Annotated in this window: 205 protein-coding genes, 2 tRNA genes, 3 pseudogenes, 1 riboswitch and 1 other annotated feature (1 of these 212 running past the window's edge); of the genes and pseudogenes, 83 read left to right on the top strand and 127 right to left on the bottom strand. The window is 65.4% G+C overall.

The genetic code is table 11. The annotated features are described in order from the left end of the window. Positions 1-15, bottom strand: the 5' portion of a protein-coding gene (locus tag BSY239_RS04410; protein ID WP_069045773.1) for a polyprenyl synthetase family protein. It extends 897 nt beyond the left edge of the window; the window shows 15 of its 912 coding nt (coding positions 1-15); the start codon lies at positions 13-15; the stop codon falls past the left edge of the window. After that, on the bottom strand, positions 12-281 hold the full coding sequence (gene xseB, locus BSY239_RS04405) for an exodeoxyribonuclease VII small subunit (protein ID WP_069048771.1): 270 nt from the start codon (positions 279-281) through the stop codon (positions 12-14). Before xseB ends, BSY239_RS04410 begins: the two co-directional genes overlap by 4 nt. 220 nt (positions 282-501) lie before the next feature. Between xseB and BSY239_RS04400 the strand changes: the two genes are divergently transcribed. From BSY239_RS04400 to BSY239_RS04385, 4 genes are read left to right on the top strand one after another with little or no spacing between them, the layout of a single operon-like run. Beyond that, positions 502-1,650, top strand: a complete 1,149-nt coding sequence (locus tag BSY239_RS04400) for an aromatic ring-hydroxylating oxygenase subunit alpha (RefSeq protein ID WP_069045772.1) — start codon at positions 502-504, stop codon at positions 1,648-1,650. 45 nt (positions 1,651-1,695) lie between these two features. Beyond that, positions 1,696-2,586 carry a DMT family transporter gene (locus tag BSY239_RS04395; RefSeq protein WP_069045771.1) on the top strand — a complete coding sequence of 297 codons (891 nt, stop codon included), beginning with the start codon at positions 1,696-1,698 and terminating at the stop codon, positions 2,584-2,586. 30 nt (positions 2,587-2,616) lie between these two features. Beyond that, positions 2,617-3,474 carry a sulfurtransferase gene (locus BSY239_RS04390; protein WP_069045770.1) on the top strand — a complete coding sequence of 286 codons (858 nt, stop codon included), beginning with the start codon at positions 2,617-2,619 and terminating at the stop codon, positions 3,472-3,474. A gap of 40 nt (positions 3,475-3,514) precedes the next feature. Next, on the top strand, positions 3,515-6,070 hold the full coding sequence (locus tag BSY239_RS04385) for a PAS domain-containing sensor histidine kinase (protein WP_069045769.1): 2,556 nt from the start codon (positions 3,515-3,517) through the stop codon (positions 6,068-6,070). A gap of 3 nt (positions 6,071-6,073) precedes the next feature. Here the strand turns inward: BSY239_RS04385 and BSY239_RS04380 are convergent, their stop codons facing one another. The 4 genes from BSY239_RS04380 to polA form a co-directional block, all read right to left on the bottom strand. Continuing rightward, positions 6,074-6,880, bottom strand: coding sequence for a ZIP family metal transporter (locus BSY239_RS04380; RefSeq protein WP_069045768.1), 807 nt, complete (start codon positions 6,878-6,880; stop codon positions 6,074-6,076). Between the two features lie 71 nt (positions 6,881-6,951). Then, positions 6,952-7,851 carry a dienelactone hydrolase family protein gene (locus tag BSY239_RS04375; RefSeq protein WP_069045767.1) on the bottom strand — a complete coding sequence of 300 codons (900 nt, stop codon included), beginning with the start codon at positions 7,849-7,851 and terminating at the stop codon, positions 6,952-6,954. A gap of 47 nt (positions 7,852-7,898) precedes the next feature. Beyond that, a complete protein-coding gene (locus BSY239_RS04370) occupies positions 7,899-9,092 on the bottom strand; it encodes a serine hydrolase domain-containing protein (protein WP_069045766.1) in 1,194 nt (397 codons plus the stop codon). Between the two features lies 1 nt (position 9,093). Continuing rightward, entirely contained in the window at positions 9,094-11,931 is a 2,838-nt protein-coding gene (polA, locus tag BSY239_RS04365) for a DNA polymerase I (RefSeq protein ID WP_069048770.1), read from the bottom strand. A gap of 115 nt (positions 11,932-12,046) precedes the next feature. Here polA and BSY239_RS04360 point away from each other — a divergent pair, with 115 nt between their 5' ends. Genes BSY239_RS04360 through BSY239_RS04345 form a run of 4 tightly spaced genes read left to right on the top strand, consistent with a single transcriptional unit; the run spans position 12,047 to position 14,965 of the window. Then, positions 12,047-12,382 carry a hypothetical protein gene (locus tag BSY239_RS04360; protein ID WP_069045765.1) on the top strand — a complete coding sequence of 112 codons (336 nt, stop codon included), beginning with the start codon at positions 12,047-12,049 and terminating at the stop codon, positions 12,380-12,382. Between the two features lie 11 nt (positions 12,383-12,393). Beyond that, complete coding sequence (locus BSY239_RS04355) at positions 12,394-13,419, top strand: homoserine kinase (protein ID WP_069045764.1); 1,026 nt, start codon at positions 12,394-12,396, stop codon at positions 13,417-13,419. Continuing rightward, a complete protein-coding gene (locus BSY239_RS04350) occupies positions 13,416-14,216 on the top strand; it encodes a BPSS1780 family membrane protein (protein ID WP_069045763.1) in 801 nt (266 codons plus the stop codon). Before BSY239_RS04355 ends, BSY239_RS04350 begins: the two co-directional genes overlap by 4 nt. Next, entirely contained in the window at positions 14,213-14,965 is a 753-nt protein-coding gene (locus BSY239_RS04345; protein WP_069045762.1) for an iron dicitrate transport regulator FecR, read from the top strand. The genes BSY239_RS04350 and BSY239_RS04345 overlap by 4 nt, the downstream gene beginning before the upstream one ends. 93 nt (positions 14,966-15,058) lie before the next feature. On the opposite strand, the gene BSY239_RS04340 is transcribed toward BSY239_RS04345, so the two are convergent. Together BSY239_RS04340 and BSY239_RS04335 are read right to left on the bottom strand one after the other, a co-directional pair. Then, positions 15,059-17,272 carry a PhoX family protein gene (locus tag BSY239_RS04340; RefSeq protein WP_069048769.1) on the bottom strand — a complete coding sequence of 738 codons (2,214 nt, stop codon included), beginning with the start codon at positions 17,270-17,272 and terminating at the stop codon, positions 15,059-15,061. 112 nt (positions 17,273-17,384) lie between these two features. After that, positions 17,385-18,635, bottom strand: coding sequence for a glycosyltransferase family 4 protein (locus BSY239_RS04335; protein ID WP_069045761.1), 1,251 nt, complete (start codon positions 18,633-18,635; stop codon positions 17,385-17,387). Between the two features lie 130 nt (positions 18,636-18,765). On the opposite strand from BSY239_RS04335, the gene BSY239_RS04330 reads away from it, so the two are divergent. After that, positions 18,766-19,371, top strand: coding sequence for a hypothetical protein (locus BSY239_RS04330; RefSeq protein WP_069045760.1), 606 nt, complete (start codon positions 18,766-18,768; stop codon positions 19,369-19,371). A 35-nt stretch (positions 19,372-19,406) separates the two neighbouring features. Here BSY239_RS04330 and BSY239_RS04325 read toward each other — a convergent pair whose 3' ends face one another. After that, positions 19,407-21,059, bottom strand: a complete 1,653-nt coding sequence (locus BSY239_RS04325) for an aminotransferase class III-fold pyridoxal phosphate-dependent enzyme (protein ID WP_069045759.1) — start codon at positions 21,057-21,059, stop codon at positions 19,407-19,409. A gap of 73 nt (positions 21,060-21,132) precedes the next feature. Between BSY239_RS04325 and asd the strand changes: the two genes are divergently transcribed. After that, on the top strand, positions 21,133-22,101 hold the full coding sequence (asd, locus tag BSY239_RS04320) for an archaetidylserine decarboxylase (RefSeq protein ID WP_236944134.1): 969 nt from the start codon (positions 21,133-21,135) through the stop codon (positions 22,099-22,101). Then, positions 22,098-24,251 (top strand): PhoX family protein, encoded by a 2,154-nt coding sequence (locus BSY239_RS04315; protein ID WP_069045758.1) that lies wholly within the window; start codon positions 22,098-22,100, stop codon positions 24,249-24,251. Before asd ends, BSY239_RS04315 begins: the two co-directional genes overlap by 4 nt. Positions 24,252-24,255: 4 nt before the next feature. Here the strand turns inward: BSY239_RS04315 and BSY239_RS04310 are convergent, their stop codons facing one another. Next, positions 24,256-26,751: a UvrD-helicase domain-containing protein gene (locus BSY239_RS04310; RefSeq protein ID WP_069045757.1), complete on the bottom strand. Its 2,496-nt coding sequence runs from the start codon at positions 26,749-26,751 to the stop codon at positions 24,256-24,258. Positions 26,752-26,976: 225 nt separating this feature from the next. Here BSY239_RS04310 and BSY239_RS04305 point away from each other — a divergent pair, with 225 nt between their 5' ends. Then, complete coding sequence (locus BSY239_RS04305) at positions 26,977-27,954, top strand: GMP reductase (protein ID WP_069045756.1); 978 nt, start codon at positions 26,977-26,979, stop codon at positions 27,952-27,954. A 33-nt stretch (positions 27,955-27,987) separates the two neighbouring features. Here the strand turns inward: BSY239_RS04305 and murB are convergent, their stop codons facing one another. Further along, positions 27,988-29,037 (bottom strand): UDP-N-acetylmuramate dehydrogenase, encoded by a 1,050-nt coding sequence (murB, locus tag BSY239_RS04300; RefSeq protein WP_069045755.1) that lies wholly within the window; start codon positions 29,035-29,037, stop codon positions 27,988-27,990. 40 nt (positions 29,038-29,077) lie between these two features. Between murB and BSY239_RS04295 the strand changes: the two genes are divergently transcribed. Then, complete coding sequence (locus BSY239_RS04295; RefSeq protein WP_069045754.1) at positions 29,078-29,563, top strand: YajQ family cyclic di-GMP-binding protein; 486 nt, start codon at positions 29,078-29,080, stop codon at positions 29,561-29,563. Between the two features lies 1 nt (position 29,564). After that, positions 29,565-30,206: a retropepsin-like aspartic protease family protein gene (locus BSY239_RS04290; protein ID WP_069045753.1), complete on the top strand. Its 642-nt coding sequence runs from the start codon at positions 29,565-29,567 to the stop codon at positions 30,204-30,206. Here BSY239_RS04290 and BSY239_RS04285 read toward each other — a convergent pair whose 3' ends face one another. Genes BSY239_RS04285 through BSY239_RS04270 form a run of 4 tightly spaced genes read right to left on the bottom strand, consistent with a single transcriptional unit; the run spans position 30,207 to position 32,796 of the window. Then, positions 30,207-30,569 carry a RidA family protein gene (locus tag BSY239_RS04285; protein ID WP_069045752.1) on the bottom strand — a complete coding sequence of 121 codons (363 nt, stop codon included), beginning with the start codon at positions 30,567-30,569 and terminating at the stop codon, positions 30,207-30,209. Next, complete coding sequence (gene plsY, locus BSY239_RS04280) at positions 30,566-31,195, bottom strand: glycerol-3-phosphate 1-O-acyltransferase PlsY (RefSeq protein ID WP_069045751.1); 630 nt, start codon at positions 31,193-31,195, stop codon at positions 30,566-30,568. The genes BSY239_RS04285 and plsY overlap by 4 nt, the downstream gene beginning before the upstream one ends. A 48-nt stretch (positions 31,196-31,243) precedes the next feature. Continuing rightward, positions 31,244-31,735 (bottom strand): aminoacyl-tRNA deacylase, encoded by a 492-nt coding sequence (locus BSY239_RS04275; RefSeq protein ID WP_069045750.1) that lies wholly within the window; start codon positions 31,733-31,735, stop codon positions 31,244-31,246. Between the two features lie 8 nt (positions 31,736-31,743). Beyond that, positions 31,744-32,796 (bottom strand): aldo/keto reductase, encoded by a 1,053-nt coding sequence (locus BSY239_RS04270; protein ID WP_069045749.1) that lies wholly within the window; start codon positions 32,794-32,796, stop codon positions 31,744-31,746. A 181-nt stretch (positions 32,797-32,977) separates the two neighbouring features. Here BSY239_RS04270 and BSY239_RS04265 point away from each other — a divergent pair, with 181 nt between their 5' ends. Continuing rightward, a complete protein-coding gene (locus tag BSY239_RS04265) occupies positions 32,978-33,649 on the top strand; it encodes an OmpA family protein (RefSeq protein WP_069045748.1) in 672 nt (223 codons plus the stop codon). A gap of 101 nt (positions 33,650-33,750) precedes the next feature. On the opposite strand, the pseudogene BSY239_RS23055 reads toward BSY239_RS04265, so the two are convergent. Next, positions 33,751-33,921 (bottom strand): annotated as a pseudogene (locus tag BSY239_RS23055) (aldehyde dehydrogenase family protein); the annotation flags it as partial. Positions 33,922-33,933: 12 nt separating this feature from the next. Here BSY239_RS23055 and BSY239_RS21995 point away from each other — a divergent pair. Next, the gene (locus BSY239_RS21995) at positions 33,934-34,188 is read left to right on the top strand and encodes a LysR substrate-binding domain-containing protein (RefSeq protein WP_069045747.1); all 255 of its coding nucleotides are present in this window, start codon (positions 33,934-33,936) and stop codon (positions 34,186-34,188) included. 50 nt (positions 34,189-34,238) lie between these two features. Here the strand turns inward: BSY239_RS21995 and BSY239_RS04255 are convergent, their stop codons facing one another. Then, positions 34,239-35,978: an acyl-CoA synthetase gene (locus BSY239_RS04255; RefSeq protein ID WP_069045746.1), complete on the bottom strand. Its 1,740-nt coding sequence runs from the start codon at positions 35,976-35,978 to the stop codon at positions 34,239-34,241. A 34-nt stretch (positions 35,979-36,012) separates the two neighbouring features. Here BSY239_RS04255 and BSY239_RS04250 point away from each other — a divergent pair, with 34 nt between their 5' ends. From BSY239_RS04250 to BSY239_RS04220, 6 genes are all read left to right on the top strand, one after another. Next, entirely contained in the window at positions 36,013-36,930 is a 918-nt protein-coding gene (locus BSY239_RS04250; protein WP_069045745.1) for an alpha/beta fold hydrolase, read from the top strand. 75 nt (positions 36,931-37,005) lie between these two features. Continuing rightward, a complete protein-coding gene (locus BSY239_RS04245; protein ID WP_069045744.1) occupies positions 37,006-37,545 on the top strand; it encodes a hypothetical protein in 540 nt (179 codons plus the stop codon). A gap of 70 nt (positions 37,546-37,615) precedes the next feature. Continuing rightward, a protein-coding gene (gene prfB, locus BSY239_RS04235) for a peptide chain release factor 2 (RefSeq protein ID WP_156775414.1) occupies positions 37,616-38,720 on the top strand; the annotation gives its coding sequence in 2 pieces (ribosomal slippage) (positions 37,616-37,696 and positions 37,698-38,720; 1,104 coding nt in all). Between the two features lie 2 nt (positions 38,721-38,722). Further along, a complete protein-coding gene (gene pepN / locus BSY239_RS04230; protein WP_172823075.1) occupies positions 38,723-41,419 on the top strand; it encodes an aminopeptidase N in 2,697 nt (898 codons plus the stop codon). Positions 41,420-41,433: 14 nt separating this feature from the next. Continuing rightward, on the top strand, positions 41,434-42,441 hold the full coding sequence (locus BSY239_RS04225; RefSeq protein ID WP_069045742.1) for a class 1 fructose-bisphosphatase: 1,008 nt from the start codon (positions 41,434-41,436) through the stop codon (positions 42,439-42,441). An 11-nt stretch (positions 42,442-42,452) separates the two neighbouring features. Beyond that, positions 42,453-42,528: transfer RNA gene (locus BSY239_RS04220), tRNA-Thr, on the top strand. A gap of 235 nt (positions 42,529-42,763) precedes the next feature. Here BSY239_RS04220 and BSY239_RS21990 read toward each other — a convergent pair. From BSY239_RS21990 to BSY239_RS22365, 3 genes and pseudogenes are all read right to left on the bottom strand, one after another. Then, positions 42,764-44,599 carry a ParA family protein gene (locus BSY239_RS21990; protein WP_083239810.1) on the bottom strand — a complete coding sequence of 612 codons (1,836 nt, stop codon included), beginning with the start codon at positions 44,597-44,599 and terminating at the stop codon, positions 42,764-42,766. A gap of 1 nt (position 44,600) precedes the next feature. Then, positions 44,601-45,146: a type II TA system antitoxin MqsA family protein gene (locus BSY239_RS23050; protein WP_083239809.1), complete on the bottom strand. Its 546-nt coding sequence runs from the start codon at positions 45,144-45,146 to the stop codon at positions 44,601-44,603. Positions 45,147-45,616: 470 nt separating this feature from the next. Next, positions 45,617-46,571 (bottom strand): annotated as a pseudogene (locus tag BSY239_RS22365) (IS3 family transposase); the annotation flags it as partial. Continuing rightward, positions 46,177-46,293, bottom strand: a sequence feature (AL1L pseudoknot). It overlaps the preceding pseudogene by 117 nt. 101 nt (positions 46,572-46,672) lie before the next feature. Here BSY239_RS22365 and BSY239_RS21965 point away from each other — a divergent pair. The 3 genes from BSY239_RS21965 (at position 46,673) to BSY239_RS21955 (ending at position 49,146) form a co-directional block, all read left to right on the top strand. Then, positions 46,673-47,299 (top strand): DarT ssDNA thymidine ADP-ribosyltransferase family protein, encoded by a 627-nt coding sequence (locus BSY239_RS21965; RefSeq protein ID WP_083239805.1) that lies wholly within the window; start codon positions 46,673-46,675, stop codon positions 47,297-47,299. 1 nt (position 47,300) lies between these two features. Continuing rightward, a complete protein-coding gene (locus BSY239_RS21960; protein WP_083239804.1) occupies positions 47,301-48,011 on the top strand; it encodes a DarT1-associated NADAR antitoxin family protein in 711 nt (236 codons plus the stop codon). A gap of 205 nt (positions 48,012-48,216) precedes the next feature. Then, positions 48,217-49,146 (top strand): HNH endonuclease, encoded by a 930-nt coding sequence (locus BSY239_RS21955; protein WP_156775413.1) that lies wholly within the window; start codon positions 48,217-48,219, stop codon positions 49,144-49,146. Positions 49,147-49,263: 117 nt separating this feature from the next. Here the strand turns inward: BSY239_RS21955 and dcm are convergent, their stop codons facing one another. Further along, on the bottom strand, positions 49,264-51,165 hold the full coding sequence (dcm, locus tag BSY239_RS21950) for a DNA (cytosine-5-)-methyltransferase (protein WP_236944181.1): 1,902 nt from the start codon (positions 51,163-51,165) through the stop codon (positions 49,264-49,266). A 126-nt stretch (positions 51,166-51,291) separates the two neighbouring features. Here dcm and BSY239_RS04205 point away from each other — a divergent pair, with 126 nt between their 5' ends. The 3 genes from BSY239_RS04205 to BSY239_RS21940 are packed head-to-tail and all read left to right on the top strand — an operon-like array spanning position 51,292 to position 57,093. Further along, positions 51,292-53,130, top strand: coding sequence for a DUF262 domain-containing protein (locus tag BSY239_RS04205; RefSeq protein ID WP_069045741.1), 1,839 nt, complete (start codon positions 51,292-51,294; stop codon positions 53,128-53,130). Next, entirely contained in the window at positions 53,127-56,012 is a 2,886-nt protein-coding gene (locus BSY239_RS21945; protein WP_083239802.1) for a Z1 domain-containing protein, read from the top strand. The genes BSY239_RS04205 and BSY239_RS21945 overlap by 4 nt, the downstream gene beginning before the upstream one ends. Further along, positions 56,005-57,093: a PD-(D/E)XK motif protein gene (locus BSY239_RS21940; RefSeq protein ID WP_083239801.1), complete on the top strand. Its 1,089-nt coding sequence runs from the start codon at positions 56,005-56,007 to the stop codon at positions 57,091-57,093. Before BSY239_RS21945 ends, BSY239_RS21940 begins: the two co-directional genes overlap by 8 nt. A gap of 127 nt (positions 57,094-57,220) precedes the next feature. On the opposite strand, the gene BSY239_RS04200 is transcribed toward BSY239_RS21940, so the two are convergent. The 6 genes from BSY239_RS04200 to BSY239_RS04185 all read right to left on the bottom strand — a co-directional run bounded on the left by BSY239_RS04200 (position 57,221) and on the right by BSY239_RS04185 (position 62,557). Beyond that, the gene (locus BSY239_RS04200) at positions 57,221-57,541 is read right to left on the bottom strand and encodes a hypothetical protein (protein ID WP_069045740.1); all 321 of its coding nucleotides are present in this window, start codon (positions 57,539-57,541) and stop codon (positions 57,221-57,223) included. Next, positions 57,538-57,945 carry a DUF5681 domain-containing protein gene (locus tag BSY239_RS04195; protein ID WP_069048766.1) on the bottom strand — a complete coding sequence of 136 codons (408 nt, stop codon included), beginning with the start codon at positions 57,943-57,945 and terminating at the stop codon, positions 57,538-57,540. The genes BSY239_RS04200 and BSY239_RS04195 overlap by 4 nt, the downstream gene beginning before the upstream one ends. A gap of 23 nt (positions 57,946-57,968) precedes the next feature. Continuing rightward, positions 57,969-58,238, bottom strand: coding sequence for a hypothetical protein (locus tag BSY239_RS22360; protein ID WP_156775410.1), 270 nt, complete (start codon positions 58,236-58,238; stop codon positions 57,969-57,971). Between the two features lie 89 nt (positions 58,239-58,327). After that, positions 58,328-59,152, bottom strand: a complete 825-nt coding sequence (locus tag BSY239_RS22355; RefSeq protein ID WP_156775409.1) for a hypothetical protein — start codon at positions 59,150-59,152, stop codon at positions 58,328-58,330. A 527-nt stretch (positions 59,153-59,679) separates the two neighbouring features. Further along, a complete protein-coding gene (locus BSY239_RS04190; protein ID WP_069048765.1) occupies positions 59,680-61,026 on the bottom strand; it encodes a tyrosine-type recombinase/integrase in 1,347 nt (448 codons plus the stop codon). A gap of 283 nt (positions 61,027-61,309) precedes the next feature. Then, complete coding sequence (locus tag BSY239_RS04185; RefSeq protein ID WP_069045739.1) at positions 61,310-62,557, bottom strand: NAD(P)/FAD-dependent oxidoreductase; 1,248 nt, start codon at positions 62,555-62,557, stop codon at positions 61,310-61,312. 214 nt (positions 62,558-62,771) lie between these two features. On the opposite strand from BSY239_RS04185, the gene BSY239_RS04180 reads away from it, so the two are divergent. Next, on the top strand, positions 62,772-63,755 hold the full coding sequence (locus BSY239_RS04180; protein WP_069045738.1) for a porin: 984 nt from the start codon (positions 62,772-62,774) through the stop codon (positions 63,753-63,755). A gap of 82 nt (positions 63,756-63,837) precedes the next feature. On the opposite strand, the gene soxB is transcribed toward BSY239_RS04180, so the two are convergent. The 8 genes from soxB to soxC all read right to left on the bottom strand — a co-directional run bounded on the left by soxB (position 63,838) and on the right by soxC (position 70,869). Continuing rightward, positions 63,838-65,562 carry a thiosulfohydrolase SoxB gene (gene soxB, locus BSY239_RS04175; protein WP_069045737.1) on the bottom strand — a complete coding sequence of 575 codons (1,725 nt, stop codon included), beginning with the start codon at positions 65,560-65,562 and terminating at the stop codon, positions 63,838-63,840. 90 nt (positions 65,563-65,652) lie between these two features. Then, positions 65,653-66,303, bottom strand: a complete 651-nt coding sequence (gene soxX, locus BSY239_RS04170; RefSeq protein ID WP_069045736.1) for a sulfur oxidation c-type cytochrome SoxX — start codon at positions 66,301-66,303, stop codon at positions 65,653-65,655. A 16-nt stretch (positions 66,304-66,319) separates the two neighbouring features. Then, complete coding sequence (gene soxA / locus BSY239_RS04165; protein WP_069045735.1) at positions 66,320-67,129, bottom strand: sulfur oxidation c-type cytochrome SoxA; 810 nt, start codon at positions 67,127-67,129, stop codon at positions 66,320-66,322. Positions 67,130-67,174: 45 nt separating this feature from the next. Then, on the bottom strand, positions 67,175-67,486 hold the full coding sequence (gene soxZ / locus BSY239_RS04160) for a thiosulfate oxidation carrier complex protein SoxZ (RefSeq protein ID WP_172823073.1): 312 nt from the start codon (positions 67,484-67,486) through the stop codon (positions 67,175-67,177). Between the two features lie 51 nt (positions 67,487-67,537). Then, positions 67,538-67,993 carry a thiosulfate oxidation carrier protein SoxY gene (gene soxY / locus BSY239_RS04155; RefSeq protein WP_069045733.1) on the bottom strand — a complete coding sequence of 152 codons (456 nt, stop codon included), beginning with the start codon at positions 67,991-67,993 and terminating at the stop codon, positions 67,538-67,540. 47 nt (positions 67,994-68,040) lie between these two features. Further along, entirely contained in the window at positions 68,041-68,373 is a 333-nt protein-coding gene (locus BSY239_RS04150; protein ID WP_069048764.1) for a c-type cytochrome, read from the bottom strand. 82 nt (positions 68,374-68,455) lie between these two features. Next, positions 68,456-69,514: a c-type cytochrome gene (locus BSY239_RS04145; RefSeq protein ID WP_083239798.1), complete on the bottom strand. Its 1,059-nt coding sequence runs from the start codon at positions 69,512-69,514 to the stop codon at positions 68,456-68,458. 11 nt (positions 69,515-69,525) lie between these two features. Next, the gene (soxC, locus tag BSY239_RS04140) at positions 69,526-70,869 is read right to left on the bottom strand and encodes a sulfite dehydrogenase (protein ID WP_156775408.1); all 1,344 of its coding nucleotides are present in this window, start codon (positions 70,867-70,869) and stop codon (positions 69,526-69,528) included. 240 nt (positions 70,870-71,109) lie between these two features. On the opposite strand from soxC, the gene BSY239_RS04135 reads away from it, so the two are divergent. From BSY239_RS04135 to BSY239_RS04125, 3 genes are all read left to right on the top strand, one after another. Further along, positions 71,110-71,412: a c-type cytochrome gene (locus BSY239_RS04135; RefSeq protein WP_069045731.1), complete on the top strand. Its 303-nt coding sequence runs from the start codon at positions 71,110-71,112 to the stop codon at positions 71,410-71,412. 10 nt (positions 71,413-71,422) lie between these two features. After that, entirely contained in the window at positions 71,423-72,700 is a 1,278-nt protein-coding gene (locus tag BSY239_RS04130) for an NAD(P)/FAD-dependent oxidoreductase (protein WP_069045730.1), read from the top strand. 382 nt (positions 72,701-73,082) lie between these two features. Further along, positions 73,083-73,835, top strand: a complete 753-nt coding sequence (locus BSY239_RS04125; protein ID WP_069045729.1) for a class I SAM-dependent methyltransferase — start codon at positions 73,083-73,085, stop codon at positions 73,833-73,835. Between the two features lie 222 nt (positions 73,836-74,057). Here BSY239_RS04125 and BSY239_RS04120 read toward each other — a convergent pair whose 3' ends face one another. From BSY239_RS04120 to BSY239_RS04090, 7 genes are read right to left on the bottom strand one after another with little or no spacing between them, the layout of a single operon-like run. Continuing rightward, positions 74,058-74,339, bottom strand: a complete 282-nt coding sequence (locus BSY239_RS04120; protein ID WP_069045728.1) for a DUF768 domain-containing protein — start codon at positions 74,337-74,339, stop codon at positions 74,058-74,060. 30 nt (positions 74,340-74,369) lie between these two features. Beyond that, positions 74,370-75,407, bottom strand: coding sequence for a class II fructose-bisphosphate aldolase (fba, locus tag BSY239_RS04115; RefSeq protein ID WP_069045727.1), 1,038 nt, complete (start codon positions 75,405-75,407; stop codon positions 74,370-74,372). A 26-nt stretch (positions 75,408-75,433) separates the two neighbouring features. Further along, complete coding sequence (locus tag BSY239_RS04110; protein WP_069045726.1) at positions 75,434-76,105, bottom strand: HAD family hydrolase; 672 nt, start codon at positions 76,103-76,105, stop codon at positions 75,434-75,436. Further along, the gene (gene tkt / locus BSY239_RS04105; RefSeq protein WP_083239795.1) at positions 76,102-78,114 is read right to left on the bottom strand and encodes a transketolase; all 2,013 of its coding nucleotides are present in this window, start codon (positions 78,112-78,114) and stop codon (positions 76,102-76,104) included. The genes BSY239_RS04110 and tkt overlap by 4 nt, the downstream gene beginning before the upstream one ends. A 19-nt stretch (positions 78,115-78,133) precedes the next feature. Beyond that, a complete protein-coding gene (locus tag BSY239_RS04100) occupies positions 78,134-79,018 on the bottom strand; it encodes a phosphoribulokinase (RefSeq protein ID WP_069045725.1) in 885 nt (294 codons plus the stop codon). A 27-nt stretch (positions 79,019-79,045) separates the two neighbouring features. Next, on the bottom strand, positions 79,046-80,137 hold the full coding sequence (locus BSY239_RS04095; RefSeq protein ID WP_069045724.1) for a class 1 fructose-bisphosphatase: 1,092 nt from the start codon (positions 80,135-80,137) through the stop codon (positions 79,046-79,048). Positions 80,138-80,170: 33 nt separating this feature from the next. Next, a complete protein-coding gene (locus BSY239_RS04090) occupies positions 80,171-80,881 on the bottom strand; it encodes an HAD-IA family hydrolase (protein ID WP_069045723.1) in 711 nt (236 codons plus the stop codon). Between the two features lie 73 nt (positions 80,882-80,954). On the opposite strand from BSY239_RS04090, the gene BSY239_RS04085 reads away from it, so the two are divergent. Beyond that, the gene (locus tag BSY239_RS04085; protein WP_069045722.1) at positions 80,955-81,896 is read left to right on the top strand and encodes a LysR family transcriptional regulator; all 942 of its coding nucleotides are present in this window, start codon (positions 80,955-80,957) and stop codon (positions 81,894-81,896) included. Between the two features lie 150 nt (positions 81,897-82,046). Next, positions 82,047-82,157: riboswitch (TPP riboswitch) on the top strand. Positions 82,158-82,227: 70 nt separating this feature from the next. Continuing rightward, positions 82,228-83,550 (top strand): purine-cytosine permease family protein, encoded by a 1,323-nt coding sequence (locus BSY239_RS04080; RefSeq protein WP_069048761.1) that lies wholly within the window; start codon positions 82,228-82,230, stop codon positions 83,548-83,550. A 20-nt stretch (positions 83,551-83,570) separates the two neighbouring features. Here BSY239_RS04080 and thiD read toward each other — a convergent pair whose 3' ends face one another. Beyond that, a complete protein-coding gene (gene thiD, locus BSY239_RS04075; protein WP_236944132.1) occupies positions 83,571-84,410 on the bottom strand; it encodes a bifunctional hydroxymethylpyrimidine kinase/phosphomethylpyrimidine kinase in 840 nt (279 codons plus the stop codon). Between the two features lie 32 nt (positions 84,411-84,442). On the opposite strand from thiD, the gene BSY239_RS04070 reads away from it, so the two are divergent. Genes BSY239_RS04070 through BSY239_RS04055 form a run of 4 tightly spaced genes read left to right on the top strand, consistent with a single transcriptional unit; the run spans position 84,443 to position 87,465 of the window. Next, positions 84,443-85,531 (top strand): FAD-dependent oxidoreductase, encoded by a 1,089-nt coding sequence (locus BSY239_RS04070; RefSeq protein ID WP_069045720.1) that lies wholly within the window; start codon positions 84,443-84,445, stop codon positions 85,529-85,531. A 7-nt stretch (positions 85,532-85,538) separates the two neighbouring features. Further along, positions 85,539-85,736, top strand: a complete 198-nt coding sequence (gene thiS, locus BSY239_RS04065) for a sulfur carrier protein ThiS (RefSeq protein WP_069045719.1) — start codon at positions 85,539-85,541, stop codon at positions 85,734-85,736. Positions 85,737-85,744: 8 nt separating this feature from the next. Beyond that, entirely contained in the window at positions 85,745-86,551 is an 807-nt protein-coding gene (locus tag BSY239_RS04060; protein WP_069048760.1) for a thiazole synthase, read from the top strand. After that, positions 86,548-87,465: a thiamine phosphate synthase gene (locus tag BSY239_RS04055; RefSeq protein WP_069045718.1), complete on the top strand. Its 918-nt coding sequence runs from the start codon at positions 86,548-86,550 to the stop codon at positions 87,463-87,465. The genes BSY239_RS04060 and BSY239_RS04055 overlap by 4 nt, the downstream gene beginning before the upstream one ends. 16 nt (positions 87,466-87,481) lie before the next feature. On the opposite strand, the gene BSY239_RS04050 is transcribed toward BSY239_RS04055, so the two are convergent. From BSY239_RS04050 to BSY239_RS04040, 3 genes are all read right to left on the bottom strand, one after another. Next, positions 87,482-88,774 (bottom strand): cation:proton antiporter, encoded by a 1,293-nt coding sequence (locus BSY239_RS04050; RefSeq protein WP_069045717.1) that lies wholly within the window; start codon positions 88,772-88,774, stop codon positions 87,482-87,484. Positions 88,775-88,863: 89 nt separating this feature from the next. After that, positions 88,864-89,775 carry an OmpA family protein gene (locus tag BSY239_RS04045; RefSeq protein WP_069045716.1) on the bottom strand — a complete coding sequence of 304 codons (912 nt, stop codon included), beginning with the start codon at positions 89,773-89,775 and terminating at the stop codon, positions 88,864-88,866. Positions 89,776-89,795: 20 nt separating this feature from the next. Continuing rightward, positions 89,796-90,218 carry a DUF4398 domain-containing protein gene (locus BSY239_RS04040; RefSeq protein ID WP_069045715.1) on the bottom strand — a complete coding sequence of 141 codons (423 nt, stop codon included), beginning with the start codon at positions 90,216-90,218 and terminating at the stop codon, positions 89,796-89,798. Positions 90,219-90,392: 174 nt separating this feature from the next. Between BSY239_RS04040 and BSY239_RS04035 the strand changes: the two genes are divergently transcribed. After that, positions 90,393-90,647: a CsbD family protein gene (locus BSY239_RS04035; RefSeq protein WP_069045714.1), complete on the top strand. Its 255-nt coding sequence runs from the start codon at positions 90,393-90,395 to the stop codon at positions 90,645-90,647. A 28-nt stretch (positions 90,648-90,675) separates the two neighbouring features. Here BSY239_RS04035 and BSY239_RS04030 read toward each other — a convergent pair whose 3' ends face one another. Continuing rightward, positions 90,676-91,395 carry a Crp/Fnr family transcriptional regulator gene (locus BSY239_RS04030; RefSeq protein WP_069045713.1) on the bottom strand — a complete coding sequence of 240 codons (720 nt, stop codon included), beginning with the start codon at positions 91,393-91,395 and terminating at the stop codon, positions 90,676-90,678. Positions 91,396-91,886: 491 nt separating this feature from the next. Here BSY239_RS04030 and BSY239_RS04025 point away from each other — a divergent pair, with 491 nt between their 5' ends. Beyond that, the gene (locus BSY239_RS04025) at positions 91,887-92,879 is read left to right on the top strand and encodes a hypothetical protein (RefSeq protein ID WP_069045712.1); all 993 of its coding nucleotides are present in this window, start codon (positions 91,887-91,889) and stop codon (positions 92,877-92,879) included. 147 nt (positions 92,880-93,026) lie between these two features. Then, positions 93,027-93,305 carry a hypothetical protein gene (locus tag BSY239_RS04020; RefSeq protein ID WP_069045711.1) on the top strand — a complete coding sequence of 93 codons (279 nt, stop codon included), beginning with the start codon at positions 93,027-93,029 and terminating at the stop codon, positions 93,303-93,305. A gap of 101 nt (positions 93,306-93,406) precedes the next feature. Here BSY239_RS04020 and BSY239_RS04015 read toward each other — a convergent pair whose 3' ends face one another. From BSY239_RS04015 to BSY239_RS03985, 7 genes are all read right to left on the bottom strand, one after another. Further along, positions 93,407-95,473 (bottom strand): catalase, encoded by a 2,067-nt coding sequence (locus BSY239_RS04015; RefSeq protein ID WP_069045710.1) that lies wholly within the window; start codon positions 95,471-95,473, stop codon positions 93,407-93,409. A gap of 14 nt (positions 95,474-95,487) precedes the next feature. Then, positions 95,488-96,036, bottom strand: coding sequence for a ferritin-like domain-containing protein (locus BSY239_RS04010; protein WP_069048759.1), 549 nt, complete (start codon positions 96,034-96,036; stop codon positions 95,488-95,490). A 195-nt stretch (positions 96,037-96,231) separates the two neighbouring features. Beyond that, entirely contained in the window at positions 96,232-96,939 is a 708-nt protein-coding gene (locus BSY239_RS04005; RefSeq protein WP_172823072.1) for a Crp/Fnr family transcriptional regulator, read from the bottom strand. Positions 96,940-97,109: 170 nt separating this feature from the next. Next, entirely contained in the window at positions 97,110-98,393 is a 1,284-nt protein-coding gene (locus BSY239_RS04000; RefSeq protein ID WP_069045708.1) for a phospholipase D-like domain-containing protein, read from the bottom strand. Positions 98,394-98,453: 60 nt separating this feature from the next. Continuing rightward, a complete protein-coding gene (locus tag BSY239_RS03995; protein WP_172823071.1) occupies positions 98,454-99,173 on the bottom strand; it encodes a Crp/Fnr family transcriptional regulator in 720 nt (239 codons plus the stop codon). A 129-nt stretch (positions 99,174-99,302) separates the two neighbouring features. Next, positions 99,303-107,840 (bottom strand): GH36-type glycosyl hydrolase domain-containing protein, encoded by an 8,538-nt coding sequence (locus BSY239_RS03990; RefSeq protein WP_069048757.1) that lies wholly within the window; start codon positions 107,838-107,840, stop codon positions 99,303-99,305. A gap of 57 nt (positions 107,841-107,897) precedes the next feature. Continuing rightward, positions 107,898-108,140, bottom strand: a complete 243-nt coding sequence (locus BSY239_RS03985; protein WP_069045707.1) for a hypothetical protein — start codon at positions 108,138-108,140, stop codon at positions 107,898-107,900. A gap of 260 nt (positions 108,141-108,400) precedes the next feature. Here BSY239_RS03985 and BSY239_RS22955 point away from each other — a divergent pair, with 260 nt between their 5' ends. Together BSY239_RS22955 and BSY239_RS03975 are read left to right on the top strand one after the other, a co-directional pair. Next, positions 108,401-109,030: a glycine zipper 2TM domain-containing protein gene (locus tag BSY239_RS22955; protein ID WP_257784871.1), complete on the top strand. Its 630-nt coding sequence runs from the start codon at positions 108,401-108,403 to the stop codon at positions 109,028-109,030. A gap of 105 nt (positions 109,031-109,135) precedes the next feature. Further along, positions 109,136-109,369: a SlyX family protein gene (locus tag BSY239_RS03975; RefSeq protein WP_069045705.1), complete on the top strand. Its 234-nt coding sequence runs from the start codon at positions 109,136-109,138 to the stop codon at positions 109,367-109,369. Positions 109,370-109,384: 15 nt separating this feature from the next. Here BSY239_RS03975 and BSY239_RS03970 read toward each other — a convergent pair whose 3' ends face one another. From BSY239_RS03970 to BSY239_RS03960, 3 genes are read right to left on the bottom strand one after another with little or no spacing between them, the layout of a single operon-like run. Then, a complete protein-coding gene (locus BSY239_RS03970; RefSeq protein ID WP_069045704.1) occupies positions 109,385-110,173 on the bottom strand; it encodes a metallophosphoesterase family protein in 789 nt (262 codons plus the stop codon). Continuing rightward, positions 110,170-111,135: a diacylglycerol/lipid kinase family protein gene (locus BSY239_RS03965; RefSeq protein WP_069045703.1), complete on the bottom strand. Its 966-nt coding sequence runs from the start codon at positions 111,133-111,135 to the stop codon at positions 110,170-110,172. The genes BSY239_RS03970 and BSY239_RS03965 overlap by 4 nt, the downstream gene beginning before the upstream one ends. Continuing rightward, complete coding sequence (locus BSY239_RS03960; protein ID WP_069045702.1) at positions 111,135-112,742, bottom strand: gamma-glutamyltransferase family protein; 1,608 nt, start codon at positions 112,740-112,742, stop codon at positions 111,135-111,137. Before BSY239_RS03960 ends, BSY239_RS03965 begins: the two co-directional genes overlap by 1 nt. Positions 112,743-112,849: 107 nt before the next feature. Between BSY239_RS03960 and BSY239_RS03955 the strand changes: the two genes are divergently transcribed. Further along, positions 112,850-113,404, top strand: a complete 555-nt coding sequence (locus BSY239_RS03955; RefSeq protein WP_069045701.1) for a phosphatase PAP2 family protein — start codon at positions 112,850-112,852, stop codon at positions 113,402-113,404. Positions 113,405-113,419: 15 nt separating this feature from the next. Here BSY239_RS03955 and BSY239_RS03950 read toward each other — a convergent pair whose 3' ends face one another. Both BSY239_RS03950 and BSY239_RS03945 read right to left on the bottom strand, forming a co-directional pair. Then, positions 113,420-114,241: a response regulator gene (locus BSY239_RS03950; RefSeq protein WP_069045700.1), complete on the bottom strand. Its 822-nt coding sequence runs from the start codon at positions 114,239-114,241 to the stop codon at positions 113,420-113,422. Then, positions 114,238-115,935 (bottom strand): PAS domain-containing hybrid sensor histidine kinase/response regulator, encoded by a 1,698-nt coding sequence (locus tag BSY239_RS03945; RefSeq protein ID WP_069045699.1) that lies wholly within the window; start codon positions 115,933-115,935, stop codon positions 114,238-114,240. Before BSY239_RS03945 ends, BSY239_RS03950 begins: the two co-directional genes overlap by 4 nt. Positions 115,936-116,096: 161 nt before the next feature. Here BSY239_RS03945 and BSY239_RS03940 point away from each other — a divergent pair, with 161 nt between their 5' ends. The 4 genes from BSY239_RS03940 (at position 116,097) to chrA (ending at position 120,235) form a co-directional block, all read left to right on the top strand. Then, on the top strand, positions 116,097-117,437 hold the full coding sequence (locus BSY239_RS03940; RefSeq protein WP_083239791.1) for a PQQ-dependent sugar dehydrogenase: 1,341 nt from the start codon (positions 116,097-116,099) through the stop codon (positions 117,435-117,437). A gap of 37 nt (positions 117,438-117,474) precedes the next feature. Next, positions 117,475-117,882, top strand: a complete 408-nt coding sequence (locus BSY239_RS03935) for a DUF2177 family protein (RefSeq protein ID WP_069045698.1) — start codon at positions 117,475-117,477, stop codon at positions 117,880-117,882. Between the two features lie 125 nt (positions 117,883-118,007). Further along, the gene (locus tag BSY239_RS03930) at positions 118,008-118,907 is read left to right on the top strand and encodes a chromate resistance protein ChrB domain-containing protein (protein WP_069045697.1); all 900 of its coding nucleotides are present in this window, start codon (positions 118,008-118,010) and stop codon (positions 118,905-118,907) included. Then, a complete protein-coding gene (gene chrA / locus BSY239_RS03925) occupies positions 118,904-120,235 on the top strand; it encodes a chromate efflux transporter (protein WP_069045696.1) in 1,332 nt (443 codons plus the stop codon). Before BSY239_RS03930 ends, chrA begins: the two co-directional genes overlap by 4 nt. A gap of 2 nt (positions 120,236-120,237) precedes the next feature. Here chrA and BSY239_RS03920 read toward each other — a convergent pair whose 3' ends face one another. The 5 genes from BSY239_RS03920 to BSY239_RS03905 form a co-directional block, all read right to left on the bottom strand. Further along, the gene (locus tag BSY239_RS03920) at positions 120,238-120,762 is read right to left on the bottom strand and encodes a hypothetical protein (RefSeq protein ID WP_069045695.1); all 525 of its coding nucleotides are present in this window, start codon (positions 120,760-120,762) and stop codon (positions 120,238-120,240) included. Positions 120,763-120,899: 137 nt separating this feature from the next. Next, the gene (locus BSY239_RS03915; RefSeq protein WP_069045694.1) at positions 120,900-121,643 is read right to left on the bottom strand and encodes an SDR family oxidoreductase; all 744 of its coding nucleotides are present in this window, start codon (positions 121,641-121,643) and stop codon (positions 120,900-120,902) included. Positions 121,644-121,728: 85 nt separating this feature from the next. After that, positions 121,729-122,625 carry an RNA polymerase sigma-70 factor gene (locus BSY239_RS03910; protein WP_069045693.1) on the bottom strand — a complete coding sequence of 299 codons (897 nt, stop codon included), beginning with the start codon at positions 122,623-122,625 and terminating at the stop codon, positions 121,729-121,731. Between the two features lie 78 nt (positions 122,626-122,703). Then, positions 122,704-122,862, bottom strand: coding sequence for a hypothetical protein (locus BSY239_RS22590; RefSeq protein ID WP_172823070.1), 159 nt, complete (start codon positions 122,860-122,862; stop codon positions 122,704-122,706). Between the two features lie 37 nt (positions 122,863-122,899). Then, complete coding sequence (locus BSY239_RS03905; protein WP_069045692.1) at positions 122,900-123,430, bottom strand: Mpo1 family 2-hydroxy fatty acid dioxygenase; 531 nt, start codon at positions 123,428-123,430, stop codon at positions 122,900-122,902. 103 nt (positions 123,431-123,533) lie between these two features. Between BSY239_RS03905 and BSY239_RS03900 the strand changes: the two genes are divergently transcribed. Then, positions 123,534-124,193, top strand: coding sequence for a glutathione S-transferase N-terminal domain-containing protein (locus BSY239_RS03900; RefSeq protein ID WP_069045691.1), 660 nt, complete (start codon positions 123,534-123,536; stop codon positions 124,191-124,193). Beyond that, positions 124,190-126,481, top strand: a complete 2,292-nt coding sequence (locus tag BSY239_RS03895; RefSeq protein ID WP_069045690.1) for a helicase C-terminal domain-containing protein — start codon at positions 124,190-124,192, stop codon at positions 126,479-126,481. The genes BSY239_RS03900 and BSY239_RS03895 overlap by 4 nt, the downstream gene beginning before the upstream one ends. A gap of 7 nt (positions 126,482-126,488) precedes the next feature. Here the strand turns inward: BSY239_RS03895 and BSY239_RS03890 are convergent, their stop codons facing one another. From BSY239_RS03890 to BSY239_RS03870, 5 genes are all read right to left on the bottom strand, one after another. Further along, positions 126,489-127,961 (bottom strand): hypothetical protein, encoded by a 1,473-nt coding sequence (locus tag BSY239_RS03890; protein WP_069045689.1) that lies wholly within the window; start codon positions 127,959-127,961, stop codon positions 126,489-126,491. 229 nt (positions 127,962-128,190) lie between these two features. Continuing rightward, positions 128,191-129,087, bottom strand: coding sequence for a CbbX protein (cbbX, locus tag BSY239_RS03885; protein ID WP_069045688.1), 897 nt, complete (start codon positions 129,085-129,087; stop codon positions 128,191-128,193). Positions 129,088-129,211: 124 nt separating this feature from the next. Then, the gene (locus BSY239_RS03880; protein ID WP_069045687.1) at positions 129,212-129,646 is read right to left on the bottom strand and encodes a ribulose bisphosphate carboxylase small subunit; all 435 of its coding nucleotides are present in this window, start codon (positions 129,644-129,646) and stop codon (positions 129,212-129,214) included. Between the two features lie 14 nt (positions 129,647-129,660). Then, positions 129,661-131,148 (bottom strand): ribulose-bisphosphate carboxylase large subunit, encoded by a 1,488-nt coding sequence (locus BSY239_RS03875; RefSeq protein ID WP_236944131.1) that lies wholly within the window; start codon positions 131,146-131,148, stop codon positions 129,661-129,663. 212 nt (positions 131,149-131,360) lie between these two features. Beyond that, a complete protein-coding gene (locus BSY239_RS03870) occupies positions 131,361-132,671 on the bottom strand; it encodes a hemolysin family protein (protein WP_069045686.1) in 1,311 nt (436 codons plus the stop codon). Positions 132,672-132,680: 9 nt separating this feature from the next. Here BSY239_RS03870 and BSY239_RS03865 point away from each other — a divergent pair, with 9 nt between their 5' ends. Continuing rightward, positions 132,681-133,535 (top strand): symmetrical bis(5'-nucleosyl)-tetraphosphatase, encoded by an 855-nt coding sequence (locus BSY239_RS03865; RefSeq protein WP_069045685.1) that lies wholly within the window; start codon positions 132,681-132,683, stop codon positions 133,533-133,535. Between the two features lie 21 nt (positions 133,536-133,556). On the opposite strand, the gene BSY239_RS03860 is transcribed toward BSY239_RS03865, so the two are convergent. The 4 genes from BSY239_RS03860 to dcd form a co-directional block, all read right to left on the bottom strand. Then, a complete protein-coding gene (locus tag BSY239_RS03860; protein WP_069045684.1) occupies positions 133,557-135,080 on the bottom strand; it encodes a DEAD/DEAH box helicase in 1,524 nt (507 codons plus the stop codon). Positions 135,081-135,146: 66 nt separating this feature from the next. Further along, complete coding sequence (gene ypfJ, locus BSY239_RS03855; RefSeq protein ID WP_069045683.1) at positions 135,147-136,025, bottom strand: KPN_02809 family neutral zinc metallopeptidase; 879 nt, start codon at positions 136,023-136,025, stop codon at positions 135,147-135,149. A gap of 58 nt (positions 136,026-136,083) precedes the next feature. Then, a complete protein-coding gene (locus BSY239_RS03850) occupies positions 136,084-137,187 on the bottom strand; it encodes a fatty acid desaturase (RefSeq protein WP_069045682.1) in 1,104 nt (367 codons plus the stop codon). Between the two features lie 159 nt (positions 137,188-137,346). Continuing rightward, positions 137,347-137,919 (bottom strand): dCTP deaminase, encoded by a 573-nt coding sequence (gene dcd, locus BSY239_RS03845; protein WP_069045681.1) that lies wholly within the window; start codon positions 137,917-137,919, stop codon positions 137,347-137,349. Between the two features lie 125 nt (positions 137,920-138,044). Here dcd and BSY239_RS03840 point away from each other — a divergent pair, with 125 nt between their 5' ends. From BSY239_RS03840 to BSY239_RS03830, 3 genes are read left to right on the top strand one after another with little or no spacing between them, the layout of a single operon-like run. Then, positions 138,045-138,647 (top strand): GbsR/MarR family transcriptional regulator, encoded by a 603-nt coding sequence (locus BSY239_RS03840; RefSeq protein ID WP_069045680.1) that lies wholly within the window; start codon positions 138,045-138,047, stop codon positions 138,645-138,647. Positions 138,648-138,685: 38 nt separating this feature from the next. After that, positions 138,686-140,053 carry a cytochrome ubiquinol oxidase subunit I gene (locus tag BSY239_RS03835; protein ID WP_069045679.1) on the top strand — a complete coding sequence of 456 codons (1,368 nt, stop codon included), beginning with the start codon at positions 138,686-138,688 and terminating at the stop codon, positions 140,051-140,053. A gap of 25 nt (positions 140,054-140,078) precedes the next feature. Further along, positions 140,079-141,077: a cytochrome d ubiquinol oxidase subunit II gene (locus tag BSY239_RS03830; protein ID WP_069045678.1), complete on the top strand. Its 999-nt coding sequence runs from the start codon at positions 140,079-140,081 to the stop codon at positions 141,075-141,077. Between the two features lie 294 nt (positions 141,078-141,371). Here the strand turns inward: BSY239_RS03830 and guaD are convergent, their stop codons facing one another. The 9 genes from guaD to BSY239_RS03785 all read right to left on the bottom strand — a co-directional run bounded on the left by guaD (position 141,372) and on the right by BSY239_RS03785 (position 151,713). Then, on the bottom strand, positions 141,372-142,652 hold the full coding sequence (gene guaD / locus BSY239_RS03825) for a guanine deaminase (RefSeq protein ID WP_069045677.1): 1,281 nt from the start codon (positions 142,650-142,652) through the stop codon (positions 141,372-141,374). Between the two features lie 55 nt (positions 142,653-142,707). After that, on the bottom strand, positions 142,708-143,802 hold the full coding sequence (locus BSY239_RS03820) for a BMP family ABC transporter substrate-binding protein (protein WP_069045676.1): 1,095 nt from the start codon (positions 143,800-143,802) through the stop codon (positions 142,708-142,710). A gap of 72 nt (positions 143,803-143,874) precedes the next feature. Beyond that, on the bottom strand, positions 143,875-144,879 hold the full coding sequence (locus BSY239_RS03815) for an adenosine deaminase (protein WP_069048754.1): 1,005 nt from the start codon (positions 144,877-144,879) through the stop codon (positions 143,875-143,877). A gap of 16 nt (positions 144,880-144,895) precedes the next feature. Beyond that, positions 144,896-145,909 (bottom strand): aromatic ring-hydroxylating oxygenase subunit alpha, encoded by a 1,014-nt coding sequence (locus BSY239_RS03810; RefSeq protein ID WP_069045675.1) that lies wholly within the window; start codon positions 145,907-145,909, stop codon positions 144,896-144,898. A gap of 69 nt (positions 145,910-145,978) precedes the next feature. Beyond that, positions 145,979-147,124 (bottom strand): BMP family ABC transporter substrate-binding protein, encoded by a 1,146-nt coding sequence (locus tag BSY239_RS03805; protein WP_069045674.1) that lies wholly within the window; start codon positions 147,122-147,124, stop codon positions 145,979-145,981. 110 nt (positions 147,125-147,234) lie between these two features. Next, a complete protein-coding gene (locus tag BSY239_RS03800) occupies positions 147,235-148,155 on the bottom strand; it encodes an ABC transporter permease (protein WP_069045673.1) in 921 nt (306 codons plus the stop codon). Between the two features lie 3 nt (positions 148,156-148,158). After that, positions 148,159-149,214 carry an ABC transporter permease gene (locus BSY239_RS03795; protein ID WP_069045672.1) on the bottom strand — a complete coding sequence of 352 codons (1,056 nt, stop codon included), beginning with the start codon at positions 149,212-149,214 and terminating at the stop codon, positions 148,159-148,161. After that, the gene (locus tag BSY239_RS03790) at positions 149,201-150,736 is read right to left on the bottom strand and encodes an ABC transporter ATP-binding protein (protein WP_069045671.1); all 1,536 of its coding nucleotides are present in this window, start codon (positions 150,734-150,736) and stop codon (positions 149,201-149,203) included. Before BSY239_RS03790 ends, BSY239_RS03795 begins: the two co-directional genes overlap by 14 nt. Then, positions 150,733-151,713: a LysR family transcriptional regulator gene (locus tag BSY239_RS03785; protein ID WP_069045670.1), complete on the bottom strand. Its 981-nt coding sequence runs from the start codon at positions 151,711-151,713 to the stop codon at positions 150,733-150,735. The genes BSY239_RS03790 and BSY239_RS03785 overlap by 4 nt, the downstream gene beginning before the upstream one ends. Positions 151,714-151,807: 94 nt before the next feature. Here BSY239_RS03785 and xdhA point away from each other — a divergent pair, with 94 nt between their 5' ends. Together xdhA and xdhB are read left to right on the top strand one after the other, a co-directional pair. After that, a complete protein-coding gene (gene xdhA, locus BSY239_RS03780; RefSeq protein WP_069048753.1) occupies positions 151,808-153,304 on the top strand; it encodes a xanthine dehydrogenase small subunit in 1,497 nt (498 codons plus the stop codon). Next, positions 153,301-155,679, top strand: coding sequence for a xanthine dehydrogenase molybdopterin binding subunit (xdhB, locus tag BSY239_RS03775; RefSeq protein WP_069045669.1), 2,379 nt, complete (start codon positions 153,301-153,303; stop codon positions 155,677-155,679). Before xdhA ends, xdhB begins: the two co-directional genes overlap by 4 nt. 209 nt (positions 155,680-155,888) lie before the next feature. On the opposite strand, the gene BSY239_RS03770 is transcribed toward xdhB, so the two are convergent. The 6 genes from BSY239_RS03770 to BSY239_RS03745 all read right to left on the bottom strand — a co-directional run bounded on the left by BSY239_RS03770 (position 155,889) and on the right by BSY239_RS03745 (position 159,341). Then, positions 155,889-156,371, bottom strand: coding sequence for a GreA/GreB family elongation factor (locus BSY239_RS03770; protein WP_069045668.1), 483 nt, complete (start codon positions 156,369-156,371; stop codon positions 155,889-155,891). A gap of 83 nt (positions 156,372-156,454) precedes the next feature. Then, on the bottom strand, positions 156,455-156,886 hold the full coding sequence (locus BSY239_RS03765) for a LysR substrate-binding domain-containing protein (RefSeq protein ID WP_083239789.1): 432 nt from the start codon (positions 156,884-156,886) through the stop codon (positions 156,455-156,457). 111 nt (positions 156,887-156,997) lie between these two features. Further along, positions 156,998-157,267 (bottom strand): hypothetical protein, encoded by a 270-nt coding sequence (locus BSY239_RS03760; RefSeq protein ID WP_156775407.1) that lies wholly within the window; start codon positions 157,265-157,267, stop codon positions 156,998-157,000. A gap of 47 nt (positions 157,268-157,314) precedes the next feature. Then, positions 157,315-157,581, bottom strand: coding sequence for a hypothetical protein (locus BSY239_RS03755; protein ID WP_069045666.1), 267 nt, complete (start codon positions 157,579-157,581; stop codon positions 157,315-157,317). A gap of 177 nt (positions 157,582-157,758) precedes the next feature. Then, the gene (locus BSY239_RS03750; RefSeq protein WP_069045665.1) at positions 157,759-158,190 is read right to left on the bottom strand and encodes an HU family DNA-binding protein; all 432 of its coding nucleotides are present in this window, start codon (positions 158,188-158,190) and stop codon (positions 157,759-157,761) included. A gap of 302 nt (positions 158,191-158,492) precedes the next feature. Beyond that, complete coding sequence (locus BSY239_RS03745; protein WP_069045664.1) at positions 158,493-159,341, bottom strand: AraC family transcriptional regulator; 849 nt, start codon at positions 159,339-159,341, stop codon at positions 158,493-158,495. Positions 159,342-159,454: 113 nt separating this feature from the next. Between BSY239_RS03745 and BSY239_RS03740 the strand changes: the two genes are divergently transcribed. Further along, on the top strand, positions 159,455-160,003 hold the full coding sequence (locus tag BSY239_RS03740; protein WP_069045663.1) for a peroxiredoxin-like family protein: 549 nt from the start codon (positions 159,455-159,457) through the stop codon (positions 160,001-160,003). On the opposite strand, the gene BSY239_RS03735 is transcribed toward BSY239_RS03740, so the two are convergent. Beyond that, complete coding sequence (locus BSY239_RS03735; RefSeq protein WP_069045662.1) at positions 159,967-160,389, bottom strand: hypothetical protein; 423 nt, start codon at positions 160,387-160,389, stop codon at positions 159,967-159,969. The two genes, BSY239_RS03740 and BSY239_RS03735, sit on opposite strands and share 37 nt — an antisense overlap. Before the next feature lie 230 nt (positions 160,390-160,619). Between BSY239_RS03735 and BSY239_RS03730 the strand changes: the two genes are divergently transcribed. Then, entirely contained in the window at positions 160,620-161,012 is a 393-nt protein-coding gene (locus tag BSY239_RS03730; RefSeq protein WP_069045661.1) for a VOC family protein, read from the top strand. An 8-nt stretch (positions 161,013-161,020) separates the two neighbouring features. Here the strand turns inward: BSY239_RS03730 and BSY239_RS03725 are convergent, their stop codons facing one another. The 3 genes from BSY239_RS03725 to BSY239_RS03715 all read right to left on the bottom strand — a co-directional run bounded on the left by BSY239_RS03725 (position 161,021) and on the right by BSY239_RS03715 (position 164,651). After that, positions 161,021-163,126: a reductive dehalogenase domain-containing protein gene (locus BSY239_RS03725; RefSeq protein WP_069045660.1), complete on the bottom strand. Its 2,106-nt coding sequence runs from the start codon at positions 163,124-163,126 to the stop codon at positions 161,021-161,023. Between the two features lie 170 nt (positions 163,127-163,296). Continuing rightward, positions 163,297-164,394 carry an NAD(P)-dependent alcohol dehydrogenase gene (locus BSY239_RS03720; protein WP_069045659.1) on the bottom strand — a complete coding sequence of 366 codons (1,098 nt, stop codon included), beginning with the start codon at positions 164,392-164,394 and terminating at the stop codon, positions 163,297-163,299. Positions 164,395-164,432: 38 nt separating this feature from the next. After that, positions 164,433-164,651 (bottom strand): YdcH family protein, encoded by a 219-nt coding sequence (locus tag BSY239_RS03715; RefSeq protein ID WP_069045658.1) that lies wholly within the window; start codon positions 164,649-164,651, stop codon positions 164,433-164,435. Between the two features lie 221 nt (positions 164,652-164,872). On the opposite strand from BSY239_RS03715, the gene BSY239_RS03710 reads away from it, so the two are divergent. Beyond that, positions 164,873-165,556 (top strand): alternative oxidase, encoded by a 684-nt coding sequence (locus tag BSY239_RS03710; RefSeq protein WP_069045657.1) that lies wholly within the window; start codon positions 164,873-164,875, stop codon positions 165,554-165,556. 7 nt (positions 165,557-165,563) lie between these two features. On the opposite strand, the gene BSY239_RS03705 is transcribed toward BSY239_RS03710, so the two are convergent. From BSY239_RS03705 to BSY239_RS03685, 5 genes are all read right to left on the bottom strand, one after another. Then, positions 165,564-165,752, bottom strand: coding sequence for a hypothetical protein (locus BSY239_RS03705; protein ID WP_069045656.1), 189 nt, complete (start codon positions 165,750-165,752; stop codon positions 165,564-165,566). Between the two features lie 8 nt (positions 165,753-165,760). Next, positions 165,761-166,504 carry an aldehyde dehydrogenase family protein gene (locus BSY239_RS03700; RefSeq protein WP_257784876.1) on the bottom strand — a complete coding sequence of 248 codons (744 nt, stop codon included), beginning with the start codon at positions 166,502-166,504 and terminating at the stop codon, positions 165,761-165,763. 120 nt (positions 166,505-166,624) lie between these two features. Then, positions 166,625-167,308 carry a type 1 glutamine amidotransferase domain-containing protein gene (locus BSY239_RS03695; RefSeq protein ID WP_069045654.1) on the bottom strand — a complete coding sequence of 228 codons (684 nt, stop codon included), beginning with the start codon at positions 167,306-167,308 and terminating at the stop codon, positions 166,625-166,627. A 139-nt stretch (positions 167,309-167,447) separates the two neighbouring features. Then, complete coding sequence (locus BSY239_RS03690; protein ID WP_069045653.1) at positions 167,448-168,566, bottom strand: MBL fold metallo-hydrolase; 1,119 nt, start codon at positions 168,564-168,566, stop codon at positions 167,448-167,450. Then, positions 168,563-169,825: an amidohydrolase family protein gene (locus tag BSY239_RS03685; protein WP_069045652.1), complete on the bottom strand. Its 1,263-nt coding sequence runs from the start codon at positions 169,823-169,825 to the stop codon at positions 168,563-168,565. The genes BSY239_RS03690 and BSY239_RS03685 overlap by 4 nt, the downstream gene beginning before the upstream one ends. 170 nt (positions 169,826-169,995) lie before the next feature. On the opposite strand from BSY239_RS03685, the gene ybaL reads away from it, so the two are divergent. From ybaL to BSY239_RS22345, 3 genes and pseudogenes are all read left to right on the top strand, one after another. Beyond that, positions 169,996-171,690, top strand: coding sequence for a YbaL family putative K(+) efflux transporter (ybaL, locus tag BSY239_RS03680; RefSeq protein ID WP_069045651.1), 1,695 nt, complete (start codon positions 169,996-169,998; stop codon positions 171,688-171,690). Positions 171,691-171,697: 7 nt separating this feature from the next. Beyond that, positions 171,698-171,925: pseudogene (locus BSY239_RS22350) on the top strand (DUF1653 domain-containing protein); the annotation flags it as partial. A gap of 75 nt (positions 171,926-172,000) precedes the next feature. Then, entirely contained in the window at positions 172,001-172,186 is a 186-nt protein-coding gene (locus tag BSY239_RS22345) for an oxidoreductase-like domain-containing protein (RefSeq protein WP_156775584.1), read from the top strand. Here BSY239_RS22345 and BSY239_RS03670 read toward each other — a convergent pair. Beyond that, the gene (locus tag BSY239_RS03670; RefSeq protein ID WP_069045650.1) at positions 172,146-173,240 is read right to left on the bottom strand and encodes a PA0069 family radical SAM protein; all 1,095 of its coding nucleotides are present in this window, start codon (positions 173,238-173,240) and stop codon (positions 172,146-172,148) included. The genes BSY239_RS22345 and BSY239_RS03670 overlap by 41 nt on opposite strands. Positions 173,241-173,318: 78 nt before the next feature. Between BSY239_RS03670 and BSY239_RS03665 the strand changes: the two genes are divergently transcribed. The 4 genes from BSY239_RS03665 (at position 173,319) to katG (ending at position 178,087) form a co-directional block, all read left to right on the top strand. After that, on the top strand, positions 173,319-174,287 hold the full coding sequence (locus tag BSY239_RS03665) for an ABC transporter ATP-binding protein (RefSeq protein WP_069045649.1): 969 nt from the start codon (positions 173,319-173,321) through the stop codon (positions 174,285-174,287). A gap of 5 nt (positions 174,288-174,292) precedes the next feature. Continuing rightward, positions 174,293-175,054: an ABC transporter permease gene (locus tag BSY239_RS03660; protein ID WP_069048752.1), complete on the top strand. Its 762-nt coding sequence runs from the start codon at positions 174,293-174,295 to the stop codon at positions 175,052-175,054. 3 nt (positions 175,055-175,057) lie between these two features. Then, positions 175,058-175,777, top strand: a complete 720-nt coding sequence (locus BSY239_RS03655) for a hypothetical protein (RefSeq protein ID WP_069045648.1) — start codon at positions 175,058-175,060, stop codon at positions 175,775-175,777. 120 nt (positions 175,778-175,897) lie between these two features. Next, the gene (gene katG / locus BSY239_RS03650; RefSeq protein ID WP_069045647.1) at positions 175,898-178,087 is read left to right on the top strand and encodes a catalase/peroxidase HPI; all 2,190 of its coding nucleotides are present in this window, start codon (positions 175,898-175,900) and stop codon (positions 178,085-178,087) included. A gap of 73 nt (positions 178,088-178,160) precedes the next feature. Here the strand turns inward: katG and BSY239_RS03645 are convergent, their stop codons facing one another. The 6 genes from BSY239_RS03645 to BSY239_RS03620 form a co-directional block, all read right to left on the bottom strand. Then, positions 178,161-178,655, bottom strand: a complete 495-nt coding sequence (locus BSY239_RS03645) for a DUF2894 domain-containing protein (RefSeq protein WP_069045646.1) — start codon at positions 178,653-178,655, stop codon at positions 178,161-178,163. After that, a complete protein-coding gene (locus BSY239_RS03640; RefSeq protein ID WP_069045645.1) occupies positions 178,648-179,319 on the bottom strand; it encodes an OmpA family protein in 672 nt (223 codons plus the stop codon). Before BSY239_RS03640 ends, BSY239_RS03645 begins: the two co-directional genes overlap by 8 nt. Then, complete coding sequence (locus BSY239_RS03635; protein WP_156775405.1) at positions 179,319-181,346, bottom strand: DUF802 domain-containing protein; 2,028 nt, start codon at positions 181,344-181,346, stop codon at positions 179,319-179,321. The genes BSY239_RS03640 and BSY239_RS03635 overlap by 1 nt, the downstream gene beginning before the upstream one ends. Further along, positions 181,343-182,011: a DUF3348 family protein gene (locus BSY239_RS03630; RefSeq protein WP_069045644.1), complete on the bottom strand. Its 669-nt coding sequence runs from the start codon at positions 182,009-182,011 to the stop codon at positions 181,343-181,345. Before BSY239_RS03630 ends, BSY239_RS03635 begins: the two co-directional genes overlap by 4 nt. Positions 182,012-182,187: 176 nt before the next feature. Continuing rightward, the gene (locus BSY239_RS03625; RefSeq protein ID WP_069045643.1) at positions 182,188-183,498 is read right to left on the bottom strand and encodes a glycerate kinase type-2 family protein; all 1,311 of its coding nucleotides are present in this window, start codon (positions 183,496-183,498) and stop codon (positions 182,188-182,190) included. After that, complete coding sequence (locus BSY239_RS03620; protein WP_069048750.1) at positions 183,498-184,310, bottom strand: hydroxypyruvate isomerase family protein; 813 nt, start codon at positions 184,308-184,310, stop codon at positions 183,498-183,500. Before BSY239_RS03620 ends, BSY239_RS03625 begins: the two co-directional genes overlap by 1 nt. A gap of 36 nt (positions 184,311-184,346) precedes the next feature. Here BSY239_RS03620 and BSY239_RS03615 point away from each other — a divergent pair, with 36 nt between their 5' ends. Next, positions 184,347-185,792, top strand: a complete 1,446-nt coding sequence (locus BSY239_RS03615; protein ID WP_069045642.1) for an 8-oxoguanine deaminase — start codon at positions 184,347-184,349, stop codon at positions 185,790-185,792. 71 nt (positions 185,793-185,863) lie between these two features. Here BSY239_RS03615 and BSY239_RS23000 read toward each other — a convergent pair whose 3' ends face one another. The 9 genes from BSY239_RS23000 to BSY239_RS03570 form a co-directional block, all read right to left on the bottom strand. Continuing rightward, positions 185,864-187,453 (bottom strand): methyl-accepting chemotaxis protein, encoded by a 1,590-nt coding sequence (locus BSY239_RS23000; RefSeq protein WP_069045641.1) that lies wholly within the window; start codon positions 187,451-187,453, stop codon positions 185,864-185,866. Positions 187,454-187,466: 13 nt separating this feature from the next. Next, positions 187,467-187,955, bottom strand: coding sequence for a Cache 3/Cache 2 fusion domain-containing protein (locus tag BSY239_RS03605; protein WP_069045640.1), 489 nt, complete (start codon positions 187,953-187,955; stop codon positions 187,467-187,469). Positions 187,956-188,124: 169 nt separating this feature from the next. Then, positions 188,125-188,409: a hypothetical protein gene (locus tag BSY239_RS03600; protein WP_069045639.1), complete on the bottom strand. Its 285-nt coding sequence runs from the start codon at positions 188,407-188,409 to the stop codon at positions 188,125-188,127. Continuing rightward, the gene (locus tag BSY239_RS03595) at positions 188,410-189,099 is read right to left on the bottom strand and encodes an alpha/beta hydrolase (protein WP_069048749.1); all 690 of its coding nucleotides are present in this window, start codon (positions 189,097-189,099) and stop codon (positions 188,410-188,412) included. It abuts the gene before it with no gap. Positions 189,100-189,147: 48 nt separating this feature from the next. Beyond that, positions 189,148-190,449 carry a TRAP transporter large permease gene (locus BSY239_RS03590; protein ID WP_069045638.1) on the bottom strand — a complete coding sequence of 434 codons (1,302 nt, stop codon included), beginning with the start codon at positions 190,447-190,449 and terminating at the stop codon, positions 189,148-189,150. Then, the gene (locus BSY239_RS03585; RefSeq protein ID WP_069045637.1) at positions 190,439-190,945 is read right to left on the bottom strand and encodes a TRAP transporter small permease; all 507 of its coding nucleotides are present in this window, start codon (positions 190,943-190,945) and stop codon (positions 190,439-190,441) included. The genes BSY239_RS03590 and BSY239_RS03585 overlap by 11 nt, the downstream gene beginning before the upstream one ends. Then, entirely contained in the window at positions 190,945-191,976 is a 1,032-nt protein-coding gene (locus BSY239_RS03580) for a TRAP transporter substrate-binding protein (RefSeq protein ID WP_069045636.1), read from the bottom strand. The genes BSY239_RS03585 and BSY239_RS03580 overlap by 1 nt, the downstream gene beginning before the upstream one ends. Positions 191,977-192,028: 52 nt before the next feature. Then, positions 192,029-193,600: an indolepyruvate oxidoreductase subunit beta family protein gene (locus BSY239_RS03575; RefSeq protein ID WP_069045635.1), complete on the bottom strand. Its 1,572-nt coding sequence runs from the start codon at positions 193,598-193,600 to the stop codon at positions 192,029-192,031. A 140-nt stretch (positions 193,601-193,740) separates the two neighbouring features. Further along, positions 193,741-195,888, bottom strand: a complete 2,148-nt coding sequence (locus BSY239_RS03570) for a thiamine pyrophosphate-dependent enzyme (RefSeq protein ID WP_069045634.1) — start codon at positions 195,886-195,888, stop codon at positions 193,741-193,743. A gap of 123 nt (positions 195,889-196,011) precedes the next feature. On the opposite strand from BSY239_RS03570, the gene BSY239_RS03565 reads away from it, so the two are divergent. From BSY239_RS03565 to BSY239_RS03550, 4 genes are all read left to right on the top strand, one after another. Next, positions 196,012-196,944, top strand: a complete 933-nt coding sequence (locus BSY239_RS03565) for a LysR family transcriptional regulator (RefSeq protein WP_069045633.1) — start codon at positions 196,012-196,014, stop codon at positions 196,942-196,944. Between the two features lie 13 nt (positions 196,945-196,957). Next, positions 196,958-197,746: a 2-keto-4-pentenoate hydratase gene (locus tag BSY239_RS03560; protein ID WP_069045632.1), complete on the top strand. Its 789-nt coding sequence runs from the start codon at positions 196,958-196,960 to the stop codon at positions 197,744-197,746. A 91-nt stretch (positions 197,747-197,837) separates the two neighbouring features. Continuing rightward, a complete protein-coding gene (locus BSY239_RS03555) occupies positions 197,838-199,529 on the top strand; it encodes an AMP-binding protein (RefSeq protein WP_069045631.1) in 1,692 nt (563 codons plus the stop codon). A gap of 42 nt (positions 199,530-199,571) precedes the next feature. After that, positions 199,572-200,549: an NAD-dependent epimerase gene (locus tag BSY239_RS03550; protein ID WP_069045630.1), complete on the top strand. Its 978-nt coding sequence runs from the start codon at positions 199,572-199,574 to the stop codon at positions 200,547-200,549. On the opposite strand, the gene BSY239_RS03545 is transcribed toward BSY239_RS03550, so the two are convergent. The 3 genes from BSY239_RS03545 to BSY239_RS03535 form a co-directional block, all read right to left on the bottom strand. Further along, entirely contained in the window at positions 200,537-201,010 is a 474-nt protein-coding gene (locus BSY239_RS03545) for a low molecular weight protein-tyrosine-phosphatase (RefSeq protein ID WP_069045629.1), read from the bottom strand. The genes BSY239_RS03550 and BSY239_RS03545 overlap by 13 nt on opposite strands. Before the next feature lie 96 nt (positions 201,011-201,106). Then, on the bottom strand, positions 201,107-201,412 hold the full coding sequence (locus tag BSY239_RS03540) for an H-NS histone family protein (RefSeq protein WP_069045628.1): 306 nt from the start codon (positions 201,410-201,412) through the stop codon (positions 201,107-201,109). Positions 201,413-201,483: 71 nt separating this feature from the next. Further along, positions 201,484-202,488, bottom strand: a complete 1,005-nt coding sequence (locus BSY239_RS03535; RefSeq protein WP_069045627.1) for an RluA family pseudouridine synthase — start codon at positions 202,486-202,488, stop codon at positions 201,484-201,486. Between the two features lie 627 nt (positions 202,489-203,115). On the opposite strand from BSY239_RS03535, the gene BSY239_RS03530 reads away from it, so the two are divergent. Further along, on the top strand, positions 203,116-206,295 hold the full coding sequence (locus tag BSY239_RS03530; RefSeq protein ID WP_069045626.1) for an Rne/Rng family ribonuclease: 3,180 nt from the start codon (positions 203,116-203,118) through the stop codon (positions 206,293-206,295). A 99-nt stretch (positions 206,296-206,394) separates the two neighbouring features. Here BSY239_RS03530 and BSY239_RS03525 read toward each other — a convergent pair whose 3' ends face one another. From BSY239_RS03525 to hemC, 4 genes are read right to left on the bottom strand one after another with little or no spacing between them, the layout of a single operon-like run. After that, positions 206,395-207,705, bottom strand: coding sequence for a heme biosynthesis protein HemY (locus tag BSY239_RS03525; protein ID WP_335583419.1), 1,311 nt, complete (start codon positions 207,703-207,705; stop codon positions 206,395-206,397). Continuing rightward, on the bottom strand, positions 207,705-208,886 hold the full coding sequence (locus BSY239_RS03520) for a uroporphyrinogen-III C-methyltransferase (RefSeq protein WP_069045624.1): 1,182 nt from the start codon (positions 208,884-208,886) through the stop codon (positions 207,705-207,707). The genes BSY239_RS03525 and BSY239_RS03520 overlap by 1 nt, the downstream gene beginning before the upstream one ends. Continuing rightward, entirely contained in the window at positions 208,883-209,743 is an 861-nt protein-coding gene (locus tag BSY239_RS03515; RefSeq protein WP_236944130.1) for a uroporphyrinogen-III synthase, read from the bottom strand. The genes BSY239_RS03520 and BSY239_RS03515 overlap by 4 nt, the downstream gene beginning before the upstream one ends. 4 nt (positions 209,744-209,747) lie before the next feature. Beyond that, positions 209,748-210,701, bottom strand: coding sequence for a hydroxymethylbilane synthase (hemC, locus tag BSY239_RS03510; RefSeq protein ID WP_069045623.1), 954 nt, complete (start codon positions 210,699-210,701; stop codon positions 209,748-209,750). A 151-nt stretch (positions 210,702-210,852) separates the two neighbouring features. On the opposite strand from hemC, the gene ppc reads away from it, so the two are divergent. From ppc to BSY239_RS03475, 7 genes are all read left to right on the top strand, one after another. After that, the gene (ppc, locus tag BSY239_RS03505) at positions 210,853-213,687 is read left to right on the top strand and encodes a phosphoenolpyruvate carboxylase (RefSeq protein ID WP_069045622.1); all 2,835 of its coding nucleotides are present in this window, start codon (positions 210,853-210,855) and stop codon (positions 213,685-213,687) included. Between the two features lie 24 nt (positions 213,688-213,711). Further along, the gene (locus BSY239_RS03500) at positions 213,712-214,569 is read left to right on the top strand and encodes a 3',5'-nucleoside bisphosphate phosphatase (protein WP_069045621.1); all 858 of its coding nucleotides are present in this window, start codon (positions 213,712-213,714) and stop codon (positions 214,567-214,569) included. After that, positions 214,569-215,477: a DMT family transporter gene (locus tag BSY239_RS03495; RefSeq protein WP_083239786.1), complete on the top strand. Its 909-nt coding sequence runs from the start codon at positions 214,569-214,571 to the stop codon at positions 215,475-215,477. Before BSY239_RS03500 ends, BSY239_RS03495 begins: the two co-directional genes overlap by 1 nt. Before the next feature lie 19 nt (positions 215,478-215,496). Then, positions 215,497-216,132: an L-threonylcarbamoyladenylate synthase gene (locus BSY239_RS03490; RefSeq protein ID WP_069045619.1), complete on the top strand. Its 636-nt coding sequence runs from the start codon at positions 215,497-215,499 to the stop codon at positions 216,130-216,132. A gap of 63 nt (positions 216,133-216,195) precedes the next feature. Then, complete coding sequence (locus tag BSY239_RS03485; RefSeq protein ID WP_069045618.1) at positions 216,196-216,864, top strand: site-2 protease family protein; 669 nt, start codon at positions 216,196-216,198, stop codon at positions 216,862-216,864. Then, a complete protein-coding gene (locus BSY239_RS03480; RefSeq protein ID WP_069045617.1) occupies positions 216,865-218,157 on the top strand; it encodes a tryptophan--tRNA ligase in 1,293 nt (430 codons plus the stop codon). 247 nt (positions 218,158-218,404) lie between these two features. Further along, positions 218,405-218,998, top strand: coding sequence for a LuxR C-terminal-related transcriptional regulator (locus BSY239_RS03475; protein ID WP_083239785.1), 594 nt, complete (start codon positions 218,405-218,407; stop codon positions 218,996-218,998). A gap of 25 nt (positions 218,999-219,023) precedes the next feature. Here BSY239_RS03475 and BSY239_RS03470 read toward each other — a convergent pair whose 3' ends face one another. Next, entirely contained in the window at positions 219,024-220,481 is a 1,458-nt protein-coding gene (locus tag BSY239_RS03470) for a sensor histidine kinase (RefSeq protein ID WP_083239784.1), read from the bottom strand. A gap of 88 nt (positions 220,482-220,569) precedes the next feature. On the opposite strand from BSY239_RS03470, the gene BSY239_RS03465 reads away from it, so the two are divergent. The 4 genes from BSY239_RS03465 to BSY239_RS03455 all read left to right on the top strand — a co-directional run bounded on the left by BSY239_RS03465 (position 220,570) and on the right by BSY239_RS03455 (position 223,075). Continuing rightward, positions 220,570-220,657, top strand: a tRNA-Ser gene (locus BSY239_RS03465). Between the two features lie 131 nt (positions 220,658-220,788). Then, positions 220,789-221,574, top strand: a complete 786-nt coding sequence (locus BSY239_RS03460) for a hypothetical protein (RefSeq protein ID WP_156775404.1) — start codon at positions 220,789-220,791, stop codon at positions 221,572-221,574. Positions 221,575-221,700: 126 nt separating this feature from the next. Beyond that, positions 221,701-221,979 carry a helix-turn-helix transcriptional regulator gene (locus BSY239_RS21925; protein ID WP_083240147.1) on the top strand — a complete coding sequence of 93 codons (279 nt, stop codon included), beginning with the start codon at positions 221,701-221,703 and terminating at the stop codon, positions 221,977-221,979. Positions 221,980-222,295: 316 nt separating this feature from the next. Beyond that, a complete protein-coding gene (locus tag BSY239_RS03455) occupies positions 222,296-223,075 on the top strand; it encodes a Crp/Fnr family transcriptional regulator (RefSeq protein ID WP_069045615.1) in 780 nt (259 codons plus the stop codon). A 30-nt stretch (positions 223,076-223,105) separates the two neighbouring features. On the opposite strand, the gene BSY239_RS22340 is transcribed toward BSY239_RS03455, so the two are convergent. From BSY239_RS22340 to BSY239_RS03425, 6 genes are all read right to left on the bottom strand, one after another. Then, the gene (locus BSY239_RS22340) at positions 223,106-223,363 is read right to left on the bottom strand and encodes a hypothetical protein (RefSeq protein ID WP_156775403.1); all 258 of its coding nucleotides are present in this window, start codon (positions 223,361-223,363) and stop codon (positions 223,106-223,108) included. A gap of 353 nt (positions 223,364-223,716) precedes the next feature. After that, entirely contained in the window at positions 223,717-224,187 is a 471-nt protein-coding gene (locus tag BSY239_RS03445) for a helix-turn-helix domain-containing protein (RefSeq protein WP_069045613.1), read from the bottom strand. Between the two features lie 18 nt (positions 224,188-224,205). Beyond that, positions 224,206-224,520 (bottom strand): DUF4258 domain-containing protein, encoded by a 315-nt coding sequence (locus BSY239_RS21920; protein WP_083239783.1) that lies wholly within the window; start codon positions 224,518-224,520, stop codon positions 224,206-224,208. A 184-nt stretch (positions 224,521-224,704) separates the two neighbouring features. Then, positions 224,705-224,989 carry a hypothetical protein gene (locus tag BSY239_RS03435; protein WP_069045611.1) on the bottom strand — a complete coding sequence of 95 codons (285 nt, stop codon included), beginning with the start codon at positions 224,987-224,989 and terminating at the stop codon, positions 224,705-224,707. Beyond that, entirely contained in the window at positions 224,986-225,390 is a 405-nt protein-coding gene (locus BSY239_RS03430; protein ID WP_156775402.1) for a hypothetical protein, read from the bottom strand. The genes BSY239_RS03435 and BSY239_RS03430 overlap by 4 nt, the downstream gene beginning before the upstream one ends. Before the next feature lie 154 nt (positions 225,391-225,544). Next, positions 225,545-225,841, bottom strand: a complete 297-nt coding sequence (locus BSY239_RS03425; RefSeq protein WP_069045609.1) for a hypothetical protein — start codon at positions 225,839-225,841, stop codon at positions 225,545-225,547. Positions 225,842-226,209: the final 368 nt, after the last annotated feature.

Here is a 226,209-nt window from a genome sequence, read left to right as displayed (position 1 = left end):
CAGTGCCTGTGTCATGGCTGGTCCCAGGACTTGAGCTCGCCGCCCTCAAGCACCTTGATCTGGTTTTCCACCGCTTCCAGACGAGCGCGACAGAAAGCGAGCAGCTCGGCACCGCGCTGGTAACGCGTGAGCAACTGGTCCAGCGGCAGCTGGCCGGCATCGAGTTGCGAGACGAGCTGTTCCAGCTCTTCGAGCGCGGCCTCGTAGCTGGCCGCGACGGGCTGCGTATCGGCTGCGGATGCGGAAGGGGATGTCTTGGGAGTGCGGGGCACGGTGGGCATGGGTTCGTTCACGTGGTTCATTCTAAAGTGGGCACGCTTTTGCATACCGGCGCTGGGCAACGGGTACTGCCCCCGGGGGTAGAATTCGCCCCTTTCCATCACTGACGGGCCTCCAACGCCCGGAGGGACGCACCACTCCACCCATCCCGCGCGAATTCGTCTCACGAGCACAGCGCTTACCCTGCCCCTTCATAGGGGGAGTCTCTAGGTCAGGACCACGATGTCTGATTTAAGTCTTCAACTGCAGCAGGCCTCAAGCCAACTTCAGGTTTCCAGTTACTTCGACGAAGCGCTGTTCCAGCGCGAAAAGGAAGCCCTCTTCCAGCGCGGGCCCCGGTATGTGGGGCACCAACTTGCCGTACCCAACGTGGGGGACTACCACGCCCTCCCACAAGAAGCCGGCGGGCGTGCCCTGGTGCGCACCGCCAACGGCGTGGAGCTCGTCTCCAACGTCTGCCGCCACCGGCAGGCCATCATCCTCAAGGACCGCGGCAACCTGCAGGAGACCCGCAGCGGCAGCGCGGGCGGCAACATCGTGTGCCCGCTGCACCGCTGGACCTACAGCGGCGTCCAGGGCGGTCAGGCCGGTCAGTTGCTCGGTGCGCCCCACTTCGAGAAGGACCCGTGCCTCAACCTCAACAACTACCCGCTGCGCGAGTGGAACGGGTTGCTGTTTGAAGACAACGGTCGCGACGTGGCCGCCGACCTGGCCAACATGGGCCCGCGTGCTGCACTTGATTTCGACGGCATGGTGCTCGACCACGTGGAGCTGCACGAGTGCAACTACAACTGGAAGACATTCATCGAGGTCTACCTGGAGGACTACCACGTGGCGCCCTTCCATCCGGGCCTCGGTGGCTTCGTCACGTGTGAAGACCTGCGCTGGGAATTCAAACCCGAGTACTCGGTGCAGACGGTGGGCCCGGCCAACCTGCTCGGCAAGGCCGGCAGCCCGGTCTACCAGCGCTGGCACGAACAGCTCATGCGGTACCGCCAGGGGCAGATGCCCGAGCACGGCGCGATCTGGTTGACCTACTACCCGCACATCATGGTCGAGTGGTACCCGCACGTGCTCACGGTGTCGACCCTGCACCCGGTGAGCGTGGACAAGACCATCAACATGGTCGAGTTCTACTATCCCGAAGAGATCGCGGCCTTCGAGCGCGAGTTCGTCGAGGCCCAGCGCGCGGCCTACATGGAAACCTGCCTGGAAGACGACGAGATTGCCGAACGCATGGACGCCGGGCGCAAGGCGCTGCTGGCACGTGGCGACAACGAGGTCGGCCCCTACCAGAGCCCGATGGAAGACGGCATGCAGCACTTCCACGAGTGGTACCGCGGCCGGATGGCGGCGGCTCTCACGGTCTGACGGTTGAACGCTGTCCGTCACCGAAACACCCCGGGAGCCTGATCCGTGCAGGCTCTGTGGATGGTGCTCGCGTCGCTGTTTTTTGCCACCATGGGCGTGTGCATCAAGTTCGCGTCGACCGAGTTCAACAGCTTCGAAATCGTGTTCTATCGCGGCTTGGTGGGTGTGGCCTTTTTGATCGGTCTCACGCGCGTGCAGGGCGTGTCGCTGCGCACCAGCCTGCCCATGATGCATGTGTGGCGCAGCGTGGTCGGTGTGACGGCGCTGACCGCCTGGTTCTATTCCATCGCTGCCCTGCCACTGGCCACGGCCATGACGCTGAACTACATGAGCAGCGTCTGGATCGCGGCCTTTCTGCTCGGGGGCGCGCTGCTGGTGCAGGGCCGCAATGCACCCATGCGCCAGCAGGCGCCGCTGTTCCTGGCCGTGCTGGCGGGTTTCGGCGGCGTGGCCATGATGTTGCGACCCACGCTGGTTGAAGGCCAGGCGGTCGGCGCCCTGGTCGGGCTCATGTCCGGCATCTTCTCGGCCTTTGCCTATCTGCAGGTGGCGGCACTGGCCCGGGCAGGTGAGCCCGAGGGCCGCACGGTGTTTTATTTCTCCATCGGCGCCGTGCTGGCAGGAGCACTGGGCATGCTGTTTGTCGGCATCAGCGATTGGCACTGGCCGGGTGCCTTGTGGCTGCTGCCCATTGGTCTGCTCGCGGTCTTTGGCCAGCTGTGCATGACACGCGCCTACTCCAGCGGCGCCACCATGGTGGTGGCCAACCTGCAGTATTCGGGCATTGTGTTTGCGGCGCTCTACAGCCTCACCATCTTTGGCGACCAACTGCCCCTGATGGGCTGGCTGGGCATGGCCTTGATCATCGTCAGCGGCATCGTCGCCACCGTGCTGCGCGATCGGGCGGTGCCGAACGCGCCCGCCGAGGAACACTGAAGCGCGGCCGACCTGAAGCACAATGCGCGCATGTTCACCACACTGATTTCCGCGCGCGAACTGCAACACCTCATGGCCTCGGGCGCACCGCTGCGTGTGTTCGATTGCAGCTTCGAACTCATGAAACCCGATGCGGGCGCTGACCAGTACAGGGACGAGCACATTCCCGGCTCGGTGTACGTGCACCTGGACCAGCACCTCAGCGACAAGGATGGCGCCGATCGCGCCAGCGGCGGACGGCATCCGCTGCCCTCGCGAGAAACCTTTGCCCGGCGCATGGCCAGCCTGGGTCTGTCCGATGGCGAACAGGTGGTGGTGCTGGACCGCCAGGGGGCCAACTACTGCGGGCGGCTGTGGTGGATGCTCAAGTGGTGTGGCCATGAAGCCGTGGCCGTGCTCGATGGCGGCCTGGCCGCCTGGAAAGCCGCCGGCGGCGCGCTGGACAGTGGCCCATCGCCCACACCCGAGCCCGGGCACTTCACGCTCAAACCCGCAGCCGCCGTCACCGCGTCCACCCACAGCATTTCAACGTCGCTCGGCCGTCCCACCCAGACCCTGATCGACGCGCGCGCCGGCGCCCGGTTCCGCGGCGAGGTCGAGCCGCTCGATCCGGTGGCCGGCCACATTCCGGGCGCGCTCAACCGACCCTTTGGTGAAAACATCGGCCCCGACGGCCGCTTCAAACCCGCAGCCCAACTGCGCGCGGAGTTTGAACAGCTGCTCGCCGGGCGCGACCCCGCCAGCGTGGTGCACCACTGCGGCAGCGGCGTGAGCGCCATCCCCAACCTGCTGGCCATGGAAGTGGCCGGCCTGGGGCGCACGGCGCTCTACCCGGGCAGCTGGAGCGAGTGGTGCAACACACCCGACAAGCCCTGCGCCGTGGGCTGACGGACCGCTCGCCTCTGCGTCCGCTCACCCCCTCTCATCCATGCAGCCGCACGACGACGACGCTTTCAATGTCCTGGGAGACCGGGATCGGACCGAAGCGCTGAAATGGACCTCACTGGTGATCGGCTGCACCGGGCTGCTGGTGCTGCTCATGGAACTGGTGCTCGCATCGCCCGGCGAGCACGAGGCCTGGGTCGCGGGTGGACTGACGGTGATGGCGTGGTTGTGTTACGGGCTCACGCGCGTCGGACGCACGCGCTATGTGGCCCACGTCATCGTGGCTGCCGTGCTGGGCGCGGCCATCTTCTCCGCCCTCACCTACGGCTCGGTGCGCACCGCCGTGGGCTTCCTGTTCATGGGCTCGGTGGTGGGCGCCGGCATTTTTCTGGGTCGCACAGGGCTCATCGTCACCACGGTGGCGAGCATTGGATCGCTGGGTGTGCTCACCTGGGCCGAAACAGCCGGTCTGCTGACACACAGGCCCGATTTTTCCGTGAGTCTGCGCGTGTGGATCACCCACTCGGCCACGGTGCTGGTGTGCGCCCTCATCGTGCACCACAGCCGCCTGCGGACCAACCGGGCGCTGCAGTTGCAGGCTCAGGAGTTCGAACGGCGCAAGGCCACCGAACAGCAGCGGGACCTGAGCCTGGAGCGCTTCGCGCGCATCTTCCGCACCAGCCCGAGCCCCATGATCGCCCAGTCGGCGCGAACTGGCTCCATCCTCGACGTCAACCCGGCGTTTGAACGCAGCTACGGCTACACACGCGACCAGGTGCTCGGTCGCCAGGAAACCTTCCTCTGGGCCGACCCCGCGCAGCGCGAGACCTACCTGCAGCAACTGTATGAGCGACGGCACATGGACCAGTTCGCCTGCCAGGGCCGGCGTGCCGACGGACAAGCCTTCAAGGCCCTCATCTCCAGCGAGATGGGCACCGACCGCGAAGACAAACTCATCATCACCACCGTCACCGACGTGAGTGCGCAAGCCGAGGCCATGGAGCGCCTGCGCCGATCCGAGGAACGGTTTGCCAAGGCCTTCAACTTCAGCCCGCTGAACCTCACCATCAGCCGGCTGGCCGACGGCAGTTTTGTGGAGATCAACAAGGCGCAGGACCGCGTGCAGGGCATGCTTCCCGAGGAGTTGATGGGCAAGACCACGGTCGAGGTCGGCGCCTGGCTCACACCGGCCGACCGGGAACAGTTCGTGGCCCGGCTGCAGCGCGACGGCCACGTTGACAACTACGACACGCTCATGCGCCACAAGGACGGCAGCCTGGTGGACACACGCCTGTGGGCAGAGCTGATCGAGATCGACGGTGAAGCCTGCATCCTGTCCTGCACCGTGAACACCACCGCAGAGAAGCGGCGCGAGTCCCTGCTGCTCAATGTGGCCAAGGGCGTGGCGGCCGAAACCGGCGAGGCTTTTTTCACCGCGCTCACCCGCCACCTGTCCGAGGCCATCGAGTGCGACATGGTGGTGATCGGGGAGTGCACGGATCCGCAGGCGGTGCAGGTGTTGTCGATCTGGAAAGATGCCGAGCCTCTGCCCGCCTTCAGCTTCGACACGGTCAACACGCCGTGTGCCGAAACCCTGAAGCAGAAAGAAGCATTCGTTTTCGCGCAAGGTTTGCCGCAGGGCTTTCCGAACGCCCGGGGCATCAACCGCGAAGGCTTCCAGGCCTACCTCGGGCAGGCCCTGCGCGACGCCGACGGCACGCCCATCGGCATTCTGTTTGCCATGTGGCGCTCACCCTTGACGCTGCGCGAAGACCTCCAGGCCATGGTCTCCATCTTTGCCAGCCGGGCCAACGCCGAGCTGGTGCGCCTGAGGCGCGACCGCGAGATCCGGCGACTGACGGAAACCCTGGAGCAGCGTGTGCGCGAGCGCACCGCCGAACTGCAAAAGCTCAACGCGGAGCTCGACTCCTTCGCGTACACCGTGTCGCACGATCTGAAATCGCCCCTGCGCTCCATCGACGGCTTCACCCGCTTGATCGAGGAGCAACTGGGCGAACGCCTGAACGCCGACGAACGGGAGATGTTCGACCGGGTGCTGTCATCCACGGCCCGCATGGGCTCGCTGATTTCTGCACTGCTCACACTCGCCCGCGTGAACCAGGCACCGCTGGAGCGCCAGAGCGTGGACCTGAGCGCACTGGTGCGCACCATCCTCGCCGAACAACTGGTGGAACACCCGCAGCGCGATGTGCAGTGCCGAATCGCAGACGGCCTGACTGCGCAGTGCGACCCCCAGCTGGCACGCAGTGCGCTGGAAAATCTGCTGGGCAACGCCCTGAAGTACAGCCGCGACCAGACGCAGACGGTGATCGAGTTCGGGTGCTCCACCGCCGAGGCCAGTGGCTCACCCCGGTTCTATGTGCGCGACAACGGCGTGGGTTTCAACATGGCCTACGCCACCAAACTGTTCAAACCCTTTCAGCGCATGCACATGGCCAGCGAGTTCGAGGGCACCGGCATCGGCCTGGCCACCGTGCGCCGCATCATCGAGCGCCACGGCGGCGACATCTCGGCCATCAGCGCGCCCGGCGAAGGCGCCACCTTCAGCTTCTCGCTCGGCGACGCACCCACCGACTGAGCGTCAGTGAGCCAGGCTGCTCACCACGGTCACCAAGGCGATGCCCGCCAGCAACCAGGCCACCTGGGACACCGTGTCTCGAAACCCCAGCTTCTTCTGCAACTGCGGAATCAGGTCGGCCAGCGCCACATACACAAAGCTGCTGGACGCGGCCACCAGGAAAAAGGGCAGGTAGTCCTGCAGCCGGGTCACGAGGAAGTAGCCCACCACGCCGCCCAGGGCCGTGACCGTGCCGGCCAGCGAGACCTTGATCAGTGCGGCGCGCTGGGTGCCCGAGGTGTGGCGCAGCACGACCAGATCTCCGATGTGGTGCGGCACCTCGTGCGCGAGCACCGCCAGCGAGGTGATCACACCCAGCCGCATGTCGGCGAGAAACGCCGAGGCGATCAGGATGCCGTCACCGAACGCATGCACGCTGTCGCCGGCCAGCACGGCCCAACTGCCCGAGCGGGGCCCGTGGTCGTGGTGGGCGTGGCTGTGCCCGTGGTGGTGGGCGTGGCCCCCATCACCCGCTTCCTGCGCCGGCCCGTGGTTGTGCTCGTGCCCGTGGTGCCACAACTCGGCCTTGTCGAGCAAGAAGAAGAACACCAGCCCGCCCAGCAGCATGGCAAACAGCTCGTGCGCGCCGGCCTCGCTTTCGAAGGCTTCGGGCAGCAGGTGCATGAAGGCCGTGGCCATGAGCGCACCCGCAGCCATGCTGAGCATGTGCTGCGTGAAGCGCGCCAACATGGCAAAGGCCATCAGCGCGGCCAGCCAGACGCTGCCCACACCGGCCGCCACGGTTCCCACCAGGATCGCCAACAAGGTCATGTTGTTCTTTTCAGTTCATCCACAAAAAAGGCCGCTCTTCGGCGGCCCTGGCTTCCCCGCAGCGGTGTGGCTCAGGCCACGCCGTGCTGCTTGAACCACGCCAGCGCACGGTTCCAGCCGTCTTCAGCCGGCTCCTTGCGGAAGGTCGGTCGGTAATCGGCGTGGAAGGCGTGGGGTGCCTCGGGGTAGACCACAAAAGTCGATGCTTTGGCAGCGGGACTGCCCACCGCCAGAGCGGCTTTCATCTTATCAACCGTGTCAAGGGGGATGCCGGCGTCGGCTGCGCCATACAGACCCAGCACCGGGCCTTTGAGCTGCGCGGCCACGTCCACCGGGTGCTTGGGATTGAGCGGCGTGGCATCACCCACGAGACGTCCGTACCAGGCCACGCCGGCCTTCACCGCCGGGTTGTGGGCGGCGTACAGCCAGGTGTGGCGACCGCCCCAGCAGAAACCGGTGACACCCACCCTGGACGCGTCACCCCCGTTGGTCGCAGCCCACTTCACCGCCGCATCCAGATCGGCCATCACCTGCGCGTCGGGCACCTTGGACACCACCTCGGCGATCAGCTTGGCCACTTCGCCGTAACTCTGCGCGTCGCCCTGGCGCACGAACAGCTCGGGCGCAATGGCCATGTATCCCGCCCGCGCAAAGCGGCGCGCGGTGTCGGCGATGTACTCGTGCACACCAAAGACCTCGGACAACACCAGCACCACCGGCAAACCGGTCTTGCCCGCGGGTGCCGCGCGGAAAGCGGGCATCTTGTGGCCGTTGACGTCGATCATCACCTCGCCCACGGTGAGGCCGTCGGACGGGGTGCGGATGGCGGTCTGCGCCATCAGCGGTGCGGCTGCGGCCGCGTAGCCCACGCCCAAGGCCGCCTTGAGCGCGGTGCGGCGGGTGGCGCCGTGTTCGTTCGACTGGCCGGGCAGCAAGGCGCCGAGGTCCTGGGCGTGTTGGTCGTTGAGCAAGGTGTGTCTCCTGGTCTGGTTGTCGAGCTTTGAGTCTGCCACGGGCCCTAAACCTGCGTGGCAGCGTCAAACATGTCTTGCAGTTCATGCTCCCACGCCCCCTGCTGGTCGACCGCGGTGTGCACGAGCACGGTGCGCGTGGGCAGGTCGATCAGCACGCGCTGACCGTGGTGACCGTGCATGGCGGGCCGCGACCCGTCGGCACGCGCATGCCAGAACAGGGCCTTGTAGCCCATCGCCAGCCGAACCCGGCCATGGCGCACCGGGGCATCCCGCTCGCTCCACGACGTGCACTCGTTGATCCACGCCTCGCTGACGACAGCCCGGCCATCGGGGCCGCGCCCGCGTTGGGCCACCAGATGGCCCAGGCGCGCCCAGTCGCGCAGCCGGGCGGCGAACCCGATGCTGTTGAACTCGGCCCCGCGCGCATCGGTGAACCAGGTGGCCGACGACTCGGCGCCCAAGGGCTGCCACAACGCCTTCTCGGTGAAGGCCGACAGCGAGCCCCCGGTGACGCGGCGCATCACCATGCCCAGCGTCAACGGGCACAGCTCGTTGTAGTTGAAGCGCGTACCGGCGGGCTCGCTGCGCTGGTTCCATGCCCTCACGGTGCGCGCGATGTCCGGGTCCCGGCCCAGCAACGCACCGGGGTACAGAACGGCGTTGTCGCGCGCATGCACCACGTCGGCGCCGCTGCACATGTTGGCCAGGTGGCGCAGCGAGGTTTCGCCGTGCAGGGTACCGGCGAGTTCGGGCAGGTAGCGCGCGGCCGGGTCGTCCAGCGATGCAATGAGCCCCCGGTCCAGGCAGATGCCGAGCAACAACGAGGTGACACTCTTGGCCATGGACCAGCTCTGCAGGCGCATGGAAGGCTGGCGTGCAAACCGGTAGCGCTCGAACAGGATGTGGTTGTCGCGCGCGATCAGCAGGCCGGTGACAGGCCACTGGGCGAGATAGGCGTCGGGCGAGCTGTGCTGCAGTCCCGAGCGGTAGCGGAAGTCGCTCAACGGCGCGTCGTTCCAGGCAGCCACCCGGTTGCCGGCCTGGATCACATGGTGGCGGATCGAACGTTCATGACCCCCCGAGTAATTGCCCACGCGGAACTCGGGCAGTCGCTCGAAGCTGGAGCGGCTCTCGGGGTAACCGCGCAACGCGCCCCACCTGTCGTCGGTCTGTGCCGACACAGGCAGGCCCGCGACGGCCAGGCCGGCGCACAGGAACGCGCGGCGGGTCGGCATCATCTCAATGCGCCTGATCCCAGTTGGGTCCCACACCCACCTCCGCCAACAACGGCACCTTGAGCTCGGCCACGCCTGCCATCAAGCGCGGAATCTCCGCCTTGAGCCAGTCCACCTCGGCCTCGGGCACTTCAAACACCAGTTCGTCGTGCACCTGCATGATCATCTTGGTGGCGCGCTGCTGTTCGTCCAGCGCCTTCTGCACCGCCACCATGCTGAGCTTGATGAGGTCGGCCGCCGTGCCCTGCATGGGCGCGTTCACAGCCTGGCGCTCCAGCGCCGACAGCTTGGCACCTTTGGCGTTCTGGATGTCGGGCAGGACCAGGCGGCGTCCGAACACGGTTTCCACATGGCCAAGCTTCTTCGCCTGTTCGCGCGTGTCGTCCATGTACCGCTTCACGCCGGCGAAGCGTTCGAAGTAACGCGTGATGTAGTTCTTGGCCGCGGTGTTGTCGATGGCCAGGGCCTTGGCCAGGCCAAAGGCGCTCATGCCGTAGATCAGGCCGAAGTTGATCACCTTGGCGTAGCGGCGCTGTTCGCTGCTCACCTGCGAGGCCTCCAGGCCGAACACCTCGGCGGCGGTGGCACGGTGCACGTCGATGCCTTCGTGGAACGCGCGCAAGAGCGCTTCGTCACCGCTGATGTGGGCCATGATGCGCAGCTCGATCTGCGAGTAGTCGGCACTCGCAATCACATGGCCGGCCGGGGCCACGAAGGCCTCGCGCACGCGCCGACCCTCGGGCGTGCGGATGGGGATGTTCTGCAGGTTGGGGTCGTTGCTGGACAGGCGCCCGGTCACGGCCACGGCCTGCGCGTAGTGCGTGTGCACGCGCCCCGTGGCCGGGTGCGCGAGTTGAGCGAGCTTGTCGGTGTAAGTGCCCTTGAGTTTGGAGAGGCCCCGGTGTTCAAGAATTTTCGCGGGCAGCGGATAGTCTTCGGCGAGCTTTTCCAGCACCTCTTCGTCGGTGCTGCGCGCGCCGGTCGCGGTCTTCTTGATCACCGGCAGGCCGAGTTTGTCGAAGAAGATCTCGCCCAGCTGTTTGGGGCTGGCCAGGTTGAACGGCTGGCCAGCGATCTCGTAGGCCTCCTGTTCGAGCGCGTGGATGCGTGAACCCAGCTCGTGGCTCTGTCTGGCCAGCGTGGGTGCGTCGATCAGCACGCCGTTGCGCTCGATGCGGTAGAGCGCTTCGCTGCTGGCGATCTCGAGTTCGTAGATGAAGCGCAGCCCTTTTCCAGGTTGACTGTCGGCCTGCAGTTGCGGCCACAGCTTCTGGTGCACATCCAGCGTCTGGTCGCTGTCCTCGCACGAATACTCCGCCGCCTTGGCCACCTCGACCTGCGCGAACGGAATCTGGTGCGCGCCCTTGCCGCACAGGTCTTCGTAGTTGATGCCCTGGCGGCCCAGGTGGCGCAAGGCCAGGCTGGCCAGGCCGTGTGGCTTGTGCACTTCGAGCACGTAGCTCTGCAGCATGGTGTCGTGCACATACCCCCGAACCTCGATGCCATGGTTGGCAAACACATGGCGGTCGTACTTGACGTGTTGTCCGAGCTTGGCGTGTTTCGGGTTTTCCAGCCAGGGCTTGAGTCTGGCGAGCACCTCGTCGAACGGCAGTTGCTCGGGCGCGTCGGGCCCGCTGTGGCGCAGCGGAATGTAGGCCGCTTCACCCGGCGTCACGCTGAAGCTGATGCCCACGATCTCGGCACGCATCTCGTCGAGCGAGGTGGTTTCGGTGTCCAGTGCCACCAGGTCGGCAGCCTGCACGCGCTGCAACCAGTCGTCGAACATGGCCCAGGTGAGGATGGTGTCGTACTTCAGGTTGGTGGTGCGCTCCGCGCTGCCGCTCAGGTCGGGTTCGTCGAAGAGGCCCGGTGAGCCGCTCCCGGCCCTGCCCTTCGTTTGGGCCTTGGCCTGGTGCTCCTCGATCTGTTCCGGCGGCACATCGAGCTGCATCAAGGTCTTCACCAGCCCCTTGAACCCGTACTTTTCGCCGAACACCTTGAGTGCGTCGGAATCCTGCCCGCCGATCGTGATGGCCTCCAGCGAGGGCAGGCCTTCCATGTGTTCGCTCAAGTCGCAATCGGTCTTGATGGTGAGCAGCTCGCGGCCCTTGGGCAGCCACCCGAGCGCATTGCGCAGGTTCTCGCCCGCCACGCCCTTGATCTCGTCCGCGCGTGCCACCAGCGCCTCCAGCGAACCGTATTCCTGCAACCACTTCACAGCCGTCTTGGGGCCCACTTTGGGCACGCCCGGCACGTTGTCCACCTGGTCACCCACCAGGGTCTGGTAGTCCAGCATGAGGCTGGGTGGCACGCCGAACTCCGCCGTGACGCCGGCGATGTCGCGCCGCCGGTCGTTCATCGTGTCGATCACCGTGATGTGCTCGTTGACGAGCTGGCTCAGGTCCTTGTCGCCGCTGGAGATGATGCAGTCGACGCCTTGCTGCGCTGCCACGTGCGCCAGCGTGCCGATCACATCGTCGGCCTCCACACCGGGCACATCCAGCACCTTCCAGCCCAGCAACCTGACCACCTCGTGGATGGGACCGATCTGCGCACGCAGATCGTCGGGCATGGGTGAGCGGTTGGCCTTGTAGTCCGGGTACAGCGCATCGCGGAAGGTGGGCCCCTTGGCGTCGAACACGCACGCGGCGTAGTCGGCCCGCACGTCCTTGCGCAGCTTCTGCATCATGTTGATCATGATGCGGATGGCGCCCGTTTTGAGCACGGTGCCATCCGGGAGTGTGGTGCTCATGGCTTCGCCGCCGGCAAAGAACGCACGGTAGAGGTAACTGGAGCCGTCGACCAGCAAGAGGGTGGGGGTGGGGGATGAAGCGTCGGACATGCGCGCATTGTCGGGGAGATCGCGCCACATCCAGTGGCCCCCGGGCTGCGTACCCGGTGGAAGGGCGCATGGCCCCGTGCGCGCCCGATGGAGCCCTCCCTGCCTACAATGACGCATGAACGTCCACACCCCATGCCTGCTGTCCGCCCTCACCCTGGTGGCGGGCCTCACCTTGGCCCTGACCGCCCAGGGCCAGACGCCCCCGGTGGAGCAGCCGCCCCAGCCCGTGTCCCCGCGCGACCGCATCGAGCGCATCACCAACGAGGACGCCCTTACCCGCATCGACGAGGTGCGTGTGGGCGGCGAAACCAAAAGCATCGAGGTGCAACCCAAAAACGGTGCACCCCCCTACCAGATCAACCCCGACACGAACGGCCCCGCCAACAGCGAAGTGGGTGGCAAACGCACCGGCAACGCCGGGCGCAGCAGCTGGCGCATCCTGAACTTCTGACCGTTTGTTTCATGGCCGTTTACACCGAAGTCGCTTTCGCGCAAGCCGCTGCCCTGCTGCACACCCTGGACCTGGGCGACCTCACCGAACTGCGGGGCATTCAGGGCGGCATTGAAAACACCAACTACTTCGTGACCAGCGAACGCGATGGCGTGACGCTGGAGCATGTGCTCACCGTGTTCGAGCGGCTGGATTTCAAGCAGTTGCCGTTCTATCTGCACCTCATGAAGCATCTGGCGGACAAAGGCATCCCGGTGCCCGACCCGGCCGCCACCGCCAGCGGCGAGATCCTGCACACGCTGCACGGCAAACCCGCCGCCGTGGTGGACAAGCTGCGGGGGAAAAGTGAATTGAACCCCGGCGTGGCCCATTGCGAAGCGGTGGGCGCCATGCTCGCGCGCATGCACCTGGCCGGGCGCGATTTCCCCATGAGCCAGCCCAACCTGCGCGGCCTGCCCTGGTGGAACGAGACCGTGCCGGTGGTGCTGCCCTTTTTGAGCGCGCCGCAGGCCGACCTGATCCGCACCGAGCTGGCCTACCAGAACCACGTGGCAGCCAGCCCGGCATACGCCGCCCTGCCACGCGGCCCCATCCACGCCGACCTGTTCCGCGACAACGCGATGTTCGAAGACGGCGAACTCACCGGCTTCTTCGACTTTTACTTTGCCGGCTGCGACAGCTTTTTGTTCGACATCGCAGTCTGTCTCAACGACTGGTGCGTGCACCACTGTCAGGACGCCGCGGACGGCAGTCACGACGCTGAACGCGCGCGGGCGCTGCTGGCGGCCTACCAGACGGTTCGGCCGCTGAGCGCGGCAGAGCGCGGCCTGCTGCCGGCCATGCTGCGCGCCGGCGCCTTGCGCTTCTGGATTTCCCGCCTGTGGGACCTGCACCTGCCGCGCGAAGCCGCGCTGCTGCAAGCCCACGACCCGACCCACTTTGAACGCGTGCTGCGCGACCGCGCCAGCCACGCCTTCCCGGCCGCACTGCTCGACCTGCCCGCTCCGGCCGCCGCACCCCGACCCGTGACCGCATGAAACTCCACCTCGTCCCCGCCAGAGCCGGCCTGCAATGGGTCAAGCTGGGTGTGAAGACCTTCTTCCGCCAGCCCCTGGCCATGTCCGGCCTGTTCTTCATGTTCATGGCCACCGTCTCGGTGCTCTCGCTCATTCCGCTGTTGGGCACGCTCATTTCCCTGTTGCTGGTGCCGGTGGCCACGCTGGGCCTCATGGCCGCCACGCGCGAGGCCGTGCAGGGGCGTTTCCCGATGCCGTCCGCGCTGATATCGGGTCTGCGCGGCAAGCCCGTGCAAACCCGCAACATGCTGATCCTGGGCGCCATGTACGCGGCCAGCTTGTTGGTGGTGTTGGGTGTGGCCACACTGTTCGCCGGCGACGTGCCGCCGCCACTGGACCCCGCTGCGGGCGAGGTGTCGGCCGAGATGGTGCGCGCCTCGCTGGCCAACCAGGGCCTGCTGGCCGGCCTGGTGGTGTACCTGCCGGTGGTGATGGCCTTCTGGCACGCGCCCGCCCTGGTGCACTGGCACGGTGTGAGCCCGGGCAAGAGCTTGTTTTTCAGCTTCATGGCCTGCTGGGGCAACAAGGGCGCCATGCTGTTCTATGGCCTGGGCTGGGTCGGCGTGTTCATGCTGGTGGGCCTGTTCATGAGCCTGCTGGGTGCCCTGCTGGGCGGCGTGCAAGCGCTCAACATCGTTTTGTACCCGGCTGTCCTGTTCATGGCCTCCATGTTTCACACCTCGATATATTTCACATTTGTTGACAGTTTCGAGTTGGCAGAGCCAGCAACGTCCCCCAACCACGGAGAAGACGCATGACCCACCACATCCTTCAAGGCCGCAGCGAGAGTGAAGTGACCTGGTTCCAGCGCCGCGACACCTTGAAGGCCGCCGCCGCCTGGGTGGCCATGGGCGGCCTGCCCGCCGCCTTGGCGCAGCAGCGCAGCAACGTGGTGGAGCTGGTGGGTGATGTGCTGCTCAACGGCCGTCGCCTGGTGCCGCAGCAAACCATCCAGACCGGTGACGAGATCGCCACCGGCCCGGCATCCAGGCTCACCTTCGTGCTGGGCAACGCTGCCCTGCACGTGCGGCAGAACTCACGCCTCACCGTGGAACGCGGCATCACGCTGCACACCGTGAGCCTGCTGCGCCTGCTCACCGGAGCCGTGGGTAGCGCATTTGGCCGGGGCCCCAGCCGCACCATCATCACGCCCACGCTGACCGCCGGCATCCGCGGCACCGGCGTCTACACCGAGGTGTTTCCCGACCAGGGCAACCGCAGCTACTTCTGCAACTGCTACGGCACGGTGGACATGCAGGCCGGCGGCAACCGCGCAACGTCGGTATCCAGCTACCACCAGTCGTTCTGGGGCGAGGCTGAACCCAAGGCTGGGCGTTTCCTCACCCCGGCCCCGGCGCTGAACCACACCGACGAAGAAATCGAATTCCTCGCTGGCTTGGTCAACCAGCGCACCGCCTGGCAGATCGCCGGACGCACCGGTGTGAAAGATGGGCGTGGCTACATGGAGCAGCGCCCGCCCGAAGCGCACCCGGCCATGCCGCGCTGAAGCGCAACGATCAGACAAGCCGCCCCCGGCGTTCGAACGTCCAGAAAAAAAAAGGGCCTGACGGCCCTTTTTTGTTGCGTTCAATGCGCGTGCTCAGGTGCCGATCTGGCCACCGTTGTTCTTCGTGATCACCACCGTCGCCGAGCGTGGGCGCTGGCCTGCACCGTAGCCGACGATGCTGGGCCACTGGCTGCCGTATTTGCTGGGGTCCCCCAGATTGGCCGCGGACGTGCTCTCACCCGGATGCTGGATGTTGATGAACATCGTCTTGCCGTCGGGCGTTTCGCACAAGCCCGTGACTTCACACTGGGCCGGGCCGACGTAGAAGCGTTTGAGCGTGTTGGCGGTGGGCTTCGCACCCATGCGCGTGGTCACGGAAACGCCGCCGGCGTGGTTCAGGGTGAGCGGTCCACCGTCGCCCACCGTGCCCGGAATACTGGCCAGCAGCATGCAATTGGTGACATCGCGGTAAGCGCCATCGTCGGTCTGGATCCAGCACAGCCCGTTGCTGCGCGTGAAAGCGAGACCATCGGGGCTGGAGAAGTCCTGGTCGTCCGTCAAGCCGGAGAGGTTGATCAGGGCGGCGTCGGCGCCCGACTCGGCACCGAACAGGTACACATCCCAGTTGAAGCTCGTGCCTTCCGGGCTGGCGTCCTTGAAGCGGACGATGTGGCCGTTGACGTTGCCGCTTTGCTGGGACGTGCCATTGAAGGTGTCGGTGTAGCCGCGTGGGTTAGGGGCATCGACCAGGGTCTGGGTGCCCGTCGGGGCCACCCGGCGGCTGCTGTTGTTGGTCATCGTGATGTACAGCTCGCCCGTGGTCGGGTGCACATCCACCCACTCGGGTCGGTCCATCTTGGTGGCACCCACCGCGTCGGCCGCAATGCGGGTGTGGATGTACATCTCGGCGGGGTCGTTGAAGCCGAATGATGCGCCTGCGATAGCGGGGTTCGTGATGCTCAGCTCAAGCCACTCGCCGGTGCCGTTGTCGTTGAACCTGGCCACGTACAGCTTGCCGCTGTCCAGGTACTTGTCGCCCACACCCAGTCGATCCGCTGCGTTTGCATCGGAGGCCACCCAATTCTCAGTGGAGACAAACTTGTAGACGTATTCGTTCTGCGAGTCGCAGCCCATGTAGACGGCGAGCGGCTTGCCCACCACCGGCAAACCGAAGGCGGCGTTCTCGTGCGAGAAGCGGCCCAGACCGGTGCGCTTCTTGACCACGGAGTTGGCGTTGTACGGGTCGAGCTCGACCATGAAGCCCTGGCAAAACCACTCGTGGCGGTAGTCGTCACTGCCATCCAGGCTGGTACCCGTCTGGCTGGTGTCCCAGCGCTGGTACTTGTCGTCGGCGCCGGCGGTCTCCCATCCATAGCGGCTGGAGGCGTTGCTGGTGGTCACGCCGCGTCCGTAGCGGGAGAACGAAGCATTGACCTTGGCAGTGCGTTTGGTCTGATCACCAGCAGCCCGGAAGTAATAACCCGACCAGTTCTCTTCGGTGGTGAGCAGCGTGCCCCAAGGTGTTTTGCCGTTGCCGCAGTTGTTCATGGTGCCGCGCGTGCGGGTGCCGTCGGTGGAGTACTTCGTGACGAACAGCGCGTTGCCGCGTGCCGGACCCGACAACTCGATCGGCGTCATGCCGGTGACGCGACGGTTGAAGGCCGAATTCACCACCGGGCCGAAGACACCGGCGCCATCCTTGATGATCTCGGCCACCATCAGACCATGGCAGTCGACCTCGATGTCCACCTCACTGGCGGGCCGTGGATTGGGCGTCGGGCCGTTCGCATGCAGCATCAACGGCTGGATGTATTCGTGGTTCATGGCCAGCAGCGCGCGGCTGCTGCTGTTGTCGTCGCGCTGTCCGCTGGCCGACAGGCCGAAGTACTGCATGCCGTCGTGGTTGTCACCCACGCGCTGGTCGTAGTCTGTGTCGGTGCCGTCGTTCTTGCAGGCAGGGACACCGGTGAACAGAGGGTCGCCGCAAGCGAGGATCACGCGCGCGGTGTAGCCGGCCGGCACCGAGTTGGTGTCGGCCAGTGTCTTGGCCACCGCAGCAAAGCCCAGCAGGCTCTCTGGCGTGGCCGTCTGCGGGCCAGCCACAGGGGTGTCGTCGCCGCCACCGCAGGCGGTCAGGGCCAGGGGCGCAAACATCGCCGCCATGGCACCACCCAGGCCGCCACGCAGCACGCCGCGTCGGCTCATGCCTGCGCTCAGCACATCGGAGAAGTGGCGGTTGCTGGAGACGTTGTTTTCAAGGTCGTCGGGATCGGTGAACGGGGTCGTGGTGATGTCGTGGTTTTTCATGAACAGTTCTCCTGCGTTGTTGGACCTCGTCAGCATGCAAACAGCTCATGTCATGCCCATGACAACGAGGCCGGACGCACAGAGAAATGAACCGAGACGCGTCATCAAGCTTTCACAACAGCGGCGCCGATCGCTGTGCCATGGCCGGGCGCAGCACCGAGTCCACCGACGGTGAAGCCCCCGCAGCCTGCAGCATCAGGGCCTCCACCTGCAGGGCGATCTGCTGCCAGTCCAGATGCGCCACGCGCGCACGCGCTTGCTCGCGGGCCTGCGCCAACAGGGCAGGCGTTTGCGCCAGTGTCACCGCCACGCGCACGAACGCCGCGTCCTGCCCTTCGGACACCAGCCAGCCATTGGTGTGGCTGTGCACCCAGTCGCTGGCCGCCGCGGTGTCGAAGGCGAGCACAGGCAGGCCGCTGGCCAGTGCCTCGATGGTCACGTTGCCGAAGGTCTCGGTCAGGCTGGGAAACACGAACAGGTCGGCCGAGGCGTAGTAGCCCGCCAGCTCTTCGTGGCGGCGCATGCCGGCAAACACCGCTTGGGGGCAACGCTGCTGAAGGCTCTCGCGCAGCGGCCCGTCGCCCACAAACACCAGCTTCACGTCGGCGTGGTGGGCCTGCATGGCGGCGTGGGCCTGCAGCGCCACGTCCAGGTTTTTTTCGGCGGCGAGACGCCCCACCACCAGCATCACCAGCGCGTCGGGGCCTGCACCCCATTGGCGGCGCAGGGCTTCGCTGCGCCGCTGCGGGTTGAAGAGTTGCGTGTCCACACCGCGAGCCACCACCTGCACGTTCTCGAAGCCCATCTCCATGAGCTGTGCGCGCAGCGCGCGCGTGGGCACCATGGTGAGCTGCGTGAGGTTGTGGAAGCGGCGCAGGTACGACACCATGGGTTTGCGCAACCAGCCCACGCCATAGTGTTCGCAATAGGCGTGGAAGTTGGTGCGGAAGTCGGACGTCACCGGCAGCTTCAGGCGACGCGCAGCCTGCAGCGCCGACCAGCCCAGCGGGCCTTCGGTGGCGATGTGCACAAGGTCCGGGCGCTTCAGCGTCCAGGCGTTGATGAGTGCGCGTTTGGCGGGCAGGCCGAGCTTGAGTTCGGGGTAACGCGGGATGGGCATGCCGCGCATGAGCAGCTCCTCATACCCGCTGTGGCTCAGCGCCTGGTCCACCCGCGTCTGGCGTGGCCGGATCAGCTGCACCGGGTGGTTGCGCGCGCACAGGCCCTGCACCAGACGCGAGAGCGTGAGCGACACACCGTTGATCTCCGGCGGCCAGGTCTCTGTGACCACCGACAGGCGCAGGGAGGGCGTGCTGGCCGGGTATTCCTCGACCAGGATCTGTTCGGATGTCATGGCGTTCATGCACGCATGTTCCAGCCGCTGTGCAACAAACTGATGACAAGTTGAAGCTGTCACCGTGTTTTCACATGTCAGGGCAAGACTGCGCAGGTGTGTGACCTCCCCACACCCACCACCCTTGCATGGAGAAACCGTGAACGACTTTTTCAAGACACTGCAAACCCAACGCTGGGACGACCACCGCTACTACCACCACAGCCGCATCAACCAGACGCTGCACCTCATCAGCGCGATCAGCTTCGTGGTGGCCTATGCCCTGCTGTGGACCGACCCTGTGCTGTCCGCGCTGATCGCCTGGCTGGTGTCCATGACCAGCCGCCAGGCCGGCCACTTCTTCTTCGAGCCCAAGGGCTACGACCATGTGAACCAGGCCACGCACGAACACAAGGAAGAGATCAAGGTGGGCTACAACCTGCAACGCAAGGTGGTGCTGATGGCCTTGTGGGCCGGCACACCGATGCTGGTGGCGCTGGCACCGGGCGTGTTCGGCCTGTTCGAGCCGCACACCGATGGCGAGAGCTTCATCCGCCAGGTCGGCGCGTTGTGGCTGGCGCTGGGTGTGGGCGGTTTGTTGTTCCGCACCGTGCACCTGTTCTTCATTGCCGATGTGCAAACCGGCCTGGCGTGGATGACCAAGATCCTCACCGACCCGTTTCACGACATCAAGCTGTACCACAAGGCACCGCTGTACCTGATGCGCGGTCAGTTGATCGACCCGGGAATTGGTCACCGCAGTTGAGGCCGGACGCGGGGCGTTCAGCCCCGCACCGGGCTTCAGTTCTTTCCCTTGAACCGGCGCTCCAGCATCTCGCGAAACACGCTGCGACGAATCGACTTGTGCGTCTGTTCCCCCCGCCACCACCAACCCTGTGCATGCATCTGCTGCCCCGCGGCCACGAAGCCTTGCACCACGTCCTCGAACTCGGCGTCGCTGAAGTGCAGACCAAAGATGAAGCGCCCCGTGCCCACCCAGCTCAGCGCCAGCCCCTGCCAGCGCAGCAGGTACTGGAACATCCAGTGATAGCGACCCGGTTGGGTGTACGTCAGCGTCCAGATGCTTTGCATGTTGGCTGCGCGCACCGGCAGGCCGTGCTCCGCCATGGTGTCATTGAAGTGCTTCGCGCGGGCATCCCACTTCGCATCCTGGTCCTGGTACAAGGCCTGGATTTCCGGCGTGTCCAGCCGCTTCAAAAAGGCCGCCATGCCACCCATCACGTAAGGGTGGGCGTTGAACGTGCCGCGCGCAAAACACACGTCGGCCGGGCGCTCCTCTCGAAAGCGCTGCATCAGCTCGCGCCGCCCGCACACCACGCCCACCGGGTAGCCACCCGCCAGCGTCTTGCCGTAGGTGACCATGTCGGCCTGCACGCCGAAGTATTCCTGCGCGCCACCGGGCGCCAGGCGAAAACCCAGGAACACCTCGTCGAAGATCAGCACGATGCCGCGCTCGGTGCACACCTCGCGCAAGCGCTTCAGCCACGCGGTGTAGGCCGCACGGTCGTAGCCGGCGGTGCGGCTGCCGTCCACCAGGGTGGAGTCGCCCGGTGCGTTCTTGTTGGGGTGCAGCGCCTGCAGCGGATTGACCAGCACACAGGCCACGTCGCGCCGCGTGCGCAGCACCTGCAGGCTCCGCTCGCTCATGTCCTGCAGCGTGTAGGTTTCGCGCGGCGGCATCGGGTTGCCGGGGCCGGGCTGCACGTCTTCCCACCAGCCGTGGTACGCGCCGCAAAAGCGCACCAGGTGCTTGCGACCCGTGTGGTAACGCGCCAGGCGCACGGCCTGCATCACCGCTTCGGTGCCCGACATGTGGAACGACACCTGGTCGTGACCCGAGATGGCTTGCAGCCGCTGGACCACATCGGCCACGCAGGGGTGGTAGGCGCCCAGCACCGGGCCCAACGCCTGGCCGATCTGCGCGCCCTCGGCCATGCAGGCCTTGTAGAAGTCCACGCCGAACACATTCACACCGTACGAGCCGGTGAGGTCGATGAAGCGGTTGCCATCGAGGTCGGTGAGGTGCACACCCTCGGCCGACTGCATGAAGGCACCCACCTTCAGCCGCGCACGCACCAGCGGGCTGAACTGGAAAGGCACGCGGTAGGCACCGGTGAACTGCAGATCGGCCAGGCCCTCGCGCGCCTGCGCGGTGAGCGCCAGGGTCTTGGCGTAGCGCTCGGCGAAGCCGGCGCACAGCAGATCGAAGGCCGCACGGCGCTGCGCCACCACCTCGGCGGGCGCACCGTCGCAATGGAAGAACCGGGCCTCGTCATAGGCGTAGCCCGGCAGCCACTTCGCCAGCCGTTTGGCCATCTTGGAATGGCCGGCCAGCGAGCGGTGTTTGGCGCGCGAGAGTTCAAGCCGCTGCTTGATCAGCGGCAAGGCCAGGGCCAGCGAGCCCAGCGGAACGGCATAAGACAAGTAAGACATGCAGCGACAAGCTCCAGGGCGGTTGGTGTGTGTCTTTTGTAGGGCGTCCACATGACGAAGCCATGAAAAAACCATGAACCCCCCGATGAAAAGCCTCAACCTCCTGCAACGCCTCGCGCTCAACGAAGACCTCAACTTCCTGCTCACCAACCGCGTGCCGCGCGCGGCGCTCACACGCTTCATGGGCTGGTTCAGCCGCATCCGCCACCCTTGGGTGCGTGGTGCGTCGATGGCGGTCTGGCGCACCTTCACCGACATCGATCTCGGCGAAGCGAAGAAGACCTCGTTCCACAGCCTGCACGACTGTTTTGTGCGCGAACTCAAGCCCGGCGCGCGTCCGCTGGACGCACGCGAGCACGTGCTGGTGAGCCCCTGCGACGCCATCGTCGGCGCTTGCGGCCGCATTGGTGGGGACGCTGCCGCGCAGGTGTTCCAGGCCAAGGGCTTCCCCTACCCGCTCACCGACCTGCTGGGCACCGACACGCGCGGTCTGGCCGCCATCGACACGCTGCGCGGCGGCACCTATGTGACGCTGCGCCTGACCTCCAGCATGTACCACCGCTTCCACGCACCGGCCGCGCTCACGCTGGACCACGTGACCTACATCAGCGGCGACACCTGGAACGTGAACCCGATCGCGCTGAAGCGCATCGAACGGTTGTTCTGCAAGAACGAGCGCGCCGTGCTGCACTGCCACCTGGCCGATGGCACTCCGCTGCTGATCGTGCCGGTGGCCGCCATCCTGGTGGCCAGCATGCGGCTGCGCGCGGTGGACGTGGCGCTCAACATCCGCTACCGGGGACCGAACGAATTGCCATGCCACGCCACCTATGAGAAGGGCGAGGAGATGGGCTGGTTCGAACACGGCTCGACCATCCTGGTGTTTGCGCCGCCGGGCGTCACCTTGAATGAAAGCGTGATGACAGGACGACACATCCGCATGGGCGAGGCCTTGTTTGACAACCCCCGGGGGTTGTCACAGAACGGTCATTTCACTTGTACATCATCGGTTGCGTCAACCAACACGAGGACGAGCACATGACCACAAACACCCCACGCCAGAACGCCCACTTCAATGACGAAGACTCCAACACCAGCGCCAACCCCGCCTTCGACAGTGTGCTGAGCGCCCGCCTCAGCCGCCGCAGCCTGCTGGGCGGAGCAAGCGCCGCCGCACTGGGCGGTACGGCCTTGACCGGCTGCGCCACCAGCGGCCCGGTGGCGCCGGTGAGCGGCCTGGGGTTCAAGCCTGTGGCCAAGACCATGGCCGACCAGGTGACCGTGCCCGAGGGCTACACCGCACGCGTGATCTACGCCCTGGGCGACCCGCTGACCGGCAGCACCCCGGCCTTCAAGAACGACGGCACCGACGCCGACTTCGGCAACCGCGCCGGTGACTACCACGACGGTATCGAGTGGTTCGGCCTGGACGCATCGGGCAAACCATCGGACAGCTTCAACTCGCGTGGCCTGCTGGCCATGAACCACGAAGCCACCACCGACGAAAAGCTCAGCTCTTTCTTCATCCACGCCAACGGCGGCACCTCGGTGCTGCCCCGTCCTGCGGCCGAGATCGACAAGGAACTCATGATCCACGGCCTGTCGGTGGTTGAAGTGCAGACCGACGGCAAGGCCTGGGCCAACAAGCCGGCCTCGGCGTTCAACCGCCGCGTCACCACCATGACGCCGGTGACCGTGCACGGCCCGGCGCGCGGCAGCGAGCACCTGGTCACCAAGTACAGCCCCGACGGCACCCAGGCCCGCGGCACGCTCAACAACTGCGGCACCGGCCGCACGCCCTGGGGCACCTTCATCTCGGGCGAAGAAAACTGGTTCGGCTACTTCTTCCGCGACGCGAAAGACGACGACGCGCGCAAGAAGGACAAACAGGTCCAGGCCCTCAACCGCTACGGTCGCAAGGCCGGCGCCGCCAGCCGCCACGGCTGGGAAAGCGGCGGCGCGGCCGACACCTACGCTCGCTGGAACAACAGCGCCGTGGGCGCCAGCGCCAAGGACGACTTCCGCAACGAGATGAACACGTTCGGCTACATCGTCGAGCTCGACCCCTACGACAAGAACAGCACGCTGCGCAAGCGCACAGCCTTGGGCCGCATGGGCCACGAAAACGCCACCTTCGCTCGCGCCGTGGCCGGTCAGCCGGTGGTGGCCTACATGGGCGACGACGCGCGCGGCGAGTACATCTACAAGTTCGTCTCCAGCGCCAAGTGGGACCCGGCTGACGCCAACCCCGCCAACCGCCTGGCCGCTGGCGACAAGTACCTCGACAAGGGCACGCTGTTTGCCGCGCGCTTCAAGGGCGACGGCACCGGCGAATGGCTGGAGTTGTCGATGGACAACCCGGTGATCGCCAACAGCTCGTACTTCGAATTCAAGAGCGAAGCCGACGTGGCCGTGTTCACCCGCCTGGCCGCCGACGCGGTGGGCGCCACCAAGATGGACCGTCCCGAGTGGGGCGGCGTGAACCCGAAGAACGGCGAGGTCTACATCACGCTGACCAACAACAGCGCGCGCACCGTGGCCACGGTGGACAGCGCCAACCCGCGCGTCTATGCGGACATGAAGGCCGGCAAGGAACAGAAGGGCAACGTGCACGGCCACATCGTGCGCATGTCGCAGAAGAACCCGGCCGACGCATCGTTCCAGTGGGACATCTACCTCTTCGCTTCGGAAGCCGACGCCGACAAATCGAAGGTCAACCTCTCCAGCCTGACCGACGACAACGACCTGTCCTCACCCGACGGCCTGGTGTTCAGCAAGGCCACTGGCCTGTGCTGGATCCAGACCGACGACGGTGCCTACACCGACAAGACCAACTGCATGCTGCTGGCCGCCCTGCCCGGCCAGCGCGGCGACGGCGGCGCCAGGACGCTGATGCATGGCGACAAGCAGGTGACGACGCACGTGGGCAAAGCGCAGACGCCGGCCACGCTCAAGCGTTTTCTGGTCGGGCCCAAGGGCGCCGAGATCACCGGCATCACCGAAACGCCCGACGGCCGTGCAATCTTCGTGAACATCCAGCACGCGGGCGAGAACACGAAGATGTCGGACGTGAACGACCCGTCGAAGTACGAGAGCCGCTGGCCCGCGAACGCCGGTTACGGCGCCGGCCAGCGCCCCCGTTCCGCCACCATCGTCATCACGAAAAACGATGGCGGCGTGATCGGAACTTGAGCGATCAAACTATCGGAGTGAGCTTGGCCACGCTCAAGGCCAGCCACTTCGTGCCGTGGCGGCTGAAGTTCACCTGCGCGCGGGCGTCATCGCCCGCGCCTTCGATGGACAGCACCTTGCCCTCGCCGAACTTGTTGTGAAACACGGCCATGCCGGCCTTGATGTCGGTGCCACGGTCGGGCTCGGGCGCCTTCTGGCCCAGGCCCTTGGGGTCGCCCTTGTCGTTGAAGCCGGGTGACCATGAGGGTTGCAGCGCCGGCGGTGCGCCGAAGTTGCGCCGCCCGTTTTGCCACTGCCCGCCACCACCGCCCGCCCCACCCGGCGCACCCCAGGCCGGCTGCTGCGGCGTGAGCCACTTCAGGCAGGCCTCGGGCAGTTCGTCGAAAAAGCGGCTCTTCATGTTGTAACGCGTCTGTCCGTGCAGCATGCGGGTCTGCGAATGGCTCAGGTACAGGCGTTTGCGCGCGCGCGTGATCGCCACGTACATCAGGCGGCGCTCTTCTTCGAGGCCGTCGCGGTCGCTCATGGAGTTCTCGTGCGGGAACAGGCCCTCTTCCATGCCGGTGATGAACACCACATCGAATTCGAGCCCCTTGGCGGCGTGCACCGTCATGAGCTGCACCGCATCCTGCCCGGCCTGCGCCTGGTTGTCGCCCGATTCGAGCGCGGCGTGGGTGAGGAAGGCAGCCAGCGGGCTCATGGTTTCGCCGGTTTCCAGATCGGGTGCGGGGAGGCCCTCACCCCCGCCCTCTCCCAGAGGGAGAGGGAGAGGGAGCAAGCCGGGCCCCGCATCGCTCCCTCTCCCTCTGGGAGAGGGTGGGTGTGAGGGCTCCCCCGGCTCCAGCCCCTGGCTCGCCGGGCTCTGCGTCAACGCCGATCCGTCCGCCGTGCGCGCCACCGCATCCCGCCCAAAGCCTTCGATGCCCACGAAGCTCTTGGCCGCGCTCACCAGTTCTTCCAGGTTCTCCACCCGGTCCTGCCCTTCGCGCTCGGCGCGGTAGTGCTCCACCAGGCCGCTGTGGTCGAGCACCAGCTCGATGATCTCGGCCAGCGTCATGCCCTCGGAGCGTTCGCGCAGCACATCGAGCTTGGCCACGAACGCGCCGATGGCCACGCCCGCGCGGCCGGTCACCGCGCTCACCGCGTCGTGCAGCGAACAGCCCGAGACACGCGCCACGTCCTGCAGCTGCTCGATGCTGCGCGCGCCGATGCCGCGCGGCGGGAAGTTCACCACGCGCAAGAAGCTGGTGTCGTCGTTGGCGTTTTCCAGCAGGCGCAGATACGCCAGCGCGTGCTTGATCTCGGCGCGCTCGAAGAAGCGCAGACCGCCGTACACGCGGTAGGGCATGGCAGCGTTGAAGAGTGCGGTTTCCACCACGCGGCTTTGCGCGTTGCTGCGGTAGAGCACGGCCATCTCCACCTTGGGCACGTCTTCGCGCGCGAGCTGCTTCATCTCGTCGACCATCCACTGCGCCTCGGCAAAGTCGCTGGTGGCCTCGTGCACACGCACCGGCTCGCCCGCGCCGGCGTCGGTGCGCAGGTTCTTGCCCAGGCGGTTGGTGTTGTGGCTGATCAGCTCGTTGGCCGAGTCCAGGATGTTGCTGCAGCTGCGGTAGTTCTGCTCCAGCTTGATCTGGTGGCGCACGTTGAATTCACGCACGAAGTCGGCCATATTGCCCACGCGTGCACCTCGAAACGCGTAGATGCTCTGGTCGTCATCGCCCACCGCAAACACCGCGTTGCCCGCACCGGGCAAACCTTCCAGTGGCGGCGCGCTGAACATCTTGATCCAGGCGTACTGCAGGCGGTTGGTGTCCTGGAACTCGTCGATCAGGATGTGGCGAAAGCGGCGCTGGTAGTGCTCACGCACCGGGTCGTTGTCGCGCAGCACCTCGTACGACCGCAACATGAGTTCACCGAAGTCCACCACGCCCTCACGCTGGCACTGTTCTTCGTACAGCGCATAGAGCTCGACCTTCTTGAGCGTTTCCGGGTCGCGCGCGACCACATCACGCGGGCGCTGGCCATCTTCCTTGCAGCCGCTGATGAAGTACTGGATCTGCTTCGGGGGATAACGCTCGTCGTCCACGTTGAACTGCTTGCACAGGCGTTTGACGGCCGACAGCTGGTCCTGCGTGTCCAGGATCTGGAAAGTGGCGGGCAGGCCCGCGAGCTTGTGGTGTGCACGCAGGAAGCGGTTGCACAGGCCGTGGAAGGTGCCGATCCACATGCCGCGCACGTTCACCGGCAGCATGGCGGACAGGCGCGCCATCATTTCCTTGGCGGCCTTGTTGGTGAAGGTCACCGCCAGCACACCGCCGGGCGTCACCTGCCCGGTCTGCAGCAGCCACGCAATGCGCGTGGTGAGCACCCGGGTCTTGCCCGAGCCCGCCCCGGCCAGGATGAGCGCGTGCTCGGCCGGCAGCATGACGGCAGCGCCTTGTTCGGCATTGAGACCCGCAAGCAGCGGGGACGGGGCGACGGATTCTTCAAACAGCATGCTTCGATTGTAGGAAGCGCCCTGCACCGCGCGCCGTATACGGTCATGCGTATGGCGGCCATACGGTGTCGCCAGTGTGCAAAGCCGCCCCCCGGGTGCCGAAGGCGCCTAGAATCAGTCACCGGGCCCAAGATTCTTGCGCCCGGTTTTTTGTGCCCGACGCACAAAGCCGGCCAAGCCAAGCGCTCTCCCTGTTCAACAACAGTTTTCTGGAGCCTGGTTCTTATGGAGATATTCGACTACGACAACGTCCTGCTGCTGCCGCGCAAGTGCCGCGTGGAAAGCCGTTCGGAGTGCGACGCCGGTGTGGAGCTCGGCGGGCGCAAGTTTCGTCTGCCGGTGGTGCCGGCCAACATGAAGACGGTGGTGGACGAGTCCATCTGCGTCTGGCTGGCCAAACACGGTTACTTCTACGTGATGCACCGCTTCGACCTGGACAACCTGAAGTTCGTGCGCGACATGCGCGCGCACGATGTGTACGCCTCGATCTCGCTGGGCGTGAAAGCGCCCGACTACGCCACGGTGGACCAGCTGGTGGCCGAGGGCCTGGCGCCCGAATACATCACCATCGACATCGCGCACGGCCACGCCGACAGCGTGAAGAACATGATCGGCTACCTGAAGGAAAAACTGCCGTCGTCGTTCGTGATCGCGGGCAACGTGGCCACGCCCGAGGCGGTGATCGATCTGGAGACCTGGGGCGCGGACGCGACCAAGGTGGGCGTGGGCCCGGGCAAGGTGTGCATCACCAAGCTCAAGACAGGTTTTGGCACCGGTGGCTGGCAGCTCAGCGCGCTCAAGTGGTGTGCCCGCGTGGCGACCAAACCCATCATCGCCGACGGCGGCATCCGCAGCCACGGCGACATCGCCAAGAGCGTGCGGTTCGGGGCTTCGATGGTGATGATCGGTTCGCTCTTCGCGGGTCACGAGGAGTCACCGGGCCAGACGGTGGAGGTCGACGGTGTGCTCTACAAGGAGTACTACGGCTCGGCCAGCGACTTCAACAAAGGCGAGTACAAGCACGTGGAGGGCAAGCGCATTCTGGAGCCCATCAAGGGCAAGCTGGCCGACACGCTGGTGGAAATGGAGCAGGACGTGCAGAGCTCCATCAGCTACTCGGGTGGCACGAAGTTGATGGACGTGCGCAAGGTGAACTACGTGATCCTGGGCGGGGACAACGCAGGCGAACATCTGTTGATGTGACGCAGCACCCTGCCTCAACAGCAGGGCCGCCCGTCACACCACCACCGGCTCGGCCTCCAGCAAGATGCCGAAGCGCTCGTAGACGCTGGTCTGGATCGCCTTGGCCAGCGTCATCACCTCACCGCCGGTGGCGCCGCCCCGGTTCACCAGCACCAGCGCCTGACGCTCGTACACGCCTGCGCTGCCCACGCCCTTGCCCTTCCAGCCGCAGGCGTCGATGAGCCAGCCCGCGGCCAGCTTGATGCTGCCGTCGGCCATGGGGTAGTGCACCACCTTGGGCTCGCGCGCGATGATGTCGGCGCACTGCTCGCGGGACACCGTGGGGTTCTTGAAGAAACTGCCGGCGTTGCCGATCACCGCCGGGTCGGGCAGCTTGGCGCGGCGGATCGCGCAGACCCAGTCAAAGATCTGCTGCGCGCTCGGCGATGAAACGCCGCTCTCCGCCATCTTGCGGTCCAGGTCGGCATAACCCAGCACCGCCTTCCACGGCTTGGGCAGCCAGAAACGCACCTGGGTGATGAGCGCACGACCGGCCAGGCCCAGCCCTTTCTCGCCGGCTGGCGCGTGTTTGAACACCGAGTCCCGGTATCCAAAACCGCACTTGGCCGCGTCCAGCGTGAAGCTCTGACCGGTCTGCAGGTCGATGGCGTCCAGTGCGCTGAAACGGTCCTGCAGTTCCACGCCGTAGGCCCCGATGTTCTGCACCGGCGAAGCCCCCACCGTGCCCGGAATCAGCGCCAGGTTCTCCAGGCCGGGGAAGCCCTGTTCCAGCGTCCACCGCACGAAGTCGTGCCAGTCCTCGCCGGCTCCGGCCTCCACCAGCCACCCCTTGTCGGTTTCTTCCACCAGCCGCCGCCCGGTGATCTCGACCTTGATGACCAGCTGCTTGATGTCGCCGGTGATCACCAGGTTGCTGCCGCCCCCCAGCACAAAGGGTGGCGTGCCCGACGCCGTGCGCACGTCCGTGTCGGCCAGCAGCGCCAGCACGTCGTCTGTGGTGCGCACGCGCACCAGGCGCTGCGCCCTGGCCACAATGCCAAAAGTGTTGTATGGCTGGAGCGCCACGTTGTTCTCGACTAACATTCTTCGATTCTCTCATCCACCTTTTTGCAAGACCCCCAGCATGCCTTCTTTTGACACCGTTCTTGAAGCCGATTTCGTTGAAGTGAAAAATGCGGTCGATCAGGTCGCGCGCGAAATCGGGACCCGCTTTGATTTCAAGGGCACGAGCGCGGCGATCGAGCTCAAGGACAAGGAAATCATCCTGCACGGCGACGCCGACTTCCAGCTTCAGCAGATCGACGACGTGCTGCGCGGCAAACTCACCAAACGCGGTGTCGACGCGCGTTTCCTGGACGTGGGCAAGGTCGAAAAAGTCGGTGGTGACAAGGTCAAGCAGGTGGTGAAGGTGCGCAACGGCGTGAGCACCGAAGACGGCAAGAAGATCCAGCAGGCCATCAAGGCCAGCAAGCTCAAGGTGCAGGGCGCCATCCAGGGCGACGCGGTCCGGGTGACGGGGGCCAAGCGTGACGACCTCCAGGCGGCTATGGCGCTTATCAAGTCCGAGCTGAAAGACCTGCCACTTTCTTTCAACAACTTTCGCGATTGAGATGGTCCGCGCCTGCGCACTCGCAGTCGGCGTGCTGCTGGCTTTTCCAGCGGCAGCGCAGCAGGTGGCGCTTTCCGGCGTGGCCGGCGGCAAGGCGCTGGTCACCATCGACGCGGCCGCGCCGCGTTTCCTGAGACCCGGCCAGGCGCACCAGGGCGTGAAGCTGCTGAGCCTGCAGGGCGAGACGGCGGTGATCGAGGTCAACGGACAGCGCCAGACCCTGCGGGTGGGCGAAGCGCCGGTGAGCCTGGGGCGGGCCAAAGCCGATGCAGGCTCCCAGCGCATCGTGCTCACCGCCGACGCGCAGGGCCACTTCATGCCACCCGGTCAGATCAATGGCCGGCAGGTCCAGTTCATGGTGGACACGGGCGCCACGCAAGTGATCATGAGCGAATCGGATGCCAAGCGCATCAACCTCAAGTACGAGCAGGGTCAGAAGGTGCGCGTGGCCACCGCCAATGGTGATGTGGTCGGCCACCAGATCCGGCTGGACTCGGTGCGCATCGGTGAAGCGCAGGTGTACGACGTGTCGGCCATCGTGTTGCCCCAGTCGATGGCGTTCGTCTTGCTGGGCAACAGCTTTCTCACGCGCTTCCAGATGCAGCGCACCAACGATCAGCTCACGCTGGACAAGCGCTACTGATCACAGCGCTTTCTGTGCGGCGGTCACGACAATCTCGATCCGGTAGGCCGGGTTGGCCAGGGCCGCCTGCACCGTGGCCCGAGGCGGCGCGGTGCCCGCCACCACCCAGGCGTCCCACACCTCGTTCATCACGCCGATCTCGGCGATGTCGGTCAGGAAGATCTGCGCTCGCAGGATGCGCGACTTGTCGCTGCCGGCTTCCAGCAGACGCTGCTGCACCTGTTCCAGCACGTCTTCGGTCTGACCCCGGATGTCGGTGTCGCCGCGCTCGGGCACCATGCCGGCGAGGTAAACGACACCGTTGAACACAGCAGCTTCGCTGTAACGCGCGGCCACGCCGATGCGGGTGATGTGCTGACTCATGATTTTTTGGCGCCCAACTTGCTTTCCTTGCCGGCCATCAGCCGGTTGATGTTCTCCGCATGCCGGTAGACCAGCAGCATGCCCATGACCACCAGGCTCATCACCTGCACCCCGGGTGCATCCCAGGCCACACGATGCCCCAGCAGGAAAAACGCGGGGGCGAACACAGCCGTGACGATGGAGGCCAGCGACGAGTAGCGAAAGAACACCGCCATGATCACCCAGGTGGCCAGCGCAGCCAGCCCCAGCCAGGGCTGGAAGCCAAAGATCACGCCGGCTGCGGTGGCCACGCCCTTGCCGCCCTGGAAGCGGAAGAACACCGGATACAGGTGGCTGAGAAAGGCCGCGAGGCCGACCAGCGCCACGGTACCGTCGCCCAGGCCATGCGCTTCGCCCCACCACTTCACCGCCACCACCGGCAACCAGCCCTTGAGCGCATCGAGCAACAGGGTGATGACCGCAGCGGCCTTGTTGCCCGAGCGCAGCACATTGGTGGCGCCGGGGTTTTTGCTGCCGTAGGTGCGCGGGTCGTTCAGGCCCATGGAACGGCTCACGAGCACGGCAAACGAGAGCGAACCGATCAGGTAGGCGGCCAGGGTGGCCAGCAGGGGATAGAACAATGACAACGAAGTCTCCTCGGTGGTTCGGGCCGCTCTCTGCGGAGCGGCGCCGCGCTATTCTGCCAGCGCGCACGCCACCGGCCGGGCGCCCAGCGGGCCGCCGAGCACGGCCGGGTCGATGCCCACCAGATAGCCACGGCGCCCGCCATTGATCCAGATCCTGGGCAGGGTCAACACGGACGCTTCCACGTACACCGGCATGGCGCGTTTCAAGCCGAACGGTGAAGTGCCCCCAACGAAGTACCCGCTGTGCCGGTTCGCCACCTCGGGTTTGCAGGGTTCGACCGACTTGGCGCCAATCTGCCGCGCGAGGTTCTTGGTCGACACGGTGCGGTTGCCGTGCATCAACACCGCCAGCGGCTTGGCGGCCTCGTCCTGCATGACCAAGGTCTTGACCACGGCAAACGGGTCGAGCCCGAGCACCTGCGCGCTGTGCTGCGCACCACCGTGTTCAAGATATTCGTAGCTGTGTTCGGTGAACGCCACACCATGCGCCTTGAGCCAGGCGGTGGCGGGCGTTTCACTGACGTGCGGCTTTTTGGCCAAGCGTCAGCTCACTGCGCAGGATCTCGGGACTCCCACCGGATCTTGTCGATTTCAGCCAGCAGTTCGGGCGACAGCGTCGTGTCCCACGCGTCCAGGCATTCGTCCAGCTGGGTCAGCGAGGTCACGCCGATGATGGTGCTGGCCACACGCCAGTTGGTGTAGCAAAACGCCAGCGCCATCTGCGATGGCGTGAGGCCGTGGTCGCGTGCCAGCGCGTTGTAGCGGCGCGCGGTGTCCAGCGCCTCGGGCCGGCCCCAGCGCTGCTTGCGCATCGACTCGTACAAGGCCATGCGCCCGGCATCACCCACCAGGCCGGTCTCGTCGTACTTGCCGCTGAGCAAACCAAAGCCCAACGGCGAATACGCCAGCAGCGACACACCCAGGCGGTGGCAGGTCTCGTCCAGCCCGTTCTCGTAGCTGCGGTTGATCAGGCAGTAAGGGTTCTGCACCGTGGCCACGCGGGGCAGGCTGTGTTGCTCGGCCAGGCGCACGAACTCGTGCACGCCGTAGGGCGATTCGTTGGACAGGCCGATGGCCTTGACCTTGCCCACCTTCACCAACTCCGCCATGGCCTCCAGCTGCTCCATCACCGAGGCACACGGCTTGTCCTTGGTGGGGTCAAAACTCAGCAGGCCGAACGCCGGCACATTGCGCGCCGGCCAGTGGATCTGATAGAGGTCGATCACGTCGGTCTTGAGGCGGCGCAGGCTGTCGTCGCAGGCCTTGAGGATCTCGGCCTTGCTCACGCCGGAGTTCTCGCCGCGAATCCACGGCATGCCGCGCGACGGGCCCGCCACCTTGGTGGCCAGCACCACCTTGCTGCGCAAGCTCGCGTCCTTGGCGAACCAGTTGCCCAGAATCGTTTCGGTGGCGCCGCAGGTCTCGGCGCGCGCAGGCACCGAATACATCTCGGCCGCATCGAGGAAGTTGATGCCTCGCTCCATGGAGCGATCCAGGATGCTGTGAGCACTGGCCTCGTCGACTTGCTCACCGAAAGTCATGGTTCCCAGGCAAACCGGAGGAACTGTCAGTGCGCTGGCGCCCAATGGAACGTTTTTCATGCAATTTTTTGTAAAGTCAGAAGGGAAGTGATGCCAAAGCGATAGGTCAGGGTATAAGTTTAGAGCGCATCGGATCGCGCCGCAGTCACCATGAACACACCCTTGAGTGTGACGATGATGTCGCCGTGGATCCGGGGCCGACTTTTTTCCGTTCTTCAACAACGCCAGTGGAGCATTGCACATGAAACACCTCACCAACATCACCCGTGGCCTGACGGTCACCGCCCTCGCCGCCGCGCTCGCCCTGAGTGGCTGCGCCAACATGAGCGAAACCCAGACCGACTCCGCCAAGGGTGCCGGCATCGGTGCCCTCGCCGGCGTGCTGCTGGGTGCCGCCACCGGTGGATCCAAGGGTGCAGCCCAGGGCGCCGTGCTCGGCGCTGGCGCCGGCGCACTGGGTGGCTACATCTGGTCAACCAAGATGCAGGAGCAGAAGCGCGCGATGGAAGCCGCCACCGCCGGCACCGGCATCGGCGTGAGCCAGACCTCGGACAACCGCCTGAAGCTTGACGTGCCCGCCGACGCTGGTTTTGCCACCGGCAGCTCCACCGTGAGCCCCACGCTGCAGCGCGTGCTCGGCCAGTTCGCCAACACGCTCAACGCCAACCCGGTGACGGCCGTGGCGATCGTGGGCCACACCGACAGCACCGGCAGCGACGCGGTGAACAACCCATTGTCGTTTGACCGTGCCAACAGCACGCGCGACTACCTCGTGGCTCGCGGTGTCTCGGCACAGCGTTTCGCCACCGATGGCCGCGGTTCGCGCGAACCAATCGCCGACAACGGCACCGCTCAAGGTCGTGCGCAGAACCGCCGCGTTGAAATCTACGTGGCCGAGCCTGCACGTCAGTAAGCGGGTCCCCACGCTCCGCCTCCCGGGGCGGTGGCGTCCTCACGGACAAGAAGAAGCCTGGCACTGCCGGGCTTTTTCTCGTCCGCTCGGCGGGGTGAGCCTCACAGTTTGGCCATGATGTGGCGCGCCACGGTGTAGTCCCCCAGCGCATACATCGACATGTCCTTGCCGTAGCCGCTGGCTTTCATGCCGCCGTGCGGCATTTCATTGGCCAGCATGAAGTGGGTGTTGATCCAGGTGCAGCCGTACTGCAGCTTGCGCGCCACCAGCTGAAGCCGCGCACGGTGTTGCGCACCTCGTCGCTGGAGGCGGTGCGTTCGCTGGTGGGCGTTGGTGCGGGCCTCGCGGTGCTGCCCGATTTTCTCTACCGCCCCTGGACGCTGGACGCGGAGCACGTGGAGGTGCGGACCTTGCGCGATGCGGTGCCCACGGTGGATGTGGGGCTGGTGTGGCGGCGCGGGTCTCAACCGCGTGCGGAGGTGCTGGAGTTCATCGAGGTGGCGCGGGACCAGTCGCGGTCCCGGCGTCCTGTGGCCTGAGTTGTTTTTTCTCCGGCTGATCCGGTCATCGGCCCGTGAGGTTCAGGCGTTCAATGACCCCGCGCCCGTTCTTCTTCAAGCAAGCGCAGCACCCGCCTCTGCACCTTGCCCGTGGTGGTCATGGGCAGTGCGTCGATGAACTCGATCTCTTTCGGGTATTCGTAGGGCGCGAGCTTGCCCTTCACATGCGCCTGCAGCTGCTTCACCAGCGCTTCACCCGCCACATGCCCGGGCGCCAGAACCACATACGCCTTCACCACCGCACCACGCTCGGCATCGGGCTTGGGCACCACCGCCGCGTTGGCCACCGCCGGGTGCTTGACCAGGCAGTTCTCGATCTCGCTCGGCCCGATGCGGTAACCCGCGGCCTTGAACACATCGTCGGCACGGCCCTGGTACCAAAGGTAGCCGTCGGCATCGCGCGTGGCCAGGTCACCGGTGCGGCACCAGCTGTTGGCCATGTCGCCGGTGTACTTGGCGCGGGTCGATGCCTCGTTCTTCCAGTAGCCCAGAAAGAACACCGGATCCGGATCACCATGCACATCGAGGCGGTGCACCGCCACGTCGCCCGGCACACCCACCGGGCACTCGTTGCCCGCGTCGTCGATGACAGCGACGCGGTGGCCTGGGTAGCCCTTGCCCATGGAGCCGGGCCGCGCCGGGTAGAGCCGCGCGCAGTTGCCCACGATGTAGTTGATTTCGGTCTGACCGAACATCTCGTTGACTGTGACGCCGAGCTGATCACGACACCAGGCAAACACCGCATCACCCACCGCCTCGCCAGCGCTCATGAGGCCTTCCAGCTTGAACTTGTATTGCTGCTTCGGCGTGGGGATGGCCTTCATCATGGCCTTGAGCGCGGTGGGAAACAGGAAGCTGTGCGTCACGCCATGGCGCTCGATCAGCTCGAACGCGGTCTGCGGGCTGAAGCGGCCGTTGAAGGCCACGATGGGGCGGCCGAAATACAGCGTGGGCAACAGGGCGTCCATGAGGCCGCCGGTCCAGGCCCAGTCGGCCGGTGACCAGAACACCGCTTTCGACGGCTGCTTCGCATTGAACGGATCAAAACCAAACCAGTTCTGGCTGCACACAAACCCCGTGAGGTTGCCGATGAGGGCGCGGTGCGGGATCAGCGCGCCCTTGGGGTTGCCGGTGGTGCCACTGGTGTAGATCAGTACGGCGGCCTCTTCGGCCAGCGTATTCAACGGTGTGAAATCGGCTGGCTCCTGGGCGAGCAGCGCGGTCCAGTCAAGGTCGGCGCGCATGCCCTCGGGCGTGCCGTCGCCGTCCACGCCGATCACACAGCGCAGCAGCGGGCAGTCGTCCCGCACGCCGAGCAACGCCGGCAACGACGGTTGGTCGCAGATGGCCACCACCGCTTCGCTGTCCTGCATCCGGAACTCCAGTGCCTCGGGCCCGAAGAGTTGCGACAGCGGCATGCCCACAGCGCCCATCTGGAGCACCGCCATGTAGGCCACCGCGGTCTCGAAGCGTTGCGGCAGCACGATGGCCACACGGTCACCACGCTGCACGCCGAGTGCGGCCAGTGCGTTCGACAGGCGGTTCGCCTGGTCGAGCAGATCGGCGTAGCTGTGGGTCCGATCGCTCTGGCCCGGCGCGCAGGCCACAACGGCCACGTCGCCGGCGCGCGCCGGGTCTTCGGCCCAACGCCGCATGCACACCTGAGCCATGTTGAAGTGTTCGGGCACCTGCCAGCCAAAGCGGCTGTGCAGCGTGTCGTACAGGTCCAGGGGCCTGTCGGTCTTGTCTCTGGCTTGACTCGGGCGCATGGTTGTCTCGGTCTCGTTCTTTATGATCCGACGAATGTACCAAGCACAGAGAGCCTCACGCAGCGAATTCGTCCCGGTTCGCAACCTCAGCTACCACGTGCGCGTCTGGGGCGAGCGCAGCGACGGCGTGGCGCCACTGGTGCTGGTGCACGGATGGATGGATGTGGCCGCGTCGTGGCAATTCGTGGTGGACGCACTGCAGACGGAGCGCTGGATCATCGCGCCCGACTGGCGCGGCTTTGGCCACACGAGGCTCGAAGGCCCGGCGGTCGACAGCTACTGGTTCCCCGATTACATGGCCGACCTCGACGCCCTGCTCGACCACTACGCGGGCGAACACAAAGTCGATCTGGTGGGTCACAGCATGGGCGGCAACATCGCCATGATGTACGCGGGCGTTCGACCGCAACGCATTGAACACCTCGTCAACCTCGAAGGCTTCGGCATGCCCGAAACGCGGCCCGCGCAGGCGCCGGGCCGCTACGCGCAGTGGATGGACGAGATCAAGACCGTGCAGCGCGGTGGCAAGGCGCTCAAGAGCTACGCCGACGCCGACGGCGTGGCGCGCCGGCTCATGAAGACCAACCCGCGTCTCGCGCAAGAGAAGGCCGACTGGCTGGCCCGCCAATGGGCGGCGCCCAATGCGCAAGGCGAGTGGGACATTCTGGGCGACGCGGCTCACAAGGTGACCAGCGCGCACATCTACCGGCTTGACGAAGCGCTCGAAATTTACCGCCGCATCACAGCACCGGTGCTGTCGGTGACCGCCGGCGACGACAGCCTGGGCCAGTGGTGGAAAGGCAGCTACACCCTGGCGCAGTACATGGAGCGCATCCGCGCCGTGCCACGGCTGCAGAGTGCCGTGGTGCAGGAAGCGGGCCACATGGTGCACCACGACCAGCCGGCGGAGCTGGCCCGGTTGATCGAGGCGTTCCTGAACACCGCCCCTTGAACATCGGTGACGGAGTTGCGGGTTTCTGCCTCCTGTGGATCGCACGTTCAAAGCCGCCGGGCATACTCGCGCGTTATGAAATTGATCCCACGCGCATTCTTCAAGCCCGCCGCCGCGGTCGTTCTGGGTCTCGTCATGGGCGCCCAGGCCCACGCGGGCAACTGGGACCTGTGCCCGGGCTACGACCAGCCGGCCAGCGCCGAACCCGACGCGCCCCGCTACGAAGCCTTCTTCTCGCCCTACACCCACCACTGGACGCCGGACGACGAACACGAGCAGGTGTACGCGGTCAGCGTGAGCCGGCTGCTGCCCAACAACCGGTACTGCGGTTTCAGCCTGTTCAACAACTCGTTTGGCCAACCCTCGGCCTACGCCTTCGTCGGCAAAAGCTGGCCCGGGCTGTGGAAGACCTACCCCAAGGTCTATGCCTCGGTGAGCGCCGGCATCATCTACGGCTACGTGGGCCAGTACAAAAACAAGGTGCCGCTCAACGTGGGCGGGTTCTCGCCCGTGATCGTGCCGGCCATCGGCTACCGCCTGTCCCCCAAGGCCACGCTGGAGATGCAGTTGCTGGGCACGGCAGCGGTCATGTTCGGCACCACCTGGCGCTTTTGAGGCGCGCCGCCGCTGGCGGCCCCATGGCGTGAGAAAATCGCGGTTTTGACATTGACCGCAGGAACACCCCATGGAAGCCGAACGCAGCAACGCCATCCGATCGCAGCTCGAAGACCTGACCACACGCGTGGTCGAGCTCCGGAGGTATCTTTGACTACGATGCCAAAGCATCGAAGTTGAAGGAAGTCGAGTCGGCTCTGGAAGACCCCACGGTCTGGAACGATCCCAAACGCGCCCAGGAGCTGGGCCGCGAGAAAAAATCCCTCGAAGACGTGGTGCTGGTGCTCGACCGCCTCACCAGTGAGCTCACCGACAACACCGAGCTGTTCGAGATGTCGAGCGAAGACGGTGACGACGCCGGTCTGATCACCATCGAGGGCGAGGCCGCCAAGGTCGCGGCCGAGGTGGAGAAGCTCGAATTCCGCCGCATGTTCCGCAACCCGGCCGATCCGCTGAACTGTTTCCTGGACATCCAGGCCGGCGCCGGCGGCACCGAGGCTTGCGACTGGGCCAGCATGCTGCTGCGCCAGTACCTGCGCTACGCCGAGCGCAAGGGCTTCAAGACCGTGATTGAAGACGAGACCGAGGGCGACACCGCCGGCATCAAGAGCGCCACCATCAAGATCGAGGGCGACTACGCCTTTGGCCTGCTGCGCACCGAAACCGGTGTGCACCGCCTGGTGCGCAAGAGCCCGTTCGACTCCTCGGGCGGTCGCCACACCTCGTTCGCGTCGGTGTTCGTGTACCCCGAGATCGACGACTCGATCGAGATCAACATCAACCCGTCCGACGTGCGCACCGACACCTACCGCGCGTCCGGCGCCGGTGGTCAGCACATCAACAAGACCGACTCGGCCGTGCGCCTCACGCACATCCCCACCGGCATCGTGGTGCAGTGCCAGGACGGTCGCAGCCAGCACGGCAACCGCGACGTGGCGTGGAAGCGCCTGCGCTCCAAGCTCTACGACTTCGAGCTGCGCAAGCAGCAGGAAGAACAGCAGAAGCTGGAAGACACCAAAACCGACGTGGGCTGGGGTCACCAGATCCGTTCGTATGTGCTGGACAACAGCCGCATCAAGGACCTGCGCACCAACGTCGAGATTTCCGCCACGCAGAAAGTGCTGGACGGCGATCTGGATCCCTTCATCGAAGCATCACTGAAGCAAGGCGTCTGACCATGAGCTCACTGCGTGAAGGCCCCACCACCGTGGTTCACCGCGAAGACTACGCCGCCCCGGCCTACTGGATCGACACCGTCGACCTGTGCTTCGACCTGGACCCGGCGAAGACGCGCGTGCTCAACAAGATGCGCCTGCGCCGCAACCCCGACGTGCAGGCGCAGGCCTTGCGGCTCGATGGTGAAGACCTGAACCTCGCGCGTGTGCTGGTCAACGGCGCGGGTTGCTCGTTCAAGATGGACGGTCAACAACTGGTGCTGGAGAGCCTGCCCGAAGGCACCGAGCCCTTCGATCTGGAAATCTTCACCACCTGCACGCCCGAGAAGAACACACAGCTCATGGGCCTGTACGTGAGCCAGGGCACCTTCTTCACGCAGTGCGAGGCCGAGGGCTTTCGCCGCATCACGTATTTCCTGGACCGCCCCGACGTGATGGCCAGCTACACCGTGACGCTGCGTGCCGACAAGGCCAAGTACCCGGTGCTGCTGTCCAACGGCAACCTGGTGGAAGAAGGCAAGCTGCCCGATGGCCGCCACTTCGCCAAGTGGGTCGACCCCCACAAGAAGCCCTGCTACCTCTTCGCACTCGTCGCCGGCCAGCTGGTGGCGCGTGAACAGCGCATCACCTCGCGCAGCGGCGGCAACCACCTGCTGCAGGTGTATGTGCGCCCGGGCGACATGGACAAGACCGAACACGCCATGAACTCGCTGATCGCCAGCGTGGCCTGGGACGAAGCACGCTTCGGCCTGCCGCTCGATCTGGAGCGCTTCATGATCGTGGCCACCGCCGACTTCAACATGGGCGCGATGGAGAACAAGGGTCTCAACATCTTCAACACCAAGTACGTGCTGGCCAACAGCGCCACCGCGACCGACACCGACTTCTCGAACATCGAATCGGTCGTGGGCCACGAGTACTTCCACAACTGGACCGGCAACCGCGTCACCTGCCGCGACTGGTTCCAGCTGTCGTTGAAAGAAGGCCTCACCGTCTTCCGCGACCAGGAATTCAGCATGGACCTGTGCGCCGAACCCTCGGCGCGCGCGGTCAAGCGCATTGAAGACGTGCGCGTGCTGCGCACCGCACAGTTCCCCGAAGACGCCGGCCCCATGGCGCACCCGGTGCGGCCCGACAGCTACGCCGAGATCAACAACTTCTACACCGTCACCGTGTATGAAAAAGGCGCCGAGGTCGTGCGCATGATGCAGACCCTCGTGGGGCGCGAGGGCTTTGCGCGCGGCATGAAGCTCTACTTCGAGCGCCACGACGGACAGGCCGTGACCTGCGACGACTTCGCCCAGTCGCTGGCGGATGCCAACCCCGACACCGACCTGGCCCGTTTGCTGCCGCAGTTCAAGCGCTGGTACAGCCAGGCCGGCACGCCGCGCCTGCGCGCCGAGGGCGTGTATGACGCGACCAACCGCAGCTACACGCTCACGCTCACCCAGAGTTGCGCGCCCACGCCCGGCCAGAGCGCCAAGGAGCCGTTCGTGATCCCGGTGTCGCTCGGCCTGCTGAGCGCCGACGGTGCACAACTGCCGCTGCAACTGGCCCACTGGACGCAACCCGAAGCCGGCAGCCGCACCTTTGTGCTGACGCAAACCAGCGAGAGCTTCACCTTTGTGAACCTCGACAGCGAACCCGTGCCCTCGCTGCTGCGCGGTTTCTCGGCGCCCGTGGTGCTCGATTGCCACTACACCGACGCACAACTGCTCACCCTGCTGGCCTTCGACCCCGACCCGTTCAACCGCTGGGAAGCTGCGCAACGCCTGGCCCTGCGCCGTGCGCTCATGGCGATCTTGAGCGACGACCCGGTGCCCGCTGCCCCGCTGGACGACGCTTGCCTGGGCGCCATGCGTGACGTCTTGCGCCACCCCACGCTGGACGCTGCGTTCAAGGAACTCGTGCTCACGCTGCCCAGCGAAACCTACATCTCGGAGCAGCTGGGCGAGGTGGACCCGCAACGCGTGCACGCCGTGCGCGAAGCCATGCGCCTGCAGCTGGCGCAGGCCCTGCAAGCCGACTGGGCCTGGGCGTATGAAGCGCACAAGGACAACGGGGCCTACCGCCCCGACCCGGTGAGCACCGGCCGGCGTGCACTGGCCGGCATGGCGCTGACCATGTTGTGCCTGGACGCGCGCGCCAGCGGTGACGCCGTGTGGCCCGGCCGCGCCTACCAGCGCTTCAAGGACGCCGGCAACATGACCGACCGGTTCAACGCCTTGTCGGCCCTGGTGGTGAGCGACCACGCCCTGGCGCGCGACGCGCTGGTCCGCTTCCACAACATGTTCCAGAACGAAGACCTGGTGCTGGACAAGTGGTTTGCCCTGCAAGCCGGAGCTCCCGACCGCGGTGGCAACGTGTTGCCCGCCGTGCGCCAGCTCATGAAACACGCCGACTTCCACCTCAGGAACCCGAACCGCGCACGCAGCGTGATCTTCAGCTACTGCAGCGCCAACCCCGGCGCGTTCCACCGCACCGATGCGGCCGGCTATCTGTACTGGAGCGAACGCGTCGTTGAGCTCGACGCGTTCAACCCGCAAGTGGCTGCCCGCCTCGCCCGCGCCTTGGACCGCTGGAAAAAACTCGCCGAGCCCTACCGCAGCGCCGCCCGCGAAGCCATCGCCCGCGTGGCCGCCAAGACCGACCTGAGCAACGACGTGCGCGAAGTCGTCACTCGGGCTTTGGCAGACTGAAACAGACACTCAACATGACCAAACGCATCTCCCTCACCCGCTACCTCGTCGAACAACAACGCGTCGACGGTCACATCCCTTCTCAGCTGCGCCTGCTGCTCGAAGTGGTGGCCCGCGCCTGCAAGAGCATCAGCCAGGCCGTGAACAAAGGCGACCTGGGTGGCGTGCTCGGCGCCGCCACCACCGAAAACGTGCAGGGCGAGATGCAGAAGCAGCTCGACATCATTGCCAACGAGGTGCTGATCGAAGCCAACGAATGGGGCGGCCACCTCGCGGCCATGGCCAGCGAAGAAATGGACAGCATCTACGTGGTGCCCAACCGTTACCCGCAGGGCGAATACCTGCTGCTGTTCGACCCGCTCGACGGCTCCAGCAACATCGACGTCAACGTCAGCATCGGCACCATCTTCAGCGTGCTCAAGAAGCCCGAAGGCAGCGCCGGTGTGAGCGAGCAGGACTTCCTGCAACCCGGCGCCCAGCAAGTGGCCGCCGGCTACTGCGTGTACGGCCCGCAGACCACGCTGGTGCTCACCGTGGGTGACGGCGTGGCCATGTTCACGCTGGACCGTGAGCAAGGCTCGTTCGTGCTCACCAAAGAGAACGTGCAGATCCCGTCCGACACCAAGGAATTCGCCATCAACATGAGCAACATGCGCCACTGGGACGAACCGGTGAAGCGCTATGTGGACGAATGCCTGGCCGGCAAGGAAGGCCCGCGCGGCAAAGACTTCAACATGCGCTGGGTGGCCAGCATGGTGGCCGACGTGCACCGCATCCTCACGCGCGGTGGCATCTTCATGTACCCCTGGGACAAACGCGAGCCCGAGAAGCCCGGCAAACTGCGCCTGATGTACGAAGCCAACCCCATGGGCTGGCTGATCGAACAAGCCGGCGGCGCCGCCACCAACGGCAAAGAGCGCATCCTGGACATCCAGCCCGGCAAGCTCCACGAGCGGGTGAGCGTGATCCTGGGTTCGAAGAACGAAGTCGAGCGCGTGACCCGCTACCACACCGGGCTATAATCGCGGGCGTTGCCGGTGTAGCTCAGTCGGTAGAGCAGCTCATTCGTAATGAGAAGGTCGGGTGTTCGATTCATCTCTCCGGCACCACGTAGATACAAGAAAGCCCGCTATGAAGTTCATAGCGGGCTTTTTCGTTGCTGAGTCCTTACAGACTATTTACAGACTGCAGGACGGCGGTGCACACGTTAACTGCAAGAGTTGAGCACGCGGCTGCTTCACCCCTGTAGAAGTACTTCGGCTAAGTGCGGGGCCCCGGCATCATAAGAAACCACGTCTAGCCGGCACCTCTCCTACACCGCGTACGTTCACCTGAATATCAACATCAGTGGAGTTGGCTTCGCGCCTGAACTCGCTCTATGTACGCTGGGTGAAGCTCTCCATGCTCCTTAACCACGGCCTCGATGACTCGTAATTGCTGCTGAAACTCAGTCGATGGAACTTTAGTGTATGTCCAGCAAGAAAACTCCTGTTTCGGGCGAACTAACATTAGCTCTCGAGCATTCGACAAGTACTCAACAGACTCCGGCACCTGACCTAGAGCTCCATAGGCAACACCCAAACACATCGAGTAGTTTGGCGAGGTATTGCGGCGGCTTTGGGATTCATGAATTTGAACTACAGAACCAAAAAGATCTCTCGAAGGACTACCTTCGATTCCCCATGTAGCCATGGCCAAATTAAAATATGCTGTTATGTCAGGAGAGTCTGGATAAATGTACTTTCTCAGGATGTTTTTCGCCTCCTGGAACTTACCAAGACCGATCTTCGTAATCGCTAGTTGATTTTCGATTACTGCCTTTTCTTCATTTTCTCCGTCAAGATCACTTAGGATGCGCTCCTGTATGTTTAGTTTTTCTGTATTTTGATCGAGTCTTTGAGCTACCAGTAGACGTTCACTCGTATTCAGTGAATGGAATGCGGGAGACTCTGGTAGTGAATTCAACAGCGTCGAATCTAGAATGTCGATATAGCTCATTGCCTCTAACAGTGCTGGAAGCTCGGCACCTTCTGACGCCAGCAGGGAGTGCAAATTATCTATGGCACTGTCCTTATTGCCGAGCTTGTGATTCAACCGAGCCATTAAACTGAAAACCGCAGATTTATTCTCCCCATGGCTGTTAGTCAGAAGACTCAGCGCATCTGAATTTCGCCCGATCGCCTCAAAAATCAGCGCAACACGATATCCAACCTCATCGTCTTTAGAATGAATCTGAAGTATTTCTTCGGCAGTTGGGAGGGCTTCTGACAACGCCTCACCAGCGTTAGCGCCCCTTATCTTTCGTAGCGTCTTTTTCAGAAAGCCAATTGCAGCGGTGCGCTCTGCAATGTTCTCTTCAACAATCGTATCGGCAAGGCGCTTGTATTCTTTCGCCAATCGGCTCTTGGGCCTTGCGATTGAGAAGATCGTTTGATTAAGAAAAAGAAGACTACTGTAATGCTGCAACTTCGCAGCTAAAGACTTGTAATGAAGTTCACTCTGGAAACGCTGCAGCATGCTCCCTACGATCTCATCTTCGTCATCGAGGTCGGGTACATTCGATGCTACATAGTGAAGGGCAATCGGTTTTTTGATGTTTTTTCGTGCGCTATTCTGCGTTTCAATTGCACGTGAAACCTTTTTCATTCCTAGAAGATTCTGCTCATTCGGGAAGAACAACAAGCATACGGCTTCAGGCAGCTGGCGCGTGCAAATACCCTCCACATCGCTATGTCCAGTTCTTGAGTCGATTAGTACATAGTCGGGAGCAATAGTGTTTTGCCACTGCTGCTTGAGGTCCTCGAAGAACAAATAGCCATCCTCCACCTCATACAGCGAACGCCAGTCAATACTATTTAGCCTTGTCGAATACTCAGCGTCATGACGTCCCGCGGGCATTGTCCAAAGTTCACCGCCACCGTCCAACTTCTCAGTTAGGCAAATATAGTTGGAAACGTCAGGCGCTTGCTTCGTAGCACGGTAATCGGTCACATATTCAACGACTCCTTTGGAATCGCTACATGAACGTGTCCAGTTATAGGAAGTCAGCCCAGGAGCCTCAAGGTCGAAATCAACGATAAGAACTTTCTTGCCTTCGCCGATCAGTTGTGTCGCAACATTGACTAGTGCCATAGTCCGTCCGACACCACCTTTGAATGAGTAAAAGGTTACGGTGTACATACTAATGTGTTGCAAATAGAACAAAGGACTCCGCCTCTCGCGAGGCAGTCTGCTGTTTAAATGGTGTCAGTGCTCGAAATTTTGAGAATCTATCTTCGTTTTGTACGGCAGATTTTGGCATCCGTCGCTGCTGAAGCCTCGTTAGATTATCTGGAAAACACGTTAGAAAGAGCAAGGAATCATTAGCCGGATTTTGATAGAGCGCCCCCGTCTCCCATCGTGTTAACGATGCACGGCCTATTCTTGTGAGATCAGCAAACTGCTGCTGGGACATCCCATATCTCTCCCGATTCGCGACAATCTGCGCTGGACTCATAATTTGCAGATGAATGCATACCTGTTCATGCCGAATTCTTTCTGCCTCTTTATCAAGATATTCAAGACCGCACGTTGCGCAATTTCGCACCGGAATTCTGACAGTTAGCTCAACGGCCTCGGGACCGACTCCATACGTGAAATGATCATCTTCCCAGCGAGTCGCAACGTCAGAGCCGGCGCAGGCTGGGCATGTGTGGAGTGAAGTGGTTTGTAAAGTGGTGGGGTTCATACCGAGTCCTACTGGTAATGGCTGTAGTGGAAGCTTCGGCCAATGGCGCAGCTTCCATTGCCAACCTGTACTTTCATGTAGACAGGCGGCCTCTTTGGGTCAATCCCTACGCAAAGCACTATGGCCGTGCTCCCATATGGGGTGTCGAGGCTGATCTCTTGGTATTCAATACCCTCATCGAGCTTGTCAGCGATCAGGTCCCAAGCGCCAGCATCAGAAAAAAAGAAACCTGGCAGCCCAGGAATTTCAACGCGATGCGGGGTCCATTCATGCGGCCGGCCAATACTTCGACCAGATGACTTTCTGCAATTGGCAACTAGCTGCCGAAGTGTCTCGGGATTCATTTTTTAAACAGGCCAGTGGTCACATGCCTCATATGATGCCTAGATCGTTCGAAAAAGTCAAGCGTGCCTCATATGAGGCATATAGGCCCCTTCACTCGGCATGGACATAGGACCGTGCTCTAGTGGAGCGAGGCGCTCGCTGTAGCGGATGCTGAAGTACTGCGACCCCCTATCGGAGTGACCAACCAGGCTGCCATCGCGCTCGGGCTGCCAGGCATACAAAGCCTGCTCCAGCGCATCGAACACGAAGTCCATTCGAACTGCTCACGCGCAAACCCACGATGCGACGTGCGTACACGTCGATAACGAACGCCACGTACAGCCACCCCTGCCAGGTCGAGACTTAGGTGAAATCAGAGACCCAAAGCTGGTGGGGTCGATCGGCCTTGAAGATCCGGTTGACCCGGTAGCGGGCACAGCGCCTTACTATCACTGTTGGTGGTGTGCACCGCCTTGCCGCGGCGCACTGCCAACTAGCCAATGCGTCTCAGCAAGCGTTCGACCGTGCAGCAGGCAATGGAGATGTCCTCGCGGTTGATCTGCTTCCAGACCTTGTCGGCACCGTAGACCTGCATGTTGGCTCGCCACACGCGTTCGATGTGAGGAGCCAATGCACCGTCACGCTGTGCGCGCTGACATCGCAGGGCCGGGTTGCGTTGCTGGACGGCGTGGCGCCAGTAGCCAGACGGGGCGATCTGCAGCACCTTGCAGATCGACTCGACCCCGAAAGCCTGTCGATGCTGATCAACGAAGTTGTTCAGGTCTTCAGACGGCGGTCGAGTTCCGCCTGGGCGAAAAACGCGCTAGCCAGCTTCAGGATCTCGTTGGCCTTGCGCAGCTCATTGCTCTCGCGTTCGAACTCCTTCAGGCACTGCAGGTCGGTCGTCGTGACGCCAGCCCTGGCACCGGTATCGATCTCATCGCGCTTGAACCACTCATTGAGGGTCTGCGGCACGCAGACAATCTCGGGGGCGATGGATTCGATGGCGGCCCACAGCGAGGGTTACTTGCCTCGGTGCTCCTGCACCCTGCGAACGGCGAGTTCGCGAACCTCGGGAGAAAAGTGATTCGACTTCTTCATGGCTCAATCCTCTCAGAGAGTTGAGCCTCCTTAAAACCCGAGGCGGTTCATCCTGCTGCACCGCGTCCTCTTGTAGTATCGACCATAAAAAGGAGGCCAAAATGGCAACAACGATACAACAGTACGCTTTGGAACGGGGTATCAAGAACCTCTTGCACTTCACTCGCGAAAGCAACCTAAATTCGATCCTCCAAAGGGGTCTAGTAACACGCGACGTACTGGCAAAAGAGGGCTATTCGAGTTTCAATGACAACGTGCGGGCAGACTACACAAATGCGGTCTGCCTATCTATTGGATTCCCCAACTACAAAATGTGGCACGGAATCAAACAAGATAATGTGGGCGTGGATTGGGTAATTGTTGCGGTCTCACCATCTGCATTATGGACGCTCAACTGCGCGTATTGCACTGCCAACGCCGCGTTAAGTTCGGTGGCTTCAATTCCTCTTATGCAAAGGCAGAGTCTGAGCGCGTTCCAAGAAATGTATGCCGACATCCCAGGCAAAGAACGTGTAAAACTAGGCATCGCTGATAGCTTTCCAACAAATCCCCAAGCCGAAGTTTTGATGCTTCAAGGTGTTCCAAAAAACTATATTTTTGGTGTAATTGCCTCAACTGCGGCGCAAGAGGATCGACTTAGAGGTCAATACCCTAATCTTAAAATTTTTATGAAGCCTGGCTACTTTAGCTATAGAAGCGACTGGTCTTATTGGAAAAAGGGAGTGTAACGTGGCCACACGGCCCATTTTCTCTCCATCAATGAGCGGGAAACTGCTTGTCTGGACGCATCACGTCAATTTCGAATGGTTCCCCGGAATGGCCAAAGTCCAGGCCCAGCGATCTATTGCCTCTTTGCATGACCATGCAAAAAGTCAGATCGGCGTAGAGAAGGTCCTTGAAATTTCCAGCAAATCTCCAGATGCACTAGGGGTAGCACTTAGTGCATTTAATCTTATGATCCGAACGCCAAAAGGGCGCGAATACAGCCTTGAGTGCGCGTATCAGTCTGCCAAGGTATTTGAAGGTGGCGGGCCCTTTCTTGACCTACGCGAAATGCGTTCAATCGATGCGAAGCGTGATCCGCGGTTGCTCCAGCATGGACGGCTTACTAAATTCACGATCTATGGGTGCGATTGGGATCTTCAGCCACGCACTGCATTCTATGACTGGCTCTACATCAATGCACTTCATAGGCATCCGGCGTTGGCAGAGCAGGTGTTAGAGTACCGGGCTTTTTCAGACATTGCATTCAATCCCGAGCGGTCGATTAACTGTCAAGCCTACGCCGCAGCTCTCTACGTGGCACTACATGAGCGAAATTTGGTGACCCCAGATGTCTTGGGTAACAAAGAAGTATACCTGTCGGTAATTTCTACGGGTGCTGTAAGCAATGCGCACGAGAACAGCGAGCAACAGGTTCGCCTAGATGGGTTCAGTTGATCAATGCGATAACTCTCGTAAAGTAACCTGCCCCACACATGCCACAAGAATCTAAAGTGGAAGTCCAGGCCTGGCGCCCTGCTGCTCGAATCCGCTCAACTTGAACGTTTGACACGACAAACTTTATGCTCATCGAGCCTGACTGCAATACGATGGGGCCTGTATCACCAAAATTGCTGCAGCGAAAGATTCCATTGCAAATGCTATGACTGCCATCCAATACCTTGACCTGAAATCAAAGCTACCACCAACTCATCTAGAGGCACTACGGTGGTTCGAGGAGCATGCTGGACAAGATGTGCGTTGGCCTCAACCACTGAGTAGTGGCACTTACTTGGTCAATAAAGCAAAGGGAATCCACAAGCCTGCTGGATGGCAGCACGCTCTCAGCATTCGGCAGTCTCTTGGAGGACCTTACCCGGACAAAGATCCTGAAGTTCGGGGAGATGGCTCATGGGTCTACCACTATTTCCAGGAAGCCCCAGACGTCGCGAACCGCGACTTACATTTCACCAACAAAGCCCTGTTAGCCTGTATGAGGGACAGGGTTCCAGTTGGCGTGATGCGGCAGATTAAGGCTAAACCGGATTCCCTTTATCACGTTCTTGGCGTGGCCCTAATATCTGAGTGGAAGGACGGGTACTTTATCCTCGAAGGAGATGCAACGCAGGAGGATTTCGGAACTAGGCAAGCAGATGAATTACCTGAGCAGGTCGAGTTCATCCCAAGCAGCATAGAGGATGCACGACAGTGGATTACTAGATCAATCGTTCGGAGGCAAGGTCAAGGCGAATTTAGGGCAAAAGTTCTCTCGGCTTATGGGAACAAATGTGCAATTACTGGATTCAACGCGATGGAAGCTATCGAGGCTGCCCATATCTTCCCTTACATGGGTCAAAAGACAAATGCTGTGCCCAACGGACTTGCACTGCGAGGGGACATTCACACGTTATTTGATCTTGGAATGCTGGTGATTCATCCTGTCTCGCTACATGTAGAGCTTTCGCCCTCGCTCACAAACACTACATACGCCAAGTACCAGGGCATCCGAATTCACGTCCCAAACTCGCAGCGGGATAGACCCTCCCAGGCAGCACTTGAAGCGCACTATGCATGGGCTACTGCCGAGTGGTGACATTTTCACAATTTACCCCGTGTGCGAACTGCTATCGTTCGACCATGTCTTATACCCGAATCAGCAAGGCAGCTAAGGCGCTACTGCCCTATCAAAATAGAACACATTAATAAGACATTAGGCGACTCTTGCATCGGAATTGAACTCGAATGGAGCCTCTAGTTGCCCCAAACTCGGTAATGAAGCCTTAGGACTTGCAGCATCTAAATCACTTTCGCTAAACCCAAAGAACCAGTTCAAGGTGATATCACGTACGACTCCAACGTGGACAGCATTGCCAAAACACGTAAATGCTCTCTCCCTATTCGCAGGCAAAGTCCAGTTGGAAGGGAAGCCCTGAAGCTCAAGAGCTTCTGAAGCAACCAGGTGGCGTCCACGGGCTCCGCAGGAGGATCCCTGCATTGACTCCTCAATGTTCATTCGCGGAACAATAGGTATCTGAGTAGTGGTCATTGCTACAAGAGCGGGAACATGCGCAAGCCGTTTCACGCGTAAGCCAGAGGGACGGAACTGCAGTATGTGCGCCCAGATGTCTAGCTCCTCTCCTTTGCAGTTCCATTCCAGTTTTTGAAAAGAGGCGACGCCGATCTCATCATAGAGTTTGTCAAGCCACTCACGTAGCCACACCGGATCTAGATTGCTCCAAAGCCTAATCGCAAGATCTCGGTTTTGAACAATGAAGCGTTGCTTCCATCTTGGCCATTCCTCACGCTTACCAGCATATCCCGGCCATGTCTCAATCCAATCGTCTAATCTCGATCCCGTTAATTTCTTCGAGAGCCACCATCGCTCACCTTTGGGAGGATGACTGTTAAGGTCGACCTTCTTTCCGGAAAGGTTTAATACTTCAGCTCGGGCTCTCAGAAGCTCACTCTGTCGAAGTGTGGAAAGTGCACCCAGGTCAACTGTATGTAGGCTAGGATTTTTGTCTATTGGATACCAGTGCCAAGGATCGAGTTCATAGCCCCAAATTGGGAATGACGGCATCGAGTCCCTCCAGTAGGTAGACCTACTTTGCACGTCAAGATCATTCAGTTTGCAGAGAAGTGAGCCCCAATGGTCAATGCAACGTACGCGATCACTCGAAACTTGTGAGGCAATCACTGCAGCGGTTTCACCTGGCGTTTTTTTTCGAGAGATGATCTCAATGAGAGACCTCTTCGCTTTTTGATCGAGCAGCCTGCTTGCAGTGGAAGATAGCTTCCCATTGCTCCGTACCGACGGAAACACCCTTGAATGTTCCAACTTACGCTCGAGCAACTTCTTGACCAGTGCTGAGTCATTGGGCCTAGCGCTCTTTCGCTGCCCAACGATAAAAAATCGCTCTCGGTGATGTGGATACCCTAAATGATGCGGCGACAGGAGACCTCCAGCAGCACCCTGTGCAACGTGATTGGTAGAGATGAGCTGGTAGTCGAGTTCATCTTCTAGGATCTTCTTTACTCGCTCCCATGTATTTCCACCATCGTGTTTTGGGAAGTTCCCAACATTCTCGAGGAATATGAAAGCCGGGCGGTGCTCTCGGAGAATGGTCGCGATCACGTGAAAAACCGTGCCGCGTGTATCCTCGAATCCAAGTTGGGCGCCAGACTTAGAGAAAGGTTGGCAAGGAAAACCTGCGCAAAGTAGATCATGAGCTGGCAGAAGCGGTTTGCCACTTGAACGTATTCTTAAACCTGTCCCTGCATCATTCAGAAAGCATGTCATGTCTCCGTGTATTTGAAGCAAGGCGCCCGTTTTATCGAACTTCGGAAGCGCAGCGCGCAAGTCCTCCTGAACCAGCCCAGCTTCTGAGCCAACACTGTCTAAGTCACTGTATTGCTCACCGATCTCACGGAAATTGGACACATATGCATGTCGCAGATCACTTTCGAGTTCTGCAGCGGCTACGCACTTGAAACGCACTTCGCTTCCGAACCGCTTTGCTGCGGTCTGCGCCGCTGTACTCAGGCCCTGATGGAAGCCGCCCAGGCCAGCACACAGGTCCACAAATCGAATGTCGGCTTCGGCACCGCGCACCGCGTTCAAAGAAGCCTCCAACTTGTCCGACAACGCACGTTCATTCTTGCTTCCATTCAAAGATCGGGTCACTGATCCACTATTATCCCTGCGGACTGCGGCGCCGCCGTGGAAGGGAGAGCACAGATGAGCACCGCGGAAGAGTCTGAGGAGATCGAGTCAACGGGGGTAGCGCAGTACCTTGCAGAGTTGTCGCAAGACCGCCGCCTTCCGGAGGGCATCGAGCACCTGCAGTCCGTAGTGCCCTTTCAGCCCGATGAGGTCAAATTTGACAGCAATGACTGGCTAGTCAAGACCTTGTTAGTTCAGGCATGGCTTCGCCTAGATAGTCCCATTTCCGCGGATCTTTCCTCACTGGAAGCAGGCCATGCGCTGTTCACCGCAATCTCGCCAGATGCTCCAGAGGCCTGCCTTCGCTCCGACGGAGACTGCGTCCTGCTTACGCCGCTTGGGGCCCAACACTTGGATATTTGGCTCTCTCGAGCACTTGCCAACCGCGACGCGTTCTTGGAAGCCGTTGAAGAGGGCGTAGCTCTTTCGCTAGCGACCGAGGACTGGGACTTGTTGTGGGAGGAAGGGGGCGCCAACCGGGCCCGCCAGCCAGCGGCCATACAGGCCAGAGTTGATACAACAACGATCCGCTCGTTTGCTGACTACGCGGGAGACGGTGTTCTCGATCTCAACCCGTCGTATCAGCGCGATAGCGTATGGTCAACCAGCGATTCCCAACTCTTGATCGACTCGATCCTTCGCGGCATCCCTATTCCCTCCATCATCCTGACCGAGGTGGGCGAAGACAGCAAGCTGCAGATCGTGGACGGCAAGCAACGTTTAACTGCAATCCTGCGCTTCATAGGCAGGCATCCCGTGGCAAGGAAGTTTGCGAAGGAAAACGACGTCGAAGACCTGCTAGAGAAGGACCCCAGACGGCTAGTCCGGAAACTTCATTTGCGCGGCCGGGATATATCGGACAACTACCTACCCTTTCGTCTGTCGCTTTATCGCCAGGGGGACCCCTTATACAAGCTCTCTGGCAAATACTTAGCTGACATCAAAGACGAGGAGATAGAAGTAGGCCATGGGAAGGTAAAGGTCGGCGACATCTTTGGAAGGGCTAACTCTAAGTACAAGATCCCAACGATCATCTACGAAAAAACAAGGCTGCAAGACATTCATCATGTTTTTTCGATCTACAACAAACAAGGAAAGAAGCTAAACGCGGAGGAGCTTAGGAATGCCACCTACCACCACTTAGGCTTGACCAAATTGTTGCTGCTACTTAGCGGAGATCGCCTTGACGTAAACGAACTCGCACCTTATTTGCCCAGCGAGCTGCGGCAAGGCATCGAAGAAGTGGGTAAAAGTTTAGAGGCGTGCAACTTTGGAACCTTGAGGTTTAAGCGTACAAAGGTCTTGTCTTGGGTGAGCGCTATCTTCTTGCACGAGCCAAATATGTTGCGTGGCGCTTATGCGACGCCATCCACGGCAAGCCACATTGACGCACACCTGGAGGACATTACTAAACTCCAAGGCGCCCATCCCATGTACCAAAACGCCAATCTAGTATCCCTAGCCCGGGATATTCGTGCCGCGGTCGCGCTGCATGCCGAGTGCGTGGACGCATGGTCGCCGCGCTTTCGTAACAAGAAGGGACAAGCGTCTCGGTGGGAAGAGCTTCCGTTTGTGGCTAGTCTCCTTGCTGTGATGGTGTTGGTCGCAATTGGCAAGGAAGCGCTACTAGCTGAAGGCATCGCGGCAGTTCGCGATGTGACGGAAAAGAGTCCGGGTCCAACAAAGAGCCAGAACAAGACCCAATGGCAGTACGTTGCAAGAGTGTGCCTACGCATCCTGGACACACTTGGCGTCGATCAGTCCGCGGCAAGCACCGCACTCACAAAGCGATATGAGGTAAGTTGCTTGGAATACCTACGGCCGATCTCAGAAGCGGGAGGTTCAAGTGAATGACTGCTGATGCAGTTGGTCGAATTGAGACACTTCGCCCTGTCCCCGCGGAAAGCAATGCTAGCGAGGCGGATTCAGGCTCTGCCAACGACAACTCAAGCTGGTGGTCCCGCTACTCACATGCGGCGAGTCGTCTGCCTCCTGCAACTATGGAGATCCTTGAGACGGATGCAACCTACATTGCAGAACATGCAGTACCCCAAGTAGGAGACTTCCTAGACGAGGCTGCATTTGGCGCATCCCGTGTGCGCACGGGAATCGTCGTAGGCTCGGTACAGTCGGGAAAGACAGCCAGCATGCTTGCTGTGGCTGCACTTTTGCTCGACAAGGGCATCGACATCCTTGTCGTACTTGCTGGTACACGCGTCTCGCTTTGGCTACAGACGTATGAGCGGTTGCTCGATCAGCTTGATGGCTCCGACCTGTATTCGGCTTGGAAAAGGAGCGCGGATAGAGCATTGGTACCGCAGCCCGAGGACGTTTTGGCAAGTATCGACCGTGTCGACCCGTCTATGTACCTTCTAGGCGCAAGAAGCAAAGTTCGCATAGCGCTACGGGCAGGCAAACCAGTAATCTTTGTCGTGCCTAAGGAGGATGATCACCTTCTCGCTCTCGGGCGATTTCTCGAAGTGGAGCTACTCCAAACTTCTGGTGCAGATCGACCTAAACCCACCACGATGGTGGTGCTGGATGACGAGGCAGACGATGCAAGCGTCCTGGATTCAATCGACGGCAGGAAAATCACACCGAAATTTATTCAACGGCTCTGGTCAAGCGCCAAGAGCCTGCAGGCCACTCGGCATGAGCGGCTCTTTGCTACATACATTGCTTACACGGCCACTCCACAGGCCAACTACCTTCAAACTACTCACAATCCCCTCTCGCCACGTGACTTTCATGCCGCGCTGAGACTCCCTGGAGATCGAGGCCAAAAGTCTCCCAGAACGCTCACCTACACAGAGCCTGCAGGCCAAAAAGCGTATTACACCGGAGGAGAGTTCTACTATGAGCGTTTTATGGGCCTCGCGGCCGATCCATGTATCGCATATCCATTTCCCGAGCCGCTAGACCCTAGCGACATAGATGAAGAGCCATCTGCCGCAGCACTTGACACCGTTCGATGGCAGATGATTGGAGATGCGCTTCGCAGCTACCTCGTAGCAGGCGCAGCCCGTGTTCTATTGAGTGGCCGACGCCTGCCGAAGGGTGATGAACAGCCAATGCCAAGGGAGCAACTCGACGCATTGCTTCCCCCAACCCACAGCATGCTGTATCACCCCTCAGCACTCAAATATGATCAATTCTTAGGGGCCGCAGACATCGTGCGATGGTCGCAAGGCGCTACGCAAGTGTCGAACGATTTCATCAGCGATGAATCTGAATGGGATACTGGCCAGCAACTAGATGCCAGTGGCCTCACTAGGCGCCTTGCCGAGGAGGAGCCACTTTGGGAAAAATGGCTAGGCATCTTCAAGCGATCCGCCGCAGGGCTCAGCACCTTACCGGGCCAACCTCCAGGAGGTCTGCAGGCCGTGACTTGGGCAGAGGTCAAATACATCTTGAATTTAGAGATTTTCCCGAATGTTAAGGTGCGCGTTCTTAACAGCGACCCCCGCGCAGGCGATAGACCACAGTTCTCCCCTCAGCTCGAAGCGAACGGCTTGTTCCTGCCACCGCGGGACCTACTGACTATCTTCGTTGCCGGCAACGTGCTCTCGCGAGGCCTCACCATCGAGGGCCTGTGCACAAGCCTATTTGTTAGAAGCGCCAGGGAACCGGCAGCAGACACTCAGATGCAGATGCAGCGCTGGTTTGGCTACCGTGGGAGCTACTTCGCGTTCTGTAGAGTTTTTGCTTTCGCCGATCAACTAAAGCTTTTTCGGCAATACCACAGCAACGATCAGGCGATGAAGAGTGAGATCCTTGTGCAAATGGAGGACAAGAGTGCGCCCTCCGCACGCGGCGCATTGGTACTGCAAGGTATGGCATTCAAGGCGACCTCCAAAGTCGAGAGTAAGCGAGTCCCGCTTCATCCCGGTCCTTCGCCCTCGGTGCGCTTGCTTGAGCCCCACAACGGGGCGATGTATTCGGAGAACTTGCAACTACTTGATGAATTGCTTAAGCGAGAAGACTGGGACTACTTGGAGTATCCACAGGGGAACCAACGCGGCCTTATCGGGAGCAAGCCTATTGCAATGCTCGAGGTTGCATCCTTGCTTGAACGGTTGCGCTACTCGTCACATGACCCAGATCCGACACTTGAGCTTTCCAAGCGCTGGGGAAGCTTGCAGAGGCTGTTGAACTGGCCAGAGCCATTCTTCAGGCCCCCAGGCATTCGCCCAACGCCGATGGCCGTCGGTCCATCGGGATGCCCCTACTCAATTGCGGCTTATCTGCGTCTTTGGGCTGCAGCTCTCGAACAACCTAGTTCTCCAGGGCTGATGCCCACCGATGATCCGTCCACACCCTGGAACAGAATAAACGTCTCGGAATATCGCGCAACCGTACCCCGCTTCTACGTAGGTGTACGCTTCGGTGTCGAATCTAGCAGCAAGGTGCTCAAGTTCAGAGGCAGGTCTTTCCCAATGATGCGCAGGGGCCTTGTTGAGGGTCGAGATGATCTGCTTTCAACTCTTTGGGGATCTCGCAACCCATCTGAGAAATGGCTTGGCGACCAGCTGTTCGACTATCACCTTCACAACACCTCGGGCGCTCCAAAGCTGCTCGACGAAAGTTCTTGGCGTCCGCGTGGTCATCCTGGGCTTTTGCTCTTTCATGTGGTGGCCGACCCGGTCACTGGAAGTGAAACAGTCGCGTTAGGCCTTGCGATCCCGCACGGTGGACCAGATCACGTCGCAGCGTTGAGAGAGGAGCAAGATGGCTAGCACGCACACCGCCTATGAAAGATTACGCGAGCAACTCGAGCTATTGCCTCGCCCAGACCATCAAGAAGATAGACGCACGCTTTGGGTTGTTGATCGGCTTTTGGGTGTTGCCGTAACCGGGGCCGGTACTGTTGAAATTCTGCTTGTAGGGGATCGGCTGTACCCTGCTTCAGGAATCGTTCGTCGTCATCTCCAGCACGGTCGCTGGCGTATCGAAGAGACGAACAGCGAGGTAGAGGCAAACAGAGTTGCACTGCCTGCACAACCACATTTCCTCTCCCTTGCCGCACTGATATCGGTCGAACTTACTAGATTCGGCTTGTACAAGGCTGGTGCTCTTGTAGATGCTTTCAGGCAAGTAGAGCCGCTTATCGAACTTGCTCTTCGACGGACTGTTCTAGCTGAGGAGCACATCATTGGTCTGATAGGTGAGTTGCTGTGCCTTGAGGTCATGCTAGATGCGACTGGATCGCCTGAGCAGATGAGTTCGATCCTAGACATGTGGCGCGGCTTCACAGATGGGAGAGACTTTGTGGTGGGCGATATAGGTATCGAAGTCAAGACTACCCGCTCAATGTCGTCTACCCACAAATTTTCTGGCTTACACCAGGTAGAGCCGCCTGCAGGCGTCAACAATCAGCAAAAAGTGCTCCTATTAAGCGTTGGTCTCTCACCTAGCAGCGTTGAAGGCCAGAGCTTGTCAGAACTTGTAGATCGGATTGTGAAAAGGTTGGCAGGACAGCCCCAACCTGACCTATCTGGTTGGACTCCACTTCAACAAAGATTTCTCTTGGAAGTCGCTAGTTACGGGCAGGCAAATTCTTTGGGGTATGACCATCACTCGATGTCTAGTGAAATCGTCTATCGCGCTCTGTTCAGTTCAAATTACACGCCACGCCTTTATGACATGTCAGATCCAAACATCCGTATCCTCAAACGAGAGTACTTGGAATCGACTCATGTTAGTGCCGACGATCTTCAGTTTCGGCTCGATCTACCCGAACTAATCACCCAGTCCAATCCTGCAGCCAACTGGGCGCAGTCCATCACCCAGCTAGTTCAGTCAGCTTTGCGTCCCTAAATTCGTCTTTGGTTGCCGGCGACTTTCGGGACATCTGCTCAGTATCGAGTCGAAAACAGGCCCGAAACTATCAAAGGTATGAGTCGCAGCACACTTGACGCACGAACCACGATGCATGACCGACCGTTTATGAACAGTCCATGGCATCAGTCGATCCCCTCGGCGCGGCAGTATCGCTTTCCGATGGTCCGTCAGGTAAATCGTCACCGGGGTACACCGCAAATGTGATCAGCGGCCCAACGCGGCCACGGTCTGCCCGAACTTGCACAGCCAGGCGCGACAGGAAGTCGCTGGTGCTCTCGTCCGCATTCCTGTGCAGGTCCACGTTATCGACGGCGACGATGGTTTCCTGATCCCTGCCCGCGAGGTGGACGATGATCAACGCCGGGCTGGTGCAATCGGGCACTGCATGCTCAAGCTGGGTGATTCGTTTAGACAGCACGCTCATTTCAGGCTCTCCAGAGCGGCCACGCGGGCGGCCAGTTCGTCAATCTCCGACACACGGGCCAAAGTGCCGATAGCACCCAGCAGCGCTGCCCCAGCACCCGCTGCCAGTTCACCAGCAGCAACGGATGCGAGCACAGCGCGGCCCTGCTCTGTCAGCGTGCCACTGGGCAGGCTCAGGACCTGCGGCTGTTCTGCGGCCTTCAATGGGGCTACAGCACGCTCCAGCAGCAGGCGGGCGGCCCCCACATCGCCAGCCAATGCGCGGGCCATCAGCGCGGCCAGCAGTTCGGGCACGCGAGCAGAGATGGATGCGCGGATGCGGCCCACTTCACCGGTGCCGGGTTTCCGCCCCTTTGGGTTGCCGGACTCCCCGGGCTTCCATCGTCCAGGCTTCTTTGTCGTCACTGCAAATTCCTTGCTCAATCAGGTCAAACAGAGGCCCACAGCGCGCCTATGCGCGTGTAGCTGGCAGCAAGTGCGGACCAAGCGGATTCGCGTAGCGGCTTAATGCTGTGCTCCCGGCCCGTAGATGAAAGATGGCTATCGTTCATAAGGGCTGCGGTCTTGCTCGCAAGGTCGTTTACGACATCAAGTGCAATTTGGAACACAGCGAAGGGCACGGTGCCCTCGGCATGAGTGCGTGAGGGGTCTTCGATGCTGGACCGGTGTCCGGTGGATGCGATGGTGTGATTGATCATGGAAGGCTTCTTGGTGGTAAGGAAAGGAATGGGTGAATGTGTGGCACGCAGTGCTGGTGGTCCAGCACCCTGTCGATGACGGATATGGGTCACACTGCGAGCCGTTCCATCCCCAGCAGGCAAGTAAACAGCCCGGCGGAGCTATCTCTGATTCGCTTAGAAGTCCCACCGCCGTGGCAGGTCGTTCGGTTCCCATAGATGCCTGTTTCGCTGCTATGGATGGCAAGGTATAGAGGTGGTCTAGTAGGTGTCCTATGGGGCGCCTTTCCTGTCACCTTCAAAAAACCGGCCACAACCCGCACACTTGCTGGGTTTTTGATGGTTTCAACCATGGTCACTACGTGTCCCGATTGCTGATTCAAGATGTCACGCGGTGTCCTTATTTTTTGCTCCACCAGGACAGGGGGTGACACGGTAGCTGTCACTAGGTGTCCTGCGTTTTTCTTTTCTGCTGTGGCCTTCTTCACGCCGTCTTCGGCGGCTTGGATCAGTGCCCGGCCATGCTCTGCGCTGGTGACGCGCTTCCATTCGTTGGAAGCTTTCACAGCCTCAACGTTCTTGTTTGCATACTCGGAAGAGTCCCGATGCGTGAGCCGGTAGAGGGTAGGTTCGCGCTCGCCTCCTTTCTTGCAACCACCCTTGCGAGTGATTGCCGCGAGCCCCACCGCACACAAGGCGCGAAGCGAGCGTGCGAGGGTGACGTGATGGCTGATACCTCGCGACTTGGCGCGGGTCAGAGTCAAAGAGAGGTCTCCGTTGTTGGTTGCTCTCAGATCACGCAAAAGCGCCAGATAGGCCAGCACATCGTGAGGCGACAGTGAAGCCCAAGCTTTGCTGTCATAGATGAAGTCATACACCCGCGCACTGTGCCCCAAGGGGTCGCGTGCAGGCGGCACTTGCTTGTCACGCCCCACGGCTGTTCCCCCTGATCTTGTTCGCCAGCCAGCGATAGAGCACTCGGCGGTCATTGGCGGTCAAGCTATACAACCCTGCCTGGGCCTTACGCAAGTCACGGTCGGTGACACCGTCACCCGGTCTCATACGACTCCTAAGATTGTTTTCAGCTCTGCAACGGGCCACGCAAGGCGGCCGTTGATACGAATAGGGCGAATGGGACCAGAGCCATCCCGCATTGCCCAAGCTCTGAGCGTTTGGTTTGCACGCGAGAGATGAAACGCAGCCTCGGCGGTAGGCAGGGTGGTGCGAATTTCCTGCGCCAGTGGCATTGAGCGAAACAGTTTGGAAGCCATGCTTTGACCCTTAAAGTCGTGTTGAACATGGATAACGAGTTTGTCTTCACAGTTGAATTTTCCCGACTGTTACGGAACAGTTTTCAACATAAAACAGACCAGTTCAGACTGTTGCGTAAACAGTTCCGACTGTTGAGTGAAGAGTTCCGACTGTTCCCGCCTAGCGCAGCGGCAGTCGTCTGCGAGATTGACTAGCCCGCAACTGCTCGCAGCTTTCCGGGCTCTGCTTCGCGCTCAAACTTCACACCAGCGTGCTCCAGAATGTGTACTTCGATCAGTTCCAGATACGGACGAAGCGCGTCGGTGCTGCGCGGACGGTAGCCCTCTGCAGTCGCGCTAGGTTTGTGTCCCATAACTTGAGCGATGGCTCCAGCAGGCGCACCGGCAGACTCACCCAACAAAGAGAAGGACCGGCGAAGACCGTGGATGGTCAATACCTCTACTCCCGCACTCTTCAGCACCTTCTGATGGCTGCCACGAGCGTCCGCAATACGGCCAGCTTTGCTGCTTGAGCTAGCAAATACATGCTCATTGATCCGTGGCAGGCTCGCCAGCATCCAAGCCATGTATGGCGTCAGTGGAATGGTGCGAGTGGCGTCTACTTTGTCGGCAAGGGTCAACTTGCGCCACTGGAAGTCCACGTCCGTCCATTTCAGAGCGGCCAGTTCCTCGCGGCGGGCACCCGTCAGCAGTAGGGCGCGAAGATAGGCGCTCGCCGTCAAGTTTTGCAGCTCGACAACTCCCGCCCACCAGCCCGGCACCTGGGCTGCTTCTAGCGCATCCGTGCGGCGCGTATTCGTCGGCAAGCTTTCCACGATGGCGGCGGCTCGGCCTGCCTCCCGGTCAGTGAGTTTGCGGTACTCCGGGCGGCTACTGCACCACCGCAGGAAACCTCGAAACATCATCAAGGCTCGGGTTGCTTGGTGCTTGCCCTTCACAGCCTCAGAGTCGAACCAGCATTTCAGACTGTCTTCGTTCACACCGGCCAGAGGCAGCGCCAGCAGTGGAAACAAAGGTCCTGGTCGAGTTACGCCCTCCCCTCGTTTTTTTGGCACCCCACCGGGCGCAGCCATTGTTTCCAGGTCAGCACGATAGCGGGGCTTCCAAGCATCCCTTCGCTTGGGTTTGCCGTTCGCGAGGTACAGCGGCCAAACCTCGCCCACGGTCAGCGCCTGGGCGACAGCGGCGGCCTTGGTCGCGGCCTTGTGCTCAGCTTGTTCTCGCTCTTGAATACGAGGATCAGCACCAAGCTCTGTCTGGCCACGCAGTTGGTGCGCCGTACTCCGTGCATCTGCGATGGAAATGGTTGGCCACTCACCGAGCGCTCTGGTGAACAACTTGCCACTGCGAAGGCGAGTCTCAAACTGCCAGTGTTTACCTCCGGCCTTTGTGACCCGCAGCCGGAGCCCTTTCTTGTCCGCATCCTTCACCAGCACAAACGGACGCTCCGCCGGGCATGTGGCGCGTTCCAGCAGTCCATGTGTAAGTTGATGGACTTCGGCGAAGTCGATTGCTGCAAGCTTGCTTGGACGTGACACGGTGAGGCCCTTCGGACTTACAGACTTTTTACAGACTGAATCGCTCAATATTGATGCATTTCAATCAACAGTCTATACTGTCTTTTTGACCAGCATTATCGACATAAGCTGTTGATTTTCAATGATTATATCAGTGAAGATCAACAAGGGTGAATGATGCCGTTTGGTCATTCGTAATGAGAAGGTCGGGTGTTCGATTCATCTCTCCGGCACCAACATTCAAAAGCCCTGATTCGAAAGAATCGGGGCTTTTTTCATGGGTGGCCGGGAACAACCTCGGCGCTCACCGAAACCGCCCCGGCGAAAACGGCCGCACATCCACCCTCGGTGTTGCCCCGGTCATCATCGCCGCCAGCAACTCCCCCGTCACCGGCCCCAGCGTGAAGCCCTGGTGGCCATGTCCGAAGGCGCACCACATGCCCGGCACACCGGGCACGGCGCCGAAGACGGGCTTCATGTCGGGCATGCAGGGGCGGGTGCCCATCCAGGGTTCGGGGTCCACACGGTCGCCGAGTGGGAAACTTTGGCGTGCGATCTTTTCGGCCGCGTCGATCTGGATGGGCGTGCGCGGTGAATCGACGTTGGCGAGCTCGGCGCCGGTGGTGAGGCGCAGGCCGTCTTTCATGGGGGCGATCACGTAGCCGTTTTCGGCGTCGATGATGGTTCTGTGCAGCGGCCGCTGGGGCAGGCGTGCGTAGTGCATGTGGTAGCCGCGCTTGGGGATCACGGGCGCGGTGTAGCCGAAGCGCGCTGTGAGTTGTGTGGTCCAGGGGCCGAGGGCCACCACCACCTCGCTGGCTTCGAGCGTGGGCCCATCCGCCGTGTCCACCTGCCAGCCACCCGCGTGGGTTCTGCGCAGCGTGCCGGCGTCGCCCAGGTGCACCGCCCCGCCCCGCTGTTCAAAGAGGCGCGCGTAGGCCTGCACGAGGTCGCCGGGGCTGCTGATGGCCAGGGGGTCGGTCCAGCGCACGGCGCCTGCAAACGATCCCGCCAGCGACGGCTCTTCGCGGGCCACGTCGGCGCCGCTCATCTTGATGTGGTTCACACCGTCCAGCGCGCGCTCGTCGGCCACCTCAAAGAAGCTGTGCAGTTCGCGCTCGGTGCGGTAGAGCATGAGGTAGCCCTGCCCCGCCACGAGGTGGTTGGCGTCGGCGGCGTCCATCAGCTGGGCGTGCGTTTCGAGCGAAAGCGCAATGAGGGTTTCGTATTCCTGGGCGATCTGACGGTACGCGGCGGGCGCTGAGTTGCGGTGGTAGGCGCGCAGCGGGCCCAGCATGCGCGCGGCGTCGCGCGCGTGGTAACGCACGTCCACGCGCCGGTTGGCGGCGCCCGACAGCAGAAAGCGCAGGTCGCGCGGCAAGGCGTAGGGCGCAATCGCTTCGCGCTGGATGATGCCGGCGTTGCCGTAGGACGTTTCCAGCCCCGGCGCGCGCCGATCGACCATCGCCACGTTTTTTCCCAAGGCCTGCAGGTGCAACGCGCACCCCACGCCCACCATGCCCGCACCGAGAACGATGACCTCGTGTTTCATGCCGAATTGCCTTCCGGTTGCTATGCTTTCTGTTGCACGTTGATGACAGGCCCACGGGTCCGCAGGGTCTTCTGTTGTATCTCGTGGCAAACCCGCTTGTGACAGCCAAGTGTCACAGAGTTTTCTCGGCGCTTCGCTGAAATACACAGGACTTCCTGCATGGTGCAGGAGGCAAGGGGACCTCAGGTCCCATGCAACTCATCGGAGCAACCACATGAAAAAGAGCCTGATCGCTCTGGCCGTTCTGGCCACCACCGGCGCCGCCATGGCCCAGTCTTCCGTCACCCTGTATGGCCGCCTCGACGCTTCGGTCGGCAGCCTTGACACTGGCGCCTCCAGCGACACGCGCATGTTCTCCAGCAACCTCACCACCAGCCGCTGGGGTGTAATGGGCACCGAAGACCTGGGCGGTGGCCTCAAGGCCAACTTCCGTCTGGAGACCGCCATCGACGTGACCGACGGCACCAGCACCGGCTTTGGCCGCGCCAGCTGGGTGGGCCTGAGCGGTGGTTTTGGTGGTTTGACGCTGGGCAAGCGTGACAGCGCCTTCAAGGACGCTTTTGACCTGGGCAACACCTACAACGTGTTCGACTCCGAGTTCACCGCCGGCAAGGCATCGACCGAAGGCGCCGCTGCCGTCAACGTGGGCAACTTCACCAGCCGCCCGAACAACCAGATCCGCTACGACTCGCCGAAGTTCGGTGGCTTCTCAGGCTCGTATTCCTACGCCTTTGACCAGACCGCTGGCACCGAAAGCGACGTTCAGGCATTCCACCTGCGCTACGCAGGCGGCCCTCTGGACGTGGCCCTGGGCTTCCAGCAGCAGAACTCGGCCGCCGCGGCCAACGACCGCGACTACACCGTGCTGTCGGGTCTGTACAACTTCGGCGCTTTCCGCATCTCGGCCCAGTACCAGAACGCCAAGACCGCTTCCAACCTGAAGGACAACGACTTCGCCATCGGCGTGTCGGTGCCGTTCGGCGCGTTTGACCTGTCGGCCGGTCTCGCCACCAGCGAAACCAAGTCCAACGGCACCAAGGTTCGTGAAGGTTCGGGCTTCTCGCTGGGCGGCACCTATGCCCTGTCCAAGCGCACGCGCGTGTACGCCGCCTACCTCGATGGCGACACCGAGAACGCCGCCGGCACCACGGTCACCGAGCGCAAGCTGTATTCCGTGGGCGTGGCTCACACCTTCTGATTTCCAAGCCAACTCCTCTCCAAGGGTTGTTTACGCCCACCGCTCGCAAGGGCGGTGGGTTTTTTCATTAGCGCGATACGGCTCAGGCCACCAGACCCGGGTTGCCGTCCATGCCGATGATGCGGGGCGTGTTGATCTGCACGCCCTTGATGACTTTCTTCTCGCGCAGGTAGCCCGAGACCACGTCCCAGATCGGCTCACCTTGAGCGCCTTCTTGCACCGAGGCCCAGCCGGCCACCTTGTAGGTCTTGCCGGCCTCGATCGGTTTGCCCTTGAGCGTCATGTTGTTGATGCGCTGGCCCATGGGTGCATTGGGTGTCATGGAGTACTGCATGCCGCCCACGCGCACCATGTCGCCGCCCTGCTGGTAGTAGGGATCGGGGTTGAAGATGTTGTCGGCGACGTCTTCCAGGATGGTCTTGATCTGCTCGCCGGTGAAGGTGTTGAGCGTGGTGGCCGGGTAGGTCAGCGCCATCTGGTCCATCATGCGCTCAAAGGTGATGGTGTCGCCCGGCAGCAGCGAGGTGCCCCAGCGCACGCCGGGCGAAAACGCCATGTCGGCGCCCTTGTTCTGCATCAGCGCGTCGCAGATCACCTGGTCCCAGGAGCCGTTGAAGTTGCCGCGGCGGTACAGCAGGTCTTCGGTCACGGCCAGTTTTTCTTCGAGCTTGTCCTTATAGGGCGCACGCACCTTGTCGATGTGCGCCTGCATGGCGGCGTCGGCCGGCAGCAGGTTGGAGAAGATGGGCAGCAGCTTGTATTGAAAGCCTTGCACCCGGCCAGCCCGCACGTCGAAGTCGAGCACGCCGAGGAACTTGCTGTTGGAGCCGGCGTTGGTCACCAGCGTCTGGCCGCCGGCGTTTTTCACCACGAAGGGCGCGGGCATGCCGTCGTGCGTGTGGCCACCCAGAATCGCGTCGATGCCGCGCACGCGGCCCGCCATCTTGATGTCCACGTCCATGCCGTTGTGCGAGAGCACCACCACCACCTGCGCGCCCTTGCCGCGCGCTTCATCCACCATCTTCTGCATGTGCTCGTCCTGGATGCCGAAGGTCCAGTCGGGCACCATGTAACGCGGATTGGCGATGGGCGTGTATGGGAAAGCCTGGCCGATCACGGCGACCTGCACGCCGTTCATTTCGCGCATTGCATACGGCTTGAAGACCATGTCTTCGAAGTCGGTGGTCTTGATGTTCTGCGCGAGGAATTCCATGTTCCCCTTGAGGTCCTTTTCCACGATCTCCTGCACGCGTTTGGCGCCGAAGGTGTGCTCCCAGTGCGAGGTCATCATGTTCACGCCGAGCAGCTTGCAGGCGTCGACCATGTCCTGGCCGTTGGTCCACAGCGAGGTGGCCGAACCCTGCCAGGTGTCGCCACCGTCGAGCAGCAGCGCGTTGGGCCGGCTGGCCTTGAGCTGTTTGACCAGCGTGGACAGGTGCGCAAATCCGCCGACCTTGCCATAGGTCTTGGCGGCCTGGCTGAAGTCGAGGTAGGAGAAGGCGTGGGCCTGGGCGCTGCCGGGTTTGATGCCGAATTGTTTGAGCAGTTTTTCGCCCACGATGTGCGGCGGGCGCCCCACGGCTTCGGCCACGCCCAGGTTCACATTGGGTTCGCGAAAGTAAATCGGCGTGAGCTGCGCGTGGCAGTCGGTGAAGTGCAGAAAGCTCACATTGCCGAACTTGGGCACGTTGTACAGGCGCTCGCCGGCACCCGGCGCGGCAGCGAGCACGTCGCGGTGGTTGAGGGCCATGCCGGTGGCGCTGGCCACGGCCAGCACCTGCATGAATTCACGGCGGCTGAAACTCATTGCTGCACCTATAGATAATTGATCGCTGATATTTGCGCGAAATTTTTTAGCGAGAAACCCCGGCCGCCAGAGGCAGCCGGGTTGGGGTCGTCACTTGTTGACTGGCGAGGCCGGGTCAAGCAGCAGCGCCATCACGTCCTGGATCTGCTTCTGGTTCAGGATGCCCATGTGGCCCACACGCGGCATTTGTGAACACGCGTTGTAGGCGCGCGCGTTCCACAGCTTGCCCCAGGTGTATTCGACGATGGCCTTGCCACCGGCGCTGTTGGGGTCGGTCACGCCGCGCAGCTTGCCGTAGTTGTAGAGGCTGGGGCCCAACGTGCCGAAGGAAATTTCTTCCTTGCTGATCTGGTGGCAGTTGTAGCAATTGCCGCCGTTGGGCGCATCGGCCTTGTCGGTCCAGGTCAGGCCACGGCCGCTTTGCGCGATCTTCTCGCCCTCTTTCCAGTCACCGAGGAACTTGCCGTCGGCGGGCCACTTCACGGTCTTCATGCTGGCTGCTTCGATGGCCTTGCTCATCTTCTCGTCCAGCGGCTTGCCGGAGGCATCGGCCGCCGCGCACTCGGCGTTGGCCTGGTCCTGGTTGAGCCGGTCCAGCGTGGCGATGCCGCGCGCCTGGAACGAGTTCTTGAGCATGTCGGCCGTGGCCTTGTTCACGTCGGCCGGAGACGGTGCCGAGGAGCAGGCCGACAACACGATGGCGACCACGGGGAGCAACACGAGGGAATGGATTTTTTTCATGGTGTGTGTCTCCAGATCAGCGCTTGATGGCCGGCACGATGGACTCGGCGGACTTGGCGTTCACGCCCATGTAGACCGACAAGGCGATGGTGGCGTCGCTGCCGAACTTGGGCTCGGGCCAGCGCATCTGGCGGAAACAGTCGTTCAACCGCAGCTGCATGCCCCACATCTGCGCGTTGGACACGCGGTATGCCGGCCAGGCGGCAAAGCCGATGCCGTCGCCGGGGTTCTTGGTGAGGTTGGGCAGGTCTTGCAGGCGGATGCGTTTGTCGTCACTGCCATGGCAGGACGCGCACGAGAAGTCGTGGGTGCCGCCGCGCGTGAAGAACAGCTGCTTGCCGGCCTCGTACATCAGCTTTTCCTGCGCGTGCGACTGCGACAGGTTGAACCTCATGCCCTTGGATGCCGTGGCCACATAAGTGGTCAGCGCCGTCACATTGGCCATCTCGCCACGGCCAAACGGTGTCTTGGCGATGTCTTCGCCCTTGAAACCCTGCAGCGTTTCCATGCAGGTGATCAGCCGCGTCTCGAGGTCCTGCACCCGGCCGGTGTCGGCAAAGTACTTGGGCAGTTCAACGAACGCCCCCTTGATCACCCCGGGACCCTTGCCCAGATCGCACTGTTCCATCGATGCCATCTTGGGGCCGCGCTTCTGTTTCCAGAGTTCTTCGCCCTTCATCTCGAACAGCTCGGCGGGGTTGCCGTCCTGCAGCATCTCGCGGTACTTGGCAATGCCTTCGGCGGCCGTGCCTTGCGCGTGCGAAACGCCGACTGCGCCGCACAGCGCCGACAGCGCCAGCAGCGAAGTGGTCAGGGTCTTCTTCATGGGTGTCTCCTCTTGTTATCGATTCGGGGAAAAGCACGCCTCAGGTCAGGCGATGACGGCTTCGTCGGTGCGGGTGTCGCCTTTGTTGTCGACCCATTTCACGACGACCTTGTCGCCCTTGGCGCCGCCCTTGAACTTGAAGGACAGAAACGGGTTCTGTGCCACGGCACCGCTGAAGGCGGCTTCGAGCACGACCTTGCCGTTGTGGGTGGCTTCCACGTCGCGGATGAAGTGACCGGGGATGAGGGCGCCAGCAGCGTCGCGACGCGTGCCGGGTTCCATGATGTGGGACATGAGCACGCGGACGGTGGTTTCGTCACCAGCGACGGCGGCACGGATGCGCATCGGATCAGCCATGTTGGACTCCTGAATTTCTGTGAAGGGGGTTGTGCAAAAGGTCGTGGTCGATCAGCCGCCGCAACCGCCGAGCGTGACCTTGGTTTCCTTGGATGCCGAGAACAGCTTGCCGTCGGCCCTGACCACGGCGAACACGTTGGAGCTCTGCCCCATCTTCAGGCGGGTCTGCACGTCGGCTGCGGTGCCGGCGGGGATCTTGAAACCGGCGGCCATGGGCGTGGGGTTCTTCTCGACGATCAGGTAGATCTCGGTGGTGTTGGGGATCTTGCTGGTGGCGCCCACGGGCACCACGGCGCCGTTTTCGGCGATGTCGGGCGCGACCACGGTGACCTGGTCGCTGTTGGCGGCGGTGCCACCCAGCGCCTTGACGGCGTCGGCCATGGTCTTGATGTCAAAACCGGCGCGGTCCATGGCAGCGTGGGCCTGGCTTTGCGTGACGATGCCCAGCGACACCAGCGTGGCAAAGGCTCCGGTGGTCTTGAGGGCGACTCGGCGTGAGTTGTTCATGGGGGGCTCCTGTGAAATGAGGAAAGGGCGAGAGTGTACTGGCGGGGTCACTGATCGGGGGCGCCGGCCAGGATCCACCCTGCCAGCAACTTGAGTTCGTCGTCTTTGAGCTGGGCCTGCGGGGGCATGGGCACCGGGCCGTACAGACCGGACCCACCCGACTTGATGCGGGCAGACACTTTCTCAAGTGCGTCGGCCTGGCCTGCGTGCTTGGCCGCCACGTCCTTGAAAGCCGGGCCCACCAGCTTCTTGTCCACCGCGTGGCAGGCCAGGCAGGCGTTCTTGGAAGCCAGGGTCTTGGCCGCTGCGGCGCTCTGGGCCAGTGCTGTGCCACTGAACAAGGTGAGCAAAGCGGCGCTCAGCAACTGGGAGGAATTCATGGTCATAGGTTAGGCGCTCCTGGACAACGGTGAAATGGGGAATACGAGTACATGCAAATATTTAAGTAGGGACCCATTGGGTTCACTTGGCGCCCGCCGCGATCCACCGTGCGATGGCCGCGGCCTCGGTGCCGCTGAGCTGCGGCTGGGGCGGCATGGGCACGGTGCCGAACACCCCCACGCCGCCTTCGCGGATCTTCACCGCGAGGTAAGCCTCCAGGCGTTCCTGGCCTTTGTGTTTGGTCGCAATCTCCGAAAAGCCTGGGCCCACGATCTTCTGTTTCATGCCGTGACAGGCGGTGCAGCTGTTGGCCGCCAGCAGGGCCTTCACATCGGCCGCGCCGGGCTTGGCCACGGCCACCACCACCGGCGCAGCCTTGGGACCGCTGCCCAGCGGCGCGGTGGGCGCGGGCTTGGTGGTGTCGGCACCGCGCACCGGGCCCACCACGCGGTTCTGCTCCTGGATGTTGCCGTGCGCGTCGCGCGCAAAGTCCGGCAAGGAGGATCGGATGGTGCTCTCCACCGGGCAGTCCTTCATGCAGGCCACGTTCTTCACGTCGCCCTTGCCCTCGGCCTTCCACAGCGGTTCATGGAACACCATGCCGTTGCGGTTGGGCATGCGTTTTTGCACATCGGCGATGTTCTGGTCGCTCAGCGTGAAGTCTTCCGGCACCACATGGGCCAGGCTCAGGATGTAGGCCAGCACGCCGTACACCTCGTCGGGCTTGAGCGACTTGGGCGCGTTCCAGGGCATGGCGCGGTTGATGTAGTCCCACAGCGTTGAAACCGTGGCCACCTTCATCATCGTGGTCTTCTGCGGGAAGGTGCTGCCCGGCTCAAGGTTCTTCACCCGGCCGCGCTCGATGTCGGCCTGGGTGGTGCCCCCCACGATGGGCGTGAACACCTCGTTGCTTTCACCAAAGCTGCCGTGGCACGAGGCGCACTGGGCTTCCCACACACGCTCGCCCAGGGCCACGCTGCCCGCTCCCTTGGGCAAGCCCTTGAAGTCGGGGCGCACATCGATGTCCCAGGCCTGCACCTCGGCCTTGGTGGCGTCGCGGCCGAGGTCGTGCCAGGGTGGGGTTTGTGCAAACGCAGCGGTGCCGATGAGCGCGGCGGCGAAAAGAGTCAGGGTTCGCATGGCGGGCCTCATCAATAGACTTGCACGTTCGAGACTTCGCCGTTCTCGGCGACGCGCCACGACTGGATGGCGTTCTGGTGGTACACCGAGCGCGTGCCGCGCACCGCGCGCAGCTGGTTGATCTTGGGCTGCACATAGCCGGTGCTGTCGATCGCGCGGCTCTGCAACACAGCGGGCTTGCCGTCCCACACCCAGTCGATGTTGAAGCGCGTGAGCGCCTTGGGCAGCACCGGGCCTTCGATGCGCGCGGTGCGCCAGTTGCGCCCACCGTCCACGCTCACGTCCACCCGCTTGACCGTGCCGCGGCCCGACCAGGCCAGACCGGTCACGTTGTAGTAACCCTTGTCGAGCAGCGTCTGGCTGCCCGAGGGCGTGGTGATCACGCTCTTGCATTCCTGAATGCCGGTGTACTGGCGGTGCGTGCCGTCGGGCATGTGGTCGATGTAGTGGATCGCCTCGTCTTTCGCGGCCCACTTCTGGTCGCCCACTTCCAGACGGCGCAGGTACTTGACCCAGCTCACGCCCTGCACACCCGGCACCACCAGGCGCAACGGGTAGCCGTTTTCCGGGCGCAGCATCTCGCCATTCATGGCCCAGGCCACGATGCAATCGTCCATGGCGCGGTCGATGTCGATCGTGCGCGTCATCGAAGACCCGTCTGCGCCTTCGGCCAGCACGTACTTGCCGTTCTTCTTGTCGTAGCCGCACATCTCCAGCAGCGTGGAGAGCAGCACACCGGTGAATTCGCAGCAGCTCACCATGCCGTGCGTGTACTGCACCGCGGGCAAGGCCACGTTGCCCCACTCGGGCGCGGAGTTGGCGCCGCATTCGATGAAGTGGATGCGCGACACGCTGGGCAGGCGCATCAGGTCGTCCATGGTGAACACGCGTTCGCGCTTGACCAGACCGTTGACCATGAGTCGGTGTTTGGAGGGGTCGATGTCCCACCAGCCCTGGTGGTGGCGCTCGAAGTGCAAGCCACTGGGCGTGATGATGCCGAACAGGCCCTGCAGCGGCGTGAAGCTCACCGAGGCATGCGGCACGCGCGTGAGGCCCGGGCTCTGCCGGCGCTGCAGGTTGGCCTCCCACTGACTGGGTTTGCCATAGCCTTCGGTGGCCACGCCCTGCCCCAGACCGGTGGTGTGGGTGGGCAGTTTCAGAATGGCCTCGTCGCCCTCGGCCGCCACCGCGCGCGTGGCGGCGGTGGCACTGGCCGCCACGCCCGCACCCATGGCCAGCGCCTTGCCCATGAAGCTGCGGCGCGCCTTGCGGGCGAGCTCCAGCTTCTCGGCGCTCAGGTGGTTTTCGGGGGCAGGGAGCACACGTCCGATGACATCGTTCAGGTGGGGCGGCATGGCAATCTTCCTTCTTGAGCGGTCTCGCCGTCTGGGAATGCAACTATATGCGTGTTTGCTGATATTTGGATAGGTAAAAACCCCAGCAGGGTTTCCATGGCTTGGCGCTGCAAAACACAGGCCGTTACGATGCGCCACACCCACAAGCGATCACACCCCACACCTGTTGTGTTTCCTTGTGTTTCAAGTGGCTGCTACAGTTTTGGATGCAATCCTTCAACCACCCTTTGGGAGACGACGATGGGGAATTCGATGAAATGGCTGGCAGCCGCTGCGCTGTGCGCCTCCGCGATCGGGGCGCACGCCCAGGTCAACCAGACCCGCGTGTGGGCCGCGGCCTGCGCCAGCTGCCACGGCACCGACGGGCGCGCCCAGCCCGGCATGGCCGCCTTGGCCGGCCGCAACCAGGCCGAGCTGCAGAAGATCCTGCTCGAATACAAGGCCGGCACCCGCCCCGCCACACTGATGCACCAGATCTCCAAGGGTTACACCGACGAGCAGCTGGGCCAGATCGCTGGTTATTTCGCCGCACAGAAACCCTGAGGAGCCCGCCATGAAACGTCGTCAATTCGTACAAAGCATCGGCGCGGGTTCCGCACTGGCCGGCATCGGCATCATGAGCGGCTGCGCCACCACGGGCGCCAGCAGCGCCAAGGTGGTGGTGGTCGGGGGTGGCTTCGGTGGCGCCACCGCCGCCAAATACGTGCGCATGTTCTCCAACAACAGCATCGACGTGACCTTGGTCGAGCCCAACGCGGCTTTCGTCTCGTGCCCCATGTCCAACCTGGTGGTGGGTGGTCACGCCACCATCGCCGAGATCACCACGCCCTACAGCAACCTGAGCCAGCGCCACGGCGTGAAGGTGGTGCGCGACATGGTCGACAGCATCGACCCGGTGAAGCGCACGGTGAAGCTGGCCGGCGGCGGCGAACTGCCCTACGACCGCCTCATCCTCTCGCCCGGCATCGACTTCATGCCCACCCTGCCCGGCATGATCAAACCCGGCGCAGCCGAGAAGGTGCTGCACGCCTGGAAAGCCGGCCCGCAAACCACCGCCCTGCGCCAGCAGCTCCAGGCCCTGCCCGACGGCGGCACCTACGCCATCAGCATCCCGCTGGCGCCCTACCGCTGCCCGCCCGGCCCCTACGAGCGCGCCTGCATGGTGGCCAGCTACTTCAAGGTGGCCAAGCCGAAAAGCAAGGTCATCATCTTCGACGCCAACGACGACATCACCTCCAAGAAGGGCCTGTTCACCAAGGCGTGGAACGACCACTACGCCGGCATGATCGAGTACCGGCCCAAACACAAGCTGGTCGATGTGGACGCCGCCACCAACACCTTGAAGTTCGAGTTCAACGACGACTTCAAGGCCGGCGTGGCCAACGTGTTGCCCGACATGCGCGCCGGCAACATCGCGGTGAAGACCGGCTTGGCCACGGCCAACGCACGCTGGTGCGAGGTGGACTTTTTGACCTTCGAATCGAAGGCGCAGAAAAACATACACGTGCTCGGTGACTCCATCCAGATCGCACCGGCCATGCCCAAGTCGGGCCACATGGCCAACCAGCACGGCAAGACCTGTGCGGCCGCCGTGGTGTCGCTGCTGCAAGGCAAGGAGGCCCCGGCCAACCCGCTCTACGCCAACACCTGCTACAGCTTCGTGACCGCGAAGGACGTGGTGCACGTGGCCAGCGTGCACAAGTACGACACCGAGAAGAAAACCATGGTTGCGGTGCCGGGTGCGGGTGGTTTGTCGAGCGCGGCGAGTGAAATCGAGGGCGCTTACGCCAAGGCCTGGGCGCGCAACATCTGGGCCGATTCGCTGGCTTGATGTTTTGAGTTCGCCATAAAAAACGCCCCGGACAGCCGGGGCGTTTTTTTTGCTCATCGAGCGTCTCATGTGGGCCCGTTGCAGTCTTTTGGCTCCATCCGTAAAGCGGCCCTGAAAAGGAGCAAGGGTAGTAGCAAGCATCTCGGACTCCTTTCGTTTGTTGAAGACCTGATCCCCACGCCAATGAAGACCAGAGCGCGAACTTCGCGCAGACAAACGGGGGAGTCCATCCCATCATTCAAGCGGGACGCGCTAAAGCGCGCCCCTTAATTCAAACGTTAGGCAGCCGACCGCAGCACAGTACCAACGAAGGGGTGAGGCGAAAATGTCACCAGAAAATCAGCCCATCGACACGACGACTGCAGAGGCATATGAGAGGCACATGGTTCCGGGCATGTTTGCTCACTGGACGGAGCTTGTGATTGGCGTTGTGGCGCCGCAACCGGGAGATCAAGTGCTGGACATGGCCTGTGGCACCGGTATCGGGGCGAGGATGGCCGCACGCTTCGCTGGCCCGACCGGAAACGTTATTGGCGTCGATATCGATCCAAGCGTCATCGAGGTTGCCCGGAGGTTGACGCAGGGCACAAGAACTCCAATGGAGTGGCACTGCGCAGACGCGCTCCAGGTGCCATTTAAAGACGCTACGTTTGATCTCTGCCTTTGCCTTCAGGGACTTCAGTTCTTCAAAGATCGTCATGCCGGTTTCGCCGAGATTCGCCGGATGCTCAAACCATCGGGTCAACTAGCGGCGAGCATCTGGGGACCACTTGAGTACAACATAGGGCACTACGCCGTGGTTCAAGCACTGGAGAGTCAAGGGGTTGACGCCTCAGCGGCAAAGCGAGCGTGCTCCTTCTCCAATCCTGATGACATTCGCGACGCCGCTACTCGTGCAGGGTTCTCCCGGATACAACTTCGCACCGAGGATGGGGTGTCTCATTTCACGTCCATCCAATCATTCATCGACGGAATGACCCAGGGGTCTCCTTCTACTCGCTATGCCGTGGCACTTCTCCCAGAAAGTGGTCGCGATGAGTTTCTCAAACAAGTGCGCATGATGTTAGAGCCTCACGTAGCAAGTGGTGAACTTAGATACCCAATGCGCACCCATGTGTTGGTTGCCCAGCCATAGCGCATGAGAGACAAACTGGCTGCCTAACCAGCGCATGAACACGGACGCTCAACAGCGGCGCTGCGCACCGATGTTCGCGCCGGTTATGCGCACCGTTGAGCGACTGCATTTCCGTTTAACCGAAGGCCGCTCATGGCCGAATGCTGAACCTTAGCCTCAAAGTCATCGCGCAGCCAACCATCGAAGTGGGCTCACCGGCCGCTCGCAGTGCAACGACCGGAATCAGTCGCCGTCTTCGTTCTCCTGCGCAAGCTGCAGCTTGAGAAGGTAGGCATCGATGTCGAAGTCGGTGCCGTCCGAGACCGCGGACAGGACATGGGGCGCCACGCGCTGGCGCTCTTCTTCGGTTTCGACGTGGGTGAAGCCGGCCGTGGCTGCTTCGGCGAACAGTGCCTCTGAAAGCCGCTTCGCCCTGGCCTCAAAGCTTTCGATGTCGGGGTTCGCGCCGGGCGGGATGTGTTCCTCGATCCATGCCTCGGCCCACCTCAGAAAACGTTTGCTCATGACCGACCTCCCATGTCCTGTGTGGAGTCCTCAGGCGTAGCGCGCGATCATCTTTTCCAAAGGCAGCGGCACGATCTTGCCCGCCATGCCGGCGCAGCCGAAGGCCTGAAAACGCGCCTGGCAGATCTCTTTCGCGGCCACGGTCGCGTCCTTGAAGAACTTGCGCGGGTCGAACTCGCCCGGGTTCTTCGCCATGGTGCGGCGCATGGCGCCGGTCATGGCCAGCCGGATGTCGGTGTCGATGTTGACCTTGCGCACGCCGCTTCGGATTCCACGCACGATCTCTTCCACCGGCACGCCGTAGGTTTCCTTGATGTCGCCGCCGTGTTCACGAATGATGGCCAGCCACTCCTGCGGCACGCTGCTCGATCCGTGCATCACCAGGTGGGTGTTGGGGATCGCCCGGTGGATGGCGGTGATGCGGTCCATGGCCAGGATGTCGCCGGTGGGTGGGCGGGTGAACTTGTAGGCGCCATGGCTGGTGCCGATGGCAATGGCGAGCGCGTCCACGCCGGTCTGCGCCACGAAGTCTTTGGCCTGCTGCGGGTCGGTCAGCATCTGCTCGTGCGTGAGCTGGCCTTCGGCACCCACACCGTCTTCTTCGCCGGCCTCGCCGGTTTCCAGCGAACCCAGGCAACCGAGCTCGCCTTCCACCGACACACCCACCGCGTGCGAGAACTTCACCACCTCGCGCGTCACGGCCACGTTGTAGTCGTAGCTCGCGGGGGTCTTGGCGTCTTCCATCAGCGAGCCGTCCATCATCACGCTGCTGAAGCCGCTGCGGATGGACTGCTGGCACACGGCCGGCGTGGCGCCGTGGTCCTGGTGCATGACGATGGGGATGTGCGGGTACATCTCGATCGCGGCCTCGACCATCTTGCGCAAAAACGGCTCGCCCGCGTATTTGCGCGCGCCGGCGCTGGCCTGCAGGATCACCGGCGCGTTGCTCGCGTCCGCCGCCTGCATGATGGCCTGGATCTGCTCGAGGTTGTTCACGTTGAACGCGGGCACGCCGTAGTGGTGTTCGGCGGCGTGGTCGAGCAGTTGGCGCAAGGCGATGAGGGCCATGGGAGTTCCTTGAGAGTTCGGGTCGATCAGTTCAGAAGCGCAGAGAAATCGGCGATCACGCGGTCCGGCTTGCAGGCCTCGATGGGCTCGCCCATGTTGTAGCCATAGGGCAGCACCCACACGCTCACACCGGCGTTGCGCGCAGTGGCCACATCGATGGACGAATCACCCACGAAAAGCGCACGCTCGGCCTTCACGCCGAAGCGTTGCAGGCAGTCGTGCACGGCGGCCGGGTTGGGCTTTTTCACCAGCAGCGTGTCGCCGCTGATCACGCGGTGAAACATGGGCGCGAGCTGGTGCGCGTCCAGCACGGTCTGGGTGTAGCGGCCTTCCTTGTTGGTCACCACGGCGAGTTTCACGCCCGCGTCCTTCAACACCTGCAAGGTCTCGCGCACGTGCGGGTAGAGATGGCTGCGCGTGCCGCAGCGCTGCTGGTAGTGCACACCAAACGCGGCCTCGATGGTGGGGAAATCGGCGCTGTGGCGCACCGCGTCGGTGGTGGTCTGGCGACAGTCGGCCAGGGCCGAGATCAACAGCTCGCGCGTGCCGTGGCCGATCCAGTCGTTCACCTGCGTTTGCGTCACCGCGCGCAGTCCGAATTGCGCCAGCGTGTCGTTGACCGCGTCGGCGATCTCGGGTGCGGTTTCGATCAGCGTGCCGTCGAGGTCGAAGAGGACGAGATCGAAGGCGCGTGTCATGCGAGCAGGCCCTTCACCTCTTGGCACACCCGCCCGGTGGTGATGCCGAAGTGCTCGTACAAGGCTTTGGCCGGTGCCGACTCGCCGAAGCTCGCGATGCCCACCACCGCACCGGTGCGGCCCACGTACTTGCGCCAGAAATCGGGGTGCGCGGCTTCCACCGCCACCGCCGGCAGGTCCAGGGGCAACACGCTGTCCTGGTAGCTGCGCGGTTGCCGGTCGAACACGTTGGTGCAGGGCATGGAGACCACGCGGGTGCTGATGCCCTCGGCGGCCAGCGCGTGGTGCGCTTCCATGGCGAGCGAGGTCTCGGAACCGGTGGCGACGATGATGGCTTTGGGGCTCGTGCCTTCGGCCAGAACATAGCCGCCACGGCGAATGCCCTCCACCATCGACACGTCGGTGAGGCGCGGCAGGTTCTGGCGCGAGAGACACAGCGCCGTGGGGCCGTCCTTGCGCTCGATCGCGCTGGCCCAGGCCACGGCGGTCTCCAACCCATCGGCCGGGCGCCACACATCGAGCTGCGGAATGATGCGCAGACTGGGCACGTGCTCCACCGACTGGTGCGTGGGCCCGTCTTCGCCCAGGCCGATGCTGTCGTGCGTGAACACGTGGATCACGCGCAGCTTCATGAGCGCGGCCATGCGGATGGCGTTGCGGCTGTAGTCGCTGAAGGTGAGGAAAGTGCCGCCGTACGGGATGTGGCCGCCGTGCAGCGCCATGCCGTTCATGATGGCCGCCATGCCGAACTCGCGCACGCCATAGCTCAGGTGGTTGCCCCGGCGGTCACGCCCGGCTTTCACGCAGCCCTTGAAGTTGGTGAGGTTGGAGCCGGTGAGGTCGGCGCTGCCGCCGAAAAATTCGGGCACCAGCGTGTTGAGCGCATCCAGCGCGTTCTGGCTGGCCTTGCGCGTGGCCACCGCATCCAGCTTGGAGGCCACGCCTTCAAACACACCAGGCAACGCGGGCGCAAAACTCGCGTGCAGCGGCCCGGCCATGCGGCGCTCGAACTCGGCCGCCTCGTTCGGGTACTCGGCGCGGTAGGCTTCAAAACGGCGTTGCCACTCGGCCTCCAGCGCCTGCCCCCGGTCCACCGCGTGCCAGGCCAGCGCCACGTCGGTCGGCACCTCGAACGGTGGCGCGGTCCAGCCCAAGGCGTCGCGCGTGGCCTGCACCTCGGCCGCACCCAGCGCAGCACCGTGCACGTCGTGCGTGCCGGCCTTGTTGGGCGAACCCTGGCCGATCACGGTCTGGCAGCAGATGAGCGTGGGCTTGCCATCAGGACGGCGGGCCTGCTCTTTCGCGGCGATGAGCGCCAGCTCCACCGCCTGGGGGTCATGTCCATCCACCTTGGGGATCACGTACCAGCCATAGGCCGCAAAACGCTGCGGCGTGTCGTCGGTGAACCAGCCGTCCACATGGCCGTCGATGGAGATGCCGTTGTCGTCGTAGAAGGCGATCAGCCTGGACAGGCGCAAGGTGCCCGCCAGCGAACACACCTCGTGGCTGATGCCCTCCATCAGACAACCGTCGCCGAGAAACGCGTAGGTGAAGTGGTCGACCACCGTGTGGCCGGGGCGGTTGAATTCGCTGGCAAGCTGTTTCTCGGCCAGCGCCATGCCCACGGCGTTGCCGATGCCCTGGCCCAGCGGGCCGGTGGTGGTTTCCACGCCGGGAGTCACGCCCACCTCGGGGTGGCCGGCGGTCTTGCTGTGCAGCTGCCGGAAGCTCTTCAACTCGCCCATCGGCAGGTCGTAGCCGGTGAGGTGCAGCAGCGCGTAGATCAGCATGGAGCCGTGGCCGTTGGAGAGCACAAAACGGTCGCGGTCGGGCCAGTGCGGGTTGGCCGGGTTGTGGCGCAGGTGGCGGTTCCACAGCACCTCGGCAATGTCGGCCATGCCCATGGGCGCACCCGGGTGGCCGCTCCTGGCCTGCTCCACCGCGTCCACCGCGAGCATGCGGATCGCGTTGGCCATCTGGCGGGCGAGTTCGGGCGACGGGTTCTTCATGTTCGTGTTCCCTTCGCTTTCAGACAAGCCCGATGGCCCGCTTTTTCCGCTCCACCATGCGCCAGATGAAGGGCGTGAAGATCAGCTGCATCGCCAGTTCCATCTTGCCGCCGGGCACCACGATGGTGTTGGCGCGGCTCATCATGGAGCCGTTGATCATGTTGAGCAGGTACTGGAAATCGATGCCCTTGGGCTTGGCGAAACGGATCACCACCATGCTCTCGTCGGCGGTCGGAACGTCGCGCGAGATGAAGGGGTTGCTGGTGTCCACGATGGGCACACGCTGGAAGTTCACGTGTGTGTGCTGGAACTGCGGGCAGATGTAGTTCACGTAGTCGGGCATGCGGCGCAGGATGGTGTCGGTCACCGCGTCGGCGCTGTAGCCGCGCATGTTCTTGTCGCGCCAGAGCTTCTGGATCCACTCGAGGTTGATCACCGGGACCACGCCCACCAGCAGGTCGGGGTACTGCGCCACGTCCACCGCGGGCGTGACCACCGCGCCGTGCAGGCCCTCGTAGAACAGCATGTCGGTCTTCTCGGGCAGCGGCTCCCAGGCGGTGAAGGTGCCGGGCTCCTGCTGGTAGGGCGCCGCCTCTTCCGCGTTGTGCAGGTACTTGCGGCTCTGGCCGGTGCCGGTGGTGCTGTAGGTCTTGAAGAGGGTGGCGATCTCGTCGAACAGGTTGGACTCGGGACCGAAGTGGCTGAAGTGTGTGTTGCCCGCCTTTTCGGCCTCGGCCATCCTCAGCTTCATTTCCTTGCGGTCGTAGCGGTGGAAGCTGTCGCCCTCGATGATCGCGGCCGACACGCTCTCGCGGCGGAAGATGTTCTGGAAGGTGCGCGTGACGGTGGAGGTACCGGCACCGCTGGAGCCGGTGATCGCGATGATGGGGTGGCGTTCCGACATGAAGTCTCCTCGGTTGTTGTTCTGTGCTCAGTCGCGGAACAGAGAGCGCTCGGCAAACAGCGGATTGCTGTCGCCCTTGAAGGTCTGCGGTTCGGCGTGGTAACGCTCGATGCGCTCCACCTCGTTTCTGGAGCCGAACACCAGGCCGATGCGCTGGTGCAGCTCGGTGGGCTTCACGCCCAGCATGGGCTCGCGCCCGGTGCTGGCGCGCCCACCGGCCTGCTCCATCAGCATGCCCACCGGGTTGGCTTCGTAGAGCAGGCGCAGGCGGCCGGGTTTGCTGGTGTCCTTGGTGTCGCGCGGATACATGAACACACCGCCACGCATGAGGATGCGGTGCGCCTCGGCCACCATGCTGGCGATCCAGCGCATGTTGAAGTCCTTGCCGCGCGGCCCTGTCTTGCCGGCCAGGCATTCGTCCACATAGCGTTTGACCGGCGCTTCCCAGAAGCGGCTGTTCGACGCGTTGATGGCGAACTCGTGCGTGTCCTCCGGAATGCGGATGTGCGGGTGCGTGAGCTTGAATTCACCGAGGTTGGGGTCGAGCGTGAAACCGTACACCCCGCTGCCCACCGTGAGCACGAACATGGTGGTGGGGCCGTAGAGCGCGTAGCCCGCGGCCACCTGCTGCGCGCCGGGCTGCAGGAAGTCGTCCACCACCACCTCGCGGCCCGAGTCGATCACGTCCTTGGGCGCGCGCAACACGCTGAAGATGCTGCCCACCGACACGTTCACGTCGATGTTGCTCGACCCATCCAGCGGGTCGAACACCAGCAGGTACTTGCCGCGCGGGTACTCGGTGGGAATCGGATACGGCTGCTCCATTTCTTCCGACGCCATGCCCGCCAGATGCCCGCCCCACTCGTTGGCCTTGATGAACATGTCGTTGCTGATCACGTCGAGCTTCTTCTGCGTCTCACCCTGCACGTTGACGCTGTCGCCACCCCCGTGGTTGCCCAGCATGTCGCCCAGCGCGCCAAAGGCCACGCTGCGCGCAATCGCCTTGCAGGCCAGCGCCACATCGAGGATCAGCGCGTTGAAGTCGCCACTCGCGTGCGGGTAACGCCGCCGCTCCTCGATCAGGAACTGGGTCAGGGTGGAGCGTTTGGACAAGGGCATCGGTCGTTTCTCGTTGTTGTCGTGCAGGCAAGCTCAGCCCCGGGTGTGCCATTCGCGCAGCTGCGCGAGTCCGATCGAGCCGAGGTCGGGCACCACGCGCAGGGCGCCCGTGAAATCGTGGTGCGCGGTGAAGCTGTTGGGTGTGATGACGGTGCGCAGCCCGGCGGCGGTGGCCGCGCGCAGGCCGTTGGCGGAGTCTTCAAATGCCAGGCACTGCGAAGCCGGCAAACCCATGTCGCCCAACACCTGCAGGTAGACCTGCGGATTCGGCTTCTTGATGGGCGAGGAAGACGCATCACCCACGGCCAGGAACTCACTGCGCCAGTCCGGTCCGATGGCACCCCGGAGCAACGCAGCAATGTTGACCGGTGAGGTGGTGGTGGCAATGGCCAGGTGCAGGCCCTGCGCGCGGGCTTCGTTCATCAGCGCGAGCACGCCGGGGCGAAGCTCCACCGCGCCGGCGCGCACCGCGTGCTCGTAGTGCGCAGTCTTGAGCTCATGCAGGCGGTCGATGGTGGCTTGCACCGCGCCGGCGCCGAGCTCGGTCAGGTCGGGCTGCACGCTGCGCCAGTGGTGCAGCATGCGCTCCTTGCCGCCGCTGATCTCCAGCAGCCGGGTGTACAGCGCGGTGTCCCAGTGCCAGCCCACACGCTCCATGTCGAACGCGTGATTGAACGCGGCCAGATGCACGCTTTCCGTGTCAGCCAGCGTTCCGTCAACATCGAAGATCAGGGCTTTGAGCATGCGATCCACTGTAGGGACGGCTTGAACTAAGGTAAATTCAAGTTTCGTTGAATTTCGATTAAGTTAAACCTGAATGAAGAACGCGACCTTCCGCCAGCTGCGCGTGTTCAACGAGGTGGCGCGCCACCTCAGCTTTGCCCGCGCGGCCGAGGTGTTGCACCTCACACCGCCGGCCGTGACCATGCAGATCAAGGAGCTCGAAGGCCATGTGGGCCTGCCTTTGTTCGACCGTCGGGGCCGCCAGGTCTCGCTGACCACAGCGGGCGAATACATGCTCGTCTACGCGCGCAAGGTGCTGGCCACGCTGAAAGACGCGGAAGACGCCGCTGCGCGGCTGCAGCGGCTGGAGGTGGGCACGCTGACCATCGGCATGGTGAGCACGGCCAAGTATTTCCTGCCCCGCTTGCTGGCGGAGTTCCAGCGCGACCACGAGGGCATCGAGATCAAGCTGGCGGTGGGCAACCGCGAGCAGCTGGTGAAGATGCTGCACGGCAACGAGGTGGACATCGCCATCATGGGCCGCCCGCCCACCGAGCTGGCCACACGCGCCGAGCCGTTTGCCGCCCACCCCCACGTGTTCGTGGCCCCCGTCGACCACCCCCTGCTGAAGGTGGGCCACCCCACGGTCGATTCGCTCAAGCCTTACGGGTTCATCCTGCGCGAGCGGGGTTCGGGCACGCGCGCCGCGCTGGAGCAGTTTCTGGAGCGCACCCACATGGAACCGCGCGTGGTCATGGAAATGTCGAGCAACGAAACCATCAAGCAGGCGGTGATGGCCGGCATGGGCATCAGCTTTTTGTCGCTGCACACCATCGGCCTGGAGCTGGAGCACAAGCTGATCGCCATCCTCGACGTGGAAGGCAGCCCGGTGCTGCGCGGCTGGAACGTGGTGCACACACTGTCCAAGCTGCTGTCGCCGGCGGCGGAGTCGTTTCGTTATTTCATGCTGGAGCGCGCGGAGAGTTTTCTGGCCGACGAGTACGGCCGCTTCATGCGACTCGTTCCGGCAGGGTAAAAAAAAGCCCCCACGCTCCCCCGCTGCGCGTGGTCCGCTGCCCCCCGAGGGGGCTGATCCGGCTTGGGGCGGCCCGGCGCCGGATCGGTGCCCCCACGCTCCCCCGCTGCGCGTGGTCCGCGCTCGTATACTCCACCCCGTGCCGCAAGGCACATCCGCTAGGGGTGTTGTCCCGGGGTTTTTCACCCCGGGTGCGACTGAGAAAGTCCCTTTGAACCTGATTGAGGTAATCCTCGCGCAGGGAAGCAGGCCGATACCGTCCACCACCGCCATCAGGCGCTCCCGGTGGCGTCTGCCCAGCCCACCTGCCTCAACTTGCATGGAGCAATTGATGGCATCCGACCATTCGCATTCGTCACCGGCCAACCTGGCCCTCACCCCCGTGCCGCAGGGCGACCGGGTCTTCCACTTCCACGAACACGCCGCACTCTGGTTCAGCCTGGGCACGGGCCTGCTGGTCATGCAGATCGGCGCTTACCTGGTGCCGGCCGTGGGCACGCAAGACGCGCTCATTGCCATCGTGCTGGGCTCGCTCATCGGCGCCGGCCTGCTGGCCTGGACCGCGCGGCTGGGTTGCCAGACCGGGCTGGCCAGCGCCGGCCTGATGCACGCCACCTACGGCAGCGCGTTTGCGCGCCTGCCGGTGCTGCTCAACATCGCCCAGCTGGTCGGCTGGACCACCTTCGAGCTGGTCATCATGCAGGAGGGCACGGTGGCCATCCTGAAGCAGGCGCTGGGCAGCGAGCCCGGTGGCCTGCTCGACGGCACCGGCGGCAAGCTGCTGGCCACGCTGCTCTGGGGTGGTGTGCTGATCGCGCTCATGGCCGGCTCCATGCTCAAGCTGGTGCGCAAGTTCGTCAGCCGCTTCGGCCTGCCGCTGGTGATTGCCTCACTGGCCTGGCTCACCTGGCAGTTCGGCACCCGCCTGCAAGCGCAGGGCTTTGACGCGTTCTGGAACCGCCCGGGTGCGGGTGGCATGGGCCTGTTCTCCGCCATGGACCTCGTGATCGCCATGCCCGTGTCGTGGCTGCCGCTGGTGGCCGACTACGCGCGCCACGGCAAACGCGCCGCCACCACGCTGGGCGGCACCTGGCTGGGCTATGCGCTGGCCAACATCTGGTGCTACGCGCTGGGTGTGCTGGTGGTGAGCACGGTGGAGCCGGGCACCAACCTCGTGGGCGCGCTGCTGCTCGCACAAGGCGGCCTGATCGCGCTCGGCCTGATCCTGCTCGACGAGATGGACAACGCCTACGGCGACGCGCACTCGGGCGCGGTCTCGGTGCACAGCCTGCAGCCGCGCTGGAGCATCAAGCGCGCCGGCCTGGCGTTTGCCGCCGTGTGCACGGTGCTCGCGCTGTTCCTGCCGATCCACGCGATCGAGCCCTTCCTGCTGCTGCTCAGTTCGGTGTTCGTGCCGCTCTACGGCGTGATCCTGGGGCGCCTGGGCAGTGGCGCGGTGGTGCCGAGCGTGACCGCGCGCACGGTGGACTGGAGTGCGGCGGCGGTGTGGGTGGCCGGCATCGCCTGTTACCACCTGCTCAAGCAGTACGCACCCGACCTCGGCTCTGCCCTGCCCACCCTGGCCTTCACGTTTGCGCTGGCCGCGCTTTCAAGGCCGCGCAACGCGGGTGGCCTCACCCCCGCCCGGGCCTGATGGACCAGCCGCGCAGCGCTTCAGCCCCGTGCCCGCTTGTGTTGCGGGACCGGCGCGAAGCCGTGGTTCAGCGGACCATGGCCGGCGCCGGTGTACACGTCGGCGCCCTGCGCGATGGCTTGCAGGATGTAGCGGCGCGCCAGCGCCACGGCCTGGTCCAGCGGCTCACCCAGCGCCAGATGGGCTGCGATGGCGGACGACAGCGTGCAGCCGGTGCCGTGGGTGTTGCGGCTGTCGATGCGCGGCGAAGCGAGTCGCTGCACCGGGCCGACGCCGGTGACCAGCAGATCGGCCACTTCAATGCCCGGCAGATGCCCGCCCTTGAGCAACACCGCCGGCGCGCCCATGGCGAACAGATCGCGCGCGGCGGCTTCGAGCTCGTCCGCCGAATCGATGGTGCGGCTGAGCAGCAGCGCGGCTTCGTCGAGGTTGGGTGTGATCACCGTGGCCAGCGGGAACAGCTCGTGCACCAGCACCTGCACGGTCGTGGGCGTGATGAGCGTGTCGCCCGACGTGGCCACCATCACCGGGTCGAGCACGACCTGTTTCACGCCGTAGTGCTTCAGTGCCCAGGCCACTGTGCGCACGATGTCGGGCGCGTGCAGCATGCCGATCTTCACCGCGTCCACGCCGATGTCGTCGAACACCGCGCACAGCTGCGCCTTGAGCATCTCGGGCGGCACACCGTGGATGGCGCTCACGCCCAGCGTGTTCTGCGCCGTCAGCGCGGTGATGGCCGTCATGCCGTAACAGCCCAGCGCCGCGAAGGTCTTCAGATCGGCCTGGATGCCGGCGCCACCGCCGCTGTCGGAGCCGGCGATGGACAGGACGCGTGTGTAGCGTTGGGGTTCAGTGGTCATGGCGCGCATTCTCGCAGTGCCCAAGGACATTCATGACGATCGACAGAAATTCCACCGCTGTGGTGCTCGGTGCCGGCCTCATGGGCCGGCTGCTGGCCTGCGCGCTGGCGCAGCGCGGCCACCGGGTCGAGGTGTTCGACGCCGGCGGCCCCCTGGCCGAAAACGCCGCTGCGCGCGTGGCTGCCGCCATGCTCGCGCCGCTGGCCGAGTCGGCGGTGACCGAACTGCCGGTGGTGCGCATGGGGCAACACGCGCTGGCCCGCTGGCCAGAGCTGCTGGCCACGCTGGCGCAGCCGGTGTTCTTTCAACAAAGCGGCACCGTGGTGCTGTGGCACCGGCAGGACGCGGCCGAGGCCGAACGTTTCTCGGGCCAGCTCGCGCGCACCACCACCGCCCTGCCCTCGTTGCCGCACGCGCAGCGTTTGAATGCCGCCGAGCTCACTGCGCTGGAGCCCGCGCTCGACCACCGCTTCGCCCAGGGCCTGTACCTGCCACAGGAAGGCCAGCTCGACAACCGCGAACTGCTGGCCGCACTCGCGCACCAGATGCTGTTGCTCGGGGTGACCGTGCACTGGAACAGTCCACGCAGCCCGGCCGAGGTGGACCCGGGCCCCGACACCTGGCTGTTCGACTGCCGCGGCCTGGGTGCCCAGCCGCAGTGGGGCGCGCTGCGTGGTGTGCGCGGCGAGGTCGCGCGGGTGCATGCGCCGGGCGTGAGCCTGTCTCGCCCCACGCGCCTGCTGCACCCGCGTTACCCGCTCTACATCGCGCCCAAGCCGGGTGGCATGTTCGTCATCGGCGCCACCGAGATCGAGTCCGACGACCTGTCGCCCGCGAGCGTGCGTTCCACGCTGGAGCTGCTGAGCGCGGCCTACACGGTGCACCCCGGATTTGGCGAAGCACGCATCATCGAGATGGGCGTGCAGCTGCGCCCCACCCTGCCCGACAACCTGCCCGGGATCCGGCTGAGCGCACCGCGCCGCATGCAGATCAATGGCCTGTACCGCCACGGTTTCCTGATCGCCCCGGCCATGCTCGATGCCGCCCTGCAGGCCATGGACAATGGACGGTCTGCGCTGGCCGAACAATGGGGCCTGTCGCTCCAGCACACCGCCCACTGAACCCCCCATGAACGTCCTGATCAACCACGAACCCCGCGAGCTGCCCGAGGGCGCCACGCTGGCCGACGCGCTGCGCGTGTGCGATCCGCCGGCCGTGTTCGCCGCGGCGGTCAACCTGCAGTTCGTGCCGCGCACCGCCTACGCACAGCAGGTGCTGTCTGAAGGGGACCGCATCGAAATCATCGCGCCCATCACCGGAGGCTGAACATGGACATGACCAATCCGATCACCCACGACGACCCGCTGATCCTGTACGGCGAGGTGTTCCAGAGCCGCCTGATGCTCGGCACCTCGCGCTACCCCTCGCCCGCCACGCTGGAAGCGGCCGTGCGCCGCGCGCAGCCCGCCATGCTCACCGCCTCGCTGCGCCGCCAGGGCGCGGTGCAGCCCGAGGCGGGTGCGGCGTTCTGGAAACTGCTGCAGGAGCTGGCCGTGCCGGTGCTGCCCAACACCGCCGGCTGTCACAGCGCGCAAGAGGTGATCACCACCGCGCAGATGGCGCGCGAGGTGTTCAACACGCCGTGGATCAAGCTCGAACTCATCGGCGACGACTACAGCCTGCAGCCCGACACACTCAACCTGGTGGACTGCGCGCGCCAGCTCATCAACGAGGGCTTCAAGGTGCTGCCCTACTGCACCGAAGACCTGGTGCTGTGCCAGCGCCTGGTCGACGTGGGCTGCCAGGCCGTGATGCCCTGGGCCGCGCCCATCGGCACCGGCCGCGGTCCGGTCAACCCCTACGCCATGCGCCTGCTGCGCGAGCGCCTCAAGGTGCCGCTGATCGTGGACGCCGGCCTGGGCCTGCCGTCGCACGCCTGCACCGTGATGGAGTGGGGCTATGACGCCGTGCTGCTCAACACCGCCGTGGCACTCGCCCAGTCCCCCGTGGACATGGCCGGTGCGTTTGCCGACGCTGTGCGCGCAGGCCGCGCGGCGTACCGGTCGGGCGCCATGCAAGCGCAGGACAGCGCCCAACCCAGCACCCCCGTGCTCGGCACCCCGTTCTGGCACCACCCATGAACGCCGGCATGAACGTGATGGTGATGGCGCAGTCCATTGCGCGGGCCCACGAGGCCACACTGGCCCTGCCGCTGGTGCCCGGCGCGGAAGCGCTCAAGGGCGACGTGGACGACCTGGTGTTTGCCTCCGCCCTGCAAGCCGCGCACCAGCTGGGCTTTGTGCCGGCCGATGCGATGTGCATCGCGCAAGCCTGGTCCCGCCAGGCGCTGCGCACGGGCGAATTCCACCCCGAACAGTGGCCCACGGAAGCGGTCGATTTCGGCATGGCCCCCATGCCCCGCAGCGATGCGTTTGCGTCCTGCCCCCAGACACTCGGCCTGTACGCCGTGATGCCCGACGCCGCGTGGACCATCCGCATGGCGCGCGCCGGTGTGCCCACGGTGCAGCTGCGCTTCAAGTCGGGCGATGCCTCGGCTGTGCGCGCCGAGGTCATGGCCACGGTGGCGGGCGTCAAGGGCACCGGTGCACGCCTCTTCATCAACGACCACTGGGAGCTCGCCATCGAAGCCGGCGCCTACGGCGTGCACCTCGGCCAGGAAGACCTGCAGGCCATGACACCGGCCGGATTGAAGGCCATCAAGGACGCCGGCCTGCGCCTGGGCCTGAGCACGCACGGCTACGCCGAGATGCTGATCGCCGACCAGCACAGCCCGAGCTACATCGCCATGGGCGCGGTGTTTCCCACCACCCTCAAGCAGATGGCCACCGCACCGCAAGGCACGGGCCGGCTCGCCATGTACTCGAAGCTGCTGCGTGACACCCCGCGCGTGGCCATCGGCGGCATCGACCTGGCTTCACTGCCCGAGGTGATGAAGGCCGACGTGGGCTCGGTGGGCGTGGTGCGCGCGCTGATGTCGGCACCCGATCTGGACGCGGCGGTGGCGACCTGGAAGGCCGCGCTCAAACCGGCCTGAAGGCCGCAAGCGGCGTTCAATCCGCGCCGCGCCGCCACACCAGGTTCATCAGCGGTTTCACGCTGAAGCCGTGCATCAGGATGGACATGGCCACCACGATCAGCGTGAGCTGCATCAACTGCAGTGCCAGGGGTTCGGGCAGGCCGTGCTGGATGGCGTACATCAGGTAGTACAGCGAGCCGATGCCGCGCACGCCGAACCACGCGGTCATGCCGCGCACCGGGGAGATGGCGCGGGTGCCGAGCAGGCCGATGAACACGCTCAACGGGCGTGCCACGAAAAACAGGAACAGCGCCAGACCCACCGCCGCCCAGCTCCACGAGTCGCGGTAAAGCGCGCCGCCGAGCAGCAGCACCAGCATGAGTTCGGACAGGCGCTCCAGGTGTTCCTTGAACACCAATGCGCCCTGGCTCACGGTGGACGCCGGCCCGCCGTCGGGTGCGCAGGCTGGCAGGTGCGCCGCCGCCTCGGCTTCGGCCACTTCATGTGCCCGTCGCGACAGCCGCATCTCGGTCTGGCGCAGCGCCACGGCCGCGAAAAACACCGCCAGAAAACCCCAGGCGTTCAGCCACTCGCTCAGGCCGTACACCACGCCGATGAGGCCCAGGCCGAGAAAGTCGTCCAGCAGCTCGTGACGCCGCGGCGCGCCGCGCAGCCACCAGCCCACACGCGCCAGCGCCACGCCACACAGCACGCCGATGGTGATGCCACCGACCGTGGCCCACACCACGTCCAGCACCAGCCACTGCGTGCCGTTCTCACCCAGGTTGTGCAGACCCAGCAAACCCAGGCCGAGCATCACGAACGGAAAGGCCGAGCCGTCGTTGAGTCCGGCCTCGCAGGTCAGCGTGAAGCGCAACTGGTCGCGGTCGCCCGGGTGGCGGCTTTGCACGTCGGTGGCGAGCACCGGATCGGTGGGCGCCACGATGGCGCCGAGCAAAATCGCGGCGCCCAGCGGCAGGCCCAGTGCCCACACGCCGAACGCCGACACCAGGCCCACGGTGAGCGTCATCGACAGGGTGGCCAGCAGCAGCGGCGCGCGCCACTGCCGAAGATTGAACGGCACCGGCATCTTCACACCGGCCGAAAACAGCGAGATCAGGACCGCCCCCTCGGTCAGCACCTCGAGCAGGGCCGACTCCTTCAACGGGTTGAAGCTGAAAGCACCGAGCACGGTGGGCCCCATGAGCAGGCCCACCGCGAGGTAGAGCATGGCGGGCGTGATGGGCAGACGCTTGAGCAAGGTGGGCGTCACGCCCATCACGAGCAGCAGCGCGCCGACAAAGAGGAACCAGTGCGCGGTGGTCATGCCAAGCAGCAAGGCCGCTGCATCCCGGGCGGGACACAGCGGCCTCGATCACAAAGCCACGGGCTGGCGAAGGACCCGTGCATGGTGGATCAGCGCGCCTTGATCTGGCCGCTCTCGTCCGACAGCACGATCTCGACGCGCCGGTTCATCTGACGGCCGGCGGCGGTGTCGTTGCTGCCCACCGGATTGGCCTTGCCGTAGCCGCGCGAGACCACGCGGTTGGAGGCAATGCCCTGCGCCAGCAAGGCCACGCGCACGGCATCGGCTCGCTCGGTGGACAAGGTCTGGTTGTAGGCGTCGGCGCCGGTGCTGTCGGTGAATCCTTCCACCAGCACGGTGCGCTGCGGGTCGGCCTTGAGCACCTCGGCGAGCTGGTTGACCATGCGCATGCCGTTGGGGCGCAGCGCGGAGCGGTCCACGTCGAACAGCACATCGCCCAGCGTGATCACGAGGCCACGCGGTGTCTGCTTGGCGTTGAGCTCGGCCATGCGCGCTTCGAGCATGCGGTTGCGCTCCATCGCCAGGGCGGCCTGGCGCTGCGCCTCCACCGTGTCGGTGCGGGCCAGGCTGGCACTGCGTTGTGCTTCCGCTGCGGCGCGCTGTGCTTCGGCAGCGGCGCGCTGGGCGGCGTCGGCTTCTTGCGTGCGGGCCTGCAGCTGGGCGCTGGTGCGCGCGGCACCGGCATTGGCCACGCTCAACTCGGCGGTCTTGTAGTTCACTGTTTCACGCACGATGGCTGCGCGCTGCGAAGCCACGTAAGCCAGGTGGTTCACCTGGGCCACGTCTTCGCGGTTGCTCGCGGCCGTGTTGGCCGCGGTCAGTGCGTCGGCGGCCTGGCGCAGTTCGGCCGGGGCCTGGTTCTGCGAACGCGGATCGGCTTGCACGGTGCGGAAATCTTCCCGCGCCTGGTCGAGCCGCACGTTGGTGGGTGGTGTGGTGCTGCAGCCAGCCACCACGGCCAGGGCGGTGAGCGAGAGTGCAAAGCGGTGCATGGTTTTCATGGGGAGTCCTGTTGTTGTTGTCATTGGGCGCGGTTGATTTCCTGGCGCAACGCGCGGCCGTCTTCACGAATCTCGCCGGCGGCCCGGTTGGCCCGGGTGCTGCGGGCCTTGGCCTCGGCCAGCCGTGCGTCCACCTGCACCTCGTTCGACAGCAGCAAGGCGCGATCGAACTGTTCCTGTGTCATGGCGGTGTCGGCCATCACCTGCTTCTGGCGCGCGATGTTGAGTTCGGTCGGCGCCAGTTCGGCGGCACCGGCGCGCGCAGCGGCGTCGATCGCGGCGCGTGAAAGCGCGAGCTCCTGGGTGGGCGCGGGGATGCGGGTGGCGCAAGCCATCAGCGACAACGTGAGCGCGGTGAGTGCGGTGAGGCCAAACAGGCGCACGACCTGGTGGCGTGCGGGTGTGACCAGGGCCTGAACGCGGGGTGTGAACGGGGTGTGCATCGAAATGTCTTTCTGTCATCAAGGCCGAGCTGGCCGACAGACCAAGCATGGGCGGGCCGACTGCGTGCGTCGGTGCTGTGCCGCACAGACCCGCCAGCTCGCATCCTCATAAAACAGACGCAGCGGTTCGCACATCCGTGCTTGTTGAAATCGCCCCCAACCAAAGGACATCGCATGAACTGGGACACCATTGAAGGCAACTGGAAACAACTCACCGGCCGCGCCAAGCAGCAGTGGGGCAAGCTCACCGACGACGACCTCACCGTGGTGGCCGGCCACCGCGACCAGCTCGCCGGCAAGATCCAGGAGCGCTACGGCATTGCCAAGGACGAAGCCGAAGAGCAGGTGAAGGCCTGGGAGAGCAGCGCCGACGACTCGTGGTTGAACATCTCGACCGACGCCGAGCACGCGCAGAACCGCAAGCTCTGATGCCTTGGAGCTCCCCTCGCGGGGAGCTTCAAACCGCTTCGAGGTCCGGCAGCAGCCGGTCGTATTCCAGTTTCACCACCTGGTAACACTCGCAGGTGCGCTTCTCCAGCTTGGGACGGTCCAGCACCGTGATGCGGCCTCGCACATAGCGGATGATGCCGGCGGTTTGCAGCTTGAGAGCGGCTTCGGTCACGCCCTCGCGGCGCACACCGAGCATGTTGGAGATCAGTTCCTGGGTCATCACGAGTTCGTTGCCGGGCAGCCGGTCAAGGCTCAGCAGCAGCCAGCGGCACAGCTGCTGGTCCAGCGTGTGGTGGCGGTTGCACACCGCCGTCTGGCTCATCTGCGTGATCAGGGCTTGCGTGTAGCGCAACATCAAACGCATCACCGCGCTGGAACGTTCGAACGCTTCCCTGATGGCATCGGCGGGTAGCTGGTAGCCTTCGCCCGCGCTCTGCACCACGGCGCGGCTCGGTGTGGAACCACCGCCCATGAAGACGGAGATGCCCACCACACCTTCGGGGCCGACCACCGCAATTTCCGCAGAGGCTCCGCTGTCCAGCACGTAGAGAAGCGACACGATTCCACGGGTGGGGAAATGCACATGTTCGATGCGTTCGCCCGATTCGTACAGCACCTTGCCCAGCGGCAGGTCGACAAGCTCCAGCATCGGCTTCAGGCGCTGCCATTCGGCGTCGGGCAGGCAGGCCAGCAACTGGTTGTGACGGGGGTTGACTGCGGCTTTCATTTGGAATTGCTCCGTGACGGCTCATGTCGCGGAACGCGGCCAAACCCATGTGTACAAGACATCAATGATGGTCGAAAGATCGGTCCCTGTCTGTTCGGAACCGTACTGATAAATTCTTTTCCCTTGCACCGTGCAAACGGTTGGACAGCGAACAGGCAGGACACCCGCAGGCCGAATGAATGCGGGGCGTGCTGCCGTGACCGGCACCTGGAGTGCTCCATGCTGGCCGTCATCGTCTCCGCCAACAACGAAGAGGCCGTCATCGGCATGTGTCTTCGCCCGGTGGAGTCCGCTGCGTGCTGGCCGGTGGCGCAGCGCGAAGGTTTTGAATGATGACGAGGTAAGGAAACGCAAGCTCCAAACCGCCCGTCGAACAACGTTGGTGAGCGCACAGACCCACCACGCCACAGCCTTTACGGTAGCCCATCTTCGAACGACACCCGGCACTGAATCGTCCCGCGCCGGGTTGGTCTTTCGACACAGGAGAGAACATGGCATTTCCCACCACCTTGAGCGCGGAATCGACGCACACCGGACGCGTCCTTGACGACGCGTACGACGTTCGTCCGCCACGCTCCACCAGCGCGGTGTCATGGGGTGCCATCGCAGCCGGTGCCGCCGCAGCCGCCGCGCTCTCGCTGATCCTGCTGATCCTGGGCGTGGGTCTGGGCTTGTCGTCGGTCTCGCCGTGGACAGGTGCCGGCGTGACCGCCACCACGCTGGGTGTGACCACCATCGTGTGGTTGACCGTGACCCAGTTGCTGGCCTCCGGCATGGGCGGCTACCTCGCCGGTCGCTTGCGCACGAAGTGGGCCGACGCGCAGGCCGACGAGGTGTATTTCCGCGACACCGCGCACGGCTTCCTGGCCTGGGCCGTGTCCTCGCTGGCCACCGCCGCCCTGCTCACCTCGGTGATCGGCTCCATCGTGGGTGGCGGCGTGCAGGCCGGCGCCACGGTGGCCGGTGGTGCGGCCGTTGCCGCCACCGGCATGGTGCAAAGCGAAGAAGGTGGCTCCATGGCCTACTTCGTGGACACGCTGTTTCGCCGCGATGCCGGCGTGGTGTCTGCGCCCGCCACCACAGCGCCCGGCACCGAGCCCACAACAAGCACGGCAGCCCCTGGCCCATCGGCCGACCCCGCCGGGAGCTACCTGGACAACGAGCGCGAGCTCGCCGAAATCGGTCGCATCCTGGCGTTCCACAACCTGTCGGAGCCGCTGCCGGAAGACGACGTGCGCCACGTGGGTCAACTGGTGGCGCAACGCACCGGCTTGTCACAGGCCGACGCAGAAAAGCGAGTGACCGACACCTACGCCCGCGCGCAATCGCAGGTGCGTGAAGCCGAAACCGACGCACGCGCTGCCGCGGACGCAGCGCGCAAGGCCTCCGCCACCGCCGCGCTCTGGCTGTTCGTGTCGCTGTTGATCGGCGCCTTCTGTGCCAGCCTCGCGGCCACCTTCGGCGGCCGTCAGCGCGACGCCTGAACCGCACCCCACACACCACCACAGAAAGCCCGCCATGCGCTCACTTCTTCTGCTCTTTCTGGGCATCCCGATCCCGATCATCATCCTGATCGCCCTGTTCACCTGACCTCTTTCAACCCCACCCACCCCGCACTTCCAGGAGAAACCATGAACCAGTTCAACAACCCCCAGGTACCCGACACTTCCTTGCTGCCGGACAGCGAAAGAATCGCGCCGGTTGCCGCCGACACGATCGACAGAGCGGTCCAGGGCGCGCACAAGGCGGTGGACCGCCTTGCCGACACCGCAGCGCCCACCGTGCGCCATCTGGCCCAGACCGGCGATGCATGGACTGCCAGCTGCCGCGCCACTGTCCGTGAGCAGCCGCTGATGGCCCTGCTGGCGGCGTTTGCCGTCGGCGCGTTGGTGGGCCGCATCACGCGCTGACCCGACCCACAATCCCGAAAAAAGGCCGGGGGTGCAGCGATGCACCCCCGGCCTTCTTGTTGTGGCACCCGGCACCCCGTGCCGGATGTTCCTGCGTGGCTTCAGGCCAGCGTTCGCACCGAGGGCTCGCGCGCCCATTGGCGCGTGCACGCCGCCGCCACAAAGGCGTCGGCGTCGTCAGCGCCCAGCACACCCGCGTCGGCCTGGATGCCGGCGGCTTTCAGCACCGCCTGTGCCCCCGCATCGGCCGCCACCGCCTTGAGGTGGCCGAAGGCGTCGCGCACAAAGTCCACCGCCGCCGCTTCACGGCTCAGGGCCTTGCCGGCAGCGTCGGACAGCACCAGCGCCACCGCGTCGAACAACACCGAGGGCGTGCCGGCCAGCTGGCCATCGGCCGCCAGCTTCTTGCCGTTGGCCAGCGTGACACCACCGACCTTGGGCGCCACGATCTTCACGCGCGCACCGGCCGCCTCCACCGCCTTCTTCAGCGCGGCGACGGCCGCGCCGTCCGAGCCGTCGTCCACCAGAATGGCCACACAGCGGCCTTCCAGCGTGTCCTTGGCGTTGTCGATGATGCTCAGCGCGGCCGAGGGTGGCAGGTCCATCACCGGCTGGGCCGGCGTGGCGGGCGCGGGCAGCTTGTCCATGCCCAGACCGTCGGCCACGCGCTGACCCAGCGCTTCGTCGATCACCAGCAGGTGGGCCACCATGGCTTCACGCACATGGGGGTGTTCCACCTTGGAGAGCTCGAACACCAGCGCCGACGCCAGGTGGGCCTGCTCGGGCTCGCTCTGGCTGATCCAGAACTGGCGCGCCTGGCTGTAGTGGTCGGCGAAGCTGGCCGCGCGCACGCGGCCGCGTTCACCACCTTCGTCCAGCGCCACGCTGGCAAAACCCTTGGCGCGGTCGGCGCGCGGCGCGTCGGCTGACAGCGTGTTGGGCTCGTAAGCCACGCGCCCGGCCGGCTGCGTCATCTGCATGTGACCATCGCGCTGCTGGTGGGCAAACGGGCACTTGGGCGCGTTGATCGGGAGCTGCGTAAAGTTCGCCGAGCCCAGGCGCGAGAGCTGCGTGTCCAGGTATGAGAACAGGCGGCCCTGCAGCAGCGGATCGTTCGAGAAGTCGATGCCCGGCACCAGGTGCGAGGGGCAAAACGCCACCTGCTCGGTCTCGGCAAAAAAGTTGTCCGGCCAGCGGTCGAGCACGAGGCGCCCGATCACCTGCAACGGCACCAGCTCTTCGGGAATCAGCTTGGTGGCATCCAGGTGGTTGAACGGAAACTTGTCGGCCTCGGCTTGTGTGAACAGCTGCACCGCAAATTCCCACTCGGCCACTTCGCCTGCGCCCAGCACCTCGAACAGCTCACGGCGGTGGAAGTCCGGGTCGGCGCCGGCGATCTTCACCGTCTCGTCCCACACGGTGGACTGCATGCCCAGCTTGGGGCGCCAGTGGAACTTCACAAACGTCGGGTGACCGTCTGCGTTGATCAGGCGGAAGCTGTGCACGCCGAAGCCCTCGATCATGCGCAGCGAACGCGCGAGCGTGCGGTCCGACATGATCCACATCACCATGTGCATGGCTTCGGGCGTGAGCGAGATGAAATCCCAGAAGGTGTCGTGCGCCGAAGCGGCTTGCGGGAAACCCCGGTCGGGCTCCATCTTCACCGCGTGCACGAGGTCGGGGAACTTGATCGCGTCCTGGATGAAAAACACCGGGATGTTGTTGCCCACGATGTCCCAGTTGCCCTGGGCCGTGTAGAGCTTGATCGCAAAGCCGCGCACATCGCGCGGCGTGTCGGACGAGCCCGAGCCGCCGGCCACGGTGGAGATGCGCGAGAACACCGGCGTCTTCACGCCGACCTCGGTCAACACCTGGGCGGTGGTGTAGGCCTCCAGCGAATGCGTGAGCTCGAAGAAGCCGTGGGCACCGGTGCCGCGCGCGTGCACCACGCGCTCGGGAATGCGCTCGTGGTCGAAGTGCGTGATCTTCTCGCGCAGGATGAAATCTTCCAGCAACGTGGGGCCTTGCGGATGCGAGCGCAGCGAGTTCTGGTTGTCCGAGATCACCAGGCCTTGCTGAGTGGTCAGCGGCGGGTGCTCGGCATTGGCCTGCTGGTGCAGTTCGCCACCGTTGCCCAGGTGAGCGTCTCGCGTGGGTTTCTTCGCCATGGGTGCTCCTTCAATCAATTGGATGGGGCGGGCACTTGCGTGAGCAGGTCCGCGAGTTCGTCGGCGTGCTCTTCTTCCACCGCGAGGATGGACTCGAGCAGGCGGCGCGTGGTCGGGTCGTCGGAACCGACCGACTCGATCGCATGGCGGTAGCTGTCGATGGCGATGCGTTCGGCCACCAGGTTTTCGCGAATCATCTGGGTCAGCGTGGCGCCTTCCACGTATTCCGCGTGGCTGCGCTTCGTGAGCGAATCGGGCGAAAAGTCGGGCTCACCACCGAGCTGCACGATGCGCTCGGCCAACTGGTCGGCGTGGCCCTGCTCTTCGTTCGAATGCACCAGAAATTCGGCCGCGGTGGCGTGCGAGTGGATGCCGCTGGCCATGAAGTGGTGGCGGCGGTAACGCAGCACACACACGAGTTCGGTGGCCAGTGCGTCGTTGAGCATGGCGATGACTTGCGTGCGGTCGGCGCTGTAGCCGGCGGTCACGGCACCTTCTTCCATGTGCTGGCGGGCGCTCTTGCGCAGCTCGGGGATGTCCAGTGGCTTGAGGGGTTCGTTCATGGGTTTCTCCAATGGGGTGGTTTTGACGCGGGGCGCGAAGGTGCTTTTCATCCAGGTGTCCCTCGGGTCGGCGGCGAGAGCGGTCGACCCACCCAGCATGGGTGATCGACCCGGTCACGTCGGTGCTTTGGCGTACAGAAACCGGACACTCCGTCACGCAGCACCGACCTGGCGCCTGTGCCCGCCCGCGGCCTGTCAGGCCGAAGTCTTCGCGGCCATCAGCGATCTGTGCAGCAGCTTGTCGGCCTCGTAACAGGTGCACGCTTTGCGCTCCAGCCCTGCCCGGTCGAGCACCGCAAGTTCGCCGCGGGTGTACCGGATCAACCCGTCCTTCTGCAACTCGCTGGCAGCCTGCGTCACGCCCACGCGCCGCACACCCAGCATCAGCGAGATGAACTCCTGCGTGACATGGAAGTGGTCGGCCTCGGCGCGGTCATGGCTCATGAGCAGCCATCGCGCCAGCCGCTGACCGATCGGATGGAAACGTTCACACGCCGAGGCCAGTGCCTGCTGGTGCAGCCGCACCAGCAAGGCGCGTTGCAACAGGCTTTGCAGGCTCGGCATGTCCTCCATGGCCTGGCGCAACGCCTGCGCTTCGATGCGCCAGCAGGTTCCGGCCCCCTGCACCAATGCCCGCCAGGGCGTCTTGGCCACACCCAGCACCAGCTCGGAGCCCAGCATGGACTCGCGCCCGACCATGCCCACCTCCAGCGCCGGATGGCTGTCGATGTCGATCACCAGCGAGATGAAACCGGTGACCGGAAAGTAAGCGTGAGACAGCAAGGCACTGCGTGTGCTCAGCTCGTGCGAGAGCACGAGCTCAAAGGGCGAACAGCGCGCAAGGAAACGCTTTTGAACGGCCTTGGGCAGGCGTTCGATCAGGTGGTTCTGGATGTTGGGCATGTGGATTCCGCCTGTGTCACAAGCGAAGCCCCTCCCAGGGTGAACTCATGCGGGTTGCACAGGCACGGTACCCGCCAATCCCGAAAACATGATGACGCTTTCGGGGTCCCCTGTCTGTCTGCCAGCAGACACATGGCGGTGTTTGAGCCCCACGGGCCCATTCGCCGGCCTCAAAGCTGGGTGTCGATGAGCGACGCCAGCCACTCGGTGAACTTCTCGCGCACGGGCCTGGCCTGCCACTGCGCATGGGTCATCGGTCTGGCCAAGGCCAGGTCGGCTTCAAATGCGGCGGTCTGGGCACTCGCGAAGTCCTGGTCCACGATGTTCAGCGTGGCTTCGTCGTTGAGGCGGAACGAGCGGTTGTCGAAATTGGTCGAGCCCACCGAGGTGAGCAGGCCATCGACGATCAGCAGCTTGCAGTGGTACATGGTGGGCGCGTACTCGGCGATGGTGGCGCCTGCCTGCAGCAGTGGCCCCCAGGTGGCGCGCGACGCGCTGCGCACGGCGTCGCTGTCGATGTGTTCACCGGGCACCACGATGCGCAGCTTGACGCCGCGCTTCAAGGCCTCGGTCAGGGCCTGCAGCGTGAGCTCGTCGGGCACAAAATACGCGGCCGACAGATCGATGGTGCGTGAGGCCGCGGTGATGGCCAGCAGGTACATCAGCTGCATGCTCTCGCTGCCACCGCTGGGTGAGCTGCTGAACATCTGCGCCAGCGACTGCCCCACCGGTGAAAGCGCGGGAAAGTAGGCCGGACCGTGCAACACCTCGCCCGTGACCTTCATCCAGTTGTCGATGAAGACCGACTGCATCTGCGCCACCACCGGGCCTTCCACCTGGAAGTGGGTGTCGCGCCAATGTTCCGGGTCTTGCGCACGGCCGGTCCACTGCGGGGCCACGCCCACGCCACCGGTGAAGCCGATGTGGCCATCGACGATCAGCAGCTTGCGGTGGGTGCGGTTGTTCAGCCGCCCCAGGTTCGACCAGTGGGGCGGGTGAAAGCGCTGCACCTGGACGCCCGCCTCCTTCATCGTGGCCGTGAGGCTCTCGTCCATCTTCGCGCTGCCCACCCAGTCGAGCAGCACATGCACCTTCACACCCGCACGGGCGCGCTCGGCCAGCGCGTCTGCAAACCGGCGCCCGATGTCACCCGACCAGTAGATGTAGGTCTCGAAGGTGATCGACACCTGCGCACCGCGAATGGCCGCGAGCATGGGCGGAAAGATCTCGTCGCCATTGAGCAGCGCTTGTGCGCGGTTGCCGGGCAGGAAAGGCGGCCCGAGCAGCACGCCCAGCTCTTGCACAAAGCGGGGGTCGTCCAGCGGGTACAGGCGTTCGATGCGTCGTTCGATCCTGGTTTCACCCCCCACGAAGTTGGCGATCAACACCCCGCCCACCGCACAAACGGAGACCACAACTCCTGCGAAGAGGACACGGCGGGAGAGGCGACGCATGGAGAACCTGCTGGACCGGTTGGGCGATTTGACGACCGCGGGCAGGCGGCCGAGAAAAACTCAGCTCGCCTCGTTCGCCGGCAGCAGCCGGTCGTATTCCTTCTTCACCACGCGGTAACACTCGCAGGCGCGGTGCTCCAGACCCTCGCGGTCCAGCACCGAAATGTGGCCTCGCGCGTAGCGGATGAGGCCGGCGGTCTGCAGCTTGAGCGCGGCTTCGGTGACGCCCTCGCGGCGCACGCCCAACATGTTGGCGATCAGCTCCTGCGTCATCACCAGGTCGTTGCCTTGCAGACGATCGAGGCTGCGCAGCAGAGAGCGGGAGAGCTGCTGGTCCAGCGAGTGGTGGCGGTTGCACACCGCCGTCTGGCACATCTGCGCCATCAGCGCCTGCGTGTAACGCATCATCAGGCGGAGCACCGAGCCCGAGCGTTCGCATTCAGTGCGAAGGGCATCGGCGCGCAGGCGGTAACCCTGGCCTGCGCTCTGCACCACGGCGCGGCTGGGCATGGAGCCACTGGTCATGAAGGTGGAGACCCCCACGACCCCTTCAAAACCGACCACCGCAGTCTCGGCCGAGGAGCCGTTCTCCAGCACATGGAGCAGCGAGACGATGGCACTCGTGGGGAAATGCACATGCGAAATGGCCGCGCCGGACTCGTACAACACCTTGCCCAGGGGCAAATCCACCAACTCGAGCTGGGGCTTCCAACGTTCCCACTCTGCATCGGGCAAAGCCGCCAACAACTGGTTCTGACGTGGCGTGTCGAGTGGGGTCAAGTGGCTTTCCTCCGGGATGGCTGCGGTCGCGGAACGCGAACCGACTCCTGGCCTGATTATTTTTCGGTTATGGGCCGAGCATGACAGGTATGTGCGCTCCCGTCCGTGCGCAACCGAACATATAAACCCTCACCCCACCGGGGTCGTCTCCAGCGACACCACAAACACGCTGTGCGGCGGCAGCGTGGTCCAGGCGAGCGACTCCCCGACCGCCAGAAATCCCACGCCCTGGCTGCCCCAGCTGGCGCGAACCGAGTCTGCACGCTGGCGCACCAGCACAAAACGCATGGTGCGCCCGTCGCGCACCAGCGTGATCTCCGCGCGCGGCCAGTGCGCCGGCAGGCAGGGCGTGAAACTGAGCGCGTGCGCCGTCATCTTCAGGCCCAGGATCGACTCGATCGCCGCGCGGTGCAGCCAGCCCGCCGCGCCGGTGTACCAGCTCCAGCCGCCACGGCCCACCCACGGCGGCTGGCTGTACACGTCGGCCGCCATGGCGTAGGGCTCCAGGCCATAGGCAGCGCCCCAGGCCGGGCTCGTGGCGCGGTGCGCCGGGCTCAGCCAGGTGAAGTGGCGGTAGGGCTCGTCGCGCGTGGCCGAGTCGGCCGGCTCCTGCACCGCCAGCGCCGCCACCGCCATGAGGCCCCACACGCCGGCGTGGCTGTACTGGCCGCCGTTCTCGCGCACACCCGGCGGATAGGCCTGGATGTAGCCCGCGCTCGGTTGCGCGTGCGCCAGCGGAGGCGTGAGCAGCTGGAGCAGGCCGGCCTCGGGATTGAACAGCTGCGACGCCGCGGCCTCCATGGCCTGGCGCTGGCGCTCCAGCGGGGCTTGCCCGCTGAGCACCGACCAGGCCTGCGCGATCAGGTCGATGCGGGCCTCGGGGTTAGCGTGCGAGCCGAGCGGGCTGCCGTCGTCAAAGAAGGCGCGGCGGTACCAGTCACCATCCCAGGCTTCGGTCTCCAGGGCCTGGCTCCAGCCCGCCAGCGCAGCTTCCCAGCGCTCGGCGCGTTGCACGTCGCCGCGTTCGCGCGCGAGCGGAATCCAGTCGCGCACCACGGCGCACAGAAACCAGGCCACCCACACCGACTCGCCCCGGCCTTCGTGGCCCACGCGGTTCATGCCGTCGTTCCAGTCGCCCGTGCCCATGAGGGGCAGGCCGTGCACGCCCACCGGGAGGCTGCGGTCGATGGTGCGTGCGGCGTGTTCGAACACACTGGCCGTCACGTGGCTGATGCGCGGTGTGTCGTAGGCGTCTTCGGCGCCGGGCGCGATCGTCATGTCTTCGAGGAAAGGCACGGACTCGTCGAGCACCGCAGCATCGCCCGTGGTGCGCAGGTAGTGCGCGCAGGCAAACGGCAGCCACAACAGGTCGTCGGAGAAATGCGTGCGCACACCCGCACCGCCCGGCGAATGCCACCAGTGCTGCACATCGCCCGCTTCAAACTGGCGCGAGGCGCACAACACGATCTGGTCGCGCAGCAGGCGCGGCGCGGCCCAGGCGAGCGCCATGGTGTCCTGCAGCTGGTCGCGGTAGCCGGTGGCGCCACCGGCCTGGTAGAAGCCGGCCTTGGCCCACAGGCGCGAGGACACGGTCTGGTACAGCAGCCAGCGGTTGGTCATGGCGTCGAACAGCGGGTCAGGGGTCACCACGGTGGTCGCGCCCAACAGCGTGTCCCAACGCAGCTTGGTGGCCTCTTCGCGTTCGCGCGGGACGCGCTTCATGGCGCGCACGGCAAGTTCGTGCGCGGCGGCGGGTGACGCAGCGAATCCCAGCAGGTAGACCTGTTCCAGCGTGGCGCCGGGGCGCACCGTCACCGGGCGCGACAGCGCGGCACACGGGTCGAGGCCGCTGCCACGGCGCTGGCCCAGCTTCAGCGGCAGCCGCAGCTGGCCCTGCGTGTCAAAGAACGCCGCGCGGTCGCAGGTCCAGTCCAGGCCCTCGCTGCCGCCCGGGGTGGCCAGGGCCTCCACCAGAAACGCGGTGCCCCCGCCCCAGCCGGCGCCCGCCTCGGTCTGCGTGGCCATCAGTCCCACCAGTCCGGCGGGCGCGTCCACCATGCAGCGGCGCGTGTGCAGCGTGGCGCGGTCGCTGCGCTTCTCGCCCATGAGCCACTCCACCATGGCCACGGTGCGCAGGTGCGCTATCTGGTGGCCGCGGTTGACGATCTCGACGCGCACCTGCTTCACCGCGGTCTCGGCGTCCACGCTCCAGTGCACCGCGATGTCGAGATCGCCGCGCCGGTGGCTGATGGTGGTGCGGCCCTGCGCGTGCACCACGCTGTGCGTCGCCCCGGCGTCGCCCCAGGCCGAGGGCGTGAGACTCCACACGTCGTGTGTGCGGCGGTCCTGCAGCAGGAACCACTCGGCCGGCGTGTCGGCCACCGGATCGTTGCCCCAGGTGGTGAGCTGGTTCAGGCGGCTGTTGCCGGCCCAGGTGTTGCCACCCCCGGTCTCCGACACGATGGCACCGAACGCCGGGTTGGCCAGCACGTTGACCCACGGCCTGGGCGGCCGCTGGGCGGGCGACACCTCGAACTCAAACCGCCGGCCGCCGGCCTCGAGCGCACCGGTTGACGGCGTGGGCTCGGCGAGCGGTGCGTGGGTGGGAACACGCTCGTGGGGCGTGCTGCGCAGGGGCGCCTGCGCAGCATCGAAGCGCGCGCTCCAGGCCTGGATCTGCTGGGTCCAGCTCACGCCGTTGGCCCGCAGGTGGATGCGCGCCAGCGCGTCCAGCGTGGCCAGCTGCTCGGGGGTCAAGGCGTCGGGGCGCAGCAGGTGCAAGGCGCCGATCGCCACGCCTGAGTGCGGCGCATGCAGCTGTTCGCGCAGCAGTGCCAGCTCCCGCTGCAAGGGCATCTGGTACGAATGCGCCTCGCTGCTGAGCACCACCACATCGCACGCCACGCCGGTGCGCGACCACTCGTTGAGCGCCTGCACCACGCTGCGCAGCAGGCCCAGGCCCTGGGGCGAGCCCGCGCTCACCAGCACCAGCGGCCGGTCGCCCGAGATGGCCAGCGGCCACAGGGTGCGTCGGTCGCAGGCGCGCTGGGCCTTGCTGTCCGGGACCGGCAGGTCCACCTTGGGCAGCGTCATCAGAAGCGCGGTGGTGAGGGCCTGGAACGCGGGCAGGTGTTCCATGCGCGGCTGCCCGGGCGCGAGCTGGATGCTCGCCAGCGTGGCCGACATCACCGAGGCGCGTTCCACCGAGCTGGGCTGGCGGTACTTGTCGACGATGGCCATCAGCTGCGCGGGATGGTCGCTGGCGGCGGTGGCAAAGGTCACGCAGGCCTGTGCGCCGGGCGCCAGGCGCAACTTCACGCCCAGGGCCGCCACCGGGTCCAGCCCGGTTTCCAGCGCGGTCGATGTTGTGGGCACCGCGTTCATGCGCGCCAGCGGCTGGTCGGCGCTGTGGTTGCGGCCCAGCCAGTGCGCGCGGTCGGTCTGGCAGAGCAGGCCCAGGACCTCGCCACGCACGTCGGCCACAAAATGCGCGGCCTGCACGGTGGTCTCGGTCTGCAGGCGCGGCGTGCGCACAAAGCGCAGGGCCTGCTGGTCGGCCAGCCAGTCGGCCTGCACGAAAAAGTTGGAGAACGCGGGGTGGGCCTCGTCGGCCGCGGCACGGGCCAGCGTCACCTCCATCGCCGAGATCAGCTCCAGCTCGATCACCTCGGTGCTGCGGTTGGTCAGCACCACGCGCTTGAGTTCGATGTCGTCTTCCGGGCTCACCCACACCGTGGTCTGCACGCCCAGTTCGGGCCAGTGTGCTTCGAGCACCACCCGGTCGGTGTGGAAGGTGCTCAGGTACTGCGCCGCCGGGTCGGGCGCGGGGTGGCTGCTCACCGACACCGGTGCGGAGCGCGGGTCCAGCCGCAGGTAAACGAAGCTGCCACAGGCATCGCGCAGCGCGTCGTCGCGCCAGCGCGTGATGGTGGTCGCGCCCCATCGGCTCCAGCCCGCGCCGTTGGCACGCAGGCTCACGCTGTAGTGGCCGTTGGACAGCAGGTGGGTGGGCTCCAGCGCCTGTTGGCCAGGCACGACCGTGCGCACGTGGTCCTGCGAGCGGCGGTGCAGCGCCTGCAGCGGCAGATTGGGCAGGGGCTGGTGCACCAGCGCCGACAAGGCGCGCGGCGTGCGCTCGTGCAGCAGCGACGACACGGCCTCCAGGCTGGGGTGGGCCATTCCCCAGCGCTGCGCCACGTTGTCGCGCAGCACATTGGCCAGCGCCACGATGGTCATGCCCTGGTGGTGGGCCATGTAGGTGGCCACCGGTGTGCAGGTGCCGCCCTGCGTCTGGCGTGCGGCGGTGAAGTCGAGCGCCTCGATGAAACCGTAACGACCCCGCGCCGCCAGGCGGGTGAGGTGGCCCAGGTTCTGGCAGGCCAGGTGCGGGTTGACCAGCGTGGCCAGCGTGGTGGCGTAGGGGGCAATGACCTGCTCGTCCAGCGGCGTGCGGCGCAGTGCGAGCCGGGGCACCCCCTGGGGGGCGTACTGGTAGGCCAGCGAGTGGTCCCGCCCGGCGTAGGCACTCTCGGAAATGCCCCACGGCATGCCCTTGCCTTGCACATGCGCCATCTGCTCCATGAGCGCCGAGCAGCCGGCTTCACGCAACACACTGCCCGGCGGCTCGGCCATCACCAGCGTGGGCATGAGGTACTCGAACATCGAGCCCGACCACGAGCGCAGCACGGCGTGGCGCCCATTGGCGAACAGCGGGCGGCCCAGCGCGGCCCAGTGCTTCACGGGCACGTCGCCCTTGGCGATGGCCAGCAGGCTGGTGCTGCGCGACTCGGAGGCCAGCAGGTCGTAGAACGACTTGTCCAGCGCCTGGTCGTCGAGCCTGAAGCCGATGTGCAGCAGGTGGCGCTTGGGGTGGTACAGAAAACCGAACTCGGGCGCCCAGGCCAGTTGCTCCAGCGACTGCGCGAGGTCGAGCAGGCGGCGCGTGGCCCGCGGCCCGCCGCCCTCGGCGGCGGCGCTGCGGTCCTGCCCCACCGAACGCAGCGTGGCCAGAAAGTCACCCATAAGCGCGTGCAGGCTGTCGTGGTCGCGCGCGATCTCGTCCTTCTCGCCGGCGCGGGCGGGGTCGGGCTCGGGGCGCGGGTGCGGGATGCGCACGAGTTCCAGCGAGGCGGCGTCCAGCAGCGTGGCGAAGGCCGCGCTGGCCTCGGGGTCCAGCGGGTCGGGCAGCGGCAGGTGCAACACCTGGCCGAGCGCGGTCTGCGCCAGCGGCAATGCCAGGGCCGCTTCAAGCCAGGCCTGCTGGTGCTGCAAGGCCGGCTCCAGCCGCTCCTGGCTGCGCTGCACGGCTTGCGCGGTGGCCTGCGTGGCGTGGGGATCGCGTGCCAGCAGGCGGCAGGCCTGGGCCACCGCGAGCAGGTGCACGCTGAGGTTGCCGCTGTCCACGGTGGACACGTAGCGCGGCAACAGCGGCTGCAGGGTCTGGGTGTCGTACCAGTTCAGAAAGTGGCCGCGGTGCCGCTCCATCCGCTGCAGGCTGGCCAGCGTGGCCTCCATGCGCTGCAGCAGGTCCTGGGTGCCGATCCAGCCGAACTCGCGCGCACACGCCGTGCTCAGCAGGTACAGGCCGATGTTGGTCGGCGAGGTGCGGTGCGCCACCATGTCGTACGGCAGGATCTGCAGGTTGTCGGGCGGCAAGTGGTGGTTTTGCTGGTCGACACAGCGTTCGAACAAACGCCAGGTGTCGCGTGCCAGATCGTCGAGCAGCACGCGGTCGGCGGTGGCGAGCGGGCGCGCCGCTGTGCCGGGCCAGGGTTGGTGGGCCAGCCACGAGATCAGGGGGGCCAGTGCCCACAGCACCAGCAATGCCACGCCCCACAGCGGTGGCTGCGGCGTGGTGAGGAACAAGAGCGCGAGCAGCGGCAAGGCCACCACCGGCTCCAGCACGTGGCGTTTGAGCGAAGGCCACAGCCCCGGGCGCAGGGCCGCGCTGGCCGCGTCGGCCGTGGTCCAGGCCAGCAGCTGGCGTTGGGACACCGCCATGCGCCAGCCGGTGCGCGCAGCAGCGTCGGTCGCGCGCAGGGCCTGCTGCAGCAGCTGCACCATGTGCCACACGCCGCCGAGCAGCGCACGCAGTGTGTCGGCAGCGGCGGCGCGCGCAAAACGTTCGCCCAGCAGGCTGGCGCGGTGCGGCACCCAGCCGGCCAGCGCGCCCAGCACCGGGGCTGCAGCCTGCGCGGCCAGCGCCAGCCACAGGGCCGCATTCAGGCTCAGCCCCACACCCCACATGGCCAGCAAGAGCAGCAGCACGGACGCCGGCGTGACCAGCGAACGGCGCAGGTTGTCCAGCAGCTTCAGGCGGTTGATGGGCGAGAGTTGCCAGCGGTGCGGCCGCAGCAGAAACGGCAGCAGCTGCCAGTCGCCCCGCGTCCAGCGGTGCAGGCGCGAGGCGGCCACGTCGGCGTGTTCCGGGTCGGCTTCGATCAGGGTGATGTCGGTCACCACCGCGCAACGCGCGATGGCGCCTTCGAGCAGGTCGTGGCTGAGCACGCGGTCGTGGGGCAGGCGATCGCCCAGCACCGCGTGCATGGTGGCCACGTGCAGCAGGCCCTTGCCGGTGAAGCTGCCTTCGCCGAACACGTCCTGGTAGACGTCGGAGCTCATCGCGCTGTAGGGGTCCAGACCGCGCTGGCCGGTGGTGATCCACTGCCACAGCGAGGTGGTTGAGGTCTCGGGCAGCGGCGGCACCACACGCGGCTGCAGGATGCCGTAGCCCTGCACCACATGGCGCCCGGTGGCGTCCAGCACGGGCCAGTTGTCGGGGTGCTCGGCCACGCCCACCAGCGCGCGCAGGCGGCCCGGCGGCAGCTGCGTGTCGCTGTCGAGCGTGAGCACATAACGCGTGCCGCTGGCCATGCGCGAGAGTTCGCCCAGCAGCAGAAACGGGCCGGGCACTTCGTGCACCAGCGCCGCCATCAGCTGTTCGATCTTGCCGCGTTTGCGCTCCCAGCCGATCCAGCGGCCCTGGGTGGTGCTCAGCGTGCGGGCGCGGTGCAGCAGCAGGAAACGCGGCGGCGCGCCGGCGGCCACCGGGTGGTTGTGGTTGAGCGCGGCGATCTGCGCCTGGGCTTCGGCCAGCACCGCGTCGTCGCCCGGCATCACGGGGCTGTCGGCGTCGGCAAAGTCGCTCAGCAGCGCGAATTGCGCGTGGCTTTCAGGGTTGGCCAGAAAGTGCAGGTGCAGGCGGTGCACCAGCGGCTCCACGGCCCGCAGACTGCCCAGCAGCGCCGGCATGACCACCATCACACGCGCCTCGGGCGGTATGCCCTCGGCCAGCAGATAGCGCGGCAGGTGCGCGGGCCGCGCCGATTCGCTGATGAGCCGGTTGACCACCGCCACCACCGTCTCGGACGCGGGGAACACCATGAGCAACAACACCAGCGCCGCGACCGCATGGCCCGGCCAGCCATCCACCGGCAGCGCGGCAGCGGCGTACACCGCCGCGACCAGCCCCAGCGAGCCGGCCAGCATGACGGTGAGGTAGGTGGGCACACGCGCCATGCGCAATGCCAGCCGACGCCAGACCCGGCCTCGGTGCCGCAGGCCCAGACGCTGCTCCAGCGCACCCCGGCCGCCACCCGCCAGCCAGTGGCCTGCGTGCGCGCCGTCCTGCATCAGCGCGAGCAGCGTGCGGGCCACCTCGGTTTCGCGGCGCTGGCTCTGCACGGCCAGGCGCTCGATGCGGTGCAGTGTGGTGCTGCGCGTGGCGTCGTCCTCGGCCGCGAACACGCCGGAGGTCAGCATGAGCTGCATCACGCGGCTGGTGCGCTCGACCACGCCCGACCAGTCGGCCGCGCCGATGAGCCGCAGCGAGGTGATGGCATTGCCCACGCTCAGGTGGTCGGCCGCCTGATCGGCGTGGTGCTGGGCCTGCAGTGCCGCGAGGTCGGGCACGGCGTCCTTCAACCACGGAAGCACCTGGTGCAGGAACACATCGCCCGTGGGCGGACGGTGGCCGTCGAGGTTTTGCGCCAGGTGGTAGAGGAACACACGGCCCACGCCGCGACGCTCGGCCACTGCGTGCAGCGCCTGCACGGTGGCCAGGTCCAGTTCTTCAATGCGGTGCGCGATCAGGCTGGCGAGTTCGCGCGCGGCCTTGTGGCTGGCGATGCGGTCGGCCAGGCGCCGCAGGTTTTCCACCTGCACCACCCGCAGCGTGGTGGGCAGCGCCCACAGCTCGCCATGGCTGAGCTCGTGCACCTCCTGGTAGGCGTTGAGAAAGTGCGTGAGCACGGTTTCATCAAACGCGCCATCGGTGTGAGCCACAAACGCCCAGGCGATGCTGTAGATCCGCGGCAGACCCTGCAGCGGCGCGTCCTGCAACACCGGCAGCGTGCGGTAGTAGCGCGCGGGCAGACCATCGTGGATCTCGCGCAGCTGGTCTTCGATCAGGTGGAAATTGTCGAACAGCCATTCAGCGCCGGGGCTGATGTCCTGGCCGCTCAGCGCGTGGCTGGCAATGTGTTCGTGCGAGGCGCGCAGGCTCTGGATGTTGCTCTGCAGGCGGGGATAGAACGAGGTGCTTCCAAAGATCGCGCGCGCAGCGTGGTGCGACTCGGCCAGGCTGCGGCCGTGTTGTTCAAAACGGGCGAGGCCGAAGATTTCAGACCGGATGGGCTCCAGCGCCGGACCCAGCGCAGGGTCCAGCATGCGCCGCACAGGCTGCGGTACCCAGTCGGGCTGACTGGTGGTGTCGCGCTCCGTCACCTACGAAACAAGCCACGTGGTGCCGGCCAGCAGGGTGACGATGAACACGGTGGTGACCAGCCTGGGCATGACGAAACCGCGAACCACGGCCGCGCCGTTGTGCAAGGCGGGCCAGGGGCCGCGCGAGCGGCTGCACACCGAGAGGTGATCGGCCAGGGCCGAACATTCCATGGGCGAGGTGTCGGCCGGGTGCCCAAACGACGAAGTGTCCCAACTGGGGGCAAAGGCGGTGGACTTCGGCATGGGCTTCTCCTGATTGACACGCCAGCGGAAAGAGTCCGAGGAGGTGAACTCCTTTGTAAAGCTCTGGTGAACCGAGGTCTGTTCGGTGACACACCCACGGACCATCGAGCTTGCAAGCAATGGTGACTTTCTTTACCGCGCAGACACCGTTCGTGCGCGCTACCGAACAGACCAGGAGCGCAGGATCCAACATCCTTCAACCCATCGGCCGGCGCCATGCACCGGTCTTCGCCATCCGGCTGTCACACCAGGAAATCACCATGAACACCACCGCCAAACGCTCTTCACCGATGCTGCGCCTCACTGCCCTGGCCACCCTGGCCGTGGCGGGCCTGGCCGGCTGTGCCGCGCCCTACCCGGTGTACGAACAACCGGTGGCGCAGCCCGCACCGGTCTACCAGTACCCCAGCCAATACCCACAAGCCCAGCAGCAGCAGGAACGCCGCGACTACCGCCGCCGCAACCAGGAAACCCTGTACGAAGCGCCGGTGACCTCGGTGCGCGCGGTGGTGGGCCCCAGCACCGCCCAGCGCTGCTGGATCGAGCGCGAAGAAGTCGTGCAGCAACCCCAGCGCAACATCCCCGGCGCCATCGCCGGTGCGGTGATCGGCGGCATCCTGGGCCACCAGATCGGCAATGGCAGCGGTCGCGACATCGCCACCGTGGGCGGCGCCGTGGCGGGTGCGGCCGTGGGCTCCAACGTGGGCCGCAACGGCTTTGGCGGCCAGCCACAGACCCAGGACGTGCAGCGCTGCACCCAGGCCAGCAACGGCCAGCCCGAGTACTGGGACGTGACCTACACCTTCAATGGCATCGGCCACCGCGTGCAGATGACGACGCAGCCCGGCCGGACCATCCTTGTCAACGCCAATGGCGAACCCCGCGTCTGACCACCAGACTTTTTTGAAGATCCCCCCCTTCCCCGCGCTGCATGCAGGACCACGTCCTGCCGGCGCGGGTTTTTTTTCGTGCTGCCAATGCGGTCCAATAGCGGCATGACCGAACCCCAGCACGCCAACCCCGACACCGACCAGCGCCTGACCGATCTCGAGATCAAGGCCAGCTACGCCGACGACCTGCTCGACACCTTGAACGCCCTGGTGGCGAAACAGCAGGAGCAGATCGACCTGTTGCTGCGCGAGGTGAGCCGGCTGCGCCAGCGCGGTGGCGACGACGGCCTCTCAGCCGGGCCGCGCGACCCGCGCGACGAACTGCCGCCGCACTACTGATGCATTGCTGAGACGCTAAGGACGCTGCGGCGCAATGGGTGTGCTGGCGACGCGCTCGAAGGCCGAGGTGGCCGCTGAAAAGTCCCACTGTTCCGCCACACAGCCCGCCGTTGGCGACCAGCGAACCACGTTCACCGAATTGGGCACGCCGCTGCGCACGCGGCTGGACACCGACGTGCCGGCCTGCACCGCCCACGCGGGACGCGCGAGACCCGGCAGCGGCATCACATACGGCAGGTGGATGTGGCCCCCCATGACGATGTCCGCGCCCGCCGCGGCCCAGGCGTGTTGCGCAGCCGCGTGGTTGTGCAGGCGGTTGGGCAGGTCTTCGGCCCGCATCACGTCGATGGGCTGGTGCACCACGACCACGCGCAGTTGTTCGGGTGTGGCCTGGCGCAACTGCTGCGCCACCGCGTCGATCTGTTCGCTGGAGACTTCGCCGTCCTTGTGGCGCCGGGCGCGCGTGGTGTTCACACCGATCACCAGCAGATCGTTTGAAGCGAACACGGGGGCCAGGTCGGCCCCGAAGGCCGCGCTGTAGCGCGCGTAGGTGCGCACGAAGCGGCCCCAGGGATTGAACAGCGCAATGTCGTGGTTGCCGGGCAGCGCAAGCAGCGGAGCGCCCAGCCGGTCCATGGCCTTGCGCGCGGCGCTGAACTGCTCAGTGCGCGCCCGTTGGGTGATGTCGCCCGAGAGCACCACCAGGTCCGGCCGCAGCTGCGCGGCGAGCGCGACCAGCGCTTCGACCACGGGGGCCCGTTCGGTGCCGAAGTGAGGGTCGGAGACCTGCAGCAGAACGCTCATGGCGCCACCACCGAAGGCGCTGCCTTGAGCAGCCACAAGGGCTGTGGCAACACGCGGATGGTCAGCGGCGCGCGCATCCAGTCCACCTCGCCGTCGAACGCCACCTTCACCCTGGGCCGCTTCATCAAACGCGAGGGCTTGATCACCAGGCTCTGGCACACGAAGCGTTCGATGCCGCTGGCTTCACCGAGCTGCCCGAGCGCACCGCGCAGCATCAGCGCCACCATGGCCAGCATGCCGATGGGCTTGAGGATCACGGCGGTCACATGGCCGTCGGCCGCGGCCCCCTCGGACTGCTCGCCGCTGCTGCCCAGGCCGAGCTGTTCCAGCTGCAGGCGGTTGTTGCCCACGAACAGAGTGAGCGTGCGCACTTCATGCTGCTGCCCCTCCCATTCGATCAGGAGCTTGAGGCGGCGCTGCGCGCGCAGCAGGGTGGCCATGCCCGCACCAAACGCCACCAGGCGGCTGCGGCCGAAGCGCGCCTTCCAGGTTTCGCGGTCCTGCAGCAGGTCGGGGTAGAGGCCCAGGCTGGCGTTGACGAGAAACACCTGCTCATTGATGGCCGATATCTGCACCGGCTCGGGTCGCGCATCGAGCAACCAGCGCAGCGCCTCCAGGGTCTCCGTGGGTGCGCCGTGCTCGCGCGCAAAGTAGTTGAAGGTGCCGCGGGGAATCACGCCCATGGTGCACCCCACTGCGTGCGCCGCCTGTGCCACCGTGTTGATGGTGCCGTCGCCGCCCACCGCCACCACGGCCGAACCATCGGCACAGGCGCGGGCAGCGGCTTCGCGCGCAACGTGCGCGAGTTCGCCGGGCGCGGCAAACAACACCGTGCCGGTGCGACCGGCTTCGCGCAAGCCCGCCTCGATCGCCTCGCGCGTGGCCTCAGCGTCGCCGTGGCCCGACTGGCCATTCACCACGAACTGCAGCGCTGCCGCCGGCTTGAACAGCGGACGCTGCATCAAAAGCCCACGGCCTGGCCGTCGCGGCGCGAATCGCTCGCGGCCACATAACCGTCGTCCATGTCCTCGGACAGGCGCCAGATGAACTGGCCGCTGCCGAAGTCCATGTAGGCGTCCGCGGCGGGCTCGAAACGGTGACCGAGATCCTTCAGGCCCTGCAACAGCGCGGGCGCCATGGTGGGCTCGAAGTCCACGTTCATGCCGCTGCCCACCTTCCAGCGCGGTGCGTCACACGCAGCCTGCGGCTGCTGGCCGTGCACAAGCATGCGCACCAGCGTCTGCACATGGCCTTGCGGCTGCATGTTGCCGCCCATCACACCAAAGCTCATCTGCGGGCGACCGTCTTTCATGACGAAGCCCGGGATGATGGTGTGGAAGGGCCGCTTGCCGCCGGCCACCTGGTTGGGGTGGCCCTCGGCCAGGGTGAAACCAAAGCCGCGGTTCTGCAGGCTCACGCCCACCGACGGCACCACCACACCGCTGCCGAAGCCCATGTAGTTGGACTGGATCAGGCTGATCATCTGGCCGCTCTCGTCGGCGGCGGTGAGGTACACCGTGCCACCGCGCGGCGGTGTGCCGTGCGCAAAGTCGCCGGCCCGTCCGGGCTGGATGAGCCTGGCGCGCTCCGCGAGGTACGCGTCGCTCAGCAGGTCGGCGGCGCTCACCTCGTTCATGTGGCGCGCGTCGGCCACCCAGCGGTAGGTGTCGGCAAAGGCCAGCTTGATGGCTTCGATCTGCAGGTGCTGAGATTCGATGCTGTCCACCGGCAGGCGGCCGATGTCGAGGTGTTCGAGCATGCCCAGCGCCATGAGCGCGGCGATGCCCTGGCCGTTGGGCGGGATCTCGTGCACCGAATAGCCGGCAAAGTTCTTCTGGATCGGCAGCACCCATTCGGGGCGGTAGGCAGCGAGGTCGGCCATCGTCATGCTGCCGCCGTTCGCTGCGGCATGGGCCACCAGCGCTTCGGCAATCTCACCGCGGTAGTAGGCCTCACCGCGCGTGTCCGCAATCTTGCGCAACGTGGCGCCCGCCGCCTTGAAGGTGAAACGCTCACCCGGGGTGGGGGCGCGGCCGTGCGGCATGAAGGCCTCGGCAAAGCCCGGCTGGTTTTTCAGGATGGGCACCTGGCGCGCCCACTTCTCGGCGGTGATGCAGCCCACGCCGTGGCCCCGCTCGGCCAGCTCGATGGCGGGCTCCATCAGGTCGGCAAACGGCAGCTTGCCGAAACGATCGGACAAGGCCACCCAGCCCGCCACCGCACCGGGTGTGGTGACCGAGTCCCAGCCGCGCTCGGGCATCTTGCCGCCGTGGCGGCGCGCGAAGTAGTCGTTGTTCCAGGTGGCCGGCGCCACGCCCGACGAGTTCAGGCCGTGCAGCTGCTCGCCGTCCCAGAGGATGGCGAAGTTGTCGCTGCCCAGGCCGTTGGAGATGGGCTCCACGATGGTGAGTGCAGCGGCGGCGGCGATCACCGCGTCCACCGCGTTGCCGCCCTTGTGCAGCATGCGCAGGCCCGCCGATGAGGCCAGGGGGTGCGAGGTTGAGACCACATTGCGCGCCATCACGGGGCTGCGCACGGTCGGGTAGGGGTTGGTCCAGTGGAATGTCATGCGGTGTCCAGGTTGCCTGAAAAGCGGGCTCGGTCGGGGCAGTTTGCCGGATATGCAAAGGCCTCGCCTGTCATGAGAACGACACCGGCGCCGAGAACAATGGCTTCATGAAAAACGCGACCTTCGATCACGCACAGGGCGCGTGGGGATACCGGCGATTCGACGTTCGGCTGTTTCGCTGGATGCGGGCCGGCCATGGCGCTCGTCCCGGCCTGCTGCCGGCGGCCTGCGCCATCTCGCACCGCAGCTGGGCGCCGATGTTGATCACGCTCATGGCCATGGCCGGGGCCACGCCCTCGGGCGGGTGGATGTTGCTGCAGGTGCTGCTCATGGCCACGCTCGCCCAGGTCCTGAGCAAACAATGCGCGGTGCTGTGGGCCGCGCCACGCCCCTTCGCGCTCGGTCTCAGCCACAACCACCTCCAGCACGGCCCCCGTGCCGGGCTGCCGAGCACGCATGCGGCGGTGATGGGCTCGGTGGTCGGGTACATGGCCGTGGCGGCTCCCGGTCACCCCCTGCTCGCTGTGCTGGGCGGCATTGCGCTGGCCACGGCCTGGGCGCGTGTTTACGCGGGTGCCCACTTTCCCAGCGACGTGCTGCTCGGCCTGGGCCTGGGTGGCGCGCTGGGGTGGACGGGTGCGCGGCTGCTGGGTCCGGGCTGAATGCACCCGAACCCGTCACTTGAGGATCTCGACCCCGAAGCCGCGGTAACCGATGAAGGTGCAGGAGCCGTCGAACATGGGCGTGCCGCTGACGCGGTAGCTGCGCTCCACACCCTTGGCGGATACGTGGTCCAGCTGCACGTCCAGGAACGGCGTGCGGGCTGCAATGCGGGCCTGCAGGTCGGCGCGCTGCACCATGTTCCAGCCGTCGTCGGCCGGGGGGGCTTCGGGCCCGTCCACCAACGGGTCGACGCGCATGCCCAGCATTTCCAGCACCGGGCCTGATACGCGGGTGAAGCGCCCCTCCTTGTCCTGCTCCCAGTACCAGTCGGTGGCCAGCTCGGTGAGGGCGCGGTAACGTGCTTCGCTCTCGCGCAACTCGGCCGTGCGTTCCTGCACTTCCAGCTCCAGCGCGTGGTTCATGTTGGCCAGGCGCTGGTGCAGCAGGCGCACTTCGAGCAGGTTGTGGATGCGCGTGCGCACTTCGAGCATGTCGAAGGGTTTGCTCACGAAGTCCTTGGCGCCGGACTGCAGCGCGCGCAGCTTGTGGCCCGGCTGCGCCGTGATCACCAACACCGGGATGTAGTCGTCGATCGCGTTGGCCTTGAGGCCTTCCATCACCTGGAAGCCGTCCATGCCCGGCATCTGCAGGTCGAGCAGGATCAGGTCGAACGGCGTGCGGCGGTGCATGCCGGTGACGGTGCCGGGGTCCATGGTGGAGTGCACGTTGGTGTAGCCGGCGCTCTCCAGCATCTGCTCGAGCAGCAACACGTTGGATTGCTGATCGTCGACGATCAGAACGCGGGCCTGCAGGATGTCTTGGGCGGTGATGGTCATGTGTTGTCCTGCGGGCTTTCGCCGGCGATCCGTTGCACGGAAATCACCAGCGCCGCGTCGATCGCGTCCATGAGCTGTCCAACCTTGATGGGTTTGGTGATGTAGTTGAAAAAACCCGCTTCCAGGCCACGTTCGATGTCACGCGGCACGGCGTTGGCACTCAGGGCAATGATGGGGATGTGGGCGGTGTCCGGATCGCCGCGCAACACCTTCATGGCGTCCAGGCCGCTCATGCCGGGCAGGTTGATGTCCATCAGGATGACCTCGGGCCGGTAGACCCGCGCGAATTCGATGCCCAGGCTGGCGTCGGCCGCGCCCAGCAGGCGCAGGTTGGTGCGCCGGGCAATGATCTGCTCCACCAGCTCCAGGTTGGCCGGGTTGTCTTCCACATACAGCACGGTCTTCATGGCCGCCCCGTCGGCCACCTCCAGTCGCGGAGGTTCGGCCGTGATCTCCAGAGCCAGGCCGGGCGCCGAGGCCAGGGCCATCTCGACCCAGAACACACTGCCCACGCCCTGGGTGCTGTCGGCACCGATCTCGCCGCCCATGAGCGCCACCAGCCGCTGCGTGACCACCAGCCCGATGCCGGTGCCCTCTTCCTTGCCACCCTCCTGGCCGAGCCGGTTGAAAGGCTGGAACAGCTGGCTCACCTGCTCGGACGTGAGGCCGGCGCCGGTGTCGCGCACGCTGATGCGCAGCGTGCCCGGCGTGGGCTCCGCGCACTCCACCGACACATGGCCGGAGGGTCGGTTGTATTTGATGGCGTTGAACAGCAGGTTGATCAGCACCTGCTTCAGGCGCGTGCGGTCGGCCTTCACGTAACTCTGCGCCGGCAGGCGCGGGAAGGCCATCCCGATGCTGCGCTGGCGGGCCTGCGACTCCACCATGGAGCGGCATTCCATCAGCACCTCCTGCAGCGACACCGGCTCCACCGACAGCGACAGCTTGCCCGACTCGATGAGTGCGAGGTCGAGGATCTCGTTGATCAGGTCCAGCAGGTACCAGCCGGCCTTGAGGATCTGGTCGATGCTGCGTTTCTGCGGCGGCGTGAGCGCGGGCGTGCCCGACTCCACCAGCTGCGCAAAGCCCAGGATGGCGTTGAGCGGCGTGCGCAGCTCGTGGCTCATGCTGGAGAGGAAATCGGACTTGGCCAGGTTGGCCTTCTCGGCCGCGGCCACCGCTTCATTGAGCTGCTGCTCCACCAGCTTGCGTGCGGAGTTGTCGGTGCCGATCAGCAAATAGCCGATGAGGCCGGCCGCGTCATCGCGCAGCGCGGTGATCGACACGATGGCCGGAAAACGGCTGCCGTCCTTGCGGATGTAGGTCAGTTCGTAAATGTCTTCGATGCCGCGCGAGGCCTTGAAGGCCAGCGCCTCGAAGCCGGGGGCAATCTGCGTGCCCTGCTCGGTGCTCAGCACCACGGCACGCGCGGTCACTTCCATCGGGTCGTGCAGGTCGCTCGGGCTCACCTGGTCGATCACCTCGTCGGCGCGGTAGCCCAGCATGTGCTCGGCGCCCACGTTGAAAATCTGGATCACGCCCTTTTCGTCGGTGGCGATGATCGAGAAGTTCGCGCTGTTGAGGATGGCGTTCTGCAAGGCCCCGGCCTTGAGCAGGGCACTGCGTCGACCGGCTTCGGAGAGCTCACGTGTCCCGGCAGAGGGGGGGTGATCGGGGGTACGTTGCGCTGGCATCGGTTTTCTTCTGGTACGGCGCGGCCCGAAGCGGGCGGCCACCTTCGAAGCTACGCAAGGCGACGGGCCACGTCCGTTCGGTAGCCCACACAAGGATGTGAGGCTACCACTTCGAAGGGCCATGCATGGACATACCCCGCCAGCGCGCTTAGGCTGCACCGATGACCCAGGCCACCCCAACGCGTTCACCACGCCCCCATCTGTTGCTTCCCACCGTGCTGGCCAGCGTGTTGCTGCTGAGCGCCTGCGCCGAGTCGGCCAGGCTCACGGTGGCGCAAGGCACCGGCCCCAACCCCAGCCTGCCCGAGCCCGCCAGCACGCTGATTCCCACCGTGAACATCGCGCCCGCCAAGGGCTGGCCGGCGGGCGCCACGCCCGTGCCTGCGGCGGGTTTGCGCGTGGCGGCGTTCGCCAGTGGCCTGGACCACCCGCGCTGGCTGCTGGTGCTGCCCAATGGCGACGTGCTGGTGGCCGAGAGCAACGCGCCGCCCAAGCCCGCCGGCAGCACCGGTGTGATGGACTGGATCGCCGGCCAGGTGATGAAACGCGCCGGCGCCGGCGTGCCCAGCGCCAACCGCATCACCTTGCTGCGCGATGCCGACGGCGACGGCGTGGCCGAGACGCGCTCGGTGCTGCTGCGCGACCTGCGCTCGCCCTTCGGCATGGCGCTGATCGGCGACCGGCTGTACGTGGCCAACGCAGACGCCGTGGTGACCTACCCCTACCGGAGTGGCGACACCACCATCACCGCGCCCGCCACCGATCTCGTGAAGCTGCCCGCCGGCGTGAACCACCACTGGACCAAGAACCTGCTGGCCAGCCCCGACGGCAACACGCTCTTTGTCGCCGTCGGCTCCAACAGCAATGTGGGCGAGCGCGGCATGGAGGCCGAGGTGGGCCGGGCGGCCATCTGGGCGGTGGACGTGAAGACCGGCGCGAACCGCGTGTACGGCTCTGGTCTGCGCAATCCGGTGGGCATGGCCTGGGACGCCGAGGGCCAGGCGTTGTGGACGGTGGTGAACGAGCGCGACGAACTCGGCAGCGACCTCGTGCCCGACTACCTCACCTCGGTGAAGGACGGCGGCTTCTACGGCTGGCCCTGGAGCTACTACGGCCAGACGGTGGACGTGCGCGTGAAGCCACCACGCCCCGACCGGGTGGCCACGGCGATCAAACCCGACTACGCGCTGGGCCCGCACACCGCCTCGCTCGGCCTGGCCTCGTCCGCCGGCAATGCGCTGGGCGCACCCTTTGCCAGCGGCATGTTCATCGGCCAGCACGGCTCGTGGAACCGCCGTCCGCACAGCGGCTACAAGGTGATCTTCGTGCCCTTCCAGGGCAACCAGCCCGCGGGCCAGCCGGTCGACGTGCTCACGGGCTTCCTGAGTGAACAAGGCGAGGCGCTGGGCCGGCCGGTGGGTGTGGCGGTGGACACGCGCGGCGCGCTGCTGGTGGCCGATGACGTGGGCAATGTGATCTGGCGCGTGAGCCTGAAACCCTGAACGACCCTGAACCACCCCGAATTTCCCGAAGGACACCATGAACAAGTACCTCGCCGCTTACGGCGGCACCGCCCTGGTGATGATCGTGCTCGACCTGATCTGGCTCGGCGTGATCGCCAAACCGATGTACCAGCAAGGCCTGGGGCACCTCATGGCCGCATCGCCCAACGTACCGGTGGCCGTGGTGTTCTACCTGCTGTTCGCGGCGGGTCTGGTGATTTTTGCCGTGGCGCCGCACACCGCGCCCCACAGCTGGGCCACCACCCTCACCATGGCCGCGCTGTTCGGCTTCTTCACCTACGCCACCTACGACCTGACCAACTGGGCCACGCTCAAGGACTGGCCATGGAAGCTCTCGCTGGTCGACATGGCCTGGGGAACGCTGGTGAGCACCGCCTCGGCCGCGGGCGGCAAGGCGGCGCTGGACTGGGCCACACGCCCCTGAGTTCCACGCGGGGGAGGCATTTTTCCCTGGCTGCGGTTACGATCGGGCATCGGGAACACAGCCTCCCGATTCTTGACGAACAGATGGTGTCCCATCCAAGTGCTGGCAACGCATTGGAGCTTTCCATGGACACCGCCATCCCCACCCACATCCCCCTTGGCATCTCTCCGCGCGAGCTCGCCTCGCGCATCGGTGCGCCCGGCGCGCCCCTGCTGCTCGACGTGAGGCGCTCGGCGCGTTTTGCCGAGAGCTCCCACCTGCTCGCCACCGCGCAGTGGTGCGCGCCCGACGCGGTCTCGGCCTGGGCCCGCAGCCACCCACCCGGTGAGGTGGTCGTGTACTGCGTGCACGGTCACGACGTGAGCCAGCAGGCGGCCGCCTCGTTGCGGCAGGCCGGCTGGAGCGCGCGTTTTCTCGCGGGCGGATTTGAAGGCGGCGAGCCCGGTGTGGACACACCGCAAGACATGGCCGAGTGGCGAGCGCTGCGACCGCTGGCGATCCGGAAGCGCCCCGATCTCGGTGTGGATGGCGTGCAAGCTTCCACCTGGATCACGCGCGAACGGCCCAAGATCGACCGCATCGCCTGCCCGTGGCTGGTGCGCCGGTTCATCGACCCCCGGGCCACCTTCCTCTATGTGCCGACCCCGTCGGTGCTCACACAAGCGGCGCAGCTCGGCGCGGTGGCGTTCGACATTCCCGGCGCCCCCATCAGCCACGACGGCGAGCTCTGCAGCTTCGACACGCTGTTGCGCGCCTTCGACCTGCAGCACGACCCGGCGCTGGCGGCGTTGGCGCGCACTGTGCGAGCGGCCGATACCGACCATCTGGAACTCGCCCCACCCGCTGCGGGCCTGCTGGCTGTGTCGCTCGGTCTCTCGGCCCTGCACGCCACCGACGACCTGGCGATGCTGGAAGCGGCCATGCCGGTCTACGACGCGCTGCACGCCTGGTGCCGGCTCGAAGCCCAGGGCATCAGCGAGCGCCACAACTGGACACCCGACACCCTGAAAGCCCCCATGGCATGAACGAACGCCCCGCCCCCGTGCCCTTCGCCGAGGCCTTCCGGTTCTGGCTCAAGCTGGGCTGCATCAGCTTTGGTGGGCCGGCCGGCCAGATGGCGATCATGCACACCGAGCTGGTGGAGCGCCGCCGCTGGATCAGCGAGAAACGGTTTCTGCACGCGCTGAACTACTGCATGGTGCTGCCCGGCCCCGAAGCGCAACAACTTGCCACCTACATCGGCTGGCTCATGCACGGCACGCGCGGCGGACTCGCGGCGGGCATGCTGTTTGTGCTGCCATCCCTGCTCTTGCTGGTGTTGCTGTCGTGGATCTACCTGGCATTCGGCAGCCTGCCGGTGGTGGCGGCGGTGTTCTACGGCATCAAGCCGGCGGTGACGGCGCTGGTGTTGCACGCGGCGCACCGCATCGGCAGCCGCGCGCTGAAAAACCGCTGGCTCTGGGGCATTGCGGCGGCGGCCTTTGTGGCGATCTTTGCGCTGGACGCGCCCTTTCCCGCCATCGTGCTGGTGGCCGCGCTGGTCGGCCATTGGGGCGGACGGCGCTGGCCCCAGGTCTTCGTGACGGGCGCGGGCCATGCCGCCGGAACGCAGGCCCACGCAAGCGCCCTGATCGACGACGACACGCCCGCACCCGACCACGCCCTGTTCACGCGCCGCCGGCTCGTGCAGGTGCTCGCCATCGGCAGCGGGTTGTGGCTGCTGGCCATGGCGGTGCTGCTGGCGCTCTACGGCGTGCAGGGCACGCTCACGCAGATGGGCTGGTTCTTCACCAAGGCCGCGCTCATGACCTTTGGCGGCGCCTACGCAGTGCTGCCCTATGTGTTCCAGGGTGCCGTCGAAGACTTCGGCTGGCTCAACGCGCAGCAGATGATCGACGGCCTGGCGCTCGGAGAAACCACGCCCGGCCCGCTGATCATGGTGGTGGCTTTCGTGGGTTTTCTGGGCGGCTGGCTGCAACCCATGCTCGGCGCCGACACGTTGTTCTGGTCGGGCGCGCTGGCGGCCTCGGTGGTGACCTTCTTCACCTTCCTGCCGTCCTTCGTGTTCATCCTGGTGGGCGGGCCGTTCATTGAAACCACGCACGGCCAGTTGAAGTTCACCGCGCCGCTGACCGCCATCACGGCGGCGGTGGTGGGCGTGATCCTGAACCTGGCGCTGTTCTTCGCGTACCACGTGTGGTGGCCGCAGGGATTTTCCGGCCCGTTTGATGCACCGTCGGCCGTGCTCACCGTGCTGGCGGCCGTGGCCCTGTTCCGCTTCAAGGTGGGCGTGGTGCCCTTGATCGTGGTGTGCGCCTTGCTCGGCGTGGCCTGGCGGATGCTCGGCGGCTGACGCTACTGACCGCCGGCCACAAACCGGTCGGCGCGAGCCGCCTGCAACACCGCGGGCAGGCTGTGGTGCATGGCCGAGACCGGGCGCGCACCGCCCAGCCAGTCGTTGGGCGTGACGAACCAGAGCGCGAGTTCAACATCGTCGAACACCGGGCGCAGTTCGTTCAGCAAGGGCGTCATGGCGTCGATAACCGAGGCGGTGGGCAGATCGAACTGGAACAGCGGGAACATCGGTCCCCAGGGGCTGTCGAGCGACACCACGGCCCGGGTCACGATCCAGCGCGCCACCAGCGACACCGGCTCCGAGTCGGGCAACCAGCCCGCCACCTCGCAGCGGTGGCGGATCAGGTCGGCCAGGTCGTCTCCACTCACCAGGCCGCCCGTGCCCGAGAACGCCGCGGCGGTGGACAGCCAGTGCAGAGGCACCACCGCGTTGGCACGGCGGGTGAAGACCGTGCGCGCCTTGGCCGATGGGCTGTGCGGGGCGGATGGATCGGTCAGTTGGGACAGGTGTCGTTCGGGAAGCATGGCGGCGTCTCCGGGATGGGCCGCAGGCGTGCGGACATCGGGCAAAGAGGAGAGCCTCGGGCTTTTGACCGAGCAAGTCTGTACGGTGCCCAACGGACCCCGTGCGGCAACACAACAGGGCCGCCCACGCGGCCAGGTCAGGCCTCGGCCAACCACCGATCCAGCGTGGTCTGGCCGATGCGGGCGCCCGGGCCAGGCACCAGCGAGCGCTCGTCGATGCGGGTGCCGAAATAGAGCGCGTTTTCATCGAGCACCACCTCGCGCGGGTCCTGGCGGGCCTGCAACACGCGGCGCACCAGCGCGTCCAGCGGCACGGCCTCGGGTCCGGCAACCTCGCAGGTGCCGTTGAGCGGCGCTTGCAGCGCCGCATCGGCCAGTGCCGCCGCCACGTCCGCCGCCGCGATGGGCTGCAGCGGCGCCGACGGCAGCGGCACCGTGTTGCCCACCGTGCCCACGTGGGCCACCGACATCAGGAACTCGAAGAATTGCGTGGCGCGCACCAGGGTGAAGGGCACGGGGCCCGCCTTGATCAAGGCCTCCTGTGCGATCTTGGCGCGGAAGTAACCACTGTCCGGAACCCGCTCGGAGCCCACCACCGACAGCGCCACCACATGGCCCACGCCGGCACGCGCACAAGCCGCCAGCAGGTTCTGCGTCGAAGCGCGGAAGAAGTGCATCACCGCCGTGTCTTCGAACGAGGGCGAGTTGGTCACGTCGACCACCACCTGGGCGCCCGCGAGCGCCTCGCTCAGGCCTTCGCCGGTGACGGTGTTGACCCCCGTGGAGGGCGAGGCCGCCGTGACGGCGTGGCCACGCTCGCGCAGCAAGGTGCTGAGTTGTTTGCCGATGAGGCCGCTGCCTCCGATGATCACGATGTTCATGTCGAGTCCTGTGGTTCGTTGGGTGGGAACGTGTGGGGCGGCGACCTGATGTCGCCACCCACAGGACACAAGACGCGCCGTCGCCTCAGTTTGTGACAGACCTGCCCGCACCCAGCGCGGCGACGATGCGCGCGAGCTTGTCGGGGTTGCGCTGCGCGTGCACGCGCAGGATGCGCTGGCCATCGGTTTCGAACGACTGCGCCGATTCCAGCGCGCCGTGGATGAAACGCAGCAGGCCCCACTGTCCGTTGAGCAGCACCAACTCGAAGCGCACGGCATCGCCGAACTTCAGGTGGGTGGCCAGGTAAAGCTGCGCAATGCGCTGGGCACCCACCAAGGGCACGCCGAAGCTCGGCACCTGGCCACCGCCGTCGCCGATGAGCCGGGCGTCTTCAGCCAACAGGTCCTTGATCGCCCCGAACTGCCCGGTGGCCGCGGCGTCGGCAAAGCCGCGCAACAAGCGCCACTGGTCTTCGCGCGAGACCACATGACGCGCTCGTTCGTCCTTCAGCTGTGCCTTGGCGCGGTGCACGATCTGGCGGCACGCGCTCTCGCTCTTGCCCAACGCCTCGGCCACCTCGCCATAGTCGGCATCGAACACCTCGCGCAGCAGGAAGGCCGCGCGGGCCTCGGGAGCCAGGCGTTCGAGCAGGGTCAGGAACGCCACCGACACGTTGTCGGCGCGTTCCAGCATCTGCTCCGGCGACAGCGGGGTATCGGACATCAGCGGCTCGGGCAGCCAGGTGCCGATGTAGTGCTCGCGCTGCACCTTGGCGCTGCGCAGACGGTCGATCGCCAGGCGGGTGGTGACGGTGACCAGCCAGGCTTCGGTGCTGTCAAGTTCGCTGTGGGTGGCTTCGTGCCAGCGCAACCACGCGTCCTGCACCACCTCCTCGGCCTCGGCCCAGGAGCCCAGCATGCGGTAGGCGATGCCCTGAAGGCGGGGCCGCAGGCGGTTGAAGGTGGCGGTGGGATCGTTCATGACCGGTCAGACGTGCCAGGCCAGGTGTTTGTGACAACGGCCTGCCCCGGACGGGCCACGTCATCCTTCAGTGGCCCGTCAGGCGTCCGGATCGTCCGGTTCGGTGGGCGGCTCGGGCGCTGCGCCCGGCGGTGGAGCGAAGCACATGCGCTCACCATCCCAGGTCTGGCCGCACCAGCACTGGCCATCCTCGTTGATGATGCAGGTGCCGGTGCCGCAGCAGCGTGGGTCTTCCATGGGGCCTCGACGGGTCGAAATTGAACAGGAGCCGAGGTTAGCGCGCCTGCGCAGGACCTGCCGGGCCCGAACGGGTTGGCCCCGCGCGCTGCTCGATCTGCGCTTCCAGCTCAGGGCGCAGGCCCAGCAGAAAACCGGCCTCGGTCACCACGAACAGCGGCCCGATGATGAGGCCGCTGATGTCGTCCACAAACGCCGGCTTGCGGCCTTCGAAGATGTGGCCGACGAACTGGATGATCCAGCCCACCACAAACAGACCCAGGCCCACCGCGGCCCACGCACCGGTTGACAGCGCCGCCGTGGCCTGGGCCAGCCACAGGCAGGCCAGCAGCAGTGCACCCATCACGGCGCCGAGACGCAGGTCCAGCCGAAGGTAGTACAGGGTGGCCACAATCGCGGCCACGGTGGCGGCCGAGACCGGCCAGCCGGCGAGATCGAAACTCGGGCGCGCGAGCAGCACCACCACCGCCAGCACGATCATGGGAATGCCCACGAAATGCGTGGCGATGTTGCGTCGGTCGCGGTGGTAGGCGGCGTACTGGCCGAGGTGGTCGGTGAGGGTTTTCATGGCGGTTCTCCTCGGGCATGAAGCCCGTGTGACATTGTGGCCAGCGCCGGCCCGGCTGACCATGGGGAATGCGCTGAGGCGCGACCGGTCGGGGACACCGCGCGTGCCATCATGGCGGCCCGTGCTGCCCATCCTGTACTCCTTTCGCCGCTGCCCCTACGCCATCCGCGCGCGCCTGGCGCTGTGCCAGGCCGACGTGGCGGTGGCGCTGCGCGAGGTGGTGCTGTCGAACAAGCCGGCGGCCATGCTCGCGGCCTCGGCGGCGGGCACGGTGCCGGTGCTGCAGTTGCCGTCGGGCGAGGTGATCGCGCAGAGCCTGGACATCATGCGTTGGGCGCTCGGGCAGCAGGATGCCGACGGCTGGCTGGCGCGCGGCGATACGGCTGGGCAGCGCGCGCTCATCGACACCTGCGACGGCGCCTTCAAACACGCGCTCGACCGCTACAAGTACGCCGAACGCCACCCCGAGCGCAGCGCACACGCGTGGCGAGACGACGCGGTGGCCTGCCTGATCGCCCCGCTGGAGGCGCAGCTCTCCGCCACGGCACATCTCGGCGGCGAACAGCCGGGCCTGGCGGACGCGGCCATCTTCCCGTTCGTGCGCCAGTTCGCCGCGGTGGACGCCGCGTGGTGGGCCGCATCGCCGTGGACGGCCACCCGGCGCTGGCACGACCGCTGGGCAACGAGCGCACTGATGGCGACCTGCATGCACAAGTTCGCGCCGTGGCAACCCGGCGCCTCAGTGACGGTGTTTCCGCCGTGAACGGGACCACCCCGCCCGCCGAGACCCTGCAGGTCGCCGTGCGTGTGCTCTGCGCCTTCACCGCCCAGGCCGGTGACCTGGACCTGCGTTTCACGCCCTCGCCCACCGCACAGGACGGTGTGGCCGGGCACGAGACCGTGACCGCGCGCCGGGCAGCGCCCTACCAACGCGAAGTGCCCCTGCGCGCGCGTTTCGGCGACCTGCTGGTGCAGGGCCGCGCCGACGGCTTCGACCCCGATGGCCCACGGCTGGAAGAGATCAAGACCCACCGCGGCGACGTGGCGCTGGTGCGCGAGAACCACCGCGCGCTGCACTGGGCGCAGGCGCGCGTGTACGCCTGGATGCTGTGCGAGCAGCTCGGTCTGGAGCGCATCGAGGTGGCGCTGGTGTACTTCAACATCGACACACGCAACGAGACCGTGCTGGCCGACTGGCACACGGCCGACGAACTGCGGCTGCACTTCAACGGGCTGTGTTCGCGCTACCTGGGCTGGGCGCGCAGCGAGCAGTCGCACCGCCAGGCGCGCGATGCCTCGCTGCAAACGCTGGCCTTTCCCTTCGACGGTTTTCGCGCGGGACAACACGAGCTGGCCGGCGCCACCTGGCGCACCCACCACCACGGCCGACACCTGCTCGTGCAGGCGCCCACCGGCATCGGCAAGACCATGGCCACGCTGTTCGGCGCGCTCAAGGCCATGCCCAAACCGGGCACCGACAAGCTGCTCTACCTCACCGCCAAGACGCCGGGCCGACGGCTCGCACTCGACGCGCTGGCGCGCTTGCAACCCAACGCGTCCACCGGCCGCCTGCGGGTGCTGGAGCGTGTGGCGCGCGAGAAGGCCTGCGAACACCCCGACAAGGCCTGCCACGGCGATGCATGCCCCTTGGCCAGCGGTTTCTACGACCGGCTGCCGCAGGCGCGCATTGAGGCCGCGCACACCGCCTGGCTGGACCAGGCGGGGCTGCGCAGCGTGGCACTCAAACACAGGGTGTGCCCCTACTACCTGGGCCAGGACATGCTGCGCTGGAGCGACGTGGTGGTGGGCGACTTCAACCATTTCTTCGACCTGAGCGCGCACGCCTGGGCGCTCACCGTGGGCGAGCCCTGGCGCGTGGGCCTGCTGGTTGACGAGGCGCACAACCTGATCGAGCGCGCGCGTCTGATGTACAGCGCCGAACTCGACCCGCTGACCTTGGCTGGGCTGCGCAAAGCACCACCCAAAGGACTCAAGGCCTCGCTGGATCGCCTGCACCGGTTCTGGGGCACCCTGGGCCGTGGCCAGGCGGCCGGGCAGGTGCTGCTGAACGAGCTGCCCGAGGGCCTGGTGGGCGCACTGCAGCAGCACGCCGCCGACCTCTCGGAACACCTGGCGCTGGACACCACCGCGCCCGACGTGCGGGTGCAGGCCTGGCTGTTCGAGGTGCTGCACTTCGTGCGCGTGGCCGAGGTGTTCGGCGACCACTCGCTGGTGGAGATCAACCGCCCCGAGGCCGCCGCGCGAACCCGCGCACCGCGTCCCCGGCTGGCGATCCGCAACCTCGTGCCCGCGCCGCACCTGCAGCCGCGCTGGCAGGCAGCGCACAGCGCCACCTTGTTCTCGGCCACGCTCAGCCCCATGGAGCACGCCATCCAGCTGCTCGGTCTGCCCGCCGACATGGCGCGGCTGGAGGTGCCCTCACCGTTCGACCCGGCGCAGCTGCGGGTGCGCATCACGCCGCACATCTCCACCCGCTACCAGGACCGCGCCACATCGCTCGACGCGTTGGTGGCGGTGATGGCCGAACAGTTCCACGCCCAGCCGGGCAACTACCTCGCGTTTTTCAGCAGCTTCGACTACCTGCAACAGGTGCTGGCGCGTTTTGCCGCAGCACACCCGGACATCCCCGCTTGGTCACAGTCACGTGGCATGGCGGAGCTGGAGCGCAGTGCGTTCGTGGCGCGCTTCACCGAAGCCAGCCAGGGCATCGGTTTTGCGGTGCTCGGGGGTGCGTTTGGTGAGGGCATCGACCTGCCCGGCCAGCGCCTGATCGGCGCCTTCATCGCCACGCTGGGCCTGCCCCAGGTGAACCCGCTCAACGAGCAACTGCGCGCACGCCTGCAGTTGAAACACGGCCGGGGCTACGACCATGCCTATCTGTTTCCCGGTTTGCAGAAGGTGGTGCAGGCCGCCGGGCGCGTCATCCGCGGGCCCGACGACCGCGGTGTGGTTGTCTTGATGGACGACCGCTTCGGCCACCCCGAGGTACGTGGCCTGCTCCCGCCGTGGTGGCGCATCGAACGCAGCTGAAGGGGCTTCAGCCGCGCGAGTACAGGTGCACGCCGCCGCTGTTCTGGGGGCGCTCGCCCAGCAGCCAGCCGCGCAGGCTCCGGGCGCCGTCTTCCAGGCGCGCGCCCACCGCCAGCTGGCGGCCGTCGCCCGAGAGCGCCAGCGCTGAGCCGAACTGGTCGCCCGTGCGGGTGCGGCTGGATTTCACATAGTCGGTCTGGTCCCAGCGCTGGCCCTGGCGGCTGTACACGTACACGGCGCCAGCGGCCTGCGCAGTGGCGTCGGCCTGTTCACCACCCAGGCCCCTCGCAGCGCTGGATTCGTTCACCGCCGACACGGCCAGCACACGGCCATCGGCCGAGAGGCTGAGGCGCTCACCGAAGGCGTCGCCGGTGCGGCTGTTGGACGCACGCAGACGCGCGGTTTGCCGCCACTGCCCGGCCTGGTTCACGAACACATAGGCGCTGCCGGCCGAACGCTGGCGCGCTTCGGTGCCCTCGGGCGCACTCGCGCCCACCGCCAGGGTGGTGCCGTCGGCCGACAAGGCGATCTGCGAGCCCAGCGGGTTCTGCGGCGTGGCGTTGGCCGCCGCCACCACCGCCTGCTCGCGCCAGAGCGCGCCGTCGCGGCGAAACATGTGCACCGCGCCCAGACCCGAGGCGTGGGCCGCGGCAGCCAGCGTCTGCCCATCCTGCGAGAGCGCCACGCTCTTGCCCAGCTGCGCACCTTCCAGGGTTTCCGAAGCCGTCAACACCGCCTGTTCGGTCCAGCCTGCGGCCGTGCGTGCAAACACATACACCGCGCCGCTGTCGGTGTGCGCGCCCTGCCCGTCGCGCACGTCGTGCCGGTGAGCGCCCACAGCCAGCGTGTCGCCTGCACCGGCGAACGACAGGCTCATGCCGAACCAGTCGAAGCTGGCCGCGTTGGAAGCCAACAGACGCGCGGGCTGGCTCCAGGCACTGTCGATGCGCTCGAACACATACACCACCCCCTGGTCACCCGCCAGCGATTCGCCGGCGCGGGCGGCAGCGTGCGATTCAAACGGTGCGCCCACCGCGAGGCGGCTGCCGTCGTCGGACAGCGTGAGGCTGTGGCCGAAGCCGCTGCCGCTGGTGGGCAGCGGTGCCAGCAGACGCGCCTGTTCGCGCCAGCCCCGGGGCGTGCGGGTGTACACATACACCGAACCCGCAGCGGGCACGGCCTCCGTTGCACCGGTGATGGTCTTCAGATCGGCGCCCACGGCCAGGGTGTTGCCGTCGCGGGAGAGGGCCACGGCGGCGCCGAACACATCGCCCGCGGCGGCGTCCGACGCCTGCAGGTGCGTGGACGTGTCCTGGGAACGCACGGCGGCCAGCGCGGTGGGCAGGCCCAGGCCTTCGAGGGACACCTGGGAAAACAGTTCGCTGCTCAGGGGCGTGGCCTTGTCGCCCGCGCAGGCGGACAGCCAGGCGGCGGTGGCCAACAGCGGCACGGCGAGGGCCAGGCGAAAGGTGGAGTTCATGGTGGAGGTCCTGTGAATTCGTTGATCTGCAACGACCTGGCAGGACACTGGGCTGCTGGCCCGCACTGCCGATCGTTCGGTGGGGCAGATGGTCTTCATTTCGGACCGGCAGCAACATACTTCAAAGGCGCTACACGAACGCCTTTTCCTGGACCTTCATGAACTAGTTCGCACGCAGGGGAATGCCTGGGCGTGACAAATGTCCACCCGCGTCGCCGGTGGCCTGGCTTCAGCCCGGCGAATCGCTTTTGAACAAGCGGCTGGCCAGGATGTCGGCCGGCATGAGCGTGGTGAGGTCGTCGCGGGTGAGTTCGCGGTCGCGGTCGACAAACAGGCGGCTGGCCTGGCGCAGGCGCGCACGGTCCAGCGCATTGCGCACGCTGCGCGCGTTCGCGAAGTGGGGCAAGGGAATGCGGCGCTGCAAATAGCTCTCGAACGCTTCGCGTGCACCTTCGCCGAAGCGGTAGTTCATGGTGCCGAGCATGCGGTCCGCAATGTCGAGCAGCTCACCCTGACCGTAGTCGGGAAAGTCCAGGTGGTGTGCCACGCGCGAGGACAGACCGGGGTTGGACTTGAAGAAGGTGTCCATGCGGTCCTTGTAGCCCGCGAGGATCACCACCAGATCGTCGCGCTGGTTCTCCATCACCTGCAGCAGGATCTCGATCGCTTCCTGTCCGTAATCGCGCTCGTTCTCGGGGCGGTACAGGTAGTAGGCCTCGTCGATGAACAGCACGCCGCCCATGGCTTTCTTGAGCACCTCCTTGGTCTTGGGCGCCGTGTGGCCGATGTACTGGCCCACCAGGTCGTCGCGCGTGACGCTGACCACATGGCCTTTGCGCACATAGCCCAGGCGGTGCAGGATTTCCGCCATGCGCAGGGCCACCGTGGTCTTGCCGGTGCCGGGGTTGCCGGTGAAGCTCATGTGCAGCGACGGCGTCTGCGCCTGCAGCCCGAGGGTCAGGCGCAGCTTGTCGACCACCAGCAGGGCCGCAATGTCGCGGATGCGGGTCTTCACCGGCACCAGACCGATGAGGTCGCGGTCCAGCTCGTCCATGACCGACTCGACCTGGCTTTGCGCCAGGACATCGGCCACGGTGCGGGGGCTGCTGGGGGTCTCTGAGTTCATGGAACGTCTCCGGAACGACGTGTCTCCCCCCGGAGATACCGCGGAACCGGCTTTGCCGGGCCGCAGGTATCGCCCCCTGCAGGGGGTGACGCGCTGAAAGCGCGGCGCGGGGGGGAGCCCTTGTCTAATAACGCTCGCCTTCGGGCTTGTCGGTCGCGTACGAGCTGATGCGATAGCGCACCTGCCGACCTTCCACCTCGGTGCGTGCGAGTCCGAAGCCTGGCTCCCTGGCGGGCCGGTTGACGATGAACGACATGCGCGGCGACTCCACGCCCTGCGTCGAATCGAACGCCGTGACGCGGATGTAGTGCTGCGGAAAGGTTCTGCGGCAGTTGTTGATCTCCATCAGGATACCGGCCGGGTCCTTCAGGTCGAACATCGGGTTGCCGAACATCTCCCAGTAGGTGTTGCGCGGGTGCGGGTCGTCGGTGTACTCGACGCCCACCGCGTAGTTGTTTTTCAGCGCGTACTCGATCTGACTGCCGATCTGTGCGTCGGTGAGGGGGGGCAGGAAGGAAAACTGGCCCTGCGTCAGGCGGTTGCCGTGGTTGGTCATCATGGTGTGTGTCTCCTTCAAGCAGATGCGGTGGCCGTGGGCACGAAGTCCGCGGTGTCGGTCGATTCGTAGTTGAAGCTGATCTCACCCCAGGTGTCGAGTGCCGCCTTCAACGGTGAACACCACTTCGCGGCGTCCTGCAGGATTTGCGGGCCTTCGTTCCAGATGTCGCGGCCTTCGTTGCGCGCCAGCACCATGGCTTCGAGCGCCACGCGGTTGGCCGTGGCACCGGCCTGGATGCCCATCGGGTGCCCGATGGTGCCGCCACCGAACTGCAGCACCACGTCGTCGCCCAGGTAGGTCAGCAACTGGTGCATCTGGCCGGCGTGGATGCCGCCCGAAGCCACCGGCATCACCTTGTTGAGCGAGGCCCAGTCCTGCTCGAAGAACAGGCCCTTCTCCAGCTGCATCGGCGTGTGTGTGTCGAGCAGCGTGTCGTAGAAGCCGCGGATCATCATCGGGTCGCCTTCGAGCTTGCCGACCACGGTGCCGGCGTGGATGTGGTCCACCCCCGCCATGCGCATCCATTTGCAGATCACGCGGAAGTTCATGCCGTGGTTCTTCTGGCGCGAGTAGGTCGAATTGCCCGCACGGTGCAGGTGCAGGATCATGTCGTTCTTGCGCGCCCACAGCGCCATGCTCTGGATGGCGGTATAGCCGATCACCAGGTCGATCATGATGATCACGCTGCCCAGGCTCTTGGCGAACTCGGCGCGCGCGTACATCTCTTCCATCGTGCCGGCGGTCACGTTCAGGTAGTGGCCCTTGACCTCGCCACTCGCAGCGCTCGCCTTGTTGACGGCTTCCATGCAATACAGGAAACGGTCGCGCCAGTGCATGAAGGGTTGCGAGTTGATGTTCTCGTCGTCCTTCATGAAGTCCAGCCCGCCCTTGAGGCCTTCGTAGACCACACGCCCATAGTTGCGACCCGAGAGTCCCAGCTTGGGCTTGGTGGTGGCGCCCAGCAGCGGCCGGCCGAACTTGTCCAGGCGCTCGCGTTCGACGACCACGCCGGTGGCCGGACCCTGGAAGGTCTTGAGGTAGGCCACCGGAATGCGCATGTCCTCCAGTCGCAAGGCCTTGACCGCCTTGAAGCCGAAGACATTGCCGATGATGGACGCGGTGAGGTTGGCGATGGAGCCGCCTTCGAACAGGTCGAGGTCGTAGCCGATGTAGACGAAGTACTGTTGTTCGGTCTTGGTGCCGGGGCCGGTGTTGGGCACCTTGTCGACGCGGTAGGCCTTGGCGCGGTAGAGCTCGCAGGCCGTCAGCCGGTCGGTCCAGACCACGGTCCAGGTGGCGGTGGACGATTCGCCGGCCACCGCTGCGGCGCATTCTTCGGCATCCACCCCGTCTTGCGGCGTCATGCGGAACATGGCAATGACGTCGGTGTCCTTGGGCACGTAGTCCGGCTGCCAGTAGCCCATCTGCTTGTACTTCAGCACGCCCGCGCTGTAGCGCTTTTTGGCGTCGGTGATGATGCTGTCGTCGTTGGTGTCGGTCACGTTGTCTCCTCGGGTCGGGGTTGCGAAAAGCTGGGCATGACCGGACTGTAGAAACGATGTCACATAAGGTAAATTCAAACTTGCTGGCTCTTCGATTAAAAAAACCTGAACCTAGCCGGTGCATGTGTCCCGGCCCCAGCCGTGGGAGCTGTCGGAAATCGGGAGGGGATGTGGGGTCGGGCAGCGGCCCGGCCATGGCGCGAGGTCGGGCGTCAGCCGTCGGTGTCGGGTACGGTCTCGGCCTCGGGCAGGCGCGAGATCAGCACCTGGTCGATGCGCCGGCCATCGAGCACCAGCACCTCGAAGCGCCAGCCCGCGCACTCCACGCTGTCGGCCTGGGCGAGCAGGTCGCCCGCCACCGTCTGCATGAGGCCGGCCACGGTGTTGTAGCGGCCCTTGTCCTCGTCGGGCAGCTCGTCGATGTCCAGGCGCGACTTGAGTTCGGTCACCGGCATGGCGCCGTCGATCAACCACGCGCCGTCTTCGCGCTGTGTGGCCCAGGCGTCCAGGGCCGTGTGGGGCGAGAGTTCGCCCGTGATCGCCTCCAACATGTCCAGCGGCGTGAGCAGGCCCTGCACCACGCCGTATTCGTCCACCACGAACACCATGCGGGTGGCGCGTTCGCGGAACTGTTCGAGCAGCTCCATGCCGGTGAGTGTTTCGGGCACGAACACGGCTGGCTGCACGTGGCGCATCAGGGTTTCGTTGTTGCCTTCGGATTGCAGCGCCAGCATGCTTGGCAGGTGGATCACACCCACCACGTCGTCCAGCCCGCCACGACACACCGGGTACCACGAGTGGCCGGTGGTCCAGGCGCGCTGCACCGCCACGTCGATGCTGTCCTGCGCGTCCAGCCATTCGATCTCGGAGCGCGGCACCATGATGGAGGTGAGCTGGCGATCGTCGAGCAGGAACACGTTGCGCACCATCTGGTGCTCGTGCTCTTCGATGATGCCGGCGTCCACCCCTTCTTCAAGGCTGGCGTTGATCTCTTCTTCGGTCACGTGCTGCACCGCGTTGGTGTCGATGCGCAGCAGCTTGAGCATCCACTGCGTGGTGTGCGTGAGCAGCCACACGAATGGCTTGGCCGCCGTGGCCACAAAGGTCATGGGCCGCGACACCCAGCGCGCCACGGCTTCCGGATACAGCTGGCCGATGCGCTTGGGCACCAGTTCGCCGAACACGATGGTGATGAAGGTGATGGTCACCACCACCACGGCGGTGGACAGGATGTTGGCCGTGGCTTCAGTCAGGCCCCTGGATTCCATCCACAAGCCCAGGTCGCCACTGAACGCGGCCTCGCCCACGATGCCGTTGAGCATGCCGATGGAGGTGATGCCGACCTGCACCGACGAGAGGAACTGCGTGGGGTTCTCGAGCAGCTTCAGCGCGGTGATCGAGCCCTTGTCACCGGCCTCGGCCATGGCGGCCAGGCGGGCCTTGCGGCTGGAGGCCAGTGCCAGCTCGGACATGGCGAATGCGCCGTTGAGCAGCGTGAGAAAAACAATGAGGAGGGTGTCCATAATCGGCCGATGGCACTTTACATGATTGGGGATGTGCAGGGGTGCGACGAGCCTTTGGGCCGCCTGCTCGACGAGCTGGACTTTTCACCGAGCCGCGACACGCTGTACCTGCTGGGCGACCTGGTGAACCGGGGTCCCGCCTCGTTGCAAGTTCTGCGCCGACTCATGGCACTCGAAGGCGCTGCGCACAGCCTGCTCGGCAACCACGACCTGCACCTGCTCGCCGCCGCACACGGCGTGCGCAAGCTGCACCGCAGCGACACGGTGAGCGACATCCTCGATGCACCCGACCGGGTCGCACTGCTCGACTGGTTGCGCCGTCGCCCGATGGCTTTGTTTGAGCACGGCTGGCTCATGGTGCACGCCGGTGTGTTGCCGCAGTGGGACGTGGCCGACACCCTGGCGCGCGCGCAAGAACTGCAGGGCGCGCTGCGCAGCCCCGACTGGCCTGGTTTTCTGCAACACATGTACGGCAACGAGCCGGCCTTCTGGAGCGATGCGCTGCAGGGAGCCGACCGCCTGCGCGTCGTGGTGAATGCCTTCACGCGGTTGCGCTTCTGCTCGGCACAAGGTGTGATGGAGTTCGAGACCAAGGAAGGCGCCGATGGCGCGCCGCCGGGCTTCATGCCCTGGTTCGATGTGCCGGGCCGGCGCACCACCGGCGTCCCGGTGGCGTTTGGCCACTGGTCGACGCTGGGGCATGTGCAACGCGAAGATGTGTTGCCGCTGGACACGGGCTGTGTGTGGGGAGGTTGCCTGACGGCGGCGCGCATCCTGAGCACGCCCGGGCAGGTGGAGCGCATCGACGTGCGCTGCCCGCAAACCCAAAAGCCCGAGAACAAGAAGCCTCGCAAGGACCTCTGAGCGCAAGGCCGAGGGCGACAATCAGTCCTGCTGCACCGGCGCTGGAACAGGCTCTGCGACCACAGGTGCGGGCGCGCTCTTGAACAGCGCGGGCACCTTTTTGCGCGACTTGATGTTGGGCGACACGGTGCGCGCGGTGGCACGGGACGACGCTTCCCACGAGGGCGGCGTGTCACCCGTGGCGCTGGGCTCGTAGGGTTTGTCGAACAACGGATCTGCCGGCGCGCGCGGGGCACGCGCAGGCGGACGGCCCGCTGAAGCCGTGCGTGGCTCCTCGCGACCTTCGCCGCGCACTTCGCGGTCGCGCGGTGGGCGGCCCTCGCGGGGTTCGCGGCGCACGTCGCCCTCGGGCGCCTGCCAGGCGCGCTGGCCATCGTTGAAGCGGCCGGCCGGGCGCTTGTCCGCTTCGAGTTCGAGCGCTTCGAGTTCGAGCTTCTTGCCCAGCAGTTTTTCCAGGTCACCCATGAGGCGCGCATCACGCGGGCTCACGAAGGACACGGCCAGACCGGAGGCGCCGGCACGGCCGGTACGGCCGATGCGGTGCACATAGTCTTCGGCGTTGAACGGGATGTCGAAGTTGAACACCGCCGGCACGTCCTTGATGTCCAGGCCGCGCGCGGCCACGTCGGTGCAGACCAGCAGATCGACCGCGCCGCTCTTGAAGGCTTCCAGCGCTTTCAGGCGTTCGTCCTGGCTCTTGTCGCCGTGCAAGGCGGTGGTGTTGAGGCCCTCGCGCTCCAGCGAGCGCGCCAGCCGGGCGCAGCCGAGCTTGCTGTTCACGAACACGAACGCCTGCTTGAGACCGCGCTCGGCGAGGATCTGTTTGAGCACGCCGCGTTTGTCGTCGTCGCCCACGCTGTAGAAGTGCTGCTCCACGGTGGACGCGGTGGCGTTGGAGCGCGCGACTTCGATCGTCACCGGGTCCTGCAGGTAGCTGCCGGCCAGGCGTTTGATCTCGGTGGAGAAGGTGGCGGAGAACAGCAGCGTGGTGCGCTGCTTGGGCAGGTACGACAGGATGCGCTGCAGGTCGGGCAGGAAACCGATGTCGAGCATGCGGTCGGCCTCGTCCAGCACCACGTACTCGACCTGGTTGAGCACGCAGTTTTTGGCTTCGATGTGATCAAGCAACCGGCCGGGCGTGGCCACCAGGACTTCGACGCCCTTTTTCAGTTCGGCCGTCTGCGGCTTCATGTCCATGCCGCCGAACACCACCATGCTGCGCAGGTTGGTGTACTTGGCGTAGAGCTTGACCTGCTCGGCCACCTGGTCGGCGAGTTCGCGCGTGGGCAGCAGCACCAGGGCGCGCACGGGATGGCGCGCGGGCGAGGTCGACGCGTTTTCGTGCTTCATCATTCGCTGCAGCAAGGGCAGCGTGAAAGCGGCGGTTTTGCCGGTGCCGGTCTGGGCGGCGCCCATCACGTCACGGCCTTGCAGCACCACGGGAATCGCCTGCGCCTGGATCGGCGTCATGGTCTCGTAGCCCATTTCGGCCACGGCGCGCTCAATGGCGGGGGAGAGGGACAGTTCGGAAAAGGATTGGGTCATGGGCATCAAAGTTAGCCCGTGATTGTCGCACTTTGACGACTTTTCGTCCAAAACCGGCCCCCATGCTCACAGACTCTGCGCCTTGAAGGTGTCACAAGCCTGGACACTTCCTGTCTTCAGGCCGCTGTTGAACCAGCGCTGGCGCTGCTCGCTGGTGCCGTGGGTGAAGCTGTCGGGCACCACCTGGCCCTGGCTCTTGCGCTGCAGGGCGTCGTCGCCGATGGCGGCGGCCGCGTTCATGGCCTCTTCCACATCGCCAGGCTCCAGGATGGCGCCGGTCTTCTGGTTGTGGTGGGCCCAGATGCCGGCAAAACAGTCGGCCTGCAGCTCCACCCGCACCGACATGGCGTTGAACTCGCGCTGGCTCACCCGTCCGCGCATTTCGTCCATCTTGCCGGTGATGCCCAGCAGGTTCTGCACGTGGTGCCCCACTTCGTGCGCGATCACATAGGCCTGCGCAAAGTCGCCCGGCGCGCCGAGCTGGGTGCGCAGCGTGTCGTAGAAGCTGAGGTCGATGTAAACCTTCTGGTCGCCCGGGCAATAAAACGGACCCATGGCCGACTGGCCGGTGCCGCAGGCGGTGGGCGTGGCGCCGCGAAACAGCACCAGGCGCGGTTTCTGGTAGGTCGATCCGGCCTGCTGGAACATGGGTCCCCACACATCTTCGGTGCCGCCGAGCACCGAGGCCACGAAGCGCCCCATGTCGTCGGTGGGCGCCTGCGTCGGGCCCTGGCTGGTTTCCACCTGGGCCGCCGGTGACAGGTCACCGCCGCTGAGCGCGCCCAGGATGGTCATGGGGTTGATGCCGAAGATCCAGCCGGCCACCAGCGCAATCGCGATGGTCCCCACGCCGATACCGCGTCCACCGATGCCCCGGCCACCGCCGCCCGGGCTCGAGCGCCGGTCCTCCACCTGGTCCGACTGGCGGTTGTTTTCCCACTTCATGCTGCGTCTCCTGCGCAGCGGAAGTCGCTGCGCGGCCCATTATCCGGGCCGGCGCCACTCAGGCGATGGCCGTCTGGCAGGGGCTGGTTTGCAGGCCGGAGAAATCGGTCCAGCAGCGGCGCTCGAAGTCGTAGAGCTTGCAGCGGCGCGCGGTGTCGAAGTACCAGCGCCACGAAAAGCGCTGCACCGTGATGCGCCCGGGCAGCGTCGATTCCAGCAACTGTTGCGCACCTTCGAGTTTGTAGAGCGGGATGCTCATGTCCACGTGGTGCGCGGTGTGCTCCATGATGTGGTGCAGCAGCGCGCCGATGCGCAGGGGAAAGGTGAGGTGCACGGTGGTGGACACGAAAGGTGCGGCCCGCGCCCAGGCGGCCTTGTCGTCGTGCCACTGCACGGCGGTGTGCGTGTGGTGCACGTAGACCACGAAGCCGATCATGGCGTTCCAGAACAGGAAAGGCACGCCGAAGCCCAGGCCCACGAGCAAGGCGACGGACTGGTCGGTGGCCAGGGCCGATGCCACCAGCGCGCCGATCCACACGGCGGCGGTGGCGATCACGATCACGCCGTCCCACACAAATTCAGCGCGGCGCGTGCCCAGGTAGGTCTTGCGTGGAAAGAACATGCGCTTCCACCACATCTCCACCAGGTAATAGGCCGCCGGCCCCCAGCCGCTGCGGTAGAGGCGCTCCAGCCTGCGTTGGCCGGGGCTCAGCGCGTCGAATTCGGCGCGGGTCAGCGGTGCCCAGACGAAGTCGACACCCTTGAGGTTGGTGTAACCGTGGTGCACCACGTTGTGTCCCACTTCCCACAGGCTGTAGGGCGTGAGCGAGGGCAGCATGGCGATGCGGCCCAGCACGCGGTTGAGCCCGCGGCGCGGTGTGTAGCTCTGGTGGCAGGCGTCGTGGCCGATGATGAAGAGCCGCCCGATCATGAAGCCCGCCGCCAGGCCGCACAGCAGCTTGGCCCACCAGGCCGACAGCAGCACGGTGCCGACCATGAGCGAGGCGAAGATCGACCAGTCGAGCGCCAGCAAGGCAATGGCGCGCGCGGTGCGGCGTTCAACGATGGGGGCGAGCCAGCTGCGGATCACCTTGCGGTGCGGCAGGGGCTGACTGGCGGGGATGGGGTCGGGGGAAGCGAGGAAGACGGGATTGCTGGACATGGCGACCGATGCTATCGGCCAAAGCCCCACAAGGCCTTGATACAAGTCAAGCTACCGGCGGTGGAACGACAGTCCAGAACACCGCGGAACCGGCTCTGCCGGGCCGCTGGTGTTGCCCCCTGAGGGGGTCGCGCGAAGCGCGGCGGGGGGAGCTCTTGCCTAAGCCTTGGGCAACGTCACCCCGGTCTGCCCTTGGTACTTGCCGCCGCGGTCCTTGTAGCTGACCTCGCAGACATCGTCCTTGTCGCTCTCGAAGAACAGCACCTGCGCGCAACCCTCACCCGCGTAGATCTTGGCGGGTAGCGGCGTGGTGTTGCTGAACTCCAGCGTCACGTAGCCTTCCCATTCGGGTTCGAACGGCGTGACGTTGACGATGATGCCGCAGCGCGCGTAGGTGCTCTTGCCCAGGCAAATGGTGAGCACGTTGCGCGGGATGCGGAAATATTCCATGGTGCGCGCGAGCGCGAAGCTGTTGGGTGGGATCACGCAGACATCCTTGTTGATGTCCACGAAGCTGTTCTCGTCGAAGTTCTTCGGGTCCACCACCGTGCTGTGGATGTTGGTGAACACCTTGAATTCGGGTGCACAACGGATGTCGTAGCCGTAGCTGCTGGTGCCGTAGCTGATCACCTTCTTGCCCTCCACCGTGCGAACCTGTCCGGGCTCGAAGGGTGAAATCAGGCCGTGTTCCTCGGCCATGCGGCGGATCCATTTGTCGCTTTTGATGCTCATGGAGCGCGATTGTAGGGATTCGGGACGCGCCAACCGCCGACTCGCCACCGGGCAGAAACCCCGCGAACTTCCCGGAATTTCAGTAATTACTGAAAATTCAAGCCGGAGCAGATACATTTCTGCCCATGCCTCTCCAGGACCACCTCCCCCCGCTCAACCGCGAGTTCGTTGCCCACTTCGGGGAAATGGGCAGCAAGTGGGGCATCAACCGCACCGTGGGCCAGATCTACGCGCTGCTCTACATCTCGCCGCAGGCCCTGAACGCCGACGAGATTGCCGAGACGCTGGAGTTCTCGCGCTCCAACGTGAGCATGGGCCTGAAAGAACTGCAGGCCTGGCGCCTGGTGCGCCTGCGCCACCAGCCGGGCGACCGGCGCGAGTACTTTGAAGCGCCCGCCGACGTGTGGGAAATATTCCGCGTGCTGGCCGAAGAGCGCCGCCGCCGCGAGGTGGAACCCACGCTCTCGATGCTGCGCACCGCGTTGCTCGACACGCCCACGACCGAGGCCGAACGCCACGCGCAAAACCGCATGCGCGAGATGCACGACCTGATCGACCGTCTCATGACCTGGTTCGACGACGTGCAGAAGCTCGCGCCCGAGACCGCGATGCAGCTCATGGGCATGGGCACCACGGTGACCAAGGTGCTCGAGTTCAAGGACCGCCTGACCGGCAAGTCGCCCGCCCGCAAGACACCCCCGAAAGACCCGCTCGACCACGCAGCCTGAGCGCACAGAACACCGACTCCACTTCACCAGGTACCACCATGGACGCCTTGATCCTGTCGCGAATCCAGTTCGCCGCCAACATCAGCTTTCACATCCTGTTCCCCACCATCACGATCGCGATGTGCTGGTTCCTGCTGTTCTTCCGGTTGCGCTTCATCAAGACGCGCGACCCGGCGTGGGAAGAGGCCTACTACTTCTGGACCAAGGTGTTCGCACTGACGTTTGCGCTCGGTGTGGTCTCGGGCATCGTCATGAGCTTCCAGTTCGGCACCAACTGGCCCGGCTTCATGGAGAAGACCGGCAACATCTCGGGTCCGCTGCTGGGCTACGAAGTGCTCACCGCTTTTTTCCTGGAAGCGAGCTTCCTCGGCATCATGCTGTTCGGCCGCGGGCGCGTGTCGGAGCGCGTGCACCTGGCCGCCACCTTCCTGGTGGCCTTCGGCACCACCATGTCGGCGTTCTGGATCCTGAGCCTCAACTCGTGGCTGCAGACACCTGCCGGCTACGAGATCGTCAACGGCCAGTTCTACGCCACCGACTGGTGGGCCGTGGTGTTCAACCCCTCCTTCCCCTACCGCTTCGCACACAAGCTGCTGGCCTCGGCCCTCACGGCCTCGTTCCTGATCGCCGGCCTGTGCGCCTGGCAGCTCATCAAGGGCAGCGCCACGGCCGGCACGCACAAGGCCATGCGCACCGCGCTGGTGGCCGCAGCCATTGTCATTCCGATCCAGTTCGTGGCCGGTGACATGCATGGCCTGAACACGCTGGAACACCAACCCGCCAAGATCGCCGCCATGGAAGGCATCTGGGAAACCGAAAAAGGCGCGCCGCTCACGCTGTTCGGCATTCCCGACGAGAAGGCCGGCGAAACGCACTTCGCGATCCAGATCCCCAAGCTGGCCAGCCTGATCCTGGCGCACGACCTGGACGCCGAAATCAAGGGCATCAACGAATTTCCGGGCGCACACCCGCCGGTGGCACCCGTCTTCTGGGCCTTCCGCGTGATGGTGGGTGTGGGCTCGCTGATGCTGGCGGTGGCGTGGTTCGCCGCGTGGCAGCTGTGGCGCAAGCGCCGCCAGATGGCCGACGGCAAGATCCACCTGCCCAAGCCGCTGCTGTGGGTGCTGGCGGGCATGACCTTCTCCGGCTGGGTGGCGACACTCTCGGGCTGGTACGTCACCGAAATCGGCCGCCAGCCCTTCATGGTCTACGGCCTGCTGCGCACCAGCGAGATCGCCACCGACATCGCCCCGCCCATGATTGCGCTCACGCTCACCGCCTACCTCATCGTCTACGGCCTGCTGCTGGTCACCTACATCGGTGTGCTCAAGTACATGGCGGAGAACCCGTTCAAGCACGCGCCCATCCCCGGTGGCAATGCCGCCCTGGGCAAAGCGGGCGTTTGACCGAATCGAGACGGAGACACAACACATGACCTGGGCCGAATTCCTCCCCCTGATCTTCCTCGCCGTGATGGGCCTGTCCCTGCTGGCCTATGTGGTGCTCGACGGCTACGACCTCGGTGTGGGTCTGCTGCTGCCGCTGGCCAGCGAAAGCCAGAAGGACACCATGATCGCGAGCATCGGCCCGTTCTGGGACGCCAATGAAACCTGGCTGGTGCTGGGCGTGGGTGTCTTGCTGGTGGCCTTTCCGTTTGCGCATGGCCTGGTGCTGCAGGCGCTGTATCTGCCCGTGGCCATCATGCTGATCGGACTGATCCTGCGCGGTGTGGCGTTCGACTTCCGGGTGAAAGCGCCACTTCAGTTCAAGGGCTTCTGGAACAACGCGTTCTTTGCCGGCTCGTTGCTCGCCAGCAGCGCGCAGGGCTGGATGCTGGGCAGCTACATCACCGCCTTTCAGCCCGGTCCGCTGGGCCTCGCGTTCAGCCTGGGCATCGCCATCACGCTGCCGGCCGCCTACATCCTGCTGGGCGCGGGCTGGCTGATCATGAAGACCGACGGCGAGCTGCAGTTGCGCGCGGTCTTCTGGGCGCGGCGCGTGCTCTGGCCCATGGGGGTGGCGCTGGTGGCGATCTCGGCCGCCACCCCGCTGGTGAACCCGGCGGTGGTGGACAAATGGTTCGGCGTGCCCGAGGTGTTTGCACTGCTGCCCGTGCCACTGAGCTGCGCCATCGCGTTCTTTGCCGTGCGCTGGGTGGTGACGCACCCCGAGGTGGTGAAAGCCGGCTACGGCTGGGTGGTGTTCGTGTCCACCGTGCTGATCTTCGTGCTGGCCTTCTTCGGCCTGTCGTACAGCATCTACCCCGACATCGTGATCGGCCGCATGACGGTGTGGGAGGCGGCCATCGGCACCGAGGCACTCACGGTGATCTTCATCGGTGTGGCGATCACGCTGCCGGTGATCATCGTCTACACGGTCTTCATGTACCGCGTCTTCTGGGGCAAAGCCCGCGACCTCACCTACAACTAGGAGCTCCCCCCTGCGCCGCTGACGCGGCTTCCCCCCTCTCTGGCGCGCCTTCGGCGCTGGGAGGAGGGACGGCATCTTGGGCCGGCGGAGCCGAAACAGCGAGGAGCTCCCCCCTGCGCCGCTGACGCGGCTTCCCCCCTCTCTGGCGCGCCTTCGGCGCTGGGAGGGGGGACGGCATCTCGGGCCGGCGGAGCCGGACCCTTGATGCCTCTGGATGAAGGCACTTCATCCGTTGCGGGTTTTGCTCCCTCGCCCCTCTGGGGAGAGGGCTGGGGTGAGGGGCGGCTGTTTGGACTACCGTCCGGCGATCACCGTGCGCGCGATCACCCGGTCATCACCCAGCACGATCAGGGCAAACAGCAGTTCATCCAGGTTGCTCGCCTGAGCGGTCTTGCGCGCCAGCAGCGGTGTGGCCTTTGGGTCGAGCACCACGAAGTCGGCCTCGTTCCCGGGCTGCAGATTGCCCACCACACCCTCCAGGCCGAGCGCGCGCGCAGCTCCCGCCGTGTGCTGCCACCACAGCTGACCCGGCGTGAGGCTCTGCCCCGTCTTGCTCTGCCCTTCGCGGCCCACGCAATAGGCTGCGAGCATGGTGTGAAACGGCGAGAAGCTGGTGCCGCCGCCCACGTCGCTGGCCAGGCCGTAGCCCATGCCGGCCGCGTCAGCCGCTGCAAAGTCGAAGAAGCCGCTGCCCAGAAACAGGTTGCTGGTGGGGCTCACCGCCGCAACCGCACCGGTCCGCGCCATCTGCGCGCGGTCGGCGGCGTCGAAGTGGATGCAGTGCGCGTACACCGCACGCTCACGCAGCAGGCCGAAGTCGCCATACACACCCAGGTAGCTGCGCGACTTGGGGAAAAGTTCGGCCGCCCAGCGCACCTCGTCCAGGTTCTCGGCCACGTGCGACTGGATCCACACATCGGGGTACTTGGCAGCCAGATCGCCCGCACCGCGCAGCTGCGCCGGCGTGCTGGTGGGCGCAAAGCGCGGGGTGATCGCGTAGCCCAGGCGGTCCACGCCGTGCCAGCGCTGGATCAGCGCCTCGGTGTCGACAAGGCTTTGTTCGGTGTCGTCGCGCACACCGTCGGGGCTGTTTCGGTCCTGCAGCACCTTGCCGGTGATGAAGCGCAAGCCTCGGCGTTGCGCCTCTTCAAACGCAGCGGTCACCGACGCCGGATGCGACGTTGCAAAGGTCAGCGCAGTGGTCACGCCGTGGCGGTTCAACTCGTCAAAGAAGAAGCTGGCCACCTCACCCGCGTGCTCGCCATCGTGAAAGCGCGACTCGTGTGGAAAGGTGTAGTTTTCCAGCCAGGGCAACAGGCCCGCCGCCGGTGCGCCGATCACATCGGTCTGCGGGTAGTGGATGTGCATGTCCACAAAACCCGGCGCGATGATCTTGCCGCGCAGGTCTTCCACCGCCACGCCGGGGTAGCGGTCGATCAGCGCGGCGTGGTCGCCCACGGCGCGCACGACCGATTGACCGGTCGCATCCGGCCCCACGACCAGCAGGCCGTCGGCCTCGAACACGGGGGTCTGGTCGTCGGCAAAACGCAGGATGGACGCTCGGTAGGCTTTCATGGGCACGAGCTTAGTGGCATCGACCGATGTCGACATACCGAAAGCAACATGGGGCTTATCGGTCGATCTTGGCCAGCACGCCGTCGGCCAGCCACTTCATGCCCAGGATTTCGGCATCGCTGAGCGACTTGCCGGCCGCGATCGCGGTATTGCCTTCGTTGTCGCGCACACCGGCGGCGCTGGCAAAGACATGCAGGCGGCCCGCGGCCATGTCGGCCTGGCGTGCCAGCACCTCGTCCCGAACCGCGGCGGGCACCTTGGGGCCGAAACCGTCGACGCGGACCATGCCCTCCTTCACACCGCCCCACACGCTGCCGCTTTGCCATGTGCCCTCGAGCACGGCCTGCACGCGGCGCGTGTAGTAGTCGCCCCAGAGGTGGGTCACGGCGACGATCTGCGCGTCGGGTCCGAACTGGCGCATGTCGGAGTGGTAAGCCACGGCGAGCTTGCCGCGCTCCTGCGCCGCAGTCATCACGGCGGTGGAGCCGGTGTGAAACGCCAGCACCTCGGCGCCCTGGTTCATGAGGGTCATGGCCGCATCGCGCTCGCGCGGCGGGTTGAACCACTCACCCAGGAACACCACGCGCACGGTGGCCTTGGGATTGACCGAACGCATGCCCAGCGTGAACGCGTTGATGCCCTGGATCACCTCGGGGATGGGAAAGCCCGCCACGTAACCCGCCTGCGTGGCCAGACGCCCGGCTGCCACACCGGCAAGGTAGCGGCCTTCGTAGTAGCGCGCGTTGGCCGTCGCCACGTTGGGCGCGGTCTTGTAGCCGGTGATGGATTCGAACTTCACATCGGGGAATTCGCGCGCCACCTTGAGCGTGGGCTCCATGTAGCCAAAGCTCGGCGTGAAGATGATGCGGTTGCCCTGTCGCGCCAGATCGCGGATCACGCGCTCGGCATCGGCCCCTTCGGGCACGTTCTCCACAAAGCTGGTCTGCACGCGGTTGCCCAGCGCGGCCTGCACCGCCAGGCGCCCCTGCTCATGCTGGCGCACCCAGCCTGCGGGCGTGAGCGGCGCCACATAGACGAACGCGGCCTTCAGCGGCGCGGTGGCCGGTGCCTGTGCGTGGGTGGAAAAAGGGATGGAAAAACTGGCGACCGCCAGTGCGCAGGCGCACCGGGCCACGAGGTTTTTGTACATGGTGGTCCTCTACATGGCTTCCGTGAATGAAAAAGCGAGCCGGGGAAGCACCGGGCTCGCTGGAGGTGGATTTTAGGCGATGGCGCTGTCCAGCAAGGCCATCAACTCCGCGCGACGCGCGTCGCCCACAAAGCTCGCTTCAAAGCTGTTGCGCGCCAGCGTGATCACGTCGTCGCGCGACAGGTCGAGCGCCTGCACCGTCTGCACGAAGTTGGCGTTCATGTAGCCGCCAAAGTAGGCCGGGTCGTCTGAATTCACCATGGCGCACAGGCCAGCGTCGAGCAAGCGTTTCATGGGGTGATCGCGCAGGTCGTTCACCACGCAGAGCTTGAGGTTGGACAGCGGGCACACAGTGAGCGGTGTGCGGCGGCGGGCCAGCTCGGTGACGAGCGCCGGGTCTTCGAGTGAGCGCACGCCGTGGTCGATGCGTTCGGTCTTGAGGTCGTTCAGCGCTTCCCAGATGTAGGCCGGCGGCCCTTCTTCTCCTGCGTGCGCCACGATGCGCAGGCCAAGCTCTCGGCAGCGCGCGAACACGCGCGAGAACTTGCTCGGCGGGTGCCCCACCTCGCTCGAATCCAGGCCCACGCCGATGAAGTGTTCACGGTACGGCAGCGCGGCTTCCAGCGTGGCAAAGGCGTCTTCTTCGCTCAGGTGGCGCAGGAAACACAGGATGAGTTCGGCGCTGATGCCCAGCTCGGCCTGCGCGCGTGCGCAGGCGCTGGCCAGACCTTTGATCACGGTGGCCATGGGCACACCGCGCGCGGTGTGGGTCTGCGGATCGAAGAAGAGTTCGGCGTGCACCACGTTGTCGGCCTTGGCGTGCAGGAAGTAGGCCCAGGCCATGTCGTGGAAATCGGCTTCGTGCAGCAGCACGCTGGCGCCGGCGTAGTAGATGTCCAGAAAGCTCTGCAGGTTGGTGAAGGCGTAGGCCTCGCGCAGCGCCTCCACGCTCGCGTACGGCAGGCTCAGGCCGTTGCGCTGCGCGAGAGCAAAGATCAGCTCGGGCTCCAGTGAACCTTCAATGTGGATGTGCAACTCGGCCTTGGGAATGGCGGCGGCAAGTTCGGCGGCGGTCATGGTCATCTCGAATCCTTCAACAGGTGCCCAGGACGATGCCCAGGCGTTTCAAATACCGGCGGTACGCGCTCGACACCCGGTCGGCGGGTCCGTGCACTTCGGTCACCGTCGCGGTGCGGCCGATGGGCAGGGTGCGTGGGGTCTGCGATTCGACCACCGGGCGGTCCTGTGCAAACACGGTGTCCTGGAAGTCGACCAGTTCCTGATCGGTCGAGGTGTCGCCCTGCGTGGCCATCACGAACCAGGCGGTGCACACGGTGTCACCGTCGGGGCGGATGAACAGCGCAATTGCGTTGCTCACCGGGTCGCCCTCGCTCGCGTCCTTGCGCAGAACGGCAGCGAACGGGTGGGGCACGTCGTAGCGGTAGTGGATCCACGCGCCCTCGTCGGCACCGGCGTAAGCGCGGGGTTGCCAGGCGCGGGCGCCGATCACGGCGAGCGCATGAGCGCCCTCTTCCACCTGGCCCGTGTCCACCTTCGCATGGTTGCGTTCACCCAGCCAGCCTTCGTGCACGAAGCCGAAGTGGCTGAGGTCGAGGAAGTTTTCCACCAGGCGCGGTGCGCCGGTGTTGAGTTCGTAAGGGCCACAGACGACGCGTCGCCAGCCTGCGTCAACCCCAACCTCGAACCCGGGGATGTCATCGAGCGCGCCGAGCGAGGCCTTGGGCGCCTGCAGCCGCACCCACACCAGCCCGTAACGCTCGCGCGCTTCGAACACCGTGGCCACATGGCCGGCGGGCGGCGTGAAGTCGGGTGCGGCGGGAATGTGCTGGCACTGGCCGGTGTGGCCGAACTGCCAGCCGTGGTAAGGGCACTCCAGCCGTGCGCCGTGCAGGCCGATCAGCACGCGGCCCAGCGAGAGCTGCGCGCCGCGGTGCGGGCACTGGTCGGCCCATGCGTGCACCCGGTCACCGTCGTGCCCGGGATCGCGCCAGAGCACCAGCGACTGCCCGAGCAGCGAACAAGCCACAGGCGCCTCGCGCACCTGAGTCGATGCGATCACGGGGTGCCAGAGTTGCTGTTCGATCATCGAGGTCTCTTTCAAGCAGGAAAGCCGCCCGGAGGCGGCTTTCTTTTCAAGTGCGCGGCAGGGCCGATCTCAGTTGGGGACTTTGCCTTCAACGCCCTTGACGTAGAACTTCACGCCACCGAGGAACTTGTCGTCAGCGACCACGTCGGCGGCCAGCACTTCCTTGCCGTCCTGCCCCATGATCGGGCCCTTCCAGATGGAGAAGCTGCCGTCTTTCAAACCAGCGCGGATGCTGTCCACCTTGGCTTTGGTTTCGGCAGGCACGTCTTCGGCCACGGACACCATGTCAATGGCGCCTTCCTTCACACCCCACCACACGCCGCCGGTGGTCCAGGTGCCTTCCAGCGCGTCCTTGGTGGCCTTGATGTAGTACGGCGCCCAGTTGATGATGGCCGAGCCCAGGTGAGCCTTGGGGCCGTAGGCGGTCATGTCGGAGTCCCAACCGAAGGCGCGCTTGCCCAGCTTCTCGGCGGTTTGCAGCACGGCCGACGAGTCGGTGTTCTGGAACAGCACGTCGGCGCCGCCGTTGATCAGCGAGGTCGCGGCTTCGGTTTCCTTCGGTGGATCGAACCAGCCGTTGACCCAGACCACGCTGGTGGTGACCTTGGGGTTCACCGACTGCGCGCCCAGGGTGAAGCTGTTGATGTTGCGGATCACTTCCGGGATTGGGATCGAGGCCACCACACCGAGCTTGTTGCTCTTGGTCATGCTGCCGGCGATCACGCCGGCCATGTACGCGCCTTCGTAGGTGCGGCTGTCGTAGGTGCGCATGTTCTCGGCGGTCTTGTAGCCGGTGGCGTGCTCGAACTTCACGTCCTTGAAGTCGGGCGCGACTTTGAGCATGGGCTCCATGTAGCCGAAGGTGGTGCCGAAGATCAGCTTGTTGCCCTGGCCGGCCAGATCGCGGATCACGCGCTCGGCGTCGGCGCTCTCGGGCACGTTTTCCACGAAGCTGGTCACGACCTTGTCGCCGAATTCGGCTTCGATCGCCTTGCGGCCGTTGTCGTGCGCAAAGGTCCAGCCACCGTCACCCACCGGGCCGACGTAGGCGAACGCGATCTTCAGCGGCTCGGGCTTGGGCGCTTCCACCACGGCAGGCGCGGGCGCGGCTGCGGGAACTGCTTCCTCTTTTTTGCCGCAGCCAATCAGCACGGCGCTGGTCAGCGCGGTCAGCGCCGCGACCTTCATCAGGGAACGTTTGCTCAAATCTGTCATGGGTGAACCTCAGGGTTGAGAGGGTTGATGGAACGAAAAAAACACGCTTTGGAGCTTCACCCCGCAGGGTATCGGCACTGGCAGATACTTCAAAAAATGGGCACTCGAAATTATGCGCCGGGATAGAACGGTTTCCCGATGGAGGTCGGCATGTTGATGCGGATCCAGGTCGGGTTGCGCGAGATCAGCACCAGCACCACGATGGTGGCCAGGTACGGCATCATGGTCAGGAACTGGCTGGGCACGTTGACGCCGATGCCCTGCAGATGGAACTGCAGCATGGTCACGCCGCCGAACAGGTAGGCGCCGAGCAACACACGCGCCGGCCGCCAGGTGGCAAAGGTGGTGAGCGCCAGCGCGATCCAGCCCTTGCCGGCGATCATGCCCTCCACCCACAGCGGCGTGTACACGGTGGACACATAGGCCCCGGCCAGGCCACACAGCGCGCCGCCGGCCATCACCGCCATCAGGCGGATGCGGCGCACCGGGTAACCCAGCGCGTGCGCCGACTCCGGGCTTTCGCCCACGCTGCGCAGCACCAGACCCGAACGGGTGCGGTACAGAAACCAGATGAGGCCGAACACCAGCGCCACGCAGGCGTAGACCATGGGGTGGTGGCGGAACAGCGCCGAGCCCACGAGCGGAATGTCGGAGAGAAACGGAATGGCGAACTGGCTTTGTTCGGGCAGCTTTTCCTGCACGTAGCGCGAGCCGGCAAAGGCCGAGAAGCCGCCGCCGAACAGGCTGAGCGCCAGACCCGTGGCGTACTGGTTGGTGTTGAGCCAGATCACCAGGCCACCGAAGATGGCCGCCAGCAACGCCCCGGCGGCCATGCCGGCGGCAAAGCCCAGCGCCGTGCTGCCGGTGTGCACCACCGTGGCAAAACCGGCCAGCGCGGCGCACAGCATCATGCCCTCGGCGCCCAGGTTGACGATGCCGGCTTTCTCGTTGATGAGCAGGCCCAGCGAGGCGATGGCCAGCACGGTGCCCGCGTTGAGCGAGGCGGCGAAGAGGAGTGCGATGGATTCCATGGCTTACTTTTTCCAGACCAAACGGTAGGCAATCAGCGTGTCACACGCGAGTAGTGCAAACAGCAACAAGCCCTGGAACACCCCGGTGATCGATTTCGGCAGCCCCATGCGCGACTGCGCCAGCTCACCGCCGATGTAGAACATGCTCATGAGGATGGCCGAGAACACGATGCCCACCGGGTGCAGCCGGCCCACAAAGGCCACGATGATGGCGGCGAAGCCGTAACCTGCCGGCACATAGGGCGTGAGCTGACCGATGGGCCCGGCCACCTCCAGCCCGCCCGCCAGACCGGCCGCGCCGCCCGAGACCAGCAAAGCCGTCCACAAGGCCCGGCGCGAGGAGAAACCGGCGTAGCGAGCAGCCGCAGGCGCGAGGCCGCCGACCAGCTGCGCGTAACCCGCGTAGGTGCGGAACAGGAACACCCACACCGCCGCCACGCCCGCGAACGCCAGCAGCAGGCCGATGTTCACGCGCGAGCCGTCCATGAGCCGCGGGATCTGCGTGACGGCCTCAAAGGTCTTGGTCTGCGGAAAGTTGTAGCCCTGCGGATCCTTCCACGGGCCGTAGACCAGGAAGTTGAGCACCTGGATGGCCACGTACACCAGCATCAAACTGACCAGGATTTCATTGGCGTTGAAGCGGTCGCGCAGCAGCGCCACGATGCCGGCCCACACCATGCCGCCCACCACCCCCGCCGCCAACACGGCCGGCACGATCCACGGCCCGGTGGACTTGTCGGCGGTGAGTGCCACACCGGCCGCGAAGATCGCGCCCAGGATGTACTGCCCTTCGGCGCCGATGTTCCACACGTTGGAGCGGAAACACACGGCCAGGCCGAGCGCGATGATCAACAGCGGCGTGGCCTTGACCATCAGCTCGGAGAGCGCATAGGTGCTCTTGATCGGCTCCCAGAAAAACACCTGCAGGCCCCGCACCGGGTCCTTGCCCAGCACGGCGAACAGGATCACACCGATGACCACGGTGATCGCGAGCGCCAGCAGCGGCGACGCGTAGCCCCAGCCCTTGGACGGCTGCGGGCGGACTTCAAGCCGCAGCATGGGCGGTCTCCTTCTTGTTGTTCTCAGGGTAGTCCCACAGGCCCGACATCCATTCACCCATGCGTTCGATGGTCGCGTCCTGGCGGTCCAGGCTCGGCGAGAGCCGGCCCTTGGCGATCACGTGCAGGCGGTCGCTGATTTCGAAGAGCTCGTCGAGCTCTTCGCTAACCACCAGCACAGCACAACCCGCGTCGCGCAGCGCCAGGATCTCGCCGCGGATCTGTGCCGACGCGCCCACGTCCACGCCCCACGTGGGCTGGCTCACGATGAGCAGTCTGGGCTTGGCCTCGATCTCGCGGCCCACGATGAACTTTTGCAGATTGCCGCCCGAGAGCGACTTGGCCGCCGCGTCCGGCCCGTTGGCCTTCACGTTGTAGCGCGCGATCACCTCGGCCGCCTGTTTGCGCAACGCGCCCACCTTGATCCAGCCGCCCGCGCCGAGCGCGTCGTCGCGCGAGAGCAGCAGGTTGTGCGCCAGCGAGAGCGTGGGCACGGCGCCGCGGCCCAGGCGTTCTTCGGGCACGAAATGCAGGCCCAGCGGGCGGCGTTTGCCCGGGCTCAGGCGCGACACGTCGTTGCCATCCATGCGGATGCTCTGCGCCGGTGCGCGCGTGTCTTCGCCCGACAGGCAATACAAGAGCTCGCTCTGGCCGTTGCCCGACACACCCGCGATGCCCACCACCTCGCCCGCGCGCACCGTGAGCGCAACGTCGGCCAGGTGGGTGCCAAACGGGTCGTCGCTGGCCAGCGTGAGGCCGCTCACCTCCAGCACCGGCGCACCGGCGTGCAGTTCGCGCACGTCGAGCGCGGGCGGCTCGGCGCCGATCATCAGGCGCGAGAGTGATGCGTTGCTCTCCTGGCGCGGGTCGCACACGCCGGTGACCTGGCCGCCGCGCAAGACCGTGCAGGCGTCGCACAGCTCGCGGATTTCGTGCAGCTTGTGGCTGATGTAGAGAATGCTGCAGCCTTGCGCGGCCAGCAGCCGCAGCACCACAAAGAGTTTTTCCACCGCCTGCGGCGTGAGCACCGAGGTGGGTTCGTCGAGGATGAGCAGCTGCGGGCGCGTGAGCAGCGCGCGGATGATTTCCACCCGCTGCATCTCGCCCACGCTGAGCGTGTGCACCGGGCGCGAGGGATCGATGTCCAGCCCGTACTCGGTGGCCTTGGCGGTGATGCTCGCGCTCACCTCCGGCAGCGTGAGCGCCTTGTCCAGCCCCAGCCACACGTTCTCGGCCACGGTGAGCGTGTCGAACAGGCTGAAGTGCTGGAACACCATGCTGATGCCCAGCGCGCGCGCCTCCTGCGGGTTGCGGATGTGCACGGTCTTGCCGTTGAACGCGACCGTGCCTTCGTCGGGCTTCACCGAACCGTAGATGATCTTCATCAGCGTCGATTTGCCGGCGCCGTTTTCGCCCAGCACCGCGTGCACCGAACCCGGCAACACGGTGAGCGACACGTCGCTGTTGGCGACCACGCCGGGGTAACGCTTGGTGATGCCGCTGAGTTGCAGTCGGTGGGTCATGCGGATGCACCTTGGGAATGGTTGCCGTTGGCAACGGGGTCGGGCTCCGGGCGGCGCAGGGAAGCCGCCACGCCCTTGATCTGTTCGCGCAGCCAGCGCCCGGCGGTGGACGCGTGGGTGCGTTCGTGCCAGAGCTGGTAATACATCATGCGCGGGAAGGGAACCGGGCACGGCAGCACCTGCACCGGCAGCGTGCCCACAAAACGTTCGCAGTACTGCCGCCCGGTGGTGAGCACCAGCAGGCTGCCCGCCACCATGGCCGGGATCAGCCCGAAATGCGGGCAGCGTGCGGTGATGTTGCGCACCATGCCCAGCGTGGCCAGGTGGTCGTCGATGAAGCCGCGCGCGCCGGGGTGGGTGGGCGTGGGTGCAATGTGTTCGGCGCCCAGCCAGGCTTCCACGTCCCAGCCGCGGCGCGCGGCCGGGTGCTGGTTGGACACCAGACACACCACCTCGTCGCCAAACAGGCGGCCCAGGTGCAGGTCGTCCGGCGGCTGGGCCCAGTTGCCGATGACCACGTCCACCGTGCCCTGGGCGAGGTGGTTGCGGTAGTCGGAATCGCGCGAGAGCGGGTGGATGTCGATCGGGCAGTGGGGCGCAGCGCTCTTGAGCTGCGACACCAGCTGCGGCAGAAAGAACGGGTCGAGGTAGTCGCTGGCGGCCAGACTGAAGGTGTGGTGGGCGGTGGCCGGGTCAAAACTGCGGGCGTCGGAGAACAGCACCTCGGCGCTGCGCAGGATGTCGGCCGCCGGTTCGATCATGCGCAGGCCGGCCACGGTGGGCACCATGCCCGAGCCGGAACGCACCAACAAGGGGTCACCGGCCAGCTCGCGCAGGCGCTTGAGCGCCGCGCTCACCGCCGGCTGGTACATGCCCATGCGCAGCGCCGCGCGCGAAACGCTGCGCTCGGTGAGCACGGTGTGCAGCACGCGGATGAGGTGCAGGTCTATCTTGTCGAACATCGACACGTATTTCATACCCGGCTCAGTGTCGTTGGGATGGGGGATTCGGCATTTTCAACATATGGCTGAGCATATGTTGTGCCATGGGGCCCGGCGTATGCTGGCGCGCATGACCCCCCCGATTTCACCCCAAACCCTGACCTTCTGGCGCCGCGGCCAGGCCGTGACGCTGGACAACGTGGCTCCCGACCGCACCCTGCTGGAGGTGCTGCGCGAGGACCTGCACTGCACCGGCACCAAGGAAGGCTGCGGCGAAGGCGACTGCGGCGCCTGCACCGTGGTGCTGGGCGAGGCGGTGGGTGGCCAGTTGCAATACAAGGCCATCAACAGCTGCATCCGGCTGGCGCATTCGGTGCAGGGCATGGCGGTTTGGACCACGGAAGACCTGCCCTCGGCCAGCGGCGAACTGCATCCAGTGCAGGAAGCCATGGTGCAGTGCCACGGCAGCCAGTGCGGCTTTTGCACGCCGGGCTTTGTCATGAGCCTGTTCGGCATGTACCAGAACACGGGCGGCGGGCAAGGTATCGACCGTGCGCAAGCCCAGGTGGAACTGTCAGGCAACCTGTGCCGCTGCACCGGCTACCGGCCCATCTTCGACGCGGCCCAGCAGATGGCCAGCCTGCCCTTGCCGGCCGGCTGCGGGGTGAACGAACCCGTGGTGGTGGCCGCGCTGGAAGCCCTAGGCGAGCGCCCCGCTCCCCCGGCCAACGGCGCCTACCTGCGCCCCACCACCCTGACCCGCCTGCTGCAAGACCGCTGCGCACACCCGCGAGCCCAGGTGGTGGCCGGCTGCACCGACGTGGGCCTGTGGGTCACCAAGCAACACAAGCGTTTTGGCCAGGTGCTCGACGTGACCGCCGCCGAGGAACTGCGCCGCGTGGAAACCTACCCGCACCACATCGCCATTGGCGCGGCCGTGTCGCTGCACAAGGCCTATGCCGCGCTGGTGAGCGAGCGCCCACCCCTCAAGACTTTCGCCCAGCGCTTCGCCGGCCTGCCGGTGCGCAACTCGGGCACGCTGGGCGGCAACGTGGCCAACGGCTCGCCCATCGGCGACAGCATGCCGCTGCTGATCGCGCTGGGCGCGAGTGTGGTGTTGATGCGCTGGGATGCAAGGCGCCAGGCTGTCGCTCACAGGGAGCTGAGGTTGGAGGATCTGTACACGGGCTACCGCACGAATGTGATGCGGCCGGATGAGTTGCTGTGCTGGATCAAGGTGCCCAGGCCGGTGGAGACCGAGTTCCTCCGCGTCTACAAGATCAGCAAACGCTTCGACGACGACATCTCTGCCGTCTGCCTGGCCATCCGCATGACGCTGGACGGCGGCCAGGTGAAGACCATCTCCATCGGCGCTGGCGGTGTGGCCGCCACGCCGGTGCGCGCCCGCCAGACCGAAGCCGCCTTGCTCGGCCAGGCGTGGAATGCCGACAGCGTGATGGCCGCCGTGGCCACGCTGCGCGCCGAGTTCCAGCCCATCAGCGACATGCGCGCCAGCGCCGCCTACCGCCAGACCGTGCTGGGCAACCTGCTGCAGCGCTTCTGGCTGGAAAGCCAGGGCCTGCAAAGCATCAACCTCGAATCGGTGTCGATGGAGGCCCTGGCATGAACGCGCGAGACAAGGCACCGGCCACACCCGTGGTGATTTCGTCGCGCGCCGACGCGGACGAAGCACCCAACGATCTGACCCCAACTTCTCCCCCTGCTCCTGCAGCTCCACAGCGCGCCGCCGGCGTCTCGCGCCACCACGAAAGCGCGCGCGCCCAGGTGGCCGGCGGTGCCACCTACATCGACGACATTCCCGAGGTGCGCGGCACGCTGCACGCCGCGCCCATCTGCTCCCCCGTGGCCCATGGACGCCTGCGCGGCATCGATGCGACCGCGGCGCTGGCCCTGCCCGGCGTGCGCGGCCTCGTCGACGCACGCGACATCCCCGGCGACCCGGTGCTCGCCGCCTTCAGCCACGACGAACCCGTGTTCGCCAGCGACGTGGTGCAGTTCACCGGCCAGGTGGTGGCCCTGCTGCTGGCCGACGACACCATGACCGCGCGCCGCGCCGCGCGGCTCGTCAAGCTCGACATCGAACCACTGCCCGCCGTGATCAGCGTGCACGAAGCCCATGCGCTCGAGAGCTACGTGTTGCCGCCGGTGCATGTGAAACGCGGCGACGCCGCCGCTGCGCTCAAGCGCGCCCCACACACCATCGAAGGCGACTTTGAAGTCGGCGGCCAGGAGCACTTTTACCTGGAAGGCCAGATCGCCTACGTGTTGCCGCTGGAGCAAAACCAGTGGTGGGTCTACACCAGCACGCAGCACCCCGGCGAGGTGCAGCACTGGGTGTCGCACGCGCTGGGCATTGCCAACCACGCGGTGACGGTGGAGTGCCGGCGCATGGGCGGCGGCTTTGGTGGCAAGGAAACACAGGCCGGGCACCTGGCCGTGTGGGCCGCGATTGCCGCGAACAAACTCAAGCGCCCGGTGAAGCTACGGCTGGACCGCGACGACGACTTCATGATCACCGGCAAACGCCACCCCTTCGCCTACCACTACCGCGCCGGGTTCGACGACAGCGGCCTGCTCTGCGGGCTCGAACTGGAGATGCTGGCCAACTGCGGCTTCAGCGCCGACCTCTCCGGCCCCGTGGCCGACCGCGCCATCTTCCACGCCGACAACGCCTACTTTCTGGAAGACGTGGCCATTGCCAGCTACCGCTGCAAAACCAACACCCAGAGCCACACCGCGTTTCGCGGCTTCGGCGGACCGCAAGGCGTGATCGTGATCGAGCGCATCCTGAGCGACATCGCGCGCACGCTCGGCCTGGATCCGCTGGATGTGCGGCTGCGCAACCTCTACGGCATCGACGAGAGGAACGTCACCCACTACCAGATGAAGGTCGAGGACAACATCCTCGAACCGCTCATGACCACGCTGGCGAAAACCAGCCGCTACCGCGAACGCCGCGAACAGATCAAGGCGTGGAATGCCAAGAGCCCCGTCATCAAGAAAGGCCTGGCGCTCACCCCGGTCAAGTTCGGCATCAGCTTCACCGCCACCCTGTTCAACCAGGCCGGTGCGCTGGTGCACGTGTACACCGACGGCAGCGTGCAGGTGAACCACGGCGGCACCGAAATGGGCCAGGGCCTCAACACCAAGGTGGCCGCCATCGTGGCCGACGAGCTGGGCGTGCCGTTCGGGCAGGTGTTGTCCACCGCGGCCGACACCAGCAAGGTGCCCAACGCCAGCGCCACCGCCGCCAGCGCCGGCACCGACCTCAATGGCCGCGCCGCGCAGTTTGCCGCGCGCCACGTGCGCGACAACCTCGCCGCCTTTGTGGCCGGGCTCGACGGCTGCGGCGCCGGCGCCGTGCGCTTTGAAGCCGGCCAGGTGATCACACCCAAGACCACGCGCGCGTTCAACGATGTGGTGCACGCCGCCTACGCCAACCGCATCCAGCTCTGGAGCGACGGCTTCTACCGCACGCCCAAGATCCACTACGACAAGACCACCATGCAGGGGCGGCCGTTCTACTACTTTGCGTACGGCGCGGCGGTGACCGAAGTTGCCATCGACACCCTGACGGGTGAGAGCCGGGTGCTCAAGGTCGACATCCTTCACGACGTGGGCCGCAGCATCAACCCCGCCATCGACATCGGCCAGATCGAAGGTGGCTTTGTGCAAGGCATGGGCTGGTTGACGACAGAGCAACTGGTGTGGAACGACAAGGGCACCCTGCAAACCCACGCCCCCAGCACCTACAAGATTCCCGCCACCGGCGACATCCCCGAACACTTCAAGGTAGACCTCTGGCCCGAGCCCAACCGGGAAGACAACGTGCACGGCAGCAAAGCCGTGGGCGAGCCGCCGTTCATGCTCGCGATCAGCGTGTTTGAAGCGCTGCGCGACGCGGTGGCGCAGGCGGGCGGCAAGCCCGAGGCGATGAACGCGCCGGGGACGGCGGAGGAAGTATTGAGGGCTGTGGGGTAGGCCGGCGCTTCGGTTGCAGACACGGACTGATGCGTCCCGACATCCGTCGCTCGCGGATCTGAACGACAGGCATGCAACGACAGCCGCCGCTTGCCGTCGGCCGACCGGCTTTCGGGAGGTTCATCTGCATTCACCTTGGGAGTCCAGAGCGTCCTGACGGGGTCGGGGCCAGAAATGTCCGATCCATCCGGCCTGGACTTGCCTGCGGCTCAACGAACCCGCAGCACCTCAAACTGCTGTCGAATCGGGGCCACCTGTATCGACACCTCGTCACCCTCGCATTTGCCCAGCATGGCCCTGCCCAAAGGGGCTTCGCTGCTGATGACCTGAACGAGCTGAGCACCGCTGACCAACTTCATGCTGCCCCCATCCGGGCCGAGGAAGAACTGTTGCTGCCTGTCGTCTGAATCGACCAGGCAGACCAGCGCACCGAGCTGTATGCCTGTGCCGGCGTCGTAAGGGCGCGGGCGGAACTGGCGCCAATCAGCCATCGCCTGGCGGATGGCTTCGGCTCGACGAGCCTGGCCGGTGGCCAGGTAGGCGGCTTCGAGTCCCAATGTGTCGTATTTGTTTTCGGCGATGTTTTCTTCGTGAGTCGCCGTTTCATGCGCCGCCCGCACCGCCTGTTCGGCTTGCAGCAGGTCTTCGGCGAGCCGTTCCAGCACCTGCTGCTGCAGCAAGAATTTATCCATGGTGAAGGGTGGGCATCTCGAACAAGCGACGGAACGGGTCTTGATTATGAAGGGCTCCACCGGCCCCAACAGGGTCCCGGCCGTCACGAGACACACGGCCTGCCGCAGGAAAGCGGTCGACCATCGGGTGTCCACCAGGCGCCGTCCTCGCCCGCGCGGTGCGCCTCGAACAGCGCCAACAGAAAGTCCACCAGAGCGCGGGTCTTTGCCGACGGGTGGCTTCGCGTCGGAAACACCGCATGGATGTCGGCCGGCGGCAGGCGCCATTCGGCCAGCACGGGTTTGCGCTTTCCCGCGCGCAACATCGGCGCGGCCTCCCACAGGGAACGCATCAGGATGCCGTGTCCGTCCAGGGCCCATCCCAGCACGCACTCGCCGTCGTTCGATGCCAATGGACCTCGGACCTTCACTGATTCAGTGCGCGCGCCGGCGCTGAGGTGCCAGGTACCGAAGGTTTCGTCGCTCTCGCGGAAGAGAGGCAGGCGTGTTGCTTCGTGCTCAACAGGCCGGAGCATGCCGGCACGAGCGTGCTTGTCGCCGGGTGAAGGTGAGCGGCCGCACCGCCATGGCCGCCCATCATGGGCCGAAACCCGCCGGCCCTCTTGCCAGACGCGGGGGGACGGCCGTTACTTCACATCGATGTCGATGAAGACCTCGGTGTCGGATACCCGCACACCGTTGGCGACGGTTTTGATGAAGGTGTTGTTGGCCGGGTTGCCCGCTCCGAACGAGGACGTCGGATCGAGCTTGAAAGTCACGCGGTACTTGCCGGCAGAGGAGCCTGAGGTTGCGGCATCCCAGACAAAGCCATAGGTGAAGTTGCCGGACACCGGTATTTCGCCAGACAGCTTGTTGAGGCCATCGGGGACGGTCGGATCAAAAAGGGCCTGGTTCACCACCATGGGGCCTGTGGGCAGACCGCCTGCGTCCAGCTTCTGGAGTGTCAGACGGGCGTTGGTCGCAAAGACAAAGGCGGTGGTGGTGGCAATGGCAGTGGTTCCCTGCAGCTCGTTGTTTCCCGAACCGACAGCAGCTTCATCGAGTACGGCAGTGTTGTCTGGCCGAGGCCCTGCATGGCTGTCGCTTCAGCGATCAAGAGCAGCTTCAAACCCAGGAGCGGCTGCACCTGCAATCCATTGAGCAACTCAAGCTGCAGGAACAAGCGCAGGTAAAAACCCGCGAACAACTCAAGTCGCAGGAAGAACTGCACCTGAGACTGCGAGACGAGCTTAAGGCGCGTTGAACATTTCGATGCAATGCTCCCGGAAGACCACGTTGGTCTGGAGCTGCCGTCTGCCGAGTCACCACGTGGCGAGATGACTGCATGGAGTACCCCACACCGCCGCCGATCTGGGCGCTCAGCTCGCCGCCGAGCGCCCGGGAAACCTTAGAGGGAGGCGTCCTTGATCTTCTTCAGGGGCCGAACCTTCACGCGCACGGTGGCGGGCTTGGCTGCGAACTCGCGCTCGACCTTGGTGAAGGGGTCGATGCCACGGCGTTTCTTCTTGGCGGGGATCGCCTGCGCGGTGATCTTGAGCAGGCCTGGCAGCGTGAACTCGCCCAAGCCCTTTTTGCTCATGGAGGCCACGATCGTGGCTTCCAGCGCAGCCAACACAGCTTTGGCGGCCTTCGGCTCGACACCGGCGACTTCAGCCAGGTGAACCTGGAGCGTGGTCTTGTTGAAGGCCGTCTTGATCGGCTTCAGTGTTGCCACGCTTGCGGCAGGCTTCCTGGTCGTTGCCGCCTTGGGGGCTGCGACTGTCTTTTTCGCGGCGGGAGCTGCTTTCTTCGCAGCGATGTTTTTCTTTGCAGTTGCCATGGATTTTTCTACTTTCGATTGATGAAGATGCGCAAGGTGCGCCCCGCGATTGTAGAAACCGTGCGCGCACACGCGAAGTTCGAGCGTTGCAGAGTCTGATGGCTGGAAAGCGCTGAACTTCGCGTTACCCGTCAAACGACCATCTGCCCCGAGCAGTGCGTACTCGGGAAGGCAGCTCCAGACTGGTTGCGGACGCCGGTGAAGACGGCCACGAACCATCGCTTCAACAATGTCCAGTCGCCCAAGCGAGGCGCCTCGATCGCCTGTTGATCACCGCGTGAGCGGCCATTCAACTTTGGCCTTCACCCGCTGCAAGCCGCAACCGAGCGAGACAGTGCGCGCGAGAGCGCTGCTGTGCTCTGGTAGCCCGCGGCCATTGCCGCCTGCTTGAGACCACGACCGCCATCCACGGCGCTGCGCGCGATCAGCAGGCGGACGCCTTGCAGGTATCGCCCGGGTGGCATGCGCATCGTGGCGTGAAAGTGCCTTGCGAACGCCGTGCGCGACATCCCTGCTTCTTCGGCGAGTCGCTCCAGCGTCCAGGCCGCCTGCGGGCGTGCGTGAATGGCCACCAGGGCTCGCGCCAGCCGCGGATCGGCCAGGCCACTCAGAATGCCGCCCACTTTTCTGGTGGGGCGGGCAACCAGCTGGCGCAACACACCGATGAACAAGATGTCTCCAGCGCGGTGCAACAGGGCTGGTTGCCCGCACCGGGGCTGCTCCAGTTCGGCAGCGATCAGGCCGACGGTGTGCAGCAGCGACGATTCGGCGTCGTCCAGCGCCACGAGGCAAGGTTCGTTGAATTCGTCCAGCAGCAAGCTGGCCACAGGACCGCGCAACAAAGCTTCGACGCGCACGATGCCAGGCCCTGCACCGCCGGCGGCTGGCAACAGGCGATGGGGCGTGTCGGAACGGCAAATCACCAGCAACGGCGACTCCAGGCTCACCCGCCGGCCGGCCGAGTGAAGGCTCGCGCGCCCGTGGATCATGAGGTACATGAACAGCCGTGACGGCCCTGGTTCCGACGCAGCGAATGCCGCAGGAGCCGCCATGAAGGGGCTCACGGTGACTTCGGGAGCCAGCCCTTCCAGCAGTGCCGACAGGCGATCCAGTCGGGCTGGTGGAAGGGCGGAGCTTGTGCCAGCGGTCATGCGTACGATCTGCAATGGAATGAGGATGAACGATTGCAGAAAGTACCCGATAGTGCTGACTTGTGCAATGCGTGTGCGCGCACTGCCCCGTCCAACAACCGAAGGAGTTCCCCATGTCCGTCAGTGCCCTTGTGCCGCGTCAACCCGTGCCCGCCCTGTCTCTGGCCCTCGTCGGAGGCGGTCGTTTTGTCCTCGGCGCCGACCCGGCCGAGCGTTTCGATCTGATCGTTTTCTACCGCGGGCTGCACTGCCCCATTTGCGCGAAGTATTTGATCGAGCTGGAGCGGCTGGCGCCCGAATTCGCCAAGCGCGGTGTGGCCATCGTGGCGGCCAGCAGCGACGACGCCGAGCGTGCCCAGGCCATGGCGACCAAAGTGAATGCGCAATCGGTGCGCTTTGGCCATGGGCTGAGTCTGGCCAGCGCGCGACAGTGGGGCCTGTATATCAGCACGTCGCGCGGCACCACCTCCATCGGCATTGAAGAGCCCGCGCTCTTCAGCGAACCCGGGGTCTTCCTGGTCAAGCCCGACGCCACCCTCTACTACGGCGCGGTGCAGACCATGCCGTTCGCACGCCCCGCCTTCCAGGACTTGCTCGGCGCCATCGACTTCGCCATCGCGAAGGACTATCCGGCTCGAGGGGAATACGTCGGCGCGGTTTGAACCGGAGAAAAGAAGACCCATGCAAAAAACAGCATGAACACGAGATCGTTCAAGCCGTAGATGCTGAAAAACATCCCGGCGAACGCATCCTTGGCGTACAGGGCCTCGAGCTTGTTATTGGAAAGCCACAGCAACCACGCCACCACATAGACCAGCTTCTCCACGGCAAAAGCGCCGGCCAGCCACTTGATGCCGGTGCCCACCGTTGCTGCACCCAGGTACGCCAAACCCCACACAGCAATCATCAGCAGGCCAAAGTTCGACATGACGATGGGGTCGGCTTCAGCGATGGCGTCGTTGGTGAACGCACGGGAGAACAGCAGGACACCCCCGATGTTCATCACACCGGCTGCGATGAAACCATTGCGAACCAGACTTTTTTTCATGTGAACACCTTGAGAAGTTCGTGAACGGGATCGCAGCCGCCATGCAAGCCTGCAAAGGCAACGCCCGGCCTCCGGGACAGCTCCATGCTGCCTGGCCGCGTGCGCATGCGAGTCTGGCACGTCAGCCGATGGCCGCCCCATGACGGCTGCTTTCAGCCTTGCAACCCACTCGGCTCTTCACCGGGCGCTACCATCCACCGGCAAAAATTCTTTGCCACAAGGAAGCAACAATGTTCAGTCATGTGATGGTGGGGTCCAACGACCTCGAGCGCTCGAAGATCTTCTACACCGCAGTGCTCGGCACGCTCGGCGTGGGCGCACCGGTGGAAAACACGGCGGGCTCGGGCCACAAGCGGCTCTTCTTCCGCCACGAAGGCACCTCGTTCTGCGTGAGCGAACCCATCAACGGAGAAGCGGCCTGCCCCGCCAACGGCGGCACTGTCGGCTTCAAGTGCGCGTCACCCGAGCAATTGCAGGCGTTTCACGACGCGGCCGTGGCGCACGGCGGCGTGTCGATTGAAGACGCACCCGGCCCGCGTGGCGGCCCATCGGGCAGCATGCACCTGGCCTACGTGCGCGACCCGGACGGCAACAAGCTCTGCGCGCTCTACCGCGTGCCTTGAAGGGAGCTTCAAGCTTCTGGCGCGCCTTTGCCGCGACGCCGCCGCGCGGCCAGGGGCGACTCGGCCGCCGCATACGCGGCCAGCCCCGCAGGGCGGTCGATCGGCACCAGGGTCTGCATGCGGGTGCCGCCGGGCGGCTGCAAGGCCGGCGGGTAAAACGCGAGCTTTTGTGCTTTGGCCAGCTTGTCGGTGCGTGAGGGGTCAAGGTCCCGCTCGTTCGCGCCACCCGGCGGCACCACCGCCCTGCCGTCCACAATTTCCAGATCGAACCACCAGCGCTTGACCGTGTTGCGCTGGCCGCCGCCGCTGCTGTCATCGTGCGCAATGAGCTGGCGGCGCGAGGCCGGCACGTCGATGGACAGCCACAGCAAACGCTCGGACTCCACCAGGTCCTCGCGGTTGTAGGGGCAGGTCTTCATGCAGCGGCCGCAGGCCGATCCCTTCATGTTGGTGAGCCGGTACTTGCCGCACTTCTCCACGTCGGGTTTCCAGATTTCGTAGCCGTTGAACATCACCTTGGGGCCGAAGGGGATGGCGTTGCAGGGGCACTCGCGCGCGCACTTCATGCACAGGTTGCACATGGCCTGCAGGCCGAAGTCGATCGGTTGGTCCACGGCCAGCGGCAGGTCGGTCGTGAACAGCACCGACTTGGAGCGCGGGCCGATGAAGGGGTTGAGGATCAGCTCGCCGATGCGCGAAAGTTCGCCCAGGCCCGCCATCAACACGGCCGGCAGGTGCAACAGCTCGGAGTGGGCATTGGAATGCGCGCGCGCCGAGTACCCCATGCGCCGCACATGGGCTGCCATCACGCCGGCCATGGTGGCGCCGCGCAGGTAGGCCCGCATCGATTGCGCGCCCGAGATCCAGTCATCGCCCGAAGCGCCTTCCATGGTCTCGAATCCCTGGTCCATGAGCATCACCACGGCGTAGCGGTGGTAGGGCTCGATCGGCTTTCCCTCGACTTCGTCGTGCGAGTAGTACATCCAGGGCTCGGCTTCGCAGATGCCCACCAGGTCGGCGCCCATCACATGGGCCAGTGCCTTGATGGCGTCGGCATTGCGCCGCGGGTCCGACAGGTCACCGCCCACGCCGGTGGGCTGCAGGGGTTCGCGTGTGCCCTGCAGCGGCACCAGGGCGCGGATCAGGGGCGTCATGGCCAAGGCCAGCGGGTGCTTGATGGCGAAGCGGGTGCGTTCGGTCTTCGCTTTGTCGCCGAGGTCGCCGGCCAGCGCGCGGGTGAAGAGGTCGGCGCGTTTGGGCACGCGGGTGATTTCCTCACGCAGCACCAGCGTGGTGGGCTTGCCGACACGGCGGATGCGCTCCATCGCGTAGCGGCCCATGTGCACCGGGCGCTTGGCGAGTTCATCGTCTTCAAACCCGGGCCGGGTGCCCGGTGCCCCCATGTAGGTCTCGGCGTCCGGCCAGTCCAGCGAGGCATCGGGTGCGATGGGCAGGTCGGTGGCCAGCGGGTAGTCGGTGGTGACAACGCCGATGCGAAAGCCGCGCCGTGAAAAGGGCATGGCCAGTTCACCGTTCACCGCCTTGGCCACGCCCGCGCGCTGGGCCAGTGCGCTCAGGTCAACCTGCGTCTCACCCGCCAAATGCCCGCGCGCCGACCAGCCCAGTGCGCGGATGTAGCCGGCCATCACCACCGCCACCTCGGCACAACGCAGGTCGGTGCGCTCGGCGTTGGTGCCCCGGATCCATTCCGCGCCGGGTTCACCCGGCTTGGGTTCCCGGCTGAACTCCATCAGCCACACAAAGGCATGGGTGTGTACCGGGTGTTCTGCCTGCTGCCAGTCTTGCGGCTGAAGCTCGCAGATGCCGGCCAGGGTGGCTTCCAGAAAATAGGCCGAAGCCTTGAGGTTGCGGGCACGTGTGACGAGGTCGTCGGGCACCGGCGCACGCGCGGGCGCGACCACGCCATCCAGGTGCTGGTCAAAGAGCGCCCGGTATTCGGGCAGCGCGTCCAGCACCGCGTCGGCACCGGGCTGCACCGCATCGCCGGGCTGGCGCACACCCGCCACCGGCTCCACGTCGGCGCGTGGCAGAAGCTCGGTGGGCAATACACCGAGATCGAACGAACGATCGCGGTTGGAGTAGAGACGGGCCATGAAGCCTCCAGCTGGGGTGGACTTGAAACAGCCCCGATCATGCCGCCTGGCTGCCCAGTCTGTGCTCGGGCGCCACCAGCGTCTGGCCCAAGCAAACCTCCACCCGGCGAGGCAGGCCATGGTGGCCACACCTCCCCCCGTGGAAGAGCCCGAGAGGTGAGGCCGCGGCCTCAGGGCTTGATCGCCACCTTCAACACGCCGTCGCGCTGGTTCGCAAACAGCTCGTACGCGGCCACGATGTCGTCCAGCTTGAACTGGTGGGTGACCATGACGCCCAGGTCGATGCGGCCGGAGGCCACCACGTTCATGAGCCGGCGCATGCGCTCCTTGCCGCCGGGGCACAGCGCGGTGACGATGCGGTGGTCGCCCAGGCCGGCGGCAAACGCGCCCAGGGGAATGGTGAGGTCGCTCGAATAAACGCCGAGGCTGGACAAGGTGCCGCCGGGTTTGAGCACACGCAGGGCAGACTCGAACGTGGCTTGTGTGCCCAGCGCTTCGATGGACGAGTCCACACCGCGCCCGCCGGTGATCTTCATGATCTCGTCGACCACGTCGCAGTTCCTGAAGTTGAGCGTGAGGTCGGCGCCCATCTTTTTGGCGATGCCGAGGCGGTGGTCGTTGCCGTCCACCGCGATGATGGTGGACGCGCCCAGCAAGCGCGCGCCCGCCGTGGCACACAGCCCGATCGGGCCTTGCGCAAACACCACCACGGTGTCGCCGATGCGGATGTTGGCGTTCTCCGCGCCCTTGAAGCCGGTGGACATGATGTCGGGACACATCAGCACCTGCTCGTCGGAGAGGCCGTCGGGAATGGGCGCCAAGTTGGCCTGGGCGTCGGGCACCAGCACATATTCGGCCTGCGTGCCGTCGATCAGGTTGCCGAAGCGCCAGCCCGCCGTGGCCTTGAAGCCGTGGCAGCCACACAGGCCCTGGGGAATGAGGTAACTGCCATCTTGCGAGGATGCGCCGTCTTGCGCGGCGTACGAATTGAAGTTGGGGCAGATGGCGCCGGCAATGACGCGCTGGCCTTCGCTGTAGCCCTGCACGGCACTGCCGAGTTTTTCGATCACACCCACCGGCTCGTGGCCGATGATCAGGCCCTGGGCCACCGGGTACTCACCCTTGAGGATGTGCACGTCGGTGCCGCAGATGGTGGTGGTGGTGATGCGGATGAGTGCGTCGTTGGGGCCCACACCGGGGATGGGCTTGTCAACCACCTCGATGCGGTTCTTCTCGACGAACACGGCGGCTTTCATCATGGTGGCCATGGGCCCTCCTGAAGTGGGTGGACAACCCCGGATTGGGGTCAGGCGGCGCTGGCCTTCTGGAGGATCACGTAGATCTCGTCCTTGAGCTGCAGCTTTTCGCGCTTGAGCACCTCGATCTCGGCGTTGGTCGCGATCTCCAGGCCGTCTTCCAGGTTCTTGATCTTCTGGTCGAGTTCGTTGTGCTGGTCAAACAGGCGCGTGAAGTGCATGTCGGTGCCCTTGAGGCTGGAGATGAGTTCGCGGTGTTCTGGAAACATGGGTGTGCCTTGGGTTGAATGTCGCGGCAAGCGCGGACTGGGGGAATGCCCCGCTTGGAAATCAGTGTGGAACACAGGCGGGTCCATGCCATTGACACAGATCAAGCGGAACGCTGCCCGCAAGCTTGACGGCTGAGGGCCACAGCATCTGTGCGTCAGCGCCCAGACCTCCCGCTTTGTCTGCGTCAGGATGTTCGAAACGCCCACCCGAACGGAAAACCATGCTCGACGCACCCCCGCGGCACCACACGCCTCTGAGCGCCAGCGACCATTTCGCGCGGGGCGTCACCAAGTTGCTGCGGTTTGTGGCCGACGCCTTCTTCGCCAAACGCTATGGGCACCGCGCGATCGTGCTGGAAACGGTGGCCGCCGTGCCCGGCATGGTGGGCGCCACGCTCACCCACCTGCATTCCCTGCGCCGCATGGTCAACGACGAAGGCTGGATCCGCACGTTGATGGAAGAGGCCGAAAACGAGCGCATGCACCTCATGACCTTCATCGAGGTGGCTCAACCCACCGCGCTGGAACGCTGGCTCATCCTGTTGGCGCAGTGGATTTTTTACCTCGGCTTCTTCGTGCTCTACCTCGTGTCGCGCCGCACGGCGCACCGCCTGGTGGGCTACTTTGAAGAAGAGGCGGTGATCAGCTACACGCAGTACCTGGCCGAAATCGACTCGGGTCGCGCACCCAACGGCCCCGCGCCCGGGATCGCCAGGCGCTACTGGAAGCTCAAGGAAGACGCGACCCTGCGCGACGTGGTGCTGGCGGTGCGCGCCGACGAAGCCCACCACCGCGACATCAACCACGGCCTGGCCAGCCATCTCGCTGGTGAACCGGTTCGCGCCGAGCCACCAGCGCCGTATCCGGAGCATGCAGACCCGGGGAAGTGGGACCCGAAGCAGTGAGGCTCGCTCAACCCGCCAGATTGCGGAACAGGTAGCGACCGAGCGCGACCCAGAAATCGCCGCCCGAGTGCTGCTGCCACAGAACCGAAATGTCGGCAAAGGCCTTGTGGAAGATCAAGGCGAAGAGACCCAACAGGCAGGCGATGGCGACGATCTGCAGGCCGGTCTTGAAGTGTTCGTCGCGTTGGTTGTGCATCGCCTGGATTATGGCGACGCACCCTGCCCGGGCATCACACGTGGATGCCATCCGGGACTTTGACCTCCTGAACCATTCAGCTCACCCGGATCAACTTCCTGGAGCGCCACCGGACCAAAGAATTCCTGCTTGTACGTCGGGTTGGCCGCCTCGATGTCCGTGAGGATCGTCGGCTGCATGAAGGCGCCAGCCTGTCCTTCGATGCGTTGGTCGCCCATCACGATGCGCGCACCGTGGGCCACGGCCTCGTCCACCTGGCCCAGCAGCGTCTCAAGCGCTTGCGCCGATGACAGCAGGGCCATCGTGGATTTCTTCAGGTTCTTGCCCGCGCGCTGGGCCACCACAGCGCCCGCACCGTCGCTGCCCGTCAAGGCCACGGCGCGGATGCGGTCATCGTCGTTGACCTGGGCGACCTGGTCCTTGGAGATGAACACGTTGGTGAACGCGCCCGCCGACGCACCCGCCTCTTCGAGCAGGCGCTCGAAGGCCAGTGCGCATTGCCGCACGTTGGAGGCGTGCTTGACCATCACGACGTTGCCGGCCATCAGGTTGGGGGCGGCGAAACGCACGATCTGGCAGTACGGATGGTTCCACGGCTCCACGCCGAACAACACGCCGATCGGACTGCTCTCGACCAGGGCGTCGCCTTTGGCCGTGCTGAGCTTCTCCGGCGCCAGGAAGGACTCGGCGTGCTCGGCGCAGTAGTCGAGGATGGTCGCGCTCAACTGGAGCTCGCCCTCGCTCTGGGCGATCAGCTTGCTCTCCAGCTGCGCGTCGTCGATGTCATCGGAGGACTTGACGATTTAACCGTTGTAGCGGTTGGTGCTTTGATAGGCCATGGATGCTCCGGTGATGGGTCTGGGTCACGCGCTTCAGGCGGCTTGCAGTTGCGCCAGCACGGCGCGCGCGGCAGCGGCTGAAGAGGCGGGGTTTTGTCCAGTGATCAGGTGGCCATCGGTGACCACAAAAGACTGCCAGTCCTCCCCCTTGTGGTACAGACCGCCGTTGGCTTCCAGCATGTCCTGCACCAGGAAGGGCACCACCTGGGTCAGCTGCACGGCCTCTTCCTCGGTGTTGGTGAACCCGGTCACCTTCTTGCCCTGGACCAGCGGCGCGCCGTCGACCGACCTGGTGTGGCGGAACACCGCGGGTGCGTGGCAGACCGCCGAGACCGGTTTGCCGGCCGCGAACAGGGTCTCGATCAACTGGATGGAGTGGGTGTCTTCAGCCAGGTCCCACAAAGGGCCATGACCACCCGGGTAGAACACCGCGTCGAATCCTTCGCCCGACACCTCGGCCAAACGGGTGGTGTGCGCCAGCGCGTCCATGGCCTGCGGGTCCTTCTTGAACCGGCGTGTGTCGTCGGTCTGCGCGTCTTCGTCATCGCTCTTGGGGTCCAGCGGAGGCTGACCACCCTTGGGAGAAGCGAGCACGAGCTCGGCACCGGCGTCCTTGAAGACGTAATACGGCGCGGCAAACTCTTCCAGCCAGAAGCCGGTCTTCTTGCCCGTGTCGCCGAGTTGGTCGTGGGAGGTCAGGATCATCAGAATCTTCATGGGGGTTCCTTGGGTTGCATGTCGGCGCCTGAACGGCACGAAGGAGGCGAAAGCCCTGCGGCATGCCGCAGCTGCGCCACCTGAAAAATCATTCGACAGGGTGCTGCCGCAGGCCTGTGCCGTCTGTTCGTCAGCGCACTCAGTCCAGTGGCCAGGGCAGCTCGCGCTGCAGGGCCGGCACTTCGATGGCGCGTGCGGGCGGTGCGCCCTGGTCCAGCCCGCGCCACCACGGGACCACCGCCGCCAGGTGGGCGGGCTCCACCGCCTCGCCCAGGCGCGGCATGAGCAGCGGCACGCCTTGCATGGGCGCCAGTTGCAGCAGCGTCTCCACCGGTTCGTCCCAGGCGTGCATGGCCAGGCTGAAGGTGCCCCAGTGCACCGGCAGAAAGGCGCCGCCGCCCAGCAGCGCATGGGCCTTGAGGGCGTTCACCGGGCCGAGGTGGATGTCGCCCCACGAAGGGTGGAAGGCCCCCACTTCCAGCATGACCAGGTCGAACGGGCCCAGGCGCTCGCGGATGGTGGCGTACTCGGTGGTGAGGCCCGTGTCGCCGCTGAAAAACACCTTGTGCCGATCCGACTGCACCACCATGGAAGACCACAGCGTGGCGTTGCGGTCTTTCAGGCCACGGCCTGAAAAGTGCTGCGACGGCGCTGCGGTGATGGTGAGGCCGGTGCCGGGCACGCGGTGGCTCTCCCACCAGTCGAGTTCGGTGATGCGCTCGGCCGCCACGCCCCAGGCCTGCAGGTGGGCACCCACGCCGAGCGAGGTGACGAAGGGCACGGCGCTGTGCTTCGCCAGCGCGCGGATGGTGGGGTAGTCCAGGTGGTCGTAGTGGTCGTGCGAGAGCACCACCACGTCCACCTCGGGCATCTGCCGCAAACGCAGAGGCACCGGCTGAAAACGCTTGGGGCCGAGCAGGCGGAACGGCGATGCGCGCGTGCCCCACACCGGGTCGGTGAGCACGCGGTGGCCGTCGATCTCGATCAGCACGGTGGAGTGCCCCAGCCAGGTGGCGCGCAGGCCGCTGTGCACCGGGCGGCTCCAGGCCTCGCGCGGGTCCATCGAAGGCAACGGTCCGTCGGGTGCGCGCCGGCCACCCGAACTCAGAAACTCCTTGAGCGTGGGCCGGGGCACGGTGGCATCGCGCAGCCCGGGCAGGGGCGGATGCACATTGCGGAACCCCAAACCGTTCCACATCGTCGAGGCCTGCATGCGCTCCAGGCGCGCGCCCTGTGCACGTTTGCCGAACGAGTTCATGGTGCGGCCCCGGCGCGGGCGGGCAGGTTCAGGCGCGGGAGGGTGGGCGCTGTCTCCGACAGCAACCGTCCTTTGCGCCACACCTTCAGGCGGGTGGCGCGCAGGCGGATCGCTTCGATCGGATCGCGCGCCTGCAGCAGCACAAAGCTGGCATCACAGCCCGCCGCGATGCCGTAGCCCTGCAGCCCCATCACCTTCGCCGCATTCGTGGTGACCGCGTCGAAACACTGGCGCATGCCAGCCTGGCTGGTCATCTGCGCCACGTGCAGGCCCATGTGGGCCACCTCCAGCATGTCGCCGCTGCCCAGCGAGTACCAGGGGTCCATCACGCAGTCGTGGCCGAAGGCCACCGTCACGCCGGCGGCCATGAGTTCGGGCACGCGTGTCATGCCGCGGCGCCTGGGGTAGGTGTCGTGCCGGCCCTGAAGTGTGATGTTGATCAGCGGGTTGGCCACGGCGCTCACACCCGATTCGGCGATCAGCGGGATCAGTTTGGACACGTAGTAGTTGTCCATGCTGTGCATGGAGGTGAGGTGCGAGCCGTTCACGCGACCCTGCAGGCCCAGGCGGTGCGTTTCGAAGGCCAGGGTCTCGATGTGGCGCGACATCGGGTCGTCGCTTTCGTCGCAGTGCATGTCCACCGGCAGACCCAGCTCGGCGGCCAGCTCGCACAGGAGCTTCACGCTGGCCGCGCCTTCCACCATGGTGCGTTCGAAATGCGGGATGCCGCCGACCACGTCCACGCCCAGGTCGAGTGCCCGCATCAGGTTGTTCAATCCGCCCGGGGAGCGCAACACGCCGTCTTGCGGGAATGCGACCAGCTGCACGTCGAGGTACGGCGCCATGAGGCGTTTGGCCTCCAGCATGGCGCGCACCGGCAGCAGGCTCGGGTCGCTGGTGTCCACATGGCTGCGGATGGCGAGCAGCCCCTTGGCCACGGCCCAGTCGCCATAGCGCAGCGCGCGCTCCACCAGCGCTTCTTCGGTCAGCAAGGGCTTGAGTTCGCCCCACAGGGCGATGCCTTCGAGCAGCGTGCCGCTCTGGTTCACGCGCGGCAGGCCGTAGCTCAGGGTGGCGTCCATGTGAAAGTGCGGATCGCAAAACGGCGGCGTGAGCAGTTGGCTCTGCGCGTCCACGGTGTCATGCGCGGGCACCTGCAGGCCTTCGGACACCTCGGTGATGCGGCCGTCCTGCACCGCCACGCTCATGTCGGTGCGGCCGTCGGGCAGTGTGGCGTGGGTGATCAGCAGGTCGAGCATCGGCGTTCACCTTGGCGGTCGGGTTTCGTGAGGATCCGAGGATAAGCCGCGCGCGGGGATTCAGCAGGTGACCGTGCGGCACGCCGCACAGGCCCTCCATAATCGAACGCAACACCGGTCCACACCGGAGGAAGCACCTCCCACCACCCATCCGCAGAAGGGCCCCGCCGATGCCGCACGACGTCAGCCTGATCGCCACGATCGCGGCGGGTTTCGGCCTGGCGATGGTGTTCGGGTACGTCGCGGTGCGCCTGCACATGCCGCCGCTGGTGGGTTATCTGCTCGCGGGCATTGTCATCAGCCCGGCCACGCCCGGCTTCGTGGCCGACGTGGGTCTGGCCAGCCAGCTGGCCGAGATCGGCGTGATGCTGCTGATGTTCGGCGTGGGCCTGCACTTCTCGATCAACGACCTCATGGCGGTGCGCCGCATCGCCGTGCCGGGCGCCATCGTGCAGATTGCGGTGGCCACCCTGCTCGGCATCGGCGTCTCCCACGTCTGGGGCTGGAGCCTGGCCGGCTCACTGGTGTTCGGCCTGTGCCTGTCGGTGGCGAGCACGGTGGTGCTGCTGCGGGCGCTGGAGGCCAAGGGCTTGCTCAAATCCATCAACGGCCAGATCGCGGTGGGCTGGCTGGTGGTGGAAGACCTGGTCATGGTGCTGGTGCTGGTGTTGCTGCCGGCCCTAGCCGGCGTGATGGCGCCGGCCGACGGTGTGGCCGCCACCACGGGCAACGACATCTGGCAGGCGGTGGGCCTCACGCTGGCCAAGGTCACGGCCTTCATCGTGCTCATGCTGGTGGTGGGGCGGCGGTTGCTGCCCAAGGCGCTGTGGTGGGTGGCGCGCACCGGCTCGCAGGAACTGTTCACGCTGAGCGTGGTGGCGGTGGCCGTGGGCGTGGCCTTTGGCGCGGGCAAGCTGTTCGACGTGTCCTTCGCACTGGGCGCCTTTTTCGCCGGCATGATGATGCGCGAGTCCGAGTTTGCCCACCGCGCGGCCGACGAATCCTTGCCGCTGCGCGATGCCTTCGCGGTGCTTTTCTTTGTGTCGGTGGGCATGCTGTTCGACCCCGCCGTGGTGTGGAACGAGCCGTTGAAATTGCTCGCGGTGGTGGCCATCATCATGCTGGGCAAGACCATTGCGGCGGTGGCGCTGGTGCTGATGTTTCGCTACCCGCTGAACACCGCACTCACCGTGGGCGTGAGCCTGGCGCAGATCGGTGAGTTCTCGTTCATCCTCGCCGGCCTGGGCGTGGCGCTGAACCTGATGCCGGTGGAGGGCCAGAGCCTGGTGCTGGCGGGCGCGCTCATTTCGATCGCGGCCAACGCCGCGCTGTTCAGGGCGGTGGAGCCTATGCAGGCCTGGATACGCGAGCGTTCCGCCTACGCCCGCAAGCTCGAAGCACGCGACGACCCGCTGGCCGAACTGCCCGCCTCCACCCACGCATCGCTGCTGGCCAAACAGGTGGTGCTGGTGGGCCATGGCCGTGTGGGCGAACGCATCGCGCAGACCTTGCGCGAACAAGGCATTCCGTTTGTGGTGGCTGAAGAAAACCGCGAGATCGTCGACGCCCTGCGCAAGGACGGCATCGCAGCCGTGAGCGGCGATGCGTCCACGCCCGAGGTGCTGATCCAGGCGCACATCGCGCGCGCGGCCGTGCTCGTGATCACCATCCCCGACACCATGGGCGTGCGCAAGATGGTGGAGATCGCGCGCACGCTCAACCCGGCGATCGACGTGATCCTGCGCACCCACAACGAAGAAGAGGCCGCGCTGCTCAAGAGCGAGAGCCTGGGAACCGTGTTCCTGGGCGACACCGAGCTGGCGCGCGGCATGGCGGCGCATGTGCTGCTGCAGTTCAAACGCTGACACCCCGATGACCGACCACGACCTGCCCCCGCTCAACGCCACCCCACCCGGCCTGTACCGACACTACAAGGGCGGCTGGTACGAGGTGCTCGACACCGTGCGCTGCAGCGAGACCTTGCAGGGCATGACGCTGTACCGCGCGCTCTACGGCGGCTGGGGTTGGTGGGTGCGCCCGGCGGCCATGTTTGGAGAGACCGCCGAATTCGAGGGACGCACGCAGCCGCGCTTCCAGCGGCACCAACTGACCGAACTGCGACTGGACGACCGCGCAACGGCCACGGCGCTCATCGCCCACCTGCGCGGTCGGGCGATGCGGCACGGCGTCGATCTGGACGTCGCTCTGCGCCCTCCGCCGCCCGAGCCCACCACCTGCTGCGGTCGGGGTTGCAACGGCTGCGTGTGGGACGGCTACTACACGGCGCTGGGCTACTGGCGCGACGATGCGCTGGACCTGCTCAGAACAGCGACTGCTGCCCCGGCAGGCCCGCCGGCCTGAACAGTGTGGTCTTGAGCGGTTCACGTTCGCGCGCATAGCCCAGGCGGTCGCAGGTTTTCTCGAAGCGCTGGCGGATGAGGTCGGCCCACACGCCACGGCCTTTCATGCGCTGCGCGAAGTCGGCGTTGTAGTCGCGCCCGCCACGCATCTCCTGCACGCGGGCCATCACGCGAGCGGCGCGGTCGGGGTAGTGCAACTCCAGCCACTGGCGAAACATGGGGCTGAGCTCGTGCGGCAGGCGCAGCACGGTGTAGAAGGCGCGCCGTGCTCCCGCTTCATAGGCCGCCTCCAGCACCTGCTCCATGTCGTTGTTGATGAACGGAATCTGCGGCGCCACGCTCACGCCCACCGGAATGCCGGCCTCGGCAAGCGTGCGGATGGTGCGCAGGCGGCGGTGCGGCGCGGCGGCACGCGGTTCCAGCAGGCGGGTGAGTTTCGCGTCGAGCGAGGTGATGGTCAGGTACACCGCTGCCAGTCCCTGCGCGGCCATGGGCGCGAGCAGGTCGATGTCGCGCTCCACGCCGCTGCCCTTGGTGACGATGGCCAGCGGGTGACGCGTGTCGCTCAGCACCTGCAACACGCCACGCATGAGGCGCAGTTCGCGCTCGATGGGCTGGTAGGCATCGGTCACGGTGCCGATGGCCAGCAGCTCGGGCACGTGGCGCGGGCTGGCCAGTTCGCGCTGCAGCACCTGGGCGATGTTGCGCTTGGCGATCAGCTTCGTTTCGAAATCGATGCCGGGCGAGAGGTTGAGGTAACTGTGGCTGGGCCGGGCGTAGCAGTACACACAGCCGTGCTCGCATCCCCGGTACGGGTTGAGGCCGAGGCGAAATCCGATGTCGGGCGAATCGTTGTGGGTGATGGCGCTCTTGGCGTCTTCAAAGCTCACCTCGGTGGCGGGTGGTGGCGCCTCGTCGCGCGCCAGCACCGCGTCGTCGAGCGCGCCCCAGCCGTCGTCGAACGCCTCGCGGGCGTCGCGCTCGAAGCGGTGCGGCTGGTGCTGGGCCAGGCCACGGCCCTTGATGGCCTGCAATGGAATGTGGACAGTGGACATCGATCGAACACTGTACACAGATACAGCCTAAACTCGCCACTTCTTTCCGTCTGTTTCATCCACCTCCGTGGAGCCCCCATGCCTTCATCTCCCACCAGCCTCGGCACCGAGGCCATCGTCTCCGTGCGTGGCGTCAGCAAAACCTACGCCGGCGGCTTCCAGGCCCTCAAGCGCGTGGACCTCGACATCCGCCGTGGCGAAATCCTGGCCCTGCTCGGTCCCAACGGCGCCGGCAAGACGACGCTGATCAGCGTCATCTGCGGCATGGTCAATGCCACCGAAGGCACAGTGGTGGCCGACGGCCACGACACGGTGCGCGACTACCGCGCCGCGCGCGCCGCCATCGGCCTGGTGCCGCAGGAACTGCACACCGACTCGTTTGAAACCGTGTGGGCCACGGTGAGCTTCAGCCGGGGTCTCTTCGGCAAGGCGCCCGACCCGGCCTACATCGAGAAGATCCTCAAGGACCTCTCGCTCTGGGACAAGAAGGACAGCAAGATCATGGCGCTGTCGGGCGGCATGAAACGCCGCGTGCTGATCGCCAAGGCGCTCTCGCACGAGCCCAAGATCCTGTTCCTGGACGAACCCAGTGCGGGGGTGGACGTGGAGCTGCGGCACGACATGTGGCGCATGGTGCGGGCGCTGCGCGAAGCGGGCACCACCATCATCCTCACCACGCACTACATCGAGGAGGCCGAAGACATGGCCGACCGCATCGGTGTGATCGCCAAGGGCGAGCTGATCCTGGTGGAAGACAAACACGTGCTCATGCGCAAGCTGGGCAAGAAGCAGCTCACGCTCACGCTGCAGCAGACCATCGAGCGCATCCCCGAACCCCTGGCGCCCTGGGCACTGGACATCACCGAGGGCGGCCACGCGCTGACCTACACCTTCGACGCGCAGAAGGACGAGACCGGCATTGCCGAGCTGCTGCGCGCCCTGGGCGACAACAACATCCACTTCAAGGATTTGCGCTCCAGCGAGAGTTCGCTGGAAGACATCTTTGTCAGCCTGGTGCATGAAAAGAAAGAAGAGGCCCGAGCATGATGGGGTTGAACATTCACGCGGTGCGTGCGATCTACCAGTTCGAGATGAACCGCGCCCTGCGCACCTGGGCACAAAGCATCATCGCGCCGGTGCTCAGCACCTCGCTGTACTTCATCGTCTTCGGCTCGGCCATCGGTTCGCGCATGGGCGACATCGACGGTGTGAGCTACGGCGCCTACATCATCCCCGGCCTGCTCATGCTCTCGCTGCTGAGCGAAAGCATCTCCAACGCGGCCTTCGGCATCTACATGCCCAAGTGGTCGGGCACCATTTACGAGCTGCTGAGCGCGCCGGTGAACTGGGTCGAGGTGCTGCTGGGTTATGTGGGCGCGGCGGCCACCAAGAGCCTCACGCTGGGCCTGCTCATCTTGTTGACCGCGCGCTTGTTCGTGCCGTACGAGGTGGCGCACCCGGTGTGGATGGTGGGTTTCCTCATCCTCACCGCCATCACCTTCTGCCTGTTCGGTTTCATCATCGGCCTCTGGGCCGACAGCTTCCAGAAACTGCAGGTGATCCCGCTGCTCGTGATCACACCGCTCACCTTCCTGGGTGGCGCGTTCTACAGCATCAACATGCTGCCGCCGCTGTGGCAAACCATCTCGCTGTTCAACCCGGTGGTCTACCTCATCAGCGGCCTGCGCTGGGCCTTCTACGGCGCCGCCGATGTGCACATTGCGGTGAGCACCGGCATGACGCTGGCCTTCATGTTCACCTGCCTGGGCGTGGTGTGGTGGGTGTTCAAGACCGGCCACCGCATCCGGCGCTGACACATGGGCCGCCTGCACGCCGAGCTTTCGCGCCTGTACCTGTGCCCACCGGCCGGGGATCGGGACGCCGTTGACGACTCGCGCCTGATCGACGCCAACGGGCTGACACGCGCCCTGGTGCTGGGCCTGGCGCAGCCGGCCGACTGGGACGCCATGAGCCGCGTGTGGCAAGGCGTGCAGGCCGACCTGGAACTGCCCGCGCCCGCCATCGCGGTGTGTGGTGCCGACGGTTACCAGCTGTGGTTCTCGCTCGTGCAGCCGGTGACGGTGGCGCAGGCGCACGATTTCCTGGAGCGGCTTCGCTTGCGCTACCTGAGCACCGTGGCGCCCCGGCGCATCACGCTGTCGCCAGGTCCGGCCGGGCACACGCGTCTCGTGCCGGCGCTGCAAGCCGACACGGGCCAATGGTCGGCGTTCGTGAGTTCGGACCTGGCTGCGGTGTTCGCCGACGACCCGTCGCTGGACCTGCCGCCCGGCGAGGACAACCAGGCCGACCTGTTGTCGCGCCTCAAGAGCATGAAACCCGCCGAGCTGGAGGCTGCGCTCGAGCGCTTGCAGCCCGAGGAAACTTTGCCGCCCGCCAGCGCTCCATCAACAAAGATCCGCCACGCACCGCAGGATCCGCGCAGCTTTCTGCAGGCCGTCATGAACGACGCCTCGGTGCCGCTGGCACTGCGCATCGAGGCCGCCAAGGCACTGCTGATCGACCCCCAGTCCCGCTGAAAACCGGGGGCTATCCACCCATTGACTATGGGTTTCATTGTGAGAATTGCATTGAAGGTTTCATCTTCATTGCCTAAAGTCAGCGTTCACCCGCCCCAACAACAACCCAAGGAGATCACCTTGTCAAACGAAGCCAAATGCCCCTTTTCCAGCGGCGTCCCCAAGAACGCCGTGGCAGGCTCCGCCACCAACGCCGACTGGTGGCCCAACCAACTCAATGTGAAGCTGCTCAACCAGCACTCGCCCCTGACCAACCCCATGGGTGAAGACTTCGACTACGCCGAAGCTTTCAAGACACTCGATCTGGACGCCGTCATCAAGGATCTGCATGCCCTGATGACCGACTCGCAAGACTGGTGGCCGGCCGACTACGGCCACTACGGCCCCTTCTTCATCCGCATGGCCTGGCACAGCGCCGGCACCTACCGCATCGCCGACGGTCGCGGTGGCGCGGGCTCCGGCACGCAGCGTTTTGCACCGCTCAACAGCTGGCCCGACAACGGCAACCTGGACAAGGCGCGCCGCCTGCTCTGGCCGATCAAGCAGAAGTACGGCAACAAGCTCTCGTGGGCCGACCTGATGATCCTCACCGGCAACGTGGCCCTGGATTCCATGGGCCTCAAGACCTTCGGCTTTGCCGGTGGCCGTGCCGATGTGTGGGAACCCGAAGAGATCTACTGGGGCCCCGAGTCCGAGTGGATGGGCGACCAGCGCTACACCGGTGACCGCGAACTCGAGAACCCACTGGGCGCCGTGCAGATGGGCCTGATCTACGTGAACCCGGAAGGCCCCAACGGCAAGCCGGACCCGTTGGGCTCCGCACGCGACATCCGCGAGACCTTCGCCCGCATGGCGATGAACGACGAAGAAACCGTGGCCCTCACCGCCGGCGGCCACACCTTCGGCAAGTCGCACGGCGCGGCCGATCCGGGCCAATACGTGGGAGCCGAGCCCGAAGGTGCCGGCATTGAAGAGCAGGGCCTGGGCTGGAAGAACAGCTTCGGCAGCGGCAAGGGCGCACACGCCATCACCAGCGGCATCGAAGGCCCCTGGACCCCCACGCCGACCACCTGGGACAACAGCTACTTTGAAACCCTGTTCGGCAACGAGTGGGAGCTCACCAAGAGCCCGGCCGGCGCGCACCAGTGGAAGCCCAAGAACCCCGATGCGGCCACGGCGCCCGACGCACACGACCCCGGCAAGCGCCAGCTGCCCACCATGACCACGGCCGACATGGCCATGCGCATGGACCCGGTCTACGAAAAGATCTCGCGCGATTTCATGGCTAACCCGGACAAGCTGGCCGACGCCTTCGCCCGCGCCTGGTACAAGCTGACCCACCGCGACATGGGCCCGGTCACCCGCTACCTCGGCCCGCTGGTGCCGAAAGAAGAGCTGATCTGGCAAGACCCGGTGCCCGCTGTGGACCACCCGCTGGTCAACGAGCAGGACGTGGCCGCGCTCAAGACCAAGGTGCTGGCCTCCGGCTTGTCGATTGCACAACTGGTCAACACGGCCTGGGCCTCGGCCTCGACGTTCCGTGGCTCCGACAAGCGCGGTGGCGCCAACGGTGCACGCATCCGCCTGGCGCCACAGAAGGACTGGGCGGTGAACCAGCCGGCCGAGCTGGCCCAGGTGCTGGCCAAGCTCGAAGCCATCCAGGCCGAGTTCAACGGCGCGCAGTCCGGCGGCAAGAAGATCTCGCTGGCCGACCTGATCGTGCTCGGTGGCTCCGCCGCGGTGGAAGCCGCGGCCAGGAAGGCGGGGCAGGACGTGACCGTGCCTTTCTCGCCCGGCCGCACCGACGCCTCGCAGGCCCAGACCGATGTGGATTCGTTCGCACCGCTGGAGCCTGTGGCCGACGGTTTCCGCAACTACGCGCGCAAAGGTCTGGAGAGTTCGGCCGCCGAGCGCCTGCTCGACAAGGCCAACCTGCTCACGCTGACCGCGCCCGAGATGACGGTGCTGGTCGGTGGCCTTCGCGTCCTCAACGCCAACACGGGCCGCACCAGCCACGGCGTCTTCACCACGCGCCCCGAAACCCTGAGCAACGACTTCTTCGTCAACCTGCTCGACATGGGCACGGTGTGGAGCAAGTCCAGCACCGAAGGCGTGCTCGAAGGCCGCGACCGGGCCACCGGCAGCGCCAAGGGCACGGGCACCGTGGTGGACCTGGTGTTCGGCTCCAACTCGGTGTTGCGTGCACTGGCCGAGGTGTACGCCAGCAGCGACGCACAGCCCAAGTTCGTGCGCGACTTCGTGGCCGCGTGGACCAAGGTGATGAACCTGGACCGCTTTGACCTGAAGTGATCCTGCAAAGCAGGGCCTGAGCGCCCTGCCCTGCTCCCCAAGCCCGGCGCCGAAAGTCACTTCGGCGCCGGGCTTATTTTTTGGTGCGCGCCGCCTTGGGTTTGGCGGCCGGTGGCTTCGTACGGGCCTGCGACTGCGCCTGGTCCAGCCACAGCAGCGTGTCGGTGTGCGACAGAAAGCGCCGCAGGTAGTCGGGCGACAGGTCGCGCATCAAGGCCAGCGTGCGCAGCACCAGCATGTGCGAATTGAGCGGGCCCGCGTTCTCCGGTCCTTGCTCCACCGCCTGGGTCACTTCGTCTTCGGCGCAGATGCGCGACCAGGTGTCGCGGAAGCGCTGGGCGCTGCGCAGCTCGCGCGCCGGCGGTGCGTTGGCGGCGATGTCGCGGTTCAGTTGCGCCAATGGCGAAGGCGCGCGGGTGCGGGCAAGCCTTGAAGGCGGTGCCTCTGTGGCGTGGTCCGGCCAGGTCTGTTGCAGCCGTTCTCGCAGCACACGCTGCACCGCTTCGGGCGCTGTCTGCAGACGGCGTGTGAGCGCCGCCACAAAGTGAGCCTGCACCGGATCACTCACGCGTTGCCGCCTTGGCCGTGCTGGTCGATGGGGCGGCCTTGGGCACCGGCGCCATTTCCACCCGGCGATTGAGCGCACGGCCCTGCTCGTCGGTGTTGGACGCCACGGGTTGTTCGGCACCAAAGGCGGCGCTGAACACCCGCTGCGGCGGCATGCCTTCCTGGATCAGGGCGCGGGTCACGGTGAGTGCGCGCTGCGCCGAGAGTTCGAGGTTGTCGGTGTAGCGCTGGTTGTTGGCCTGCACCGGGCGGTCGTCGGTGAAGCCGCTGACCATCAGCATCTCGTCGCGCTCGCCCAGGTACACCTGCAGCGGCGGCACCAGGCTCTTGAGCACCTGACGGCCTTCGGGCCGCAGCTCGTCGGAGTTCAGCGGAAACAGCACGCTGCCGCTGATGCCGATGCGCCCGTTGTCCAGCGTCACACGGCCGGTCTGCAAGGGAATGGCCAGCGCCTTCTCCAGCGCCATGCGGCGGGCCTCTTCCTGCTGGCGTTTCTGCACCTCCGACTGCAGGCTCGCCACCAGGTCCATCTGCACCACCAGCACACCGATGAGGATGAGCACAAAGGCGCCGACCAGACCCGCCATGAGGTCGCCGAACACGGCCCAGACCGGCGCGCTCTGCCCGTCCGCGCCATCTTCCATGGTGTCGTCCAGCCCGGCCATCACGCAGCACTTTCTGCGGTACGCAGCCGGCGCAGATCGTCGACGATGCCCTGCTGCGAGCTGATGCTCAGGTCGATCACCTCGCGCGCCTGCGCCACGTAGTAAGCCAGTTGTTCGTCGCTGCGCTGCATCGACTGGCCCACCGCCGCTTCAATGCGCTGCAGGCTGTCGATGAGTTTTTCGTTGGTCGCGGCGAACAGCTGCACACCGTGGCCAAAGGCCTCGCCCAGCGCGGCCAGCTCGATGGCGCTGCCGCTGACCTGCGCCGCCACGTCGTCCGCGCGGTGCGCCTGCGCGCCCACGGTCTCGGCGAACTGGCGGCCCACCTGGTCGAGCACGGCGCCGGCCGAGGTGACCAGCGATTCGATGGCCGCGCGCTGCTCGCCCGTGGCCTGTTGCACGGTCTCCAGCAGGCTGCCGATGTTGTTCATGAGCGTGGTGCGCTCCTGCAGCGCGAGGTTGTCGCGTTCGCCCAGCTGCGTGGTTTCGCGACGCAGCTGCGCGATCACCTCGGCCGCGGCCTTGGGGGCTTCGGACGCGGTGTCCATCAGGCGCGCCATCGGCGCTTCGATCGCAGCGCCCAGCGTGCCCAGGTGCGTGGCCACCTGTTCGTTGAGCGAAGCCTGCAGATCGGCCAGGCGCTGCACGGCCGCCTCGCCGCGCGCGGCTTCTTCGCTGCGCAAGCTGGCCAACTCGTCGCGCCAGCGGGTCGCGGTCTGCTCCAGCGTCTGGCCCACGGCCTGCTGCTGCGCGAGCGTCTGCGCGCCGAGTTGTTGCCACTCGGTTTGCAAGGCGGTCGCCATGCCTTGCAAGGACTCGGTCCAGGCGGCCTGGCGCTGTTGCTCTGCAGCGGTGTGTTCGGCTTGTGCTCGGCTCGCCGTGTCCTGCACGTGGGTGATCAGCGAGGCTGAGCCTTGTTCGAAGCTGCTGTTGAAAGCCGCGAGCGAGCGCTCCAGACCCGCGACCTGTTGCTCGGCGCTGCGCGCGTGCTGCTGCAAGGCGGTGGTCCACGCCTCCAGTGCACCGCCGGCCGTGGCACCGAAACGGCTGGAGAGTTCACCGAGCTGCGTCTGCACCGCCTGCCCCACGCGTTCGTGCAGGCGGGTGGATTCGGCGGCGATGGCGGTCATGGCGTTTTCCACCACCGGTTGCAGCGTCTCACCCGCGATGCGTGCGCTGGCCGAGAGGCTCTCGCTCAACGACCGCGCCACCGACTGGCCCAGCGCCTCGTAGGCTGCGTTCGCCTCGCGGTGGAACCTGTCCTGGCGCGCCAGCAACTGCTCGTCGAGTTGCTGGCCGCGGCGCTCCATCTGCTCCATCAGGGCCTGCAGCTGGTTGGCCACCGCGGGCAGCGCACCGGCTTGCTGCTGCAAGGCCTTGAAGGCCTCAACGCGCTGGTGCGCGAGCGAAAACGGGCGGAACACGGTGGCCACCTGCGCGTCGAGTTCGCGCACCACCTGCAGGCGCTCGCGCCGGCTGATGGCCGACATGAGACCCAGCATGGCCGAGGTGGCCACACCCACCACCGAGGTGCCAAAGGCCAGGCCCAGGCCCTTGATGGGTTCGGCCAGCGCCGAGCGGATGGCCTGCAGATCGGCCGTGCCCTCCAGCGTGAACACGGCGCCGCGGAAGGTGACCACCAGCCCCAGGAAGGTGCCGAGCATGCCCAGCATCACCAGCAGGCCGATCAGGTACGGCGTGAGCGCCAGGCCGGGCATGGCACCGCGTTCACCGTCGATGCGGGCACGCACGGGGCCTTGCAGCGCCGGCGGTACGCGGCCGAGCCAGTCGCTCAATTGCGCCAGCGGCTGCGGCACGTCGGCCAAGGCCTGACCCAGCGCGGCGGTGAGCGCCGAGTAGCGCCGGATCTCCTGCGCGCCCAGCAAATAGACAGCGCCGATGGCCAGGGTCATGGTCAGTGCGATGGCGCTGGTGCCGACAAAGCCCCAGCCGACCCAGAGCACGGCGATGAGGCCGAGGGCAAAGGCGCCCGGGACAAGGAGGCGGTTCACAGTGTTGGAGTTCATGGGTGTTGTTTCACTTCCTGGCTCAGCGCTTCGACCATGCCGGCCACGGGCTGCAAGCGCAGGTCCAGCTCGGCCAGCAGGGTCTGCTGCAGCTCGTGTTCAAACAGCGGCTGCCAGCCGCCGGGGTGGGATTGGCGCAGCTCTGCAAAGCGCGTCTTGAGAAAGTTGGGCACGGTGGCCAGCAGGCGCTGTTCGCGCCCGCCCAGCATGGGTTCGAGCACGGCGTCCAAGGCGGCGAGCTGGGCCAGCCGCGCGGAGGTGAGGGACAGGTTTTTTCGCACGTGGCCACGCAGCGCCTCGATGCTCATGTCCATCCGGCGCTGCTGCTCCAGGCAACGCTGGAGGTGCGGCGCAAAGCCGGCGTCGGTGTCTTCGTTGCCCTCATCGCCGGGCTCGAGCGGCGGGCTGGTGATGGCCTGGCTCAGCGTGGCGCGCACGCGCTGCAGCTCGGCCTGCACGCTCCGGGCGCTGGCCGGCACCGCAGGCCGCCGGACGCGCGCCACGGCGGGCATGGCCTGGTGGAGCGAGCTCAGCGCAATCGCGTCGGCCACGTTGAACCACTGGCCCAGGCGCTCGGCCAGGTCCTGGCGCGGCACGTCCACGGGCGCGGCCTGCCAGCCGGCGAGCTGGCGCACCAGGGCTGAGCGGTTGAAATTGCTGCGCAAAAAAGCATTCCTTGGCGCCCCACAGGCGCAATCGGCATCAAGAACAGGGTGGGTTGCCGACGTCGGGGGCGTGCACGCCCGTCAGCGGTGGCCAGGCCGGACATCCGGTGGCCAAGGCGACATTAGAAACGATCCGCCGGGCCGACTTGTAACCGTCGGCCCGGGGCGGGTGGGCCTCAGAGCACCAGCACGGCGCGGAAATCGTTCACGTTGGTGTGCGTGGGCCCGGTGACCACCAGATCGCCCAGCGGCTGGAAATAGCCGTAGGCGTCGTTGCGTGCCAAGTGGTCGGTGACCTTGAGTCCCTGCGCTGCGGCGCGGGCCAGGGTGTCGGGCGTCACCAGCGCGCCGGCGTTGTCTTCCATGCCGTCGATGCCGTCGGTGTCGGCCGCCAGGGCCCAAACGCCGTCGATGCCGTTCAAGGCTTGGGCCATGCCGAGGCAGAACTCGCCGGCGCGCCCGCCCTTGCCCTTGGCCTGGCCCTCCACACGGGGTCGAACGGTCACGGTGGTCTCACCGCCGCTGAGGATCACACACGGTGTCTTGAAATCGCTGCGACCCAGCGCCGCCGAACGCGCCAGCGCCGCGTGCACCTTGCCCACCTCGCGCGACTCGCCTTCGATCTCGTCGCTGAGCACATACGTGTTGAGCCCGATCGCGCGCGCCGCGGCGGCGGCGGCTTCCAGGCTTTGCTGCGGCGTGGCGATCAGATGCACCTCGTGGCCTTGCAGGCGTGCGTCGCCGGGTTTGGGCGTTTCGAGTTCGCCGCGCTCCAGCTGCGCGCGCACGGCCGGCGGCACGTCGATGCCGTAGCGCTGCAGGATGTCCAGCGCATCGGCGCAGGTGGTGGCGTCGGCCACGGTGGGGCCGCTGGCGATCACGCTCACGTCGTCGCCCGGCACGTCGCTGATGGTGATGGTGACCACACGCGCCGGGGCGCAGCCCGCAGCGAGGCGACCACCCTTGATGCGCGAGAGGTGCTTGCGCACCGTGTTCATTTCCAGGATGTTGGCGCCGCTGTTGAGCAGTTCGCGGTTGATGCGCTGCTTGTCTTCGAGCGTGAGGCCGTCGGCCGGCAGCGTGAGCAACGAGGAGCCGCCACCCGAGATGAGGCAGAGCACGAGGTCGTCGGCCGTGAGGCCTTGCGTGAGCTGCAGGATGCGCTGCGCGGCGGCCAGGCCCGCGGCGTCGGGCACCGGGTGCGAGGCTTCCACCACCTCGATGCGGTCCTTCAAGCCCGCCGGGCGCGGCGGCGTGTGGTCGTAGCGCGTGACCACCAGTCCCGAGAGGGGCGCATCGGCCGGCCACAGCGCTTCCACCGCTTGGGCCATGGCGCCACCGGCCTTGCCGGCGCCGATCACCACGGTGCGGCCCTTGGGCGGCGGCGGCAGGAACGCGGCCGTGTTGTGCAGCGGCAGCGCGCGCTGCACCGCCACATCAAACAGGTGGCGCAGCAGGGCTCGGGGGTCGTTCAGGGAGGCATGCATCACAGGGGTCTTCCGGAGGGGTGGCGTCCGTGGGCGGCCAGCCAGGCCAGGCCGGAGCGGGTGCCGCCGGCGCGTTGTTCGAGGGGAAAATACTCGCAGCCCACATGGCCGCTGTAGCCAAGCCGGTCGAGTTCGTCGAACAGGAACCGGTGGTTGATCTCGCCGCTGCCGGGCTCACCGCGCCCGGGGTTGTCGGCAATCTGGATGTGGCCGATGCGCGGCAACAGCGCGCGCAGTGTGCCGGCCAGCTCGCCCTGCATGCGCTGGGCGTGGTACAGGTCGTGCTGCAGGTAGAGGTTGTCCGCGCCGACCTCGTCCATGATCGCCAGCGCCTGCGCGGCCTGGTTCACAAAAAAGCCGGGCACATCGCGCGTGTTGATGGGCTCCATGAGCAAACGCAGGCCGTGCACACGCAGCGCGGCGGCGGCAAACCGCAGGTTGCCCACCAGCGTGACGCGGGCCTGCGCATCGCTCACGCCCGCAGGCTGCAGACCCGCGAGGCAATTGAGCTGCGGCACACCCAGGGCCAGCGCATGGGTGATGGCGCGGGCCACTCCAGCGCGGAACTCGCCCACCCGCGCGGGGTGGCAGGCCATGCCGCGGTCGCCCGCCGCCGGGTCGCCGCCGGGCAGGTTGTGCAACACCATGCGCAAGCGGTTGGCGCGCAGCAGGGCGGCCAGGTGGTCGGCGGTGTGGGAGTAGGGAAACTGGCACTCGACCGCCTCGAAGCCGCATTCGCGCGCGGCGGCAAAACGGTCGGCGAAGGGCAGCTCGGGAAAGAGCGTGCTGAGGTTGGCTGAGAATGTGAACATGCCCTCCATTGTCGCCACATCAACACCCGCTCTTTCATGGCCTCCCTGCTGATTCACCGCGCCACCTGCATCGCCACCTTCGACCACGCCGACCCGGCGCGGGGGCGCGAGTTGCAGGACGCTTCGCTCTTCGTGCGCGACAACCTGATCGAATGGATCGGCCCTTCGGCAGAGCTGCCCGCCGCCTTGCGCGATGCGGCCGACGAGACCATCGACGCGCGCGGCCACCTCGTCGTGCCGGGCCTGGTGAACACGCACCACCACATGTACCAATCGCTCACACGCGCCATACCGGGGGAGCAGAACGCCGAGCTGTTCGGCTGGTTGCGCGGGCTCTACCCGATCTGGCGCGGCCTCACACCCGAGATGGTGCAGGTCTCCACCCAGGTGGCCATGGCCGAGTTGCTCATGAGCGGCTGCACCACCACCAGCGACCACCTCTACCTCTACCCCAACGGCGTGCGGCTGGAAGACAGCATCGAAGCCGCACAGGCCATCGGCATGCGGTTTGTGGCCACGCGCGGCAGCATGAGCGTGGGGCAATCCCAGGGCGGCCTGCCGCCCGACAGCGTGGTGGAACGCGAGGACGCGATCCTCAAAGACAGCCAGCGGATCATCGAGACCTGGCACGACGCCAGCCATGGCGCCATGCTGCAGATCGCGCTGGCACCGTGTTCGCCGTTTTCGGTGAGCACCGGGCTCATGAAGGACAGCGCGGCGCTGGCACGTTCGTTCAAGGGACAGGGGGTGCGGCTGCACACCCACCTGGCGGAGAACGACCACGACATCGCCTACAGCCTCGAAAAGTTCAACCGCACGCCCGCGCAGTACGCGCAAGACCTGGGCTGGCTCGGCGACGACGTGTGGCACGCGCACTGCGTCAAGCTCGACGACGACGGCATCTCGCTGTTTGCCGCCAGCCGCACCGGCGTGGCGCACTGCCCTTGCAGCAACATGCGCCTGGCCTCGGGCATCGCACCGGTGCGCCGCATGCTGGACGCCGGCGTGCCCGTGGGTCTGGGCGTGGACGGCAGCGCCAGCAACGACGGCGCGCACATGGTGGCCGAGGCGCGCCAGGCGCTGTTGCTGGCCCGTGTGGGCCGCGCGATGCAGCCGCCCGAGCTGCGCGAGGGCAAGACCTTCCTGGGTTGTGATCTGGGCCCGGCCGAGATGACAGCGCGCGACGCGCTGTTTATCGCAACGCGCGGTGGTGCGCAGGTGTTGGGACGCAGCGATGTGGGACATCTCGCGCCCGGCCTGTGCGCCGACTTTGCGTTGTTCGACTTGCGCACGCTGGGCTTTGCCGGCGGTGCGGTGCACGATCCGGTGGCGAGCCTGCTGCTCTGTGCGAGCGCGCAGGCAGCGTACACGGTGGTGAACGGGCGGGTGGTGGTGCGGCAGGGTCAGCTGACCACGGTGGGCCTCGGACCGCTGCTGGAAAAGCACAACCGCCTGGCGCTTCAGCTGGCGATGGGGAGTTGATGGCCAGCGCAGCCCAATAAAAAACGCGGGAAAGCCTGACAGCCTCCCCGCGTTTTTCGAAGCGACCCAACTCAGGCCCGTGAAACGCCCGTCTTGAACACCGCCACCGACTCCACCAGCTGCAGCGCTTGCTGCTTGAGGCTGTCGGCGGCGGCCGCGCTTTGCTCCACCAGCGCCGCGTTTTGCTGCGTGCCCTGGTCCATGCGGGTGATGGCCTGGCCGACCTGCGCCACGCCCGAACTCTGTTCGGCACTCGCTGCGCTGATCTCGCCCACGATGTCGCTCACGCGGCGGATCGAAGCCACCACTTCCTGCATGGTGGTGCCGGCCTGGTCGACCAGGGCCGAGCCCTGTTCCACACGGTCCACACTGGCGCCGATCAGGCCCTTGATTTCCTTGGCGGCTTCGGCACTGCGCTGCGCGAGGTTGCGCACCTCGCCGGCCACCACCGCAAAACCCCGGCCCTGCTCGCCAGCGCGCGCGGCTTCCACGGCCGCGTTCAGCGCCAGGATGTTGGTCTGGAAGGCGATGCCGTCGATCACGCCGATGATGTCGCTGATCTTGCGGCTGCTCTCGTTGATGCCCTTCATGGTCTGCACCACGCGGCCCACGACTTCACCGCCCTGCACCGCCACGCTCGACGCACTCTGGGCCAACTGGCTGGCCTGGCGTGCGTTGTCGGCGTTGTGGCGCACGGTGGTGCCCAGCTGTTCCATGGTGGCTGCGGTCTCCTCCAGTTCGCTGGCCTGCTGCTCGGTGCGGGCCGACAGGTCCTGGTTGCCGGAGGCGATCTCGCCACTGGCGTGCGAGACGTAGTCGGAACTGCGGCGCACATCGGTCACGGCCTTGGACAGGCCTTCCTGCATGGTCTGCAGCCAGGCCAGCAGGCTGTCGCTGTCGCCCTTCTTCAGCTGGATCGGCGTGGTCAGGTCGCCTTCGGCCACCGCGCGGGCAATGCTCACCGCGATGCGTGGCTCGCCACCGAGCTGGCCCAGCATGTTGCGGGTGATCATGAGCGCCAGGCCCATGCCGATCACCAGCGCCAGACCGATCAGTCCCATGACGGCAAAGCGCGCCTGGTCGTACACCGTGGAAACACGTTGCGCTGCGGCTTCACCGCCGTCGTAGTTGAACTGGATCAAGGCATTGAGGGCCGAAACCACTTCATCAAACGCCATGCTCGCCAGGCCGTCGGCAATGTCGGCGGCGTCCACCTGCAACTTGTCGCGACCGAGCTTGATGACCTTTTCGTTGGCCTGCAGGTACGCGGCCCAGGCGGTGGAAAGCGTCGCGTTCAGCGCCGTTTCTTCCTCACCCGCCACACGGCCCTGGTAGCCCGCGAACAAGGCCTGCAGGGACTTGCCGGCCTCTTTCATCTTGTCTTCGTACTCGGCGTGGTAACTGGTGTCTTCGGTGCGGCTGTGCTTGATCTCGAGCTCGCGGTATTCCACCGCCAGCGCGCGGGCATCGGACAGAGCTCCGACGCCCTTGAGCCATTTCTGGGACAGCGCGAAGGCCTCCCCATCCACGCTCTTCAGACCCACCAGAGCGGTGGCGCCAAGAGCAGCCGTCAACACCAGGATGGACGCAAATGCGCCGAAGAGCTGCTGGCTCACCGTCAGTCGACGGAGCCAGCCAAATGGATTGAGAAGTTTTTTCATCGCGCCACCGCCATCACTTCTTGTGACCGATGTAGCTGGCGCCGATCACTTTGCCGCCAGCATCCTTGATGGGGTTGTAGCAGGCATCAAAGGCGGTGCCGAGCACGTCGATAGGGCCGCAGAACTGCTGACCCTTGCTCACCGATTCGTAGGCGGCGTTGCGGGCGAGCTGGGTGCCCACGCCGCGCTTGCCTTCGGGCGTGAGCACGTTGGTGCTGACGCGCACAAACTCGTCGCCGTCTTTCACGAAGACGGTGGCGGTGGCCTGGTGGCTCTTGCGGATGCCGTCGACGACATCGAAGTTGTTGTTGATCTTGCGTTCGCCAAAGAAGATGGCGGGAACGGTCTTGCCGGCCACGGTGTCGGTGCCGTCGACGCGGGCTGCACCGATCTTGACCAGGCGGGCGTCGAGGTCGGCGATGGTGGCCTTGGGGTCGGCGGCGTGGGCGAAGGAGGCAGAGACGGCCAGCGTGGCCAGCATGAGGGCGCGGTTCAGTTTCATGAGAACTCCATATGAGACAAGGTTGATGAGGGGCATCCGGCGGATGTACCTCTGTATCGGTAACAACTTGTCAGACTTGAATTCTCAAGAGCCTGCGCGGGCATCAACGGGTGATAAGCCCCGTCTTGTGCGCCCAGTTCGGACCTTCAGCGCGCTGCAGGCGCCTGGTTCACACCAGCGTGACGAACCCCAGCCACCCCACCGCAACCCAGCGGTGGACCACGCTGGCCGGCTGGCGCCACACCGCGAACACCAGAAAAAGGTTGAAGGGCAAGGGGGCAAAGTGCACGGCGGCCGCCAGCCCGATGGGGAGGTCGGACGCCGCCATGGCCAGCGCCACGCCGGTGAAGAGCAGGTTGACCAGCGTGCCCACCAGCACCATGTCGCGCCAGAACAGCACGCGCATGGGCACCTCGGCACGCCAGCGGCGGGTGAAGAAGCCGGGTCCAGGCATTCAGCCCGCCAGCACGCGCATCAGCCAGGCGTTGAGATCGGCCACCTCCTGTGCGCACACCGAGTGCTCCATCGGGTAGGTGTGCCAGTCCACGCTGTAGCCCAGCGCCTGCAAGGCATCGCGCGATTCGGTGCCGCGCTGCACCACCACCACCGGATCGTGCGTGCCGTGCGCCAGAAAGATAGGCACGTCGCGGTTGGCCTCGCTGCGCTCGGCCTGCGTGCTTCCCGCCAGCGGCAGATAGCCCGACAGGCCCACCAGACCCGCCAGGCGCTGTGGCGCGCGCAGGCCGGCCATGAGCGTCATGGCGCAGCCTTGGGAGAAGCCCATGAGCACGGTGCGCGCAGCGGGCACACCACGCGCAAGCTCGCGGTCCAGCAGGGCCTGCACCAGCGCGCAGGATTCGCGCAGGCCGGCCTCGTCTTCCTGGCGCGACTGGCCGATGGGTGGGTGGATGTCGTACCAGGCGCGCATCTCGTAGCCGCCGTTGAGCGTGACCGGTCTCACCGGTGCCGTGGGGAATACAAAACGCACCGGCCCAAGGGCGTCCAGGTCGAGTTCTTGCGCGATCGGCACGAAGTCGTTGCCATCGGCGCCCAGTCCGTGCAGCACGACGATGCTGGCCACGGGCGTGGCGGCGGGGTTGCCGCCGGTGATCAGTTCGAGGGTTTCCAGGGTGTGTGAGGTCATGACCCGCAGCATAGCGGCTGCGGATCACCCCACCGGCGTCGTTTCACACTACTGCACGAAGCCCGGCAACCAGAGCGAGATGGACGGAAAGGCGCACAGGATGAGCAGGCGCAGCACATCCACACCGATGAAGGGCATGGTGCCCTTGTAGATGGAACCCAGCGGCACATCGCGCGCAATCGAGTTGATGACGAACACGTTCATGCCCACGGGCGGGCAGATCATGCCGAAGGTCACCGCCATCACCACGATCACGCCGAACCACACCGGGTCGAAGCCGAGCTGCATCATGGCCGGGAACACGATGGGCACGGTGAGCAGGATCATGGCCAGCTCGTCCATCACCGCACCCAGGATCAGATAGCCCACCATGATCAGCGCGAGCACGCCGTAAGGCCCCACCGGCAGGTGCACCAGAAAGTCCACCGCGTTCTGCGTGAACTGGGTGATGGTGAGGAAGTAGCCGAACAGGTAGGCCCCCACCACGATGAGCATGATGGCCGACGACACCCGCAGCGCACCGATCAGCGCGGCCTTGATCTGCACCCAGCCCAGCCGGCGCCGGATCATGCCGATGGCCAGCGTGCCCATGGCACCCACACCGGCGGCCTCCTGCACGGTGAACAGCCCCCCGTAAATGCCGCCCAGCACAAACATGAACAGCACCACCACCGCCCACAGCGCGCGCAGCGAGGCAAAACGCTCGCCCCAGCTGTGGCGCTCACCGCGCGGCAGGGCATCGGGCCGCAGGCGCGCCACGATCGCCACCACCACGCAGTAGAAAGCCACGGCCATGACGCCGGGGATGATGCCGGCGGCGAACAGCTTGGTGATGTCGGTCTCGGTCATGATCCCGTAGAGCACCATGATCACCGAGGGCGGGATCATGATGCCCAGCGTGCCGCCCGCGGCGATCAGCCCGGCGGAGAAGCCCGGGCTGTAGCCGGCGCGGCGCATCTCGGGCAAGGCCACCTGCGTCATGGTGGCCGCCGTGGCCACCGACGATCCGTTGATGGCCGAAAAACCACCGCAGGCCGCAATGGACGCCAGCGCCAGCCCGCCACGGCGGTGCCCGAGCCAGGCCCGGCCCGCCGCGAACAACTCGGTGCTCATGCCCGACTGCGAGGCAAACGCCCCCATCAGGATGAACATCGGGATCACGCTGAGGTTGTAGTCGGTGAGCACCGACAGCGGCACATTGGCCAGCAGGTTGAGCCCGGGTTGCAGTCCGGTGAGTGCGGCAAAGCCGCCGACACCGGCAATGCCCATGGCCACGCCGATGGGCACGCGCAGTGCCATGAGGCCGAACATGGCCACGAAGCCCAGCAGGGCCACCAGATCACGATCCATGGGCGGCCCCGTTCAAATCATCATTCGCGTCGTCGGCAATGGCCGCGCGGCCCTGCCACAGATGCACCAGGCGCACCAGCGCCAGCAGCGCCGCCACGCAGGCGCCCACGGCGGCCGCACCGTAGAACCACTGCAGCGGCAGCCGCAGGTCCATGGTGCCCTGGCTGCCGGTGCCCCCCACCTTGACCCAGACCATCCACGCCATGGGCAGGAGGAAGGCGGCGGTCACGCCGGTGCCGATCAGGTCCACGCGGCGCTGGCCGGCGGGCTTGAGCGCCTCCCACAGCAGGTCCACACAGATGTGGGTGCCGTAGTAGGTGGCCAGTGCGATGCCCCAGAACAGCGCGATGCCCTGCAGCATGCGCGAGCCGTCGAACCAGTCGGGGATCTGCACGCTGAAGGCGTAGCGCAGCAGCACGTTGCCCGCGGTCAACACCGCGATCAGCAGCAGCGAGAGCGCGGCCATCGTCTCGATGGCCGAGAGCAGCCGCTTCATCAGTTGGAGGCCTTGCGTGCCGCCAGTTCCTTGCGCAGATCGTCCAGGGCGGCCTGGCCAGGCACACCCGCGCCGTCAGCGGTCTTCACCCACTGGGTGTAGACCGGCTCGACCGCCTTCTTCCAGGCGTCGAGCTGGGCCGGCGTGATCGTCACGATGGTGTGGCCGGCCATCTTCTCCAGCTTGGCCTGGCCGGCGTCTTCCTCGTCGCCCCAGGCTGCTCCAACCTTGCCGGCCCACTCGTTGTTGCAGTGGTCGTCGATGACCTTTTTCTGGCCGGCAGCCAGCTTGTCGTACCAAGGCTTGTTCATGACCCACACGAAGTCCGAGCTGTAGAGGCGCAAATCGCTGTGGTACTTCACGGCCTTGTCGATGCCGAAGGTGACGATGGAGTTCCACGGGAAGGTGATCGCATCGGCCAGGCCCTTGTCGAGCGCGTCGCGCGCCTCGGGCGCGGAGACCTGCACGTTGGTCGCGCCCAGCAGCGTCATGGCCTGGGCCACCGTGCCGTTGGCCGAGCGGATCTTCATGCCCTTGAGCTGGCCGGGTTCGGTGATCGGCTTCTTGGCATGGAAGGTGCCCACGTGCACGTGCGCGAAGCAGAACTTCACGTCCTTCATTTCGGTGGCGGCGTACTTGCGGTACCAGGCATCCAGCCCGGCAGAACCCGGGCCGGGCTTGCCGATCAGGAACGGCAGTTCACCGGCCGCCACGACAGGGAAACGGCCGGCCTGGTAACCGGGGTTGACCCAGGTCATCTCGGCGATGCCGTCGCGCGCCATGTCGTAGTGGTCGGCCGCCTTGCCCAGCTGCTGAGCGGGGAACAACGCCACCTTGATCGACCCCTTGGACGCCGCCTCCACCGATTTGGCCCAGGGCTCGAAGCCCAGCTTGGCCAGCGGGTGCATGGCCGGCAGCCAGTGGGCGAACTTCATTTCGACCGGCTTGTCTTGTGCCTGGGCACCCAGCGCGGACAGCAGCAGGGTGGCGGCGGCAATGGCGCGCAGGGTGGTGTGGGTGCGGGTCTTCATGGTGTGTCTCCTGTTGTGGTGGATGTCGCGAGATCGAAACGCTGCTCGGGCTTCAGGTGCCCGTGGTCAGCGGCGCGTCCTTCGTGGGCCGGGCGGCCCAGAAGATGGGTTGGGCACCGGCCGGTGGCCGGTGCGCCGTGTTGAGTTTGCCTTCGGGGTCGGCCAGCGTGGTCTTGAGCGCAGCGCGCAATCCGTCGGCAGCATTGTCGGCGGCGACGGCACCGGTGAGCGCCGGCACCACGTGGTTCGCCCACAGGCGTGCGTAGTTCAGGCGGCCGCGCGCCTGCGTGTCGCCATAACCTTTGAGCACCTGCGGCAGCCCGCTGAGCTCCAGCGCGAGCGCGGGCGCCTGCGGCAGCACCTGGCGCATGGCGCCCAGCCACACGGCCATGGTGTCGTGCTCCTGGGCGTAGCGCAGCGAGCGCGGGCGCAGGGGGCGCAGCCAGGCCAGGCCGCGCAACATCAAAAAGCCCCACAGGCTGGTGGAGCGGATGTGCAGGCCCACATGGGCCTTGCCCATCCAGCCACGGCGGGTGGCCAGCGACACCAGGCGCTCGCCGAGCGCGCGCGGCAGCACTGCGGCCACCTCGTCGATACCGGGCTTGAAGTGCTCGGTCACGCGCACGATGTCGCCGGGGCGGACCTGCGCCTCAAGGGCCACACGTGCATAGCGGCTGCGCCGCGTCTTCAGGTCGGCCACGCGGATCACGTCTTCAAAACACATCCAGAGCGCGAGGTGGCGCACCGCTTCGTCCAGCGCTTGGGCCGCGGCGGGCGTGGCGACCTCCACCAGACCCTGCGCGTGCATCAGAAAGGCATCGGCGTAGGCGTCGTTCTGGTAGTCGCGGCAACGCAGCGCGCCGTGTGCGGCGAGCAGTTGCACCGAGGCCGGCCAGGCCTGCAGGCGAACCGTCCAGGCCTGGCGAAGTGGCGCGGGCAGGTCGGCATCGTCCAGCACCTGGAGCGCGTCGCGCGACACCTCGGGCTCGGGCATCGAGGGCTGGTGCGCTTCGTCAAACGCTGCGGCAAACCCGGCCAGGCTGGCCTGCACGCCCTTGCCGGAGGTGCGGATCACGTCCTCGCAGACGCTGCGCGGCCAGGGCAGCACACCGGCACCGGCGAGCGCGCCGAACATCACGGCCGAGATCACCGTGCCAGCCTGCGCCGTCACCGCCTCCATGTCGAACAACACGGTGTGTCGGGCCATTGCGCGCGCCGCATCGAGCAGGCGCTGCGGGTCCTGGCGGCCGTCGGCCATGTGCATCTTTTCCAGCGTGGTGTAGACGCGGTGGGTCGATGACAGCAAGGTGGTGCGACCGGTGACGAACCCACGCTCGACCATGCGCGAGGCCTCAAGCAGTTCGCTGGCCACCACCACGTCCACACAACCGGGCACCGGCGTCAGGCCGAACACGGGCTGCGCCGGGCCGGGCAGCGGCTCGCGCAGCAGCTCGATGTAATAGCTGGTGGCGCCCGTGCGTTGCGCCACACCGGGCACCGACGTGGCCTGCACCGGCAGGCCGTGGCGCAGCGCGCACTGCACCAGCCAATCGGCCAGCACACCGCCGCCCTCACCGCCCAGAGCTGCGATCAGGATGCCGTAGGAGTGGTCTTGTGGATTCATATCAGTGATTCATGGCCCGAGGCCCAGACGCGCCTTCAAGGGATGCCAAGGGTCCGGCTCCGCCGGCCCAAGGCATCGTCCCCCTCCGGCCGAAGGCCAGAGAGGGGGAAGACGCGAAGCGGCGCAGGGGGTGCTTCATGTCAGGTCGGCTGCAGCAGGCCGATGAAAAAGCGGTTGAAGCGGTCGGTGGTGCGGTCCCACCAGCTCGGGTGCGTGACGATCTCGACCTTGTGGAAGGACGGGCACAGCACGGCGGCATCGGCCACCTCGCCGCACAGGCCGCAGCCCACACAGGCGTTGGTCACGTGCGCCACCGGTTCGCGTCGCAACGGGTCGGCCGTTTCCTTGACGGTGAGCGTGGGGCAGCCCGAGAGACGGATGCAGGAGTGGTCGCCGGTGCAGGTGTCTTCGTCCACGCCGTAGCGTGTGCGCACGCTGCGCCGGCCTTCCTTCAGGCGGCGTGCGCGGATGGGTTTGAGGCGGCGCTGGCGCTCCAGCTGGCATTCGCCTTCGGCGATCACGACCTTCAGGCCCATGAACGGCGAATTGACCGCGTCCTTCAGCAGATCGCGCACCTGCGAAACACGGTAGTTGTGCACCGTCCTGATCCACTTCACGCCCATGCCCTTGAGCGTGTTCTCGATCGTGAGTTCGTTGACCGTGGCGCTCGCGCCTTCGGCCAGCAGGCGCGCGTCCGACGCGGGTGTGGACATGGTCTCCTGCGTGCCCGTGGCCGAGGTGTAGCCGTTCTTCATGATCACCAGCACACCGTCGCCCTGGTTGAGCAGGGTCGAGCTCACGCCCGAGAGCAGGCCGTTGTGCCAGAAGCCGCCGTCGCCCATGATCGCGATCGGTCGTTTGGCCGAGAAGTTCTTCACAGCCGCGCTCGACGCCATGCTCATGCCGTAGCCGAGGATGGAGTTGCCGAACGAGAACGGTTCGAAGGTGGCGAACGAGTGGCAACCGATGTCGGTGGAGATGTGCAGCTTGCCCACCTCGCGCTCGACCAGTTTGAGCGCGGCAAACACCGGGCGCTCGGGGCAGCCGGTGCAGAAGTTGGGCGGGCGCGCGGGCACGCCGCCGCCAAGTTCGGCGAGTGCGCGCGTGCGGGTCTCGGCCAGATCGGTGCTGAACTGCCGGGCCACCGATGTGTCGAGCGCGGGCAGGTGCTCGGACGCGAACGCGGTGATGCCCTTCAACAAAATTTCGGCCGTGTACTCGCCGCCCATGGGCAGCAGGTCCTTGCCGTGCAGGCGGGTCTGCAGGTCGGCGCGGCGCAGCAGCGTGGCGATGTCCTGCTCGATGAATTCGGGCTGGCCTTCTTCAACCACCAGCACCGCGCGTTTGCCCGCGCAGAAGGCCGCGATCTGACCCGGCACCAACGGGTACACCACGTTGAGCACCAGCATGGGAATGTCGGTGTCGCCGGTGGCGTTGGCCAGACCGGCCTGCTGCAGAGCCCGGATGGTGGTGTTGTACAGACCGCCCTGAACGATCAGGCCCACATCGGCATACTGGCCTTCAAAGTGTTCGTTCAGGCCGGCCTCTTCGATGAACTTGCGCGCCGCCGGCATGCGCACTTCGTACTTGAGCTTCTCGTGGCGGAAGGTCGCGGGCGGGTGCGAGAGGCGGTCGTAGTTGAAGCTGGCCGCTTCCTGCTGCAGGAGGCGGCTGGAGATGGCGGGCGCGATGTTGTCGCTGGCCACAAAACTGCCCTGGACATGGCAGGCGCGGATGCGCAGCTCGATCATCACCGGCGTGTTCGATGCCTCGGAGAGCTCGAACGCTTTCTCCGTCATGCGCACGATGGTGGGCAGGTTGGGCCGCGGGTCCATGAGCCACAGTGCCGACTTCATGGCGAACGCGTGCGTGCGTTCCTGGATCACGCTGGCGCCTTCGCCGTAGTCCTCGCCGACCACGATCACCGCACCACCCATCACGCCGGGCGAGGCCAGGTTGGACAAGGCGTCCGATGCGACGTTGGTGCCCACCACCGACTTCCAGGTCACGGCGCCGCGCACGGGGTACATGATGGACGCCGCCAGCATGGCGGCGGCCGAGCTTTCGTTGGTGCAGGCTTCCACGTGCACACCCAGCTCGTCCATGTAGGGCTTGGCCTGCACCATCACGTCGAGCAGGTGCGAGATCGGCGAGCCCTGGTAGCCGCCCACGTAGGTCACGCCCGATTGCAGCAGCGCCTTGGTCACGGCCAGGATGCCCTCGCCCTGGAAGGTCTCGCCCTGGCCGAGTTTCAGCGCTTCAATCTCGCTGTGAAAAGAACGTTCCAACCGCGTGTCTCCTTGTCTTGAGCATTTGAATTTAGGACGCGCAGCAGCATCTGGCCAATGGATTGATCTGATGTGGTGCATTCACCAGATGGATAATTCGGGACAACCCTTAGAGGTCTTCAGATGAACTTCCGGCAACTCGATCTCAACCTCCTGCGCGTGCTCGCGGCCATCCACCGCACCGGCTCGGTGACCGCTGCGGGCAAGGCGCTGGCGCTCTCGCAGCCCGCCACCAGCAATGCGCTGGCCCGCCTGCGCGACTACTTTCAGGACGATCTTTTTGTGCGCTCACCGGGTGGCCTGCAGCCCACTCGGTTGTGCGAACGCCTGGCGCCCGAGGTGCAGACACAACTGCAGATGCTGGAGACGGCGGTGACCGTGCGCGACGACTTCGACCCCGCGCGCAGCGACATGCGCTGGCGCCTGTCCTTGTCCGACCTGGGCGAGATGATGTTTCTGCCGCCGTTGGCAGCGGCCTTGCGCCAGCAGGCGCCGCAGGCCCGCCTGACCAACATCTCGGTGGCCGCCGACGATGTGCCGGCCGCGCTGGAGTCGCGCGAGATCGACTTCGCCATCGGCATCCTGCAGCCTCACCACCGCGGCGTTCGCGCCGAACTGCTGTTTCGCGAGCACTACGTGGCCATGACCTCACCACGCTGGCGCCCCGCCAGCGGCAAGGCAGGCCGCACGCTGAGCGCGCGCCAGCTGGCCGAGTCGTCGCTGGTGGTGGCCGCGCCCACCGCCACCTTTCATGGCAGCGTGGAGCAGATGCTGGTGCGCATGAAGCTGGGCGACCGCGTGGTGATCCGTGCGCGCCACTTCGGAGCCCTGCCCGAGCTGGCGCTCAACACCGACCTGCTGACCATCGTGCCGCAGATGTACGCGGCCAACGTGGGCCAGCGCATGGACATGCGCGTGTGGGAATTGCCACGCGCCGCCGCGCCCAGCTACGACGTGCGCCTGGTCTGGCACGCCAGCACCGCCAAGGACCCGGCGCACCAGTGGATACGCGCGCAGGTGCACCGCCTGTTCGGGCGGGCGCAAGGGGCTGCGTGAATATCATGGGCGCATGACACCACACACCCTGCTGAACCACCTCGACCAAGGCCGCCTCTGGCCTGCCCCCTGCGGCCTGTCACTCGACGAAGCCTATGCACAAGCACTGGCGGTGCGCCAGTTGCGCATGGCGCGCGGCGAACAGCCTCGTGGCTACAAGGTCGGCTTCACCAACCGCTCCATCTGGCCCCGCTACAACGTGTTCGCGCCCATCTGGGGCAGCGTCTGGGACAACACGCTCACCCTGTGCGAGGGCGAAGGCAAGGTGTCGCTCGCCCTCACCTGCCAACCCCGGCTGGAGCCCGAGGTGGTGTTCGGCCTGAAGGCCACGCCCGCCCCCGACGCCACGCTCGACGATCTGTTTGCGGCCATCGACTGGGTCGCGCCCGGCTTCGAGGTGGTGCAGTCGCACCTGCCGGACTGGAAGTTTGTGCCCGCCGACACCGTGGCCGACGGCGGCCTGCACGCGCGCCTGCTGGTGGGCAGCCGCACACCGGTGCGCGATCTCGCTTGTGACGCCAACGCACTCGACACCCTGCTCGCCCAGGCTCAGGTGAGCCTGCTCAGGAACGGCGAGGTGGTGGAAGAAGGCCGGGGCTCGAACGTTCTGGACAGCCCGCTGCGCGCGTTGCTGCACTTCACGCAAACCTTGCGCGCCTGCCCGGGCGCACCCGACCTGCAGGCCGGCGACGTGGTCACCACCGGGACATGGACCGACGCCTGGAAAGTTGCGCCCGGCGAGCACTGGGCGGCACGGTTCTCCTCACCCTTGCCCGGCCTGGCGGTGACTTTCGCGGCTTGACCCGCGCCCGTGCTTGCAGGTGAAACCCTCTAAACACAAGGCAGGAGCCTTGGTAGATTCCTGCGTCATACCCACAACGGAGACAAGCTACATGACCAAGATCGCACCGGACCTGCTGGCACTGCAGCGCCTGTACCACTGGGAGAAAACCGCACCGACCCGCGTGTCCCTCACGCAGCCCATGGGCAACGGTGCCGTGCAGGAGTTCACCTGGGCCCAGGTGGGAGACCAGGTGCGCCGCATGGCAGCCCACCTGCAGTCCCACGGCTGGGAGCCCGGCTCCAAGGTGGCGATCCTGTCCAAGAACTGCGCCTGGTGGATGATGAGCGACCTGGCCATCTGGATGGCGGGCTACGTGTCGGTGCCGCTGTACCCCACGCTGGCGCCCGAAACCATCCGCCAGATCCTCACCCACAGCGAGGCCAAGGCACTCTTCGTGGGCAAGCTCGACGGCTGGGAAGGCATGAAGCCCGGCGTGCCCACCGACCTGCCCTGCATGAGCTACCCGCTCTCGCCGCCAGACGCGGTGAAGAATTTCGAAGGCTGGGACGCCATCTGCAAGCGCAGCCAACCGCTGCAGGGCGAGCCGCTGCGCGATGGTGAAGAACTCGCCACCCTGATCTACACCTCGGGCACCACCGGCATGCCCAAGGGCGTGATGCACACCTTCGCCAACTTCGCCTGGGCGCTCGACGCCGGCCTCAAGCGCATCCCCATGACCGGCAACGATCGCATGCTGTCGTACCTGCCATTGGCCCACGTGGTCGAGCGCATGCTGGTCGAACACGGCTGGCTGCGCACAGGCATGCATGTGTTTTTTGCCGAGTCGCTCGACACCTTCGCGGCCGACCTGCAGCGCGCGCGCCCCACCATCTTCTTCTCGGTGCCGCGCCTGTGGGTCAAGTTCCAGCAGGGCATCCACCACAAGATGCCGCCGGCCAAGCTCAACCGCCTGCTCGGCATTCCGATCCTGGGCGGCATCGTGCGCAAGAAGGTGATGAAAGCCCTGGGCCTGGACCAGTGCAAGTTCGCCGCCGGCGGCGCCGCGCCCATGCCCATCGCCCTGCTGCAGTGGTACAGCAAACTCGGCCTGAACATCAACGAGGGCTACGGCATGACGGAGAACCTCGCGCTCTCCCACATCACCGAACCCGGCAAGAACCAGCAAGGCACGGTCGGCCCGGCCTACGAAGGCGTGGAACACCGCATCGACCCCGAGACCGGCGAGGTGCAGATGCGCAACCAGGCCATGATGCTGGGCTACTACAAGGAGCCGGAGAAGAGCGCGGAGAGCTTCACCGCCGACGGTTGGCTCAAGACCGGCGACAAGGGCACGATCGACAAACAGGGTTTGCTGCGCATCACCGGCCGGGTGAAAGACCTGTTCAAGACCGGCAAGGGCAAGTACGTGGCACCCGCGCCCATCGAAGACAAACTGGTGATGCACCCCGCGGTGGAAGCCTGCGTGGTCACCGGCGCCAACCTCGGCCAGCCGCTGGGCATCGTGATGCTCAACGCCGAAACCGTGGCCCAGGTGGCCGATGCGGGTGCACGCAGTGAGCTGGAAGCGTCGCTGGCAGCCCACCTCAAGACCATCAACGCCACGTTGGACCCGCACGAACAGCTGCAGTGCATCGTGGTGGTGACCACCGCGTGGACGGTGGACAACGACGTCATCACCCCGACCTTCAAGGTCAAGCGCAACCGCATCGAAGACCTCTATGCCCGTCACTACGAAAAGTGGGAAGCGTCCGGCAAAAAGGTCATCTGGCAACAAGGCTGAGTGTTCACCGAGAGGGCATGCCGCGCTGGTTAACATCGCGGCATGCACATCCTCCTCACCGGCGCCGCCGGCTTTATCGGCATGCACACCGCCCTGCGCCTGCTGGCGCGCGGCGACACGGTGCTCGGCATCGACAACCTCAACGATTATTACGACGTGGCGCTCAAGCAGGCCCGGCTCGCGCCGCTGCGGCAGCACGCGGGTTTTCAGTTCGAGCAGATAGACGTCGCCGACCGCCAGGCCATGGCCCGGTTGTTTGCGGGCGAGCGTTTCGACGCGGTGGTGCATCTCGCGGCGCAAGCCGGCGTGCGCTATTCGATCACGCACCCCAACGCCTACCTCGACAGCAACTTGAGCGGCTTCGGCCATGTGCTCGAAGGCTGCCGCGCGCAGCAGCTGGGCCACCTGGTCTACGCATCAAGCTCCAGCGTGTACGGCGGCAACACCAAGATGCCCTTCGAGGAGACCGACGCGGTCGACCACCCGGTGAGCCTGTACGCGGCCACCAAAAAGGCCAACGAGTTGATGGCCCACACCTACAGCCACCTCTACGGCCTGCCCACCACCGGCTTGCGCTTCTTCACCGTTTACGGCCCCTGGGGCAGGCCCGACATGGCCTACTACTCGTTCACCCAGGCCATGCTCGCGGGCCACCCGATCAAGGTGTTCAACCACGGGCAGATGAAGCGCGATTTCACCTACATCGACGACATCGTTGAAGGCGTGCTGCGCGTGCTGGACAAACCGGCCACGCCGCAGAACGCGGGCGGCCCGCCCTACCGCATCTTCAACATCGGCAACCACGACCCGGTGCCGCTGCTGGAGTTCATCGGCTGCATTGAAACCGCGCTGGGTCGCACGGCCGACAAACAGTTCCTGCCCATGCAGGACGGTGATGTGCCCGCCACCTACGCCAGCACCGACGCGCTGCGCGAGTGGGTGGGCTTTGCACCTTCAACGCCGCTGGCCGAGGGCATCCAGCGGTTTGTGGCCTGGTACCGCCAATATCACCAGGTCTGAACCACCCGCCTGAGCACGCCATCCACGCCCTGCTCGCACAGACGAAGCACCGTCTCGAAGCCGGCCGCGTTGCCGTAATAAGGGTCCGGCACCTCGCTGCGCTCCTCGACCCCCGCGTATTCCAGAAACAGATGCAGCTTGTGCTGGTGGTGTTCAGGGCAGATGCGCTGCAACTGACCGAGGTTGTCCCGGTCCATGGCGAGGATCAGGTCAAAACGATCGAAGTCTTCGTCAATGACCTTGCGCGCCCGCTCCCGGAGGATCTGGTCGTAACCCCGCTCCTGAGCCAGTGCCACGGCCCGCCGATCCGCCTTTTCACCCTGGTGGGCACCCAAGGTGCCGGCCGAGTCCAGCGCCACCCGATCGGCCAGTTGCCGGCGCGCCACCTCGGCGTGCATCACGCTGGCGGCCAGGGGAGAGCGGCAGATGTTGCCCATGCAGACGAGGAGAATCTTGAACATGGCGCCAAGGATAACGAGCCGGACCCAACCGAAAGGCAAGCCCGAAAAAACAAAACCCGCCACAGGCGGGTTTTGCGGGTTCGCGTTTGGGGCGGATCAGATCAGGTAGTCGTCAACGCTTTTGCCCGACGCCAACACAGCGCGCACCCACTCGGGTTTGCGGCCTGGACCACCGGCCCAGAGTTCGCCGTTCGGGCCGCGGTATTTCGGCGCCGACACCGATTTGGATTTGGCCGGTTTTTTGCTGCCGGTCGTGCCGCCCAGATCGGCCACCGAAATGCCGAATTGCTTCATTTTGGCCTTGATGTCGGCAATCACGGAAGCAAGTTCGTCTTTGCGCGCCTGCTCGGCCTGGGCCATCAGGGTTTGCGCTTGCGCCATGAGTTCGGAATAGCTTGCCATTGAGAAATCCTTGTTGAAGTTGGAAACGGATCGGAACGATTGATTGCACTCTGCCGATGCAGGCCTGCATTCTAATCGCGTTTTTCCGGAACGGGTTGCGCCCAAGCCTTCAGTTCGGCTGGCAGTTCCGCCATGAACTCAATCGATGCATTTGTTACCGGATGGTTCAATCGCAGGCGCCAGGCGTGCAGAAACATGCGCTTCAATCCCGCGCGCGCCAATTGCCGGTTGAGTTCGAAATCGCCGTATTTGTCATCACCCGCAATCGGATGCCCGGCATGCGAAAGGTGCACGCGGATCTGGTGTGTGCGCCCGGTTTTGATGGTCACTTCCAGCAGGCTCAGGCCTTCGGGCAGCACAGCAGACAAGGCCAGCGGTGCCGGAATGCGGGCCGCCACCTTGACCAGACTGACCGAATGCATGCCATCGGGATCTTCCTTGGTGGTCACCTTGACCCGTCGCTCGCCGTCGGCCAGCAGGTATTTGTGCAATGGCTGATCCAGCACTTTCAGTCGCGCCGGCCAAGCGCCTTTGACCAGCGCCAGATAGGTCTTGCCGGTTTCCCGTTCGCGAAATTGATCCTGCAAGGCCTTGAGCGCGCTCTTCTTCTTCGCAATCAGCAGCAGGCCGCTGGTTTCGCGGTCGAGGCGGTGCACCAATTCGAGCAAACGGGCCTCCGGCCGCGCCTGGCGCATTTGCTCAATGACACCAAAACTCACCCCGCTGCCGCCGTGCACCGCCACGCCGGCAGGTTTGTCGATGGCGAGAAATGCCTCGTCTTCAAACACCACCGGGAATCGCCGCGCAGGTGCGGGATTGAGCCGTTTTTCTTCAGCGCGCTCCGACACGCGAATCGGCGGGATGCGCAACACATCACCGGCCTGCACCCGGTCATCGGCCCCCACCCGGCCCTTGTTCCGTCGCACCTCGCCCGAGCGGATGATGCGGTAAATGTGGGTTTTGGGGACACCCTTGAGTTCGCGGATCAGGAAATTGTCGAGCCGCTGCCCGGTCGACTCTTCGTCCACCGTGAGGTGCCGCACGGCGGCGGCTGGGGGTGTTGGGAGCTGACTCACAGGAAATCGAGGGGGGAATCGAGGGAAAGCGAGGGGAAATAGGACACCAACGCGGTGGATGGCTGTCTATAATGCGTCACTCGCGTCACGTGCCGTAAGTGATTGATTTGCCTTGAGTTTAAGGCACGCACTGACGGCGCAGACCTCCCGGCACGACAAAGCAGGAGACCGACGCGAGATGGTTGCCACCCGCAGCACCCGGCCCCCCCCGCCGCACCCGCAGTCATTCCCCGTGGAATCCTGGTGCGGTCAAGGTCCGGTCGACGCCGCGGGCGAACCGGTTGATGAAAACAGCGAACCCGATTACGGAATACCCCAATCGACCAGCTTTCCAACGTGAAGCTGGCCGAGGACAAAGTGAACACAGAGATAACCCGGCCAGATCCATGTCATTGACAGCCATCCAGCCTTCCCTGCTCACCCAACTCCACGCGCCTACGCCCTGACCTGGCGGTTCGACGCGGCACCTCGGTGCCTGCCTGTGTTGAACGCCTTCCCCGAACCGCGGGTCATCGGCTCTCCGGCAATTCCTCCCCCGTTCGCTTTTTCCGCTGGTTCACGGCGAGTTGACGCCTGTGGTCTTCCGACCCGGGCGTCCTTGTGTGTTTGAACGAAGGAAATCGCATCATGAAACGCATGCTGATCAACGCCACGCAGGCCGAAGAGCGCCGGCTGGCCATTGTGGACGGGCAAAAACTGCTCGACTACGAAATCGAAATCGAAGGGCGCGAACAGCGCAAGGGCAACATCTACAAGGCCGTCGTCACGCGCGTCGAGCCCTCGCTGGAAGCCTGCTTCGTGGACTACGGCGAAGACCGCCACGGCTTCCTGCCGTTCAAGGAAATCTCGCGCCAGTATTTCGCCGCGGGTGTGCCGGTCAACCAGGCCCGCATCAACGACGTCATCAAGGAAGGCCAGGAACTGCTGGTCCAGGTGGAGAAAGAAGAACGCGGCAACAAGGGCGCCGCCCTCACCACGTTCGTGAGCCTGGCCGGCCGCTACGTGGTGCTGATGCCGAACAACCCGCGCGGCGGTGGCGTGAGCCGTCGCATCGAGGGCGAAGACCGCCAGGAACTCAAGCAGGCGCTGGACCAGCTTGAGTACCCAAACGGCATGAGCATCATCGCGCGCACCGCCGGCATCGGCCGCGACGCGCCCGAACTGCAGTGGGACCTGAACTACCTGCTCAAGCTGTGGAACGCCATTGACGGCGCAGCCCAGGGCGGCAAGGGCGCCTACCTGATCTACCAGGAATCGAGCCTGGTGATCCGCGCCATCCGCGACTACTTCAACGGCGACATCGGCGAGATCCTGATCGACACCGACGACATCTTTGAACAGGCGCACCAGTTCATGAGCCACGTGATGCCCGAGCACGGCCATCGCGTGAAGCGCTACCGCGACGACGCACCGCTGTTCTCGCGCTTCCAGATCGAACACCAGATCGAAACCGCCTACAGCCGCACCGTGCAGCTGCCCAGCGGCGGCGCGATCGTGATCGACCAGACCGAAGCGCTGGTGGCGGTGGACGTGAACTCGGCCCGCTCCATCAAGGGCGGCGACATCGAAGACACCGCCACCCGCACCAACCTGGAAGCGGCCGACGAAGTGGCCCGCCAGGCCCGCCTGCGCGACCTGGGTGGCCTGATCGTGATCGACTTCATCGACATGGACGAGTCGAAGAACCGGCGCGACGTGGAAAACCGCCTGCGCGACGCGCTGCGCCAGGACCGCGCCCGTGTGCAGTTCGGCGCCATCAGCAAGTTCGGCCTGCTGGAAATGAGCCGTCAGCGCCTCAAGCCCGCGCTGAACGAAGGTTCGTCCATCCCCTGCCCTCGCTGCGGTGGCTCGGGCCACATCCGCGACACCGAGTCGTCGGCGCTGCAGATCCTGCGCATCATCCAGGAAGAGTCGCTCAAGGACAGCACAGCCGCCGTGCTGGTGCAGGTGCCGGTTGAAGTGGCCAGCTTCCTGCTCAACGAGAAGCGCACCGAGATCACCAAGATCGAACTCAAGCAGCGCATCAGTGTGCTGCTGGTGCCCAACAAGTCGCTGGACACGCCCAACTACAAGCTCGAGCGCCTGAAGCACGACGATCCGCGCCTGGACAACCTGGACGCCAGCTACAAACTGGCCGACGAGCCGGACGAAGCCACCGGCTTCACCCGCCGCAGCCAGGAACGCACCAACAAACAAGAGCCGGTGATCAAGGGCGTGTTGCCCGATGGTCCGGCACCCGTGGCGGCACCCCGCCCCGAGGTGGTGGCACCGGTTGCGGCGCCCGTGGTCGCCAAGGCAGCGGCCGCTCCCGTGGCTGCTGCACCGGCTGAAAAAGGCTTCTTCGGCTGGCTCAAGAGCCTGTTCGGTGGTGCCGACGCCCCGCCCGTGGCACCGAAGCCCGCCGTGGCCGCGCCGGCCGCCAAGCCGGGTGCTCGTGAAGAGCGTGCCGATGGCCGTGGTCCGCGTGAAGGTGGTCGCGAAGGCGGTCGTGATGGCCGCAGCCGCGGTGGACGTGGTGGCGCCGAAGGCCGTGGTCAGCGTGAAGGTGGTCGTGAAGGCGGCCGTGGTGGCCGTGACGGCGGCCGCGAAGGCCGTCCGGTGGAAGGCCGCGAACCGCGCGCCGAAGGCCGTGTGGAAGGACGTCCGGAAGGCCGTGCTGAAGGCCGAGGCGAGGGTCGCAGGGGCGAAGGCCGAGGTGAGCCGCGTGGCGAAGGCCGCAACGAAGCGCGTGGCGAGCCCCGCGCTGAAGGCCGCGGCGAAGGCCGGGGCGAACCGCGTGGTGAAGGCCGTGGCGAACGGGGTGAAGGTCGCCGAGGCGATGGTCGCCGCGACAACCGCCGCGACGCCGCACCGGTGGACGGCGCAGCGCCGGCCGAACTGGTGAACGGCGCGCCGGTCAACGCACCGGGCGAAGCCTCCGAAGGCGGCGACAACCAGCGCCGTGGTCGAGGCGGTCGCGGTGGCGAGAACCGCCGCCGCCCGGCCGAAGGCGCCGAAGGCCAGGCCCCGGTGACGCAGAACGATGCAGCTCCCGTGGCGCAAGACGCGGGCGACAACCCCGAAGCAGCCCGGGAAAGCGAGATGCCTGAAGGCGGCGACGGCGCACCACGCGCCCCGCGCGAACGCCGCAGCCGAGACCGTTATGGCCGCGACCGCCGCGAGCGCGGCCCGCGTGATGCCAACGGTGCCCCCGAAGGCGCCGAGGGTGAGACGCCCGCCGAGATGCCTGCGAGCGAAGTGGCTTTTGCCGCCGCTTCGACGCCGGTGGTTTCGGCAGAGCCGATGGACGAAGCCCCCACGCGCAGCTACTTCAGCCTGCCGGTGGATGCAGCGCCCGCACCAGTGGTGAACGAGCCCCCCCTGGCCGCGCCTGCACCCGTTGCAGCGCCTGTCGCTGCGCCGGTGATGGAGCAGGCCGCCCCGGCACCGGTCATGGCACCCGCCGTGATGGCAGCGGTCGCGGCTCCTGTGGCCGCACCGGCACCGGTGGCAGCACCAGCGCCGGCTGCGAAGCCCGCCGCACCGGTGGTGGCAGAAGCCCCCGCAGCCCGTGGTCTGCCCAAGGTGGGCAGCTTCACGCTGCCCTTGGACGCGATGCAGCAGGTTGCCCAGGCCAGCGGTCTGGAGTGGGTCAACTCCAACGCCGACAAGGTGGCCCAGGTCCAAGCCGCGATCGCTGCCGAGCCCAAGCCCGTGCACGTGCCGCGCGAGCCCAAGCCGGCGGTGGTGCTGGACGACGGCCCGTTGGTGCTGGTGGAAACGCGCAAGGATCTGCGCGACATGCAGCTGCCGTTCGAGGCACGCTGATCGGTCATCACCGTCAGGCGCCCCGCGCCTGACGGTGCATCCCCCCAAAAAGAAAAGCGCCCGAGGGCGCTTTTCTTTTTGGGCGGTGGGCCGTGGTGTTCAGTCGAGCAGAGCCGCTTGTTTCCAGGCCGCTTGTGCCGCCGCCTCGTCCCCGCGCTCTTCGGCCAGGCGGGCCAGCGACCGCCAGGTGCGGCGCAGCAGCGCGGCGTCACGCAGGCCATGGCTGGCCTGCGTGAGCAACTGGCTGGCCTTGCCCCAGAGCTGGCGCTGCATGAAAGCCTGCCCGGCGAGGTACTGCAGCAAGGCGTTGTTGGGTGACATTCGTTGCTGCTGTTCCAGCCGCGCGAGCCAGGCACTGTCGAGTTGCGGCAGCCCGGGCTCGAAGGCCGTGACGAGTTGCCGCTGCTGACCCGCTTCAAGCGTGTCGAACTGCTGCCACAGCGGCTCCAGCCACGCGCGCAGGCGCTGCGCCACCGCGCGGGCTTCGTCGCTGTCGGTGTCCTCGTGTTGCAGCACGAGCTGGTTGCCGCGCCGTGCCGCGGCCAGTGCCAGCTCGGGCATCGCGCGCTCGCTGGCGTCCAGACCGTTCAACACCACCTCGAGTTGGGCCATGTCGTGGGCTTCGCGCAGGGCGTCGAGCACCAGCCCGCGCACGATGCTGCGCGCCGTGTCGGGCGAAAACGCCTTGTGTTTGGCGAGCAGGCGCGCGGTCTCCAGGGCTTCGGCCGTGGCGCCGCCCAGTCGCGCCACCCGCAACTTCAGGCGCAGCGCCTGGATGCGGCGGCCTGCGCCCTGCGGCAACTCGGCCAGGCGGCTGCGTGCGGCCTCCACGTCGCGGTCTTCCACCGCCCAGCGCACGGCGCGCAACAAGGCGCCTTCGGAAGCATCGGGAGCGCCCCTGGCCAGTGCCGGGTCGAGCGCCGCCTGCAGGTTCTCGTCGCGCCGCTCGCGGTTTTGCAGCGACTGCGCGCTTTCGGCCACCAACAGGTGGGCCAGCACCTGCAACTGGTCGCGGCGCGGCCACTGGTTGGCCGAGACCGACTTGAGCTGGTCCAGCGCGTGCTGCGCCGCTGACTGCGCGCGCACGAACCGCCCCGCGAGCTGGTGCGCCAGCGCGTCCATGACCGACCCCACCACCGAGCGTTCGACCTGCTGGATGCGCCAGCGCTGGGCGCGCATGGGCAGATCGCGGATGGTGCCGATGGCCAGCAGCGCAGCGTGCAGCAGCACAAAGCCGGCGATCAGGCAAAAGAGAACGAGGTTGAAGGAAACGTCGAACCGGTACGGTGGCCAGAACAGCGTGACCGTGCTGGCGTTGTGCCCCACCAGCAACGCCAAAGCCACCGCCACCGCTGCCAGGCCCAACAGCCAGAACACGCTGCGCATCGCGCCCCGCTGGCGGCTGCGCATCAGCGACCTCCCGCGGCGGAGGCCAGCGCGGCCAGGGTTTCGTCGGGGCGCGGCACGTCGGTGGCGACCAGGTCGCGGCGCAGGCGGGCCACCAGGGTTTGTGCGTTGGCCACCTGGGGCACGCTGGTGTCGAAGTAGCGCGCCATCGCCAGTTCCACCGCCAGCAGATCGGCCTGGCTGGTGGTCCATTGGCGGGCCAGCAGACCAAGCCGGGCGTTGAGCAGCTTGAGCTTGAGGTTTTCGCGCAGGAAGAAGGCTTGTTCGGGCGCGAGCAGCGCGGCTTCGGGGCGGTCGATGCGGCTCACGCGAACGAGTTCGCGGCCACTGCGCGTGACCTCGGCCCAGGTGCGCGCCCAGAATGCGCCCCACCAACCGGAGACGCGGCTCCAGCCGGCGCTGAGTCCGCCCTCTTCGGCCGCCGCGTCCACGGGGGGCACCGGCTCGGTGACCACCACGGGCTCACTCGCTTCTGGCGGTACAGGCTTCACCGTTGCGGCCTTGGCAGCGGGCGCCGGCTTTGGGTAACCCACCTGGTTGAGCACAGGCCACTCGTCCACCTGCCGGGCCAGCTCGTCCAGGCGCAACACCAGCGACGGAATGTCGGCCAGGGGCGCCGCCTGGATGCGGTCGATGTCGCGGGCAATGGCCCGCTGCACCGGGTTCAAGCGGGGCTGGGCGGCGCGGGCGATGCGCTGGTCGGCCGCTCGCAGCGCCGCCACCAGCGGCTGCGTGCTGCCCGTGAGCAGGGCTTGCTGCTGCGCCAGCTTCACCGCCGACTCCAGGTCCTGCACCAGGTTGTCGTCGCGCGAACGCGAGAGCGCGAGCATCAGTTCTTCGAGCTGGCTGCGCTGCAGGCTCACCTCGGACAGGCGCACTTCGGCCACCGTCAGGCGGCCCTGCAGTTCCTGCGCGAGCGCTTCGGCCTGCGCGGCGAGCGTGCGGGCCTCCACCGCCTGGGCGCCGCTGTCCTGCACGCGGCGCGCCAGCTCTTGCTGCGTGAAAGTGAGCTTTTGCCACAGCATGCCGGTGAACACGAGCGCGAGCGCACCGAGCAGCAAGGCCATCCACACCACACCCTGCCCCGCACGGCGCACCGGTGCAGGAGCCGGCGCTGGCGCGCTCACCGCAGCAACAGGTGCCGGGGTGTCGGTGGAGGGTGGAAGGGGTTGGTTGGAGCTCATGGTGCGGACCGCTCCGATTCTAGGGCGCGCAACACGTCATTCAGGCTCGGGCGTGATTCGATCACATGGCCAAAGCCGGTCTCGCGCGCCGCTTGCGCAATGCGCGGGTGCGTGGCCAGCGCCGTGGCAGCGCCCCAGTGCGCTTGCGGCTGCAACACGCGCAACGCGGCCAGCGCTTCGGAACTGCTGAACAGCCACACGCTGCCGGCCTTGGTGGCCTCAAGCATGCGCTGCGCATCGCCCTCGCCGAGCACCGGCGGGCGGCGCTCGTAGGCGATGCAGCCGTCGATCCGCGCGCCCGCGGCCTCGCATTGGTGGATCAACCAGTCGCGCCCGTTGCCGGCCACCGGCCCGGCGCCGGGTGGTGCGTTCACAGAGAGGCCGCGCACGATCAGGATGCGGCTGCCGGCGCGCACCTGCGGGGCCACCACCGGCCAGAGGTGTTCGGAGTCGAACTGGGCGGCGTCATCGGGGGGCGAGTCGATGCGATCCACCGCCACACCGAGTGTGGTCAGCGCCTGGGCCAGGAGGCGCACCGTGCCGGGGCCGGGCGCCCAGAAGCGGGTGGTGATCGGGGCGGTGGGCGGCGCCACGCCATCGGCAAAAAAGTGGCTCACGGCCGCGCCGCTCACAAACATCAGGGCGTCGGCCCGCTGCCAGTCGGCCCGCCAGGCCTGCAGCGCGGCCCTGGCTTGCTCCGACGTGGGTTCTCCGATGTCGATCAGGGGCAAGGCGTGGGCCGGCCAGCCATGGGCGTGCAGGACCTGCACCCACTGCGCCGCCTCGGTCGCGGGCCGCGTGACGATCAGCCGCGCCACCCGGCCGGGTTCGGGCCGCCGGGCGGTGGTGGCATTCAAGGCTTCAGACCTCCACCGGCGGCGGTGTGGCGCCGGCCGCGCGCAGGTCGGCGGCCACGCGCTGGCCCAGCGCTTCGGCGTCGGCCAGGGACTGCACACTGGCCTGGCCGTTCACGCGCACCACGGCTTGCCGGCCCTCGGGATCGCCCCAAGCGGCTTCCAGCCGCAGCGTGCCATCGGCCTGCCAGTCCGCATAGGCCGCCAGCGGCATGGAGCAGCTGCCGCCCATGGCGCGCGACACCGTGCGCTCGGCCGCCACGCGCTGCCAGCTGGCGGTGTGCGCCAGCGGCGCGAGGGCGTCGATGAGGTCTTGCCGATCGGCCCGAACCTCGATGCCCAGGGCGCCCTGGCCCGCGGCGGGCAAAGAATCGACCGGCTCGAAGATGTGGCGGATGCGCTCGCCCAGGCCCAGGCGCTTGAGGCCGGCCGCGGCGAGCACGATGGCGTGGTACTGGCCTTCGTCGAGCTTGCGCAGGCGCGTATCGAGGTTGCCGCGCAGCGGTTCGATGCGCACGTCGCTGCGGCCCAGCCGGTCCAGCGATTCGCGCAGCAGCACCAGGCGGCGCAGGCTGGAGGTGCCCACCACCGCGTTCGCCGGCAGCTCGGCCAAACCGGCGCAGTGCGGCGACACCCAGGCGTCGCGCGGGTCTTCGCGCTCCATCACGCAGGCCAGCGCAAAGCCTTCAGGCAGTTGCATCGGCACGTCCTTGAGCGAATGCACCGCGATGTCGGCGCGGCCCTCATCCAGCGCGACTTCAAGCTCCTTGACGAACAATCCCTTGCCGCCGACCTTGGACAGGCTGCGATCCAGGATCTGGTCGCCCAGTGTCGTCATGCCCAGCAGCGTCACGCGGTGGCCCAGGCCTTCGAGCAAGGCCTTGACGTGTTCGGCCTGCCACAACGCCAGACGGCTCTCGCGGGTGGCGATGGTGATGGCCAGGGAGTTGGAAGTGGGCATGGGATTCAGGGAAAACGGGGGCGGCACAACCCGCCAACTTGGTACCCGGTTCGTAACCGGGCAGGGTGTTTTTGGATGCTAGCATGGCCCTTCCACCGGGTTTTCCCCAGATCACCCGGCCCTGTCGGCAGGCCACTCATTTCCCACCACCATGAGCCGAACGATCGCGTCCACCCGCACCCGCTCCACCAGCCGCACCGACAAGGACCAGCCCCTCATCGACGACATCCGCCTGCTCGGCCGCATCCTGGGCGACGTGATTCGCGAGCAGGAGGGCCAGGCCGCCTTTGAACTCATCGAGAAAATCCGCCAGCTCTCGGTAGCGTTTCGTCGCCACGACGACCAGTCGGCCGACAAGGCGCTGAAGAAACTGCTCAAGGGCCTGAGCGGGGACCAGACGGTGAGCGTGATCCGCGCCTTCACCTACTTCAGCCACCTGGCCAACCTGGCCGAGGACCGCCACCACATCCGCCGCCGCGCGGTGCACGAGCGCGCGGGCGAGCTGCAGGAAGGCAGCCTCGCACGCACCCTGCAGCGCCTGCACAAGGCCGGCATTGCGCCGGGCGCGATCATCGACACGCTGGCGCACAGCCACATCTCCCCCGTGCTCACGGCGCACCCCACCGAGGTGCAACGCAAAAGCATCCTGGACGCCGAGCGCGCCATTGCACGCCTGCTCGGGGAGCGCGACGAGCAGGAACGCCTGCCACGCGAACTCGCCGACATCGAAGCGCAGATTCGCGCCCGCGTCACCCAGCTCTGGCAGACGCGCCTGCTGCGCTTCACCAAGCTCACCGTGGCCGACGAGATCGAAAACGCGCTGAGCTACTACGAAGCCACCTTTCTCACGCAGATCCCGCGCCTGTACCGCGATCTGGAAGAAGGCCTGGGCGACCAGGGCGAGAGCGCCGTGATCGCGCCGTTCCTGCGCATGGGCCAGTGGATCGGCGGCGACCGCGACGGCAACCCCAACGTGACCGCGCAAACGCTCGAACTCGCGCTGCACAGCCAGGCCGACATGGTGCTGCGCCACCACCTCACGCAACTGCACTTTCTCGGCGCAGAACTCTCCGTGTCGGCCATGCTCACCCGCGTGAGCGCGGGCATGCAGGCCTTGGCCGAACGCTCGCCCGACACCAATGCCCACCGCCAGGACGAACCCTACCGCCGCGCGCTCACCGGCATGTACGCGCGTCTGGCGGCCACGCTGAAAAACCTCACCGGTGGCGAAGCCGCCCGCCACGCGGTGGCGCCCCAACACGCCTACGGCAGCGCCGCCGAACTGCTGGCCGACTTGCGCACCATCGAAGCGTCCCTCAAGTCGCACCATGGCGAAGCACTGGCGCGCGCCCGGCTGCGGCCGCTGATGCGCGCGGTGCAGGTGTTCGGCTTTCACCTCGCCACGGTCGACCTGCGGCAAAGCTCCGACAAACACGAGGAGGTGGTGGCCGAGCTGCTGGCCGCCGCGCGCATCGAGCCCGATTACTCGGGGCTGGATGAAGCGGGCAAGCGGCTGGTGTTGCTGCGCCAGCTCAACGACGCGCGCCCCCTGCGTGTGCCCGGTGTCACGTACTCCGCGCACACACTGGGTGAGCTGGCCATCTTCGACACCGCGCGCAGCGGGCGCGAGCGCTTCGGAGCGCAGGCCATTCGCCACGCCATCATCAGCCACACCGAAACCGTGAGCGACCTGCTTGAAGTGTTGCTGCTGCAGAAAGAGGCCGGCCTGATGCGCGGCACGCTGCATGAAGACGCGGTCTGCGACCTGATCGTGGTGCCGCTGTTCGAGACCATCGAAGACCTGCGCAATGCCGCGCCCATCATGCGCGAGTACCTCGCCCTGCCCGGTGTGCGCGCCATGGTCGAGCGTGGCGCGACGGATGGCTACTGCGAGCAGGACATCATGCTCGGCTACTCCGACAGCAACAAGGACGGCGGCATCTTCACCAGCAACTGGGAGCTGTACCGGGCCGAGATCGCGCTGGTCGAATTGTTCGACTCGCTCAACCACGGACGGGACAAACCCATCCAGCTCCGAATGTTTCATGGACGCGGCGGCACGGTCGGCAGGGGCGGTGGCCCGAGTTTCCAGGCCATCCTCGCGCAGCCGCCAGGCACTGTGCGCGGCCAGATCCGCCTGACAGAACAAGGTGAGGTGATCGGCTCCAAATACGCCAACCCCGAGATCGGCCGGCGCAACCTGGAGACGCTGGTGGCGGCCACGCTGGAGGCCACGCTGCTGCAGCCCACGCGCAACGCGCCCAAGGCCTTTCTGACCGCAGCCGACGAGCTCTCGCGCCAGAGCATGGCGGCCTACCGCGCCCTGGTCTACGACACCCCGCGCTTCGCCGAGTATTTCTTTGCCGCCACGCCCATTCGAGAGATCGCCGAGCTCAACATCGGCTCGCGCCCGGCCTCGCGCAAGGCCACGCAGAAGATCGAAGACCTGCGCGCAATCCCCTGGGGCTTCAGCTGGGGCCAGTGCCGCCTCACGCTGCCGGGCTGGTACGGGTTTGGCACCGCGGTGCACACCTTCCTGCACCGCGACGGCCCCAAAGGTGTCGCCGCGCAAAAGGCGCTGCTGCAGAAAATGGTGAAGCAATGGCCGTTTTTCAGCACCCTGCTCTCCAACATGGACATGGTGCTGGCCAAGAGCGATCTGGCGCTCGCCTCGCTGTACTCCGAGCTGGTGCTCGACAAGCGCCTGCGCAAACAGGTGTTCACTGCGATCGAAGCCGAGTGGCACCGCACAGCCGATGCGCTGGCGCTGATCACCGGTGAGAAACAGCGCCTGGTGAACAACGCTGCGTTGCAACGCTCCATGCGCCACCGCTTCCCTTACATCGATCCGCTGCACCACCTGCAGGTGGAGCTGGTGCGGCGCTACCGCGCCGGCGAGAACGACGCCGACCGCAACGAGCGCGTGCGCCGCGGCATCCACATCTCGATCAACGGCATTGCGGCTGGCCTCAGGAACACAGGGTGAACGGGTAAAACCTAAAATCCACGTGTGAACACCTTGACCAACGCCGACCTGCACTGCCACTCCGTCGTCTCCGACGGCACCCTCACGCCCGAAGCGCTGGCGCAGCGCGCCCAGGCCAACGGCGTGGAGCTGTGGGCCCTGACCGACCACGACGAACTGGGTGGACAAGACCGGGCCATGGCCGCGGCGCGTGCGGTGGGCATGAGTTACCTCACCGGTGTCGAAATTTCGGTGACCTTCCTGGGCATCACGGTGCACATCGTCGGCCTGGGCATGGACCACACCCACACTGCCCTGCTGGCCGGCCTGCGGGCCACGCGCGGCGGGCGCGAGCAGCGCGCGCGCGACATGAGCGACGACTTGGCCCGCGTGGGCATCAAGGGTGTGTACGAAGGCGCACTGAAATACGTCGGCAACCCCGAGCTGATCTCGCGCTCGCACTTTGCCCGCTACCTCGTGGAAATCGGCGTGAGCAAGGACACCAACGACGTGTTCCGCAAGTACATCACCGAAGGCAAACCCGGTTTCGTGCCGCACCGCTGGGCCAAGCTGTCCGACGCGGTGGGCTGGATCACGCAGTCCGGCGGTGTGGCCGTGATCGCCCACCCGGGCCGCTACAAACTCACACCCAACGAAGAGTTCGCGCTGTTCACCGAATTCAAGAACCACGGCGGCCAGGGTGTGGAAGTGATGACCGGCGCGCACAACCAGGCGGACTACCTGAAGTACGCCGGCTACTGCCAGGAGTTTGGTCTGGTCGCTTCGCGCGGCAGCGATTTCCACAGCCCGGAAGAAAGTCACATGGACCTGGGCAGACTGCCCGACCTGCCCGGCAGCGTCACACCGGTGTGGGAGCTGCTGCAATCGCGCATCCTGCAGTGATGGCGGAGCCACCACGTTACGCGCCCGCGCAGGCCGCGCTGGGCATTGCCTTTCTGGTGCTGGCCACGGCGTTCTTCGCCGTGCTGGACACCACCGTCAAGTACGTCGGCGCCTTTGTGCCGGTGCTCATGGCCGTGTGGTTCCGCTACGCCTTCCACGCAGTGCTGGTCACGGCCGTGATGTTGCCGATGCGGGGGCGCAGCCTGGTGAAAACCAACCACCCGCGCTTTCAGGTGCTGCGCGGCAGCTTGCTGCTGGCGGTGAGCGCCATTTCATTCGTGGCCCTGCAGTACATGCCGGTGGGCGAGTTCACCGCCATCGTCATGATCACACCGCTGGTGGTGACGCTGCTGGCCGCTCTTTTCCTGCGCGAGCGCGTGCCGCCGCTGCGCTGGGTGCTGGTGTTTGGCGGTTTTGCCGGCGCGCTGCTCGTGGTGCAACCCGGTGGTGACGTGATCGGCTGGGCGAGCCTGTTGCCGCTGGTGATGGTGTTCACCTACGCCTGGTTCCAGATTCTCACCAGCAAGATGGCGCGCACCGAAGACCCCATGACCATGCACTTCTACACCGGCTGGGTGGGTGCGCTCGTGGCCAGCCTGGCACTGCCTTTTGTGTGGCAGGCCATCCCCGACATGGGCACCTTCGCCCTGCTGTGCCTGATCGGCCTGATGGGCACGGTGGGCCATTTCCTGCTGATCCTGGCGTTCAAACGCACGCAGGCGTCCACACTCACGCCCTACCTGTACGGCCAGATCGGTTTTGCCATGTTCTGCGGCTGGGTGGTGTTCGGTCACGTACCGGGCCAGCTGGAGCTGCTGGGCATCGCCATGATCGTGTTGTGCGGCGCCACCGCCAGTTGGCTCACCGCGCGTGACCGGCGCTTGCCGGTGGACCAACCCGAGGCCTGAGCAGGAACACAATCGCGCCATGTCCCAGTTGTTTGAAGTCCACCCCGAGAACCCGCAACTGCGGCTGCTCAAGCAGGCGGTGCAATTGCTCGAACGCGGCGGCGTTCTGGCCGTGCCAACCGATTCGAGTTACGCACTCGTCTGCCACCTCGACGACAAAACCGCCGCCGACCGCCTGCGCCGCATCCGCCAGGTGGACGACAAGCACCACCTCACGCTGATCTGCCGCGACTTGAGCGAGCTCGCCAGCTACGCGCGGGTCGACAACCGCCAGTACCGCTTGCTGAAGCTCGCCACGCCCGGGCCCTACACGTTCATCCTGGAGGCCAGCAAAGAGGTGCCGCGGCGGCTGAGCCACCCCTCGCGCAAAACCATCGGGCTGCGGGTGCCTGAGCACAAGACGCTGCTGGAACTGTTGGCCCTGCACGGCGCGCCGCTGTTGTCCACCACACTGATCCTGCCCGGCCAGACCGGCCCGCTGAACGACGCGCAGGACATCCGCGAGCAGCTGCAGCACGAGCTGGCCGGCGTGATCGACGCAGGCGCCTGTGCACTGGAGCCCACCACGGTGATCGACCTCACCCCCATGGGCAACGGCGGTGAACCCGAGGTGATTCGTCAAGGCCAGGGCGCGCTCGGTCCGCTGGGGCTCTGAGCCCGCCCGGCGGAGCGCTCGCCCACTCTGGGACAATACGCGTTTGCCTTCAGCGCACCCTCCATGGATTTCGCCCAGATCGTTCAAACCGTCGCCATCTACGCCATCCCCGTGTTGTTCGCCATCACGCTGCACGAGGCGGCGCACGGTTATGCGGCCAAGCACTTCGGCGACCGCACGGCCGAACTCATGGGGCGCATCACGCTGAACCCGCTCAAACACATCGACCCGGTCGGCACGATCGCGATGCCGCTCGTTCTTTACTTCGCCACGGCAGGCGCTTTCCTGTTCGGCTACGCCAAGCCGGTGCCGGTCAACTTCGGGCGGCTGCGCAACCCCAAGCGAGACATGGTGTGGGTGGCCCTGGCAGGTCCCGGCGCCAACCTGTTCCAGGCCATCGCCTGGACCATCCTGCTGTATGTGCTGGTGGCCACAGGCACCCAGGAACCCTTCTTCCTGCAAATGTGCCGCGCCGGCGTGCTGGTCAACCTGGTCATGTTCGCGTTCAACCTCTTTCCCCTGCCCCCGCTGGACGGCGGCCGTATCCTGGTGGGCCTGCTGCCCCTGCGCCAGGCCGAACTGGTCTCGCGCGTGGAGCCCTGGGGTTTCTTCATCGTGATGGCGCTCGTCATCAGCGGTGTGGTGGGCAACCTCTGGCTGCGCCCGCTGATGATGCTCACCGAAAGCGCCATCCAGGTGCTGCTCACCCCCCTTCGCATGCTCATCCTTTAAATGAAAACCCAACGCGTCCTCACCGGCATCACCACCTCGGGCACACCCCACCTGGGCAACTACGTGGGCGCGGTGCGCCCCACCGTGCGCGCCAGCCGGCTGGCCGAGGTCGAGAGTTTCTATTTCCTGGCCGACTACCACGCGCTGATCAAGGTGGGCGAGCCTGCGCGGGTGCAGCGCTCCACGCTGGAGATTGCCGCCACCTGGCTGGCCTGCGGGCTCGACCCCGAGAAGGTCACCTTCTACCGCCAGTCCGACATTCCCGAGATTCCCGAACTGACCTGGTTCCTCACCTGCGTGACCGGCAAGGGCGTGCTCAACCGCGCGCATGCCTACAAGGCCTCGGTCGACAAGAACAACGCCGCCAACGTGGACCCGGACGCCGGTGTGACCGCCGGCCTCTTCATGTACCCGGTGCTGATGGCGGCCGACATCCTGATGTTCAATGCGCACAAGGTACCGGTGGGGCGCGACCAGATCCAGCACATTGAAATGGCGCGCGACATCGCGGCCAGCTTCAACCACCTCTACGGCGAGCACTTCACGCTGCCCGAAGCCGCCATCGAAGACCACGTGGCCACGCTGCCCGGGCTCGATGGCCGCAAGATGAGCAAAAGCTACGACAACACCATCCCGTTGTTTGCGCCGCGCAACCAGCTGAAGAAACTCATCATGGGCATCGTGACCGACTCGCGCGCACCGGGCGAACCCAAGTCCACCGACGACTCGGCCCTCTTCCAGCTCTACCAGGCTTTCGCCACACCCGAGGAGACCACCGCTCTGGCCAAGGCCTACGCCGATGGCATTGCCTGGGGCGATGCCAAACAGGTGCTGTTCGAGCGGCTGGACCAGGAGATCGCGCCCATGCGAGCGGTTTACGACGAGCTCATCCAGGAACCCGCGCGCATCGAGAAAACCCTGAAGGCCGGCGCCGACAAGGCCCGCGCAATTGCTGCACCCTTCACCGCCCGCCTGCGCCACGCGGTGGGCCTGCGCCCTCTGCACGCGTTGGCCACTCCGGTGGTGAGCAAAGCCAGCAAGACCAGCGGACCGGCCTTCAAGCAATACCGCGAGCAGGACGGCCTCTTCTATTTCAAGCTGGTGGACACCGACGGCACCTTGCTGCTGCAAAGCACAGGCTTCCAGGCCCCGCGCGACGCCGCCCAGACCATGGCGAAGTTGCAGCGCGAAGGCAGCGCCGCGCTCGACGCCCTTGCCAGCCAGATCGCCAGCCGGGGTGAAGCCAGCGCACTGGACGCGGCACTGCGGTCTTTCAGCGAGCCAAGCGAATGAGCGGGCAGCACCTGGACGTTTGTATGAAGCGGTGGCAAGCCCGGTTCGGGGCAGCCGTTCGCGGGTCTACCGGCTGTGTACCATCGGCGTACCATATGGAGTATCCGGGCCCCAACCACTCACAGGCATCCGTTCCGTGCCGCAAGTCCCACTTCAGGCCCGATTTCGCCGGAGGCCACTATCGCCAAAGCCCCAACTTGTCGATATGCTCTTCAGTTGAAACCATTTATTACCAGCACAGCCCGTTATGAGTATTTTTGTTATTGACGATCATCCACTCATGCGCGAAGCCGTTGTGATGTTGCTTCGCCGCTTGCGTGCATCCACCCAGGTGATCGAACTCGAACGCCTGGCGTCGGTGAGCAAGGCCATCGCCGAACACGGCGAGCCTGAGTTGGTCTGCCTTGATCTCAAGCTGCCCGACACCAACGGTGTTTCCGGCGTTCGCGAAGTCCGGCAAATGTTGCCCGACACTTCCCTGATCGTGCTGTCCGCTTCGCCGTCTTCCGACTACGAAGACCTCGCCCGTGAAGCCGGGGCAGATGCCTACGTGGAAAAATCGGCCGGTGCCGCGCAGATCGCCAAGGTGTTGCGCGAATTCCTGGCCGAAGAAGTGGAAGACGAAAATGCTCCCACCATTCCCGACAAACTTTCCAAGCGCCAGAAACAGCTGCTGGTCATGCTGGACCGGGGCCTGAGCAACCGCGATATCGCCGAACAACTCCAGATCAGTGAGCACACGGTCAAGGTGCACCTGTGGCGCCTGTTCCGCCGCCTCAACGTCAAGAGCCGCTCGCAAGCCAGCCACCTGGCCCGCACCGCAGGCCTGCTCGATCTCTGAGGGATCGTTGAGCAGCGGCCCGTGATCAGGTCGCTGCCCGCACCACCGTGGGCTCGGGCAGCCCGGCGGCTTCTTGCTGGGTGAAGGCCGGCAGCATCACCCGGAACACACTGCCCCGGTTCGCCTCCGAACTCAGGGCCAGCTGGTAGCCCATCAACGACGCCAGCTTGGATACGATGGTGAGACCCAGGCCCAGGCTGTCCTCGGTGCCCTGGTGTTGCGACACCCTGAAGAACTCCTGAAAGATCGCCTGCTGGTGCTCGCGCGCGATACCCACGCCTGTGTCCCACACCTCGAACACCAGCATGTCCTCGCGATGCCGCAAGGCCAACAGCACCCCGCCCTGGTGCGTGTGCCGCAACGCGTTCGACACCAGATTGCCCAGAATGCGGCGCAGCACCACCGGGTCCGACCACAGCGTGGTGGGTCGGGTGTGCGAACGCAGCCTCAACGACTTGCCCACCGCCACAGGCTCGAACTGCAGCGACAGATCGGCGAACAGTTTTTCCACATCCACATGCTGCAGCCGCACCTTGTAGTTGCCGGCGTCGATGCGCGTCAGGTCGAACAACGAGTCGAACAATTCGTTGATCGCTCGGGTGGACTGCAGAATGCGTGGCGCGATGTCGCGCGCCATTTCGGGCTCGGTGGCCAACCAGTCAGCGTAAAGACTCAAAGCGTGTACGGGCTGACGCAGATCGTGCGCGGCGGAAGCCAGAAAGCGGTTTTTGGTGGCCACGGCGCGCAGGGAAGCACGAGTCTGCAGCGTGAGCGAATCAATCAGTTCCTGGTTGGAGAACTGCAGTTCAAAACTGGCCCGGTGCACCTCGTGCATGCGCGTGCCGGTCATGAAAAGCAGACCCCAAAACGCCACCAGAAGCGCCGTGAGCACCAGCCAGGTCTGCAGCGACCCGGCAGGCTGGGGGAGTGCCAACATGACGATCAACAGGCTCATGAGCACCGAGAACATGAGTGCGTTGGCGTAGGTACGGTAAACCGGCAGGTAAGCACTGAACGCGGTGAGCGTGAGCAAGCCCTGGCCAAGCACCACGATCGCACACACAAATTGGGTGGCGATCGGCGCCTGTTGGTAGCTCAGCAACACCGGTCCGCCCCACAGCAACGCCATGGCGGCCCAGGTCCAGTGGTAACGCTGGATGAAGGTGATGCGCTGCGGCCCCTCCAGGCTGTCGTGCCGCAGGCGGTAGATGCCGATCAGGTGGTAGCGGTAGACCAGCATCGCCAGCGTGAGGATGGTCCAGACCAGCAGGCCGACCGTGTTGACCTCGCCCGCCATCATGAACACCAGCAGCGGCAACGACAGCAAGGCCGCCAGGAGCGATGCTCCCATGTTGTCCATCAACACGCCGATGAGCTGGGAGTTCACCCAGTGGTCGCGCACCTCCGGCGAAGCCGGCATGTGCTGGTAAGTCGCGGGTTGGGTGTCGACGAGCATGGGCAATGGAAAGCGGCGGTGAAGCATTGTCTCACCAGCTTCGCGCGGCGGGTGAGACGGCTTTTGACGGCCCGGTGCCTGCTATACTCGCGGGTTCGCGACGAAGACCAACACCGGAGAGGTGGCAGAGTGGTCGAATGTACCTGACTCGAAATCAGGCGTACCGCAAGGTACCGTGGGTTCGAATCCCACCCTCTCCGCCAGACCGCCAGCATTCATGCGGCTTCCAGCAGGTTCTCAAGTCCTATGGTCCATCCGATGGTCCATTGAGGAAAAGACCTACTGAGATCACCTGGTAGCTTTGTCACTTTTGCTGGCGCCATACGCACCAGCCATGACAAACGAGTTTCAGCCTTTCCCACACCCTGACCCATTCGCGCTGCCCGCTAACTGGGCCTTTGCTGGGTGGCCAACACAGATCCTTTTTGAGACCCGAGAGCTTCTCGCAGATGAGAGCAGCACTTGGCTCACGTCCGTTGCAACGCACATCAACGAAGTGGTGATGAGCAACGTGGACAAGTTGTTCGACAGCGCCATAGGTCCACGCGAAACCCTGGCCCATTCCGAAAGATGGCCGTTCTCACTTCACACGCAGCCCGGGCACATAGGAGTGTTCGCGGCGCTTGAGCCAGGCGTTAGTTGGGACAAGCTGTCTCCCCCAACTGAGCGGTGGCAACGGTTCGCTGTGTTCGCGCTCATGTACACCCGCGACTGCCTGAATATTCTGGAGAAGCTGGGCGACCAGCCGAGCCACGAATCAGTGCCATCAGGGTTGAGCAGCAAGTACGTGGCAATGCAACTCAACGATGCGGGTGCGTTTGCACTTGAGGCGATGAGAGCACTTCAGATCGCTCACTCTCTGCGGATCGACACTCGCAAAAAGTCAGATCGCGGGCGCAACGCAGCCGTCGCGAGGCACGAGGCCATGAAGCCCAAGCACACAGAAGCTCTTGCGATGGCGAACTCTCGACCGTTCACAACCAAGCGGGAAGCCGTCGACTTCATTGCCGAGAACCTGACCATCAATGCTGAAGGCACAAAGTTTTGCAGCAGAAGGGCCGCTGGGGAATGGCTTTCGGCAGCGGGATGGCAGCCAGAACGTAAGCGAAACAGGACTTGAACATACAGATGCGACGCATCTGTGCACAGCTGCATCGCAGGAGCGTCCATCTGCAACGCATACGCGTATCTCTTCTCGTTCACCTCAAAGAGACTCCAGGTCATCAAAACCACTGGAGTCTTAACGATGCAAAAACGACTGAAACAAGCCATCTTCTCGGGCGGACCTACCCCACCTCCCGTTGATCCGCTTTCCCCCATCCAGAAGCTGGATGCGCTGCGCAAAGAGATGCCGCAGGCAGGTTACATCAGACAAGCCGGACTGTTGAGCATCGTCCCAATTTCGCCAGCCACTTTGTGGCGTTGGGTGCAGAAGGGAACATTTCCACAGCCCCGCAAGCTGAGCCCTCGCGTCACTGCCTGGAGGATTGAAGACGTACTCGGCTGGCTACGAGCCAATGGGTGACCAACCCCAAAACAGCGCAGGCGAGATGAGTACCTCAACCGGTGCGGTGCATTGATAGACCGCCTCTACGGTTGAAGTTACCTGGACAGTCCAGTTTTCGCCTACATGCTGGACGCCTTACATGGACGCTGGCGACTCCACGGCGAATGCAAGCTTGCGGGGTGCTACCAAGAGCAATACTTATTGGATATGTTCGGTTCCAGACAGAGCAGTCCACCGAACAGGTCTACAGTTGGTAGGGGAGCGCGAGACATCCTGTCTTGCGAACCTTGCGGGTTCGCTCTGAGAGGGGTTTTCTCGTGTACCAGGGCTCCCCATGTACAACATAGAGAACCACCTAATCGAGCGCCTTCCGAAAGCGTTACGCATGCGCTTTCTTGCGCTGTGCACTCCGTTCGAGCTGGTGGCATTGTGCGATCTAAGCGTGCATGGGGCACCACTGAGCCACGCGTACTTTCCACGCTCCGGCTTCATTGCGCTGGTGATTGACATCGAGACACACCCGCCCTTGGCGGTGGGCATGATCGGGTCCGAGTCCATGCTGGGGGCGGAATTGGTGCTCGGAGTGGCCAAAACGCCTTGGAGAGCCGTAGTGCAAGGCGCTGGGAGTTGCTGGCGTCTGAAGGCGGATGTGTTTCGCAGGGTTGTATCCACCATGCCCGAGCTGCGAGAACTGGTGCAAGGCTCATTGATGGTCCGCCTGCATCAGCAATCACTTGCATCTGCCTGTCAGCGTTTTCACACCGTGAGAGAGCGGCTGGCGCGCTGGTTGCTGATGAGCCAGGATCGCGCTCACGCCGACCGCTTTCATGTGACTCAGGACTTTATTGCCTTGATGCTTGGAGTACGGCGCGTTGGGGTGAGCGGGGCAGCAAGTGAGTTTCAGCGACTTGGACTGATTGAATATCACCGCGGTGAACTCACTGTGCTCGACCGGCTGGGTTTGCAGCACGCAGCGTGCAACTGCTACGAGGCCGACAAGCGACTCCGCGATGAGTTGATGACTCAAGTTCGTGAAGTACCAAGTTCAGCGTTGCGGGCCTCGACAGATTTAGCCAACTGGCGCAGAGACCGACCAACGCAAACCACTGAATAGCCGAGCTCTTTCGATAGCCTGGCGCATCGCCTATTTTGAGCGAGCACCGCTGCTGGCTTTGATCCAGCCTTTACCCACCGGGCGCTCCGGCTCACTCGGCTTGCGATTCATCGCTCTCCAGCCCTGCAGATCAAAAGGGGGCAACGGCTGACCGTCCTTACTTCGCGGTCTGACAAGCCAAGCCTGTTCGATCTCCACGATGCCTTGCTCTGTCGTGTGCAGCTCGGAGCCCAGCCAGACTTCTCCATCAAGCGGCAGGTGCGTGATCTTTGGATCGATCAGGACCATTGCGGGTCGCTGCATCAAGCCGGCTGGCTGGTAGAGGGTCGCCACCCGTGCTGTGCGCGTCAGAGACGTTCGTCCAGGTCGCCATGTGGCCATCGAGATCCTGCCGAACTCGGGCGCGGGCCACTCCTCAGGGCGGAGGCTTTGGGCTTGTCTGCGGAGGGTGATCACTTCATAAAACACTGGTTAAATGTACAGTTCAAACCGGCCATGCCTTCCACTTGACGACGCACGGCAAGGCAGGTGGCGAACCGTCGGCAAACCCTTGATTGCAAAGAGCGACGTGTGAAGGCGTGTGCCGCGTACAGGCGTAAAAAAGCCCGCGCGGGGCGGGCTTGGTCGGCGAGCGCGTTGCGTCAAGCAGCAACTGATTCTTCGACCTCAGGTGCCGGTACTTCCTTAGCCGACCATTTGTGTAGGCGCGCTCGCGCAACCGTCCGCTGATTCACGAGTCGGTCGACGGTATTTATTCGGTCAATGACGGCCGCCATTTGACAGTCGCCTTCGAACTTGTCCGCGATGAGCATTCGCAACACGGCCTCCGAAGCAGTCGGAGCCTTACCGCGCCGCTCCCAAAGACTGACAGACTGCTCGCTCACTTGCACCATATCTGCCAAGCTTTTCTGGGAAAGCTGCAGCATCGTACGAAGGAAACGAAACTCCTTGCCGGTCAGTGCGCCCTTCTTTTTGATCAGTTGGGTAGCCAGCAGTTGATGCAGGCTCTCTGCGTCTTCCACCGATACAGCTTGGCCGTAGGGCGTGTCTTTAACCTTATATCCATTTGCGAGCCACACGTTGGGTAACCCGCACATCTTGTAGTGAAACATCTTCAATCCTCTCCACCGTCACTTAACAATTACGGTGATCACCATCACATCCGGGGAGTCATCATCTAGGGTAACCACCACCGCTAGATCCCTACCGCCTACATAACGCTCCATTCGAGCTTCGAATGTGTCGTACTCCTTGTTGATTCGCCATGGCCGCTCAAGAGCACCCTCACGCAAAACACAGTAGACCTCTTCGATTCCAATGTGGCGCTGAAGCATTCGGTCTTGGGCATGTTCAACGATATAAATCGCGCTTGTGTTCTTTGCCAGCTGCTTGATCCGACTCGTGACCTGAGCATTCGTCAGGCTTGACAGTTTTGCGTAACCCATAAAAATTATGTCCCCGATACTACAGCCGCTTGGCCAAAATTGTTCGAGCAGTACAGTAAAACCGCTCGGTTTGTGGGAATTACTTCACTGATCGTTTGCACAGGAGCCTCTCTCTTTTTCGCCGCTCCATAGAGCGCCGAGTACGGGCGACGGCGTGTCGCAAGTGTCGTCATGCGGCCATTCACTAGAAGCGCTGCGCCCACTTGCCAGCCGATGCCAGCGTCAAGCCCAGCAGCACCCCAAAAATGGCGAATACAAACCCCTCACTGCTGGCCGGGATCGGCAACGGAAGAGCAGCAAGCACCTTGTCGAAGTCGATCACTACTCCGGTCCTGTTCTCGATGCGATCCACCCTGTTTGAAAGTCGCCAGCCCAAAAGCAGCATCGAGCCGCTGAGGGTGACCATCCCGTAACCGATCGAACTCCAGCACTTCGGGCACCAGAAAAGCAACAGCAACAGCCAGTTCATCGTGCGGACTCCCAGCCAGGGGAGTTTCCACCGAGCGCCCTAAGCGTGAATGGCTCCTCGTACATGGACTCGTACTCGACGACGAAGTCAAGATCAGCCAATGAACGCAGCGCTTTCTCAGCGGCCTTGATGTCCATGCCAAAGAACAAAAGCTCAGCGATCAAAAAATCCCCACCGCTCGGCAATGCTGAGCCCTCACCGGGCGTACCAGACTGAAGGACCCGAAACGCGAACTTGTCGCCGATGGACTTGGAAGCGACCATTTCTACCAAGTCAGTATCGTCCGGCTCCACGTCAAATCTTTCGCCTCCCACTGCGAAGAAACGCTTGCGAACAATCGCCGGCCCTAGTCCCAAGTTTTTCACTGTGAAGGTGACGACACATCCTGCCTCAGTTGTCATTTTCCTCTTGTGCCAACAGAGGAGCGGGCGGACGCTCAACTCGCTGTGCCGTCGCGCGTGTTGGGTCTGCCAGTAGGTCGCATACACCGCACAGATCGCTATGAACACTGAACAGATTGCGATGTAGTCAGAGGCTGTCATCGGTAGCACAGCCTCAACGCGGACTCATGTCGTAGACCTCGTCCTCGACCACCATCTTGAAGTCGTACATCTCACGGCCTTGAAACTTGAACTGCTTTGCCAGGATGACCGCAGTAGGCCGGTAGGCATAGCTGTAGCTGTACGTGTTACAGGTGAGTGCGGTGCCGTCTGTGAAAACGATCACCCGGCCATGGGAGCAGCCGCTGAAGCCGTCCTCGCTCTTTCGGTCCTCTCTCCAACCTTCAATGGTCTTTGAAGCCACGATCACATAGCCAACGAGGTCTTCAAGTTCGTCTGCCAGGTCGGCCATTGCGAGGCCAGGCAGCGAAAGCGATGCGGCACAGAGAAGTTTGGCTAAATGGCGACGCGGTGCATGGTCTGGTCTCTGAATCACAGCTCAACACCCCCCGTAATTTTTGTTGCCGCTCTTGGTGATGGTGTACGTGCCACCCCTCGGCCCGACAAAGCAGGTCTTGCCATTCGGTGCTGTGTATGAGCTGTTTGGCGTCGGAGGAGCTTGCAGATAGTTGGGCGTGAAGTTCGCCGGGGGCTGGTAGCTAGGCGCGGGACGTGGGGTGCTGCCCTGACCTTTCGCGGCCTGATTGGCCTGCTGCAGGCACTCGATGCGCTTCGATGCAGGCTCCAGCATGCTGCAGGCCTCAATCAGCACTGACGGCA

The sequence above is a fragment of the Hydrogenophaga sp. RAC07 genome, from assembly GCF_001713375.1.
Classification (GTDB): Bacteria; Pseudomonadota; Gammaproteobacteria; order Burkholderiales; family Burkholderiaceae_C; genus Hydrogenophaga.
The sequence above is the reverse complement of the archived record's forward strand: the minus strand, read 5'-3'. Positions and strand labels throughout refer to the sequence as shown.

Excerpts from the sequence above, each read along its gene's own strand:
- xseB (WP_069048771.1), bottom strand. The coding sequence starts at position 281 with ATGCCCACCGTGCCCCGCACTCCCAAGACATCCCCTTCCGCATCCGCA.
- BSY239_RS04400 (WP_069045772.1), top strand. The coding sequence starts at position 502 with ATGTCTGATTTAAGTCTTCAACTGCAGCAGGCCTCAAGCCAACTTCAG.
- BSY239_RS04390 (WP_069045770.1), top strand. The coding sequence starts at position 2,617 with ATGTTCACCACACTGATTTCCGCGCGCGAACTGCAACACCTCATGGCC.
- BSY239_RS04385 (WP_069045769.1), top strand. The coding sequence starts at position 3,515 with ATGCAGCCGCACGACGACGACGCTTTCAATGTCCTGGGAGACCGGGAT.
- BSY239_RS04380 (WP_069045768.1), bottom strand. The coding sequence starts at position 6,880 with ATGACCTTGTTGGCGATCCTGGTGGGAACCGTGGCGGCCGGTGTGGGC.
- BSY239_RS04370 (WP_069045766.1), bottom strand. The coding sequence starts at position 9,092 with ATGATGCCGACCCGCCGCGCGTTCCTGTGCGCCGGCCTGGCCGTCGCG.
- polA (WP_069048770.1), bottom strand. The coding sequence starts at position 11,931 with ATGTCCGACGCTTCATCCCCCACCCCCACCCTCTTGCTGGTCGACGGC.
- BSY239_RS04360 (WP_069045765.1), top strand. The coding sequence starts at position 12,047 with ATGAACGTCCACACCCCATGCCTGCTGTCCGCCCTCACCCTGGTGGCG.
- BSY239_RS04355 (WP_069045764.1), top strand. The coding sequence starts at position 12,394 with ATGGCCGTTTACACCGAAGTCGCTTTCGCGCAAGCCGCTGCCCTGCTG.
- BSY239_RS04350 (WP_069045763.1), top strand. The coding sequence starts at position 13,416 with ATGAAACTCCACCTCGTCCCCGCCAGAGCCGGCCTGCAATGGGTCAAG.
- BSY239_RS04345 (WP_069045762.1), top strand. The coding sequence starts at position 14,213 with ATGACCCACCACATCCTTCAAGGCCGCAGCGAGAGTGAAGTGACCTGG.
- BSY239_RS04340 (WP_069048769.1), bottom strand. The coding sequence starts at position 17,272 with ATGAAAAACCACGACATCACCACGACCCCGTTCACCGATCCCGACGAC.
- BSY239_RS04335 (WP_069045761.1), bottom strand. The coding sequence starts at position 18,635 with ATGAACGCCATGACATCCGAACAGATCCTGGTCGAGGAATACCCGGCC.
- BSY239_RS04325 (WP_069045759.1), bottom strand. The coding sequence starts at position 21,059 with ATGTCTTACTTGTCTTATGCCGTTCCGCTGGGCTCGCTGGCCCTGGCC.
- asd (WP_236944134.1), top strand. The coding sequence starts at position 21,133 with ATGAACCCCCCGATGAAAAGCCTCAACCTCCTGCAACGCCTCGCGCTC.
- BSY239_RS04315 (WP_069045758.1), top strand. The coding sequence starts at position 22,098 with ATGACCACAAACACCCCACGCCAGAACGCCCACTTCAATGACGAAGAC.
- BSY239_RS04310 (WP_069045757.1), bottom strand. The coding sequence starts at position 26,751 with ATGCTGTTTGAAGAATCCGTCGCCCCGTCCCCGCTGCTTGCGGGTCTC.
- BSY239_RS04305 (WP_069045756.1), top strand. The coding sequence starts at position 26,977 with ATGGAGATATTCGACTACGACAACGTCCTGCTGCTGCCGCGCAAGTGC.
- murB (WP_069045755.1), bottom strand. The coding sequence starts at position 29,037 with ATGTTAGTCGAGAACAACGTGGCGCTCCAGCCATACAACACTTTTGGC.
- BSY239_RS04295 (WP_069045754.1), top strand. The coding sequence starts at position 29,078 with ATGCCTTCTTTTGACACCGTTCTTGAAGCCGATTTCGTTGAAGTGAAA.
- BSY239_RS04290 (WP_069045753.1), top strand. The coding sequence starts at position 29,565 with ATGGTCCGCGCCTGCGCACTCGCAGTCGGCGTGCTGCTGGCTTTTCCA.
- BSY239_RS04285 (WP_069045752.1), bottom strand. The coding sequence starts at position 30,569 with ATGAGTCAGCACATCACCCGCATCGGCGTGGCCGCGCGTTACAGCGAA.
- BSY239_RS04270 (WP_069045749.1), bottom strand. The coding sequence starts at position 32,796 with ATGAAAAACGTTCCATTGGGCGCCAGCGCACTGACAGTTCCTCCGGTT.
- BSY239_RS04265 (WP_069045748.1), top strand. The coding sequence starts at position 32,978 with ATGAAACACCTCACCAACATCACCCGTGGCCTGACGGTCACCGCCCTC.
- BSY239_RS04255 (WP_069045746.1), bottom strand. The coding sequence starts at position 35,978 with ATGCGCCCGAGTCAAGCCAGAGACAAGACCGACAGGCCCCTGGACCTG.
- BSY239_RS04250 (WP_069045745.1), top strand. The coding sequence starts at position 36,013 with ATGTACCAAGCACAGAGAGCCTCACGCAGCGAATTCGTCCCGGTTCGC.
- BSY239_RS04245 (WP_069045744.1), top strand. The coding sequence starts at position 37,006 with ATGAAATTGATCCCACGCGCATTCTTCAAGCCCGCCGCCGCGGTCGTT.
- pepN (WP_172823075.1), top strand. The coding sequence starts at position 38,723 with ATGAGCTCACTGCGTGAAGGCCCCACCACCGTGGTTCACCGCGAAGAC.
- BSY239_RS04225 (WP_069045742.1), top strand. The coding sequence starts at position 41,434 with ATGACCAAACGCATCTCCCTCACCCGCTACCTCGTCGAACAACAACGC.
- BSY239_RS21990 (WP_083239810.1), bottom strand. The coding sequence starts at position 44,599 with ATGTACACCGTAACCTTTTACTCATTCAAAGGTGGTGTCGGACGGACT.
- BSY239_RS23050 (WP_083239809.1), bottom strand. The coding sequence starts at position 45,146 with ATGAACCCCACCACTTTACAAACCACTTCACTCCACACATGCCCAGCC.
- BSY239_RS21965 (WP_083239805.1), top strand. The coding sequence starts at position 46,673 with ATGGCAACAACGATACAACAGTACGCTTTGGAACGGGGTATCAAGAAC.
- BSY239_RS21955 (WP_156775413.1), top strand. The coding sequence starts at position 48,217 with ATGACTGCCATCCAATACCTTGACCTGAAATCAAAGCTACCACCAACT.
- BSY239_RS04205 (WP_069045741.1), top strand. The coding sequence starts at position 51,292 with ATGAGCACCGCGGAAGAGTCTGAGGAGATCGAGTCAACGGGGGTAGCG.
- BSY239_RS21945 (WP_083239802.1), top strand. The coding sequence starts at position 53,127 with ATGACTGCTGATGCAGTTGGTCGAATTGAGACACTTCGCCCTGTCCCC.
- BSY239_RS21940 (WP_083239801.1), top strand. The coding sequence starts at position 56,005 with ATGGCTAGCACGCACACCGCCTATGAAAGATTACGCGAGCAACTCGAG.
- BSY239_RS04200 (WP_069045740.1), bottom strand. The coding sequence starts at position 57,541 with ATGAGCGTGCTGTCTAAACGAATCACCCAGCTTGAGCATGCAGTGCCC.
- BSY239_RS22360 (WP_156775410.1), bottom strand. The coding sequence starts at position 58,238 with ATGATCAATCACACCATCGCATCCACCGGACACCGGTCCAGCATCGAA.
- BSY239_RS04185 (WP_069045739.1), bottom strand. The coding sequence starts at position 62,557 with ATGAAACACGAGGTCATCGTTCTCGGTGCGGGCATGGTGGGCGTGGGG.
- BSY239_RS04180 (WP_069045738.1), top strand. The coding sequence starts at position 62,772 with ATGAAAAAGAGCCTGATCGCTCTGGCCGTTCTGGCCACCACCGGCGCC.
- soxB (WP_069045737.1), bottom strand. The coding sequence starts at position 65,562 with ATGAGTTTCAGCCGCCGTGAATTCATGCAGGTGCTGGCCGTGGCCAGC.
- soxX (WP_069045736.1), bottom strand. The coding sequence starts at position 66,303 with ATGAAAAAAATCCATTCCCTCGTGTTGCTCCCCGTGGTCGCCATCGTG.
- soxA (WP_069045735.1), bottom strand. The coding sequence starts at position 67,129 with ATGAAGAAGACCCTGACCACTTCGCTGCTGGCGCTGTCGGCGCTGTGC.
- soxZ (WP_172823073.1), bottom strand. The coding sequence starts at position 67,486 with ATGGCTGATCCGATGCGCATCCGTGCCGCCGTCGCTGGTGACGAAACC.
- soxY (WP_069045733.1), bottom strand. The coding sequence starts at position 67,993 with ATGAACAACTCACGCCGAGTCGCCCTCAAGACCACCGGAGCCTTTGCC.
- BSY239_RS04150 (WP_069048764.1), bottom strand. The coding sequence starts at position 68,373 with ATGAATTCCTCCCAGTTGCTGAGCGCCGCTTTGCTCACCTTGTTCAGT.
- BSY239_RS04145 (WP_083239798.1), bottom strand. The coding sequence starts at position 69,514 with ATGCGAACCCTGACTCTTTTCGCCGCCGCGCTCATCGGCACCGCTGCG.
- soxC (WP_156775408.1), bottom strand. The coding sequence starts at position 70,869 with ATGCCGCCCCACCTGAACGATGTCATCGGACGTGTGCTCCCTGCCCCC.
- BSY239_RS04135 (WP_069045731.1), top strand. The coding sequence starts at position 71,110 with ATGGGGAATTCGATGAAATGGCTGGCAGCCGCTGCGCTGTGCGCCTCC.
- BSY239_RS04130 (WP_069045730.1), top strand. The coding sequence starts at position 71,423 with ATGAAACGTCGTCAATTCGTACAAAGCATCGGCGCGGGTTCCGCACTG.
- BSY239_RS04125 (WP_069045729.1), top strand. The coding sequence starts at position 73,083 with ATGGTTCCGGGCATGTTTGCTCACTGGACGGAGCTTGTGATTGGCGTT.
- BSY239_RS04120 (WP_069045728.1), bottom strand. The coding sequence starts at position 74,339 with ATGAGCAAACGTTTTCTGAGGTGGGCCGAGGCATGGATCGAGGAACAC.
- fba (WP_069045727.1), bottom strand. The coding sequence starts at position 75,407 with ATGGCCCTCATCGCCTTGCGCCAACTGCTCGACCACGCCGCCGAACAC.
- BSY239_RS04110 (WP_069045726.1), bottom strand. The coding sequence starts at position 76,105 with ATGACACGCGCCTTCGATCTCGTCCTCTTCGACCTCGACGGCACGCTG.
- tkt (WP_083239795.1), bottom strand. The coding sequence starts at position 78,114 with ATGAAGAACCCGTCGCCCGAACTCGCCCGCCAGATGGCCAACGCGATC.
- BSY239_RS04100 (WP_069045725.1), bottom strand. The coding sequence starts at position 79,018 with ATGTCGGAACGCCACCCCATCATCGCGATCACCGGCTCCAGCGGTGCC.
- BSY239_RS04095 (WP_069045724.1), bottom strand. The coding sequence starts at position 80,137 with ATGCCCTTGTCCAAACGCTCCACCCTGACCCAGTTCCTGATCGAGGAG.
- BSY239_RS04090 (WP_069045723.1), bottom strand. The coding sequence starts at position 80,881 with ATGCTCAAAGCCCTGATCTTCGATGTTGACGGAACGCTGGCTGACACG.
- BSY239_RS04085 (WP_069045722.1), top strand. The coding sequence starts at position 80,955 with ATGAAGAACGCGACCTTCCGCCAGCTGCGCGTGTTCAACGAGGTGGCG.
- BSY239_RS04080 (WP_069048761.1), top strand. The coding sequence starts at position 82,228 with ATGGCATCCGACCATTCGCATTCGTCACCGGCCAACCTGGCCCTCACC.
- thiD (WP_236944132.1), bottom strand. The coding sequence starts at position 84,410 with ATGACCACTGAACCCCAACGCTACACACGCGTCCTGTCCATCGCCGGC.
- BSY239_RS04070 (WP_069045720.1), top strand. The coding sequence starts at position 84,443 with ATGACGATCGACAGAAATTCCACCGCTGTGGTGCTCGGTGCCGGCCTC.
- thiS (WP_069045719.1), top strand. The coding sequence starts at position 85,539 with ATGAACGTCCTGATCAACCACGAACCCCGCGAGCTGCCCGAGGGCGCC.
- BSY239_RS04060 (WP_069048760.1), top strand. The coding sequence starts at position 85,745 with ATGACCAATCCGATCACCCACGACGACCCGCTGATCCTGTACGGCGAG.
- BSY239_RS04055 (WP_069045718.1), top strand. The coding sequence starts at position 86,548 with ATGAACGCCGGCATGAACGTGATGGTGATGGCGCAGTCCATTGCGCGG.
- BSY239_RS04050 (WP_069045717.1), bottom strand. The coding sequence starts at position 88,774 with ATGACCACCGCGCACTGGTTCCTCTTTGTCGGCGCGCTGCTGCTCGTG.
- BSY239_RS04045 (WP_069045716.1), bottom strand. The coding sequence starts at position 89,775 with ATGAAAACCATGCACCGCTTTGCACTCTCGCTCACCGCCCTGGCCGTG.
- BSY239_RS04040 (WP_069045715.1), bottom strand. The coding sequence starts at position 90,218 with ATGCACACCCCGTTCACACCCCGCGTTCAGGCCCTGGTCACACCCGCA.
- BSY239_RS04035 (WP_069045714.1), top strand. The coding sequence starts at position 90,393 with ATGAACTGGGACACCATTGAAGGCAACTGGAAACAACTCACCGGCCGC.
- BSY239_RS04030 (WP_069045713.1), bottom strand. The coding sequence starts at position 91,395 with ATGAAAGCCGCAGTCAACCCCCGTCACAACCAGTTGCTGGCCTGCCTG.
- BSY239_RS04025 (WP_069045712.1), top strand. The coding sequence starts at position 91,887 with ATGGCATTTCCCACCACCTTGAGCGCGGAATCGACGCACACCGGACGC.
- BSY239_RS04020 (WP_069045711.1), top strand. The coding sequence starts at position 93,027 with ATGAACCAGTTCAACAACCCCCAGGTACCCGACACTTCCTTGCTGCCG.
- BSY239_RS04015 (WP_069045710.1), bottom strand. The coding sequence starts at position 95,473 with ATGGCGAAGAAACCCACGCGAGACGCTCACCTGGGCAACGGTGGCGAA.
- BSY239_RS04010 (WP_069048759.1), bottom strand. The coding sequence starts at position 96,036 with ATGAACGAACCCCTCAAGCCACTGGACATCCCCGAGCTGCGCAAGAGC.
- BSY239_RS04005 (WP_172823072.1), bottom strand. The coding sequence starts at position 96,939 with ATGCCCAACATCCAGAACCACCTGATCGAACGCCTGCCCAAGGCCGTT.
- BSY239_RS04000 (WP_069045708.1), bottom strand. The coding sequence starts at position 98,393 with ATGCGTCGCCTCTCCCGCCGTGTCCTCTTCGCAGGAGTTGTGGTCTCC.
- BSY239_RS03990 (WP_069048757.1), bottom strand. The coding sequence starts at position 107,840 with ATGCTGGACCCTGCGCTGGGTCCGGCGCTGGAGCCCATCCGGTCTGAA.
- BSY239_RS03985 (WP_069045707.1), bottom strand. The coding sequence starts at position 108,140 with ATGCCGAAGTCCACCGCCTTTGCCCCCAGTTGGGACACTTCGTCGTTT.
- BSY239_RS22955 (WP_257784871.1), top strand. The coding sequence starts at position 108,401 with ATGAACACCACCGCCAAACGCTCTTCACCGATGCTGCGCCTCACTGCC.
- BSY239_RS03975 (WP_069045705.1), top strand. The coding sequence starts at position 109,136 with ATGACCGAACCCCAGCACGCCAACCCCGACACCGACCAGCGCCTGACC.
- BSY239_RS03970 (WP_069045704.1), bottom strand. The coding sequence starts at position 110,173 with ATGAGCGTTCTGCTGCAGGTCTCCGACCCTCACTTCGGCACCGAACGG.
- BSY239_RS03965 (WP_069045703.1), bottom strand. The coding sequence starts at position 111,135 with ATGCAGCGTCCGCTGTTCAAGCCGGCGGCAGCGCTGCAGTTCGTGGTG.
- BSY239_RS03960 (WP_069045702.1), bottom strand. The coding sequence starts at position 112,742 with ATGACATTCCACTGGACCAACCCCTACCCGACCGTGCGCAGCCCCGTG.
- BSY239_RS03955 (WP_069045701.1), top strand. The coding sequence starts at position 112,850 with ATGAAAAACGCGACCTTCGATCACGCACAGGGCGCGTGGGGATACCGG.
- BSY239_RS03950 (WP_069045700.1), bottom strand. The coding sequence starts at position 114,241 with ATGACCATCACCGCCCAAGACATCCTGCAGGCCCGCGTTCTGATCGTC.
- BSY239_RS03945 (WP_069045699.1), bottom strand. The coding sequence starts at position 115,935 with ATGCCAGCGCAACGTACCCCCGATCACCCCCCCTCTGCCGGGACACGT.
- BSY239_RS03940 (WP_083239791.1), top strand. The coding sequence starts at position 116,097 with ATGACCCAGGCCACCCCAACGCGTTCACCACGCCCCCATCTGTTGCTT.
- BSY239_RS03935 (WP_069045698.1), top strand. The coding sequence starts at position 117,475 with ATGAACAAGTACCTCGCCGCTTACGGCGGCACCGCCCTGGTGATGATC.
- BSY239_RS03930 (WP_069045697.1), top strand. The coding sequence starts at position 118,008 with ATGGACACCGCCATCCCCACCCACATCCCCCTTGGCATCTCTCCGCGC.
- chrA (WP_069045696.1), top strand. The coding sequence starts at position 118,904 with ATGAACGAACGCCCCGCCCCCGTGCCCTTCGCCGAGGCCTTCCGGTTC.
- BSY239_RS03920 (WP_069045695.1), bottom strand. The coding sequence starts at position 120,762 with ATGCTTCCCGAACGACACCTGTCCCAACTGACCGATCCATCCGCCCCG.
- BSY239_RS03915 (WP_069045694.1), bottom strand. The coding sequence starts at position 121,643 with ATGAACATCGTGATCATCGGAGGCAGCGGCCTCATCGGCAAACAACTC.
- BSY239_RS03910 (WP_069045693.1), bottom strand. The coding sequence starts at position 122,625 with ATGAACGATCCCACCGCCACCTTCAACCGCCTGCGGCCCCGCCTTCAG.
- BSY239_RS22590 (WP_172823070.1), bottom strand. The coding sequence starts at position 122,862 with ATGGAAGACCCACGCTGCTGCGGCACCGGCACCTGCATCATCAACGAG.
- BSY239_RS03905 (WP_069045692.1), bottom strand. The coding sequence starts at position 123,430 with ATGAAAACCCTCACCGACCACCTCGGCCAGTACGCCGCCTACCACCGC.
- BSY239_RS03890 (WP_069045689.1), bottom strand. The coding sequence starts at position 127,961 with ATGAACTCCACCTTTCGCCTGGCCCTCGCCGTGCCGCTGTTGGCCACC.
- cbbX (WP_069045688.1), bottom strand. The coding sequence starts at position 129,087 with ATGAACTCAGAGACCCCCAGCAGCCCCCGCACCGTGGCCGATGTCCTG.
- BSY239_RS03880 (WP_069045687.1), bottom strand. The coding sequence starts at position 129,646 with ATGATGACCAACCACGGCAACCGCCTGACGCAGGGCCAGTTTTCCTTC.
- BSY239_RS03870 (WP_069045686.1), bottom strand. The coding sequence starts at position 132,671 with ATGGACACCCTCCTCATTGTTTTTCTCACGCTGCTCAACGGCGCATTC.
- BSY239_RS03865 (WP_069045685.1), top strand. The coding sequence starts at position 132,681 with ATGGCACTTTACATGATTGGGGATGTGCAGGGGTGCGACGAGCCTTTG.
- BSY239_RS03860 (WP_069045684.1), bottom strand. The coding sequence starts at position 135,080 with ATGACCCAATCCTTTTCCGAACTGTCCCTCTCCCCCGCCATTGAGCGC.
- ypfJ (WP_069045683.1), bottom strand. The coding sequence starts at position 136,025 with ATGAAGTGGGAAAACAACCGCCAGTCGGACCAGGTGGAGGACCGGCGC.
- BSY239_RS03850 (WP_069045682.1), bottom strand. The coding sequence starts at position 137,187 with ATGTCCAGCAATCCCGTCTTCCTCGCTTCCCCCGACCCCATCCCCGCC.
- dcd (WP_069045681.1), bottom strand. The coding sequence starts at position 137,919 with ATGAGCATCAAAAGCGACAAATGGATCCGCCGCATGGCCGAGGAACAC.
- BSY239_RS03840 (WP_069045680.1), top strand. The coding sequence starts at position 138,045 with ATGCCTCTCCAGGACCACCTCCCCCCGCTCAACCGCGAGTTCGTTGCC.
- BSY239_RS03835 (WP_069045679.1), top strand. The coding sequence starts at position 138,686 with ATGGACGCCTTGATCCTGTCGCGAATCCAGTTCGCCGCCAACATCAGC.
- BSY239_RS03830 (WP_069045678.1), top strand. The coding sequence starts at position 140,079 with ATGACCTGGGCCGAATTCCTCCCCCTGATCTTCCTCGCCGTGATGGGC.
- guaD (WP_069045677.1), bottom strand. The coding sequence starts at position 142,652 with ATGAAAGCCTACCGAGCGTCCATCCTGCGTTTTGCCGACGACCAGACC.
- BSY239_RS03820 (WP_069045676.1), bottom strand. The coding sequence starts at position 143,802 with ATGTACAAAAACCTCGTGGCCCGGTGCGCCTGCGCACTGGCGGTCGCC.
- BSY239_RS03815 (WP_069048754.1), bottom strand. The coding sequence starts at position 144,879 with ATGACCGCCGCCGAACTTGCCGCCGCCATTCCCAAGGCCGAGTTGCAC.
- BSY239_RS03810 (WP_069045675.1), bottom strand. The coding sequence starts at position 145,909 with ATGATCGAACAGCAACTCTGGCACCCCGTGATCGCATCGACTCAGGTG.
- BSY239_RS03805 (WP_069045674.1), bottom strand. The coding sequence starts at position 147,124 with ATGACAGATTTGAGCAAACGTTCCCTGATGAAGGTCGCGGCGCTGACC.
- BSY239_RS03800 (WP_069045673.1), bottom strand. The coding sequence starts at position 148,155 with ATGGAATCCATCGCACTCCTCTTCGCCGCCTCGCTCAACGCGGGCACC.
- BSY239_RS03795 (WP_069045672.1), bottom strand. The coding sequence starts at position 149,214 with ATGCTGCGGCTTGAAGTCCGCCCGCAGCCGTCCAAGGGCTGGGGCTAC.
- BSY239_RS03790 (WP_069045671.1), bottom strand. The coding sequence starts at position 150,736 with ATGACCCACCGACTGCAACTCAGCGGCATCACCAAGCGTTACCCCGGC.
- BSY239_RS03785 (WP_069045670.1), bottom strand. The coding sequence starts at position 151,713 with ATGAAATACGTGTCGATGTTCGACAAGATAGACCTGCACCTCATCCGC.
- xdhA (WP_069048753.1), top strand. The coding sequence starts at position 151,808 with ATGACCCCCCCGATTTCACCCCAAACCCTGACCTTCTGGCGCCGCGGC.
- xdhB (WP_069045669.1), top strand. The coding sequence starts at position 153,301 with ATGAACGCGCGAGACAAGGCACCGGCCACACCCGTGGTGATTTCGTCG.
- BSY239_RS03770 (WP_069045668.1), bottom strand. The coding sequence starts at position 156,371 with ATGGATAAATTCTTGCTGCAGCAGCAGGTGCTGGAACGGCTCGCCGAA.
- BSY239_RS03765 (WP_083239789.1), bottom strand. The coding sequence starts at position 156,886 with ATGCTCCGGCCTGTTGAGCACGAAGCAACACGCCTGCCTCTCTTCCGC.
- BSY239_RS03750 (WP_069045665.1), bottom strand. The coding sequence starts at position 158,190 with ATGGCAACTGCAAAGAAAAACATCGCTGCGAAGAAAGCAGCTCCCGCC.
- BSY239_RS03745 (WP_069045664.1), bottom strand. The coding sequence starts at position 159,341 with ATGACCGCTGGCACAAGCTCCGCCCTTCCACCAGCCCGACTGGATCGC.
- BSY239_RS03740 (WP_069045663.1), top strand. The coding sequence starts at position 159,455 with ATGTCCGTCAGTGCCCTTGTGCCGCGTCAACCCGTGCCCGCCCTGTCT.
- BSY239_RS03735 (WP_069045662.1), bottom strand. The coding sequence starts at position 160,389 with ATGAAAAAAAGTCTGGTTCGCAATGGTTTCATCGCAGCCGGTGTGATG.
- BSY239_RS03730 (WP_069045661.1), top strand. The coding sequence starts at position 160,620 with ATGTTCAGTCATGTGATGGTGGGGTCCAACGACCTCGAGCGCTCGAAG.
- BSY239_RS03725 (WP_069045660.1), bottom strand. The coding sequence starts at position 163,126 with ATGGCCCGTCTCTACTCCAACCGCGATCGTTCGTTCGATCTCGGTGTA.
- BSY239_RS03720 (WP_069045659.1), bottom strand. The coding sequence starts at position 164,394 with ATGGCCACCATGATGAAAGCCGCCGTGTTCGTCGAGAAGAACCGCATC.
- BSY239_RS03715 (WP_069045658.1), bottom strand. The coding sequence starts at position 164,651 with ATGTTTCCAGAACACCGCGAACTCATCTCCAGCCTCAAGGGCACCGAC.
- BSY239_RS03710 (WP_069045657.1), top strand. The coding sequence starts at position 164,873 with ATGCTCGACGCACCCCCGCGGCACCACACGCCTCTGAGCGCCAGCGAC.
- BSY239_RS03705 (WP_069045656.1), bottom strand. The coding sequence starts at position 165,752 with ATGCACAACCAACGCGACGAACACTTCAAGACCGGCCTGCAGATCGTC.
- BSY239_RS03695 (WP_069045654.1), bottom strand. The coding sequence starts at position 167,308 with ATGAAGATTCTGATGATCCTGACCTCCCACGACCAACTCGGCGACACG.
- BSY239_RS03690 (WP_069045653.1), bottom strand. The coding sequence starts at position 168,566 with ATGAACTCGTTCGGCAAACGTGCACAGGGCGCGCGCCTGGAGCGCATG.
- BSY239_RS03685 (WP_069045652.1), bottom strand. The coding sequence starts at position 169,825 with ATGCTCGACCTGCTGATCACCCACGCCACACTGCCCGACGGCCGCACC.
- ybaL (WP_069045651.1), top strand. The coding sequence starts at position 169,996 with ATGCCGCACGACGTCAGCCTGATCGCCACGATCGCGGCGGGTTTCGGC.
- BSY239_RS22345 (WP_156775584.1), top strand. The coding sequence starts at position 172,001 with ATGCGGCACGGCGTCGATCTGGACGTCGCTCTGCGCCCTCCGCCGCCC.
- BSY239_RS03670 (WP_069045650.1), bottom strand. The coding sequence starts at position 173,240 with ATGTCCACTGTCCACATTCCATTGCAGGCCATCAAGGGCCGTGGCCTG.
- BSY239_RS03665 (WP_069045649.1), top strand. The coding sequence starts at position 173,319 with ATGCCTTCATCTCCCACCAGCCTCGGCACCGAGGCCATCGTCTCCGTG.
- BSY239_RS03655 (WP_069045648.1), top strand. The coding sequence starts at position 175,058 with ATGGGCCGCCTGCACGCCGAGCTTTCGCGCCTGTACCTGTGCCCACCG.
- BSY239_RS03640 (WP_069045645.1), bottom strand. The coding sequence starts at position 179,319 with ATGGCCGGGCTGGACGACACCATGGAAGATGGCGCGGACGGGCAGAGC.
- BSY239_RS03635 (WP_156775405.1), bottom strand. The coding sequence starts at position 181,346 with ATGAACTCCAACACTGTGAACCGCCTCCTTGTCCCGGGCGCCTTTGCC.
- BSY239_RS03625 (WP_069045643.1), bottom strand. The coding sequence starts at position 183,498 with ATGCATGCCTCCCTGAACGACCCCCGAGCCCTGCTGCGCCACCTGTTT.
- BSY239_RS03620 (WP_069048750.1), bottom strand. The coding sequence starts at position 184,310 with ATGTTCACATTCTCAGCCAACCTCAGCACGCTCTTTCCCGAGCTGCCC.
- BSY239_RS03615 (WP_069045642.1), top strand. The coding sequence starts at position 184,347 with ATGGCCTCCCTGCTGATTCACCGCGCCACCTGCATCGCCACCTTCGAC.
- BSY239_RS23000 (WP_069045641.1), bottom strand. The coding sequence starts at position 187,453 with ATGAAAAAACTTCTCAATCCATTTGGCTGGCTCCGTCGACTGACGGTG.
- BSY239_RS03605 (WP_069045640.1), bottom strand. The coding sequence starts at position 187,955 with ATGAAACTGAACCGCGCCCTCATGCTGGCCACGCTGGCCGTCTCTGCC.
- BSY239_RS03600 (WP_069045639.1), bottom strand. The coding sequence starts at position 188,409 with ATGCCTGGACCCGGCTTCTTCACCCGCCGCTGGCGTGCCGAGGTGCCC.
- BSY239_RS03595 (WP_069048749.1), bottom strand. The coding sequence starts at position 189,099 with ATGACCTCACACACCCTGGAAACCCTCGAACTGATCACCGGCGGCAAC.
- BSY239_RS03590 (WP_069045638.1), bottom strand. The coding sequence starts at position 190,449 with ATGGATCGTGATCTGGTGGCCCTGCTGGGCTTCGTGGCCATGTTCGGC.
- BSY239_RS03585 (WP_069045637.1), bottom strand. The coding sequence starts at position 190,945 with ATGAAGCGGCTGCTCTCGGCCATCGAGACGATGGCCGCGCTCTCGCTG.
- BSY239_RS03580 (WP_069045636.1), bottom strand. The coding sequence starts at position 191,976 with ATGAAGACCCGCACCCACACCACCCTGCGCGCCATTGCCGCCGCCACC.
- BSY239_RS03575 (WP_069045635.1), bottom strand. The coding sequence starts at position 193,600 with ATGAATCCACAAGACCACTCCTACGGCATCCTGATCGCAGCTCTGGGC.
- BSY239_RS03565 (WP_069045633.1), top strand. The coding sequence starts at position 196,012 with ATGAACTTCCGGCAACTCGATCTCAACCTCCTGCGCGTGCTCGCGGCC.
- BSY239_RS03560 (WP_069045632.1), top strand. The coding sequence starts at position 196,958 with ATGACACCACACACCCTGCTGAACCACCTCGACCAAGGCCGCCTCTGG.
- BSY239_RS03555 (WP_069045631.1), top strand. The coding sequence starts at position 197,838 with ATGACCAAGATCGCACCGGACCTGCTGGCACTGCAGCGCCTGTACCAC.
- BSY239_RS03550 (WP_069045630.1), top strand. The coding sequence starts at position 199,572 with ATGCACATCCTCCTCACCGGCGCCGCCGGCTTTATCGGCATGCACACC.
- BSY239_RS03545 (WP_069045629.1), bottom strand. The coding sequence starts at position 201,010 with ATGTTCAAGATTCTCCTCGTCTGCATGGGCAACATCTGCCGCTCTCCC.
- BSY239_RS03540 (WP_069045628.1), bottom strand. The coding sequence starts at position 201,412 with ATGGCAAGCTATTCCGAACTCATGGCGCAAGCGCAAACCCTGATGGCC.
- BSY239_RS03530 (WP_069045626.1), top strand. The coding sequence starts at position 203,116 with ATGAAACGCATGCTGATCAACGCCACGCAGGCCGAAGAGCGCCGGCTG.
- BSY239_RS03525 (WP_335583419.1), bottom strand. The coding sequence starts at position 207,705 with ATGCGCAGCCGCCAGCGGGGCGCGATGCGCAGCGTGTTCTGGCTGTTG.
- BSY239_RS03520 (WP_069045624.1), bottom strand. The coding sequence starts at position 208,886 with ATGAGCTCCAACCAACCCCTTCCACCCTCCACCGACACCCCGGCACCT.
- hemC (WP_069045623.1), bottom strand. The coding sequence starts at position 210,701 with ATGCCCACTTCCAACTCCCTGGCCATCACCATCGCCACCCGCGAGAGC.
- ppc (WP_069045622.1), top strand. The coding sequence starts at position 210,853 with ATGAGCCGAACGATCGCGTCCACCCGCACCCGCTCCACCAGCCGCACC.
- BSY239_RS03495 (WP_083239786.1), top strand. The coding sequence starts at position 214,569 with ATGGCGGAGCCACCACGTTACGCGCCCGCGCAGGCCGCGCTGGGCATT.
- BSY239_RS03490 (WP_069045619.1), top strand. The coding sequence starts at position 215,497 with ATGTCCCAGTTGTTTGAAGTCCACCCCGAGAACCCGCAACTGCGGCTG.
- BSY239_RS03485 (WP_069045618.1), top strand. The coding sequence starts at position 216,196 with ATGGATTTCGCCCAGATCGTTCAAACCGTCGCCATCTACGCCATCCCC.
- BSY239_RS03480 (WP_069045617.1), top strand. The coding sequence starts at position 216,865 with ATGAAAACCCAACGCGTCCTCACCGGCATCACCACCTCGGGCACACCC.
- BSY239_RS03475 (WP_083239785.1), top strand. The coding sequence starts at position 218,405 with ATGAGTATTTTTGTTATTGACGATCATCCACTCATGCGCGAAGCCGTT.
- BSY239_RS03470 (WP_083239784.1), bottom strand. The coding sequence starts at position 220,481 with ATGCTTCACCGCCGCTTTCCATTGCCCATGCTCGTCGACACCCAACCC.
- BSY239_RS03460 (WP_156775404.1), top strand. The coding sequence starts at position 220,789 with ATGACAAACGAGTTTCAGCCTTTCCCACACCCTGACCCATTCGCGCTG.
- BSY239_RS21925 (WP_083240147.1), top strand. The coding sequence starts at position 221,701 with ATGCAAAAACGACTGAAACAAGCCATCTTCTCGGGCGGACCTACCCCA.
- BSY239_RS03455 (WP_069045615.1), top strand. The coding sequence starts at position 222,296 with ATGTACAACATAGAGAACCACCTAATCGAGCGCCTTCCGAAAGCGTTA.
- BSY239_RS22340 (WP_156775403.1), bottom strand. The coding sequence starts at position 223,363 with ATGGTCCTGATCGATCCAAAGATCACGCACCTGCCGCTTGATGGAGAA.
- BSY239_RS03445 (WP_069045613.1), bottom strand. The coding sequence starts at position 224,187 with ATGTTTCACTACAAGATGTGCGGGTTACCCAACGTGTGGCTCGCAAAT.
- BSY239_RS21920 (WP_083239783.1), bottom strand. The coding sequence starts at position 224,520 with ATGGGTTACGCAAAACTGTCAAGCCTGACGAATGCTCAGGTCACGAGT.
- BSY239_RS03435 (WP_069045611.1), bottom strand. The coding sequence starts at position 224,989 with ATGAACTGGCTGTTGCTGTTGCTTTTCTGGTGCCCGAAGTGCTGGAGT.
- BSY239_RS03430 (WP_156775402.1), bottom strand. The coding sequence starts at position 225,390 with ATGACAACTGAGGCAGGATGTGTCGTCACCTTCACAGTGAAAAACTTG.
- BSY239_RS03425 (WP_069045609.1), bottom strand. The coding sequence starts at position 225,841 with ATGGCCGACCTGGCAGACGAACTTGAAGACCTCGTTGGCTATGTGATC.